The organism is Variovorax sp. 05L425 (assembly GCF_056397705.1).
This window is the reverse complement of record NZ_JBFTNY010000003.1, coordinates 113449-335342: the sequence shown is the minus strand read 5'-3', so window position 1 is coordinate 335342 and position 221894 is coordinate 113449. Positions and strand designations below refer to the sequence as shown.

Genomic DNA, 221894 nt, shown 5'->3' with positions numbered 1-221894 from the left:
GGCGGAGGCGGGCGGTGTGCGCTGGGCCGGCCGACGTCACCGGCCGCTTCGCGGCTGCCCTGCGCTGCTCACGGTACGCGGGGTCCGCGCGAAACTCGCTTCGCTCAAACACGCGCAGCCCTGATCCGCGTACCGCTGCGCTGCTCGGCGGTGCCTCAACGGCCGGCCCAGCGCACACCGCCCGCCTCCGCGGAAAGGGTGGGGGTGAACTGTCCGCCGCTACCGCTCTTGTTGTGGGCAGGCTGTCGACGTCGAGGAGGTGGGCTTGTCCGGCGGAACTTCCGGTTCGGGCCCGTTGCAGACGCTCGACCCGCTCAGGAAGCGGACGCTCAATCGCCTTCGCAGAATTGCAGCCGAAGCCATAGCCCTCCTTGACCCGAACGTATCGGGGTAGGCATGATTCAGTATCGACGCCTCCAATTCGGGGACGTTCTCGAGGCGCTAGGAGGTGGGTATGGTTGGGCGTCGTCGAATCATCTCTGGCTTCGCATGCGCCCTTGGGGCCGCGGCGCTGGCCCAGGTTCCGGGCCGGACCTATCACATCGCCTGGTTCGGATACACGGCAAAGAACACTGCGGACGAAGACCGGTACCTGGCGGCGTTCATCCATCGACTGGTTGAACTCGGCTTCGTGGAAGGCAGAAACCTGACCATCGATTGGCGCTACGCAGAAGGAAAGAACGAACGCTACGCTGAGTTCGCCGCGGAGATGCGGGACAAGGGTGCCGACCTGATCGTGACCGTCACTGCGACGGCGGCAGGTGCGGTGGTTGAGGCAAGCCACAACATCCCCGTAGTCACATGCGGAATATTCGAACCGCTACGTACGGGTCTGATCGCCAGCTTCGCACATCCGGGCGGGCAGGTCACTGGGGTGTCGAGCTTCACCGGCGACCTCGTGCCAAAGCGGATCGAGCTGTTCAAGGCTGCTGTCCCGACCGTCTCCAAGATTGCTTTTGCCCGCTGCTCGGAATGCGGGCGGCTGTCGGGCCTGAGCAGCGCAAGTATGGACGCGGCTGTCGAGAGCTACCGTGAAAGCGCGCGATCGATTGGAATCACCCTGATTCCCGTGGACATCAACGCGGTTGCTGATTTTTCGGCGGCGGCCGCCTTGATCGTGGACAAACAAGTTGACGGAGTACTCATAAACCCAACCTCGATCAACGCGAAGCTACTAGACGATTGGGTCGCATTTGAGGCAGCGCATCGAATACCGGTGATGACGGAATATCGCCTTGGATGTCTCCTGTCATACGGCCCCGACTACGCAGCGATGTTCCGCCGCGTGGCGGAGATTGCGGTGCAGATACTCAATGGCGCCAAGCCCGGTGACCTGCCGATGGAGCAGCCGACGAAGCTGGAGTTCGTTGTCAATCTGAAGGTTGCCAGAGCCATCGGCTTGACCATCCCGCAGGGTGCGCTCCTTCGGGCTGACGACGTCATATCGTGAATCCAATCCTTGCGGTGGCTTCTGTCGCGAGATTGACGAGCCGCGATCGGCTAATGAGTGCCCCGTGAACGTCGGGTATCTGGCAAATTCTGTAGCGCGGCTGACCGGCTGCTCATGGCCGAACTTTGCCACACGACAGACGATGGTCAGTCTTGCCCCAAACACCTGAGCAGCAGGCACAGCGGGTCAGCGGTTTGCGCCGGAGCGCTTCTTCGTGGCGACCTTCCCCACTGACGCCTTCTTCGCGGCCGGCTTCTTCTGAGGCACCTTCGTCGCCGCCATCTTCCCGGCAGCCGGCTTCTGTCGCGCGGCCGCGCCGCCCTTGCGCAGGACGGCCTCCCAGGCCAGGCGGGCCCAGCGCGCCGCTTCCTCGCGGTCTTCGTAGATTTCGGGCGGCGCTTCCACGTACGAGGTCGGCGTCAGCTTGCCCGAGCGCATGTACTCGAAGGGCGCGAGCCCCTTCGCCTCAAACTTCGCTCGGCTCTCCTCGTCGGTCTTGAGGTACAGGCGCTCGCCGCTCACCAGGCCGAACATGCGCCCCTCGTGGAAGATGCCGTGGCCTCCGAACATGCGGCGGGCTGACACACGGCCGAAGCGCTCGAACACTTCGGGGAGTTCCTCGGCCAGCTTCACCGCTTTGTGCCCCGTGTCATGAGGAAGTGCTGGCGGACCGATAACCAAGGGTTCATGGCGGTAGGAAAGAAGAGTGGTTCGGAGCGAAATTCTGACCGAGGTCGGAAGGTGCGGAGTTGGCCGCATCTTGCCCCATTCAATGGCGCACCCTACTTGCGCGCTCGCGCGCCCCCAACCGCATCTTCCTTTGGCCCCACCGCTTCGGCTATGCAAGTCACGGACGCCCTCGACGCATTGCAAGAGGCATATCGCGCCGCCTCATGCGTCCACTGCTTGCTCGTGCACATGAAGGACGTACGCGAAAGCCAGCGCTACTTCACCCGCTCCGAATTGACGGCGCTGCATGCGGTCGTCGATTCGGAAGTCGAACGCCGAAGGCAGATCGCCACGCGGCGATCCAATCCGCACCCGCGTCGTCGTGATCGGCGCGCAGGCTGTCGGCATTCGAGACGCACGCATCCGTCGCACACCCACGGAGCCCGGTATGCGGTGCGGGCTGTGCGACCCTTCTGCGCCGCCGAAGCGCGCAGCCTCAGGCGGATCAGGGCCGCGTGTGTTTGAGCGAAGCGAGTTTCACGCGGACCCCGCCTGAGGCGAGCACTGCAGGGAAGCCCGAAGGGCCGGCGCAGCGGGGTCGCACAGCCCGCACCGCATGCCGGGCGGACCCCAAAAAACGCGCGAAGACATTGCAAATCCAACATAGCTCCCTCCAAAACCGAGCGCCTCCGCCTTCCACACCCGCGCTACGATCCGCCCAATCAACGACCGCGCTGGTCACAAAAGGAGACATCCATGCCAAAAATCCTCGAAGCCCCACGCTGCATCTGGCCCGCTGGCGCCACCCTTGGCGAAGGCACCCTGTGGTCGCAGCGAGAGCAGGCGCTGTACTGGGTCGACATCCTCGAACGCCGCCTGTACCGCCTCGACCCCGTTACCGACGCCCGCGCAAGCTGGCAGTTCGACGAAGAAATCTCCGCCGTCTCCGAACGCGCTTCGGCGCCCGGCTTGATCGTCACCCTTCGCCGAGGCTTCGCCCTCTTCGACCCGGCTGCGCCCGATACGCAGCCCAAGTACCTTCACCAGCCGGAGCCCGAGCTCACCGCCAATCGCTTCAACGACGGTAAATGCGACCTGCAAGGCCGCTTCTGGGGCGGCACCATGGACGCCGCCTGCGAAGCGCCCACCGGTTCGCTCTATCGCTTCGACCCGGATGGAAGCTGCAGCCGCCATGACCAAGGCTTCGCCGTGACCAACGGCCCTACCTGGTCGCTGGACGGACAGACCATGTACTTCAACGACACCGTCACCGCCCGCATCCTTGCCTACGACTTCGACGCAGCGACCGGCACCGTCACCAACAAGCGCCAGTGGCATCGCTTCGCGCGCGGCGACGGCTACCCCGACGGCATGACCACGGACGCCGCCGGCCGACTCTGGATCGCCCACTGGGGCGGCGCCTGCGTCACCTGCCATGACCCGTCCAGCGCCGCCGAACTCTGCCGCATCCCGTTGCCGACCAGCCACATCACCGACTGCGCGTTCGGCGGACCGGACCTGAGCACCCTCTACATCACCAGCGCCACCAGCGGCCTCACGCCTGCCCAACGTGAAGCCGAACCGCAAGCCGGTGGGCTCTTCTTCGTTCGGCTTGACATCGCCGGCTTGCCTGCATCGCCATTTGGCGGTTGAAGAGAAAAAAACTTCAATTCTGAAAACAAACAGGTTAATTTTTCAAGCCCCTTACACCAAAGGGCAGGTTGCCATGCCCTTTGCCTGCGTGTTCAATGCACCTCGGTTCTCGCTGAATCAGCACCCCAAACCTTGAACAGCCACCGGCAGACGGTGGCCCCGGAGATGTGGAATGAGTGAACTGACCGACCTGAATCCCGTGGATGAAACACCGATCGTCCGCCTGATCGACGACGACGTGTCGTTCCGACGCGCCGTCCAGCGCCTGCTACGAGCAGCCGGGCATCGCGTCGCGGAATACAGCTCGGTCGGCGCCATGCTGCTCGAAGGCATCGGACCATCGCCTGGTTGCCTGGTGCTCGACATCCACATGCCCGGACCGAGCGGGCTCGACCTCCAGGAAATGATCGCCACGCAGCCGGAGCCGCTGCCCGTCATCTTCGTGACCGCCGAGGCCACCGTGCACGAGACCTTGCGCGCCATGAAGGCCGGCGCGGCCGACTTCCTCTTCAAGCCAGTGGACGGCGATGCCCTGTTGTCGGCCGTGAACAAGGCCGTGGCCGAAGACGCCACGCGGCGCCAGGCGCACAGGCGCCTGAACGATCTGCAGAACCGCTACTCGCGACTCAGCCCCCGCGAGCGGCAAGTGCTCGATATGGTCGTCAACGGTGCCCTGAACAAGCAGATCGGCGCCGAACTCGGCGCCGCGGAACGGACCGTCAAGGCCCATCGTGCGCACGTCATGGAAAAAATGGAAGTGACTTCGCTGGCCGATCTCGTGCGCGCCGTCGGCCAGTTGGGCGCACCCGGCAGGCAACTGGGCCGCGTCGGCGCCTGACGCATCGAACACGCCCAGCGTCATCTTCATGTTCATGCCGCCCAAGCCCGCCGCGGGCATCGCGGCATCCGCCCTCGTCATGCTGATGTTCACGATGGTCCGGTCCGTCCGGGCTTCGCGCTTCGGTCGGCGCAAGCCGCTGGGCAAGCCTGCCGCGAGGCAACGCACGGGTTCCGCCGGCGGCATCGATGCACCGAGGACAGCGATCACCAGCGAAATCAGCCAGCCGCTCAGCGCCATCCTGGCGAACGTCGACGCCGGCACCCTGCTGTGGAAGCAAAAACCGCTGCCCGCCGACGAACTCAGGAACATCCTTGCCGACATCCGCGACGACGTCCTGAAGATCAGGGAAGCCATCCGGAAGCCCGCGTCGGGGCAGGACGTGGCGGCAGCCAGTGAAGCGCCCCGCGCGACCCGATTGCCCCAAAGGGCAACGCGCGCTGCCCGTCGGTCCGATGGGCAATGACCCCGGGGCACTCCATCATCGCTTCGTGAACACTCCCACTCGCGCCGGCATGGTCTGGATCCCCGATGGCGCCTTCCTCATGGGATCGGACCGCCACTATCCGGAAGAAGCCCCGACGCACAAGGTTGCGGTCAAGGGCTTCTGGATGGATGCCCATACAGTCACCAACGCCGAGTTCAAGCGCTTCGTCGAGGCGACGGGCCACGTCACCCTCGCCGAGCGCCCGGCCAATCCGGACGACTATCCCGGCGCGGACCCGGCGATGCTCGTGCCCTCTTCCGTCGTGTTCCGCAAGACCGCCGGGCCGGTCGACCTGCGCAACCCGCACAACTGGTGGACCTATCAACCGGGCGCCAACTGGCGCCATCCGCGCGGCCCCGGGAGTTCCCTGCAGGGCCTGTGGGCGCACCCCGTGGTGCACGTCGCCTTCGAGGATGCCGAGGCCTATGCGAAATGGGTCGGCAAGGAACTCCCCACCGAAGCGGAATGGGAGTACGCGGCTCGCGGCGGCCTGGCGGGCAAGGAATACTGCTGGGGCGACGAGTTCAAGCCGGACGGGAAGTCCATGGCCAACACCTGGCAGGGCCAGTTTCCGTGGCAGAACCTGCTGGAAGACGGCTACGAATGGACCGCGCCGGTGGGCTCGTTCCCGCCCAATGGCTACGGCCTGTACGAGATGGCCGGCAACGTCTGGGAATGGACCATCGACTGGTACCAGGAACACGAGAAGATCACGCACGCCTGCTGCACGCTCGACAACCCGCGCGGCGGCAAGATGGACGAGAGCTACGACCCGCGCACGCCGCAGGTCCGCATTCCCCGGCGCGTGATGAAGGGGGGCTCGCACCTCTGCGCGCCGAACTACTGCCACCGATATCGCCCTGCCGCGCGCATGGGACAGCCGATCGACACCGCGACCAGCCACCTCGGTTTTCGCTGCATCGTTCGAGAAGAAAAAGCAGCGTGAAAGGAAGAACGATAGTGACGCGATTTCTCCGCCGGCCCCTGCTGGCGGCCATGATGCTGGCGCCCCTCGGCGCCGCGGCGACCGAAGGTGGCATCGGTCGCCCCATCACGGGCCAGCAGGTGACTTCCGACGCGGGGATCGTGCCGCCGACGCCGGGCTTCGCGCTGACGCTCGCCAGCATCTACTTCAGCGGCGACATCGACGGCTCGCGCCAGGTTTCGATCGGCCGCGTCATCAGCGCCGGGGTGGATGCCACGGCCGGCTACAACATCGCCAACCTGACCTACGTCTGGAACACAGGCCCGGGCCAATGGAACTTCGCATCCGCCATCGGCCTGCCGGTGCAATACACCAAGGTCGAGCTAGGCGTATCGAGCAACCTGCGGCCGGGGCTGAGCAACACAGACAGCGGCACGCAGTTCGCCGACATCCTGATCAACCCGATCGTCGCCGGCTACCACTTCAGCGAAACGGAGCACATGGCGCTCTCGCTGCCGATCTATGCACCCACCGGCGCCTACAACCCGGATCGCCTGGCCAACGCGGGCCAGAACACCTGGACCTTCTCGCCGACCATTGCCTACACGCAGCTTCTCAAGGGCGGCGGCGAGTTCACTGCCCTCGCAGCCATCGACATCTACACACGCAACACGGCCACCGACTACAAGAACGGCTCGGTCTTCCGCATCGACGCCATGTGGACGACCACCGTCGCGCCGCAATGGCACCTCGGCGTGGTCGGCGGCTGGATCGAGCAGTTCCAGGACGACACCGGACCGACCGCCGACAAGCTCAACGGCTTCAAGGGTCACTCGATCGGCCTGGGGCCGATCGTGACCTGGGGCGGAAAGATCGGCAACCAGCCCGCGGCGTTCTCCGCGCGCTGGGTCTACGACGTCGAGGCAAAGAACCGGCCCAAGGGCAACGGCGTTTCCGTCTCCCTCACGCTGCCCTTCATGTAAGTCTCAGCTCAGCGCGGCAACACGCGCGCGTTCTCGCCGCTGCCCTCGATGTAGACAGCCTGCCCCATGCGCAAGGCGGGATTGACGGGCTGGCTCACCGAGACCAGCACGCCGCTCTTCACCCGCACGACGATCTGCTGGCCCGGCGTCGGGCGGTCGTAGCGCTTCGCGATCTCGTTCCCGGCGATCGCGCCGCCGATCGCACCTGCGACCATTGCAACGTCGCGGCCCGTTCCTCCGCCGATCAGGCTGCCGAGGCCCACACCAGTGAGACCGCCGACGACCGCGCCCACGCCCGTGTGCTGCGAACTCTGAAGGTCCATCGGCGTGATCTGTTCGATCACGCCCTGGCGTATCTCCATCGATCCTGGAGCCTGGGAACCCGGCGCCGCGCAGGCCGCCAAGAAGAGGGCCAGCACGACTGCGCTGATGCGAGAGAAGAGTTTGATCATCAGATTTCTCCTTAGGTGGATAGAGGCTTCGCACGAATGCCGGCGACAAGGTAAGTCAGACCTAGCGCCAGCGTCAACATGGCGACGAGCGAGCGGCGACCGTCGTCCGTCGAGAAACCGAGCACCAGGGCGACTCCGAAGAGCAAGGTGCACGCGCTCGCGATGAGAGCCGGCAATGCGCCGGTACGGCGGCCGTCCACGGCTCGCCGCTTGCTCATCGAAACGTAGATCAGTCCGATCGCGCCCAGGACGATGCACGCGACGACGATCGCGCCCAGGTAGACGACGGCGCCCAGTACTCGCGACTGGATGTTCGGGGCGATGAAAGTCACCACGCCGGTGACGAGCCGCATGGCCCCGTCCGCGAATGCGAGCCCCGACAGCCACCGGCCCGCGGGATCCTTCGACAGCGCAAACCAGAGCGTCAGGCCCAGCACGCCATCGAGCAGCGCGAAGTAGCCGTTGTGACCGGTCTGCTGGTCCGCGGCCGGCATCACGAACATCAGATACGCCCCGAAGAGCACGCTGATGGCCCCCCGCAGCAACAAGACAGTTCGCAGGTTCATGAGATGGCTCCCGGAACGACGGCTTTCAGAGGGCGCTCGCCGGCTGGACAACGAGCGCTTCGCCCTGGAGCAGCGTCGCCTCCACCTGGTCGCCCACCTTCAGCGAAGCGAGAAGCTTCGGATCGTTGACGTCGAACTTCCGGGTTTCCCTCACGCCGCGCAGCGTGACCTTTCCCGTCTTCCGGTCGATCGCCGTCACGTTCGCAACCGCCTGGATCCGGTGCCTCACCACGACCCCGGGCCGGTCGCCGGGCTGCGCCACGTGCACCTCCACCCAATCGGTGCGTTCGCGGATACCACCCGCCACCTTCCGGAGACCGATCAAGAGCGCTTCACCCTGTTTCAGGGTCACGCGATCGCCGACCTTCAACTGGTCGAAGTTCTTCACCGCTTCGCTGGCATGGATCACGACGTCCGGGCCGTTGGGCCGCGACAGCGTGACGTCGCGCGTCGCCGGGTCGATGGCCTTGATGGTGGCTGTGCGCACGCGCACGCTCGCCGCCATCGCCTCGCCGGGCTCCCTGCCGATCACGGCCGCCCCTTCATCGGACGCCGGAACCGCGAGCTTGTCCTGCGACCACGCAGGAACGGCCAGGGTCGCCGACAACGCCAATGCAAGACCGAGAATGCGCTTGTTCATGCAGAAGACTCCTTGTGAAGCTGAATCGGGCTAGGGCCTGTTAACAGGCCCTAGTTGGGAGACCAAGGACTGACCAACTGCCACGGCACCGCCTTGTCGTTCTTGTTCTTGTTCCGGCAGAAGATGAAGTCCCCGGCGTTCTGCAGCGATCCCGCCTTGTTTTCGACGCGCGCCATCCTGCACCCCGGGCGCCCCTTGGGGTCCTTGGCGGGCGTGACGCTGCCGCTATTGGACGTGCCGGCGTGTTCCCATGTGACCGTGACGCCATCTTCGCCGCTCTCCAAGGCACGATTGACGGCCTGGGTCATCAGGTCGATGTCGGCTTGCTTGAACCTCGTGATCGGCGTGTCGCGCATCGCGTTGTAGCGCTGAAACGGCTGCGCTCCGGCGACAGCCGTCGCCAGCATGGCCGCGGCGAACGCCAGAAGCCTCATTGTGCGGATACCTTGCATGGTGGCCCTCCTTGTCCTTATTTGGGAAGAATGAAGTTCACCTGGAAGCGCACGAACCAGTCCGATGCGTTGTCAGGCCGGATGACGTTGTAGCCCGCGCCGACAACAAAATCCATCGGTACGAAGGACTCCGGCTTCACCAGCAGCGAATAAGAGACACCCAGGGGCACCGTCCAGCGCTGGCTCTGCCGCTTCTCGCCACCGCTGCCGGACCGAGGGACCATTTGTCCTGCCCCAGCCGGTCGTCGGTGGCGGAGGGCATCGATGTCCGCGATCGGATTGGCCAGCTTCTCCTGGAGATCCTCGTCGCCTTGCTGGGCCCAGGCACCGCATGCCGCCAAGCACCCGTGAGCCACGCAAACGTTCCGGAGGGCGCAAGGGACATTCGACACTGATGTTTCAAATTGGAACCTGACGGCGATGGGCCCATCTTGAGGGTGGCCACCGAAGCTGCAAATTGGCCTGATGGGCAATGCCGTCTGCCCCTTCGGGCAGGTCAAAGAAACATGCCGATCAGTTTCTGCACCAGCTTGTCGAACGGCACCAGTGCAAGTACGACGATGCTGAACGGCAAAGCCGTGGCGACGGCGAGCGCCAGCAGGCCCCGCAGGTCGAGCGGCATGATCCGCATCGTGTAGACGTTGTTGGCTGTCTGGTAGAAGTCGGTCGCCGCCGAGAAGTCGCCGGTCGAGAGCGGATCGGCGGTTTCTTCCGCGGGCGGGCCGTGCATCCACTTGTCCTCCAGCGCCACACCGATGCGCTGGGCGAGCGCGCCATAGATGACCACCCCGCCCTCCCAGGCGCGCATCAGCGGGGCGATGAATACCGTCAGCGGCGCGACGAAGATCACGAGGACAAAGACAACGGTCCCGAGCGCTGCCCCGGCGAGTGCTTCGGGCCTGCCGGGCGCGCCGGCCAGGACGTGCGCCAACTCCGTGGCCGCCGCGATCGCGCCGATGGCCATGCCGAGCACGAAGAAGGCGCGCAGCGAATAGCTGACGAACATCAGCCCGGCGGCGCCTTCCGGATGCGACGCCACCAGCCGCAGTTCCAGGCGGGACACCCTTCGGAGGTAGAGCGCCCAGAGATACACCCGCCAAACCCAGCCCAGCAGCAGTATCAGCACCAGCGGCAGGCTCACCAGCGCATGCCACCAGCTCGCCAGCGATCGACCCAGCGGCGCGCTCGCGCTGCCGTGATGCCAGTCGGGCAGGAAGGACGACGGCACATAGCGCACCACCAGAAGCGAGAGCGCATAGGCCAGCACGACGGCGAGCGCCTCGATCAGCCACCAGTCCCGCAGCCGGAGGATGGACCTCACGACGGCTTCGTAGGCCTGCGACTGTGAATCCGGAACGATGCCTCGCTGGCGAAAGATCTGCGCGATGGCCCCGAGACGGGGAATGCAGGCGGCTTCGGCGAGCAACAGCATCGGGGCGACGACCAGCGACCGCGCATGAACGGACGCGTCGCGCAGGAACGCGAGGAAGACGTCCTGCTGCCCATCCGCATAGGAAAGCAGCGCCAGCACCATCAGCGGCAGCCAGCCCACGCACACGACGACCAGCGATCGGAACACGACGCGCCGGTGATGCGGATCGAAGCGCCCCCAGAGACGCAACAGGCGCAGCGGCGGCCCGCCGTCGAACATCTCGGCTTCCACGTCGGCAGACAAGGGGACATCGCGGGTCGATTGCACGTCAGGCAAGCCTCCGGGAATCGCAGCGCAGTCGCGCCGGTACGAACAATAGGCCACCTTCCCCGCAACGCACATTGGTACTCGGGGCAACGCGCTCCGCCCGTTCGGGCAGTTGGGCAAGAGGCGATCGCATCGGCGCGTGACCAGTTCACAACAAATGCACGCGTGCCCCGCAATAGATCGCTTGGCAGATGGTGTCGCTGGTCGACGCGGCATTAGGATGAAGTGAGCATCAACACATCGCAGGCAAGCAGGGAGCCCCGCATGAAAACGAGTTTCAGCATCGAGGCCATCCTCACGGCGACGGCGGTCGCCATCTTCGTTCCGTTGACGACGAACGCCCAGCCCGTGTCGGCGCCCGTGCCCGCGGAACAACAGGAAGCGGACTATCGCGTGATCGCGGCGCGCTGCGGAACCCCGGCTTTCGAAAAAGCCTTCTACTACCAGTCGCGGGCCGCTGTCGCCGCCGGCCTGGTCAACAAGAACCGGCCGCCTGCGGATGTGGAGAAGACCGTCACCGCGCTGCGGCGCAGTCCCTTCGTGCTGATCGCGGCGAATGCCGATTGCCCCGTCCAGCTGAAGCAGCTTGCCAACCTTCAGAAAAGCCGGAGCGAGCTCATCAGGACATCGCGCGGACGCAAGTCGCCGGGCAAGTAGGCGCGCGGCCGCGCTCAGGCGAGATAGTCGAACTCCACGGTGCCGAGCGCGAGCGTCATGTCGGCGATGTAGTGCACGGCGGATTCGACCTTGAGCACCGGCAATTCGGCCACCGGCGCCAATGCGTGCGGATGCAACTCCAGCGATGCCGGGCCGCTCCAGGCACCGTGCAGCGTGACGTTGACCATGTGATAGCGCACCAGCTCGCAGATGCGGGCCGTGCCGTCGACGTGCGGAATGATCTTGAGCAGGAAGTTCGGCTGCGCGATGGCCGCAAGGATCGGTGCGGGTTCCAGCGTGCGGTGCTTGAAGCCCATCGTTGCCTTCGCCACGCGCACCTTGCCGTAGTCGAGCGTGCCGACCACGACATCCGTTTCATAGTCGAGCACGGGCGAGGCCAGCTTCTTGGGAAAGCCCCAGAGCTCGCGTCCTCCCGCGATGGGCGGGTGGTCGTTCAAGTACATCGCGTGCACATAGGCGCCCTGCTCGACCCCGCGGTCGGTTCGCAACTGCACCGGAATGACCTGCCCTGACTCGGTGTAGTCGCCGAAGCCGGTCGAATCGGGCATGCGGATGAACTCGTACTTGACCAGCGGCTCGACGACTTCGAGCGGCTCCGGCACGACCGCGCGCAGCGCGTCCGGGTCCGTGCGGTAGGTGACGACCATGAATTCGCGCCGCACGAAACGATAGGGCCCGGGCGGGAACGCCGGGTTCGTGAGGGGCATGGCGAAGGCCTTGCGTCTGACGTCTTGGATGTTCATTGGCGCTTTCGTTGATGGTCTGCCGACAGGGCGACCATCCCACAAGCGTCAGTGTTCGTCGAGCGGCAGGCGCCGGCCGGGCGGCTAGAGCCCGCCGAAGACGCTCGCGTCGGGGTCGGCGTGCTCGTGCCGCTTGGACGCGCTCCGCAGGCTCTGCACCCAGAGCCGGGCGTGGCGTTGCTCACGACTCTCGAAGCGCTCGGCAAAACGCCGGATGGCCGGCCGCTCGATGGCGGCGATGGTCATCCAGTCCGTACCACCGAACGAGGCGGCCTCGCCGCTGCGGTCGACCAGCGCCGGCCGCAGTGCCATGACCCATTCGGTGGGAACGCGCGGATCGCGATCCAGCGTCCGCAACGCGATCTTGGCGGCCATGGGGCTGAGCGATGGAATCTTTTGAAGATGGAATTCGAGGTCCAAGACAGCACCCTCCTTTCAGACACAGGACGATACATCTGTATCTGAAATTTACGCAAGGGTGTTACTGGGTGTTTTTTGCCGGAACAGCACCCGTCGCTACTGCGTACTCATTCGTTTGTATTCATTCCGCTTCATCGCCAGGTAATCGTCCCGCTCGACCTCGTGGAGTTGCCGCGCATAACGCTCCGTGCTGTCGAACCACAGCGCGAGCCGGTCCGGCAACTTCGCCTTCGTCGGATGCTCCATGAAGGCGTCGATCGCGAGGTAGTAGCGCATGGTGTTGCGCTCGACCACGCCGAGCACGCCGCCGACATAGTCGGGCTGCCCCGAGGCGCCCTTGCCGGTGGACGTGAAGCCGACCTTGTCGCTGCCGATCGTCTTGAGATAGCCCTGCATCGCGATCCGAGCCGCGGTTCCATAGGCGTACGAGTAGCCGAGGTGCATGAAGGTCTTGCCGTCCGGCGTTGGGGTCGCCTCCAGTTCGATGCGGTAGTCCCGCGTCGACAGCGGCCCCTTGTCCGCGCTCAACCCGACACTGAGATAGTCCGCCCCGACCGTCGCGGGCTGCCAGACGAAGTCGATGCGCTGGGCTTCCGACAAGGGCTGATCGAACTTGCGGCCCGCAAAAACGGCCAGCGTCTTCGCGTCACCCGTCGACTTCACGGTGCAGCCCTTGGTATTGAGGTGGAGCATCAGCACGTCGCACCAGACCGTGGGCTGGCTGAGCGCTTCGCTCACTTCGCTGAAGGGATGGTTCAAGACCGCGAAGATGTTGCCGCTCAACTGGCCCGATGCCTCGGCCGATTCGAGCACCAGCGGCCGTCCGAAGATGTTCTGCGCAAGCTGGGACTGCACGGCGCCGTATTTGGCCTGCAGGGCTTCGGCACTGCCGAGCTGCCTTTGCGCCAGCGCGACGGCCGGCAGGAAGAGAAGGAAGAGCCAGAGCGCCAGGCGGCGGAACGTCGAGTGCTTCATGATGAATGGCATTCTTTCCGCACGGCGGGAGCTCGGCTTGCAGGTGGACCTGCGCGGGGCAAAGGCACGCTGCGCGCCGTGCGCAACGCAGCATGCCCGCCCCGTGGCGTCAAACCGCCATGATCGACACGGCCTTGGTCACCAGATAGGCCTCCATGGCTTCGGGTCCGCCCTCGGAACCATAGCCCGAATCCTTCACGCCGCCAAAGGGCATTTCCGGCGTCGGCGTCGCGGGCTGGTTGATCCACAGCATGCCCACTTCCATGTGCTGCGACAACAGGTGCGCGTTCTTGATCGACTTGGTGAACGCGTAGCCGGCCAGACCGTATGGCAGGCGGTTCGCTTCGGTGATTGCCTCTTCGAGCGTGTCGAAGCCGCGGATCGCGGCGATCGGGCCGAAAGGCTCGTTGTTGAACACGTCGGACTTCAGCGACACATCGGTCAGTACGGTGGGTGCGAAGAAGTTGCCCTCCGTCCCGATGCGCTCGCCGCCGGTCGCGACCTTGGCGCCGGTGGCGCGGGCGTCGTCGATCACCTTGGCCATCGCCGTCAGGCGCCGGGCATTGGCCAGCGGGCCGAGCGTCGTGCCTTCCGTCAGGCCGTCGCCCAGCTTCAGGCCTTCGGCGTGCTTGACCATCGCGCGGGCGAACTCTTCGCGGATGCTGTTGTGAACCAGGAAGCGGGTCGGCGAGATGCAGACCTGCCCCGCGTTGCGGAACTTCGCGGCGCCTGCGGCCTTGACCGCCAGCGCGACGTCGGCGTCCTCGGCCACGATCACCGGGGCGTGGCCGCCCAGTTCCATGGTCGCGCGCTTCATGTGCGCGCCGGCCAGCGCGGCGAGTTGCTTGCCCACCGGGGTCGAACCCGTGAAGGTCACCTTGCGGATGATCGGATGGGGAATGAGGTAGCTCGAAATCTCGGCCGGATCACCGAACACCAAGCCGACCGTACCCTTGGGCACGCCGGCATCGACGAAAGCCTGGAGCAATGCGGCGGGCGATGCCGGGGTTTCTTCAGGCGCCTTGACCAGGAAGGAGCAGCCGCTCGCCAGCGCGGCGCCCAGCTTGCGCACGATCTGGTTGATCGGGAAATTCCACGGCGTGAACGCAGCCACCGGACCGAGCGGCTCCTTGATGACCAGTTGCTGCGCCGCCAGGTTGCGCGAAGGCACGATGCGGCCATAGACGCGCCGGCCTTCGTCCGCGAACCATTCGATGATGTCGGCGCCGGCGAGCACCTCGCCACGGGCCTCGACAAAGGGCTTGCCCTGCTCCTGCGTGAGCACGCGGGCGATGTCGGCGGCGCGTTCGCGCACCAGCGCGGCAGCCTTGCGCATCGTGGTCGCGCGCTCGTTGGCCGGGATCTTGCGCCAGGCCTCGAAGCCGCGCTGCGCCGCGTCGAGCGCGCGATCCAGGTCGGCCGTGCCCGCATGGGCAACCTTGCCGATGGTCTTGCCGGTTGCCGGATTGACGACGTTCAGGGTCTTGCCGCTGACGGCGTCGCACCACTCGTTGTCGATGAGCAGGCGCGTGTCGGGATAGCTGGATGTGGTCATGCTGGGTCCTTGAATCCATGAAAGAGGGGTGTGTCGATTCGAGCGGGACGAATGCGACGGAGGCCGGGATGCCGGATGCGGCATTGGGCGCAAGGCCGATCCTAGCGCTGTTTGAAGTCAGACCGGGCGGCATGGGCACTGGGGCGGCCCGCTCTCAGCCGCCCTCACCTTCTAAGGCTGCTTCTTGTCTTTCGCCTCGACCATCCCGACGGGCCGTGGCGTCATCGAATCCGCGATGTCCACCCAACCCCCGCCCATCGCCTGATAGACATTCACGACCTGCGTATAGCGGTCGGTGGTCAGCGACACCAGCGCGAGTTCGGCCGCGAAGAGTTCGGTGTCGGCGACGAGCACTTCGAGGTAGCCGATCAGTCCGCTTTCGAACTTGAGCCTGGACAGCCGCGCGAATTCGCGCAGTTGAATCACGCGCTCGGTCTGGAAGGCCACGCCTTCGATCGTCTTCTGCGTGCCGATGAGCGCGTCGTTGGTGTCGCGGAAGGCGTTGAGGATGGCTGATTGATAGATCAGTTCCGCCTGCGTCTTCTGTGCCTCGGCCGATTGGACCTGCCCTTCGATGGCGCCGAAGGTGAAGATCGGCCCGACCAATCCTGCTGCGGCCTGCCACGCGGTCGCCGGGCCCGTGAGGAAGCTGCCGGCGGCGGTGCTCGTCGATCCGTAGGCGCCGGTCAGCGAGATGGTCGGGTAATACAGCGCGCGCGCCGCGCCGATGCTGGCGTTCGCAGCCACGAGGTTCTGCTCGGCCGCCAGGATGTCCGGCCGGCGTTCGAGCAAGGTCGACGGCAGGTCCGCGGGGATGAGCGGCGCGGCGAGCTGGTCGATCGTCTTGCCGCGCGGAATCGGTCCCGGATCGCGCCCGAGCAGGATCGAGATCCGGCCTTCGACCGCGGCGATCTGCTGCTCGATGACCGGGATCGATGCGAGCGCCTGCTGGTACTGCGAGCGCACCTGCGCCACTTCCGTCTTCGACACGATGCCGGACTTGAACCGCAGATCGAAGATCCGCGCCGTTTCGCCGAAGTTGGCGGCTGTGGCCATCGCGATCTCGCGCTGGCGGTCCAGGCCGCGCATCGCGAAGTAGCTGGTCGCGACACCCGTCACCAGCGTGAGGACGACGCCGCGTTGCGCCTGCTCGCTGCCATAGACCTGCGCCTGCGCGGCTTCGCTCAGGCGCCGCACCCGGCCGAAGAGATCGACCTGCCAGGTGGCGCCGAGCGCGGCCTGGTAGAGCGCGAAGTACGGATCGGCCGGCTCAGGAAACGGCGGCTGGCCCACACGGCTGGCACGGGTCCTGCTCGCGCCGCCGCTGTAGGCGAGCTGTGGATAGGCCTGCGACTTGGTGGTTCCGAGCGTGCCGATGAACTGGTCGACACGCGCCGCCGCGACACGCACGTCGAGGTTCTGGCGCAGCGCGGTCTCGATCAACTCGTTGAGCACCGGATCGCCGAACTGCTCCCACCACTTCGTGTTGGCGACATCGGCGGCCTTCGGGTAGTCGATTCGCCATGCAGCGGGCACCTGCACGTCGGGGCGAACGTAGTTGGGGCCGACCGTGCAGCCGGCGATGGCAAAGCAGACGGCAGCCAGCGCTGCCAGCGTGAACGTCTTCATTTGGCTTTCCTCACTGGAATGTTCGACAGGGAGATCGATATCGTTTGAAGCATCAGGAGATCCGCCAGGGCATGCAAGTGTTTTTCAGGGTCAGGCTGCGACTGCGAGCAGCCAGACGAAGAGCAGCGTGATGACGAGCAAGGCGATGCAGGCGATCGGCCAGCGCCGCAGGAAGGTATCGCTGTGTTCGAACCCCGCGGCGGCTGCCAGGCTCGCCCCCTTCAGCCCGCCCAACGCGATGCCGATGTCGCCCGCCGGTACGCGCGGGAGAAGCTGTCTCGACCGATCCAGCACGAAGGCAAGCGCGGCGCCCACCAGGACCGGCCACAGCGCTGCCCACAAGGCGTCGGGCGCGAGGGCCTTCGGCAGTGCGTCGACAGGGAATTCGAGATACAGCATCCACGGCACCGCGAGCGATGCCAAGGCCATGACCAGCCACGCGCCGACCAGCACCCCGGGCGCGCGTGCGTCGGCATCGGGCGCCGCGTTGTCGCTCAGGCAACGAAGGAAGTGGATCATGAGCAGCGTGGACGCGACCGACGACACAACCGCGACGCTGCCGGCCAGCCCGTCGCCCAGCAGATCCTTGGCCGCGTACTTGGCGAGCGAACCGCCGGTCAGCGGCAGGCCACCCAACCCCAGCGCGATCACCGCGGCCGGTATCAGCATCGGCCACAGATGCCGCCGCCCCGTGAGACCGATCACGCCGACGGCGAGGAACAGCCCGCCCTTCACCAGCAGATGGTGCGCGGCATAGAAAACCGCGGCCATCGGTGTGCTGCCATCGCCGGCGGCCAGGCCCATGCCGATCACGGCCGCGACGAAGCCCATCTGACTCACGCTCGAATAGGCAAGGACGACTTTGGGCCGCGACTGCGTGATGCCGATGAGCACGCCGTACAGGGCGCCGAACAGGCCGACGGTGGCGAGCGGATAACCAAAGTCCGGCAGCGCCACGTCCAGCGGCAGGAAGCGCACCATCGCGATGACGCTGGCCTTGACCACGGCGCCGCTCATCACCGCGGCGGCCGGGATCGGTGCGGCGCCGTAGGCCAGCGGCATCCAGAAATGCAGCGGCACCAGGCCCGCCTTCATGCCGAGGCCGATGAGCAGCAAGGTCAGCGTGAGGTCACGCGTCGGCGACGTGGGCAGCGCAGCCACGGCATCGCGGATCAACAGGCTGCCGTCCGGCGTCGCGTTCGCCATCAGGATCAGGCCGGCGAGCAGGAAGGCTTCGGCGAGCAAGGCCAGTCCGAGGTAGAGCGCACCCGCACGCAATGCATCCGGCCCCTCGCCCTGGAGCACGAGCCCGCTGGCGCCCACGCTCAGCACGGCGAGCAGGAAATAAAAGCCGATGAGGTCCGCTGCGAGGAACACGCCGACGCAGCCGGTCAGCGTCATCAACCAGCACACGATGAGGCCGTCGGGCTCGGACTTGTCGCGCAGGAAGCGCGCGGCATACACGCCGGCGACCATCCACAGCAGCGTGGCAACACCCAGCAACATCGCGCCAGGCGCATCGACAGCGAAGCTGAGCGCGAAGCCTGCATTGCCCACCACGAGGCTCGTTCCGTCGTTGTCGAACAGGGCAGCCAGGAGCGCCGGGATGGGCGCGAACACGAACAAGCTCGGCATGCGGCGCCGCAGCGGCTTCCAGGCGCAGGCGATCAACAGCATGAGCGGAACACCGATCGCGAGCGGCACCATGACCTGCACGCCGAGCAGGATCGCGAGGAAGGTCGCGGAACCGATGATCATCGCGCCCCCGTCGGCAGCAGCGCCGGCCGGCCGATCTGCGCCACGTCGACCGGACACAGCGCAGCCGCACCCAGCAGGAACGAGCACAGCGCCAGCACCAGCACGGCCACTTGCTGGTAGCGCGGGACGGCCTTCTTCGGCGTCCAGCCGGGCTCCGCGGGCGCCATGGCGCGCACGACCACCATGAACACGTAGGCACTGGTGAGCAGCCCGCCGATGAGCATCACGAGCACCCACCACCATTGCGCCGTCGCAATCGCGGCGGAGAGCAGCAGCCACTTGGCGAGGAAGCCGCCCGACGGGGGCAGGCCGATCAGCGACGCGCCGCCGAGCGCGAACGCGAGCAGTGTCATCGGCAGTGCACGGCCAACGCCGCGCAGGTCCGCAACGCGGTCGTGCCCCAGCGTGGAATAGATCAATCCCGCCGCCATGAACATCGCGGCCTTCGCGGTCGCATGGGAGATGGCCTGGAGCATGCCGCCGGACACGGCCGATGCGCTGTCGATCTGCGCAGCCTCCAATCCGGCGACGAGCGGGAACATCAGGAACAGATAGCCGATCTGCGCGACCGTCGAATACGCGATCAACAGCTTCAGCCGCGCCTGCCGCAGTGCGACGACATTGCCGACCAGGATCGCCGCAGCGCCGAGCGCCGCGAGCAACTGCGTCGAGGGCAGCGTCAGGACATCCGCGAACACGTCGAGCCACAGGCGCACCACGAGAAACCATGCGCCCTTGATCACCAGTGCGGAAAGCACCGCGCTGGCCGCGGCCGGCGCACCGGCATGCGCGGGCGGCAACCACAGGTGCAGCGGAAAGAGCGCGGTTTTTGCGAGCAGCCCGACCGTCATCAGTGCGGCCGCCGACCAGGCGATGGGCTCGGGCCGGATCTGCGCCGCCAGCAGCGCCATGTCCATCGTGCCGTAGGCGCCGTAGAGCAGAAAGGCGCCCAGCAGGTAGAACATCGAACCGAGCAACGCGAACAGCAGATAGCGCAGCGCCGACTGCAAGGTTTCGCCGCGCCCGTCGAGACTGACCAGCGGAACGCCGGCGAAAGTCAGCAATTCGAGCGCGACGTAAAGCGTGAACACGTCGCCGCTCACGAACACGAGGTTGAGCGAGCCCCAGACCGCCAGCAGCAGCAACCAGAACATGAACGGCGCCCGTGCCTCCCGCACGCCGGCCGGCGTCCCGAAATCGCCGCGCGCATAGATGCCGATGACGCCGATCACCACCGCCACCGCGACCAGCATCACCACCGACAAGCCGTCCGCCCGCAGCGCCACGCCGAGCGGCGGCACCCAGCCGCCGAGGAGATACACCAGCGCGCCGCCCGATTCCACGAGCGCGTCGGCAATGGCGATGGCGATGCCGAGCCCGATGAGGAGCGTCACCATCGCCACCCGTTGCGCGTGGCGGCCGCCGAGCACGAGCCCGACCAGCACGCCCACGAAGGGTACGAGCACGGCCAGCACGAGCAGCAGGCCGCCCGGTGTGGTCAGGTCCATCGGGGCGGACACCGGCACCTAGTGCCCCCCAAGGGCATCTGTCGCCTCGGGCCTGGGAGGCTCGACGATCAGCGTTGCCGAGCCGGCCTCCTCGAACAACCGCAGCAGCAATGCGACGGCCAGCGCGGAAGCCGCGAAGGCGACGACGATGGCCGTGATCAGCAGGGCCTGCGGCACCGGATCGCCGCCCATCCCGGCACCCGCTCCCCGGCGCGCGATGACAGCGCACACCAGGAAGATGCCGTTGCCGATCAGGTTGAACGACAGGATCTTGCGCAGCGGTTGCGGGCTCACGATCAGGCCGTAAAGCCCGAGGCCGACGAGCACCGCCGCGCAGAGTCCGAAGAGCGTGGGCGCGTTCATTTCGGCTCCGCCCTTTGCGGTGCGCCCGCGAGCAGCAAGCCCAGCGTGAGCGCAAGGGAAGGCAGCAGCGCGAACTCGACCACGAGAATCCACGGCTTCGCGTAGCCCTCGGGATAGGCAAGGAACGCACCGGCCGCGCCAACGCCTGCCAGGCCGATGAGGATGAACACCACGGGCCCGATGGCGAGCCCGATGCGCAGCGACGTGCCGCTCACCGGCGGCGCATCGGCGAGGCCCGCCATCATCACCAGCAGCCACATCGCGGCCAGGATCGTCGCGCCCTGGAACTTGCCGCCCGGGTTGTCCGCGCCCACCCACAGGATGTAGACGGCGATGACGATGCCGATCGGTGGCAGCACGCGCGCGAAGTAGGCAAGGATGCCGTTGGGATCGGACACCGGCGCCGCCCCCGGCCGTCCGCCCCAGGCCCGGTCGGGCGCGAGCGACCACACGCCGATCAGCGCGAACAGCAGCACGACGGCCTCCAGCAAGGTGTCCATGGCGCGGAAGGAGAGCAGCACCGCGGTGATCGGGTTGCCGACGCCGGTCGATGCGATGTTGTCCGCCACCGCTTGCGCGAGCGTCGGCGCAGGGTCGGGCAGCAGCAGCACGCAGGCAGCGATCACGGCCGCCACCGCGACGGAAACGATCGCCGCCGCCACGCGCGTCAGCACCCCCGGCCGCCGGGCGACGGACTGTGCCTCGGTCGCACGCAACCGCGCCGCCGCGCCGACCAGCAGCGCACCGGTCAGACCCGCACCGATCGCAGCCTCGGTCATGGCCACGTCGATCGCCGACAGCCGCAGCCACACCGCGGTGAGCAAAAGTCCATAGGGAATGAATCCGGCGACCGCCGAGAACGTGTCGCGCACGAAGACAGTCCAGGTCGCGAGCCCGAGAAAGAGCAGCACCAGCGCGACATTCAACGTCAAGCTCATCGCGATACCTCCCGCGGCGTGGCCGACCCTGAAGCGCCGCTTCGCTCACCGCGTCGAATCGCACGTGCGATCAACTGCGACGAGACCGCAGACGCCAGCAAGACCAGGAACCAGATGAAGATCAGCTTGAGCCCCAGCAGCACGCTGCCGACTTGCGGGAGCAGGCCCAGCACCACGAGACCCAAGCCCAGGTTGTCGGCCTTGGTCAGCGCATGCAGCCGCGTGTACGAATCCGGGAAGCGCAACAGGCCGACCACGCCGGCAAGGAAGAAGAATGCACCCGCCGAGACGGCGACGATGGTGAAGATGTCGGCGACTGCGCTCATGGCTTGTCACCCTCATCGGCATCTTGGTCGACGAGCGAGGACCCGGCCTTCACGAACGCGATCGCGCTGAAGGCCGCAAGGATCGACAGCGTCAACACCACATTGATCACGGACTCCATGTCGTGCAGCGCACCCAGCAGCAGCATCGCCGCGATCCCGCCTGTCCCGAAAAGCTGCGCCGCCATCATGCGGTCGACGTTGCCCGGGCCGCGCAGGACGCAGACGAGCCCCGCGGCCACCATCAGGAAGACAAAGGAGGAAGCGCCGAGAAGGAAGTCATCCATGGCGCTCCCCTGTCACCAGCGCGCCCGTGAGCAGCTTTTCCTCTTGCGCCATCTGCTGCGCGAGCGGCTGGGTGATATCGAGGCAGTGGAAGACGATCGCGTGCTCCGATTCGCCGACCGGCACCGAACCCGGCATGAGGCTCATGATCGAGGCGAACTCGTTGCGCGCAAGCCCCGGCGGGAAGTTCACCGGGCAGTCCACGAAGCCCGGGTTCAGGGGCATGCGCGGATCGAGTGCGCGGCGCCCCACATCCACGCCCGCCAGCACCGACTGCCAGAGGAAGTGCGGGACGAACGCCAGCAGCGAGCGGAAGCGCACATGCCCCGCCTCGCGCGGCAGAAGGCGCACGCTGGTCCACGTGGCGGCGACGGTGGAAATCAGCCCGATGGCAAGATCGCCGGGCTTCGCGCTCGGCATCAGCACGACCCACATCGCGAAGAACATCACGCCGCGGGCCAAGGCGGTGCCGGCCGGCGTCGGCGCGCGGGCCTCGACGTGATCGGATGAATCGGTGGTCAAAGCGATCACCTCCGCCGATCAGGCCGTTTCGATGGCCGGTTCCGCCGGCTCGTCGGGCGGCGTCGGCTCTTCCTTGCCGAACACCGCCACGTACACCGTCGGCAGGAACACCAGCGTCAGCAGCGTGGCCACCAGCAGGCCACCCATGATCGCGAAGGCCATCGAGCCCCAGAACACGGTGGGCGCGATCGGTATCAACCCCAGCACGGTCGAGATCGACGTCAGCATCATCGGCCGCAATCGCGAGGTGCCCGAGGCCACGACGGCGTCGTAGACGCTCTGCCCCTCGGCGCGGTTGGTCTCGATCTGCACGATGAGAATCACCGCGTTCTTCGCGATCATGCCGATCAGCGCCAGGATGCCGAGGATCGCGACGAAGCCCAGCGGACGGTTGAACAGCAGCAGCGTGATGACCACGCCGATCAACCCCAACGGCATGATGCAGACCACCATTGCAAGGCGCCGGAAGCTCACCAGCAAGATCATCATGCTCACGAGCATGAGCACGATCATCAAGGGCACGACGGCGTAGACCGATGCGCTCGATGCGGCGCTTTCCTCGAACAGGCCGCCGGTCTCCACCTTGTACGACGTCGGCAGTTTGGCGTTGAACTCCTTGACCCGCGAGGCGATCGCCTCGACCACCGTGTCCGGCAGGACGCCGTGCACGACGTCGGCACGCACCGTCAGCGTCGGCACGCGATTGCGCCGCCAGATGAGCGGCAGTTCCTGCTCTTCGGTGAAGGTCGCGAACTGGCTCAATGGCACCATCCGGCCGGTGGGCGTCGGCACCTGCAGCGAGCTCAGCGTCTGGAAGGACACCCGCTGTTCGTCGGTCGCGCGGGCCACCACGTTGACGAGGTAGATGTCGTCGCGCACCTGCGTCACGGCCGATCCCGTGATGGCGGCATTCAGGATGGCCGACAGCGTCGCGGTGCTGACGCCCAGTTGCCGCGCCTCGTCCTGGTTGATGCGCACCTTGACCTGCCGGGCAGGCTCCATCCAGTCGAAATTGACGTGCCGCACACGCGCGTCGGAACCCAGGATGTCGGCCAGCTCGAGCGCATGCTTGCGCACCTCGTTCTGGTCGGGGCCGCTCACGCGGTATTGCAGGGGCCATCCCACGGGCGGGCCGAGCTCGAGCGGCGAAACGCGCGCGACAACATCCGGGAACTGCTCCGCAAGCGCCTTTTCGAGCTTGTTCTGCAGCCTGTCGCGCGCATCGAGGTCCTTGGCGACCACGACAAACTGCGCGAAGAAGGGATTGGCCAGCTGCACATTGAGCGTGAGGATGAAGCGGATCGCGCCACGCCCGACGTAGGTGCTGAAGTGGTCCACATCCGGGTCGTCCTTCAGCAGCGCCTCGAAGCGTTCGGCCTGCGCTTCGGTCGCATGGATCGACGCGTTCTGCCGCAGGGTCATGTCGATGGTCAGCTCAGGCCGATCGGAGGCCGGGAAGAACTGCTGCGGCACAAAGCGGAGCAGGAAGATCGTCGCGACAAAAGCCGCAATGGTGAACGCGATGGTGATCCACCTCGCGCGAATCGCGGCCTGCAGGAAGCGGCTGTAGAGCACCAGCACCTTGCCCGGCTTGGCCGGCGCGGCATCGGCCTTGGGCGCCTTCAGGATCGCCTTGCCCACCAGCGGAGAGAAGATCACCGCGCCGAACCACGACACGATGAGCGCGATGGCCACGACTGCGAAGATCGAGAAGGTGTATTCGCCCGCGGAACTCTGTGCAAAGCCGATCGGCACGAAGCTCGATATGGAAACCAGCGTGCCGATCAGCATCGGCGCGGCGAGCGTCCTGTACGCGAAGGTCGCGGCCTGGTCCTTGGTGTCGCCCGCGGCGAGCCGGTTGATCATCGCGTCGACGGTGGTCATGGCGTCGTCGACGAGCAGTGTCAGCGCGATGATCAACGCCCCCAGCGAGACCCGGTGCAGGTCGATGTGCAGGACATCCATGATCGCGAACACGATCGCCAGCGTCAGCGGGATCGACAACGCGACCACGGTGCCGGGCCGCACGCCGAGGCTGACGAAGCTGCACACCAGGATGATGATGATGGCCTGCCACAGCGACGCCATGAAGTCGTTGATCGCGACGTCGACCGTCACCGCCTGGTCCGCGACCAGCGTCGGCTGGATGCCGTGTGGCAAGTTCGCGGTGATGCCGTCCATCTCGTGCTTGAGGTTGCGGCCGAGCGCCAGGATGTCGCCGGCGTCGCGCATCGCGATGGCCAGGCCGATGGCAGGCTTGCCGTTGACGCGGAACATCGGCTGCGGCGGATCGACGAAGCCGCGCCGCACGGTGGCGATGTCGCCCAGCCGGATCATGCGGTTGCCGAGAACGAGGTTGACGGCCTCGATGTCGCGCTCGGAATCGAATGAGCCGCTCACGCGCATGAAGACGCGCTCCTGGTCGGTCTGGATGGTGCCGGCCGGCCGGATGACGTTCTGCGCCTGCAGCGCGCCGACGATCGTCGGATAGTCCAGCCGCAGGCCGGCAAGACGCTCGGTCGAGAACTCGATGTAGATCTGCTCGTCCTGCGCGCCGAGCACTTCGATCTTCGAGACGTCCGGCACCTGCAGCAGTCGCGAACGTGCCGACTCGACGTAGTCACGCAGTTCGCGGAAGGTGAAGCCGTCGGCGGTGAACGCGTAGATGATCCCGTAGGTGCTGCCGAAGTCGTCGTTGAAGAACGGCCCCACCACGCCCGACGGCAGCGTCTGCCGCATGTCGCCGATGTTCTTGCGCACCTGATACCAGATGTCGGGCACCGCGGCGGCCGGCGTCGACTGCAGCAAGTCGACGAAGATCGTCGTCTGGCCCGCGACCGTGTAGCTGCGGACGCGGTCGAGATGGTTGGTCTCCTGCAGCGTGCGTTCGAGGCGTTCGGTGACCTGCTTGAGGGTTTCATCGACCGTGGCGCCGGGCCACCCGGCGGCGACGACCATGGTGCGGAAGGTGAAGATCGGATCTTCAGCGCGCCCGAGGCGAAGGAATGCCAGCGTTCCAGCGGTCACCGCGATGATCATCAGGAACAGCACCAGCGAGCGCTTGGAGAGCGCCCATTCCGACAGGTTCGGGCCGATCACTGCGCAGCCTCGAGCATGCGGACCTGCTGGCCGGGGCGTAGCGCCTGCACGCCCGCGGTCACGACGATGTCGCCGGGCGACAGGCCGGACGTGACCTGGACGCGCGCCGCGTCAAAGGCACGGACCTCGATCGGGCGCGCCGATACGATTCCGGTCTTCGGGTCCACCACCCATACGGATGCGGCCTTGCCCGAGCGATTCAGGGCCGAGGCGGGGATATCGATCGCGGGCGCGGTTTCGAGCTTCATGCGCCCGGTGACCGTCGAACCCAGCCGCATCGCGGCGGGCGGGTTGACGAGCCGGACTCTCACACTGAATGTGCCCGTCACCGGATCGGCGCGCGGCGAGACTTCGCGCACCTGGCCTGCGGCCGTGATGCTCGGGTCGCTGGTGAGCGAGACCGTGATGGAAGGATTGGAAGGCGCGCTGTTCTTGACCGCTGCAGGCACGTCGAACACCGCGTCTCGTGCGCCCTCTCGCGCCACCTGGACGATCATGCGTCCGGCCTGCACCACTTCACCGGGCTCCGGACCGCGCGCCGTCACGACACCCGAGACACTGGCGTTCAGTCGCGTGTAGTTCACGCGGTTCTGCGCCAGCGTCACCTGCGATTGCGCCGTCTCGACCTGCGACTGCGTGACCTTGAACAGCGCATCGGCCTGGTCGAAAGAAGCGCGCGAGACCGCGTTCTCCTTCAGCAGATCGCGCAGCCGACCTTGATTGGTGCGCGCTTCGACGTTCTGTGCCTGCGCCGCCGCGAGCTGAGCGCGTGCAGACTGCAGAGCCGTCTCTTCATTGAGCGGGTCGAGGCGCGCCAGGAGCTGGCCCGGCTTCACGGTGTCGCCGACTTCGACGTTGCGCTCGATCAGTCTTCCATCGATACGAAACGACTGGTTGATTTCGGTCTGCGCCTGGACATTGCCGGTCAGGCTGACCGTGTCCCCGGCCACCCGTGTCTCGATCTTGATCACGCGCACCGGACGGATCTCCGCGACCGGCGCCTCCTCCCCGCGTTTGCAAGCTGACAGCAATACCAGCGCGGTGAGAGCGAGGAGCGTCGTCGTTCTGGGCAGGCGACCAAGGTCTTGAGAGGCAAGTTTCACAGGCACGAGTGACGTCCTATCGAAGAGGTTGACCACGGTCAGCAGCAGGCGGGACCTGCGACATGCGTGACTTAGCATCCGTGGCGCGCAAATCTTTGTCAAGTCGACGAAAGCGAGGCCTGACCTCTCACGCTGCCCGCATAGAGCGGAAATTCGTTCGATTGCACAACGAATTCAATGACGCCGGCATGACGCCGGCGACTTCAAGACACGCCTGCTAGAAGCTCTTGCGCACGTTGATCCAGTACTCGGTCGAGCTGTAGTTGAAGCCGATCGAGTTGCTCTGGTCGCGAATCCAGAGAACCTCCGGCCGGAGCGACCACGTCGGCGCGAAATCCCAGACCAGATAGGCACCGACTTCGTAGAGGTTGTCCCGGCGTCGCAGAAGGACGGTGTTGTCGAGCGTGTCCGGATGAAAGTGCTCGACGTTGTCCGCATTGAAGAGGTCACGTTCCCACCACAGGAACGTTCCCCAGGCCAGTTTGTTGCTGACGGTGAAGTCCAGCGCCACTGTGGCTCCGAAGACGTCGGAATCGCCGTCAGGCCGGCTCGTTGCATAGTTGTGGCCGGCATGTCCGGTGACGGACAGGCTTCCGTCTCCCTCCATGAACGAACGGACCCAGCCAGCGGAAACGAGCGCGGTGGTCCGGCTCAAGTCGCGCAACGTACCCTCGGGGTAGCGGCGCCGCCGGATGTCCGCTCCCACGCTGAACTGGTTGTCCGGGTCGTACCGCATGCGGTAGTCCGTGTAGATCGAAACATCGTTGCGGTAGTCGCCATTGCCGCGGTAGCTCGTCCGGCCCCTGAAGCCGGCCGCGAGGTTGTTCTCGCCGAAGGACTTGCTGCCGGCCAGGTTCCAGCGCAGGTCGGAGTCGTTCCTGCTGTTGGAGTTGTCGTAGTTCCGGTAGCGATAGTCCAGCGTGGCATCGATCGCATAGCCGTTCTCCAACGCGTAGTTCACACCGCCGCCCGCGCGTGCATTGAAGAAGGTGTCGCGCCGGTCGCCGCCGCCGAGCGCATTGGTGCCTACCGTGTTGTTCACGCGATATTGGCCGACGCCCGTCTCCGCATAGCCGAAGTGCGTCAGTGCCTTGTTCTCGTCGAGCGCCTGCCGCGCGGCCTGGTCGTAGATCTGGACTTGCGAGAGAACGTCTTGCGGCACGTTGTCGAAACGCAGCACCGTCTCGAACTCGATCTTCGCCTCCGCGTACCGCCCGAGCAGGGAGTAGGCACGGCCCAATCCGAGGTGCGCTGCCGGGAAGTCCGGTCGCGCCGCGAGGCTGCGTTCGAAGAGTGTCTTCGCCCTTTCCCCCTGCTGCATGCCGAGAGCAGCGCGGCCGAGCAGATAGTTGAAGTCGGCATCGCCTGCGCTGGCGCCCTCGAAAGGCGCGAGCAGATCGAAAGCCTCCTGGTACTTGCCGTCGCCAACCAGTTGCCGGGCACGCGCAACATCGGGATCAGCGGCGAACACGGCATTCGCGAACAGCACGGCCGTCGAGATGACGAGCGTCCTGAATGCGGGCCGCCACCGCGGATGAAGATTGCCACGGCCTTCAGCACGGATCTCGGTCATTTGGATGTCTCCTCGCATGCTCGAATCGCAGCCCGGCGCAGCGCCCTGGGCTCGAACCCTCTTCGCAAGGGCATTAAACACGCGGGCTGCCTCATGCGCAACGCGAACGATCGAGAGGCGCAAAGTCGTCGGATGGGCCATGATGCCGGGCCCCGACGGGTGGCGAATCTAGGGCTTGCCGTTGCGCGACAGCAGGACCGCAAGGGGCCGCGTGCCCGGAAACTCCGAGAAGATGATGGTCATCATCGCGGTGATCGGCACGGCGAGGAAGGCACCGGGAATGCCCCACAGCGCGACCCACACGGCAAGGCTCACCAGGATGGCGAAGGCGCTGAGGTTGAGCGAGCTTCCCATGACGATGGGATCCAGGAAGTTGCCGATGAGGAACTGGACGATGGTCAGCCAGAGCGCGATCGACACGACGTCGCCCGTGGCGCCGAACTGCGCCATCGCCATGGCGCTCGGCAGCAGGATGCTCAGCACCGAACCGACGTAAGGCACGAAGTTGAGCAGCGCGATCACGACCGCCCAGAACGGCGCGAACTCGAGTCCTTCGTATCGCATGATCACCCAGCTCAACGCGCCGAGCAGGACCCCGAGGAAGGTCTTGAGCGCGAGATAAGCGCCGACACGCGCATTGATGTCGGAGATGACTTGCTTGATGCGCAGCGCATGCTGCGGACTGCGCGCAATACCCGCAATCTTGGCGTCGAGATGGTTCCTCTCGACCAGCAGGAAGCAGGCGTAGAGCGCGACCACGCCCACGCTTGCGAACAGCGACGACACCGATGACAGCGCCGAGCCCACCACCCTTTGAAGGCTCACCTGCGCGAGAAAGTCCCGCCGCAGCGTGGTCCATGTCGGCTCCCCCTCGAAGCGCAGGAACACCGCCACTTTCTGAACCCCGGCGAGCAGCGACTCCTGGTAGCGCGGCGCCTGGGCGATCACGCTGTCCTTGTTGGCGAGGATCGTGTAGACCACCATGCACAGCCCGAGGGCGATGATCAGCACTGACAGGATCGAAATGACCGATTCCGGCAGTGCGGGCCCGAGCAGCGGAATCCTGCCGATGAGGCGCGAGAGGCCGAGGATCACGTACACGACGAAGACGCTGAACATGATCGGCACGAACACATCGCGCCCGACGTAGAACACCCAACCGATCATCAACGCAATGGCGGTGCCATACACGAACGTTTGAAACCGGTGGTTCATCTTGAATGCAGCTCCGTGAAATGGATCAGGAAACGACGGCGGGGCCGATCTTATTCGCGCACAGCCCGTCGAGACCGCGCCGATGCGAGGCCTTCGAGATGCGACAAGAGCAATTTCGCCGCCGGCGACAGTTGCTTCTCGTCGAGAAAGCAGATGGTGAAACTGCGCTGCGCCCATCGATCGGTCAAGGGCAGCACCTTCAGGCCGTAGGCGGCCGCTACCGGTTCCGCCACCTCGCGCGGCATGACGGCGATGCCCAATTCGGCGCGCACGCAGCGCAGGGACGCATCGAAGGTCGACACGACCGCCCGATAACTCAAGGGCCGGCCGATGATGGCCGCGGCGCGCGCCAGCATGGTGTGCACAGCCGTGTTGGCCGGAAGGCCGACATGGTCGAAGTCCACGGTGTCCTCGAACGCGCACCGCTTTCTCCGTGCAATCGGATGCGCGGGATGAGCGACGATCGCGAGATGATCGTTTCTGTACGGCCGCGTCTGCAGGCCTTCGAGGTCGGCAGCATCCCAGCACACGCCCAGGGGTGCGAGGCCTTCGCGTAGGCCACGCACGAGATCGCGGCTCAGGCATTCCTCGATGTCGACGCGAATGTCGCGGTGCGCGGAAAGCTGCAGGAAGGCCGCGATGTCATCGGGAAGAAACTCCGCGATAGACGACACGGTCGCCAGCACCCGGACCTGCCCCTTGATGCCTTTGCCGTAGGCGGCCATGTCGCGCGACACGCGGTCCTGCCCGGCGAGCATCGCGCGCGCATGTTCGAGCAGGATCTCGCCCGCGCCGGTCGGCACGACGCCCCGACGCTTGCGCTCGACCAAGACATTGCCGACGACGCTTTCGAGCTGCGCGATCCGCTTGCTGACGGCCGAGGCCACGATGTGGTGCTGCTCCGCCGCACGCGCAAAGTTCCGGGTTTCGCACACGGCCACGAAGAGCCGCAAGGTGGTCAGGTCTAGATCATGCATACGAGTCATGAGATTCCGATGCGGAACGTCCGGCGTTCCAGAATACCGCTTTCATCATCACTCTGGAATCCCTAAAGTCCTCCCATCGGCGCTGCCCGACCGCACGCGCCCCGAGATGGAGACACACATGACACCCCGACATCCGCGCCTGCCTGCGAGCGCCGTGATCCGCGAAGTGGGACTGCGCGACGGCTTGCAAAGCATCGCGACGATCCTGCCGACAGAGCACAAGCGCGAGTGGATTCGCGCTGCGCATGCGGCAGGCCAGCGCGAGATCGAAGTCGGCTCCTTCGTGCCCGCACGACTCTTGCCGCAGCTTGCCGATACCGCGGAGCTCGTCGCTTTCGCGAAGACACTGCCCGGTCTTTTCGTCTCGGTGCTGGTGCCGAATCTGCGCGGCGGCGAGAACGCCATCGCAGCGGAGGCCGATCTGATGATCGTCCCCATGTCGGCCAGCCATGCGCACAGCCTCGCCAATCTGCGCAAGACGCCGGATGACGTGGTCGCCGAAGTGGCGCGCATTCGTGCGGCTCGCGACTCGACGGGGTCAAGCACCTTGATCGAAGGCGGCGTGGGCACGGCCTTCGGCTGCACGATCCAGGGGCAAGTCGAGAAGAGCGAGGTGTTGCGCCTCTTGCAAGCGTTGCTTGACGCCGGCGCCGATCGTGTCAGCCTTGCCGACACCGTCGGTTACGCAGACCCCGCGATGGTCCGCGACCTGTTCGAGGAAGCCTTGAAGATCGCCGGCGAACGTTTCTGGTGCGGCCACTTCCACGATACGCGCGGCCTGGGGTTGGCCAACGTCTACGCGGCACTCGAAGTCGGCGTGAACCGCTTCGACGCCTGCCTCGCCGGCATTGGCGGTTGCCCCCACGCACCCGGCGCGAGCGGCAATGTATCCACGGAAGACCTGGCCTACATGCTCGGCAGCATGGGCATCGCAACGGGTGTCGACATTGCTCGATTGCTCGCGCTGCGCCGGCGGGTGGCCGGTTGGCTCGCCAGCGAGAAGCTGCATGGCGCGCTGTGGCAAGCCGGGTTGCCGAAGACATTCCGAAGCACTCAAGGCACATTCCAATGACCGACTTCACCTCGCTCCCTCTCGCCGGCATTCGTGTCGTCGAATTCACCCACATGGTCATGGGCCCGACCTGCGGAATGATCCTGGCCGACCTTGGCGCCGAGGTGATCAAGATCGAACCGCCCGGCGGCGACAAGACGCGCAAGCTGCCCGGCCTCGGCATCGGCTTCTTTCGATCGTTCAATCGCAACAAGAAGAGCGTGGTGCTTGACATCACGACCGAAGAAGGCCGCGCGACAGCGACCGAACTGGTCGGTGAATGCGACGTCGTGCTGGAGAACTTCAGGCCGGGTCTGATGGAGAAACTCGGCCTCGACTATCCATCCCTGTCGAAGAAGTTTCCGCGGCTGATCTACGTCACGCACAAGGGCTTCCTGCCGGGGCCCTACGAGCATCGTCTCGCGCTGGACGAGGTGGTGCAGATGATGGGCGGGCTGTCGTACATGACCGGGCCGGTCGGCCGGCCGCTGCGGGCAGGCACGTCCGTCAACGACATCATGGGCGGCATGTTCGGCGCGATCGGCGTGCTGGCCGCGTTGCGCGAGCGCGATGCGACCGGCAAGGGCCAGGAAGTGCAGAGCGCATTGTTCGAGAACTGCGTGTTCCTGAGCGCACAGCACATGCAGCAATACCTGATGACGGGCGAAGCCCCGCCACCCATGCCCTCGCGCGTTTCGGCCTGGAGCGTCTACGACGTCTTCACGTTGGCGGAAGGCGAGCAGCTCTTCATCGGCGCGGTCAGCGACAAGCAGTTCGTGACGCTGTGCAACGTGCTCGAACGGCCCGATCTTCTCGATCACCCGGAATTCGGAACCAACGCTTCGCGCGTCGCCGTTCGGCCGGAGCTCCTGCTGAAGCTCGGCGAGATTCTTGCCGGCCACCGGGTCGAGGATCTGGCCCCCAAGCTCGAAGCAGCCGGCATTCCCTACGCGCCGATCATGCGGCCTGAGCAACTGGTCGATGACCCGCACCTCAAGGCCAGCGGCGGACTCGCACCCATGACGACGGATGAGGGCGACGTGACGGACGTGGTTCTCCTGCCGCTGATGATGGGCGGACGCAGGCCCGGTGTCCGATCGGCACTACCGAAGGTCGGCGAGCACAACGAGGAAATTCTTTCCAGGCTTGCATCACGAAGCCAACCAGCCTGAATACGGCGATGGTCGAGATCGGCCGCACATACCTGCAAGGAGACAAGACGACATGAAAGACGACAAGAGTAGTTTCGGCGCTTCCAGCGCGGTCATTTCGCGCCGCACGCTGCTGGGCTTGGGCGCCTCGGCGCTGGCCGCCACCGCGCTTCCCGCGCTGGCGGAATCCGACAAGCCTGTGCGCATCATTCTTCCGATCAGCGCGGGGTCCGGCGTGGACGTGATCGCGCGTGCCGCGGCCCCCGCACTCGGCAAGTCCTTCGGCCAGCCGGTGGTGATCGAGAACCTGCCGGGCGCCGGCGGCATCACGGGCGCATCGGTCGTCGCGAAGGCGCTGCCCGACGGGTCGACCCTGGGCCTGTTCTCCAATAATCACGTGATCAACCCGGCGGTCTACAAGAAGATGCCCTTCGACGCGATCAACGATTTCACACCGATCAGCGTGATCGGCGCGACACCGCTCGTGCTGGTGGCCACCAAGACCCTGCCGGCGAAGAACGTGAAGGAACTCATCGCGCTGCTCAAGGCCAAGCCGGAGGAATACAACTTCGCATCGTCCGGCAACGGCACCGTGATCCATCTCGCAGGTGAACTCTTCCTCGATCAGGCGGGCGCGAAGGCGCGCCATATCCCGTACAAGGGCACCGGCCCGATGGTGACGGACCTGATCGCCGGCCAAGTGCAGTTCGGCGTGGTCGCGCTCCCGGCAGCGCAGCAGCACATCAAGAGCGGCGCCGTGCAGGCGATCGGGCTGTGCGGCGCCAAGCGCTCGCCCGCGGCGCCGGACATTCCGACCATCGCGGAGCAAGGCCTGCCCGACTACGATATCGAAGGATGGTTTGCCGTGGTGGGCCCGGCCAAGATGGCGCCCGCCGACGTGAAGCACATCCACGAAGCCTTCGTCAAAGCCTTCACGAGCCCCGAAGTGATGGACACGATGAACAAGCAAGGCAACGTGATCAAGCCCACATCGCCCGAAGACGCCGCCAGGCTCTTTCGCAGCGAAGCAAGCCGCTATGCGGTGCTCGCGAAGAAGGCGAACGTGACGCTGGATTGAGCCACGCGCCTAGACCCAGATCTGCAGTACGTAGTCGAACGGCGCCTGGCCGTTGAACAGGTCGACGCGTTGCAACGCGATGCGCAGCGCGCCGGCCGCATCTCGCACCAGCGTGTGCCGATAGGTACCGCCGAAATGGCGCATCGTGTCGCGCCGCAGCTCCATCATGTGAAAGCGCGAGCGCACCTGGATCGTCGTGCCGTCGACGGATTCGATCGCGACATTGCCGACGACGTGGTGGGTCTCCCACATCGGCGCCTGCGACCACGCATTGGGGTGCGAGACGCGGCCCTTGCGGATTTCCATCATCAGCTTGTCTTCGGCAAAGATCGACGGCGAGCCCTCCCATTCGGTCTGTTCCGGCGTCACCGGCATCCAGTAGACGCCGCGCTCGTCGAACAGGTCCATCCACGCTTGCCAGTGCTTGCCGTCGAGCAGTTCGGACTGGAGGTAGAGAAGTTGCTCGACCTCGCGCTGCAACTCGACGCTCGCGCCTGTGGCGATGATCAGGCCGGCGCGAGGCAGGGCCGCTGCGGTGTCCACGGGCGCGCGCGGCGAATGGTCCGGTGCGATCACCTGTGCGCCGGTGCGCGCCTCGCCCGGGGTCGCCTCGATCACGACCTCCTGCGCGAGAAGATGCTCGAAGTCGGGGCCGGCGTTCGGGATCGCCGCGGTCTTGCTTGATGGGTCCTGGGTACTCATCGCGTGCTCCTGACCTATGCAGCCTGCATGTAGGCCGACCAGGCGCGAAACTGGCTGCGCATGACAGCCTCGGAGGTGCCGTGATTGGAGTAGGTGACGCCACCCTCCTCCCGGTCATCGCCGAAGTAGCGATGGAAGCTGACCCAGTCGCCGCCGTTGGACTGCAGTCCCCATTGGCCTTTGGTCCAGTTCTCGAGATCGTCGGCATTGATCATCGTGGCCGGCGAGTTCACGAGGTTGTAGTACCAGAGGCTGCGACGGTAGATCGCCTCCGGCGCACCCTTCAGGCGGAAGTGCCAGATCTCCGACAGCGTCTTGTCCGCCGAGATCGGCCGCAGGCATCGCAACTGCTGCAGCGGCGATTGCACCGACAGGTACGGATAGACGAGCACATGATGGATGCTGCGCGAGAGGTACTCCTCAGTGCGCTGCTCGCCGTAGGCTTGCTTGAGCAGCGCCTCGTATTCGAGCGTATCGGGGTCCTGGGGGCGCAGGCCCATGTAGGCCTTCAGGATGCCGTGGCCATGCGGGAAGTTGATCGTCTGCACTGAATTCCACTGATCGAAGCTCGACGCGAAGGTCGACAGGTAGTGGTAGTACAGCGGCGGGGAAACTCCCTCGGCCTTCAGGCGCTTCTCGACCCTTCCCGCGGCGATGCCGGTCGACTGGTGCGTGACCGAGGGGTGCAGCGCATCGAGTTGGTTCTCCATGAAGAACTTCCAGTTCGAGTGCTGGATCACGCGATGGCAGATCGGGACAACCTCGACCTCGCCCACGGGCGAGCGGTCGCACATGTCGTCGAAGGCGATGCGCGCCTCACCGAGGAAGTCGAGCAAGGAGGGCCCGTCCGCGGCCAGGCTGGCAAAGACGAAGCCGCGGTAGCTGTCGACGCGGGGCGCGCGCTTCACGCTGCAATCAGGGTTTTCGCGTGTCATGCGCGTGCCCTCGTAGCCCTGCGCGAGCGGAATCGCGCGCACCTTGCCGTCGAGATGGAAGCTCCATGCATGGTAGGAGCAGACAATGCTGCTGCCGGTGTTGCCCTTGAGGTTGCCCACCAACTGCACGCCGCGGTGCGGGCATCGGTTGTAGAGCACCTGCACGGAGCCGTCGGTCTGGCGGACCATGATCATCGGCTGGCGGCCGATCGTGACGGCGTAGTAGTCGCCCGGATTCGGCACCTGCGACACATGGCCGCAGTAGACCCAGGTGCGTTCCCAGATCTTTTCCATTTCGGCATCGAAGATCTGCGGGTCGGTGTAGACGGTCTTGTGGACCCGGTCGGGTTCGACCAGCGAATTCAGCTTCATCATCGGCTTCCCTTCATTCATCGGGCGAATGGGCGTCGCCCTGCGCCTGGCGCGCAGTTTGCTCCCCGCTGCGGCCGGCGAGGTCTCAGATTTACCCGCACCACCCCTTCGGCGGGCTCTCGGGGTAACTCAGTGGCCGCTAACCTCGCGTGCTCGGCCATCATCGCTGTGAAGTGGCGCAGACCCGAAAAGGAGCCCCCATGGCATCGCTTGCACTGTTCGACACCGCGGTCGCCGCGCTGACATCGGCGCTGTCGACACCGACGGGCATCGTCGCGCTTTGCTCGGCGGCCATCGCCGGGGCCCTGGTGATCGTCAGCTCCTTCGTCAAGACGATGATCCCGTTGCGTTGCCTCGCGGTGGGCGGCAACCTGGGCTTCCTGATCTACGGCGCGCTGCATCCGTCGCTGATCATGGTGTTGCTGCATGGCACGCTGCTTCCGATCAACATCTATCGGACGGCCGAAATGATCCGGCTCACACGCCGCGTACGCGCGGCGTCGGCATCGAGCGACCTGTCGGGTGTCTGGCTAAGACCCTACATGCGACGACAGAGCCTGAAGGCGGGCGACGTGCTGTTTCACAAGGGCGACGAAGCAACGCACCTGTACTTTCTGGCGCAAGGCCGCATCGACTTTGTCGAGATCGGCGAGACGATGGAAGCCGGCCGCCTGTTCGGCGAGATCGCGTTCTTCGCGCCGAACAAGCGGCGCACCCTGACCGCGCGCTGCGCCACGAACTGCATCGTGCTGCGGATCGACGAGACGACATTCAGGCAGCTCTACTACCAGAATCCGGCCTTCGGCTTCGAGGTCGTGACGATGGTTGCCGGCCGCCTGTTGGCCGATCGGCAGCGGCTGGAGGAACGGCTGGCGGCCGCTCCTCCAGCCGCGTGACGGTTCAGGCGAGATCGAACCGGTCGAGGTTCATCACCTTCGTCCACACGGCCACGAAGTCATCGACGAACTTCTTCTTCGCTCCCGAGGTCCCGTAGACCTCCGCGATGGCGCGCAGTTGCGCATTCGAGCCGAAGACCAGATCGACGCGCTTGGCGGTCCACTTCAGATCGCCCGACTTGCGGTCGCGGCCTTCGAACTCCTCACTGGCATCCGATACAGCCTTCCACTCGGTACGCATGTCGAGCAGGTTGACGAAGAAGTCGTTGCTCAGCGTGCCGGGCTTCTGCGTGAAGACGCCGTGCTTGGCCTGGCCCGCATTGGCGCCCAGCACCCGCAAGCCGCCGAGGAGCACCGTCATCTCCGGCGCGGTGAGCGTCAGCAACTGCGCCTTGTCGACCAGCAGCGCTTCAGCGGGCACGGCGAAACGACCCTTCAGGTAGTTGCGGAACGCATCCGCCACGGGCTCAAGCTGCGCAAACGACTCCACCTCGGTCTGCTCTTGCGAAGCGTCCGTGCGCCCTGGCGAGAAGGGCACGGTGACGTCCTCGCCGGCATCCTTCGCGGCCTTTTCCACACCGGCATTTCCGGCCAGCACGATCAGGTCGGCGAGCGAGATCTTCTTGCCGCCGCTCTGGGCGCCATTGAACTTCTCGCGGATACCCTCCAGCACCTGCAGCACCTTTGCCAATTGCGCAGGTTCATTGGCGGCCCAGTCCTTCTGGGGCGTCAGGCGGATCCGCGCGCCGTTCGCGCCGCCGCGCTTGTCGGAGCCTCGGAACGTGGAGGCCGAGGCCCAGGCCGTCGATACCAGTTGCCCGACGGTCAGACCGGACGCCAGCACGTCCTTCTTGAGGGCCGCAACGTCCTTCGCTTCAACCAGCGGGTGGTCGACCTTGGGGACCGGATCCTGCCAGATCAATTCTTCCTTCGGAACTTCAGGACCCAGGTAGCGGGCCAGCGGACCCATGTCACGGTGGGTGAGCTTGAACCAGGCCCGCGCGAAAGCGTCGGCGAACTGGTCAGGGTGCTCCATGAAGCGACGCGAGATCTTCTCGTAGGCGGGGTCGAAACGCAGCGACAGGTCGGTGGTCAGCATGGTCGGCACCAGCTTCTTCGACGGGTCGTGCGCATGAGGAATGGTCGCGCCGGCGCCCTTGGCGACCCACTGCTGCGCGCCGGCGGGGCTCTTGCTCAGTTCCCACTCGTAGCCGAACAGGTTCCAGAAGAAGTTGGTGCCCCACTTGGTAGGCGTGGTGGTCCAGGTCACTTCCAGGCCGCTGGTGATCGTGTCGCCACCCTTGCCGGTGCCGAAGCTGTTCTTCCAGCCCAGGCCCTGTTCCTCCAGGCCGGCCGCCTCGGGCTCGTGCGCGACATTGGTTGCGGGAGCAGCGCCGTGCGTCTTGCCGAACGTATGGCCGCCGGCGATCAATGCCACGGTTTCCTCGTCGTTCATGGCCATGCGGCCGAAGGTGTCTCGGATGTCCTTCGCCGCGGCGAGCGGATCGGGATTGCCGTCGGGGCCTTCGGGGTTGACGTAGATCAGGCCCATCTGGACCGCGGCCAGCGGGTTCTCGAGATCGCGCGAGTGCGGCACCATGCTGTCGTCGTCTTTCACGAGCACGGCATGATCCTCTTCGACCCCGGGCGAGCCCTTCGAGTAACGGATGTCGCCGCCCAGCCATGTCGTCTCGCGGCCCCAATACACATCATGGTCCGGCTCCCAGACATCCGCGCGACCACCCCCGAAGCCGAAGGTCTTGAAGCCCATGGTCTCCAAAGCCACGTTGCCCGTGAGGATCATCAGGTCGGCCCACGAGATGTTCTGGCCGTACTTCTGCTTGATCGGCCAGAGGAGCCGGCGAGCCTTGTCCAGGCTGACGTTGTCCGGCCAACTGTTGAGCGGCGCGAAGCGCTGCTGCCCGCGGCCGGCGCCCCCGCGGCCGTCACCGATGCGATAGGTGCCGGCGGCGTGCCAAGCCATCCGAATGAACAGCGGACCGTAGTGCCCGAAATCGGCCGGCCACCAGTCCTGGGAGTCGGTCATCAGCGCGGCCAGGTCCTTCTTCACCGCCGCGTAATCCAGGCTCTTGAACGCCTTCGCGTAGTCGAAGTCATTGCCCAAGGGGTCGGACTTCGATGAATGCTGATGAAGCAGGTCCAGGCGCAGTTGGGTGGGCCACCAATCGCGGGTGGTCGTGCCTCCGCCGGCAACTGCGTGGAATGGGCACTTCGCCTCTGTCTTTTCGCTACTCATATAGGGCTCCTATGTTCGTATCGCGGGTGGGAAAGCGGAAAGGAGATTCTGTGGCAGAACCTGCGCCGGCGCGAGCCCAAAAGGCTATCGCCGCGATAGCTCGTCATCCTCCCTGGACGTCAGGAGACTTGGGCAGCGGAAGATTTGCGCGAGCTGACGAATGTGCTTCTAACGCAGGCGCTCACTGATGGCAACCGCATCAATGTTGGTTGGATCGGATGGGCTCAATCCGGGGCCAGATCGAGGATGTGGTTGGGCGCCGCCACCACGCACGCAGGCGTGACGACTGCGACCGTAACGGCAGAGCCGTCTGCGCGCTTCAATGTTCGCGTTCCGGTCTGCTGACCGACAACACCAATTTCGCCCCGCTCCGTCAACTCATCTTCGCGAAAAAGTCTGGCGTTCTTGTCGATCGCCACCACCGCCTGGTGGTCGCGCAGGCGAACGAGGAGAATCTCGCCCTGGATCTGCTGGACCATTGCATCGAAGTAGCCAACGCCCTGAGGCGCGCGATAGGCAATTCGACTGATTTCATTTGCCTGAAGCTGGTACCGGTCCAGCCCCCGACCGACCATCCACTGCGCACAATTCTTGGGGGTGATGGTTCCTGCCTTCAGTCCGGCAAGCAGTGCTTGACGACGGGTCTCGTAGTCGTCCGCCTCCTTGCGCGCCTGCGCGCCTTTCGCCCGTTCTGACTCCGCTCGCCGACGCTCCTGCGCCGAAGCTGCTTGTTCCTTGTTCCTCTCGTCCTCGTCAAGGGTGGCTGTGCACTTTGCTACCAGCTCGCTCCAGCCACTCCCTTGCACTTTTGCCGGTCGAAACGGGTTCGCGGCCAGTCCGCACCATGAGTCTGAGCCCATGGTGGTGCCGGAATTGCGTTTGCGCTCTCTTGCCTCCTTCACCACCGCTTCCAAGTTTGGCGCCGAATCCACGCCACCTGCTGCACCAGGGTCTGCTGCCCGTTGTGCTCCGCCGGCCCCAGGTTGCTGCAGTCCTTGGAGCGCCCCGAAGAACTGATTGAGCCCCTTCTGAACATTGTCTGACTGCGCTACGGCGGCTTGCACGCACAGCGCGATGGCAGCACCTATACACGCGCGGCGCCAAGTAACTCTGGGTCGTTGCACGGCTCTGTCCTCGTAGTTAGGCCTTGAGTTTACAACTGGTAACTCATTACCTCAGCCACGCGCTTTGCGGATAGGTGCATCATTCGGGCCGACCGGATGCCAAGCGGGAAGCGGACTGGATCTCGTTGTGGATCTTCAAGACGGCCTCGACATACGGAAGGCACTGGTCCGAGAAGAATTCCCGTGATCGATTGATGCGAAATGGATCCAGAAGGTGATGGAGCGCCTTCTCAAGTTCTGCATAGTTGGGTGTCTCAAGCTGGAGTACCACTCGAAATGGCATTGCCGCGCTTGTCGTGAACAACTGCTTGATGCGCTGCTCCACGGTCCCGGCTGTGATGCCGATCTTCAAGATCTCTGCACCTTCTCTCGTGTAGGTATGGGTCGCCAGAACGTAAAGCGTGCCGACTCCAAGCTCCAGCTTGGCGATGGTCTCCGCACTCATCTGCGGCACCTCGGGTTCCTCGCTCATTGGAGCAATTGCCTGTTGCGTTGACGGCAGCGCTTCGTCGGATACGTCTGTTAGAAACAGTCGCATCGGCCGGACTGTTTTGTCGGCCTCGACACCCTCGATCTTGGGGTAAGTGAAGTAGATGTCCGCCTTCAAGGCGTGATCCAAGCTTGTGACAGCCCCCCGTGCAGCGTATCGAAGGAGTTCTTGCCGCCGCAATGTGCTGTGTCCAACAACCAAAAACGCAGACTCAGGCACCACCAAGCGCCCCTGTTGGGCCGTCCCAACACCTCACCAATGGCGGATAGTCTCACCTCGTCTCATACCAAGTCACGCGCGTGACTTCCTCTGTACGCATCTCGGAAACCTCGTGAAACTCGTCGGATCGAATTCGATTTTCACTGATGGGGAATTAGATGGGTAAGGCAAAGGTGCTCGGGCCGTTCATCGACGTTTCAATCTCGACCAGCGTACCGAAGGAGCCGTTCAATTCCTTCTTGAATCCTTCGAAGATCTGGCGCTCCCTTCGAAGCGCACTGGTCAAATACATCAAGATATCTCCTCCTCCTATATCGTTGTATTTTTCCGGCGGCAGCGATCCCTTGACGACGGCGCTCACCAGCTTCACGCCGAGGCCGACTACGGGAAGCTGGTCGGCCACGATGACGCCGAACTCTCCGCCATACTCCAGAACCAAGTCAACAAGACGCTTACCGATCTGGTCGTTCAACGCCTCGCCGAGTTCGTCTTGCAGCTCATCGGCGACCGCATCCTGAACCGCCTGTACGAGCTCGTCGTTCAGCTCATCAACGACCGCATCCCGAATTCGCTTCAGGCTACTGTCGAGATTCTCTCGCCGGAACGCTTTCAGCGTCGCTGCCCGCAACACGATTACGCCCGTGGCCCCGTCGAGCATGTCGACCGTCTTTGCACCGGCCGCTTGGAGTGCGTCATCTGCTTTGCACTTCGCCTCCGCCGCGCGCTGCTGCCGCGCCAACAGGTCCGCTTGCTGCTGAACCACCCACTGCAGAGGATCGGCACCGACGCTCGGCCCGGCCCCGCCCGGTTCCAAAAATTGCGAAAGCACCAAGAGGTGAGCCGCACTTCCCACCTGATCGAATTTCGCAAACAGCGAGTTCAGCCGCTCCGCGAAACTCACACGGAGTTCGGAGAACGCGCCAATCTCGCTTGTCGCTTCGCGCGTCAGGTCCTGCAGAATCTCCGATTGCATCGCCTTGCGTTGCGCCAGCCGATCGAGAAAGCCTTTGATGATCGCTCGCTCCATTGGGGCGAATAGCTTTTCGTACCGCTCCTCAGCCGCGAGGTATCGCGCCTTTGCGGCATTCATGGCCTTGTCATCGAGCGGCATCGCATGATCTCCATCTGGAAAATCGGCAAGGAGCCGATCCTATTCGAGGAAGCACCCACGATGTCTGCGTTTTTGCACCTGCGCACCCAGGTACAGCATCCTCCGGACTGCGCCAGAAGAGGCCTCGTGAAGCCGACGATCATGTTATGTCGGACGGGTCCGCCGCCACGATTCGGTCATCGGCAAGGAAGTTCGGCGGGCAGGCCGTATCTCCCCATCCTTTTCCCCACCCGGGCGGTCACCTACTCTCGCATAGGCTTCCTGGACGACGGCGGTGAGTGCCTTCTCGGCGGTGCGCCGGGGCTCCGGGAACTCGGGGACTTTGGGCTACGGCTCTTCAAATGCCGCGTCAATTGGCGTGACTGGACGGTGTTAGCTCGACAGTGTAGGGTTCATCCTATCGAAATCGAGGAGCCCTTCGTGCCAACCACTCAGCAAATGAGCATCACTCCGCCGAACGACGTGGCGGACGTTGCGAGGGGCAAGATGCAACGCGTTCTTTGTTCAATCATCGGCACGTTTGCCATCTGGACACTGGCCGCCTGCCAGCATCCGACGCCAGGTCCGTCGATCGGCGTCGGCAATCCCTATCCAGTCAGCAGCTACGTTTGCGATGGGACACGCTTGGCTGTGCGCTTGATGGGAGACAGCGCCTCGGTCTCCGTTGACGGAGCGGCCGCCATCGATCTTCCCGCGCTCGGAAAGTCGGGGACCACGTTCTCCAACGGACGCCAAACGATGATCATCGAGCAGGGCCGCACGTCGTGGGCCATGGGGCGCGCGACGCCGGTTGCTTGCACCGGCGGCTAGCGGCGGATGGGTAAACGGATGGGGCGAAATATCGAACTGGCCGAGCGTCGATGAAAGACATCAACCGCTGGCGGAGAGTGTGACCACTGGGCGGATACCGGCAGAATGCCTCACACAGACTCACCGGCAACCAGCCCCCGATGGTAGTGAGCCGAGCGATCTCTTCAACTCATGTCAGATCGTCTCGCAGAAACGCATAGATTCGGATGGGTATCTGGATGGGGCGGGATCACGACGCATGTTGCCGTGCCCAACGCATCGTCAGACAGGCACATGTCCGCACCTGATCAAAACGTCACTCTTCTGCTTTTGGCGGATGCTCGGACCACGCCCTAGCCCACTGGGGGTTTGCCTTCCTCCAAGCCTCAAGATCTCTTCCCTTCAACCACCAATCGCCGTGCGTAGTGTCCAGCAGCGGCCATGATGCGCCGTCTGTGCGCGGTTGCTGGTCGACGAAGCTGGCACGTCTACGACGCGGAACCTCGGGCGTCCCGGAGACACGTCCTGACGGATTCTCCAGGATATCTGAGATCGGCTGCCGCTTTCCTCCTGATTTGGCCAATGCCTCCGCCATCTCAGGGAAAAGCACCGACAGGAATCGGTCATACACGGGGTCGCGAAGGTAGGTCGCTTCGCCTGCGCGGATGCTGCCGCGTACCTCGGTCGCCCACGCCTCGAACCAAGACTGCTGAGTGGGTTCAAGCGGCGGGCGGTAGACACGAACCGCGATGAAAAACAGCGTGTTCAACGAACGCTGGGCGCCGCGGCTCTGTCGGATGGCATTGAGCACTCCCATCACGTTCTGCACCCGGTACCCAACCGGTCGGGCGAGCCGGCAGGTCAGAATGCGCGAAAGAATCCCGTGAAAGCCGAGGAGGTTGTCGTCAGCCGCCTCCGGGTAGCCGTGCAGCGCGAGCTTGTCAGAGGCATCGGCGACAAGCTCCCGCGCTGCTTGCTCCGTGACGATTGCGGTCGCTGACTGCCGGCCCTCTGCGTCGGCCTCAGCGCCCGCGTCCAGCATTGAGACGACGGCCTCCAAGTACTCCCTCGCAATGTCAGCGATCGGAGTGGCCAGTACACGCCGCTGACGCTCAGCCAACCAGCGTGCTTGTTCATCAAGGGCCGACTTCTCTCGCGCTACGGCAGCCTGAAGCTCGTGGCGCTTCTCCTCCCGTTCCGGATGGAAGAGCCAGCGCTTCAAGGGCAGTTCCTCGACCACGAGCCGAGCCAGTTCGTCGCGGGTCACCCGGCCACCTGCCAAGCTCAGGTCGATTTCGAGGGTAGCTACACCGTGCTCGCAGATGCCTCGGAGACGTTCTTCGTCGATCTGGTTGGTCACGGTAACCTCGACGAGCAGCGGCCAAATGACCCGCCCGCCAATAGCCGGCCACGACTTGCAGGTAATGTCCGGAACGATGCGCCCGAAACGCTGCTCAAGCTCAACGTGATCCAACGCCAACTCTTCGGCTTCGCAAGACCACCGCTTCCGAAGTGCCCGGCCATCATGCGTCAGCGCTTCAACCACGACGTCAAGACCCGGGACGCATAGCCGACGTTGCTCAGCCAAGATTCGCTTCACCTCGTGGTGCAGCACTGTCTCGCGGCGCAGCGCCGGGTCCATCTCTTCCGGTAGGTCGAGTCCTTCCGGGATGTCATCGAAGTAGAAATGCGCTTTCTCCTTCGCTTCAGCCTCGGCACGGGCCTGCAGTTCTACGTCATTCCAATGGCCGCGCCAGCACAGGTCATCCGGCAACAGTCGCATCCGCCTCCGAATCTCGCCAGGCTCCATTGAGGCCAGTGATGGATCGTCCACTCCGAGGTAGATCGTCGGAACCGGAAGACCATCCGCCCCGAACGGGCCATCGATCTCTCCCGGCGTCCCGGTGAGCTCGACACGTAGCTGGCGTCCATCGTCGAACGTGACGACAGCAAAGGCGCGATCGCGGTAGTCCACCTGAAGAATGTGCAGCTTTTCGGCTGGCATCTCGACCCACGCTTCGTAAAGTTCGCCGGTCAGGCCGATCGCGGTCGCGGATCGGCGACGACGAGGCAATTCGAGCCAGCCGTCCTCCTGGAGTTGCCGTAGAACCGCAACGCGAGCGGCCAGCACCATGCACTCGCTGCGCTCGGCGCCCTCCGGATGACGGAAGTGCGGGCGCTTCCGGAACTCGGCCTTGGCCGCGTTCACCGCCGTGAGCGCCAGGCCGCAGCTCGGGCACACGCAGCCACACTTCGCGCCTGTGTGCTGGGCATCAAGTTCGAGGATGAATCGCGGCTCACCGGTTTCGGCGTCGTTCGCCCACGCCATTACCAGCTCGGCGAGCACCCTCTGGGCGCCGGCGTCCTTGACAACGAGTTTCCCGGGTCCGCTCATGGGCCGACCTCACGAGCGCAATGCGGCAGTGAGTTCCTCCCACCCATCGGGGTAGAAACTCCTGCAGATCAGGGCGGAAGCGGGAGTACGGCTCTTGAAGACGCGCGTGCCAACCAGCGGCGCTAAGGAGGGTACGGCCTTGAACCAAGGGGCCCATGCGCGCGCCATGATGAACAACGCGCCGCGATCAACCAGATGCTCGACGAAGCGCGCGATCGGCTCGCGGCTCGGGAAATTACTCAGCGCCGCATCCAACTTCCCATTGCCGGGCCACTTCTTGCTCGCCCAGGGGCACAGTTCCACCTTCAGCATCTTGCGGCTGATGTCGTGAAGCGTGACGCCTTCCTGCTGCAAGTGCAGGAAGACAGTATTGACGTAGTAGGCACGCGTCGCCGGGTGAACGTGCGAGCCGGCAACCGAGAGGGGCCAGTCGGGGTGCGGTTGGTAGTGCGTCTCGCGTGTGGCGTCGTCGCCGTAGCTCGGGTTGGCCTGCAGGTAGACCACCGGAGCCGATGGGTCGCCATCCATGCACAAGGCGCCGAGATCCGGGCGCAGTCGCCAGCCCTGGGCCTCCTTGATCTTCGCGGCCTTCTTGCCCGACTCGGGATTTGACATACGGCGAGCGACCTCAGCATCAACCTGTTGGTTGTAAGGCCCGATATATGGCAGATCCATGGCCTCCAGCGCATTCGGGGACAACGCTTTCATGTTTGGCATCTGTCAATGACCGCCCTTATGGGCGAAAAATCCTTCGATTAGCCCATCGTCCTCAACCCGAGTGACATTCAGCCAATAGAGCTGATCCATGATGTCTACGGACTCGACTTGGCTGTTCTCGTGGCCGCTGCGGCGCTTACCGTTGAGCGTGATTACCTCACCAGGAATCCCCTTTGCCATGCATTCACGGGCATGTTGGATGTAGAGCCGGCCCGGCACCTCATTGATCCAGGGATCGCCCCCTGCACAAAAGAAGTCGCTCCGTCGAAGGACCTTGTTGAAGCGAATTTCCGATTCTCCGGGGCCCCATACGTCGTTCCATACGGTAAAGATATAGCGGTCAGTGCCCTCAAATCGGTGGCTCCAGCGACTGCGGTAGTCAACGGTTACGCCCTTGGCTCGCCATGCTTCGAAGAATTTCATGATCCCAATTTCTGCCGCCGTCCCGGCGATTCACTGTTTCGCGCCCGGCACGCGGCATTTCTAGCAAGAAGATCATCGTGCCTGATCCGCATCGCCACCAGCATAGACGGAGATACCGTTGGTCTTCACCACAAGCGTTTTGCCGCGTCACCCCTATACGCATCAAGCACTTGCGTCGCTCAACACCCTCAAAATCGTCGAAATCGGGGTTGAGTGAGAAAGATGGGCTAATGCATCGGCGAACCACCGACCCGGGTGAATCGCTCGAGGCCATCCCACTTTGACCGCACAGGCTCGCGCAAGCGCGGATCGGACAGGCCGACCTCCTCGAGCGTGTAGGCCACGCGAGCATAGTTGCAGGCAGCGCAGGCGACGACCATGTTCGAGGGGTCGTTCGTTCCTCCATGGGCATGAGGAACGACATGGTCGTATTGCGCCCACAGCACTTGGAAAGCCGCGTGCTGCAGAGCGTTCTGTCGTCCCCATGGCAGTGCCGTCGGGTAGACCACGGCGATCTTCACTCGCACTTCCTTCCGAATGACCGGGATTCCGCAGAAACGACAGTGATAGCCGTCTCGATCATGCAGCGCCTGCTTCTCCGCCGCAGACGGCATCCGCTGAGCGATCTTCTCGATGGACGCCTTGCTCGGAAGCGGGAGCGCCACTGGCCTGACTCGAACGTATGGGCTATTCGCCCCCCACATGGATTCAATGAAATCACGAAGGATCGGCGTGTTCGTCGAGCGAATCAAGTGCTCGGCACTCGCACGATCGCCGCGTAGATGCGCGCTCACCGCCTCGTCGAGCGTTTGAGCGGCCTCAGCGATTTCTGGGATGGGGTCGCGGAGGCAAAAGCGTGTCGTGCTATCGATCATGGTCGGATGGTCTCTTGTTCGACGGAAAAGGTCGCCAGGGCCGCGTGCATCAAGCTTTGCGCGGCTTCAAGGCGGCGACGAAGATTACCCGAGCGAACTAGAAAACTGGACGGTTGTGACGAAAGTCCGGACTTGGCCCGACTGCTGCAATTGACCAATGTCACACACCCTCAGCAAGTATCACCCAGTCGCACTGCCGGCGGATGGGTACGAGATGGGTAGAAATATCCAACTGCCCGAGCGTCGATGAGAGACATCGCCAACTGGCGGAGAGTGTGAGATTCGAACTCACGGACGGTTGCCCGTCGGCAGTTTTCAAGACTGCTGGTTTAAACCACTCACCCAACTCTCCTGGGATGCCTTCGGATGGAAGAAGGCAGTCGGCGATTTTAGCGGTTGTGTTCCTGCGATCCGGCTGCCGGCGCCCAACCTCGCATGACCAGATCAAGAATACCTTCCGCCCAGGCGCGGCGCTCCTCGGGCCCGGCCAGGGGCTTCGAGATGAAAAAACGCACGCCGCCAAAGGCCAGGGTCGACAACTGCACCGCCGCCAGTTCGGGCGCCGGCACATGCAGCGTTCCGGCCCGGTGCGCTTCGGCGAGGTAATCGACCACGGGCGCGAGCACGTAGCTGTTTTCCGCATAAAGCGATTTCGCCAGCTCCGGAAAGCGCACTGCCTCGGCAATCACAAGGCGCAGCAGTGCCAGGGTCTTCGGCTCCGTGGCGCTCAGGTACATGCGCTCGATCAGGTCGAGCAGGACTTGTCTCTCATCGGCATCGCGCCGCACCAGCGTCGCCTGCATGGTTTCGCGCGCGCTGCTCACGGCGCGGTGCACCACCTCCCGGAACAAGGCTTCCTTGTTGTCGAACTGGCGGTAGATCGTGATCTTCGCGACGCCCGCCTCGCGGGCAATGGCCTCGATGCTGGTGGCCGCGTAGCCCTTTTCCAGGAAGGATTCGAGCGCGGCCGCAAGGAAGGACTCGCGCAGCGCGACCGCCTGCTCTGGGCTGGGTCGTCCACGCGACCGGCGTTTGACTTCTGGGGATTCGAGGTTGTCCATGGCAGTGTCCCTCCTCACGAGTCTGGCAGGAAGATCGCCTGAAGATCGCTCAGGAAGTCGAAGCCGCGCGTCGTCGGCCACACGCGCGCAAGGTCGCGTTCGATCAATCCCTTGCGTTCGGCTTCTTCCAGCCCGCGCTGGATGGCGGTGACGGCCAAGCCCGTCCGTTCCCCGAACTGCGCGAGCGTAAAGCCGTCTTTCAAACGCAAGGCATTGAGCATGAATTCAAAAGGCAAAGCACCAATGCCCACCTCCTCATTCTGCGCAACGGCATGGGCAGCGAGTGCGTTGTCCATATAGAGGCGAGGCTCCCGGAACCGCACTTGCCGCACGACACGATGCGCGAAACTGAGCTTGCTATGAGCACCGGCGCCGATACCCAGATAGTCGCCGAACTGCCAATAGTTCAGATTGTGCGCGCACTGGTGGCCCTTGCGCGCGTACGCCGAGATTTCATAGCGTTCGAGGCCGACCGCCGCCGTGCGCTCGCCGATGCGGTCCAGCATGGCGTAGGCCGCGTCGTCCTCCGGGATCACCGGGGGAAACTTGGCGAAATAGGTGTTCGGCTCGATGGTCAGGTGATAGACCGACAGGTGCGGTGGCGCGAGCGACAGCGCCTGGTCGAGGTCTGCATCGAGATCCTCCGGCGTCTGGCCCGGCAGCGCGTACATCAGGTCGAGGTTGAAGGTGTCAAAAGTCGCGGCGGCTTCTTCCACCGCGGCAATGGCCTGTGCGCGATCGTGCACGCGGCCGAGCGCCTTCAAATGCTCGTCGTTGAAGGACTGCACGCCGACCGATAGCCGCGTGACACCGGCAGCACGGTAGGCGCGGAAGCGATCGCGCTCGAACGTGCCTGGGTTGGCCTCCAGCGTGATCTCGCAATCCGGCGCCAGCTTGAGCCGGGCGCGCATATCCCCGATCAGCCGGTCGATGGATGCCGGGGAGAACAGGCTCGGCGTGCCGCCGCCGATGAAAATCGTGTGAACCATGCGTCCCCAGATCAGGGGCAACGCCGCCTCGAGGTCGGCGACCAGGGCGTCGAGGTAGCGTTGTTCGGGCAGTTCGCCAGCCCCATTTCGCCATTCGTGGGAATTGAAGTCGCAGTACGGGCACTTGCGCAGGCACCACGGAAGATGAACATACAGCGACAGTGGGGGCAAGGCCGACAGCTGCAGCGGACCCGGTCGCATCAGGTGCAGCACGTCGTTGGCGCCGGCCGCACCGCCGGGACTGTCGTCAGCGTCTTTCGCGATCGGGATGATGGCGTTCACGACCAGCGCTCGCGCATCAGGGCCAGCATCGCGCGCGCTGCCTGGCCGCGATGGCTGTTTGCGTTCTTCACTTCGGGCGGCAGCTGCGCAAAGGTCTTGCCGAACTGCGGCAGGAACATCACGGGGTCGAAGCCGAATCCGTTGTCGCCGATGGGCTCGCGGGCGATCACGCCGGCAACACGCCCCACGGCGATCAGCGGCTCCGGGTCGTCCGCGCTGCGCAGGGCGACCAGGGTGCTGACCAGCGCGGCGCGGCGATCGGCCTCGGAGGCCAGCTGTTCGAGCAGCGCACGCACGTTGTTCGCATCGCCCTTCTCGTAGCCGAACTGCGTTGCATAGAAAGCCGTGTCGACACCAGGAAGCCCGCCGAAAGCTTGCACGCACAAGCCCGCATCGTCGGCGATCGCGGGCAGCCCCGTCTGCGCGGACGCATGGCGCGCCTTGGCGAGCGCGTTCTCGACAAAGGTGCGAAACGGCTCCTCGGCCTCACCGACGCCAAGTTCCGACTGCCGCACCAGGGTGACGTCGAGTGGCGCGAAAAGAGCCTGCAGCTCCGCGAGCTTGCCGGCGTTGTTGGAGGCGAGAACAAGTTTCATCGTCGATGCGCAGGGTGGGTCAGCTCGACAGCGCCTTGGTTTGCAGCGCGGTCAGTTCGATGATGCCTTTTTCGGCCAGGGCCAAAAGGGCGTTCATTTCGTCGCGCGAAAACGCGGCGCCTTCGGCCGTGCCCTGGACTTCGACAAAGTGCCCCGCGCCGGTCATCACGACGTTCATGTCGGTGTCGCAGGCCGAATCCTCGATGTATTCGAGGTCGAGCAGCGGCGTGCCCTGCACGATGCCCACCGAGATGGCCGCGACGTGGCCGCGAATCGGCGAGGCCGGGATCTTGCCTTCGGCCAGCAGCTTGTTGACCGCGTCCTGCGCCGCGACGAAGGCACCGGTGATTGCCGCCGTCCGTGTGCCGCCGTCGGCCTGCAGCACGTCGCAGTCCAGATGGATGGTGCGTTCGCCGAGCGCAGTCAGGTCGAACACGGCGCGCATCGAGCGGCCGATGAGGCGCTGGATTTCCTGCGTCCGTCCGCTCTGCTTGCCGCGAGCGGCTTCACGGTCGCTGCGGGTATGGGTTGCACGCGGGAGCATGCCGTATTCGGCGGTGACCCAGCCCTCGCCGCTGCCGCGCTTGTGCGGGGGCACTTTTTCCTCGACCGAGGCCGTGCAAAGGACGCGCGTCTGGCCGAACTCGATCAGGACCGAACCTTCGGCATGGATGGTGAAGCCCCGGGTAATGCGCACAGGGCGCAACTGGTCGGCGGCACGGCCGCCGCTACGTACGAAAACAGTCATGGTGGAAGGAGGAAAAAAGAAAAAAAGACTCAGCCCTTGCGCGCGGCAGAGCGGCGTATGGCTTCGTTGATTTCAGCGATCGATCGCTCGATGGCGTCCTCGTCGAGGTCATCGAGCTCGCTGTCGGAGGGCATGCCGGCCTGGATGGTCGACGCGAACACGCCGTCGCTGATGCTGTCCGTGGAAACACCGCGCTTCTGCCCTGGCGCGTCGGGGGTTTCCCATTCGAGCGCAATCAGGGTCACGTTGTCGCTGTGGCTGCCGCCATTGCGCAGCGCCATCTCCGCAAGGTCGGGGGCGGCGTCGGACACCGGCTTGCCGGAGGACAGGATGTGAACGATCACGCCGTCGTCCAGGACTCCCCAGAGGCCGTCGGAACACAGCATGATGCGATCGCCGCGTTGCAGTTGTAGCGGCGCGGAAATGTCGAACAGGGGCGGAGTCGGTGAGCCGAGACAGGTGAGCAACAGATTGCGGTTGACTGGCTCCGGCCCGGCGTTGGCGCGCGGACGCTCGGCGTGCGAGTGATCGCGGGTGCGGATGAGCAGTTCGCCATCCCGGACGACGTACAGACGCGAATCGCCGCAATGAATCCAGGTGGCCGTCGTCCCCTGGATCACTGCCGCCACCACGGTGGTACGCGGCGTATCGAGCATTCCCTTGTTGCCCGCGTACCGCATGATCTGCTGGTGCGCCGCCATCACGGACGAGGTCAGGAAGGCCTTCACGTCCTTCACGATGGGCCGCGCTTCGCGCTGGTACAGCGCGGCGATCGTCTGCAAGGCCAACTGCGCCGCGATTTCGCCTTCGGGATGCCCGCCCATGCCGTCGGCCAGCACGAACAACCCCGATTCGCGGGTGTAGCAGTAGCCCATGCGGTCTTCGTTCTTGAGACGACCGCCCTTGCGGCTGACTTGAAAAACAGAAAATTTCATGCCGGGCGTGTCGTCGGCGCTGCCGCCTTGGGCAGCCCCTTCTTTTCAAATGAACGCATGTTGTCGATCGAAAGTCTTACTTTTTCGCCAACCGTGAGCTTGGTATAGCGGCGTTCGCCTTCGCGGCTCAGCTCCTTCTGCAAGGCGAACACCGACTGCGGACGCGAAAGCGGGTCGAGCGACATGCACCATTCGACCACTTCGATCAGGTTGTCGGAGTAGATGCCGCGCAGCCGGGACAGAGAGAGACCAAGGCGATCCTTCTCGATGCGCTGGGGGGCATCGTTCGGGGGATACCCCTGCATGCAGGCGTAGATGCACGCACCGATGGCGTAGATGTCGGTCCACGGCCCCATGGACGAGTCGCGACGGTACATCTCGGGCGCCGCGAAGCCGGGGGTGTACATCGGCCGGATGAAGTTGCCTTCCTTCGACAGCACTTCGCGCGCGGCCCCGAAATCGATCATGACCGCCCGATCGTCGTCCGTCACGAAGATGTTGGCGGGCTTGATATCCAGGTGCAGCATCTTGTGCTGATGAACGATGCGCAAGCCTCGCAGGATCTCGTCGAATAACGAACGAATCGTGGATTCGCGGAATACCTTCTGCTTCTTGAGGTCGCGCGCGGTGACGACGAAGTCCTGCAGGGTCGCCCCTTCCAGGTAATTCATGACCATATAGACCGTTTCGTTCTCGCGGAAGAAATTGAGAACGCTCACAACGGAGGCATGCGAGATCTGCGCGAGCGAACGCCCTTCCTCGAAGAAGCTCTTCAGCCCCAATCGGTAAAGGGAGAGCTTTTCGGGCGAGACCTGCGGCGACAATTCGCCGGTGCCCCGCGTCGCGAGGGACGAAGGAAGATATTCCTTGATGGCAACCTGCTGGCCGCTGTGGTCGACGGCCAGGTAAACAACACCAAAGCCACCGGCTGAAAGCCGGCGCACGACGCGATAGCCGCCAATGACCGTATCAGGCAGCAAGGGCGAAGGTTTGACCTTTGACATAATCCGGGAGTTTCGCCCGAAGGCGATGGTGCGGCAAGCGAACGCCGTGCCGACGTCACGGTGCAAACAACAGATTCACAGCGAGGCGCGATGCCAGTTTACAGCATGACCGGCTACGCCAGCGGGCAGAACAGCCCCGCAGGCAGCCACCCCGAAGCCGAGGCGCGCCCCCACGCCGGAGCTCGTCTTGGGGTCGAAATCCGTTCGGTCAACAGCCGATTTCTGGACCTGACTTTCAAGTTGCCCGAGGAACTGCGCCAGCACGAACCGGCGCTGCGCGAATTGATCACCGGGCAACTCAAGCGCGGCAAGGTCGAAGTGCGCGCCGCCATCGAATCCACGGCCGCCGCCGGCATCGGTGAGCCTTCGTCCAAGCTGCTTCAGCGTCTCAACGGCGTGCAGGACCAGATCAAGTCATGGCTGCCGAGCGCCCGGGATCTCAGCGTTGCCGACGTCCTGCGGCTCGCCGCCGGCGACACTGCGAGCAAGGGAGACTGGGGGCCTGAACTTGCCGAACTGAGCGAAAAGACGCTGAAGGCCCTGCTTTCTTCTCGGGAACGCGAAGGCGCGCGCCTCGCCCGCATGTTGCAGGACCATCTCGCGCAACTGCGCGCGCTCGCGACCCAGGCGCTGCCATTGGTGCCGATGCTTGTCGAGCAGCAACGTACGCGATTCCTTGAGCGCTGGCAGGAGGCCATGGGCTTGAGCGGCGGCGCCATACTCCCGGAAGCGGCCCAGGATCGCGCGCTGACCGAAGCCACCGCCTACGCAATCCGCATCGATGTGGCGGAAGAACTGACCCGGTTGAACTCCCATCTCGACGAGATCGAGCGCCTCGTGAAAAAGGGCGGCGAAATCGGCAAGCGACTCGATTTCCTGATCCAGGAGTTGCACCGTGAGGCCAATACGCTGGGTTCAAAATCCGCGACGCTCGAGCTCACGCGCATCGGCGTGGACATGAAGGTCCTGATCGAGCAAATGCGCGAACAGGTCCAGAACATCGAATAGAGAACCAGCGAATGGACTACCCCGGCAACATCTTCGTGGTCGCGGCGCCCAGCGGCGCCGGCAAATCGAGTCTGGTCAAAGCCTTGATGGAACTCGATTCGGCCGTTCAACCTTCGGTCTCGCACACGACGCGCCCTCCCCGCGGCCAGGAAAAGCACGGCCGGGAGTACTTCTTCGCCTCCCATTCGGAGTTTGACGCGATGGTGGCGGCCGAGGCCTTCGTCGAATGGGCGCATGTCCACGGTCAGCGCTACGGCACGTCCAAGAGGGCGATCGAGGAACGCATCGCACAGGGCGCGGACGTCATTCTCGAGATCGATTTCCAGGGTGCGCTGCAGATCCGGAAGACGTTTTCGAATGCGGTGATGATCTTCATTCTTCCCCCAAGTTGGGAGGAATTGCGTTCCCGCCTGGAGCGTCGCGGCGAGGACAGCGCTTCCGTCATCGAATTGCGACTGCGGAATGCCGCCGAAGAGATGGCACGGGCCAACGAGTTCGATTTCGTTATAATCAACGAGGTATTTGAGCGCGCACTTTTCGACCTGAAAGCGATTGTCCACGCTCAGCGGCTTCGCTACTCTGCACAGCGCCGCGCACGTGCGAGCACCTTTGCCGCGCTGAACATTCCCTGATCCGCCAACCGTCCGCCCACCGCCGAAAGATCCTCATGGCCCGCATCACTGTCGAAGATTGCCTGCAACACATCCCCAATCGATTCCAACTCGTGCTGGCCGCAACCTACCGCGCGCGCATGCTGAGCCAGGGACATGCCCCGAAAATCGAAAGCAAGAACAAGCCCGGTGTGACTGCACTGCGCGAGATCGCCGAAGGCAAGATCGGCTTGGAGATGCTCAAGAAGGTCCCTGGTTGAGTTGATGCAGACATGCAACAAGGAAGCACCGCATGCGGTGCTTTTTTTATGGCTGAATGCGTCTGTTCGGCTGCCACGCTAAAGTGGTAGCTATGAGTGCGGTCGTCAAGCCCCAGTCCGAGGCTCCTCGAAACCCCCAGCCGAGTCCGGCGGCGCTGAATGCGGCCGCCGCGAGTTTCGCCGCCCTGACCGATCGGCTCGACTATCTGGGTGCGGAAGACATCGACCAGGTTCGCCGCGCCTATCGCTTTGCCGACGAGGCGCACCTGGGACAGCTACGCAACAGTGGCGAACCCTACATCACCCACCCTATCGCCGTCGCCGCCCAGTGCGCAGAATGGAAGCTCGATGCGCAGGCACTGATGGCCGCTCTGCTGCACGATGCCATCGAAGACTGCGGCGTGACCAAATCCGAGCTGATCGAGCGGTTCGGCGCCCCGGTGGCAGAACTGGTCGACGGCCTCACGAAGCTGGACAAGCTTCGCTTCAACACCCGCGAAGAGAACCAGGCGGAGTCCTTCCGCAAGATGCTCCTCGCCATGGCGCGCGATGTGCGGGTCATCCTGGTCAAGCTGGCGGACCGGACGCATAACATGCGCACGCTGGACGATGCGCCGCGCGAAAAATGGGCGCGCATCTCCCGCGAAACGCTTGAAATCTACGCACCGATCGCGCACCGACTGGGCCTCAATCAAACGTACAGGGAACTGCAGGACCTGTCATTCCGACACCTGCGCCCATGGCGTTACGCCATCCTCGCGAAAGCAGTTGCCAAGGCACGAGGGCGCCGCCGGGACCTGATTCAGAAGGTCCAACAGGAAGTGGAAACGGCCTTTGCCAACGCCGGGATGAGTGTACGAATCGCCGGCCGCGAGAAAACGCTCTATTCGATCTACCGGAAGATGGACGAAAAGCACCTGAGCTTTGCCCAGGTCACCGACATCTACGGTTTCCGGTTGATCGTCCCCACCGTGATCTCCTGCTACACCGGACTCGGCATCCTCCACCAGATGTACAAGCCGCTGCCCGGTAAGTTCAAGGACCACATCGCGATTGCCAAGCTCAACGGCTATCAGTCCCTGCACACCACGCTGGTGGGCCCTGCCGGCGTCAACGTTGAATTCCAGCTTCGGACCGAGGCCATGCACGTGGTTGCCGAATCGGGTGTTGCGGCGCATTGGCTCTACAAGGCTGCGGAGCCGACTGCGGCAACCAGCGAGCGCCTGGGCGCCAAATGGCTCCAGTCGCTGCTCGACATCCAGGACGAAACGCGCGACGCGGCCGAATTCTGGGATCACGTCAAGGTCGACCTCTTTCCCGATGCGGTGTATGTGTTTACGCCGAAGAGTCAGATCATGGCGCTGCCGCGCGGAGCGACTGTGGTCGACTTCGCCTACGCGATTCACAGCAACATCGGCGACCATACCTCGGCGGCGCGCATCAACGGCGATCAGGTTCCGTTGCGCACCGAACTCAAGAACGGCGATGTCGTCGAGATCATCACGGCGCCGGTGTCGACCCCGAATCCCGCCTGGCTCGGATTCGTGCGGACCGGCCGGGCCCGCTCGAAGATCCGTCACTACCTCAAGACCCTCGCACATGCCGAGTCTGAAGGTCTGGGCGAAAAGCTGCTGGCGCAGGCCTTGCGCGCTGAAGGTCTGGGCAACTTGCCGGAAGACGACGCGGAGCATCAACAACTCTGGGAAAAACTCCTGCGCTTCACCGGCAATCGCACGCGCTCTGAACTGCTGACCGACATCGGATTGGGCAAGCGCATCGCCAGTATCGTGGCGAAACGGCTCATGGCGCTGATGGCCGAGCGCGGGGAAAAACCCGATGCGCTGATGCTCAGCCGCGAGCGCTTCGCGGCGCACGACGCCGTCTCGCAAGGCGCAGTGACGCTGGACGGCAGCGAGAATTCATCCGTGCGCTTTGCGCTGTGCTGCCGTCCTATCCCGGGCGACCCGATCGTCGGCTACCTCGGACATGGCGAAGGACTGGTCGTGCACACCGAGGAATGCGGCGTCGGCCAGCGACTTCGTTACAAGGACAGCGAAAGATTCTTCGCGGTCGAATGGGCCGATGACCCGGTTCGGACTTTCGAGACGGGGGTGGTCATCACCGTGCGAAACGACAAAGGCGTTCTGGCACGCGTCGCGGCGACGCTGGCGGACGCCGAGGCTGACATCACGCATGTGGAAATGGCTGACGAAACGCCGCAGGATTCGACGGATCTGCGGTTCGTGATCGCAGTGCGTGATCGCACGCATCTCGACGCCGTGTTGCGCGCGGTGCGGCGGACATCTTCCGTCCTCGCTGCCGCGCGGACCGTGCCGGTCCCCTGAATCCCCAGCCGTTCAACCGACCCCGGTTGAAGGCGCCGGGTAGCTGACCGACAGCACCTCGATCTCATGCACGCCGCCCGGCGTGGCGAGTTTGACCACATCGCCCTCCCGGGACTTGAGCAGCGCGCGCGCAATCGGCGAAATCCAACTGACCTGCGACTGCGCGCTGTCCGCTTCGTCGATTCCGAGAATGGTGACCGCACGCTCTTCGCCGTTTTCGTCGGCGTAATGCACTGTCGAGCCGAAAAACACCTGGTCGCTACCGTGATGCACAGAAGGATCGGTGACTTCGGCGACTTCGAGTCGCTTGGTGAGAAATCGAATCCTGCGGTCGATCTCCCGCAGACGCTTCTTGCCGTAGAGGTAGTCACCGTTCTCGGAGCGATCGCCGTTCTTTGCAGCCCAGTGCACGGCCTCGACCACCTTGGGGCGCTCCGTGTCCATCAGATCGAGCAATTCGGCACGCAAACGAGCATAACCAGCGGGCGTCATGTAGTTCTTGCCGCCAGCGGGCAGCGGAGGCAGCGCGCCGCCTTCGCTACCGTCATCGTCATCGGTTTCGACTTCCTTCGTGAATGCCTTGCTCATTGCTCCAGCCTTCGACCCGCAGCAGGATCGGGCGCCGGTTGTATCACACCACCGGGCCTTCGTCGGACGCTGGAATCGGCCCGTTTCCGGGCCCGCCCGGTTCAGCCCGATTGCTGATCAGGCATGGACACTTCTGAATCTGGCACGGCTTGCTGACTTTGCGGGGTGTCGGCCGATATGTCCAATCCTCGTCTGCCTTGCTCCCCACGAGCGATGCCCTTTACGAGATGCCGCGGCAAGTGGTGGGTTCGCTGCAGGCGGGACAGTGCCTCACTGCGTGCGGGCTCAGAGACCGGCAGGAACATTTGCAATGAACTCATCTTGGTCGTCCCCATGAGCGCCAGAGATGGAAGCGCTCGATTCGCATCAGCTCGAATCGAGGCCAAATGGATCCAAGCGGCGCTGGCGTCGCCGCCGGCAAATTATCGCTGCGGACGAATCCTCTGGTGCTTGCGGCCATGCGCGCGGTAGTGTCAACGCCACCTGCAGCGCGCCTTGTTTACATCAAGTGACCTAGTTTCAACCACAATTTACAGGAGACGCTCACAATTGGTGCTCTCCTCTGGACTCCAAGGTCCTTTAGCCCGCTTCGGCGGGCTTTTTCATGGCCTGTGTACATCGCGTTGGCGCAAAGGTCGCGCCAAAAGAAAAAGGGTTAGCTCGCGTTAACGAGCTAACCCTTTTATGAGAGTGGTGCGGCTGGCAGGAATTGAACCCACGACCCCTTGGTTCGTAGCCATCCGCATCGGACATCTTGGGTCGATTCATATCGAAGCATCAACGCCTAGAATTGCCAGTATTCATGCGGGTTTCACGGCACATGACCCCCTTTTACATTGCATATCGAATCATATTGATGCATCATCGAATGCGCCAATGTATGCGCCAATGTGAATCGATATGCAGACCCACCAACAACCCAACTTCCTGCGCCGCCTGATGGCGGAAACCGCCCTCGGTGCCGAGCAGCTTGCACCCAGTTCCTCCGTCACCCGCCGATACCTGCGCCTGGAAGGCGCGCCCGACCTGCGGGGCTTCCACCTCACCATCGGCGCAGCCAGCGCAGTCGGTGGCGCCTCCTATGCATGGGCGGTGGAATCCGTTTTGCCGGCCACCGGCAAGCGGCAGCGCCTGCGCGTGGCCGATGCCAAGCTCACGACGATGGAAACGGCCATCGGGTTGGCGCGCGAACTCAAGCGCGACATGAAGGGCGGCACTGACCCGAAGGCAGAACGTGAGGCCGAGAAGATCAAGGTGAAAGAGCGCGCCGCCGCCAAGGTGGCATTGCGGCGCACCCTGCGCGAACTGTTGGACGAGTACCTTGCGCGCCAGGTGAAGCAGAAACGCCCGAGCGCGGAGCTGCTACGCAGCTTCTTCAGCGAACCCACCGAGGCCACCCTGGAGGCCAAAGACTGCACCCGACTGGAACTCAAGCCCGTGTTGCGGCTGCTGGGCACGCCGGCCGCCAATGTCACGCCGGAGGCAGCGCAGAAACTGGTGCGCTCCTACGAGACGCGAGGCTTGCGCATGGCTCAGGCTGCGCTGGAACATCTCCGCGCTGCCTTCAATGTGGCCTTGGACGACGCGACCCAGGCCAAGGCGTTCGGCATCACCGCCAACCCGTTTGCGCGCGTGCGCGTGAGCGAAGCGCCCGATCAGGATGCAGACGAAGACGATGACAACGAGCGCGGCACCCGCGCCTTGTCAGAAAAGGAGGTCGCCGCTTTGTGGCACGACCTGCATGCACGAACAACCGTCACGGCTGGCAATGGCGCGCAGCTCACGGTGCAAGTTGATGCGCGCACCCGCGTTGCGCTGCTCCTGACGCTCGCGACTGGCCAGCGGGTTGAGCAGGTGCTGAAAACCCGTATCCAGGACTTGGACCTGAAGGGCGGTGTGTGGACGATCCCGACCGCCCACCGAAAGGTTCGTCGGACTCTCCGTGCATCGAAGCGCGCCGCTGCCAAACTGCCGCATCGGGTGCCACTGCACAACTTGGCCGTGTCGTTGTGGAATGAAGCCATCAGCCTGCGCACCAACACCGCGAACCCCTGGTTGTTCCCGAACACGAACAGGAAAGGCGAGGAACAGCTCACCTATCGCGACCATCGCACGCTGAGCAAGTTCGTCAGCCGCTGGTGCGAGCGCACCGAGTTCGATCACTTCACTCCCCGCGATTTGCGCCGCACTTGGACCACGCAGGCCGGCCGATGGCGCCTCGACTACGAGGTGCGTGAGCGGATCATGGACCACGCATTGCCGGGCATTGGCGCCAAGGTGTACGACGAGGCCGACTACTTTGAACCGATGGCGGATTTGATGGAGGCATTCGGCCATCGCTTGGCCGCGCTGATCGGCCAGGCAGCAAGCGATTCGGAAAATCGAAACGTTGTGCCGCTTGTGCGACACGCCGGAGCAGCGTAGAGTCGTCCCACCTCTATGGGGCCGCGCCGCTACTCCATCGCGCGATAACCCTCCAGACACCGAAGCCGTTGCGCCAGCGCGCAGCCGCCTGTAGTAGCCGCAGGCCCCGGTGCACTGTTGCCCGAGGACGCTGACAGCACAACTCCAGTCCGCTGGGGTTGCCGTCCGTCTTTACGCCAGATGCACCATGCAAACTGAAACTGTCTCGCAGCCAGCCGCCGCTGGCCTGCAACTCATCCCTCGCACGGCAGTTGCTGCCAAGTTGGGCGTGTCGGTCGCCCAATGCGTCCGGGTCATGCGCGCCAACCCGACCTTTCCAGACCCCGTCGAACTGGCACGCGGTTCGTATCGCTGGCTGGCCGATGAAGTCGATGCCTGGCTGGTGAATCTGCCGCGCAGAACTACCGCAGAGCGCGCTGCCGCTACGACCGCAGCCGCCACCGCCAAACAGGCGGCCGACCGCGCCGTGGTCGCTGCCGCCGCCAAGAAGCGAGGCGTGAAGCCTGCCTCCAGCTCCCGCAAGACCTCACCCTCGGCCTCGGCCGCCACCATCTAAAAAGCCCTCGACCCGGCTGAACCACCGGACCGAGGGCGTGCGGATTGCCGCGAGTCACTTTTGAAGAGTGCGCAAATTTTAAGCAGTCTCGCCATCTTGGTGGTGATGCCGGTCAAACCCATTGAAAGGTTTGATCATGAAATCCAATCGCGCCACCCGGCGCCAGCAACGTATTGCCGAGCGCCGCGAGAGCCGTCGCGCTGCCCGTGCCTCCAACGTCCCGGGCATCAGCGTCGAGACCGTTGAACTGCCCGATGATTGGCGCCTGGCAGTGCTCCGGCACAGCCACCGCGATCCGCGTGTGCTCGGCCGCGAAGACGCCGCAGTCGAGCACGTGCAGGCCCTCGCGCCGCCCTTCATGTGTGGGGCCTGTGGTTGCATGCCCGACCTCCTGGCAGTGGGCGTAGTCGATAGTCCCGCCCTGGATCAGATCGGCATCCGGTGCCCTGCGTGCCGCAGCTCGGCGCAGGGGCTCTATTCGGACTTGGCGGTGCTTGGCACGCGGGAAGCCATGAATGACCAGACGATGCGAATGCTCCTGCGGGGTTTCGAACAGCGCGTGGCGGCCGATGCGGAAACCATGGCCAAGGACGCCGCCTGGTTCGCGCGCAATCCCGGCCGGCGCGTGCGCGTGCGCCCGCCGACGAACGACATGGAGCGGGGCCTTGGCGCACCTCCCGCAATGGGCATGCAGCTCGTGTGCATCGTGCGGCGCGACGCCTTCGATTGGCGCACGCCTGACACCTTGTGGGTGCCAGGGGGTGGTATTCATCTGGACATTGGCGATACGCCCGCGCAATTGACCCCCTCCATGGTCGATGCGCTGCACGAAGCCGTGTTCGAGACGGCGCGCGACGGGCCGATCAGCCTGTTGGACTATGGCCCCGTCATCGCACGCGCCAAGGCAATTCACCGCGCGCACGAGCAGGCCGCGGAAGCTGCCCGGACCGCTGCGCAGCGCAGCGAGGGGGATGCATCATGAGCCGTCCGATCCCCTGGAAAACATTGATTCGCATCACGCTCGATGCGGCCCGGCAGGCGGGTGCGGACCGCGACGAGGTGCACATCGTCCTGGGCATGTCGGGCGCCGAGCTGACGGCCAAGGCCGACTCCGACGAAATGCCTCCGAGTGACGTGCTGGCGCGTTTCTCTGCCGCACTCAGGCGGTGGATTCCTGCACCGAGGGGGCCGACCAGCCCGGCCTCCCCCGCACCGGCACCGGCACCGACCGCCGCTACGCCGGCCGCGACCCCTGCGCCAACCACCGCTGCATGGGGAAGTCCCCCGAAGCCCCAGGCCCCGGCGATCCGCTTCGATGCCATCCCGCCCGAGCTGCAAGCCGGCCGGTTCCTTGTCATGTGGCGGTTCGTGCTCAAGAAGGACAAGCACGGCATGGTCAAGTGGACTAAGCCGCCATGCCAGACCAACGGCCAGTACGCCAGCACCACCAACCCGGCGACCTGGTGCACGATGGCCGAAGCAAAGGCCGCGCTGGCGGCACGCAACCCGGATGGCTCACCGATGTTCGACGGCATCGGGCGCGTGTTCAGCCCCGACGATCCGGTGCCGATGTTCGGCTTCGACCTGGATGACTGCATCGCCCCCGATGCCAACGGTGTCAGGAAGTTGAGCCCCGACGCACAGGAGGCCATCAAGGAGCTGGACTGTTACGCGGAACTTTCCCCCAGCGGTGACGGCGTGCACGTCATTGGCCTCGGGCACTTGCCGGGCGCACACTTCACCAACAACACGCTGGGGCGTGAAGCCTACGACAACTCGAAGGCCGGCCGGTATTTGACCTTGACCGGCCATGTGTTGCCGGGCTTTGAGACGCTGCGGACGCCCGACCCCGCCATTTTGGCGAAGTGGCACGGCCAATGGGACACGCACTCGCCGGGCAATACGTCCGTGCCGCCCTCGGGGAACGCTGCCCCCGTCGCTGCCCCGCCGCCTGCCGGTGCGACCACCGCTGCTGCCGCGCCCTCGACCTCGGCCAGCGGCGCCTACGTTGATGTGGACCTGGCGGCGCGCGGCGTCCGCGCGCACGTGCGCGCGCTGATCGAGACCCTCGATGGGCTGGTTTCGCACTACGGCGGGGATCGTTCCAAGGCAGTGCTGGGCGCGGCCATCGAGTTGGTGAAGGCCAAGCTCACCGACGACGAAATCGTGAGCGTCCTGACCGATCCGAAGCACAGCATCCATACCGTAGCGCAGAGTTCCGGCCGGCGCAGCACGCGCGACAGCGCGGCGCAGTGGATTCGTCAATACACCCTGCCGGACGCTCACCTGAAAGCCGCCGCGCAAGCCGCCATGCGCCAAGCCTCGGTGAATATCGGTGCCACGGGCGCCGCCAATCCGCAGGACCATCGAGCGCGTTCATTCACGCTGCCGGAAATGTTGGCCGATGCGGTCTATCTCGCCGGCACCGGCCAAGTGGCCCTGCGCGATGAGTTGCGCACCCACTACGAGAGTCTGGAGCTTTTCAACAAGGCGACAGCAGCGAGCAAGCACCAGATCACTCGCAAGAACGGGCCGGCCGAAGTGCCGGTGGCCAAGCTGTGGTTCGATTCAGCCGACAAGCTCCAGCGCCAAGTACTCACCTACGCGCCTGGTGAGGGCGAAATGACCTTCGATCCCAATGGTGTGCCTGCGTTCAATCTCTGGCTGCCTCGCCCGCACATCACGCCGATTGACTGGCGCCAGCGCGTGACGCCATTCCTGGAGCACGTCGAATTCCTCATCAGCGAGGCCGACATGCGGGAGCTGTTCCTCGATTGGCTTGCCCACATCGAGCAAGACCCCGGGACGTTGCCGCACGCGCACTTCGCACACATCGCGCGGGCTCACGGCCTGGGGCGAAACTGGATGGGCAGCGTGCTCGCCCGTGTCTTCGCCGGAGCCACCGCCCTGGGGTTCGATCTTGGGGGCTACTTGAAGTCAGGCTTCAATGGCGCGCTGGCCCGCAAGGAGCTGGTGATCGTGGACGAGCTCAACGAGAGCCGGCGCGCTGGCGTCCGCGCGGACCAGGAGGATGTGCTGCGCCGCACCCTGACCGAGAGCTTCACGACCGTCAACCCGAAGTACGGCAAGCAGCGCCTCGAAAAGAACGTCAAGCGGTGGCTGGTATGGAGCAACCGCCCCTATGCGCTCCCGCTGACGACCGGCGACCGGCGCTGGAATGTCATTCGTCACGATGGCGACCCGCGCGATGCGAGCTACTACACCCGGCTGTATGGCCTGCTGGACGACCCGCTTTTCATCGCCAGCGTGCGTGAATTCCTGCGCCAACGGGACATCAGCGCCTTCAATCCCGGTGCGCATGCGATGCTCAATCAGGCCAAGCTCGACATGATCGACGCGGGCCGCTCGGAACTGGAGCGCAATGCCGCGCTGCTGGTCGCTCGATGGCCGAGTGAAATGATCCGCTCGTCTGTGGCGGCGCGAATCGTGAACGCGGGCGCTTATTCGTCTGTCATGACGACGAGCCTCCCCGACAGCGCGCAGTTCGTCGCCGCCATGCGGGCGGTAGGCGCCATCCCGGGCATGCGGACCACCATCGGCCAGGACAAGGCCCGCACGTGGATTCTCGGCGGGCATGAGCGGTGGAAATCCGCCTCCGCCCATGAGCGTTGCGATGAAATCGAGCGAGGCGAACAAACCATGCCGCCCCGTTTCGCCACTGCCACCGGGGTGGTGCCGCTGGAGGTACTCGACAGCCTGCCGGATCGACAAAGCACGGCCCCCTGAGTGTGACTTTGCATCGCGGTGAACGCCGGTGAAACATGGACCAGCATGGACCCGACTTCAGAAAAGTATGGGCAAAGTCACTTGCACTTCTCCGACACTTTTCCTAGCTCGGGTCCATGCTGGTCCGGGCGGGTCCGGGTGACGCAAGGATGCGGCCTGCCCGAATTCACTTCATCGTCAGATGCGAATCCCATAACATGGAATACCGCCCAGCCCATCACCCGAACAGGCGCCGCCCCCGCTCCAGCTCGATCCGCTCACGCGCCCGCCGAATCCACGCATCCCCCTCGCCCCATACCAAATCGCGCTCCCGGGCATGCTCCAGCTCACGCAGCTCGGCCGCCTCCAGCCGCGCCGGCCCGATCAGAGGGCGCCACTCTTTACCCACCACGACAGCCGCTGCCGATGCCTTGACGGGCGCCGGCACGACACGCCGGCCGTGCCCCGCCACCGGCTCGGTGTAGGGCTTGTCGGCTTTCGCTCGGGAACGCACCCGCCAGGCCAGCCGGTGGCTCTGCTCAGTCATGTCGCAGAAGCTCTCGCATGGCGGCCCCAGCGCGGCCATCCGCTCGCGTGCCTGAGCCGCCAGGCGCGACCCTTCCCCGCCGCGCACGTCCACGCCTTGCAGCAGCAGGCCGCGCACCTTCCACCTGCACCAGTCGATCACGCTGTCGGGCAGCCGCTGGTCGAGGGCATCGCAGTCACCTCCGAGATCATGCGAGCGAAGCCACGCCGCGAAGGCCGCTTCGCCCGGCGCATCCATGCGGACGGTGTAGCCCCGAGCAAACGGGTCGAGCCTCCACACCTTGCGCATCATGCGCCCGTGCTCCCGGGACGGCGCACGCGCCTCGCCGACGGCCGTCGAGACCTTCCGCGGCTTCCTGTCCTTGGGCGGCCCATGCCACCGGCACAGTTGACCCAGTTCGGCCACCGGCCGGCCACAGCGCGCTCCGAATCGGTTGCACGCAGCGCAGCGCAGCACGGTGGCCCACCACAGGCGCAGGCTCTCGCTGGTACGCTGCCGGCGCGCCAACTCTCGCGCGTCGAGCGTGAAGCCCTGGCCGTGAGTGGTAGACAACATGCCGACATTGTCCGCATCTATCCTCGACGTGCCCATGACCATCCTCGTCTACGTGGTGCATAGAATGAGGAGGTGACACTCCTGCGCTCGATCCACCCCAATGACACGCCCGCGCTTCGAAAGCAGCGAGGTGCCTTTTTTACGCCGGACGAAATCACCAAGTTCACCGCCGAGTGGGCCATTCGCTCGGCGGACGATCTGGTAATGGAACCGTCCGCGGGCGACGCCGCCTTCCTGGTCTCCGCAGTGGGTCGTCTCCGGGAGCTGGAGCCGACCACGGATGCGTGCCCGACCGTAGACGGGGTCGAGATTCATGCGCACAGTGCTCGCGTTGCCAGCCAGCGCGTGCGGGAAGCCGGTGGCAAAGCTCGAATCCGGCACAGTGACTTCTTTCTGGTTGATCCCAAGCCGGTGTATGACGCCGTCATAGGCAATCCGCCGTACATCCGCTACCAGGACTTTTCAGGCGAGTCCCGAGTCCGGTCCCGCGCGGCTGCCCTGCGGGGCGGGGTCTCGCTGACGGGTCTTGCCTCCAGTTGGGCAGCTTTCACGATCCACTCTGCCCTATTCTTGAAGCGCGGTGGCCGCCTCGGACTTGTCCTTCCGGCCGAGTTGTTGTCGGTGAACTATGCCGCGCCGGTGCGCCGATTCTTGTTCGATCATTTCCGCGACGTACAGCTAGTGCTCTTCGACGAGCAGGTGTTTCCGGAGGCCGAGGCGGATGTCGTACTGCTCCTCGCCGACGGGTATCGGGAAGGCCCCACCACTCACGCGACCATCCGCCAAGCGAAGAACGCCGCTGATCTTGCGTCTCTCGGTGCGGGGCTTACCTGGACGCCGACCGATCCCGCGGCCAAGTGGACCACCAGCCTCGTTGATCCGAATGCCGTCGAGTCGCTGCGTGCTCTGATGAATGGGGGACGGTTCGCGAGTCTGGAAACGTGGGGTGATACCACCCTCGGCATCGTCACGGGGAACAACAAATACTTCACGCTCTCGCCGAAGCGCGCAAGGGAACTCGGCCTGCGTCGCAGCGAGCTGCTGCGCCTTTCGCCGCCTGGAAGCTCCCACCTGCGCGGCCTTTCGCTTTCCGACAGCATGCTCACCAAGCTCGGCCGACAGGGCAATGCAACATATCTCTTCTATCCAGCCGATCCCCCCTCGGCTGAGGCTTCGGCATATATCGAAGACGGCCACCGAACCGGCGTCGATACCGCCTACAAGTGTCGCGTCCGCAAGACGTGGTACCAAGTGCCGCTGGTCCCAGCCGCTGACCTGCTGTTGACCTGCATGAACGCAGATACGCCCAGACTCACGACAAATGAAGCTAGAGCCCGTCACCTCAACTCAGTGCATGGCATCTATCTGAAAGACGAGTGCCGTGAACTCGGCCGCGAGCTCTTGCCGCTGGCGAGCCTGAACTCGGTGACATTGCTGCACGCAGAAATGGTTGGTCGCGCCTACGGCGGAGGCATCCTGAAGATCGAGCCGAAGGAAGCCGACGTTTGGGCGATGCCATCCCCCGAGCTGGTCTTGGACCGCGCTGAGGAGCTTCGTGCAATCAGAAGCCAAGTCGCAGACCTTTTGGACGCCGGGAAGCTGCTTGATGCCGTCGAGGTAGTCGATCAGGCGATGCTCGTCGATTTCAGCGGGTTGACGGCGAAAGGCATCAAGGAGGTCAGGCGCGCGCGTGCAGAACTCGCCCAACGCCGCACAGTGAGGGCTGCCAGTGGCCGTTGAACCAAACGCGAAAGCGAAAGCCTGGGTAATTTTTGATCGCATCGTGGCTCGCGCCGCTCCCGGTGGCGCTCACAGCAATCCTTGGAGCGCGGGCCCGGACGGCCAACTGCGCTACGCCCCAGACTATGCGACCCTCGCCCAACTTCTCGGCGTTCCTCTTTTCCTAAAGGCTGGAACCCAAACCGGCGTGCCGGCTCTGGCGCTGGATGTCTGGCTGAGCTACGAACTGCGGCGCGCTGGATTTGACCGCGATGAGGTTTGGCCGCGCCCCGTCCATCCCCGCATCCTTCCGGCCCCCATCGCGAACTTGCTGAAGGCACTGCCGCGCAATATCGGCGACCCAGTGGCAAAACGTCTGACGCGGGATGCCGCGGTGGCCGGCGTCACTTCATCGAGCGCGAACATATTGGGTAAGAACTACCTCAAGCAAGTTGATGTGATCATCACGGACTGGGCCACCGGACCCGAGTTGTTGATTTCGACGAAGCGCATGGACTCCTCTTATGGAAAGAATGCGCCCAATCGTGTCGAGGAATCTTACGGTGACGCCAAGAATCTGCGGTTGAGGCATCCCCTCGCCGCTCTTGGCTTCGTGTTCGGACTTCGGTCCGACATCCTCCACAAGGAACCCGCTACCGCTGAATGGTTGTTTGACCTACTCGGCAAGCTCGGCCGCGAGGATGACGCCTACCACGCCACCTGCCTCGTCTTGATGGACTATGCAGACACCGCCATAGCTGAGAACGGCGAAGAGGCCCACGCAACTGTCTTGCCTGAACCCGGGCCCGAAGCAAAGGATGAGGAGGTCGCGCCGACGCCAGAACTTGACATTGACGACGTAGATCGTGACATCGCAAGCCTTCCGACCGTGAAGGTTCTTGAAGAAAAAACGCCTGTCGAACTGTCACCTGGCCGCTTCCTCGCGGCCATGGTTGCACGAGTGCTTGCTGCTACTCCTGTGAATATGCACAGAGAGGCGCGAAGACGGCGGGATGCTCGTAAAACGTAGATTTGCGAAGCCAGCGGGAGGCGGATCGGCGTGACCGAAGCTCCATCGTCGGCAGGCTACGGGCCCTAAATGGCGCAGGAAATCATCGGGCTACCGAGCACGATGCTAGGCTCCCTTTGGACTGGCCGCGACGGCATCTTCATCCCTTCCAGGTCGAACACCCCGCACAGCGCGCCCGCTCCCGCGTATGCACGCATCGGCAAAATCCATCATGCGTTTTTCATGGGTAAGTATTGCCTCAAGGTCATCCGTAACCCAGCCACCTAAACGATCGCTAAGCGCAGCATTTAGGCGTTCAAGACAGGCTCGTATTCCCAGCACCCAGGCGTTGTTTCCGATCGTCCGGGAGTAATTGAGTTCGGCGAGCTCGCGTTCTTGGTACGAAGGGAAGAACGTCTCGTACGCATCAATTGAGTATCGAAGGAACACGGAGAATCTGGCCAGGTTTGTGTTCAATACTTCGTAGTCCGACCGATCGCTGAGCAGGGTCGCGTATGCCGCAAGCTGATCAATATTGTGACCCCGCCTGCGCACTTCTCGATAGACCACTTCCGGATCATCTTCTAAGTGGCTCAGGAAACAATGCGCCTTGAGTGCGCACTCGCAACCGATCAGCAGGTCAACAAACGTTTTCGTGCGGCCCATCTTGTGCATCAGGGGGCCAGCCTCCCAGAGCTGGTCAAACCGAGTGCCGAAATCGAGCGCATCACGGAAGAAGTGATCGGCAAGGTCGTGCAGAACGGACAGGGGCTTCTGCGGAAAGTCGAAGACGTGATCAGTTTCCATGAGGCTACGCAAGTTGTCCCGTATGCCGCGCAGCCTTAGCTATGACTTCAAAGTAGCTTGTCATGTCAGCGTCATTCTCGATAGCGTATACCTCCGCTACCGTGGAAAGCAAATCAATGCTTCGCGCCGCGCGTTCATTTCCGCCGTCTGCAACCACCACATGGCATCGGGTTTTCTTGCCGAACGACTCCTTTGCGGTTCGCAGCACAAGGCACTTAGCCTGCGCTTCAAAAATCTTCTGACGCACACCTTCGTCGGCCACGCCAAAATCCAGCGTTTCGGTGAGATTCATCGCGCCATTTTTCAGCGCGAAGTCTGCTTTAAGGCCGTGTCGAACCGATACGGGAAAGTTCGGGATCACTTTGTGCGCGTTGATCTCGTCCGCCGACTTGCCCAAGATGCCCATTTTCGCGAACTGCGATTTGAGCCTCGAGCGCAGTCGAGAGCTTCGTGGCGCGGAGGCAATCGTGTTCGGTTGAAGTGCAGGGTGCGCTGGCAGTACAGATTCAGCCATGATCGAGCGCACATGCTGATCCAGTTGCGCGTCGTTCTCGAACGCAATCTCTCCCTCAAAGTCATGCAGGGCTAGGTTGCCTCCAAACTGACGCAAACGCGCGCGCGCATCTGGAAGATCAGAGCAGTCTTCCAAAATACTCGCGATATTGGCCCCAAGTCTTGCGAGTCGCTCCGGTGGAAAGGCGATGTCAACCGCGCGCAGCTTGTCCACCGTTGGAAGAATGAAGAACGACCAACGGGCATCGCGGATCAAGGCTAGACCTATGCACAGGATATCGACGCGCTCTACATCAGGTCGCATCGTGAGCAGGCTGTAACGGGCTACGTTCATGGCAAACATGATTGGGCCTTTGCTAGTCGCATTTTGCGGGCGCTTCCCACCCACCACTGGCGCAAGCGAATTCGCTCCTCGTGCGAGAGCCAATCCGATGGCATGGGTTCAAGAATATCGCGCATCCATTCGTCAGGCAGGGCTCCGATCGCAGTTAGTACGTCTAGGGGAGCGATGTAGTGCGCTGCGTACTCCTGTCGCCAAGCGGGCAGGCAGTTGATGGTTTGACACGAACTCGACAAAGGTAAGGATGGGAGCGGCCATCCATGGTGCATCCATGCGCGACTGAAGTCGATTACGCGCATGACGACATCGCCTGCGAGCTCTAGGTACAGATAGTTGCCGAGATGCCTGTCGTCGTTGTGAGTGAAAAGGTCAACCGCGTGCGTTGTGGCAAAAAGCTCTGGGTTGCTCACCTGTCGGAAGGCCATTGCAGGGTCCAACGCGCCACCGAGCCATTGCGACCCGAAGAAGTAGCTTCCTGGACGGGTGGCCAACTCAATCACAGCAACGGGCGGCACCGGAAGACCGCACGCTCGTGCGAGGTGACTGCAAATCCATTCACTTGCAGGAAGGTACCGGGCCCTTGATTGACCCTTGCACAGGTAACGCTCAGTACTGGCTTCGTCAATGGCAATGAAGTCAGCGTCTGCTGTGGCTGGCGGTGGCTTGGTCCGAGTGCATACGATGGGAACTAGCTGGCCTTGCAAGGTCATGGATCTGCTTTTTGTTTTCGAGATGCGTTCTCATGGCTGAGCGTCATGAAGGCATGCCGCGCGAATTCACGCATTCTCTTGTATTCGCTACTGTCTTTTCCGCAGGTCTTCCCGAGGATTCAGCGCGACGACTCCTGCACACGCGCCCGACCGTTCGCATAGTGCTCGCGATGCAGCCGACGACAGCGCCATGCAAAGGCTATTCCGGTGTGGGCTTGGTGCCCCACAGCCGGCGCGGCGGCAGCGGCTCCAGCGGGTTCTTCGGTGGTCGGAACGGCGCCAGCGGGAGGCTCGGTTTCGGCCGGGGTTTCTTGGGCTTGGTCATCGGCCGTCAGTCCATCGGCGGCGGTGTGTTCGCTTTCGCCTGGTTCAGCTTGGCCTTGTGCGCTTTCAGCGCCGCCATGATTTGCTCGTGATTCAGGCCGGCGTCCCGCAGCTTGTGCACCACCGTCACCAAATCATGTAGCACCTTCGGCACGGGTTCGCTGTCGGTTGAAGTAGGGGTCACAGAGGGGGCAGCCATCGGACGGTCGCGTCGATCAATCTTCGCCATTGGCCAAGAATGCGGAACGAGTTAGGGGCACTTGTAGGCATCCCCTTGAGCAAAGGGCAGGCTAATGCCATGTTCGACGACTAGGGCCGTGAGGGTATAGGCATTGCCGCCCCGTCGCGCGGTCTCGTTGCGAATCTTGGCGAGCATGTCGCGGTTGGCTTCGGTCAGACTTGAGTAGAAGAGGCCGCCCGAGACATCCATAGCGCCCAAGAACTTGCATGGACTGCCTGGTTCTGGGGGTTGTATCTGTCGGACCTGGGTGGCTTCAGTGGCCATCGGTGTCGCCGAGCAAGCGACGAGCAGTTCGAGCAGCACGAGCAGGGCAATGGTTTTCATGGCGATCAATCTTGCTGTGGGGGACTGGCTGGCAGGAACGGCACCAGTGGCAGCATTGGCGTCGGTCGTTGCCTTCATTGCCGGGTGCGCTTCGCCCGATTCATTTCCAAGGCCGTTTTCAATGCTGCCTTGATTTCCTCCGCGCTCAGCCCCCGGTCGTGCAGCGCCTTGGCCACCTTGGTCAGCGCCAGCATCCCCGAAAGTAGTGGCGGGTCGGCGCTCGATTCTTCATCGGGCCTCGTGCTGGCGGTGGGGGCGGGCGTGGTCATGGCGCCATGGTAGCCGCCGCCCCGGGTCCGGCCGCCGGAACGTGCGGCGCGTCCATCAGGTCATCCACCACGTAGCCACGCTGCGCCAGCACGGCCCGTAGTTTCATCAAAGCCTGCGCCTCGATCCGCTGCGCCCGGGCCTTCGAGCAGCCCAGCTCTGCGGCGACCTGAGACAGGGAGGCGACCGTCTTCATTCCGTGCGCCGGCTGGCGCCCTGCACGCATGGGCATCGCTACGGCCGCTCCAGCGTCTCGCGGCGGGCATGCAGGGCTTCGAGCGCGGCACGCAGCTCGTCGGGGCTGCGGGCCACCGGCCGGCGTGGCTCCCTTCTGATGGGTTTCGGGTGAAGCGCATCGAGGATCGTGCAGGCGGCACGAACGCGCCTGCGTGGGGACGTGCCCGGGTCGGTGGCCGTGGCCAGAAGCGCATCGAATTCGGTCATGGTTGCGCGGTTGTACGCCGACAAGCGGGCTGGCGGCATAAATCCGCTCAGGGCAAAAAAGTCCCAAGGGCGAAATCGTGTCAGCAGTCTCTCAAAGATTCTTGCCGCTCGGCCGATGACCCCGGGTGGGGTGAGTTGGCCTGCCCTCGTGGTCGCGGCCGACGCGCCAGGCGGGCGCAGGCAAGGCGGAAGCGATGTGGATGAGGGGTTGGTGGCCAGGCGGGCGCTGTGCGTCTCCTGCGGCCGGTAGAGCAAGCTCGTATTTCCGCGCGCCCGGCGCTTTGCGATGCGGCCTCGACGGCCGCGATCCAAGCGCCAATGCAAGGGCAATGCGCCAATGTATGCGCCAAGAAGAATCCGAAAAAGAAAAAGGGTTAGCACGCGCTAACGTGCTAACCCTTATCAATAGTGGTGCGGCTGGCAGGAATTGAACCCACGACCCCTTGGTTCGTAGCCAAGTACTCTATCCAACTGAGCTACAGCCGCACAGCTTGCGAGTATAGCATCCAAATCTGGTGCCCTGTCTCGAAGTGCTGAACCTTCGCGCAAAAGCGAAGAAGAACTGGTGGTAGGCCGTGCTGGGCTTGAACCAGCGACCAACGGATTATGAGTCCGCTGCTCTAACCAACTGAGCTAACGGCCCACGCGATGCGGATTCTAGTGGGCCGCAGAGCTCACTCCTTACTTCCGGTGACTCAATGCGTTCGTGAGGAGCTTCGAAGTGATGTCGACGATCTGGATCATGCGGTCATACGGCATTCTTGTTGGCCCGATGACACCGAGCGTTCCGACCACTTGCCCATCGACTTCGTAATTCGCGCTCACGATGGAGAGATCGTCGAAAGGAACGACCTGGCTCTCGCCACCGATGAAGATGCGCACGCCTTCGGCTTGGCTGGAAACATCCAGAAGGCGCATCAGTTGCGCTTTTTGCTCGAACAGTTCGAACGCGCGGCGCAAATGGCCCATATCGCTGGAGAAATCAGTCACCGCGAGAAGATTACGCTCCCCGGCGATCACGACCTCGTCTTGCGCCTCGGTCAGGACTTCGGAGCTCACCTTGACAGCCGCCTGCATCAGTTCGGCGATCTCTCCCCGCAGTTGTTCGACCTCCGACTGAAGGCGATCCCGCACTTGCTCGATCGACAGCCCGGCGTAGTGGGCATTGATGTAGTTGGACGCCTCGACCAATTGCGATTGCGAATAGTCCGCCTCCGGAAAGATCACCCTGTTCTGCACGTCGCCATCTGGCGAGACGATGATCACAAGCAATCGGCGATCGGAAAGTCGAAGGAATTCGATCTGTCGGAAGATCGAGGCGCGCCGCGGTGCCATCACGACTCCCACGAACTGCGACAGGTTGGACAGCAGATTCGCCGCATTGGCGATGACCTTCTGCGGTTGGTCAGGCGCAAGACTCGGCGCGGCAAGGTGCTCGCGCTGCGCAGTCAGCATGGTGTCGACGAAAAGACGGTACCCGCGTGCGGTCGGGATCCGACCTGCCGATGTATGAGGGCTGGCGATCAGACCGAGCCCCTCGAGGTCGGACATCACGTTGCGAATCGTCGCAGGCGAAAGATCCAGCCCCGACGCGCGAGACAGCGTGCGCGACCCCACAGGTTGCCCCTCGGCGATATAGCGCTCGACGAGTGTCTTCAGCAGCAACTTGGCGCGGTCGTCCAGCATCGGGCAATTTTAATGTTGTAATTTGTAGATGAGCTCCCGCTTTCGTCACGTCGCACTCATAGGCAAGTACCAGGCTTCCGGTGCGCGGGCGCAATGCGGCGCGCTCGATGAAGTCATGGAGGGCATCGGTGCCTTTCTCGAAGCACAAGGGTGCACGGTCTTCGTCGAGCAATCCCAGGCCGACGACATCGAGGTAAGTCGCTACAAGGCGCTCACGGTGGAAGAAATCGGCGAGGAGTGCGACCTCGGCCTGGTGGTCGGCGGCGACGGCACCATGCTCGGTATCGGACGGCAGCTCGCGCCCTACGGTGTCCCGCTGATCGGCATCAACCGGGGGCGGCTTGGCTTCATCACAGACATCGCCCTCGACAACTACCAAGCGACGCTGATCCCGATGCTGGCCGGCGAATACGAAGAAGACCACCGCAGCCTCATGCACGCGCAGGTGATGCGCGACGGTGTGTCGGTCTTTGACGCGCAAGCCATGAATGACGTCGTCGTGAATCGCGGCGCGACGTCGGGCATGGTGGAGTTGCGCGTGACGGTCGGCCGTCATTTCGTGGCGAATCAGCGCGCCGACGGGATGATCATCGCGTCACCCACGGGTTCGACGGCTTATGCGTTGTCGGCGGGCGGGCCCCTGCTGCATCCGGCGGTTCCCGGTTGGATCGTGGTGCCGATCGCACCACACACGCTCTCCAACCGGCCGATCCTGCTTCCCGATGCCGAGGAAGTCTCGATCGAACTCGTCGGCGGGCGCGACGCGAGCGCCAATTTCGACATGCAATCCCTCGCAACACTGGCCATCGGCGATCGGGTCGTCGTGCGCCGCTCGGACTACCGCGTCCGCTTCCTGCATCCCAGGGGCTGGAGCTATTTCGACACGCTGCGCAAAAAACTGCATTGGAACGAAGGAGGTTCCTGAAATGGCATTGCGCCGCATCGCATTGCGCGATTTCGTGATCGTGCGCGCCTTGGAGCTCGATCTCTCCAAGGGCTTCACCGTCCTTACCGGGGAGACAGGCGCGGGTAAGTCGATCCTGATCGATGCTCTACAGCTCGCTCTCGGCAATCGCGCCGACGCCGGTTCAGTGCGCGAAGGCGCCGAGCGGCTGGACGTCACTGCAGAGTTCGATGCCGACCCGGCCCTGGGCAACTGGCTGGACGAAGGAGGGTTCGAGGCCGGGGATTCCTTGATGCTTCGCCGGACGGTCGACCTTCAGGGACGCAGCCGTGGCTGGATCAACGGCAGCCCCGCCACCGCGACACAGTTGCGCGAACTCGGCGACCGCCTGCTCGACATCCACGGCCAACATGCATGGCAAAGCCTGACGCGCCCCGAGGCCGTTCGCGGTCTGCTCGACGCCTACGCGGGCGTCACGACCACCGCGCTCGACAGCGCATGGCACGCCTGGCGGCAAGCCATGTCCTCGCTCGAAACCGCGCGCTCGGCACAGGATTCCCTGCAACGCGAGCGGGAACGCCTCCAGTGGCAGGTCGCCGAGGTGATGAAACTGGCGCCCGGTGCCGACGAGTGGGAAGAGCTTTCAGCCAATCACGCACGCATTTCCAATGCGCATGCGCTCATCGATGCCGCCGAGGGCGCATGCGCTGCACTCGAAGACGACGATGGCGGCGCGCTGGCCGCGCTCAGCCGCGCCGTGACGATGCTGCAAAACTGTGAGCACATCGAACCCGAGTTCAAGGTACTCGGCGAGGTCCTGGCGTCGAGTGTGGCGCAAGCCGCAGACGCTGCCCATTCGCTGCACGGGTATCTCCGTCAGGCCGACACCGACCCAGAGAAGCTCGCCGAACTGGATGAGCGGATGGGTCTCTGGATGTCGCTCGCCCGACGCTACAGACGTCAGCCCGGGGAGCTTCCGGCTCTGCTTTCCGGGTGGCAAGACGAGTTGCAGGCCCTGGATGCCCAAAGCGACCTCGACGCGCTCGAACGAGCCGAGCAGGCATCGCAGCAGGCCTATATGAAGGAAGCAAAGACACTGGGCAAGGCGCGCAAGCAGGCTGCGCCCAGGCTCGCCCAAGCGGTGACGCAGGCCATGCAAGAGCTCGGCATGAAGGGCGGTCGCTTTGAAGTCGCGCTACAGCCGTTGCCGCAACCCGGCCGGTCCGGCCTCGAGGACATCGCATTCCTGGTGAGCGGGCATGCAGGCAGCACGCCACGCTCCATTGGCAAGGTGGCCTCCGGTGGCGAGTTGTCGCGCATCGCGCTGGCCATCGCCGTGACAACCAGTGAACTCGGTGCGGCACAGACCCTCATTTTCGACGAAGTCGACGCCGGCGTCGGCGGCGCGGTCGCGGAGACCGTCGGCCGCCTCATGAAGCAGCTCGGCCGCGACCGACAGGTCCTTGCGGTCACCCACCTGCCGCAAGTGGCCGCCTGTGCCGATCACCACCTCGTTGTTGCGAAGCGCCAGACCGGCGCCAAGAGCCAGGACGGTCTTCGCACCGAAAGCGGCGTCTCGGTGCTGGACAGCGAAGGCAGGGCACAGGAAATCGCGCGCATGCTCGGCGGCGAACGCGTATCGCAGACCTCACTGGCGCACGCGCGCGAGATGCTGGGCAGCAAGGCGCGGGAGACCTCAACGTGAGCCTGGAACTCGTCCTGATCACCGGGATGTCCGGCTCCGGCAAGTCGGTGGCGCTGCATGCGCTCGAGGATGCGGGCTACTACTGCGTCGACAACCTGCCGCCAGAACTGCTAGCGCCCTTCATCGCATTGCAGCAGCAACAACAGACGGCGCGGGTGGCAATCGCCATGGACGTCCGCAGCGGTGTTTCACTGCCACTGGTCCCTCAGCAACTCGAAGGCTTGCGGCGCGAAGGCGTATCGCTGCGCTCGCTGTTTCTCGACTCGACGACCGACGCGCTGGTGCGGCGCTATTCGGAAACCCGGCGCCGGCACCCGTTGTCCCGGCACGAAGGCCACACCGACGCACCCGAGCAGCAGCGCGTGCTGGTCCAGGCCATCGAACTCGAGCGGGAGTTGCTCGCTGATCTGCGCGACGGCGCCGACGTGATCGACACCAGCATCATCCGACCGGCGCAACTACAAAGCTACGTCAAGTCGCTGATCTCGGCGCCGCAGAGCACCCTCACCCTGGTGTTCGAGTCATTCGCGTTCAAGCGTGGCGTGCCGCTCGATGCCGACTACGTGTTCGACGTCCGCATGCTGCCCAACCCACACTACGTGGCTGCGCTGCGACCATTGACCGGTCGCGACGCGCCCGTCATCGAGTGGCTGCGGGAACACGACGATGTCGCGCGCATGTACGCCGATATCGAACAGTTCCTCGGAAGATGGCTGGACGCACTCGCGCAAGACCATCGCAGCTATGTCACCGTGGCCATCGGCTGCACCGGCGGTCAGCACCGCTCGGTTTTCCTCGTCGAGCAACTGGCGCGCGGGTTCGGCGCGAAATGGGCAGCCCTCAAAAGGCACCGCGAGCTGGACGGAGCCTGACCGCTCGTGCGGCCTCCTCAACCGCCGTTCGCCAGCAGCTTGCGCACCGGCGCCGGTATTCCGAGTTCTGGCCACTCCCGCTCGTCGAACCATCTCCCACCCTCGCCAAGTGACGACGAGGCACGGCAATCGACGGCGACCGGATGCAAATGAAGGTCCTTGTGCGTGAGCACGTGGACGAATCCCGCTTCGTCGCGTGCCTCCTTGCGGTCGGCAGCCGACAGTTCATCCAGCAACGCGTCGCGGCTCTCAAAGACCGGGAGACAGTAAAGACCCGCCCAAATGCCTCTCGCGGGGCGCTTTTCAAGCCACACGCGGCCCTGGGTATCACGTGCGCGCAGCATCCACAGCGATTCAGCGCTACGGCGGAGCTTGCGGGTCTTGACCGGGTACTTCTCGGGCGCGCCTTGACGTCGTGCGATGCACGCATCTCCTACCGGACAGATGATGCAGCTCGGCTTGCGCGGAAGGCAAACCGTGGCGCCCAGATCCATCAATCCTTGCGTGTAGCGAGCGATGGACCGTTGCTGCGTCGCGGGCGGCAACAGCTCAGTCGCTTCGTTCCACAAGGCGCGCTCCTGGGCCGAGGAAGACAGGTCGCCGTCGAAACCCAGCACCCGCGTGAGCACCCTCTTCACATTGCCGTCGAGGATGGCAACCCGCTCGCCGAAGCAAAAGGCCGAGATCGCCGCCGCGGTGGAGCGGCCGATGCCGGGCAGGCTCTGCAATTCAGCCGCAGTGCGCGGAAACGCTCCGCCGAACCGTGCGACGACTTCCTGGGCGCACCGATGCATGTTGCGCGCTCTGCTGTAGTAGCCGAGCCCGCTCCACAGCGCAAACACCTCGTCCTCGGTACCGGCGGCGAGCGCCTCCACGGTCGGGAAGCGTTCGAGGAATCGCGCAAAGTACCCCAGCACGGTCGAAACCTGTGTCTGCTGCAGCATCACTTCGGACAGCCAGACGCGATAGGGATCCTGCGTGTTCTGCCATGGCAGTTCACTGCGTCCATGGGTGCGCTGCCAGGCGACGACGCTTTCTGCAAAGGTCCGGGCGATCCGCTGCGCCGCCGACCGCGGGTCTTCAGGCTGCACTGAGTTCGCTGCGCACCGGCGCGGCGTTGGGCGCCTCATGGCTCACGAGCAGTGTCGTGAGTTCGCCCAACCGGCGATGCAGCTCGACGAGGTTGCTCTCTTGAGCCGCCAATTCGGCAAGACGCTCGTCGAGGCTGCCGGCAGCACCCTGGATGCGTTCGACCGCCTCGATCCGCTTGGTGAAGGTGCGACGCCGCTCCTTCAGTTGTGCATCGAGCTGTGCGCCGGCGCCCTTGCTCCAGCGCTCGACCTCTGTCATGGCGGCTTCGTTGACCACGCGCAGGCGGCTGGCCAGCGCGCGCACCAGCTTGTCGCAGAAGTCAGGCTGCGCCAGCTTGAGCAGATTGCCGACGCCGAGGTAATGGGTGTGACTGCGCTCGATCTGCGTCAGTTGCTGCTCGAATCCCGTGAGATCGGGCTCGGGCGGCGCCTGCAGCGTGAAGCCATGTTCGGCGTTGAGTTGCCGGAAGGTTGCGTGCAGCATCGCTTGGATCTCGGCGGTGGTCGCCTGGACTTCGCGCAGATTGTTGCGCAGCGCATCGAAGGTTTCGCCGTACACCTTGCCCACGTTGAACTTGATGCCGCGTCGCTTCAGCGCCGCGGACAGTCGGCCCATGTCCGCCTTCAGCGCGGTGCTCCCGAGGACGGCATAGACCTCTCGCAGCAGCTTTCCCTGAACCGACCTCAAGGCAAGGATGCGGGTATTGCTGCCCTCGAATTCGGTCTGTTCCTGCTCGATGCGAACTCGCATGTGCCGGATGACCGAGCCGTTCTTGCCGCGCAGGCCCTGCAGCTCGAGCGCCTGCTCGGACAGATCGCGCTGGCGTACGTGAAGGATGCGGGCCGCCTCCGTGCGTAGCGCGGCAATGCCCGCGTCGACAGCCAGCCGCAGCATCGTCTCGCGTTTGCCGAGCAGCCCTTCGCCCAGCACAGCTTCCAGCGCGGGAAGCCGACTCGCCTGAAGTAGCGGCACATCCCGGCGGATCTTGGCCTGCAATCCCTTTTGAGCCGAAACCGGAAGCACTTGCGACAAGGACACGCCAAGCAGTTCGGCCGCGCCCTTGCGCTGTCGCTGAATCTGCGCGTCGACCTGCGCGGGCGTGCTGAGGATGTCCCACATCGTGTCGATCTTGTTGAGCACGACGATGCGGGTGTCGCTCACATCGCCCTCGGTGACCAGATGTTCGCGCCAGATCGACATATCGGATCGCGTCACGCCGGTGTCGGCACCCAGGATGAACACGACGGCGTGGGCTTGCGGGATGAGGCTCACCGTCAATTCGGGTTCGGCGCCGATCGCGTTGAGTCCGGGTGTGTCCAGGATCACCAGGCCTTGCTCAAGCAAGGGATGCGGCATGTTCAACACCGCGTGACGCCAACGGGGAATCTCGACGCGGCCGTCTGAATCGGGGACGGGGTTGTCGTCGGGCGTGTCGTCGCTCCAGAAGCCGAGTGCCTGCGCCTCATCCACCGGCACCCAGCGCACGTCGGCGACCTTGCTCATCGACTGCGACAGTTGCTCGGCATTCTCGACGTCGATCGCGATTTCGGTCCAGCGGTCCGGTTCGTCACGCCAATGCGCGAGCGAATGGGCTTCGAGACGGGTTTCGATCGGCAACAGTCGCAGGCTGGCCGGATGCATGGGGTCATAGCCCAGCTCAGTCGGGCACATCGTGGTGCGCCCCGCGCTCGCGGGCATGATTCGACGACCGTAGCCCGCAAAGAAGATCGCATTGATCAACTCGGATTTGCCGCGCGAAAACTCCGCGACGAACGCGACCATGACCTTGCTGGTTCGCAGCTGTGCCTCGACATCTCGAAGCCGCTCCGCGACGCTCTGATTCAGCAGCTCGTTCTCGTTCAGCCAGCTCGCAAGCCACTTGAGGCGGTGCGCGAAATTGCGCCGCCAAGTGCCATGCTGGTCGAATTGCTGGTTAAAGGAGGCGGTCAAGGGGACAAATGTAAGGACAATTTACAAAATATAGCATCGGCACGGCTCCAGGAGATCATTCGCCCGAATGGTCTCAGGACTTTTGGCAGTTTGGGCAGAAATACGTCGATCGCTGCCCCTGCCGCACTTGCCGAATCGGTGTCGCACATACCCGACAAGGGTCCCCGGCACGGCCATAAACCGTGGCTTCCAACTGGAAGTAACCACTTTGCCCGTCAATATTTGAAAAGTCACGCAGCGTGCTCCCGCCCCGTTCGACAGCCCTGGCCAGGATCTCTCTGATTGCGGCATGCAGGCGTAAGGCCCGGGGCCGGCTGATCCGGGACGCAGAAAGCGTGGGGCGAATTCCCGCTAGAAACAGCGCCTCCGAGGCATAGATATTCCCCACGCCCACCACGACATCGCCGGCCAGCAGCACCTGCTTCACCGGCGCCCTCCGGCGGCGAATTCCCGCCAGGAATGCATCGAAGTCGAAGCTGTCCCCGAGCGGCTCCATACCCAAGCCGCCCAGCAGCTTTCCCGCGAGCGGCGAGGCCTCGTCCTCAACATAGACCACGGCGCCGAAGCGGCGCGGATCATTGAGGCGAAGGGTGCCCTTGCTTGTCACGAGGTCAAAGTGGTCATGCACGCCTGCGGGTGGCAGTGAGGCGTCGAAGCGAAGGCTGCCGGACATGCCGAGATGCATGAGAAGAAGGCCGGCATCAAGGTCGACGAGCAGATATTTCCCGCGTCTTCGCACTGCCCTCACCGTGCGCCCGACCAGCGAAGTCGGTTCAACGGCGAGCGCCCAGCGCAGAGGCTTGCCGACACGAATCGCCTCGATGCGGGCGCCGGCGATGCGATCGGCAAAACCGCGGCGAGTGACTTCAACTTCAGGTAGTTCGGGCATGGCGGGAAGCCTGACACGATTCGCTAGGGTATCGAAACCCCCGCACGACCATCGTTCAGGAGCCTGGATTATTATGGTCCGATGACCTTTTCGCCTCGTCGATCCCGCCTTGCGGCGGCTGCGCTCTCGGCTCTGATCGCGCTTGCCGCCCAGGCCCAGACAGAACCGCAGGCGCCTTCAATCCCCAGCGACCTCACACCCCTTGTCGAGCCTGCCGCAACCCCGCCGTCCGCCGCTGCCGCCGCCACGGATTCCGACAAGACGGTGGCGCAGCCTTCCGCCATGACGGCCGAGCTCTTCTACGAAGTGCTGGTGGGCGAGCTTGATGTGCGATCGGGCGACCCCGGCGGGGGCTACGCACAGATCCTCAACTCCGCGCGACAGTCGCGCGACGACAAACTGTTTCAGCGCGCCGTCGAGATCGCGGCGCAGGCGCGTTCATGGGATGCTGCGCTTGCGGCCACGCGGGCCTGGAAAGAATCCATACCCCAGTCGCGCGACGCGCGACGCTTGGAATTGCAGATCCTGATCGCGCTCAATCGCATCGGGGAAACGGTCGAACCTCTTCGGGCCGAAGTCGCCGCAACCCCTCAGATCGAGAAGCCTTTGTTGATGGCCGTCGTCGCTCGCAACTACGCCAGGGCCACCGACAAGAAGCTCGCCGCGTCGGTCGTCGAGCAGGCTCTTGCCGACGACCTCAAGAATCCCGCCACGGGAGGCGCGGCCTGGGCAGCCGTTGGACGCCTGCGCCTCTCAGCGGGAGACACCGCCGGAGCGCTCGACGCCGCCGTCAAGGGCCAGGAAATGGACCCTTCGTCGGAAGGGCCGGCGGTGCTTGCGCTGGATTTGATCGACCCCTCCCAGCCGCTTGCGGAGCCGATTGTCAAACGCTATCTCGCGAATCCAAAGGCCCAGCCGGAAATGCGCGTTGCCTATGCACGGGTGCTGGTCGAAGGCCGCCGCTACGACGACGCGACCGCCGAACTCGCCGCCCTCACAGTGGCGCGCCCCGAACTGCCTGAGCCCTGGCTGCTCCTCGGAAGTCTTCAGGCACAGGCGCGCCAGGATGCGGCGGCGGATGCTTCAATCAGACGCTATATCTCGCTGGCCACCACGCAGCCCGACGACGACGCCCGCGATCGGGGACTGACACAGGCCTATCTGCTGATGTCCCAACTGTCCGAACGTCGCAAGGACTTTGCCGGCGCCGACAGTTGGCTGGCACGCATCGACAACTCCGACGATCTCCTGGCTGCACAGGTGCGCCGCGCATCATTGCTGGCGCGGCAGGGGAAATTGGCGCAGGCTCGCGAACTGATCCGCAGCCTCCCAGAGCGCACCCCCGACGAGAAGAAGCAGAAGTTCCTGGCCGAAGTCCAACTGCTGCGCGATGCCAGACAGTACCAAGCGGCCTTCGACATGCTGGCCAAGGCGAGCGCGGCAGCGCCCACGGACACCGATCTCATCTACGACCAGGCAATGGTCGCCGAGAAGCTGAATCGACTCGACGAGATGGAGCGCCTCCTTCGTCATCTGATCGAAATCAAGCCCGATAACCAGAACGCCTACAACGCGCTCGGATACTCATTCGCCGATCGCAAGGTTCGCCTTGAAGAAGCGCGCACGCTGATCCAGAAGGCCGTCCAGCTTGCGCCTGATGACCCCTTCATCGCGGACAGCCTCGGGTGGGTTGAATTCCGGCTCGGCAATACAGGGGAAGCCGCGCGAATCCTCGAAGACGCCTACAAGCGCCGCCCCGACCCCGAGATCGGCGCGCATCTGGGCGAGGTCTTGTGGGCGACAGGCCAGCGCGATCGTGCGCTTTCCATCTGGAAGGAAGCATCACTGGCGGATGCGGACAACGAGACGCTGCAGGAAACGCTCAAACGCCTGCGCGTGAAACTTTGAATCGGCGTTCGCTGCTGTTGACCACCTGCGCCGGTGCGTTGCTCGTCGCGGGCTGCGCAAGCCCGGGTCGTCAGGGCGCGATCGGCGCGAGTACCGCCGAGGCCTGGAGCGGACGGTTGTCCCTGCGCGTTGACAGCCAACCCGTGCAGACCTTCTCTGCCCTGTTCGAACTTCGCGGGGTGCCTCAAGCAGGCGATCTGACGCTGACCAGCCCGATCGGCAACACCTTGGCGCAGCTTCATTGGGCACCGGGCGAGGCGTTGCTCAGAAACGGCGGCAAAACGCAGCGTTTCGACTCGGTAGACGCGCTGATCGAGGCCGCGACAGGCGCGGCCATCCCTGTCGGCGCCTTGTTCGCCTGGTTGGCGGGCCGCGACGAGCGCGTGCCCGGCTGGCGCCCGGATCTCTCGCAGGTCGGCACCGGGCGCTTGCAGGCAACCCGTGAGTCGCCACAGCCTCGAGCCGACCTGCGCATCGTCTTTGAGCGCGCATGAAGGCAATCTACGATCTGCCTGCACCAGCAAAGCTGAATCTCTTCCTGCACATTACGGGACGGCGCGCAGACGGGTACCACTTGTTGCAGTCGGTATTCATGCTGATCGACTGGTCCGACACGTTGCATGTCGAGTGTCGAAGTGACGGCGTCATCAGTCGAGAGGATCTGACCGTGGCCCTTCCAGCCGACGATCTGATCGTGCGCGCCGCAAAGGCATTGCAGGAATTCGCGCGAACAACGCAAGGCGCCCACATCGGCATTGCCAAGCATGTCCCGGCCCAAGCGGGGATGGGGGGCGGCTCGTCGGACGCGGCCACATGCCTCCTGGCATTGAATCGTCTGTGGGGCTTGAACCTGCCGCTGCCACAGCTGGAACAAATAGGCTTGGGACTCGGCGCCGACGTTCCGTTTTTCCTTCGCGGACGCAATGCGTGGGTCGAGGGAATCGGCGAGCAAATTACGCCGGTCATCTTGCCTTCAGGGCGGTTCGCGGTTGTCAAGCCAACCGAGGGGCTGGACACTCGTCAAATTTTTACAGCGCCGGATCTCCAACGCGCAACACCCGCTGCTATAATCTCGGGCTTTGCTGCATACAGCGAAGCGAAGGCAAACAGTTTTCGCTTTGACTTTGGTCATAACGACCTGCAGCCGGTCGCACAAAGGCTTTGCCCCGCGGTCACCGCAGCCATCGAATGGCTCGGCCGGCAGGGATTGCAAGCCCGCATGACCGGTTCAGGAAGTTCGGTGTTTGCAGCAATGCCGCATGAAGCCGAATTGGCAGTGCCCCCTCAGGGCTGGCAGGTTCGCAAATGCAGCAATTTGGTTGTTCATCCCCTCGTGGGCTGGGCGGCCTAAAAAATCAGGCCGCTTGCGGTCTGGTGCGACATATATCGGTTGATGACGTTGGTCATCGACCCGTGTAGGGGAGTCGCCAAGCTGGTTAAGGCACTGGATTTTGATTCCAGCATGCAAAGGTTCGAATCCTTTCTCCCCTGCCAAATCTTCATTCACGAGATTTTTGGCGGCTCCTTCAAGAGCCATTTCGCATTGCCGGATGCACTTTGCCGGGACGCTCATGCAGGCTCATAACCCTGATTTCATGGTTTTCACCGGCAACGCCAATCCTGGGCTTGCCGCCGAAATTTCGCATCACCTCGGCACCTCGCTGGGCGCGGCCCGGGTCGGTCGATTCTCAGACGGTGAAGTCACTGTCGAGATCAACCAGAACGTGCGGGCGCGCGATGTTTTCGTGGTTCAGTCGACCTGTGCGCCGACCAACGAAAACCTGATGGAACTTCTCATCATGGTTGATGCGCTCAAGCGCGCTTCGGCCGAGCGCATCAGTGCCGTGATCCCCTACTTCGGCTACGCACGCCAGGACCGTCGCCCACGTTCGAGCCGTGTGCCGATCTCGGCCAAAGTCGTTGCCAACCTGCTCGAAACGGTAGGCGTGGCCCGCGTGCTGACCATGGACCTGCACGCCGACCAGATCCAGGGTTTCTTCGACATTCCGGTCGACAACATTTATGCGTCACCGGTACTGCTGGGTGATCTGCGCCAAAAGAACTACGAAGACTTGATCGTGGTTTCGCCCGACGTCGGCGGCGTTGTTCGTGCCCGTGCGCTGGCCAAGCAATTGAATTGCGACCTCGCGATCATCGACAAGCGCCGTCCGCGCGCCAACGTGAGCGAAGTCATGCACGTCATCGGCGAGATCGACGGCCGCAACTGCGTGATCATGGACGACATGATCGATACCGCCGGCACGCTGGTCAAGGCAGCCGAAGTATTGAAAGAGCGGGGCGCGAAGAAGGTCTACGCCTACTGCACGCACCCCATCTTCTCGGGTCCCGCCATCGAGCGGATCGCCCAGGGGTCCGCGCTCGACGAAGTGGTCGTGACCAACACGATCCCTCTCTCCGACGGCGCGACGAATTGCGCAAAGATTCGCCAGCTCTCCGTGGCACCGCTGATTGCCGAAACGATTCAGCGCATCGCCAAGGGCGAGTCGGTCATGAGTTTGTTCTCGGATCAGGAAAACCTGTTCTGAACAAAAAGCCGGGCTTCCTTCAGGAGGCCCTTTTTGAAACCGGAGTCGCACTGGTCGCGGTCGACTTCCACAGGAGTCAGTTATGAAATTCGTCGCTTATGAGCGCGCAAAGCAGGGTACGGGTGCGAGCCGCCGTCTCCGCATCTCGGGCAAGACGCCCGGCATCGTCTACGGTGGTGAAGGCCAGCCCCAGCTGATCGAGCTCGATCACAACGCGCTGTGGCACGCCCTCAAGAAGGAAGCCTTCCACTCGTCGATCCTCGAAATGGAACTCGGCGGCAACTCCAGCAAGGTGCTGCTGCGCGACGTGCAATACCATCCGTTCCGTCCGCTCGTGCAACACGTCGACTTCCAACGCGTTGACGCACGCACCCGCATGACAGTCAAGGTGCCGCTGCACTTCAAGGGCGAAGAGGAGTCCGCGGCCGTCAAGCTCGACCACAACCTCGTGAACCACGTGATGAACGAACTCGAAGTCAGCTGCCTGCCGGCCGACCTGCCCGAGTTCATCGAAGTCGACCTCTCGGGTCTGACGAAGAACGCAACGATCCACGTCAACGACCTCAAGCTGCCGAAGGGCCTGAAGTTCGTGAGCCACGGCAAGGGCAATCCGGTGGTTGTGTCCGCCGTGTCACCGCTGGTCGCTGAAGAGCCTGCTGCCGGCGCAGAAGGCGCTGTCGCCGCAGAAGGTGCTCCGGCCGCAGCCAAGGCTGATGCCAAGGTGCCCGCGAAGAAGAAGTAATCTCCCCTTCGCTCTTGCCTCCCAAGATGGCCCGCCCTGTGCGGGCCATTTCTTTTTGAGGTCGGCCGACAAGACGCCGACAAGATAATCCACGCATGATCAAGTTGTTCGTTGGCCTCGGCAATCCGGGCCCTGAGTACGAAGCCACCCGCCACAACGCCGGATTCTGGTGGATCGATGCGCTTGCGCGCGATCTGAAACTCACGCTGTCGCCGGAACGGTCCTATCACGGCCTTGTTGCACGCACGCAGGTGGGCGGGCGGCCGATATGGCTACTCGAACCGCAGACGTTCATGAACGTCTCGGGCAAGTCGGTCGCGGCCCTGGCTCGCTTCTTCAAGATCGAACCCAACGAGATCCTGGTGGCACATGACGAACTCGACGTGGTGCCCGGACAGGCCAAGCTCAAACTGGGCGGCAGTCACGCCGGACACAACGGCCTGCGGGACATCCATGCACAACTCGGCACCGGCGACTACTGGCGCCTGCGCCTGGGCATCGGCCACCCGGGCGTGAAGTCCGAAGTGGTCAACTGGGTACTGAAAAAGCCGCTGAAAGAACAGCGCGAAGCCATCGAAGACGCCATCGTCCGCACGTTGCATGCCTTCCCGGCGCTCGTCGCGGGCGAGATGGACAAGGCGACACTGCTCATTCATACGAGCAAGCCGCCGCGCCCCAAACCACCGAGGCGCGAGCCCGGCGACGGGGGCGAACCCGCCGCGGGCTAGCGGAGAGAGAAAGCGAAAGGGAGCAAAAAGAATGAAACTGTCACACTCGAAAATCGCCGCACGCAGTGCCTTGCTTTTAGCCGGGGCCTGCTTCCAGTGGGCCGCGCTTGCCGCAGAGGGCAACGGCGGTGCCTGGCGTTGCGGCAACACCTACACCGACCAGCCTTGCACGGGCGGCAAGGCGCTCGACCTCGATGACGCGCGCGATGCCGACCAGAAGCGCGCAGCCGACGCATCGACTCGCGAAGCACAGGCCGCCGCAGATCGAATGAAGAGCGATCGTCTGCGCCTGGAAGCCAGGCAACCACGACCGATCCTCATCGACGCCAGGCCCAAGGAGTCCAAGAAGACGCCGACTGGTCCGGGCAAGGAAGCCGCGAAGAAGCCCAAAAAGGGAAAGAAGGACCCGGCCTACATGAGCTGGCAAGGCGCCGAAGCCCCGCCGAAGAAGTCGAAGAAGGCCAGCGCCAAGTAATCGGGCGAGCACCTAGGAAGCGGCCAGGGGCGGGCCGCTATGGGTCGCGCCGTCCTGGACGGCCGCCTTTGCGGCAGCGAGCCGCTGGAACTTCTGCCACAGGGTCTCACGCGACTCGACATGCTCGGGGTTGGTCGGAATACACGCGACCGGGCACACCTGAACGCACTGCGGCTCATCGAAGTGGCCCACGCATTCGGTGCACTTGTGCGGATCGATCTCGTAGATCTCCACGCCCATGTAAATTGCGTCGTTGGGGCACTCCGGCTCGCATACATCGCAGTTGATGCATTCGTCGGTGATCATCAAGGCCATGCGCCGATTATCGATCGGCCGGCACGGAACCGCCCTGCACGCGACCGATGTCCCCACCACGGGCACGCTCGTTGCGTGACTCGGGTTATGCTGCGGCCCGCCCTATGAGTCTGTTTCTTTTCAAGCGCTTCATCACGCTGATTGCCACGCTGATCGGCGCCTCGATCATTGTCTTTCTCGTGCTCGAGATCCTGCCGGGCAATGCGGCGCAGATGCTCATGGGTCCGGACGCGTCGCCCGACGCCGTGGCGGCGCTCGCCACCAAGCTCGGACTCGATCAGCCGGCATGGAGCCGCTACTGGCACTGGATCGGCGGTCTGCTGACCGGTCAACTCGGCGACAGCTATACCTACAGTTCGCCGGTGCTGGACCTCATCCTGGAGCGTCTGGCGCTGACAGTCCCGTTGGCCCTGCTCGCAATGGTCTTCACCACCGCTCTGGCACTGGTGGTCGGTGTGACGGCCGCGGCACGGCACAACAAGCTCGGCGATGTCGGGTTGATGGGGCTGACGCAGATCGGCGTCGCCATTCCCAATTTCTGGTTCGCGATCCTGTTGATCCTGGTCTTCTCGGTTCAGCTTCAGTGGTTCTCTGCGGGCGGCTTCGAGGGCTGGGGCGAAGGCGTTTTCGCAGGCCTGAAGGCGCTGCTGCTACCGGCGCTGTCGCTCGCCGTCGTGCAAGCCGCGATCCTCGCGCGCATCACGCGCTCGGCGGTGCTCGAGGTCATGCGTGAAGACTTCGTGCGCACCGCGCGCGCCAAGGGTGTGTCGCAGCGTGCCGTACTCTGGCGCCACGTGTTGCGAAACGCCCTGATCCCGGTCATCACGGTGATGGGCATGCAGTTCTCCGAATTGCTCGCCGGCACGATCGTGGTCGAGAACGTGTTCTATCTGCCAGGCCTCGGCCGGCTGATCTTCCAGGCGATCAGCAATCGCGACCTGATCGTGGTGCGCAACTGTGTGATGTTGCTGGCCGCGATGGTCGTCATCGTCAATTTCGTGGTCGATGTTCTGTATGCCGTCATCGATCCCCGCATCAAGGCGAGCGACATATGAGACCCCCCGGCTTTTCACTTCGCTTTGCTCCGCGTCACAGCACCCCCCAAGGGGGAGGCGCGGCTCGCCTTGGGGCGGCCCGGCGGCGGCCGCTATGAGCGCCATTCCCGCAACCACGCCGAGCGCGGCAGCGTTCAAGGTCCCCGGCTTCTGGCGCCGTGCACTGCACCACCCGAGCTTCGTCATCGGGGGTGTCCTCACGCTGCTCCTGCTGCTGGCCGCTGCCGTCTCGTTGGTCTGGACGCCCTGGTCGCCGTATGAGATGGACCTCGCCAGCAAGCTCCAGCGGCCCAGCGCTGCACACTGGCTGGGCACCGACACCTTTGGGCGCGACGTGGCGTCGCTGTTGCTGGTCGGTGCGCGCGCGTCGATTCTCGTCGGCGTGATCGCGGTCGGCATCGGCCTGACCGTCGGCACGGCGCTCGGCCTGCTTGCGGCGGCCCGTCGCGGCTGGGTCGAGGAAGCGATCATGCGTTTCKCCGACTTCACCATGGCTTTCCCCGCGATCCTTTCGGCCATCATGATGACGGCGGTGTTCGGGGCCGGCATCGTCAACGCAATCATCGCCATCGGCATCTACAACATACCGACCTTTGCGCGCATCACTCGCGCGTCGGCAAACGCGATCTGGTCGCGTGAATACGTGGCGGCGGCCCGCGCCTGCGGCAAGGGGCCGTTCGCAATCACCATGCAGCACGTGCTGCCCAACATCTCGGCGGTGCTGATCGTCCAGATCACGATCCGCTTCGCGATCGCGATCCTGGCCGAGGCGGCGCTCTCGTACCTCGGCCTCGGCACGCAGCCGCCACAGCCTTCGTGGGGTCGCATGCTGAGCGAGGCGCAAACGATGATGTTCCAGGCGCCGCTGCTCGCGGTGTTTCCCGGCCTGGCCATTGCGTTGGCCGTGCTCGGGCTGAACCTCCTCGGCGACGGGTTGCGCGACCTGCTCGATCCCCGCCTGGCCCGCGCGCGCTGAATCCGTATGCCTCTTCTCGAAGTCAACAATCTCCACGTCCAATTGCAGACACAGCGCGGTCCGGCCGAGGCGGTGCGTGGCATCGGCTTCACGCTGGAGCGCGGCGAAACGCTCGGCATCGTCGGCGAGTCAGGCTGCGGCAAATCCATCACCGTGCAATCGCTGATGGGACTGCTGCCGTCCACCGCGAAAGTCACGGGCAGCATCCGATTCGACGGCACCGAAGTCGTCGACTTGCCGGAGCGCGAGATGTGCAAGATCCGCGGCGACCGCATCGGCATGATCTTCCAGGAGCCGATGACCGCGCTGAACCCGGTCCACACCATCGCGCGCCAGGTGGGAGAGCCCTTGCGCTTGCACCGCGGGCTTTCCGCAGCCGATGCGCGCAAGGAAGCCTTCGCGCTGCTCGAACGTGTCGGCATCCCTGACGCCGCCTCGCGCCTCGATGCCTATCCACATCAGTTCTCCGGCGGACAGCGTCAGCGCATCGGCATCGCCATGGCGCTGGCCTGCGGGCCCGACCTGCTGATTGCCGACGAGCCGACGACGGCCCTCGATGTCACGATCCAGAAGCAGATCCTCGAACTGATCCGCGGCCTCGTGGCGGAGCGCGGCATGGCGCTCATCCTGATCTCGCACGATCTCGGCGTGATCGCGCAAAGCGTGTCGAAGATGCTGGTGATGTACGGCGGCAGTGTGGTCGAGAGCGGCCCCACCGCAGCCGTCTTCGCGGAGCGCGCGCATCCCTACACCCAGGGCCTGTTTGCAGCGCGACCGGCGCTCGACGCGGCACGCGGCGTCAAGCTCGCGACCATCAAGGGGAGCGTGCCTGAACTTGTCGACTTGCCGGCGGGCTGTCCCTTCGCCGGTCGCTGCGGCTACACAGTGGATGCCTGCCACACGACGCGCCCCGACGCGGCACGGCTTCCGAATGACCATCTGGTGCGATGCATCCGACTCGACGAAGTCGCCGCGAGCGAAGGGCTGGCCGCATGACAGCCCCCGTCGAATCCGGCGTACTGCTGGAAGTCACCGACCTCGTTCGGCACTACACGCTACCGCGCGAACGCCTGTTTGGGCCACCGCCGATGGTCAAGGCGCTCAACGGCGTGAGTTTCAGCATCCCTTCCGGCCGGAGCCTGGGCATCGTCGGTGAATCGGGATCGGGCAAATCGACCATCGCGCGGCTGGTGATGGCGCTCGATCGCCCGAATTCGGGGACCGTCAAGCTGCTCGGCCGCGATCTGCACGCATTGCCCCATGACGAACTGCGAAAGGCGCGGCGCAATGTGCAGATGGTGTTCCAGGACCCCTACGGCTCGCTCGACCCGCGCCAGACCGTGGCGCGCATCGTCGCGGAACCCCTGGAAGCACTTGGCGAAACCAGTCGCGCCGAGCAGCACGAGCGAGCGGGCGAATCGCTGGCAGCCGTCGGCCTGCGCGCCAACGACCTGCACAAGTACCCGCACGAATTCTCCGGCGGTCAGCGGCAGCGCATCGCCATCGCGCGGGCGCTGATCACGCGCCCCAAGCTCATCGTGGCAGACGAGCCCGTGAGCGCGCTCGACGTGTCGGTGCAGGCGCAGGTGCTCAACCTGATGCAGGACCTGCAGCAGCGGTACGGCATCAGCTACCTGCTCATCAGCCATGACCTCGCGGTGGTGAACCACTTGTGCGACGAAGTCTGCGTGCTTCATCGCGGCCTCGTCGTCGAGCGTGGTGCGCCGCAGCATCTCTTCGCCCATGCGGAGCATCCCTACACGCAGACTTTGCTGGCGGCAGTGCCACGCGCGGAGCCCGTCGCCGTGCCATAGGCAAAAGCCCGCGCGGGCCGCGGCTCGCGATGCTGTAACGTTCTATTTCCATCCCACAGCCTTTCCCTGGAGCCCTGACCATGTTGAATCGCCGAACCCTCCTGACCACCGCCGCACTCGCCACCGTGCCGCTCGCGCTGCCGCAGATGGCGCTGGCACAGGGTCGCAAGGACGCGATCGTGCTGGGCATGGCGCTCGAACCGCCAGGCCTGGACCCGACCGCCGGTGCTGCCTCGGCGATCGCAGAGATCGTCCAGTACAACATTCTCGAGACGCTCACCAAGATCAACTCCGACGGCAACGTCACGCCGCTCCTGGCAGAAAGCTGGGAGATCTCGCCGGACCTGCGCACCTACACCTTCAAACTACGCCGCGGCGTCAAGTTTCAGAACGGCGAGCCGTTCAATGCCCAGGCCGTCAAGTTCTCCTTCGACCGCGCCGGCAGCGAGAAGAGCACCAACAAGGACAAGCGGACCTTCGCCAATCTGAGCACCCAGGTGATCGACGACTACACGGTCGTGATCATCAACAAGGAGATCGACCCCGACCTGCCTTTCCTGCTCGGCCAGGCCACGGCTGTCATCGTCGAGCCCAAGAGCGCCGACACCAACGCCACCAAGCCCATCGGCACTGGCCCGTACAAGCTCGACAGCTGGAACAAGGGCAGTTCGATGACGCTGAGCAAGTGGGACGGCTTCCGCAACCCCGGCGCAGCGAAGATCAACAAGGTGACGTTCCGCTTCATCTCGGACCCCGCCGCGCAGGCTGCCGCGGTGCTGGCCGGCGATGTCGATGCGTTCCCGCGCATCGCGACGCGCGTGGTGCCGCAGTTCAAGGCCAACCCACAGTACCAGGTGATCCTGAGCGGCTCGCGCGCCAAGACCATCGTGTCGATCAACAACAAGAGGAAGCCGCTCGACGACGTCCGCGTGCGCCGTGCGATTTCGATGGCCATCGACCGCAAGGCCGTGATCGAAGGCGCGGTCGATGGCTTCGGCGTACCCATCGGCAGCCACTACGTGCCGGGCGCTGCGGGCTATGTCGACACCACGGGCGTCAACCCCTTCAACATCGAGAAGGCCAAGCAACTGCTGGCCGAAGCCGGCGTGAAGACGCCGCTCGAACTCACGATGACATTGCCGCCGCCGCCCTATGCCCGCCAGGGCGGTGAGGTGATTGCCGCGCAATTGGCCAAGATCGGCATCAACGTGAAGCTCCAGAACGTCGAATGGGCCCAATGGCTGAGCGGTACCTACGGCAACAAGGACTACGACCTCAGCATCGTTTCGCACGTCGAGCCCTTCGACCTCGGCAACTACGCCAAGGCGGACTACTACTGGGGCTACCAGTCGAAGGAATTCAACGCGCTGTACGACAAGATCAAGACCACGGGCAACACGGCCGAGCGCAACAAGCTGTTGGGCGACGCACAGCGCATGCTTGCCAATGACGCGGCCAACGCTTTCCTGTTCCAGCCGCAATGGCCAACCGTCGCCAAAAAGGGCGTCAAGGGCCTCTGGAAAGACATGCCGATCTTCGTCAACGATCTGTCGGCGCTGTCGTGGTCGTGAGCAATCGTCTGAACGACCTGAGCGCGCGGGAACTCGTCGCCGCCTATCGCGAGAAGCGCCTCTCGCCTGTCGAGGTCACACAGGCCGTGCTCGATCACGTCGCGCGCTGGGAGCCACATCTGCAAGCCACCTGGTTGCTTCGACCCGAGGCCGCGCTCGAACAGGCGCGCGCGTCCGAAGCACGCTGGCGACGCGGCGAGCCGTTGGGGCCGCTCGACGGTGTTCCGACGACGATCAAGGAAAACATCGCGACGCGTGGCGATCCGCTACCCGCAGGCACAGCCGCGGTCGAGCTGAAACCTGCGGCCGCGGACGCGCCACCTGCCGCCCGTTTGAAGGAAGCCGGCGCAGTGATCTTCAGCAAGACCACGATGCCCGACTACGGCATGTTGTCTTCGGGACTGTCGAGCTTCCACACGCTGGCGCGCAATCCCTGGGACCTGTCGAAGACGCCCGGTGGATCGAGCGCCGGCGCCGGCGCGGCAGCGGCTGCGGGCTACGGTCCGCTCCACATCGGCACCGACATCGGCGGCTCGCTGCGCCTGCCCGCCGGCTGGTGCGGCATCTTTACGCTCAAGCCCAGCCTGGGCCGCATTCCGATCGATCCGCCCTACATGGGTCGGGCCGCCGGACCGATGACCCGGACCGTGGCCGACGCCGCGCTGATGATGCAGACGCTCGCGCAGCCCGACGCACGCGACAGCATGAGCCTGCCCGCGCAAGAGATCGACTGGGCTTCCTTCGATACTGCCGCCGATCACCTGCGAGGCCTTCGGATCGGCCTCCTGCTGGACGCCGGCTGCGGACTCGCCGTGGAGCCTGAAATCCATCAGGCCGTCGAGCACGCCGCACGACTTTTCGAGCGTGCGGGCGCGATCGTCGAGCCGATGCAGCCCTTCATGTCACAGGCCATGCTCGACGGCATGGATCACCTGTGGCGCATGCGCTCACTGGTAGACATGAACGCATTGAAGCCCGAACAGCGCGCCAAGATCCTGCCGTACATCCGCGCCTGGGCCGAGAGCGCGGCGGGATTCAGCGGCGAGCACGTGTTCCGTGCCTTCAGCCAGTTTCATGCGACCCGCGTCGCGGCCGTGGCGGCCTGCGCGAAGTACGACTACGTGATCTCGCCCACAGCGCCGAACATGCCCGCTACCGCCGAGGCGCCCTCGCCCACCAACGACCCGCTTCGGCCGTTGGAGCATATCGGCTTCACGGTGCCGTACAACATGTCGGAGCAGCCGGCCGCGTCGATCAACTGTGGCTACGCCCCGAGCGGATTGCCGATCGGCCTGCAGATCGCCGGACACCGCTTCGACGACCTGGGCGTTCTCAAGGTGTCGCGCGCGTTCGAGCTGATCCGCGAATCGCAACGGCCCTGGCCGCAGTCGCCCCAGCTCTGACGCGGCGTCGGGCCGGCGCGCATCTCAGACGAGATGCGACGTCAGCAATTCGCGGGCGCGCGTCACGAACTCGGTCTCGCCGCGACGCGCGGGCAGCAGGTAGAACGCCACACGCGGCAGTGCCGGCAGTCCATGCGGCGGTGCGAGAGGTGCCACGCCCTCGCACAATGCCGATGCGTTGAGACATGCAACGCCCAGACCGGCCGCCAACGCCGACTGAAGGCCCGCGACGCCCGAGGCCACATGCGCCACGACGTAAGGCACGCGACGTTGGCGAAGCAGCTTGACGGTGTACTGGTGCAGCGAACAACTGTCGGGCAGCACCAGCAGCCGCAATGGCGCCGTGCGCACGATGCGGGCGCCGGCGGCCGCCATCCAGGTCAATGATTCGCGTCGCAGGACTGGCGTGCGCGGACGCGCTTCGTCCGGCGACGCTTGTCCCGCAATGCGCATGGACAGACCGACGTCGAAATCTCCGCGTGCGTAGCCGGCTTCGATGGCACCGCTCTTCAGGATGCTCACGTGCAGGCGCACCTGCGGATAACTCTCGCCGAGGCGGCTCAACAGCCGCGTCAAGTCACCAGGCCGGAAATAGTCGGTGACCGCGAGACGGAGCTCGCCTTGCAGCGATTCACCGTGCAGGTCGCGGAAGGCCTCGTCACTCATGGCAAGAATGCGCCGCGCATGCCCGACGAGGCGTACACCCGCGGTCGTCGGCGTCACGCCTGTCTTGCTGCGTGTCAGCAGGACGTGCCCGGCACGTTCTTCGAGCTTGCGGATCTGCTCGCTCACGGCGGACTGAGAAAGAAAGACCTGTGGCGCCGCAGCGGTCAGGCTGCCGGCGTCGACGACCGCGACCAGGGTCTTGAGTTGATCGATGTCGAAGGTCTGCACAGACTATCCATCCGTTTTTATGGTGGATCAGATCATATATTCCCGCTTTTCAGATGGCTTGGCGACTTTGACAATGACACCTTGTTCAACACAGCCAAGGACGCCCACCATGCCTCACATCGTCATTCATCTCTCAGGCGAGCCCGATCAACAACTGACGCGGCGCGTGGTCGACAAGGTCGCCGAACTCACACAGACGGTCCTCGACAAGAAGCTGCCGGTGATCGCCATCACCGTGCAATACATCGCCGCCGACGCCTGGTTCATCGGAGGTCAGTCGCTCGCGGAACTGGGCAAGTCGGCATTCCACCTCGACATCAGCATTACCGACGAAACCAACACCAAGGCGGAGAAGGCGCGCTATGTCCGCGAAATCCACGCCGCAATGGCAATGCTTCGAGGCAATCTTCACGAAGTCTCCTACGTGCACCTGATCGATGCCCGAGCAGCAGCCTACGGATACGGCGGAAAAACCCAGGAATACCGCCACCAGCAGGCCGGGGTTTGAACGCAGGCGCTCGGGGCGTGGCAACATGAGATTCTTCGATCACGCCTACAGGAATCGCCTTGAGTTCAGCGTCGCGCCTCTCCGACAGCCTCGGCAACCCGGTCAGCGTCGCCGATCCTGCCGCCTTGCGCGCGATCAACGACTTTGTCGAAGGATTCATCTCGTGCGAGGCACGGGCCGTCGACGTGCTCGCCGCCGCGGATGATCCCAGCGCCATCGTGCAGGCGTATTGCGCAGCCCTGCACCTGTTCGCCGAATCGGGCGATGCCGCGGCAAACGCACGTCCTTTTGTCGAACGCGCACAGGCCGCTGCGGCGCACGCCACGTCGCGCGAGCAACGCTTCATCGCCGCTGTCGCGGCATGGGCCGACGGTGACATCGCCCGGGCCATCGCATTGCATCAGGAGCAGGCCAGGGAGCATCCGCGCGACCTGGCATCCCTCAAGCTCGGGCAGTACCACTGCTTCAACACCGGCGACTGCCCCGGCATGCTGCGCCTTGCGCTGGCCGCGTTGCCTGAGGCTGCCGACGTGCCCTATCTGCACGGCATGGCGGCCTTCGGCTACGAACAATGCCACCTGATGCGCGAGGCCGAGTCCAGCGCTCGCCGTGCGATCGCCATGGAACGCAAGGAACCATGGGCTCACCACGCGCTGGGCCATGTGATGCTTACCGAAGGGCGCCTCGGCGAAGGCCTGGATTTCATGCAGAGCGTCAGCGACACATGGGTCGGACTCAATTCCTTCATGGTGACGCACAACTGGTGGCACGTGGCCCTGTTCCAGATCGACCTCGGGCGCGACGCGGAAGCGCTGAAGACCTACGACCGCCACGTGTGGGGTGTCGTCAAGGAGTACTCGCAGGACCAGATCGGCGCGGTTTCACTGCTCGCGCGATTCGAGTTGGCGGGCATCGATGTGGGTGATCGTTGGCAGGACGTCGCCGCTTATCTCGCCAAGCGGCTCGACGACCATGTGTTGCCATTCCTCGACCTGCAATATCTCTACGGCCTCGCACGCGCTGGCCGACCGGAGGCCGACACGCTGCTGAATCGCATCGAAGACTTCGCACCGCACGCGCCACCGTCGACACGCGATGCGTGGCAGCGCGTCTGCGTGCCGGCTGCGCGCGGATTGCTCGCACATGCACGCGGCGATGCCGCGGCTGCCATCGAAGGGCTGGGGCTCGCGTTACCGCGGCTCGTCGAGATCGGCGGCAGCCACGCACAACGCGATCTGTTCGAGCAGGTCTATCTCGATGCCCTGATCCGGAACGGAACCGAAACGACGCTGGCCGGTGCGCAGGGCATCCTCCAGCAACAACTCAATGGCCAGCCGGAGTCGGCGCGGCTTCGCCGGCAGGCCGCGGCGATCTACGCGCGGCTTGGCTTGCCAGTGTGAATCAGCCCTTCGCGACTTCGTGCGCCGCCATTTGCTCCAGCGCCTTCACCAGCGCAGAGTGATCGAGTTGATCCCAACCGTGGGCGGCGCATGACTGCATCAGTTGTGCAGCCGAGGCCGTCTGCGGCAGCGCCACGTCCATCTCTTTCGCACCGGCCAGCGCCAGATTCAAATCCTTCTGGTGCAGTGCGATGCGGAAGCCGGGGTTGAAGGTGCGCTTGATCATCCGCTCGCCGTGCACTTCAAGGATGCGGCTGGCCGCGAACCCGCCCATCAGCGCCTGACGGACCTTCGCCGGATCGGCGCCTGCCTTGCTGGCGAACAGCAGGGCCTCGCCGACGGCCGCGATGTTGAGCGCGACGATGATCTGGTTCGCCACCTTGGTGGTCTGGCCGTCGCCGTTGCCGCCGACCAGCGTGATGTTCTTGCCCATCGCTTCGAAGAGCGGCTTGGCGCGCTCGAATACGGCCTCTTCGCCGCCCACCATGATCGTCAGGCTCGCCGCCTTTGCACCGACTTCGCCGCCTGAGACAGGCGCGTCGAGATAGTCGCAGCCGAGCTCGTTGATCTTTCTCGCGAAGCGCTTGGTCTCCATCGGCGCGATCGAACTCATGTCGATCACGAGCTTGCCCTTGGTGAGGCCGGAGGCGACGCCGTCTTCGCCGAACAGAACCAGTTCGACGTCCGGCGTGTCCGGCAGCATCAGGATCACGACATCGGCCGCGCGAGCGACGTCGGCGTTGGTCGCGCAAGCGGTGGCCGTCTTCAGCGCTTCGGGCACCTGGCGACGCGTGCGCACGAACATTTCGTGGCCGGCCTGCAGCAGGTTCTGCGCCATCGGCGCGCCCATGATGCCGAGTCCGATGAATCCGATTTTCATGATCGAAGTCCTTTCAGTAGGAGGTTGAGACCGAGGTGCCGTTCGCGGGCTGCGTGGCGCGCATCTTCGCGAGCACCTGCTGCGAGCCGGCGGCCATGAGCCGTGCATCCGAACTCACGGTGACGAACTGGAAGCCCTTGGCAATGCGCGCCAGCGCGCCCTCGGGCGTACCGTTGTGAATGCCGGCCACGAGACCGTGCGCCTTGGCGCGTTCGAGGATGTGGTCGATGGCCTGCGCGACCGGCGGGTCCACGTCGTCGAAGACCGGCCTGCAGCCCAGCGCGAGCGAAAGGTCCGACGGGCCGATGTACACCGCGTCCAGCCCCTCGACCGACATGATCGCGTCGAGGTTCTCGAGCGCCTGCGCGGTCTCGATCATTGCGAAGGTGACGATGGTGTCGTTGGCATGTTGCGGGTAGTCCGCGCCGCCGTACAGCAATGCCCGCACCGGCCCGAAGCTGCGTGTGCCGCGCGGCGCGTAGTGCGTGTAGGCGACCAGCCGTGCGGCCTCCTCGGGCGTGTTGATCATCGGGCAGATGACACCGTAGGCACCGGCATCGAGCGCTTTCATCAACGCGCCGGGATCAAGCCACGGTACGCGAACCACCGGTACGGCGTCCGTGGTCGAGATGGCTTGCAGCATCGGAATCATCGACTGGTAGTCGACCACCCCATGCTGCAGGTCGATGGTCAGCGAATCCCAGCCCTGGTGGGCCATCGTTTCGGCCGAAAAGCCGTTGGGAATCGCGAGCCAGCCGTTGACTGCGGCGCCTCCCGATTTCCAGAGTGCCCGCAGGCGGTTTTCTCTCATTCGGACTCCTTGGTTCAGCGGTCGAAGGCAGGGCGCTTCGGGTCGAAGGTCCAGCCGGGGATCAGACTCTGCATCGCGATCGCATCATCGCGCGATCCGAGGCCGTGCTGCTTGTAAAGCTGGTGGGCCTTTTCGACCTCGGCCATGTCCAGTTCGATGCCCAGCCCGGGCTTCTTCGGCACTTGCACCAGGCCGCCCTCGATGCGCAACGGCTCCTTCGTCAGTCGCTGGCCATCCTGCCAGATCCAGTGCGTGTCGATCGCGGTCACGCGCCCGGGCGCGGCGGCGCCGACGTGGGTGAACATCGCGAGCGAGACATCGAAATGGTTATTCGAGTGGGAGCCCCAGGTCAGACCCCAATCGCGGCAGGTCTGCGCGACGCGCACCGAGCCGGCCATGGTCCAGAAATGCGGATCGGCCAGCGGAATGTCCACCGACTGGAGCGCGAGCGCGTGGCTCATCTGGCGCCAGTCGGTCGCGATCATGTTGGTCGCTGTCGGCAGGCCGGTCGCGCGGCGGAACTCGGCCATCACCTCGCGGCCCGAGAAGCCCTCCTCCGCGCCGCAAGGATCTTCCGCATAGGCGACGACGCCGCGCATGTCGCGCATCAGGCGGATGGCGTCCTTCAGCAGCCAGCCGCCGTTCGGATCGAGCGTGACGCGCGCCTGCGGAAAGCGCTCGTGCAGCGCGACGACGGCTTCGATCTCTTCTTCTCCGCGCAGCACGCCGCCCTTGAGCTTGAAGTCGTTGAAGCCGTAGCGCTCGCGGGCGGCCTCGGCCAACCGCACGACCGCTTCGGGTGTCATCGCCTTCTCGTGCCGGAGGCGGAACCAGTCGTTGTCGGCCTGCGGGTCCCGCGCGTACGGGAGATCGGACTTGTCGCGGTCGCCAACGAAGAAGAGGTAGCCCAGCATCTCGACGGCATCGCGCTGCTGGCCCTCGCCGAGCAGTGCGGCGACGGGCACGTCCAGGTACTGGCCCAGCAAGTCGAGCATCGCGGATTCAACGGCCGTCACCGCGTGGATGGTGGTGCGCAAGTCGAAGGTCTGCAAGCCGCGCCCGCCCGCATCACGGTCCGCGAACTTCTGCTGGACCTGCTGCATCACGCGCTGGCAGCCACCGATGGACTGTCCGACAACGAGATCGCGTGCGTCTTCGAGTGTCTGGCGGATTTTCTCGCCGCCGGGCACTTCACCTATGCCCGTGCGGCCCGCGCTGTCGGTGAGGATCAGCAGGTTGCGCGTAAAGAAAGGGCCGTGGGCGCCGCTCAGGTTCAAGAGCATGCTGTCGCGACCGGCAACGGGGATTACGCGCAAGGCGGTGATGATGGGTGTGGAATTGGACATCGGATGGTCTCGAATTGGAATTGCGCGTCAATCGGCGGTGATCTTGCCGGTCTCGATCACTTTCTTCCAGCGCGCGGATTCCTGCTGCTGAAAGGCCGCGAACTGTGCGGGCGTGTTGCCGACAACCTCCAGCCCAATCGCCGTGAACTGCGTCTTGACGACCGGATCGTTGAGCGCGGCGACCACGGCAGCGTTCGCCTTGTCGCGCAAGGCGGGCGGCAAGCCCTTCGGCGCGACGATGGCCTGCCACGAATAGACCTCGACGTTCTTCACGCCGGCCTCGGCGGTGGTGGGCACATCGGGAAGCACGGGCGAACGCTTTTCGCCGGTCACGGCGAGCGCCTTGAGCTTGCCGGCCTTGATGTTCTGGAACACCGCGTTGACGTTCTGGAACGACGCGTCCACCTGGCCGCCGAGCAGGTCGGTGATCGCCGGCGCGCCGCCCTTGTAAGGCACGTGGAGACCGCTCGTTCCGGTCTGCTGCCAGAAAAGTGCAGCCGTCAGGTGGTCGCTCGATCCGTTGCCTGAAGACGCAAAAGTCATCTTGCCGGGGTTCGCCTTCAGGTACGCGATCACGTCGGCGACCGTCTTGTGAGGCGAACTGGCGGGCACGACCAGCACGTTGGGCGCCTGCACCGCGACCGTGATCAAGTCGAAGTCCTTGAAGGCATCGTATTGCATGCCCTTGATGAGGTGCGGTGCAATCACCAGCGGACCGAGCGAGGTGACGAGGAAGGTGGAACCGTCCGGTGCCGATCGCTTGACCAGGGTCGCGCCGATGGTGCCGGTGGCGCCGGCCTTGTTATCGACCAGGAAGGTCTGGCCCAGCTTGTCGGCCAGTTTCGGCGAGATCGCGCGCGCGACCATGTCGGTGGAACCGCCTGGAGGGAAGGGCACGACGAGTGTCACCGGCTTTTGGGGCCAGTCCTGCGCGTGTGCACCAACAGCGGCGGCCAGGCCGATCGCGAGGGGGATCAGTAACTTCTTCATGATGCTTTGTCTCTTTCAAATGGTAGCGCTATCTTTTAGGATGATAGCGCTACCTCAGGCATTCGGAAAGCGGTCCAACTCAGGGTTTGTACGAGGTCAGGTGCTATCTCGGTCGACGATCGAGAAGCCGATGTCGATCACGCGCTCATCGACCTGGCGCCCTTCCGCCCGGTCGACGATGAACTGCGCGGCTTGGCGGCCAATGGCCGCGCCGTCGATTCGCACAGTCGTCAAGGCGGGTTGCAGGTCGGCCGCGAATTCGAGATCGCCGAAACCGACGACTGCCAGTTGAACCGGCACCGAAATGCCCTGTGCCTGCGCCTCGATCATCACGCCCAGCGCCAGAAGGTCGGAACTGCAGAACACCGCATCGATATCCGGGGATTCGCGGAGCAATTCCGACAGCGCTGCCCGCCCGCTCTTCAGCGTGGTCGGCGCAGGCACCCGAATGACGGGCACTTCGCGCAAGCCCAACGCGCGCGCCGCATTCCGGAACGCCTCGTGGCGCCGCTGAGAGCGCTCGTCATCGCCCGCCACCACGGCCAGGCGGCCACGGCCCTTGTTGCGAAGGAAGTCGACCACCGCGCGACCGACTTCGGCATGGGAAAAGCCGACGAGCATGTCCAGCGGCGTGGGCGTGAGATCCCAGGTCTCGACCACCGGAATGCCGGCGGCCAGCAGACGCTTGCGACCCTCGGGCGAGTGCATGATGCCGGTGAGCACGATGCCATCGGGCCGGCGGCCGATGATGGCTTCGAGCAGCGCGTCCTCGCGCGAGTCCACGTAGCCGCTCTGCCCCAGCATCAACTGGTAACCGCGCTCGGCGAGTGCTTCGGTCAGGGACTGAACCGTCTGCAGGAAGACGGGGCCCGACATGGTCGGAACGACAGCAGCGACGAGGCGGCTGCGCGTCGACGCGAGCCCCCCGGCGAGCACGTTGCGCACGTAACCAGTCCGGCGGACGGCGTCAGTGACCTTTTTCAGCGCCTCGGCCGACACCTGCGATGGCGAACTCAACGCGCGCGAAGCCGTGATGGGCGCCACGCCGGCAAGCTTCGCGACGTCGTGCAGCGTGACGGCGCCGCTGCCCCGGCGGGTGCGGCGAGCGGGAGTGCCGTCTTTGCTCATCGGCACATTCTAGGCGCAAAGATAGCGCTACCGGTGGCGATGCCCGACTTCCAAATCGTTGTGGCCGCTTCGATCCACCCCTTTGAGCAGCCACAGCGGCCGCTCGGCGAAGTTGACGGCAACCCCGGTCTTCCCGTCCGCTGGTCGCAGATTGCGCTCGAAAACCGAGGTCGACGGCATGTACCGCAGCGCCACCCCAGTACGCCGCTTTGCCGAGGTGTTGGCCGTTGCACCGTGGATCATGAAGACGTCGTGCAACGACATCTGCCCCGGCTGCAGTTCAAGGTCGACTGCATTCGCTTCGTCGAAACTACCGGCAGCCATGCGCTGGTTGAGGGTCAGGTCGGAACGGTCCTCGTGCAGATGCTCGTGCAGAACCTGGGCGCGGTGGGACTGCGGGATCACGCGCAGGCAGCCGTTCTCGGTCGTCGATTCCTCGAGAGCAACCCAGACGGTGCAGTTGGCGAGCGGGCGGATCGGCCAATAGTGACCGTCCTGGTGCCACGGCGTTTCATAGCCCTCGGCCGGCGGCTTGCAGAAAACATGGCAGCCCCAGAGGATCACGTCGTCACCGATCACCCCGGACACAAGCTCGACGATCTCCGGGTCCATGGCCAGATCGAGGAAATGACGGCTGCCACGCACGCCCTCGCCGTTGTCGCCCTCGATATGCGCGGAAACCAGCTTTTCAGGACGCACGCCCGGGTTGTCGCGGATCAACGCATCCAGCGCATCGCGCATCATCGCGACGCGCTCAGGTGAGAGGCGGAATTGCGGTATGACCCAGCCCTCGGACTGGTACTGCTCGATCTCTTGCGCGGACATTCGGGCCATGGATGCGTCTCCTGCAAGGCGCCCATTATGGGGAAATCAGGCGCCGAAGCCGGGCGGCGCCACAAAGCCGCCGAATTCGCGCTCCATGGCCTGGGCGAAAGCGATCGTCGTGCGGTCTTCGAGGCGCGGACCGATGATCTGCATGCCGATCGGCAGGCCTTCCTCACTGAGTCCGATCGGCATCGCGGTTGACGGCAGCCCGGTGAGCGTCGCGATGCTGGACCAGGCCGATTGGTCCTTGTAGGGAATCTCCCGATCGTCGACGCCAAGCCGCCGCGTCTCGATGTCGCCGTGATCGTGCAAGAAGGCGGGCGTCGGCATGACGGGGCACAGGATGACATCCCACTGCCGGAAGAAATCCCGCCACTGGTGTGCGATCCCCATGCGCGCACGATCCGCGTGGATCCAGTCGCGATGGCTGATGCCACCCGAGTCGCCCGGAATGTCGGCGCTGATCAACGCCCACATCAACTGCCCCCAGAGCGATGCGACGTGTTCAAGGTCCGGCAGCAAAGGGCTCGCCCGCTCGACCCGGCAGCCGATGCGCGCCAGGTTGTCGCCCATGCGCCGCAGTGCCGCGCACACGGCGTTCGATGTGGGCACCATCGGATGCTCGTCGAGCAGCAGGACGCGAAACCCCTCGAGTGCCGTCTGCCGCGCGGGCGGCAGCGCAAGGCGATAGGCGAGCGCATCGGCGTCGTCCGGCCCTGCAACGACGTCGAGCGCCAGCATCAGGTCGGCCGCGCTCCGCGCCATGGGGCCCACCACGGCGAGGTCGATGTTGCCGCCCACGGACAGCACGGGCGTACCCGGCGGGGCGCAGCCACGCATCGGAACGAGACCGTGCGACGGCTTGTGCGCGAAGACACCGCAGCAGTGCGCCGGTACACGCAGCGAGCCGCCGAGGTCCGAACCGAATTCCAGCGACACGTAGCCTGCGGCCAGCGCAGCCGCGCCTCCGCCGGACGAACCGCCGGGTGTTCGGTTCACATCCCAGGGGTTGTTCGTCGTGCCGAAAAGAGGATTCGAGCTCTGCCAGTCGGCGAGATGCATCGCGACGTTGGTCTTGCCGATCACCACTGCACCTGCGGCCTTCAGGCGACGGACCAGGACGGCGTCTTCGGCGACCGGTACCTTTTCCGTGCCGGGTATGCCCCAGGTCGTCGGCAATCCCGCCACATTGAACGCCTCCTTGACCGTGACGGGGACCCCCAGCAGCGGGAGGCGCTCGCCGCGTGCCAACGCCGCATCGGCCGCGACCGCCGCCGTCCGCGCTCGATCGAAGTCGCGCGCGATGACGGCGTTGATCCGAGTGTCGAAGGTCTCGATACGAGCGATCGACCCATTCAGCAGTTCGACCGAAGAGATGCGCCCCGCTCGCAGATCGGCGGCGAGGTCGCTGGCAGTTGCGTAGTCCATGGCAAGCAGTCGGTTGGTTGCACAGATGGCGATGATGAGGGCGCCATCGTGTGCGCTCTTGATCTTCGTTGCGGCGTGCTTGACGAATCTTGCGATTCCGGAGGCAGCTTTACTTCTTGAGGCTCTTCAGGTGACGCCGCTGGTCATAGGTGGGCTGCTCCGGCAGGTCTGCGAGATGGCGGGTGTCGGCCCAATCGACGATCTCGATGACTTCCGGTGCCGAGGCGTCGGCAATGCGAATCCGGTTGAAGCCCGCATTGGGAATCTCGCTTTGGCGCGGCCCGTTCAGGCCGAGCCCGCGGGCGGTGCGCCAGACCATGTCGAGCACGCCGCCGTGCGTCACGACCAGCACGCGCTGCCCCGCATGGACAGTGGCGATGTGTCCGAGCGCCTCGATGATCCGGGCGTGGAACTGTCGCGGCGATTCGCCTTCGGGCATCGCGTGGTCTTCGCGGAACTGCAGCCAGTCCTCCCATGCGCGCGGATGCAGATTCTGTATCTCGTCGGCGCGCATGCCTTCGACGATGCCGAAGTTCTGCTCGCGCAACGCAACGGTGGTGACGATTTCCAGCGCCAGTTGCTGCGCAGCGGGCGCGGCTGTCTGCTGTGCGCGCATCAGGTCGCTGCTGACGAGATGATCGACCTGTTCGTCCGCCATGCGAAGGCCGAGCCGGCGCGCCTGCTCATGGCCCATGTCGTTGAGAGGAACGTCGACGTGGCCCTGGAAACGGAGTTCGCGGTTCCAGTCGGTTTCACCGTGGCGGATCAGAATGAGTTCGGTAGTGGGCATAGGCTGACGCGTATTGTCCTCGCAGCGGGTGACGGCGAGGTGTCCGTGCGCGATGGCGGAGAATTCGCCCATGCCAAGTCTTGTCCTGTTGCCCGGCCTCGCCTGCGACGAGCGCCTCTGGGAAGCCCAGATCCCCGCCCTGCCCTCGTCGCTCGGCGTTCGCGTGAGCGACGTGCACATGCGTCATGACCGCATTGAGACCATGGCCACTGCCTTGTTGTCGGAGCAAACCGGTTCTCTGATCCTATGCGGCGCGTCGATGGGCGGAATGATCGCCATGGAGGCAGCACGCCAGGCGCCCGAGCGCATCGCAGGGCTGGCGCTGCTCGGCACCAATGCGCGACCGGAGACGCCCGACATGTACGAACTCCGCAAATCGGCGATCGAACTGTTCGAGCACGGCGAGGCGCGCGACGTGATCGAACTCAACGCCGGCTTCGCCTTCCACCCCGTCCAGGCCGGCGATGCGGCACTCGTCCGGCGCTACGTCGACCTGATCCTCGACGCCGGCACCACGCAGCTGATCCGCCAGAACCGTGCGCTGATGGAGCGTCCCGACCAGCGACCGCATCTGGCCCGGCTGCGATGCCCCACGCTGGTGATGTGCGGCGACGGCGACCGCCTCACGCCTCCCGAGTGTTCGCGCGAAATTGCCGCGCTGATGCCCCACGCCGAACTCGCATGGGTCCCGCAGTGCGGCCACATGCTCACGATGGAGAAGCCGGAGTTCGTCAACACCGCACTCCGCCGCTGGCTGGAAAACCTGAACACGAGCACCGCCAGCTGAGTCCGCGCCGCAGCGCGTTCAATCGGCTTGAGGCTCCGCCGAAACGGACTTCCGCGCCGGTGCGATCCAATCCATGGAAGCAAGGCCTTGCGCGAGGTGCGCGAGATAGCGCTGCTGTTCATGCAAGGCGGCAAGCGCCTCCGCGGCATCGACCTGCCGGAATCGAAGACGACCGTCGAGCGGCGCCTGCGCCAGCTTCCACAGATCCGCCTGAATGATCACGCCGATGCGCGGATAGCCGCCCGTCGTTTGCGCGTCGCCCATCAGCACGATGGGCTGCCCCGAAGGCGGCACCTGGATCGTTCCGGGAATCACGCCCGACGACAGGATGTCGAGTCCGCGCTTGCGCTTGAGCTCCGATCCTTCCAGCCGGTTGCCCATGCGGTTGCTCCGCGGCGTGATGCGCCAGGGCTCGCGCCACAGCAGTTCGCGTGAAGCCGCTGTGAACTGCTCGTACTCAGGACCGGGCATGGCGCGCAAGACAATCGCGCCGTCGTCCACATTGACGTGCCATTGGGGCATGCGCACGCCGAATGGCCGCCTCGACAGCTGACCGGCACTCAGGGCTGACAGGCCCGACATCAAGCTGTCGCCTGCTTTCAGGAGCCGACCTTCATGGCCGCCGAACCCGGCCTTCAGGTCTGTACTTCGCGAACCGAGGATCACCGGCACGTCGATACCACCTGCAACCGCCAGCCAGGTCCGTAGGCCCATTTTCCGGCTTGAGCGATTGGCGCGCCCAAACTTGAGTGTCTGGCCGGCGCGCACGGGCACGCTCCAACCGGGCCAGAGGGGCGCGCCGTCCAGACGCGCGTCGAAGTCATCGCCAGTGATCGCGATGCGCGTCGCCGCATCGAAACGCAACTCGCATCCTCCCATCGTGAGTTCGAGCCCGGCCGCGCCGTCGGGATTGCCCGCGAGACGATTCGCCAGCACGAGCGCCAACGGATCGAGCGCGCCACCCGGACAGACGCCCAACTGCCGATGGCCGTGCCGGCCCAGGTCCTGCACCGAAGCCATCATGCCGGGGCGCAATACGGTGACGCCGACAGCCATCATGCCTCCACGCTTTCCACGGCGAAGCGCACATGGTCACCAGGCCTTAACAGGGTGGGCTCGGCGGCACTCGGATCGAACAGCTTCAGCGAGGTTCTTCCGATCAACTGCCACCCTCCGGGCGACGCCATCGGATAGATCCCCGTCTGCTCGCCGCCGATACCGACTGCCCCTGCAGGCACTTCCAGCCGAGGCGCGGACCTGCGCGGCGTGGCAAGCTCGGGCGCGAGTCCGCCCATGAAGGCAAAGCCCGGCAGGAAGCCGAGCAGGTACACCACGTAATCTCCCTCGCTGTGCCGCCGGACGACTTCGGACGGCGTGAGACCGGTGTGCAGGGCCACCTCCGCCAAGTCGGGGCCGAACTCGCCGCCGTAGTTGACCGGAATCTCGATGCGACGCCCCTCGATCGACGACGCATTCAACTGCGGCCACGCGGAAAGCACCTGCATCTCGAGCTCGGCGCTGTCGATCTGATCGGGATCGAAGAGCAGGCTCAGGTTGTTCATCCCAGGGAGCACCTCGCGAACGCCGCGCCACTGCATGGCTTCGGCCGCGAGCGCCCAGATCCGCTGCTGCTGCGTCAAGGTCGCCGGCGCGGGCAACTCACACACCAGGGCCGCCTCGCCGAGGGAGTGCAGGCGAAGCGGCACCGACTCGGTCATTCGCGGCCGAGGCTGCGCACTTTAGCCATCAGGCTTTCCTGCACTTTGGGCGACACGAACTTGTCGACTTCGCCGCCCAACATCGCAATCTCTCGTACGAACGTGCTGGAGATGAACTGGTACTTGTCGCTGGGTGTGAGAAACACGGTTTCGACTTCGGGCATGAGCGAGCGATTCATGCCGGCGAGTTGGAACTCGTAGTCGAAGTCCGTCACGGCGCGCAGCCCACGCACCATGGCTTTGCCGCCGCGCGCGACGACGAAGTCGCGCAGGAGGCCCGAGAAGCTTTCGACAGTGACCTGGTCGCTGAATGGCTTCACGGCCTCGCGCGCCATGTCGATGCGCTCCTGCAGCGTGAAGAGTGCCTTCTTGTGATGACCTGCAGCGACGGCGACGATGACACGGGAGAACAACTGGGTCGCGCGCCGGACCACGTCTTCGTGGCCGAGCGTCATGGGGTCGAAAGTGCCGGGATATACCGCGATCACGTTGCTGGTCATGGTTGCTTCCTCCTGATGCAGCCGCTCGCGGCCTGGTTCGGCGGATTATGCAGCCGCGTCCGCCGTGCGTTGAAGAAGGTGCGCGTGTACTGCACCGGCCTTCAGATGGCGATAGATCGTCAATCCCAGCACAGCGAGTTCGTCAACGTCCCACCGTTGCGCAGCTTCGAGATAAATCACGCCGCCGGGTCGCAACGCGCGCTCGGCTGCGCGCAGCGCGGGCACGTACAGGGCTGTGTTTTCGAATGGCGGGTCGAGGAACACTGCGTGCAGACTCCCGGCGGGGGCACGCTCCAGGGCAGTGACGCCGTTACCCCGCTCGACGCGCACGGCATCGGCGGTGAGCTTGGTCTTCAGCGTCTGCAACTGCGCAACGAGTGCCGGATCCTGTTCGCACAGCAGCACCGCGTTCGCGCCGCGCGAAGCAGCTTCGAGGCCCAGCGCACCGGTCCCGGCGAAGGCATCGATGCATTTCCACCCTGGCAACTCGCCGCCGCCAGCGCCCGCGAGGCTCGCGAGCCAATTGAAGAGTGTCTCGCGGACTCGATCGGGCGTGGGACGCAAGCCGGGTTTGTCGGCGACGGCCAGGCGAGTGCGCTTCCATTCACCGCCGATGATCCGGACGAAATGCGGCGCCTTGGCCAGCTTGGCAGAAGCGGCTGTCTTGGCCGCGGCGGGGAGAGGGGTTCGGGAAGTTGGCTTCACACGCAAAGCTTAACGGCACCGCGCCGAACCCCGGCGTTTGTCAGGGCTGGGCGCCCACAATCACAGTCACCATGCGGTCCGGCTGGAGCTTGCGCGCGAACGCGGCCTTGATGTCGGCCACCGTGACGGCGTTCATCCGGGCCGTCCACGTGTCGAGGTAATCCAGCGGCAAGTCGTTCCACGCGATGTTCGCGACATTGCCGAGCAGCTTGCGATTGCTGTCGAGCAGCAGCGGAAAACCGCCGATAAGGTTGTCCTTCGCGGCTTTCAGCTCGGCTTCGGTCGGTCCGTCGGCAACGAATTTCGCCAGTACCTCGCGCGAGACCTTCACCGCCTCCTCGGCCTGGTCGGGCCGCGTCTGGAAACCGATGCGGAAGGCGCCCGCATGCAGCCCCGGAGAGAAGCCGCTGTAGATGCTGTAGGTCAGTCCGCGCTTTTCGCGCACCTGCTCGGTCAGGCGCGACACGAACCCGCCCCCGCCGAGGATGTAGTTGCCGAGGTTGAGCGCGAAGTGGTCCGGGTCGGCGCGCCGGTAGCCAGGCTGGCCGATGAGCACGTGCGCCTGCGCCGAGTCGAACGGCAACCGCTCTTGCTTGGCCGCGGTGAGCGGCATCACCTCGGGCACGGCAGGGAGTTCGGCGCATGAAGACGAGGCCGGCAAACGGGACAGCAACGTCGTCGCGATGCTTTCCGCTTGCGGACGTGTCACCGCGCCGACGATGCTGATCTTGGCGCGGCAAGGGACGATGAGTTGCTCGTATCGGCGGCGCATGGCGGCGACGTCGATCTGCGCCAGGGTCGCCTCGGTCACGTCGAGGCCATATGGATGCGCGCCGTAGACCGCCTGGGAAAAGGCTCGCTCCGTGATGGTCGCCGGCTTCGTGTTGGCTTCCTTGATGGCCGCGTTGAGCCTCTCCCGCTCGCGCTTCCAGACATCCTCCGGAAAGGCCGGCTCGCCGATCTGGCGCGCCGCGAGCCGAACCGCCTTGTCGAGCAGCGCAGGCTCGGACAATGTTCTCAGCGTGAAACTGGTGCGTTCGGAACCGGCGCTCACGTCGAAATTCGCGCCCAGATCGGCCCAGGCTTCGCCGAGGGCGTTCTGGTCCATCGCCGGATCGCTTCCGCTCGCGCGCATACCCTTTTCGACCATCATCGCGGTCACGCTGGCAAGACCGGCTTGCGCGGGCGGGTCGCGACGGGCGCCGGCGTCGAAGTCCGCCTGGACATCGACGATCGGCAACGCGCTGGTTGCGGCGAGATAGATCTTGGCGCCGTTCGGCAAGGTCCAGTGCTGGATCGGTATGGCGGCGAAGGCGTTCGCGCCAAGAAGTACGGCAGTGCCGGCGAGGACAGCGCGGAGGGCCATCTTTGGAATCTTGAACATGGGAATGCAGCCCTCTTTCAGCGCAGATCGCCCGTCGGCGCTGCAAAGCCGCGCGGGCGGCCGTTTTTCTCGGGCGGCAAGGGCCGCAGGACGGCGGTCGTCATCTGGTCATCGCCGAAATACTTCGCCGCCACTGCCTGCACCTGCGCGGCCGTGACGCCCTGCAGGCGTTCGATGATCCGGGCGCTTGCATCCAGCGGAAGGCCCTGCACCCAGTTGCTGCCGAGTTCACGCGCTTGCGCCATGACGGAGTCGAGCTTGTAGGTCTCGCTGGCCACCCACTGAGTCTTCACGCGGGCCAGTTCGGCCTCGCCAATGCCGTCGCGAGCAATCCGCGCGACTTCTGCGCGCAGCGCGGTCTCGACAGCCTGGGCGGTCTTGCCTGCCGCCGGGACACCTTCGAGCACGAACAACTGCGGACCGCGGCCGACGAAACCGGAATAGGCCCCCGCCTGGTCCGCCACGCGATCGGGACCTTGCGTCAACGCGCGGTCCAGCCGAGCACCCTGGTAGCCGTCGAGCACCGCCGACAGCACCACGAGCGCGTAAGGATCGATGTCGCCCGCGAACTTGTCGGCGGGGTCGATCTGCGGCACACGGAACGCGAGCGACACATAGGCCTGCTCGGCCGGTGCCTTGAATTCGATACGGCGAACGCCGCGCTGGGCGGGTTCGGTGCGAGGCTTGCGCACCGGCAGCGCGCGCGCCGGGATCGAGCCATAGTATTTCTCGGCCATGGCGCGCACCTGCGCCACGTCGACATCACCCACCACGACGATCACCGCGTTCTCGGGCGTGTACCACTGCTTGAAGAAGGCGCGAGCGTCCGCAGGCGTCATGGCATCGAGGTCGCTCATCCATCCGACCACCGGGCGGTGGTACGGCGACGCGGTGAAGACAGCGGCGTTTTGTTGTTCGCCGAGCAAGGCGCGCGGCTGGTCGTCGGTGCGCATGCGGCGCTCCTCCTTGACGACCTCGATCTCGCGCTTGAATTCGTCGTCCGGCCATTGCATGTTGGCAAATCGGTCAGACTCCAGCTTCATGACCTGTTCGAGCTTTTCAACCGGGATCTGCTGGTAGAAGCCGGTGTAGTCGCGGGTCGTGAAGGCGTTTTCGCGTCCGCCGAGTGCCGCGACCCGCCGGGAAAACTCACCCGGCTTCAGGTCCTTGGTGCCCTTGAACATCATGTGCTCCAGAACGTGAGCAACGCCTGAAGTGCCGTCGACCTCATCCATTGAGCCGACACGAACCCAGAGCATCTGGACGGCGGTAGGGGCGCGGCGATCAGGCTTGACGATCAATGTCATGCCGTTGGCGAGCGTGAACTTCTGTGGCTCGGCCGATGCGGCGGCCGAAGGCGATGAGTCTGAATGGGGTGGGGGGGAGGACTGCGCGGACGCGGGCAAGATCCAAGGCGCCATCAGCACCGAGGCCAGCACCGCACCAAACGCTGCGCGGCGTGGCGAGGGGTGTTTCATAGAATGGCTCGGATTGTAAAAACGACTCAATGTTCAGTTTCTTCAAGAAAAAACCGCCCGCCGAGGCGCCAGTCCCGGCGCCCGAGCCCGAAGTTTCGCCGGTTGAACCCTCGGCGGAGCCTGCGGCACCCGCAAAGTCGGTCTTTTCGCCATCCACCTGGTTCGGGGGCCGTATCGCCTCGCCCGCGCCGGTCGTTCCGCCCGAACCGGAGCCTGTACCTGCGAAGTTCGAGGAACCGCTGGAGAAGTCACCGACACCGGTGCCAGCACCAGTGTTGGTGCCCCTGCCCCCGCCGGCAGCCGAAGTCGTAGTTCCGGCCGCCGAGCCGCCAGCAGCCGAACGCAGCGGTTGGCTCAACAAGCTCAAGAGCGGCCTGCGCAAGACCGGCAACAGTATCGCCGCCACCTTCGTCAACGCCCAGATCGACGACGCGCTCTATGAGGAGTTGGAAGAAGCGCTGCTGATGGCCGATACCGGCGTCAAAGCCACTGAGCACTTACTGGACGATCTACGTCGCCGCGTAAAGAGCAACATGGCGACCGACGCCGGGCAGGTGAAGGTCCTGCTGGCGGATGCGATCGCCGATCTGCTGCGCCCGCTCGAAAAATCGCTGGTGATCGGCCAATACACGCCGACGGTGATCATGGTTGCCGGCGTGAACGGCGCGGGGAAAACCACGTCCATCGGCAAGCTGACCAAGCACCTGGCCAACGAGGGCGCGTCCGTGCTGCTGGCTGCGGCCGATACTTTTCGGGCGGCAGCGCGGGAGCAGTTGCTGGTCTGGGCGGACCGGAACACTGTCGAAATCGTCAGCCAGGAGGGCGGCGACCCCGCCGCGGTGAGCTTCGACGCGGTCAACGCGGGCAAGGCGCGCGGCAAGGACGTGGTCCTGGTCGACACAGCCGGCCGGCTGCCGACGCAGATTCACTTGATGGACGAGCTGAAGAAGATCAAGCGGGTCGTCGCTCGCGCCGATACGACCGCGCCGCACGAGGTGCTCCTCGTGATCGACGGCAATACCGGGCAGAACGCACTGGCCCAGGTCAGGGCATTCGATGAGGCGCTCGGCTTGACGGGTCTGGTCGTTACCAAACTCGATGGCACTGCAAAGGGCGGCGTCCTGTGCGCGATCGCTCGCGAACGGCCTATCCCGGTCTATTTCATCGGGGTCGGCGAAAAGCTGGAAGATCTGGAAACCTTCGACGCCCGGGAGTTCGCCCAGGCCCTGCTCGGATAGGCGCGGGTCGCGGCCGGCCCATTGGTGGCCGGAAGCTCAGTCTGGCATCATGCCCCGACAGAAGAACGAGGAGACACCATGAATACCGCGGCAACACCGCTGACGGGCGCCGATCGCAAGGTCGATCGCCTGCTCGCGTACTATGGCGAGAGCCATCGCAACCCGACAAACGAAGCCATTCACATGGTGGCCATTCCGGCGATCATGCTGAGCATCGTTGGCTTGCTCTTCGCGTTGCATCCCTGGGTGGCCTACGCCTTCGTGGCGGCCAGCCTCGTCTACTACGCCACCCTGCGTTCGCCGGCCTTTCTGGTCACCATGATCGGCGGGACGGCGATCCTCTTGGCAGCCATCCACGCCATGGGCGACCTTGTATTGCCCGTTTCCGCCGCTATCTTTGTTGTCGCATGGGCTTTCCAGTTCATCGGCCACAGGATCGAAGGCAAGAAACCCTCATTTTTCGAAGATATCCAATATCTCTGGGTCGGCCCGCTTTTCGTACTTTCGAGGCTATTTCTGCGCCTCGGTATCCGCTGGTAAGCCCGCCGCCGGAACAGCTTGGCCAGCTTTTCGACGGGTTCAAGCTATCAGCCTCATTGAAAGTAGGTGGGAACCCTGACCTTAGCACTCCCTCTAATCGAGTGCTAATATGGTCACCAACAAAGGAGTTTCCCGAATGACATCATTGTCTGGAGCCTCTGCCAACCAGCTCGCCGTCGCCAATCCCTGGTCGATGGTGCCGTCGCTGGGTAACCTGGACGCCTATATCTCGGCAGCCAACCGGCTGCCTTTGTTGACGCTCGAGGAAGAGCAGGGTTTTGCGCGCAAATTGCGCGACCATAACGACCTGGAAGCTGCCAGTGCGTTGATCCTGTCGCACCTGCGGCTCGTTATTTCGATTTCCCGCCAATACCTGGGCTATGGTCTGCCGCACGGCGACCTGATCCAGGAAGGCAATGTCGGCCTGATGAAGGCCGTGAAGCGCTTCGACCCCGACCAAGGCGTGCGGCTGGTCAGCTATGCCATGCACTGGATCAAGGCTGAGATCCACGAATACATCCTGAAGAACTGGCGCATGGTCAAGGTCGCGACGACCAAGGCCCAGCGCAAGCTTTTCTTCAATCTGCGCTCGATGAAGCAAGGTTTCAAGGCCGACGCGGCCGCCCTGGATGGCCATACGCACCGTGACACCCTGAGCGCGGACGAAGTCACGCAGATGGCGACCCGCCTCAACGTGAAACCTGAAGAAGTCCTGGAGATGGAAACGCGCCTCTCCGGCGGCGATGTGCTGTTGGACCCCAGTCCATCCGACGATGGTGATGAGGGCTTCGGCCCCATCGCTTACCTGGCCGACGCGAGCCAGGAGCCGACCGCGCAGATCGAATCGCGGCAGCGTGATCGGCTGTCGACGGACGGCATCTCAACCGCGCTGGCATCCCTGGATGACCGCAGCCGCCGCATCGTCGAAGAGCGCTGGCTCAAGGTGAACGACGACGGCTCGGGCGGCATGACGCTTCATGACCTGGCTGCGGTTTACGGCGTGAGCGCCGAACGCATTCGCCAGATCGAGGTCGCGGCCATGAAGAAGATGAAGAAGGCGCTCGCGGAATACGCGTAAGCCGTCTTTCGCTGCCATCGAACCCGGCCCGCTGGCCGGGTTTTTTCTTTCTAAGCTGACTCGGGCGCCTGCTTCGACAGCGTCCGCAGGGCGCGGCGCACGATGTAGTGCGTCTCCGGAACATCGCTTTCCGCACGCCAGCGCGCGCAAGTCTCCTCGGCCCAAGCGGGCTGCGTCCGGCTTGCATCATTGAGCCAGTTTGCGACCGAGTTCTGGACGTACCGACTGGGATCTGATCGCAGCGGCTCCAACAAGGCGATGCATCAGGGCGATGCGAAAGGCGCCTTTGCGCTGCCTGAGATGATCGACGCTGGCCACGGCGCCGAACTCAGGACTTGAGCAGTGCCTTGATGTCGGACACCATCGCTGGAACTCCCGCGCCATAGCGCGCATAAAGCCTCAGGCGACCTTGCGGGTCGTAGACGAAGCTGGCAGCCGAATGGTCCATTGAATAGCTGGTAGGCGTCTTGCCTTCGACCTTCTTGTAGTAGACCTTGTAGTCCTTTGCGAGGGGCGGGAGTTGCTCGGGCGTCGGAATCAGTGCAACGAACGAGGGATCGAATGCCCCCATGTAGGCCTTCATGACGTCCGGCGTGTCACGCTCCGGGTCCACCGTGACGAACAGCACCTGCAGCTTGTCGCCGTCGCTGCCCAGTTGCTGTTTGACCTGCGCCATTTCCGTCATGGTCGTCGGGCAGACATCCGGGCACTGCGCATAGCCGAAGAAGAGCACCACCACCTTGCCCTTGAAATCCGCCATCGTTCGCACGCGTCCATTGGCGTCGGTCAGCGAGAAGTCCTTGGCGAAGTCCGCGCCGGTGATATCGACCGCATTGAAGGTCGGCTTCGCTTCGGTGCAGGCCGTGAGGTTGATGCCCGCGATGGCGGCAACGCCAAAGGTGGCCGCCACCATGGCGATTCTGCCGAGAGCCTGACGCTTGCTGATGGATTGGGTCATCGGAGATAGTGGTCGACGAGCAGCGCAGCGAACAGCACGCTCAGGTGAATCAACGAAAAGCGAAAGGTCTTGCGCGCGAGCGCATCGGAGTAGTTTCGCCACAGTGCGAAGGCGTGCCCGGTGAAGCCGATGCTGACGCCGAAGGCAACCACCAGATAGAGCCAGCCGCTCATGCCATAAATGAAGGGCATCAAGCAGGCCGCGAAAAGAATGAAGGTGTAGAGCAACACCTGCAGGCGCGTGAATTCGTTCCCGTGCGTCACCGGCAACATCGGCAAGCCCGCCTTGCGATAGTCCTCGACCCGATAGAGCGCCAGGGCCCAGAAGTGCGGCGGCGTCCACAGGAAGATGATGAGGAAGAGGATGAGCGCTTCCGGGCTCACTTCGCCGGTCATCGCGGCCCATCCCAGCACGGGCGGCATCGCGCCTGAAGCGCCGCCGATCACGATATTCTGGGGCGTCAGCGGCTTGAGGATCACGGTGTAGACCACCGCATAGCCGACGAAGGTCGCAAAGGTAAGCCACATCGTCAACGGATTGACGGCAAACCATAGAAGCGCCGAGCCAGCGGCGCACAGTGCGGCCGAAAAGAGCAACGCCTGCCGGTCGCTCAGCTCGCCCCGCGCCGTCGGGCGCCACGCGGTTCGCTTCATCTTTGCGTCGATGCCCTTTTCGACCAGGCAGTTGAATGCCGCCGCAGCGCCCGCGACCAGCCAGATGCCGATGCACGCCAGCGCACCCTGCTGCAATTCAGCAAGGCCCGGGACGCCCGGCACCGCGAGCACCATGCCGATCAGCGCACAGAAGACAATCAGTTGGACGACACGGGGCTTGGTCAGCGCGTAGAACTGGCGCAGCACACTGACGGTCGTCGGACCGTGCAAGGAAGCCGGCGCGCTCATCGAGTAACCTCCGTGCTCCGCACTGCGGTGCGAGCTTGCTTGGGGCGGCCCGGCGCGGCGCATGCGACCTCCATTCGTTCGCCGCGCGCACCGGCGCCGGCGGGCGCCAGCACACGTTCGCGCCGGCTTTCGCACAAGGTCCAGGTCAGGACAACTGCAAGTGCTGCGGCGCCGCCTGTGTGCAGGACGGCCGCGACGAGTGGCCACCCGAGGAGCACGTTGCCCAAGCCAGTCGCAAGCTGGAGCAGCGCGAGCCCTGCCAACCAGCGGCCCTGCGGCTGCAGGGCCCTCACGCGATGCAGAGACCAGGCAAGCCCGGCAATGGCGATGAAGACGACGTAGGCCATCAACCGGTGCGCATAGTGAATCGCTGTCAGCGCCGCGAAGTCGATCGGAACGCCATCAGCGGTTTCGCCCAGATGGCGCCATAGCTGGAAGCCCTGCGCGAAATTCATGGGTGGCCACCAGCTGTTCTGGCATGTCGGGAACTGAGTGCAAGCCAGCACTGCATAGTTGGTGCTGACCCAACCGCCGAGCGCAATCTGCAGGACCAGCAGCGCTGTTGTCGCGATCAGCAGGTTGCGCAAGGACGAGGGCACCGGTGTGGGCAAACGCTGCGTTGCATCTTGCTGATAGCGCACGGCCTGAATGCATAGCAATGCCAGCAGGACGACCGCACCCAACAGATGAAGCGTGACGATCGCGGGAAACAGCTTCCACGTGACGGTCATGGCACCGAACGCGCCTTGCAGGCAAACCCACACCAGCGTGGCCGCGGGCCACCACGGGCTCAAAGGCCGAGCGCCGGCATGACCGGACAGGCGCTGGCGCCGCCGCGCGACCCAGGTCGCAATGGCCAGCGCAAGGATGAGGACTCCGACGCCAGTGGCGAGATAACGATGGACCATCTCGACCCATGCCTTGCTGTGCGTGACCGGCCCCGTCGGTTGCGCTGCCTGTGCCATCGCGATGTCGTGACGGGCACCGACGGGGCTGGCGTTTCCGTAGCAGCCCGGCCAGTCGGGACAGCCGAGGCCGGAATCGGTGAGACGCGTGAAGGCACCAAACAGGGTGAGGTCGAATGTCAGGAACAGCGTGAGCACGGTCAGCGCGTGCAGTCGCCGCGCCGGGCCCGCACCGGCGTTGCGCCGCCAAACCCAGATCAGCGGCCCGAGAGCGAGCAGCACACCGACCGCCATGAGCCAGGCGATGGGGGTGAGGTCGTAGAGCGAGGTCGTATCCATGGTTGACTCAGCGCCCCGGCTCGTCCCAGGAGGCGGAGGCGCGCAACAACCTGTCGAGATCGCGCTTGGCGCGGCTGGCACCAGCGGTATCCATGCGCGCGGGGAAACGCATCATCCAGTTGCCCATTGGGTCGACGACGTAGAGATGATCCGCCAGCGCGTGGCCAGCGCTGGGCGCGAGCCACTGCGCGAGTTGGTCTGGCGGCACGCGGACAACCGTCGCCCCACGCAAGGCCGCCTCGAGGCGCGCCGGGATCGGCGCCGCATCGCTGACGAACCAAACGCGGTCCACGCGTTCCTTTTCGCGGCCGAGACTTTCGCGAAGCTGGCGTTGCAGATAGAGCTGCTGCTCGCAGAGCGAGTCGCATGCCGCATCGGCAACAGCGACCAGCAGCCACTGGCCCTTGAGTGCCGGGAGCATGACCTTCGCGCCATCGGGCGACGTGCCCGCGATGTTCGGTACCGGACGCTGCGGCTCCGCCAACTCGCCATAGACGCTCCGGCCTTCCGGCCGAATGACGTAATAGGTGAAGTAAGAGGCAATCACCGGCGCCGCGCAGCACAGCAGGACGATGATCATCTTCCAGCGGCCGAGCGCCGTCCGGCGCCCTTCGGCTCCTGCAAGCGCCTGCCGCGGCGACGGCATGGAATGGACCGTCAGGCCGAGCGGCTCGTCAGCGGCGGCTTGCAAGACGTGCGCGGCGGTAGGGGGCGATGAGTTGGAACCAGACATAGAGAAATACGACGAGGGCCGACAACCCGAACCACTGGAACGCATAGCCGTAGTGTTTTTCAACACCGAGTGCGGGAGCCGGCCAGTCGCGCTGCAGACCCTCGGAAGTCTCACCGGTCTGCTGCAGCGAGACATCGGTCCGCAGGGGTAGACCGGTCTCGGCCCGATACGCTTCAAGGTCGAGATTCTGCCGGATGGGCGAAGACCCCGCGGCACCAGGCGTTGACGTCCCTTGTTCGGCCTTGCCCAAGTCCAGCAAACGCGCCGGCGGTGGGGCAATTCTTCCCGTCACTTCGACCAGCCCGGGCGGCGTCTCGACCGGCTCCAAGTGGGTCCTGTCGGTGAAATTGCGCTGGATCCAGCCACGCTGGATCATGACCGTCTGATTGGTGCCCTCGATCGCAAACGGCGTCAGCACGTAAAAGCCGGGCACACCATGCATCTGCCGATTGTCGAGATAGACGGTGTGCGGTGTCAGCCAAAGCCCCCGCAAGCGGACTGGGCGATGGAGCGTGGACGAAGCGCTTTCCAGTGCAAGAAAGGCTTGTTGATCAAGCGGCGGAAGGCTCTTTTGCGTATCGATTTCCGCCTGGATGGCCTCTTTTTGCGCAGCGCGCGAAAGCTGCCAACGGCCCAGCGAAACGGTGCCGGCAATGGTGATCACGGCGATGGCGGTGATCAGCCAGAAGCGGCCGCCACGCGTGCGAGGTCCGGCGGCCAAGATATCTGTGTTCAAACCATGAGGCGGCCTCTGCGGCCGATAATGTGGGTCATGAAATACTTTGTCGCCCTCGCCTTTGCGGGCATCTTGGCGAGCCTCGGATTTGCGCTGTTCTTCATGCTGAGGGACGGGCGCAATGGCCGCGCCAAAAGTGGTGGCATGGCGCGCGCGCTGACCGTTCGGATTGCGCTGTCGGTTGTTTTGTTCCTTTGCATCCTGGTGGCCTGGAAACTGGGCTACATCCAGCCAGGGGGCCTTCCGGTCGGCAAGTAGCTGCTGCTCGTTTTCGTAGAACCATGAAAAAAGCGCCTTGCGGCGCTTTTTTCTTGTGCCGTCGTTCGTATTCAAAGCCAGTAGACCGTGATGTACAGGCCGAGCCACACAACGTCGACGAAGTGCCAGTACCAGGCTGCGCCCTCGAAACCGAAGTGGCGCTCAGGTGTGAAGTGCCCCGCACGAATGCGGAGCGTGATGAACAGCAGCATCAGCATGCCGATGAACACGTGCAGCCCGTGGAAGCCGGTCAGCATGAAGAAGGTCGAGCCGTACGTGCCAGAGCTGAGCTTGAGGTTCAGCTCGGTGTACAGATGATGATATTCGTAGCCCTGAACGCACAGGAAGGTCAGTCCCAGCAACACGGTCAGCCACATGAACCGGACGGTTTGCGCGCGATGACCGGCACGCAGGGCGTGGTGGGCAATCGTGAGCGTTACACCGGAACTCAGCAGCAATGCCGTATTGATGGTAGGCAGCCAGAAAGGCCCAACCGTCTGGAACGGTTCGACAATGTCGGCCGGCGATCCGGTCACACCGGCGGCCACGGTCGGCCATACCGCCTTGAAGTCCGGCCACAGGATGGCGTTGTCGAGGCTACCAAGCGCAGGCAGCGCATGGGTGCGCGCCCACCACAGCGCGGTGAAGAAGGCGCCGAAGAACATCACCTCCGAGAAGATGAACCAACTCATGCTCCAGCGGAAGGAGAGGTCGACCTTGTAGCCATACTTGCCGCTCTCGCTCTCGCCAATCGCCGTCCGGAACCACACGAACAGTGTGCCGAGCCAAGTGATCATGCCCAACAAGAGCGACCATGCGCCCCATTGATGACCGTTGATCCACTGGGCTGCTCCCAGAATGACAAAGAGCAGGCCCGTCGCGGCCATGACCGGGTAGGCAGAGGGCCCGGGCACGAAGTAGTAGGGCGTGGTGCCTTGCGTGGTTGAACTCATATCAGGTCCTGGCTTTCTTCTCTCGGTTCAGATTCTGTGGGTGTTTTCTTCAGGATGCGGCGACCCAGCGCACGAACAGGATCAGGGCGCAGACAAAAAGGGCCACGGCAACGAGCGCAACCACAATGATGTGCAATGGGTTGAGCTTCGTAACGTCATCCTGAAACCCGCTGTTCTTGCGCACGCCGAAAAACGACCAGCCAACAGCCCTGATCGTTCGCCACAGCGATCCCTTGCGCGGTGCAGCGGGTGCGGTCATGAGCGTGGCTCCGTCGTCGGTCCGGCTGCGGCGTTGGCAGCGACAGGCGCTGCCGGCGTCTTGCCGCCGACCTCGAAGAAGGTGTACGACAGCGTGATCGTCTTGACGTCCTTGGAGATCTTGGGGTCGATCACAAACGCGACAGGCCACTCCTTCTTCTCGCCCGGATCCAGCGTGTACTGGTTGAAGCAGAAGCATTGCAGCTTGTTGAAGTACGGTGCCGCCTGCTGGGGCGCGTAGCTCGGGATGGCCTGCGCGGACATCCGGCGATTCTGTACGTTCTGGAACTCGTACATCACGGTGTGGAGCTCGCCGGGATGCACTTGCATCGAGTTCTGCGCGGGCTTGAAGTCCCACAGACCGCGAACGTTCGCATCGAACTCCACGGTGATCGTGCGACTCATGTCCACCTGCGTGTTGTCAGGCACACGGACGCTCTTGCCGCCCGACGCCCCGCCGGGGACTTCGAGCTCCGAGAGCGCCAGGATATTGATGCCGGTCATCTCGCAGATGGCCCGATAGACCGGTACCAGCGCATAGCCGAAGCCGAACATGCCGGCCGCCACGACGGCCAGCTTGCCGACCATTCGGACGTTTTCGCGACGGATGCGTTGACCGATGGCCATGGTCCCGCCTAGTGGCCGATCCAGGCCATGCGGATGATGAAACCGATGAAGAACAGCAGCGCGATGGAGGCCAGCGTGAGCCCCATGCGGCGGTTGCTCCTCTTTTGTTCAGGTGTCATGACGCGCGGCACTTCAGCCGATCACCTTGGTGGCAGTCGCGTCCAGCTTGGGCGGGTTTTCGAAGGTATGGAACGGTGCGGGCGAAGGCACTTCCCATTCCAGTCCTTCGGCAGCTTCCCATGGCTTCTGCGGCGCCTTCTCACCCTTGCCGAGCATGGTGGGCAGCACGATGAAGACGAAGAAATAGACCTGCGCGAATCCGAAGGCGAATGCGCCGACGCTGGCCACGGCGTTGAAGTCGGCGAACTGCATCGGATAGTCGGCGTAGCGACGCGGCATGCCGGCCAAACCCAGGAAGTGCATTGGGAAGAAGGCGACGTTGAAAGAGATCAGCGACCACCAGAAGTGAACCTTGCCGCGCGTTTCGTTGTACATCACGCCTGTCCATTTCGGCGACCAGTAGTAGTAGCCGGCGAACATCGCGTACAGCGAACCAGCCACCAGCACATAGTGGAAGTGGGCCACCACGTAATAGGTGTCCTGCAACTGCGTATCGATCGGCGCAACCGCGAGGATCAGGCCGGTGAAGCCGCCCATCGTGAACACGAAGATAAAGCCCACGGCGAACAACATCGGCGTCTCGAAGGTCATCGAGCCCTGCCACATCGTTGCGATCCAGTTGAAGATCTTCACGGCCGTCGGCACGGCGATCAGCATGGTCGCGTACATGAAGAACAGCTGGCCGGTGAGCGGCATGCCGGTCGTGAACATGTGGTGTGCCCACACGATGAACGACAGGATGGCGATCGACGACGTGGCATACACCATGGAGGCATAGCCGAAGAGCTTCTTGCGCGAGAAGGTCGGAACGATCTGGCTGACGATGCCGAAGGCCGGCAAGATCATGATGTAGACCTCGGGGTGGCCGAAGAACCAGAAGATGTGCTGGTACATCACCGGGTCGCCGCCACCGGCGGGGTTGAAAAAGCTGGTGCCGAAATGGCGGTCGGTCAGCGTCATGGTGATGGCGCCGGCGAGCACGGGCATCACGGCGATCAGCAGGTAGGCGGTAATGAGCCAGGTCCAGCAGAACATCGGCATCTTCATCAGCGTCATGCCGGGGGCACGCATGTTGAGGATGGTCACGATGATGTTGATCGAGCCCATGATCGACGAAGCGCCCATGATGTGCATCGCGAAGATGCCGGCGTCCATCGAAGGACCCATCTGCAGAGTGAGCGGCGCATAGAGCGTCCAGCCCGCTGCGGGTGCGCCGCCGGGCATGAAGAATGAGCCCACCAGCATCAGCGCCGCCGGGATCAGCAACCAGAAGCTGAAGTTGTTCATGCGCGCGAACGCCATGTCGGATGCGCCGATCTGCAGCGGGATCATCCAGTTCGCGAAGCCCACGAAAGCCGGCATGATCGCGCCGAACACCATGATCAGGCCGTGCATGGTCGTGAACTGATTGAACAGCTCGGGGTTGACCAGTTGCAGGCCAGGCTTGAACAGCTCGGCGCGAATCATCAGGGCCAGCACGCCGCCGACCATCAGCATCGTGAAGGAGAACAACAGGTACAGCGTGCCGATGTCCTTGTGGTTGGTCGCAAACACCCAGCGGCGCCAACCGCTCGGCGCGTGGTTGTGATCGTCGTGGGCATGGTCGCCGTGGCCGTGGGCGTGGGGGTCGAGGACTGCGCTCATCTTGGTATTCCTTGCTAACTCTTCGTCGTGGAGCCTGCGGCTTACTTGCCGCGCTCGGCCAGCACTTCAGCCGGCTGCACCAGTTGGCCCGTCTTGTTCGACCAGCTGTTCTTCGTGAAGGTCACCACGGCAGCGATGTCAGTGTCGCTGAGTTGTTTCCATGAGGGCATCGCGCCATTGTTCTGGCCGTTGAGCACCACGTGGAGTTGCAGCTTGTGGTCCGCATTGAGCACGGTTGCCGAGCCGTCGAGCGGCTTGACCGGCCCCGCACCCTTGCCATTGGCCTGGTGACAGGCCGCGCAGTTGGCCGCGTAGACCTTTTCGCCACGCGCCAGGATTTCAGGCAGCGTCCAGACCTTGCCCGGGTCGTCCTGCTTGGCGGCGGCTTCCTTGCGCTTGCCGTCCACCCAGGCGGTGTAGTCGGCAGCCGCCATCACCTTGACGTGGATGGGCATGAAAGCGTGTTCCTTGCCGCAGAGCTCCTGGCATTGGCCGTAATAGTCACCCACCTTTTCGGCGCGGAACCAGGTGTCGCGGACGAAGCCCGGGATTGCATCCTGCTTGACGCCGAACTGCGGCACCGCAAAGGCGTGGATCACGTCATTCGCGGTGGTGATGATGCGGATTTTGGTGTCGACCGGGACGACGAGGGGGTTGTCGACCTTGAGAAGGTAGTTGTCGGGGATGTCGCCGTGGGCGCCTGCATCGGACATGGCGCGGTGCGAGGCGTCGAGGGTGGAAATGAACGACAGGCCCTCGCCTTCGCCCTTGAGGTAGTCGTAACCCCACTTCCACTGGTAGCCGGTGACCTTGATGGTGAGGTCGGAGTTGGTGGTGTCCTTCTGGGCGACGAGCACGCGGGTCGCCGGCAGTGCCATCAGGATGACGATGACGAAGGGAACGATGGTCCAGATGACTTCGACCACCACGGACTCATGGAAGTTGGCCGCCTTGTGGCCGACCGACTTGCGGTGCTTCCAGATGGAATAGAACATGACAGCGAACACCGCCACGAAGATCACGGTGCACAAGATCATCATCACCGTGTGCAGGAAATGCTGTTCTTGCGAAATCTTGGTGACACCCACCGGGAGATTCAGCTGACGCACGGACGGTCCGCCGGGCAGGTCATTGACTGCATGCGCCGCGCCGCTGAAAGCCGCGCCGGCCGCCAGCAGCAAATTCGCCGGCCAGATCTTGTTGCGCCAAATGCTCTTCATCGTGTTCACTTTTTCATTTTCCAGTTAACCCCACCGGTCCCCACGGTGAAACACTGCACATGCCTTCCTCAGGCACTGCGCAATGCCATGCGAATTTCGCGCGCCAACGCCGCGCGCAACTCCGGGCGCACATACCGCCCCACCCTGACCGAACGACCCTGACCCGAGACCTCGATCAGCGACCGGTCGCTGTCCTGTGGCTCGACCCGCACCTGGTGCGGCAAGAATTCCGTACGCTCGTAGTGCCCACCGTTTTCGAGCTCGACCACCAACCGGCCGCCCTGCAGGGCGATCTTTTCGCCGTCGGTCGCATGCCGTGCATAGAGGACGAACGCGAAACCCACCGCGGCAAGTTCGAGCCAGGCAAACGGCAACACGAGCCGTGCGCCGTTCAGCCAGAAAACGGTTCCGATGCCAAGTGATACCACGCAGAGCGACGCGTAGAGCCAGCCAAGCTGGCTCGGCGTGACCGAGCAATTGCGCTTCAGGAACCAATGGATGCTTTGGCCTGAAACAGTGGCAAAACGAAACACGGAATTCGACACGGGCGAGTTCAGCAAATCGGTGCGTCGATCGCTGTCAAACCCATGTTCGACAGGCCTCGATCACGGGACAATACCCGGGAGTTCACGCAGCGCCGGATTGTAGCGGGTGAACCAGTGCGCTCTCATGCGCCTGGGCGACCGCGCTGAAGCATCGAGCGCATCTCGCGAAGGGAAACGGCGCTTTCCGCCGACAAGGCGACCCGCGGCGCCGGTTTGAACGCATGGCCGTAGATGATTTCGAAGGTCAGTGCGATGCGCCCTCCCCCATCTGCCGACGGCGCCAGCTCCGGTAGTGCGCGGCCGAATGCCTGGCGCCAGGCTTTGCCTCTTAACGCCGCAAATCGCCCTGGATGGAGGTTTCGGCCGAGGGTGCGCAGTTCGGCGAGGGCCGCGTCGGCATTGGGCCAGGTCAGCACGATTCGCTCCATGTCCATCACGGGCTCTGCAAAACCGGCGCCGACGAGCATGTCGCCCCAATCGTGCATGTCGGTGAACTCATGGCTCGCGGGCGGCCACCCCAGGCGCTGGTGAAGTGCACGCAGTTCGAACAACGTGTCGGGGCCGAAGCACGAGAACATCAGGAAGCCGTCGGTCGCGACCAGTCGATGCCACTGATTAATCAATGCGCCCGGATCGGCGGCCATGTGCAGGGCCATGTTGGCCCATAGCAAGTCCACGCCGTCTTCGGGAGGCGCGACGAAGGTCGGCTGCGCTACCTGCCAGCGACGTGCGGTCCACCAGGGCGCGGCGAGCGCCTTGCCGGTCGGTCCGATGAGCGATGGCTCGGTTTCGATGACATAAGGCGCGGCGTCCCGATAGCGGCGGGCGACCAACGCATGAGCCTCCAGCCCTCCCCGAAGTGGCGACCAGTCGGCCCATCGGCGCGGAGTTGCCTTGATCCACTGGAGCCGATCTTCCATCCGTCGACCGATTTCCTCATGCAGCCAAGGAGAACCGGCTGGCTCCGCGAGGCGGCTCCAGCGGGCGGCCGCCGTGGCATCGATGGTCGGCGGTCGCTGGGGAGAGTCGGGAAGCATGGGCCACTCAGTATATTGAGGGATGTTCAAAAGCTGGACCGAAAGGGCTTTCTCATCGATCGCGGCGCGCCTGCCGAGCCAGTGCCTCGTGTGTCGCACATGGCCCGCCCGCCCCGTGTGCGACGCGTGCGTGGCTCGCTTCGCTCCGCCCACGCAGCGCTGCGCAACTTGCGCCTTGTCGGTACCGCCAGGCGTCGACCGGTGTGGCGACTGCCTGCGCAATCCGCCTTCGCTCGATGCCTGCCTTGTGGCCTGTGCCTATGCGTGGCCCTGGCCGGCGTGCATTGCAGAATTCAAGTTTCGCGGCGAGGCCGGGTTGGCAGAACCGCTGGCAACATTGCTGCGAAGCGCGCCCTGGGTCGAGCCGGCGCTCGAAGGTGCCGATCTCGTACTGCCGATGCCCTTGGCGCCCGCCCGTCTGCGCGAGAGGGGCTTCAATCAGGCCCATGAACTCGCACGGCGATTGGCACCGCAGACCACCGACCCCAACCTTCTCCTTCGAACGCGCGAAACACCTGCCCAAAGCGGCCTGACCCGCGCGGAGCGACTGATCAACTTGCGCGGCGCATTCGCCCTGGAGCCGCTCAGACCGACGGCCGTTCGCAACCGGCGCGTCGTGCTGGTCGACGACGTGATGACCACCGGTGCCTCCCTCTTCGCCGCAGCCCAGGTCCTGCGCTCGGGCGGGGCATCGCACATCACCGCGGTCGTGTTCGCGCGCACGGAGGTGCCGGCCTGAAACGCCGCGGACAATCCCACCATGTTTCACATCGTCCTCGTCGAGCCCGAAATTCCGCCAAATACCGGCAACGTGATCCGGCTGGCGGCCAACACGGGCTGCACCCTGCATCTCGTCGAACCGCTCGGCTTCTCGATGGACGACAAGTTGCTGCGCCGCGCCGGCCTGGACTATCACGAATATGCCGAGGTCCGGAGACACCCGGGTTGGGAGGCACTGCTCGACGTCGAACGCCCCCCGTCAGACCGGATGTTCGCCCTCACGACGCGCGGAACGCGGCAGGTTCACGACATCGCCTTCCGCCCCGGCGACTGGCTCGTCTTCGGTTCGGAAACGCGTGGCCTGCCGCCAACCTTGCGCGAGCAGTTCCCCGAACTGCAACGCTTGCGACTCCCAATGCGCGAAGGCCAACGCAGCCTCAACCTCTCAAACGCAGTCGCAGTCACCGTCTTCGAAGCCTGGCGCCAAAACAACTTCAAATAGACAGAGGAGCGGCGCAGCCCGCTCCCCTTCGGCAACCACCGCGGAACCGGCTCCGCCGGGCCGCCGGTGGTGCCCCCGGCAGGGGGTGGGCGGCTACACGAAGTGAGCCAACCTGGGGGCGAGCTACTTATACCTGCGGACGACCGACTCAGCCACGCAGGCCGGCTTTGGAGAGCCTTCGAGTTCGATGGTGGTTTCCCACGTCATCTGCAAACCATCGTTGGCAATCGGCTCCGACGTCAGGAGCTTCATGCGACCACGTACGCGGCCGCCCACGGGCACTGGCGACATGAATCGAACCCGGTTTAGCCCGTAGTTGACCCCCATGCGCGACTCGATCACGCTGAAGGCGGTCTCGTAGATGCGCGGCAGCAGCGACAGGGTCAGGAAGCCGTGGGCGATGGGGCCGCCGAATGGTCCGGCCTTGGCCCGCTCGACATCCACGTGAATCCACTGGTGGTCCCCCGTGGCCTCGGCGAACAGGTTGACCTGCTCCTGGGTGATGGTGATCCAGTCGCTCACGGCGACTTCCTGGCCGACGCATGCGGCGAGATCTTCGAGGGTCTGGAAGGTCTTTTTCATGCGGTTCACTTTAGCGGTCCGATCCGGCTGTACCTGTCCACGCTGCGACATGCGCATTCAGGGAAAACCACGAGCGAGGGCTCAGGCGTCCAGCCAGCGGCAGATCGGCACCCATTGCTCCAGATCGCGCTGCACGCGACCCGGTGCGATGTCGAACAGCGTCAGCCCGCGGGCCGCGAGTTGCACGTAGTTCTGGGTATCCCGAAGCTCGCCGAGCACGGTCACATCGAGTCCGGCGACGAATTCGCGCAGCCGATCGGCCGCCAGAGTGCGCGCGTCCACTCGCATGCCGACCAGCGCCACATGCGTTTTTTCGACGCGGCGGTGCGACAGCAGACGGTCCAGGAAATCGCGGGTCGCGTAGATGTCGAAGATGCTGGGCTGCAGCGGCACCAGCACCTTGTCGGCCAGCGCCACGACGTCCTTGAAGCGCGAACCGTGCAGGCCGGCCGGCGTGTCGATGACGGCGTGCGTGGTGCCGCGCGGCGGGCGAACGACCTCGCCGTCCTCGGTCGCCTCCCAGGTCCTGATCTCGCGCGCCTGCGGCGGGCGCAGGCCGAGCCAGAGTTTCGAGGACTGCTGGCGATCGGTATCACCCAGCATCACCGGATGGCCAGCGCTGGCGAAATAGCCCGCAATGTTCGTTGCGAGCGTGGATTTACCCACCCCGCCCTTGGGATTGGCGACCAGGACCACCGGCATCTGAGGCTCCTCGAGGCTGAAGACAGGCGCCATGGTAGCCGCCCACGGAGTGCGATATGTTCGCGGCATGCCGACAACAACAAGCACGGAAAGCGCCCCCCGCATCTACCTGATTGCCGCGCACCCGCGCTGGCGCGATTCCCGCATCAACCTCCAGTTGCTGAAGGCGGCACGAGAGGTACCCGGCGTCGAGGTCAACGACCTCTACAACAGCTACCCCGACTATGCGATCGACGTGAAGACCGAGCAGGCTCGGCTGGCGCGCGCCGATGTGCTGGTATTGCTGCACCCCATCCAGTGGTATTCGATGCCGGCGCTGCAGAAGCTCTGGATTGATGACGTGTTCAGCTACGGCTGGGCCTACGGCAAGGGCGGCAGCAAGCTGGAAGGCAAGGACTTATGGTTGGTCGCGACCACCGGCGGCCCTGAAAAGAGCTATCACCCGCAAAGCTACAACCGCTATTTCTTCGACGCCTTCCTGCCGCCGTACGAGCAGACCGCAGCGCTATGCGGCATGCGCTTCCTGCCGCCGCTGCTGTTTCACGGCGCCCGCAGCGCCCATTCGTCCGAGGTGGCTGCGCACGTGGACGTCTTCAAGGATCGACTCCGCACCTATCCGAACTGGCCGGAGATGGACGACCTCGCCTCTTGCGAGAGTTGCGCGGTGCCCGAAATCGACAGGCCGGTCGGCCACGAAGAGGCCTGACGATGGAACACATGCCGGCCTGGCTCGTCAACTCCCTGATCTATCTCAGTGCCGCGGTGCTGGTGGTGCCGCTGTCGAAGGCCCTCGGACTGGGTTCGATCATTGGTTACCTTGCCGCAGGCATCGCCATTGGCCCGTGGGGGCTGGGGCTGGTGACCAACGTCGAGGACATCCTGCACTTCGCGGAATTCGGCGTGGTGCTGATGCTGTTCCTGGTCGGCCTCGAACTGGAGCCCAAGCGCCTGTGGAGCCTGCGCGGGCCGATCTTCGGCTGGGGCTCGGCACAGGTACTGGCCTGCGCGGCCGTGCTGTTCGTGGTCGGCGCCCTGGCCGGCGCCAACTGGCGCATTGCGCTGGTGGCAGCGCTCGGCCTCGCGCTTTCGTCGACGGCGATCGCGCTGCAGGTGCTCGGCGAGCGCAACCTGATGCTGACGCCGAGCGGGCAGGCCGGCTTCTCGATCCTGCTGTTCCAGGATGTGGCGGCCATCCCGATCCTGGCGCTGTTGCCGCTGCTGGCGGTCAGCCCTGACGCCGGATCCGGGGCCACCGGCTTCGACCGGGCGCTGGAGGGGCTGAAGATCATCGGCGTCATCGGCGGCATCGTGGTGGGTGGCCGCCTCGCCCTTCGGCCCGTGCTGCGGTGGATCGCGCGCAGCAAGACGCCCGAAATCTTCACCGCGGCCTCGCTGTTGCTGGTGGTCGCGATCGCGGCGCTGATGCAGTTCATCGGCCTGTCGATGGCGCTCGGTGCCTTCCTTGCGGGCGTGCTGCTCGCGGAAAGCGAATACCGGCGGGAACTCGAAACCGACATCGAACCCTTCAAAGGCCTCCTGCTCGGCCTCTTCTTCATCGCGGTCGGGATGAGCATCGACTTCGGCGTCTTGCTCACCCACCCCCTGTTGATGGCGGTGGTGGTGAGCGGCTTCATGCTGCTGAAGTTCGGCGTGATCTACGGGCTGGCGAAGCTGATGCACGTCCCGTATCAGCAACGGCCGGTGTTCTCGCTGCTGCTTGCGCAGGGCGGCGAGTTCGCCTTCGTGGTGTTTCAGGCGGCCGGCCCGGACGTGCTGCCGCGCAGCGTGGCGTCTTTCCTGATCGGCGCGGTGGCACTTTCGATGCTGATTTCCCCCTTGTTGCTGGTGGCGATCGATAAATGGGTGATGGCACGCTACAGCGGCCATGCGCCAACCACGCTGGAGGAAATCTCCGAGCAGCAGGACGCCAAGGTGGTCATCTGCGGCTTCGGCCGCTACGGGCAGATCATCGGGCGCTTGCTGAGCGCGCAGGGCATGAAGATCACCGTGCTCGACCACGACCCCGACACCATCGAGAGCCTGCGCGAATTCGGCTTCCGCGTCTTCTACGGCGATGCGACGCGACTCGATTTGCTGCGCACTGCTGGCGCGGGCACGGCCAAGGTGGTGGTGGTCGCGGTCGACGACATGGAGCAGTCCCTGAAGATCGCCGACCTCGTCCGGGAGAATTTCCCGAACGCGAGGATCGTCGCACGGGCGCGGAATGTGGCGCATGTGTACCAGTTGCTCGACCGGAAGGTCGAGCACATCGAACGGGAAGTCTTCGAGTCGTCGCTACGCAGCGCCCGTTCGGTGCTCGAAGGCCTGGGCTGGCCCGCGCACGAGGCACGCGAAACCGCGATGCGCTTCAGGCTTCGCAACATCCAACTCATGCACGAGGTCTACCCCCACTACAAGGACCGCGCCAAACTGATCGCGGCCCAGAAGGAAGGGCGCCAGCAGTTCCAGGAGCAGATCGCGCGCGAGCGCGAGGAGCGCCGCCAGCGCACCCATGTTGATTGGGATCAGGCCGAGCAGGAGCGGACTCCCTAGGCCGGCCTTACTTGGCCAGCTTCAGCAGGCGGACGGCGTTGTCCTTGAGGATGCCGGGCACCACCTCGGGCTTGAAGCCTGCATCCTCGAAATCCTTCAGCCAGCGATCCGGCGTGATCAGCGGATAGTCGCTCGCAAACAGCACGCGGTCCTTGAGCAGCGTGTTGGCGTATTGCACGAGCTGCTTCGGAAAGTACTTCGGGCTCCAGCCCGACAGGTCGATCCAGACGTTGGGCTTGTGCGTCGCGACGCTCAGCGCCTCGTCCTGCCACGGGAAGCTCGGGTGCGCCATCACGATCTGCATGTCGGGGAAGTCGATGGCGACGTCGTCCAGGTGCATCGGATTGCTGTATTCGAGCCTGAGGCCGCCGCCACACCGCATGCCGGACCCGATGCCGCTGTGACCAGTGTGGAAGACGGCCGGGAGCGCGTATTCGTTGATCACCTCGTAGATGGGCCAAGCCATCTTGTCGTAGGGGTGGAAACCCTGCACCGTCGGATGGAACTTGAAGCCCTTGACGCCGTGCTCCTCGATCAGCCGTCGCGCCTCGCGTGCGCCCATCTTGCCTTTGTGGGGGTCGATGCTGGCAAAGGCGATCATGATGTCGGAATTCTTCTGGGCCGCCTCTGCGATTTCCTCGTTCGGGATGCGGCGCCGGCCCATGTTCGACTCGGCATCGACCATGAACATCACGAGGCCGATCTTGCGCTCGCGGTAGTAATCGATGCTTTCCTGGATGGTCGGCCGGCGGCTCGACCTGAAATATTTGTCGGCGGCGCGATCGTATTCTTCGCCGTAGTTGTCGAAGGGATTCCAGCAACTCACTTCGGCATGCGTATGCGTGTCGATCGCGATCAGGTTCTGATAGTCCATGGCAGTGTCTCCAGGCGGTTTGCGGCTTAGGGTAAATCCTCATGCCGCACGGCATCATGCGGCTTGAATTGATTATTTTTCATAACCATAATCGATCGCACTCCGGAATGCAATCATGACCCACACCGACATCCAGCTCGAACTCCAGGACAACATTGCCATCGTGCGTCTCACCCGCGGCAGCAAGCGCAACGCGCTGTCCGACGCATTGATCCTCGCCCTGCGCAACACCTTCGAAAACCTGCCCGCCACCGTGCGCGCGGCCGTGATCGACGGCGAGGGGCCGCACTTCTGCGCCGGCCTCGACCTGTCGGAACTCCAGGAGCGCGATGCCGGCCAGGGGCTGCTCCACTCGCGCACCTGGCATGCGGCGCTCGATCTGGTGCAGTACGGCCCGGTCCCCGTGATCGCCGCACTCCACGGCGCGGTGGTCGGCGGCGGGCTGGAACTCGCCAGTGCCTGCCACATCCGGGTGGCCGATACGACGACCTTCTACGCGCTGCCCGAAGGCTCCCGCGGCATCTTCGTCGGCGGCGGCGGCTCGGTGCGCATTCCCAAGCTGATCGGCACTGCCCGCATGACCGACATGATGATGACTGGCCGCGTCTACAACGCCGAAGAAGGCGAGCGCGCCGGTTTCGCGCAGTACCTCGTTCCGGAAGGCACTGCCCTCGACAAGGCCGTCGAGTTGGCCAAGCGCGTGGCTTCGAATGCGCCGCTGACCAACTACGCGCTCATGCACGCCCTGCCGCGCATCGCGGAGCAACCGGCAGACCACGGCTTCTTCACCGAAGCGCTGATGGCAGGCATCGCGCAGAGCGCGCCCGAGGCCAAGGAGCGGGTACGCGCCTTCCTCGAAGGCAAAGCCGGCAAAGTGCAGAAAAACTGAGACACCCAAGGACACCATGCAAGCCCCCCGCTCAGCGGCGATCACGCCGCGCTACCGTCCCGTGACCTTCGGCGTGCGTCGTGTCAGCGTGCGCGAAGGCGCAGCGGGTGTGCGCTACCTCGAAGCGACCGAGCCGCTCAAGGAGTACGCAGAGCGCATCACCGACCGCCTGATGCACTGGGCGCGCGTGGCGCCCGACCGCAGCTTCATGGCGAGGCGCAAGCAATTACCCGATGGCAGCACCGGCGAATGGCAGCACCTCCGCTACGCGCAGGCGCTGCAGGACGCGCGGCGCATCGGGCAGGCCCTGCTGAACCGCGGCCTCAACGCCGAGCGGCCCGTCATGATCCTGAGCGAGAACAGCCTGGAGCACGCCCTGTTGTCGCTCGGATGCATCTACGCCGGCATCCCCTACTGCCCGGTGTCGCCCGCCTACTCCATCGTCAGCCAGGACTACGACAAGCTGCGCCACATCTTCGACACACTCACGCCAGGTCTCGTGTTCGCAAGCGATGCCGCGCGCTTCGGCCGCGCGATCGCGGCAGTCGCCCCTGCCGATGTCGAAATCGTGCTGCAGCACGGCCACGGCGGGACGGACGACGCGGGAGCGCTGTCGCCCGAACTCGCCGGTCGCGCGATCACCACCTTCGACAGCCTCCTCGCCACACCCTCCACCCATGCGGTCGATGCGGCCATGGAAGCCACGGGACCCGACACGATCACGAAGTTCCTGTTCACTTCGGGCTCGACCAAGATGCCCAAGGCGGTCATCAACACGCAGCGCATGTGGTGCGCCAACCAGGTCCAGATTGCGCAATCGATGCCCTCGCTGGCCGAAGAGCCGCCGGTGCTGATCGACTGGCTGCCGTGGAACCACACCTTTGGCAGCAACCACAACGTCGGCATCACGATCTACCACGGCGGCACGCTCTACATTGACGACGGCAAGCCCACGCCCGTGCTGATGGGCGAAACGCTGCGCAACCTGCGCGAGATCGCGCCCACCGTCTATTTCAACGTTCCGACCGGCTTCGAGGCCATCGCGCAAGCAATGAAGACCGATGCGCAGCTTCGCAAGACGCTGCTGTCGCGCGTGCGCATGTTCTTCTACTCGGGCGCGGCGCTCGCGCAACCCATCTGGGATTTGCTGCACGAGATCCAGGAAGCCGAGATCGGCGAACGCATCGTCATGGCGACAGGCCTCGGCATGACCGAATCGGGCCCGTCCGCGATGTTCATCAACAGCCCCGATGTGCGCGCAGGCGATGTCGGCGTGCCGACGCCGGGCATGACGCTCAAGCTGGTCGATGTGGACGGGAAGGTGGAAGTGCGCTACCGCGGCCCCAACGTCACACCAGGCTACTGGCGCGCACCCGAGGCCACGCGCGAAGCCTTCGATGAAGAGGGCTTCCTCTGCACGGGCGATGCCGTCCGGTGGATCGACGAGGCCGATGTCCACCGCGGCCTGCGCTTCGACGGCCGCATTGCCGAAGACTTCAAGCTCGCCACCGGCACTTTCGTGAGCGTCGGACCGCTGCGGGCCAGGATCAGCACGGCCGGCGCGCCCTACGTGCAGGACGTCGTGCTGACCGGCATCAACCTCAAGGAAGTCGGCGCGCTGATCTTCCCGACCCAGGCGGTGCGCCAACTCGCCGGCCTCGCTGCCGATGCTTCCATGAAGGACGTGGTCGAGAGCGCGGCCGTGCAGGCGCAGTTCCAGCAATTGCTCGATACGCTCGCGGCGTCCAGCACCGGCAGTGCCAGCCGCATCGCGCGCGCGCACATCGTCTCCGAGCCGCCATCGATCGACAAGGGCGAAGTGACCGACAAAGGCTCCATCAACCAGCGCGCCGTGCTGAAGCACCGCGCCGAGTTGGTGGAAGCCCTGCATGCCGACACCTTGCCCTTCACGCTGAAACCCCGCTAAATCGCACCAAGGAGACAACCTTCATGAACATCCAAGGACAAGCAGCACTCGTCACTGGTGGCGCTTCCGGCCTCGGTGAGGCAACCGCGCGCGAGCTCGCGCGACGGGGCGCCAAGGTGGCCGTGCTCGACGTCAATGCCGCACTGGCCGAGAAGGTGGCGGCCGAGATCGGCGGCATCGCCTGCGTCTGCGACATCACGCAGGCCGACAGCGTCACCGCCGCCCTCGACAAGGCCGAGGCTGCGCACGGCCCCGCCCGCATCCTCATGAATGTCGCCGGCATCGGCAGCGCCAAGCGCATCGTCGGCAAGGACGGCAACCCCGCCCCGCTCGAAGACTTCGTGCGCGTGGTCAATGTCAACCTGGTCGGCGCCTACAACATCAGCCGACTCTATGCGGCGCGCTGCGCGAAGCTCGATCCGCTCGAAGGCGGCGAGCGCGGCGTGATGATGTTCACCGCGTCGGTCGCGGCTTTCGACGGCCAGGTGGGGCAGCAAGCCTACAGCGCCTCGAAAGGGGGCCTCGTCGGCATGACGCTGCCGATGGCGCGCGATCTCGCGCAGCACAGCATCCGTGTCTGCACGATTGCTCCAGGCCTGTTCGCCACGCCGCTGCTCAAGGAACTGCCGGAGCCGATCCAGCAATCGCTGGCGGCGTCGATCCCGTTCCCGCCGCGCCTGGGCAAGCCTTCGGAATTCGCCGAACTGGCCTGTCATATCGTGACCAACGGCCACCTCAACGGTGAAGTGATCCGTCTCGACGGCGCACTGCGCATGGCACCGCGCTGAACCTGCAGCCCCGAGTTTTTTGTTCGCCACCCAAGGAGACAGTCCTCATGAATTTCAAGAAAGCAACCCTCGCCGCCGCACTGGTACTCGGCCTCTTCGGAGTCGCGCACGCTGACCTCACCGTCGGCGTGGTTCTGCCGCTCACCGGTCCGGCTTCCGGCCTTGGCATCCCGATGAAGAACCAGATCGCGCTGTGGCCGAAGACCATCGCGGGCGAAAACCTCAAGATCGTCATGCTCGACGATGCGACCGACCCGACCACCGGCGTCAAGGACACCCAGCGCCTGGTGACCGAAGACAAGGTCGACGTCATCCTCGGCTCGGCCGCCACGCCGGTGGCGATCCCGATGGCCGACGTGGCCGCGGAGTCGGGCACCGTCCAGCTCGCCGCATCGCCCGCAGGGCTGCCGCCCGGCAAGGACAAGTGGACCTTCCGTCTGCCCCAGTCGAACGACGTCATGGCCTATGCCGTCGTGCAGCACATGAAGGCACAGAAGATCAAGACGATCGGCTTCCTGGGCTATACCGACGCCTATGGCGAACTCTGGCTCAAGGCGCTCACGGCCGAGGCCGAGAAGAACGGCATGAAGATCGTCGCCGCCGAGCGCTTCGGCCGCGCAGACACCAGCGTCACCGCCCAGGTGCTCAAGCTCACGTCGGCCAACCCCGACGCCATCCTGATCGTCGCCTCAGGCAGCGGCGCGGGCATGCCTCAGAAGGCGGTGATGGAGCGCGGCTACAAGGGCAAGGTCTACCAGACGCACGCCGCCGCCACGCAGGATCTGATGCGCACTGCAGGCAAGGATGCTGAAGGCACCTACGTCGTCTCCGGCCCCGCCACCGTCGCCGAGCAGTTGCCTGACAACCATCCGTCGAAGAAGGCCGCGGTCGCGTTCGTCGACCAGTACGAGAAGGCCTACGGCCCCGGCTCGCGCAACCAGTTCGCCGGCCACGGCGCCGACGCGCTCACGGTGCTCGAGAAGGCCGTGCCGATCGCGCTCAAGAAGGGCAAGCCCGGCACGCCCGAATTCCGCGCAGCGCTGCGCGATGCCATGGAGACCATGGGCCGTACCACGCTCGCGCACGGCGTGCTCAACTGGACGCCGGACAACCACTGGGGTTACACCAACGAAACCGGCGTGATGCTCAAGGTCGTGAACGGCCAGTTCAAGGTCGACGCACAGCCCTGAGCACGGACGAACACGAGCGCAAAGCCCCCCATGGATTTCTCAATCGCCAGCATCCTGACGCTGGACGGACTCACGAACGGGGCGGTCTATGCGCTTCTTGGCATGGGCATCGTGCTCGTGTTCACCGTGACGCGCGTCATCTTCATCCCCCAGGGCGAGTTCGTCGCGTACGGCGCCCTCACCCTGGCCATCTTCCAGACAGGCAAGGTGCCCGGCACCGTGTGGCTGCTGTTGATCCTTGCCGGCGTCGCCGCGCTCATGGAGTTGGCGAGCACCTGGCGCCACCGCGGACGGCTCGCGCCGGCGCTGATTGCAGCTGCGCGCACGTTCGCGGTACCTGCCATCATCTGCGCCATTTCGGCTTGGGCCGCACCTCGCCAGCTTCCGCTGGCACTACAGGCGCTGCTGACGATCTGCATCGTCACGGCGTACGGTCCGCTGGTCTATCGCGTGGCTTACCAGTCACTTGCGGGCGCGAGCTCGCTGGTGCTGCTCATCGTCTCGGTCGGCGTGCATTTCGCGATGACCGGCCTGGGGCTCCTCTTCTTCGGCGCCGAAGGCTTTCGCAACCCACCGTTCTGGGACGAGCGCTTCGCCATCGGGCCGCTCAACGTCAATGGCCAGGCCGTGATCATCTTCATTGCCTCGGCTGCGCTGATCGTGATGCTGTGGCTGTACTTCGAGCGCACGCTGTACGGCAAGGCGCTGCGGGCCACCGCTGTGAACCGGCTTGGCGCGCGGCTGATGGGCATCTCGACGCAAACAGCGGGACAGCTCACTTTCGCCATGGCCGCATTGATCGGCGCGCTGTCCGGACTGCTGATCGGGCCGACGACGACGATCTTCTACGACTCCGGCTTCCTGATCGGGCTCAAGGGCTTCGTGGCCGGTGTGATCGGCGGGCTCGCGAGCTATCCGGGCGCGCTGATCGGAGCGCTGGGCGTGGGTGTCATCGAATCCTTCGGCTCCTTCTGGGCCAGCTCGTTCAAGGAAGTGATCGTGTTCACCATCATCCTGCCGGTGTTGCTCTGGCGTTCGCTGCGCAGTGGCCACTCGGATGAGGACCACTGACATGCAAGCCACGCTCAATCCACTGGCGACCGAAGCACCTCGCAAGAGCGGCCTGCGCACTTGGGGCCCGCTCGCACTCGTCGTGATCCTTGCGGCGCTTCCGCTGCTGCCGCTGCCGAATTTCTGGATCATCCAGCTCAACTACATCGGCATCTACACGCTGCCTGTGCTCGGCCTGGTGCTGCTCACCGGCGTCGGTGGCCTCACCTCCTTCGGGCAAGCCGCCTTCGTCGGCATCGGCGCCTACACCACGGCCTATCTGAGCGTGAACTACGGCCTCTCGCCGTGGCTCACGCTGTTCATCGGGCTCGCGCTGACGGGAGTGAGCGCCGCGATCATCGGCGGCATCACGCTGCGGATGTCGGGCCACTACCTCCCGCTGGCGACGATCGCGTGGGCGCTGTCGCTCTATTACCTGATGGGCAACCTCGATGCGCTCGGCAAGTACGACGGCATCCTGGGGGTCAAGGGCCTGAACTTGTTCGGCATCGAGGTCGGCCAGCAGCGTGTGTTCTATGCGGTGACCTGGACCTTCGCGCTGCTCGCCACGTTCGCGGTGATCCGGCTGCTCGATTCGCGCAGCGGTCGCGCCATTCGCGCCCTGGCGGGCGGCTCGCAAATGGCGGAAGCGATGGGCGTGAACACCCTGCGACACAAGGTCGGCATCTTCGTGCTGGCCGCCATGCTCGCGTCGATTTCCGGCTGGCTCTTCGCGCACTTCCAGCGCACGGTCAACCCGTCGCCCTTCGGCATCAAGATGGGCATCGAATACCTGTTCATGGTGGTGCTCGGCGGCGCGGCGCACGTCTGGGGCGCCATGACCGGCGCGGGCGTCGTCAAGCTGCTCGAAGACCAGTTGCAGGTGCTGCTGCCCAAGCTCATCGGCACCAGCGGCAGCTACGAGCTGATCGTGTTCGGCATCATGATCGTGCTGGTGCTCAAGTACCTGCCCAATGGGCTCTGGGACTTTGTCGACCGGCGCCTGCCGCGTCCACAGCGCGCAGTCGACTGGGGTGGTGCCGCGGATCTGCCGGCACGCGCAAAGCCCGCCGCCGGCGAAGTGGTGCTCGACGTTCAATCGATCCGCAAGACCTTCGGCGGCCTGGTGGCGGTGAACGACATCAGCTTCCAGACCCGCGCGGGCCAGATCGTCGGACTGATCGGGCCCAACGGCGCCGGCAAGTCAACCACCTTCAATCTGGTGACGGGTGTGTTGAGCCTGACGAGCGGCGCGGTGAAATTTCGCGGCGAGGCCATCGGCGGACTCCCCTCGCGCGCGATCGCCGAGCGCGGTGTCTCGCGCACCTTCCAGCACGTGAAGATGGTGCCCGACATGACCGTGCTCGAGAACGTCGCGCTCGGCGGGCATCTGCGCGGCTACAAGGGCGCGATCGCGGCGATGCTGCACACGGACCGTGGCGAAGAACGCCAGCTGTTCCGCGAAGCCGAACGGCAACTGCGGCGCGTCGGCATGGGCGATTACCTGCAGGAGCTCGCCGGAAACCTCGCGATGGGGCAGCAGCGTCTGCTTGAAATCGCGCGCGCTCTCTGTGCCGATCCTGCACTCGTGTTGCTCGACGAACCCGCCGCCGGCTTGCGCCACAAGGAGAAGCAGGCGCTGGCCGATGTGCTGCGCACCTTGCGTAGCGAAGGCATGAGCATCCTCTTGGTCGAGCACGACATGGACCTCGTGATGGACATCTGCGACCACATCGTCGTGATGGAGTTCGGCACCCACCTGATGGAAGGCACGCCAGCCGAAGTGCAGCAGAGCCCGAAAGTGCGCGCCGCCTATCTGGGAACCGAGCACTGACATGACGACACCTCTTTTGAGTATCAGGAACCTGCGCGCCGGCTATGGCCGCGCCGAGGTGCTGCACGGCATCGATCTCCAGGCGGGCCAAGGCAGTGTGGTGACCGTGATCGGCCCGAACGGCGCCGGCAAATCCACCTTGCTCAATGCGCTCATGGGCGTGCTGCCCTCCAAAGGAACGATCGAATTCCGAGGACAGGCCATCGATGGCCTGTCGCTCGAAGAACGCGTGATGCTCGGCGTCGCACTGGTGCCGGAGAAGCGCGAGCTCTTCGGCACGATGCCCGTGGAAGACAACCTCGTGCTCGGCGGCTTTCGTCAGGTGCGTCTGGGCAACCGTCAGTGGCGTGATCGCATCGACGAGGTCTACACCATCTTCCCGCGCCTCAAGGAGCGCCGCGCGCAACTCGCAGGCACGCTTTCGGGCGGCGAACGGCAGATGCTCGCCGTGGGCCGGGCGCTGATGTCGCGGCCTTCGCTGTTGATGCTCGACGAACCCAGCCTGGGGTTGGCGCCGCTCGTGGTGCAGGAGATCTTCCGCACCGTGACCGCGCTGCGCCAGACCGGCGTGACGATCCTGCTGGTCGAGCAGAACGCGCGCGCGGCGCTCGAAGTGGCGGATCACGGCTACGTGCTCGAGATGGGCAGCGTGAGTGTCGAGGGCGAGGCGCGCCAGCTCGCGGGCGATTCGCGGGTGATCGACACCTATCTTGGCGCCAAGCGCGCCTGACGAAAGCGGCGGATTGCCATGAACTATCAGCCACGCCCCGACGACGTGAGCTTCGTGTTGAACGCGGTGCTCGGCGCCGCCTCCCGGCTGCGCGCGCTGCCACCTTTCGCTGAAGTGGACGACGCGCTACACACGCAGGTGCTCGAAGAAGCCGGCAAGTTCGTCGCCGAAGTCATCGCGCCGCTCAACCGCGACGGCGACGAAATCGGCTGCAGGATGGTCGACGGCCAGGTCGTCACGCCGCCGGGGTTCCGCGACGCCTACCAAGCCCTCGTCGACGGCGGATGGCCGGCACTCTCGGCCGCCACGGAAGATGGCGGCCAAGGCTTGCCCGCCGTGCTCGAAGCCGTGCTCTTCGAGTGGCTGAGCGCGGCGAACCATGGCCTGACGATGGCCCCTGGACTGTTGCACGGCGCCTACGAATGCCTCAAGCACCACGGCAGCGACGAGTTGAAGCAGCGCTATCTCTCGAAGGTCGCCACGGGCGAGTGGCTGGCGACGATGTGCCTGACCGAGGCCCACGCAGGCAGCGATCTGGGGCAGGTGCGCACGCGCGCAATCGCGGCACCCGACGGCAGCTTCCATGTCTCGGGCGGCAAGATCTTCATTTCCGGTGGCGAGCACGATCTCACCAAGAACATCATTCACCTGGTGCTGTGCCGTCTGCCCGACGCGCCGGCCGGGCCCAAGGGCCTGTCGCTGGTGCTCGTGCCCAAGGTGCTGCCTGACGGATCGCGCAACGCCGTGCACTGCGAGCGCATCGAGGAAAAGATGGGCCTGCACGGCAGCTCGACCTGCGTCATGCGCTTCGACGGTGCAACCGGCTGGCTCATTGGAGAACCGAACCGCGGCCTCGCCGCGATGTTCGTGATGATGAACGCGGCGCGCCTGCACGTCGCGCTGCAAGGCATCGGGCTGCTCGACGCGGCCTGGCAGAAGGCGGACGCCTATGCGCACGAGCGTCGGCAGATGCGCGCCCCCGGCCCCGCGCCTGAAAGCCGCGGCAGCGAGTCGGCCGACCTCGTGGCGGAGCATCCGGCCATTCGCCGCATCCTCGACACCCAGCGCGGCTGGATCGACGGCGCCCGCGCGATCGCCTATCGCACCGCCGTGCTGCTCGATGTCGCGCGCCACGACGAAGACCCCAAGGCGCGCGAACGCGCACAGCGCTGGTGTGCGCTCATCACGCCCGTCCTGAAGGCCGCCTGCACGCAGCAGGCCTTCCAGGGTGCCAGCGAATGCCTGCAGGTGTTCGGCGGCCACGGATACGTGCGCGAATGGGGCATCGAGCAAATCGTGCGCGATTCGCGCGTGACCATGATCTACGAAGGCACCAACGAGATCCAGGCCATCGACCTGCTCGTGCGCAAGGTGCTCGCCGATGGCGGTGCCGGGATGTCCGGCCTGCTGGTCGAATTGCGTGACGAACTGGAAGCCTCCCGCGAGATCGATGCCGATGTGCAGCGACGACTGGCGCAACTGCGCTACCTCACCACCACCATCGCCATGGCGTCACAGGTCGATACGACCTTGCCTTACGAGGTGGCCGATGACTATCTGCGCGTTGTGATGCTTGCGCTTCTTGCATGGGCATGGGCTCGCATCGAACGTGCCTCGCCGGACGACGCCCGCTGGTCCAACCCGGGCGCCGCCTTCCGCCGCTGGGTGTTGCCGGAATTCGAGATGCGCCTGGGCATCGTCAAGCGCGCCTGCGAAGCGGTCACCACGCGGGTTGTCGCCTGAGAAACGCCCTTCGAAGCCAGAAGACAGTTACGCTTGCGCCATGGCAGTTTCCCGAAAGAAATCCACCTCCGACACCCATGTCCACGCTCAGCGGTCCGATCGACTGGATACCCGCATGCTAGAGACCCTCGTCGGCTATAACGCGCGCCGTGCGTGGCACGTCGTGAGCCAGGTATTTGCGGAGCGCATGGCAGCGTATGGACTGAAGCAGGTCGACTTCTCCGTCCTGTCACTCATCGCGCACAACCCCGGCGCCACCTCGCGCCAGCTTTGCTCCACGCTCGACATCCTGCCGCCCAATCTGGTGAGCTTGATCGCGACGATGGACAGCCGCGGCCTGATCGAGCGCCGGCCGCATCCGCATGATGGCCGAGCCATTGGCCTCTATCTCACGCCGGCCGGCGAGGAATTGATCCGCGAGGCAGAGCAGACCGTGATGCAACTCGAAGCGGATGCCAGCGCGCGCCTGACGTCTCGCGAGCGCGAAACGCTGATCCGGCTGCTCCAGAAGATGTACCACTAGGCCCCAGGCCTGCGCGAGACTAGAAGCGCTCCGTCAGCCGCAGCAGGTCGTAGGCGGCATCGGCGATCAATGAAGGATTCGGATAGTAGAGCTCGCCGTTGAACTCATGGTGGGAAAACGCAGAGCGCGCCTCGACGTAGCGCGTGCGCGCAGTATGGAAAGTCTGCCGCCGCCAGTCGGGTTGCAGCGATTCGAGACGCGCCCAATGCGCGGGCGTCAGCGTGGGGCTTTGCGGAACAGGCGCCGTGCGCTCCACTAACAGAAGCTCGCGCGCCTCACGCGTGAGCGGATCGAGTTCTTGAACCTTGTCGCGCCTGCGGGCGAGGACGTTGGACAGAAACGTCGCGCCAAAGAGGCTGAGCAGCGCGAGACCGATACCGAAATCGATGGTGATCATTCTTCAGCGTGAAATCCGTTCCGGAAGTTTTTCACCAGAATTTCCACCAAGGCGTCGAGCTACGCCGCGAAGCCGCGGGCGGCAGGGTCTGCAGGCCGGTGTCGCGAATACGGCGACGCTGCTCCGCCTCGAGCGCCTGGGCCATGCGATGGGCGAGTTGGTCGCCTTGCATTGCGCGAAGACGCCACTCCGACGCGAGGTTTTGAAGCTCTGCGTCCTGGAGGGCTGCGGGCGATGTCGACGGTACGGACATTCCGAAATTCTGCACACGCCCGAGCCAGGCGGCAATCGTAGAGGTTTGCCTTACATCAACCAGGGCGCCCGGCCACAGCGGAGCGGCGGCAGGCCGCACCGGTCCGCGTGCTTACTCCACGGAGGCCCCGGAAACCTTGACGATCTCGGCCCACTGGGCGCTTTCCTTGCGGATCAGCGCCGCGTACTCGGCGCTCCCGCCCAGGAGAGGCACCGCGCCTTCGACGCCGAGCCTCGACTGGAACTCTTCCGTCGCCGCGACCTTGAGCATCTGGCCCGATAGCTCCTTGACGAACGCTTCGGGCGTACCGCGCGGCGCGAGGATGCCGTAGGTCAAGGTGCTCTCGAACTTCGCGAGGCCCGGCACGCCGGATTCGGCCACAGTCGGCACATCCGGCAACGACGGCAGCCGCTTGCTTCCAGTGACAGCCACAGCCCGCAGGCGCCCGCTCTTGACCAGCGCCAATGCAGGCGGGATGACGCTGAACATCATCTGTACCTGCCCGCCCACCAGATCGGTCAACGCAGGCGCCGTGCCCTTGTAGGGGATGTGGTTGATCTTCACGCCACTCTTCTGCCCGAGCATCTCACCGGTGAGATGACCGCCGGTGCCGCTCCCGCTGGACGCGTAGTTGATCGATCCGGGCCCCGCCTTCGCGGCGGCCACGAGATCAGCCACCGTCTTCACCGGCGAGCTTGCCGGGACGACCAGCAGCAAGGCCGAAGACGCGAACATTGCCACCGGCGCGAGGTCCTTCTGAGTGTCGAACTTGAGATGGCTGTAGAGCGCGGGGTTGATAGACACCGTGCCCGAATGCCCCAGCAGCAAGGTCGTGCCGTCCGGCGCGCTTCTCACCACGTATTCGGTGCCGAGATTGCCGCCCGCACCGGGCTTGTTCTCGACCACGACGCCCTGATTGCGAAGCTCGCCGAGGCTCTTGGCCATCTGGCGCGCGAACACGTCATTGCCGCCACCGGGGGTGAACGGCACGACGATGCGGATCGGCTTGGTCCGGGATTGCTGTGCGCCGGCCGGGACCGGCAGCAAGGCATTGGCCGCCAGCGCGAAGGTGGCTAGACCGAATTGACGACGCGACGATAGCAATCTGAAAGTCATGAATTTTCCTTGGGCAAGGGGCCCGATGATGAACGAGTGGTGAAGAAGGAAGTGGCTCGCGCGGCCGGCATGCAGGCACAGCGAAGCCCGGGCACCCGCAATGCGGTCGGCCCAGGCCAACGGATGGGCTCAGATGATCAAACCCGCTCGAGGATGACCGCGATGCCCTGCCCCACGCCGATGCACATCGTGCACAGCGCATAGCGGCCGCCGCCCTTGTGCAGCTGGTTGATGGCGGTGGTGGCGAGCCGCGCACCACTCGCACCCAGCGGGTGGCCCAACGCGATCGCGCCGCCATTGATGTTCACGCGCGCGTCGTCGTCCTTCAGGCCCAGGAGACGCAGCACCGCGAGGCCCTGTGCAGCAAAGGCTTCATTGAGTTCGATCACGTCGATCTGGTCGAGCTTCAGGCCGGTCAGCTTGAGCACCTTCTCGGTCGCGGGCGCCGGACCGATGCCCATGATGCGAGGCGGCACACCGACGGTTGCCATGCCCACCACGCGGGCGCGCGGCGTGAGGCCGTACTTGGCCGCGCTCGCCTCGTCGGCGAGCAACAGCGCGGCGGCGCCGTCGTTCACGCCGCTGGCATTGCCGGCGGTCACGGTGCCGTCAGGACGCACCACGCCCTTGAGCTTGGCCAGCGCCTCCAGGCTGGTGTCGCGCGGATGCTCATCCTTCGCGACGATGATCGGATCCCCCTTCTTCTGCGCGACCGTGACGGGCACGATCTCGGCATCGAAGAAGCCCGACTTCTGCGCCGCAACGGCGCGCTGCTGCGAAGCGAGTGCCATGCGGTCCTGCGCCTCGCGCTCGATCTTGTAGTCGGTTGCGACGTTCTCGGCCGTCTCGGGCATCGAATCCACGCCGTATTGCGCCTTCATCAGCTTGTTGACGAAACGCCAGCCGATGGTGGTGTCATAGACCGCGTTCGCGCGGCTGAAGGCGCTCTCGGCCTTGGGCATCACGAAGGGCGCGCGGCTCATGCTTTCGACGCCGCCGGCGATCATCAGGCCGGCCTCGCCGGCCTTGATGGCACGCGCTGCGCTGCCGAGCGCATCCAGGCCCGAACCGCACAGGCGGTTGATCGTGCCGCCGCCGACTTCGAGCGGCAGGCCCGCGAGCAGCGCCGACATGCGCGCGACGTTGCGGTTGTCCTCGCCGGCCTGGTTGGCGCAGCCATAGAGCACGTCGGCGACGGCCTGCCAGTCGACGTTCTTGTTGCGCTCCATGAGCGCCCTGAGCGGCACCGCGCCGAGGTCATCGGCGCGCACGCTGGAGAGCGAACCGCCGTAGCGGCCGAAGGGGGTACGGACAGCGTCGCAGATGAAGGCTTCGTTGGTCATGGTGTGTGTCTCTTCGTCGATTTCAGTTGATCAGATGGCGATCGGCAGGCCGACCAATTTTTCGAGTTCGGCATGTTCGAGGCCGTCGACCTTGTCGATCAGCTTCAGCCCCGAAGGCGTGCATTCGAGGGTGGCGAGGTCGGAATACACCCGCTTCACGCAACCGATGCCGGTCAACGGATAGGTGCACTTGTCGACGATCTTGCTCTCGCCCTTCTTGGTGAGCAAATCCATCATCACCCAGGTTTGCTTGGCGCCGATGGCAAGGTCCATCGCGCCGCCGACAGCGGGAATCGCGCCTTGCTCGCCGGTGCTCCAGTTTGCGAGATCGCCGGTGGCGGAGACCTGGAACGCGCCCAGCACGCAGATGTCGAGATGGCCGCCGCGCATCATCGCGAAGCTGTCGGCATGGTGGAAGTACGCGCCACCCGCCAGCAGGGTGACCGGCTGCTTGCCGGCATTGATGAGGTCATAGTCCTCCTGGCCTTCGGCGGGCGCGGGGCCCATGCCGAGGATGCCGTTCTCGCTGTGCAGGATGACTTCGCGGCCGGCGGGCAGGTGATTGGCGACGAGCGTGGGCTGGCCGATGCCGAGATTGACGACGGCGCCGTCGAAGATGTCCTGCGCGACGCGCGCTGCGAGCTGGTCCTTGGTGCGGCGTTGGTAGTTGCTGCTCATGGTCATGCCTCCCGCCGAGCCGCCTCAAGGGAGGCATGCGCCCCCTCGGGGGGCAACGAATACACGAAGTGATGAGTGTGGGGGTACATGTTCATGCTGCCTTCTTGAAGCCGCCGGCCTGCGTGGCGACGCGGTCGATCTTGACGATCCTGTTGACGAAGATGCCGGGCGTGACGATGGTCTCGGGGTCCATCTCGCCGAGTTCGGCGATCTCGTGCACGGTGGCGATGGTGCGGTCCGCCGCCATGGCCATCACCGGGCCGAAGTTGCGCGCGGCCTTGCGGTACACGAGGTTGCCCCAACGGTCGCCCTTTTCGGCCTTGATCAGTGCGACGTCGCCGCGGATCGGGTATTCGAGCACGTACTGCTTGCCGTCGATTTCGCGCGTCTCGCGATCACCCGCCAATTCCGTACCGAAGCCGGTCGGGCAGAAGAACGCGCCGACACCGGCGCCTGCGGCGCGGATGCGCTCGGCCAGGTTGCCTTGGGGCACGAGTTCCAGTTCGAGCTTGCCCGAACGATAGAGCTCGTCGAACACGTAGCTGTCGGCCTGACGCGGAAAGCTGCAGATGATCTTGCGGACGCGACCCGCCTTGAGCAGCGCCGCGAGGCCCGCCTCGGCATTGCCAGCGTTGTTGTTGACAACTGTGAGGTCCTTGGCGCCCTGTTCGATCAGGCCGTCGATGAGTTCGTTGGGAATGCCGGCGGTGCCGAAGCCGCCGATCAGCACCGTGGCGCCGTCCTGGATGCCTGCCATGGCATCAGCGATCGAACGCGCGATCTTGTTGATCATGAATTCTGTCTCCGGGAAGGGAAGAAACCGAGTGGAAGGTCGAACGCGGTGGCTTGCAATATATTCGCCAATTTGTTCGATACGCGAACAGTTGTTCGTATAATGAATTCTAGAGAACATCGCACTCCATGGCAACCCACCGGAAACACCCCGTTGCACCCGCGCCCGGCGACAGCTACGTGCAGTCCTTCGCACGCGGGCTCCAGGTGATTCGCTCGTTCAGCGCCACCGCGGCGCGACAGACGCTCAGCGAGGTCGCGGCCTCGAGCGGCCTCACCCGAGCGGGCGCGCGCCGCATCCTGCTGACTTTGCAGACGCTTGGCTATGTCCACAGCGACGGCAAGCTCTTCAGCCTCACGCCGCGCATCCTCGACCTGGGATTCGCCTACCTCTCGTCGATGCCGATCTGGAACCGCGCCGAGCCGGTCATGGAAGCATTGGTGCAGCAGGTGCAGGAATCATGTTCGGCGGCCGTGCTCGACGCCACCGATATCGTCTATGTGCTGCGCGTCCCCACGCACAAGATCATGCGCATCAGCCTCGGCGTGGGCTCGCGCCTCCCGGCCTACTGCACCTCGATGGGCCGACTGTTGCTCGCCGATCTCGATGACGAGGACATCCGCGACCGGCTCGCCGCGTCGACGCGCGAAGCCTTCACCAAACATACGCTGACCGACATCGACGCCCTCTTCGCCAAGGTGGTGCAGGCGCGGCGGCAGAGATGGTGCCTGGTCAATCAGGAACTGGAGGAAGGATTGATCTCGATCGCCGCGCCGATCGTCGATCGTGCGGGCCGCGCCGTCGCAGCGCTCAACATCAGCGGCCAGGCCAACCGCACGAGTGCCAAGGTGATGCAGGAAACCATGCTGCCCGCGCTGCTGGCCTCGGCGGCGGAGATTTCCCGCCTTCTCTGAAGCCCCTGTCAGGCGTCTGACCGAATGCCCCGCATCAGAATGACGCCGCCGAGCTGCGAGGTGTCATTGCGCATGCGGTAGCCCAACGCTTGCGGCGTACCTGCCTGCGCCTGCCATCCCGCAGCGAGCAGGCGCGCCTGCACCTCTGCTGACCGAACGACTTCTCCCAGCGCAGCGTTGAGCTTCGCCACTGCGCTCTGCGGCAGGCTCGCCGGTGCGGCGAGCGCGGTCCAGATCTCCAGATCGGCGCCCCTGACATTGGCTTCACGCAAGGTGGGCAATTCGGCGAACAACGGGCTCCGATCGGGCGAAGTTACTCCCACAGCTTTCAGCTTGCCCGACATCACGTGCGGCTTGGCCAAGCCTGGCGGCAGCAGCGCGAGTTGGATCTGCCCGGCGAGCATGGCATTGATGACCTGCGGATTGCCGGTGAACGGCACGTGCTGTGCGGTGATGCTGGTGCGGCTCTTCAACAACTCCATCCCCAGATGCCCGACGGTCCCGACGCCCGGCGTCCCGTATTTGCCCGCGCTGCTCAGGTTGCGCGCCCAAAGGAGCAACTCCTCCGCATGGGTGCCCGTGGCGCTGCCCGACACGGCGAGCACCAATGGCGCAGTGCCGATCAAGCTCACGGGCGCGAAGTCCTTCTCCGGATCGAAAGGCGTTTTGGGATTGAGGAGCTTTGCAATCGTGAGGTTGCCATTGATCAACGCACCGATGGTGTGGTCGTCCCGCGCCTTCGCGACCTGGTCGGCCGCGAGATTGCCGCTTGAGCCTGGCCGGTTCTCCACGAGGACGGGCTGGCCCAGCAGCCTGGAAAGCGGCTCCGCCACAGCACGCGCTGCAAGGTCCGGCGATGCACCGGCGGGGAATCCGACCAGGATGCGGATGGGCTTGGAAGGCCAGACCGACGATCCCGTCGAAACAGGCGCGGTCCGCGTACGCGATGCCTCCTGGGCCCACGCGCCGGACGTGCAGAACGTGGCGGCGATAGTTTGCAGGAGGCGGCGTTTGGTGATCATGGAAGCAATGGACTGAAGCGGTCGAGTTACACAACGTTACGCGACGCCCGGTCACCGTGCAAGTCAGCCCAAAGGCTTCGTTCCGATCGACGTCGCCTGGAGAGCCTGGAGAATCAGGGCTTTTCATCTTTTGATTGAAGCAAGGCGCATCCATGCCCGACATCGCGGTCTTCGGCAGCCTCAACATGGACCTGGTCGTTCGCGTGCCGCGCGTACCGGACGCGGGCGAGACCCTGCACGCACACTCGTTCATGACCAATCCCGGCGGCAAGGGCGCCAACCAGGCCGTGGCCTGTGCGCGCCAGGGCGCCCAGGTCGCGATGGTCGGCCGAGTGGGTGACGATGACTTCGGCAGGGCATTGAAGGCCTCGCTATCGGGCGATGGCGTCGACGTCGCGCACGTCGCGACCGCCGCGACGTCGACCGGCGTGGCGCTCATCATGGTCGACGACAGCGCGCAGAACCGCATCGCGCTGATCGCCGGTGCCAACGCTTTCGTAGGCGCTGAAGACACGCAGCGCCTGAGGCTGGACTTCGCGACGGCAAAGCTGCTGTTGCTTCAACTCGAAGTGCCACTGGAGACAGTGTCCGATGCGGCAGCCCTCGCGCATGCGGCCGGCATTACCGTGGTGCTGAATCCTGCGCCCGCTCGCCACCTTCCTGATTCGCTGCTCCGACAGGTGAGCATGCTCGTGCTGAACGAGACGGAGGCGGGCATGTTGAGCGGCATGGCTGTGAACGATCCCGGAAGCGCCTCGCGTGCAGCCGAAGCGCTGCGCCAGCGAGGTCCGGCACATGTGATTCTTACGATGGGCGCCGATGGCGTCGTTGTCTGCGACGCTGGGGGCTGCCGCCACTTCGAGGCGCTCAAGGTGAACGCCGTCGACACCACTGCGGCTGGTGACACGTTCATTGGTGCGCTTTGCGCGGCACTCGCAAGAGGCGAATCCATCGACACCGGCATCGCATTGGGCATTCAGGCTGCAGCCGTGTGCGTGACGCGGCCAGGCGCACAGGCATCCATTCCGCATCGGCACGAACTCTCTTCGCTGCCGCCGGTGGCCGGCCCCAAGGATGTGACGCCCTCCTGATTCGCGCACGTCAACCTCAGGATTGGGCAGAAGGAATCTGGCGCACTCGGAATCGCAGGACTAGACTCCTCGACCGGCCCTGCCGTCCAGGCTGCTGGCTCTGGCGCGGCACGGCCCGGACTCGAACCGAGGAGGCGCCATGAACATGTCTCGGAAATCGACGCACACCGCGGTGGTGATCGGCGCAAGCATGGGCGGATTGACGGCAGCCCGCGCGCTGACCGACCGGTTCGAACGCGTCGTGGTTCTCGAGCGCGACGCCTTGCCGGCCGGACCGATTGAGCGACCCGGCACGCCACAGGGTCGCCATCTTCACGCTTTGCTGGCCGGTGGCCTGCACGCCGTCGAAGCGATGTTCCCGGGCTTCGAGCAGGAACTCGCCGCCGCGGGCGCGGTGCCCTATCGGGCGGGGCTGGACATCCGCATCGAGCGCCCGGGCTTCGATCCTTTCCCGCGCCGCGACCTCGGATTCGGCGCCTATTCGATGTCACGGTCTCTGCTGGAGTGCCTCGTGCGCCAGCGTGTCCGGCAGCACGACCGCATCGACCTGCGTGACCGTTGCCGCGTGCTCGAGATCGTCGCCTCAGCCGATGGCACAACGGCGACTGGCGTCGTCTACGAGCCGGCGAACGGCGCCGCGACAACCATCGACGCGGATCTCGTCGTCGACGCGTCGGGCCGCGGCAGCTTCACCCTCGCGCTGCTGGCGGCCACCGGGCGCAAGCTCCCCCCGGAAACCGCGATCGGCGTCGACGTGGGCTACGCCACCGCTATCTTCGCGATGCCCGATGACAAGGACCGCGACTGGAAAGGCGTCATGCATCTGCCGCAGGCCCCGCAAAAAAGCGGCTGCGCTCTCCTGTTTCCCATCGAGGGCCGCCGCTGGATCGTCAGTCTCGGCGGCCGTGGGAACGAGAAGCCACCGGGAAACCTCGCCGGGTTCCTGAGCTTCACGCAGGACTTCCGCACTCCGACCGTGGGCGATGCGATTCGTGATGCACAGCCTGAAGGCGAAGTGACGCGGTTCGCGTTTCCTTCAAGCGTATGGCGGCACTACGCGCAGCTCGACGACTTCCCGCGCGGACTTCTGCCGTTTGCCGATGCCATCTACCGCTTCAACCCGCTCTATGGACAGGGGATGACGATCGCGGCGCGAGAAGCCTCCGCATTGCGCGAGCTTCTCGCCCGATCAAAGGACGATGGCGGCGACGGTCTCGAAAATCTCGCAAGCTCGTTCTTCACGGCAGCCGACGCGCTCATCGAGACGCCATGGGCCATGTCGGCGATGCCGGACCTCGTCTTTCCCGACACAGTCGGCGAACGGCCCAAGGACCTCGAAGCCACGCTCAAATTCAGTGCCGCATTGAGCCGGCTCGCGGCCCATGACGCCGAGGTCCACAAGCTCATGGTGGAGGTCCAGCACCTCCTCAAGCCGCGCAGCGATCTGCGCAATCCCGCGCTCGTGGCGCGCGTGATGGCTGCCGCAGCAACCAGCTAGCTCCACATTTCCTGCGGGGGACCGCGGCGAGCAGTCGTCCCCTCCATCGGCTTGTGTCGCGGCCGCGGCGACCATGCCTCCACCACAACGAGGACGTCACCATGGCCACTTTCATTTCGCTCGTCAACTTCACCGACCAGGGCATCCGCAACGTGAAAGAGTCGCCGGCCCGCGCCGAGGCTTTCAAGGGACTGGCCTCCAAGGTCGGCCTGAGCGTCAAGAGCATGTACTGGACCTCAGGCACCTTCGACCTGGTGATCGTGACCGAAGGCAGCGACGAAGCGGCAATGGCCGCGCTGCTCAGCGTCGGTACGCTCGGCAATGTGCGGTCGCAAACACTGCATGCCTATTCCGCGGACGAGTTCAAGAAATTCCTCGCCTTGATGCCCTGATATTCAGGCCGGCTTCACCGCCGTGTACTCGGAGAAGATGCCGAGTTCGGCGTGGCGCTTCACATCCTCGAATCCGGCGGCGCGCAGTGCAGCCAGCACGGATTCCGGCACGATGCAGGCTTCGATCGTGTCCCAGTAGTAGCGCCAGAGTTCCGCCGTGTCGTGTTTGTGCGCCACGACCTTGGCGATCACCGGCACGACGCTGCGCATGTAGGCCTTGAGAACGGCAGTCCCGACTCGTCCGGCGGGCTTGGTGATTTCGAGCACCACCAGCCGGCCGCCCGGCCGCAGTACGCGAAAGAACTCCGAGAACGCCGCGTTCACGTCGGCGATGTGGCGCAGCGCGTAACCCATGCTGATGAAGTCGCTGCTCGCATCGGAGCGCGGCAACGCTTCGGCCCGTCCGCGCACAAGCTCGACGCCAGGCAACTTCACTTCGCCCATCATCCCGGGGCTCGGGTCCACGCCTACCAACCGGCCTTGCGGGCCGATCAGCGCGAGTGCCTCGCGGGCGACCAGCCCCGTGCCGATGCCGACATCGAGCACCTCCGCACCCGTCGAAAGACCGGCCCGCTGGAGCGCCGAGCGCCGATACCAAGGCCCCGAGCCGAGCGCCAGCACGCGCTCGATCCGGTCGTAGTCGGGCGCCGTGTCGTCGAAGATCCGGCGAAGGAACTGCTGATGCTCGACCTCGTCACCGTAGTACTCGGGCAAGGGCACGTGCGGTGCGAGCACCTCGCCTGGCAAGCCGACCGCCCTCTCTTGTCCGTCATGAAGAGTCTGGTGCTGAGCGGGTTGCACGTTCGCAGTTTCCATGGCTTCGGGTCCTCCTTTGAATCCCTGGCGGCCATTGTGAGGCAGGTGAGGCAGGACCCGGAATGACCACCGTCACGACTTGCCCGTCACCGGCCCCATCACCAGATCCGGCAGTGCGGTCGCGATGCCGGGAACGATGCAGATCAGCACGACCGCCACGAACATCAGCAGCACGAAGGGCAGCACGCCCCAGATGATCTCCGAGAGCGCAATGTCCGGCGCGATGTTCTTGATCACGAAGATGTTGAGCCCCACCGGGGGATGAATCAGCCCCGCCTCCATCACGATGGTCATCAGGATGCCGAACCAGATGAGGTCGAAGCCGGCCGCCTTCAAAGGCGGCAGGAAGATCGGCGCCGTCATCAGGATGATGCTCACGGGCGGCAGGAAGAAGCCCAGCACGATCACCAACACCAGGATGGCGGCCAGCAACAACCACTTCGACAACTGCAGTTCGACGATCCAGCTCGCCATCGACTGGCTGATGTGCAGGTAGCTCATCACGTAGGAGAAGAGCAGCGACATGCCGATGATGAACATCAGCATGGTCGACTCCTTGATGGTCGCCGCGAGGATCGGCGCGAGATCCCGGATGCGCCATACGCCGTAGATCACCGCAATGAGCACCAGCGCCAGCATGCCCCCCAGCCCGGCCGTCTCCGAAGGCGTGGCGAAGCCGCCGTAGAGGGCCACCATCACGCCGATGAGCAGCACCACGAAAGGCACGACCCGCGGCAGCATCTCGAACTTCTGGCGCAGGCTGAAGTACTCGTCGTCGAGCAGCGCCGATGCACTGCCGTCGCGCTCGAATGCGCGCTTCGCGCGGCGGAATTCCTTGCGGTAGTTCAACATCGCGTAGCCGGCGAAGAGAACCACCAGCAGCACGCCCGGCCCGATGCCCGCCAGGAACAGGCGCCCCAGCGACTGCTCGGCCGCAACCGCGTAGAGGATCATCGTGATCGACGGCGGTAGCAGGATCCCCAGCGTGCCGCCTGCCGCGATGATGCCCGCCGCAAAGCCCGGCGAGTAGCCGCGCTTGCGCATCTCGGGAATCCCGGCACTGCCGATCGCCGAGCAGGTCGCCGGACTCGATCCGGCCATGGCGGCGAACAGCGCGCAGGCGAACACGTTGGCAATGCCCAGGCCGCCCGGCACCTTGTGCATCCAGACGTGCATGGCCGCGTAGAGATCCTGCCCGGCCCGTGATCGTCCGATGGCCGCCCCCTTGAGAATGAAGAGCGGGATGGACAGCAGTGTGATGCTCGACATTTCCTCGTAGACGTTCTGCGTCACCGTGTCGAGCGACGCGCCGGGCATGAAGAAGGCCATGAACAGCACGGCAACCGCGCCCAATGCGAACGCGATCGGCGTGCCCGAGAACATCAGCAACAGCGTCGCCACGCCGAACAGAAGCCCCAGTGCCAGCATCGACATCAGTGCGGCTCCGCCCGATTCGCAAGCCGATTGATGCTCGCGCACACCTGCACCAGCAGTTGCAGCGTGAGCAGGCTCATGCCGAGCGACATCAGTCCGTAGGGAATCCACAGCGGCGGCGCCCACGACGACGACGACGTCATGCCGTCGACCCAGGCCTCATGCAGCAACGTCCACGATTTCCAGGCGAAGAAGCCGCAAAAGGCGAAGCTGACCAGATCGATCACCACCATGCGCACGCGGTTCGCGGCGGCCGACAACTGCGAACCAATGGCTTCGATGCCGATGTGCCCGCGAATCGATTGCACGAACGCGCCGCACGTGAAGGTCATGCCGACCAGGCAGAACACTGCCGCTTCGTCCTGCCAGTCGGTCGACGCCTTCATGAAGTAGCGCGACACCACGCTGTAGGTCAGCACCACCGATGCGGTCAGCAGCGCGACCATGCCGATTGCCATCGCGACGCGATTGACCGCCTGCAACGCGCGCGCCAGCGGCAGCAGCACGCGCGGCGTCGCCGGATCGAGAGGAATGCCAAGCCCGGGCGACGCGGGCTGGAGCGCGCCGCTCACAGAAGCTTCTGCGCGGCCGTCAGCAACGCCTTGCAAGACTCGTTGCGTTCGCCGAAGTCCTTCCATGCGGTGTCGCGTGCGATGACCTGCCACTTCTTCATCGTGGCATCGTCGATGTCGAAGACCTTGGCGCCGGCCTTGGCATAGACCTCGGCAGCGATCTTGTCGTCGGCGCGCGCGGATTCGGTGGCGAACTTCTCCTGTTCGGCGCCCGCGGCCATGATGATGTCCTGCTGCGCCTTCGGCAGCTTGGCGAACACTTCCTTGGACATCATGAGCGGCTCGAACATGAACCAGTACGCCCGGTTGCGCCCGCTCGTCATGTTCTTGGCGATCTCCTCGAGCTTGAAAGAGATGAAGCTGGTCGACGAGGTCATGGCCGCGTCCATGGCGCCTGTCTGCATGGCGGCGTAGATCTCGTTGGATGGCAGCGTGATGACCGAGGCGCCCGCCGCCTTGAGCATCATGTCCATCTCGCGGCTGCCGCCACGCACCTTCTGGCCCTTGGCGTCCTCGGGCGCGACCAGCGGGCGGGCGCGGCTCACGACGCCGCCGGCTTGCCAGATCCAGCTCAGCACGATGACGCCCTTGTCGTCGAGCATCTTCGACAGCAGCTTTCCGACTTCGCCGGTCTTCCAGGCAGCGCCGACTTCGTAGCTCGGCACCAGCGCTGGCATCAGGCCGATGTTGGTCTCGGGAACCTCGCCGCCGGCATACGACAACGGAACCAGGGAGATGTCCAGCGCCCCCTTGCGCAGCGCCGAGAACTGCGAATTGGTCTTCATCAGCGAAGAGCCTGGATAGACCTCCGCCTTGAGCGCGCCGTTGCTGCGCTTCTCGATGTCGGCAGCGAACCTGCGGCACAGCCGATCGCGAAAGTCACCTTCGGTCAGCGTGCCGCCGGGGAACTGGTGCGAGATCTTGAGGGCGCCCGACTGTGCACCAGCACGGCCCGAGATCGCCAGTAGGGACGCCGCTGCCGCAGTGGACAGGACGTCGCGTCGATTGAAATTCATAAGGGTGTCTCCAGGCTGCCTTCCTTGTGCGGCGCCAGACACACACCTTATTGGCGATGCCGCAGCGACGCCCTTGGTGTTATCCATGACACCGCCGCGTGGGCGACAGCCGGGAGCCCCTCAATGCCCCGACGTCGGCTCCAGCACGAAGTCGAAATTCAGCGTATGGAAGGGTGTTTCCTGCGCGCTGCCGTCCGGCGCGGTGCCGGCGGGATGCGACACGAAATCGCCGATGAGCGAATTGCGCACGCCGAAGACCGCGTCACTGTCGAGGTAGGTGTCGCCATCCCTGAACACGTGCGTGATGAGCGTTTCGTAGCCCGGCGCCTTGATCATGAAGTGGACATGGGCGGGGCGCCACGGATGCCGCTTGGTGGCACGCAGCATGTCGCCCACCGGACCGTCGGTCGGGATCGGGTACGCCACGGGCATCACCCCGCGGAACCACAGCCGGCCCTTGTCGTCGGTCCGGAACACGGCCCGGCCCTGCGGGCGGTCCAGGCCGGCTCGCTGCACGTCGTAGAAGCCTTCGGCATCGGCCTCCCACACGTCCACCTCGGCATGGGGGACGGGCTCGCCGTCGCGCCCGCGCACCGTGGCGTTCACGAACAACGGCTCGCCCTTGGCGCCGCCGGAGATATCGCCACCCAATTCGAGACGCGGGGCGCCCTGCACGTGGAACGGGCCGAACACCGTCGCCTCCGTGGCCTGCGCACTCTTCGCATGATTGAGCGCCACCGTGAGCATCGAAAGCCCGAGCGTATCCGACAGCAGGATGAATTCCTGCCGCTTGTCGCTGCACTTCTGCCCCGTCGCGGTCAGGAACTCGATGCCGGCCGCCCACTCGGCCTCGGTCAGCCGCACCTCGCGCGCGAAGTCGTGCATGTGTCGCACCAGCGCCGACATGATCTCCTTCAGCCGCGGGTCCGGGGTGTCCTCGATGCGCGCGAGCACCGCGGCGGTGATGGTGTTTTCATTGATGTTTCGCATGGGGATGGAACTCCAGGTCAGAGGGACGGGCCGGGGAAGCGACGCGCTTCGGCGCCGCGGCATCGCGCGTCACGAGACGCCGCTGCGTCGGGAACAGCGACCAGCCCCAGCGCTGCTGCGCGAAGCCCCACAGCCCCTGTTTGAAGAAGATGGTGACAACGATCGCCAGAAGGCCGAGGCCGAGCAGGTACCACGTCCCGTAGTCGCTCAGGAACTTGTTGAGCGCCCAGAAGATGACGGCACCCACCAGCGGCCCTTCGATGCGGCCGATGCCGCCGATCACGACCATGAAAATCGCGAACGCGGTCCAGTTCACGCTGAATGCGGCGTCCGGGCTGATCCGAAGGTTGCCGACGAAATAGAGCGCACCCGCCAGCCCGGCGCCGAAGGCCGCGACCACATACACCGCGAGCTTCATGCGCGCCACCGGAATGCCCTGCGATTCCGCCGCGACTTCGTTGTCGCGGATCGCCAGCAACGCCAGGCCGCGCTTGCTGCGCAGGAACAGGTAGACCAGTGCGATCGCCGCGACCACGCAGGCCAGTGCCATCCAGTACGTCACGCTCTCGCGCGTCGCCTTCTCGATGCCGCGCAAGGCTGTCAACGTGGTGCCCGACCCGCCGCCCACCGCCGATACATTCGCGAAGCTGAGCCGGAAGACTTCGGCGATGACCCAGGTGCCGATGGCGAAGTAGCCGCCTGAAAGCCGGAACGCGACGAAGGACACCGGCACCGCGATCAGCCCCGCAGCGATCGCGCCCAACGGGATCGCGATGAATGGATTGAGCCCGACGAAATTGCCGAGCATCAGCATCACGTAGCCGCCGAAGCCGAAGAAGGCCTGCTGCCCGATGCTCACCATGCCGCCGTAGCCTGCGAGCAGGTTCCACATCATCGCGAAGATGAAGTAGCAGGCGATCTCGACGAACTCGCGCATCCAGCTCGACTCGCCCCACAGCGGCAGGCTCGCCGCCAGCACCACCAGCGCGACCGCTATCCAAAGCGCAGAGCGACTCACCGCCGTACTGCGCACCACATCGAAATTCATGTTGGTCATGACCGGTTCCATGGTGTCCGGCCTCAGCCGCGGGTTTTCGGAAAGAGCCCTTGGGGCCGCAGCACCAGCACCAGCAGGAATACCAGGTGACCGATCCAAATGCCCCAGCCCGGATCGAGCCTGAAGCCGATCTGCTGCGTGATGCCGAGAATCATCGCGCCCGCGAGCGTGCCCCAGAAGGAACCCATGCCGCCGATGATCACGGCCTCGAAGGCGAAGAGCAGCAGCAGCGGTCCGTCGGATGGCGACACCGTCGTGCGCATGCCCTGCAGCGCACCCGCAACGGCGATCAGCACGAAGGCGATGGCAGTGGCCAACGCGTAGACCTTCTTCGCGTTCAACCCCATCAACTCGGCGATCTCGCGGTCGTCCGACACAGCTCGGAAAGAACGACCCAGCGACGTGTTCGCGAAGACCCACTGCAGCGATGCCGTGGCAGCCAGCGCCACTGCGAGCACGATCAGCGGCAGCACCCCAATCGACAGGGATTCCCCCAGCCGCAACCCCTGGGTGTTGAGCCCACCGGTCTCGATCGAGCGCGGATCGGCCGAGAACAGCTCCAGCAGCAGGTTCTGGATCACGATCGACAATCCGAAGGTCACGACCAGCGAGGGCAACGGGTCCTTGCCCAGCGTGCCGTTGAGCACGTAGCGCTGCAGCGCGTAGCCGAAACCGAAGGCAATCGGCAGCACGGCGAGCGAAATCAGCAACGGCGCATCGCCGAACAGCGAGGTGCCTGCGATCACGGCAAACGCGCCAAGGATGATGAAGTCCCCTTGCGCGGTGTTGGTGAGCCGCATGACGCCGAACATCAGCGACTGCCCGAGCGCGAACAGGGTATAGAGGCCGCCGAGCAGCACGCCCTGGACGATGGTTTCAAGCACGGAATGTCTCCTCGCTCACATGCCGAAGTAGGCTTGCGAAATCTGCTCGCGCGTGAGCGCGTCCGAGCGGCCCTGGAGCGACACGCGACCCTCCTGCAGGCAATGGATGCGCTGCGATACGCGCTGCGCCATCGTCACGTCCTGCTCGACGATGACCACCGTCATGCCCTCGCGGGTAATGGTCGGCATCGCCGCGTAGATCTCGCGGATCACGATCGGCGCGAGGCCGAGGGACAACTCATCGCACAACAACACTTCGGGGTTGCTCATCAGCGCGCGGCCCAGCGCCACCATCTGCTGCTGGCCGCCCGACAGCGCCGTGCCCGGGTTGTGCCGCTTCTCAGCCAGGATCGGAAACAGCGCGTAGAGACGTTGCAGGTTCCAAGGCCCCTTGCGGCCGGTGAGACCGCCGATCTGCAGGTTCTCCTCGACACTCAGGCTGGGAAAGAGGCGCCTGCCTTCCGGCACCATCGCCAGCCCGCGCTTCACGATCTCGCCTGGCGGCAAGCCGCCGATCGCCTCGCCCTTGAAATGCACCGCATCCCGCGGCGCGCGCACCAGACCCGTCAGGCACTTGAGCAACGTCGACTTGCCCGCGCCGTTCGACCCGATGATCGCGACCAGTTCGCCCTGAGAGAGGGTGAAGTCGACGCCGAAGAGCGCCTGGGCATCGCCGTAGAAGGCCTTGAGCCCGTGGGCTGCCAGCAGTGCGGTCATACCTTCATGCCTCCATCCCCATGTACACGCGCCGGACTTCCGGATCGTTCATCACCGCGCGCGGCTCGCCCTCCGCCAGCTTCTGCCCGAAGTTGATGACGAAGAGGCGATCGGCCAATGACAGCAGCGCATGCACCACGTGCTCGATCCAGATCATCGTGACGCCGCGGGCCTTGATCTCCTGGAGTTCCTCGACCAATTGCTTTGCCTCCGGCTCGGTCAGGCCGCCCGCGATCTCGTCGAGCAGCAGCAGCTTCGGCCGTGTTGCCAACGCACGCGCGAGTTCGAGGCGCTTGCGATCGAGCAGCGTGAGCCCGCCGGCGGGCTTGTTCGCGTGCGGCATGAGACCGGTCTGCGCCAACACCTCGTGCGCCGTCTGCCAGGCCTCCTGCTCGCGCTCCTGCGCGCCGAAGCACGCGGCCGTCACCAGGTTCTCGAACACGCTCATATTGCCGAAGGGCTGCGGCACCTGGTAGCTGCGGCCGATGCCCGCGTGGCAACGCTGGTGCGGCTTGAGCGTGGTCACGTCCTGGCCTTCGTACTCGACACGCCCCGCGTCCACGCGAACGTCACCCGAGATCAGGTTGAACAGCGTCGTCTTGCCGGCGCCGTTCGGCCCGAGGATGCCCAGCGTCTCGCCCTCGGTCACGGCGAGCGTGATGTCGTCCGTGACCTTGAGCGCGCCGTAGGACTTGCTGACGGCATGGAGCGCGAGAAGACTCATGACACACCCCCAGGCTTCGCGCACTCCGTGTCGCTTCGCCAACCCCCTTGCAGGGGGCAACACCAGCGGCCCGGCAAAGCCGGTTCCGCGGTGTTTCCAACATGATGAGCAAGATGCACCGACATCTCAGTGCTCACGTCGGCATTGGCCTGAGCTTGCCGCCGACGGGGATGTTCGGGGCGGCTTCGTTGCTCACGATGGTGAGTTCGTACTTGTACTTTGTGCCCTTGCCCCATTGGCCGAGCACCAGCGGCGTCTTGCTGACATTCTTGAATGGCCCCTGCCCGCCCCACTTCACCGGGCCGACCACAGTCGCGAGCGAGGTCGCGGCGACGGCATCGCGAACGTCCGATGCCTTCTCCGACTTGGCGCGCGACAAGGCGTCGGCGGCAACCTCGAACAGGGCATGCGCAAAGCCGATCGGCTGCGTCCACTGCTTCTTCGTACCGGCCTCATACGCCTCGGCCAGCGCCTTGGCGCTCTGCTTGGTCAGACTCGACGTGAAGGGATGAGAAGGGCTCCACCACACCTCGGTAGAGAGCCCATCGCCCAGATCCCCCAGCGCGTCGATCGCCCCCGGGAAAAGCAAGGCCTTGCCCAAGGTGATGATCTTCGGGCGGAACCCCTGTTGCCTCGCCTGCGTGAGGAAAGTCTTCGCATCGGGCGGAATCACCACGCCGGTGACGATCTCGACGCCGCCGCTCTTGAAGGCCGCGATCTGCGCGCTGAAATCCTGCGTGCCGTTCTGGAAGCGGCCCGGATCGATGAGGGTGAAGCCCATCTGCGACAGCGGCTTCGGAAAGCCGAGTTCCTTGTCGCCCCATGCATTGCCGTCGCCGTCGTTCGGGAACAAGCCACCCACCTTCTTGTTGGTCTGCAGCGACTTCCAGCCGTTGGTGAAATTGGCGATGACGTCTTCCAGGCCCCAGAAGAGGTGATAGGTCCAGTTGAAACCCTTGGCCGGATCACCCTTGCGGCCGAAGAACCAGGGCTGCCACGGCACGACGCTCGAGATGCAAGGCAGTTCGTTGAGCTCGCAGGCATCGCTCACAGGGTTCGCGGTCTCCGGCGTGCCTGCGGTGAGCACCAGCGCAACCTTGTCCTTGAGGATCAGGTCATTGGCGACCTCGCCCGCGCGATTCGGGTTGGACTGGCTGTCCTTCAGCACGATCTGCACCCCGTACTTCTTTCCGCCGATGCTGATGCCGTCCTTGAAGGCCGTCTTCATCTGGTCGATGACCCACTTGTCCGCTTCGCCGAACGGCGCGAGCGGTCCCGTCTGCGGCGACACGTAGCCGATCTTGATCGTGTCGGCCGCGAAGACCAGTGGTGTGGCGCCACTCGCCGCCAAAGCGGCTGCGGCCTGGGTGAACTGTCTGCGATTCAATGTCATGGTTGTCTCCTTCTTTGGTTCTCGTTCTCTTCCTGCACAAATCGCTTGGGTCGTCAGCGCGGCGGGTCGCCGTCAAAGGCGCGCTGAAGCAGCGCGCGAATCTCGTCGCGCTGCGCCGGGCCGAAGGGCCTCGGGTTCCAGTAGGGGTTGCTCACCGCAAGATCGGCGGCGCGGTCCAGGTCCTCGGCACGCATGCCGATGTCCTTGAGGGCGATCGGCGCGCCGTTGTCGCGAGCGAGCGCTTGCAGGCCCAGTGGTGCGGACGTTGAACCAAGTGCCTGCGCGATGCGTTCCATCGCGCGCGGCGCGGCCTGGGCATTGAACGCGATCGCATGCGGCAGCACGACGGTGTGCACTTCGGCATGCGGCAGGTTGAAGCTCCCGCCAAGCGTATGGCAGAGCTTGTGGTGCAGTGCCATGCCCACGTTGCCCAGCACGGTGCCACAGAGCCATGCACCGTAGAGCGCATCGGCGCGTGCTTCGATGTCGTCGGCCGCTTGGCGGATCGCGGGCAGGGCGCGCGCGATCGCGGCGATGCCTTCCTGCGCCATCAGGTCCATCACCGGGTTGCTGTCCTGCGCATAGAGGCCCTCGGCCGCATGCGCGATGGCGTTGATGCCGCTGGTCACGCTCAGACCCACGGGCAGGGTTCGCGAGAGTTCCGGGTCGTAGATCACCGTGCGCGGGAGCACGCGCGGATCCTTGCCGGTCTTCTTGAGCCCGGCCTCGGTCAGGCCGTAGATCGGCGTCATCTCGCTGCCGGCATAGGTGGTCGGAATCGCGAGGATCGGCAAGCCCGAATCGAGCGCGATGGCCTTTCCGAGTCCGGTGGTCGAGCCGCCGCCAATGGCCACGGCGCAATCGGCATCGAGCTTGCGCGCGACTTCACGTGCCTCGCGTGCGGTCTCGATCGGAACGTGCATCACCGCACGGTCGAAGATGCCGGCGGCGTGCGAGCCGAGCATCTCGGCCACGCGCTCCGCCTGCCCGCGCTGCTCGGGCGTCGACAACACGAGCGCGCGGCGCGCGCCCAGCGCGTTGATCTCGCGCGCGAGATGCTGCAGGGAGCCCGCGCCGAACACGACGCGCTGCGGATGGCTGGTGTAGATGAAGTCGCGCATGATGGTCAACGTGCGAAGTGAGGAGGTATCTGGGCGTCGATATTGACCCAAACGCTCTTCACCTGCGTGTATTCGCGCATCGCGTCGAAACCCATCTCGCGCCCGTAGCCGCTCTGGCCGACACCGCCGAACGGCGAACCAGGGTTCACGCGCTTGTAGCTGTTGATCCAGACCATCCCCGCGTGCATGTCGCGCGCCACGCGATGGGCGCGCTGCAGGTTGCCGGTCCACAAGCCGCTGCCGAGGCCGTAGTCGGTGCCGTTGGCAATCTCCATCGCCTCTTCGTCGGACTTGAAGGTGAGCACGGTGACGAAAGGACCGAAGACCTCTTCCTGTGCAACGCGATCGCGGTAGGACTTCGCGCGCACCACCGTCGGCTCGACGAAGCAGCCGCGCGCCAGGTCACCGCCCGGCGACCTGCCGCCGGTGAGCACTTCACCGCCCTCGCCTTTCGCGACCTCGACGTAGCTCAACACGCGTTCCTTGTGCTGCGCACTCGTGAGCGGCCCCATCTCGGTCTCTTCGTCCAGCGGGTTGCCGAGGCGGATCGACTGCGCGAGCGGGATGAACTTGTCGAGGAAGGCGTTGGCGATCTCCTCGTGCAGCATCAGCCGCGAACCGGCGATGCAGGCCTGCCCCTGGTTGTGGAAGATGGCCCATGCACTGCCGTTGACCGCAGCGGGCAGGAAGGCGTCCTCGAACACGATGTTCGGCCCCTTGCCGCCCAGTTCGAGCTGGACCTTCTTCAGATTGCCGGCACTTGCCGCCACGACACGCCGGCCCGTCGCAGTGCTTCCGGTGAAGGCGATCTTCGCGATCTCCGGGTGTTCGGCGATGTACTGGCCGACCACGTGGCCCAGTCCGGGCACCATGTTGACCACGCCATCGGGCATGCCCGCTTCGGCCATCAGTTCGACGATCTTGAGCGAACTGAGTGGCGTGATCTCCGCCGGCTTCATCACGATGCAGTTGCCCGCCGCGAGCGCGGGCGCCATCTTCCAGCTCGTGAACATGAGCGGGAAGTTCCACGGCACGACCTGGCCGACGATGCCGACCGGCTCGCGCAACGTGTAGTTGAGAAAGCCCGACTCGACCGGAATGGTCTCGCCCTGGAACTTGTCGGCCATGCCGCCGAAGTAGCGGAAGCACGCTGCCGTGCGCGGCACGTCGAGGCTGCGCGAATCGCGCACCGGGTGGCCCGTGTCCAGCGATTCGAGGCGCGCCAGTTCCTCGGTGTTGGCCTCGATCAGATCGGCGAGCTTGAGCAGGATGCGGCCACGGTCCGCCGCCGCCATGCGGCTCCATGCCGGAAAGGCCCGCTTCGCTGCGGCCACGGCCTTGTCGACGTCGGCCTTGCCGGCCAGCGCCACGTCGGCGATGGTCGAGTTGTCGTAGGGGTTCAGCGTGGCCAGCGTCTCGCCCGATTCGGCGTCGACGAATCGCCCGTCGATGAAGAGTTGGCGCCGGATGGGTGTCTTCAGGCCGGCGGCCCGTTGGATGTCTGCGAGGGTCATATAAGGATCTCTAGGCTGTCACTGCAAATTTCCGGGAACACCGCGGAACCGGCTTTGCCGGGCCGCTGGTGTTGCCCCCTGCAAGGGGGTGGGCGGCTACACGAAGTGAGCCAACCTGGGGGTGTGTCATTTCAACCAGGGGTAGCGGGCGGTGTCCTTGCCGGCGTAGTCTGGGTCGAGATAGATGAAGCAGCGCTGGATCAGCCAGTCCCGGACCTCGAAGACATCGCACCAGCGACCCGCGCCCCATTCGGGCACGCCGGCCCGCCAGGGCCCGTCCGCATGCTCGCCGAAGCTGGTGCCTTCGCAGGCGAACAGGTCGGTACCCGTAAAGATCCAGTTGAATCCCGCGTAGTCGTGGCGGATGGACTTGCCGCGGCTGCCGACCTCGCCGAACAGTTGGCCGATCTGCGCCTTGCCGTTGGCCAGGCCCCATTTCGGGAAGTAGACCTGCGCGTCCTCCGCGAACACGTCGAGGATCGAGCCCCCGGTGGACGTGACGCCACCGTTGTCATAGGCCTTGAGGTACTCGAGGGCCACCGACTTGCGTTGCTCGTCGGTCATGGATTGACGTGTGAGTGCCATGGTGAGTCTCCTTCTTCGCTGTCCAAGCGGATGATTGATCGGCGCGACCCCGCACCGGCAAGGCGCCGGTCGCGAGCCGCTTTCAGGTCTCCTCGCACGCATGACACCGCCACGTCCCAAGACCAGGAATACCGCGGAACCGGCTCCGCCGGGCCGCCGGTATTGCCCCCGGCAGGGGGTGGGCGGCTACACGCAGTGAGCCAACCTGGGGGCGAGTGTCAGAACTCCACCGGGATCTCCGGGCTCTCGCCCTTCTGGATCTCGTAGACGAGGCTGGGCGAACCGTTCTCCCAGACCAGCAGCATCGAGCGCTTGGGACTGAAGCCCTGGTGGCGGCAATAGGCGGGCATGGCGGCCATGTCGCCGGCCTTCATGATCACGCGCGCCATCGGCTTGCCGGTGTTCTTGTCGCCGCAGTCCCAGTGGATCTCGTCGGTCATCTGGAAGAACCACTCGACGCGGTCGTTGCCGTGGATGATCGGCAGGATGTGCTCCTCCGTGGTCGGGCACATGTAGCTGTGCTTGACGACCGAGGTGAAGCTCGGATTCCACGTCACTTGCGAGCGGCTCAGGAAGCCGAACAGATTGAACGCGTGCACTTCGTTCTCGAAGCCCGGCTCGGGATGCAGTTCGGGCTGGCCCTGCGGAACATCCGCGAAGGCACGGTTGATCGGCGTGCCGCGCTCGTCGCTACGCAGATCGAGGTCGCCCTTGAGGCCGACGCAGCGCTTGGCCAGCTCGCGCGCCCGGGTGATCTTGGCGGTGTTGTTGCCATTCTTGCGGCCGTAGGGCGAGCCGGTTTCCTGCGGCGCCGAGAACGGATCGAAGCTCTCGTTGGTCCAGTCGTCGAGCATGGCTTCGAAGGTGGCGCGAATCTGCGCGGTCGGAAAGTTCTCCAGCAGGTCGATGCCGGCTTCCTTCATCGTGCCGTTGAAGCTGCCCGCGTAGAGGTCGACCGACTGGTAGTGATTGACCGTGCCCACCACGTCGTCGAAGTTGACCCATCCGTAGAAGAAGCCCCAGGCCACGTCGCGCATTAGCGCGCGCAGGTAGTTGCCGATGTCCATCGTGTGGCTCATCGGCCGACCGTCACGGGTCTTCCAGGTGATGTGGGCGAAATACTCGTCACGGCGGAAGCCGAAGCTGCCGAGCGAGAAGTCCTTGTAGCCGAGCGTGGCGTCGGGTTGCGACGCGATGACCTTGGCGAGTTCGGCGGGTGCGTTCATGGCTTGGTTCCTCGATGTGTCTGTGGGACTCAGTGGGTCTGGCAGATGTCTGCCCACTTTTCGACGGAAAGGTCGCCCTTGCAGGTCTGAAGGACGATCACGCCGGGTTCGCCGGCGGCGCGGAACTGGTAGGCGGTGTTCTTCGGCAGCAGCCCTTGATGGCCGCGCGAGAGCTTCATCCAGCCCATCTTCTGGCCCTTGGGCTCGCCCTTGACGAGCACAGCGCCGTTCTTGTTCTCGTCCGCAACGGTCTGGCTTGCCTCGAGCTTGACCAGGTGCACCTCGACATCGCCGTCCATCACCAGCGCGAACTCGTCGTGCGCGCTGGTGTACCAGGGCGAGGTGCCTTCGGCGCGAAGCGTCTCCAGCACGTAGATCTGGTTCTGGCCGAACACGACCTTCTCGTACGGCTTGCTCTTGCTCGCGATGTCGAAGCAGTTCGACATCGCGTAGTGGCGGACGTCATCGGCGATCGGCTCGACGTGGCCCTTCTCGAAATGCTTCAGCGACCCGAAGCGGGTCTGGTAGGCAGCGGTCATAGGTTTGTCTCCTCGGGTGGCAACAGTGCAGCGTTTCGGCTGCGGTGAATGCACTGTAGGAAACAGGGACCGCCTGCGGTAGGCATCAAAACCGGGCCGCATTGTTCGCGGAATCCGGTCAATCGGCAGGGTTTACCCGTGCCGCCCGAGCCGCGCCGCGCACGCCCCGGTCACGCGTCGGCGATCAAGGTCTCCGGCAGAAGCCCCCGATCGATCAGGGCCGCGTCCCACGGCGGCACGCGCGTGAATGCCGCGGTGATGTGCTCGATGAACAACCTGAGCTTGAACGCATTGCGCGAAGTCCCGGCGTAGACCGCGCTCAGCGAGAACGACGACAACTGGTGCTCCGCCAGCACGACCTGCAAGTCGCCGCGCAGGATCTCATCGCCCGCGACCAGCGTCGGCAGGCAGACGATGCCGGCGTGCTCCATGGCGTATTCGCGCAGCAGGTGCACGCTGTTCGTGAGCAATGCGGCGCTCATGTAAAGCGTGATCTGTTCGCCCTGGTGGTGGAACGTCCAGCGGTCGCGCGTCGGGTAGCCTGAATACAGCCCCAGCGTGTGCTTGTGCAAGTCGCGCGGACTCTCCGGCGTACCGCGCGCGCGGAGGTATTCGGGCGTGGCGCAGAAAACGCGCCGTACCGGGAAGAGCGGCCGCGACACCAATTCGGTCGATGCCGCCGGAAAGATCTGCAGTGCGCAATCGACGCCGGCCTTGACCGGATCGACGACCGCGTCGCTCACGATCAGTTCGAGATGGATGTCCGGAAAGCTCACCTGGAACGCACGCAGCAAGGTCGCGAAATGGCCCAGCACGAAGCCGGTCAGCGCATGAATGCGCAGCGTTCCCGTGGGGCCGGCCCGCGCGTCGCGCATCTGGTCCATGATGTCGTTGGCCCGCCCCACGAGCTCGGTGCAGTCGCGCAGGAAGGCCTGTCCCACATCACTGAGCCGAACCACGCGCGTGCTGCGATGAAAGAGCGGCGCGCCGACGTGGTCCTCCAGCTGCTTGACGCGGCTGGTGACCACCGACTTGGCCACGCGCATTTGCCGCGCCGCCTCAGCGAAGCTTTGGGTCTGCGCGACGCGAACGAATGTCTCGATGTTTTCCAGACGGTCCATGGCTTGGCAATGTAGCGGTGACTGGGCCCGATGCGCTGAGATATTGCCCCCACGCTCCGTCACTACGTGTACTCGCTGCCCCCCAAGGGGGCCGCAGGCCGCCTTGGGGCGGCCCGGCGCCGGCCTGAGGGTCGGTGCTAATCTCTGCGCATGTTCAATCCCTCCCAAGAGGAAGTGCGTCGTTTCTTCTGCGACGTCTTCGCCAAGAGCCGCCGCGGCGAGCCGATGGAAGCGCTCGAAATCATCGCCAGCCGCTGGATCGACGAACATCCCGAATACCACGCGGACCTCGCCGATGCCGACGCCGCCGTGGCGCGCGTGTACGACGGCAAGGACGGGCGCGAAAATCCCTTCCTGCACCTCTCCATGCATCTGTCGATCAGCGAGCAGTGCTCGATCGATCAGCCGCGCGGCATACGGCAGGCCGTCGAACTGCTGGCCGTGCGCCGCGATTCGTTGCTCGATGCGCACCATGAGGCCATGGAGTGCCTCGGCCAGATGATGTGGGAAAGCCAGCGCGCCGGTCGGCCGCCCGACGGCGACGCCTACGTGGCCTGCGTTCAGCGGCGCGCCACGCGCGACTGAGTCGCGCCCGCCTCCCGCAGCAAGGCGATCAGCGCCTGTCTCGCAGGCGAGGGTTCGGCATCGCTTCGCAACAGGAGGCCCACCGGCTCTTCGGTGCCGACGGTGTCGATCGCCAGCCGTGTCAGTTGTCCCGACGCAAGATCGTCGGAAGCCGCGCCGATGGGCGTGAACCACACGGCATCCGACCGGACCAGCAACGCCCGCGCCACCGAAAGGTCCAGCGTCTGCGTCACATGCGACGGCAGGCGCAGCCCGAGCCCCGAGAGGAAACTTTCCGTGTGATGACGCGGAATCGTGCCTTCGCCGTAGACGACCAGCGGATAGGCCAGCACATCCTGTACGGATGGGGCCCCGCCGGCCAGCGGATGGCCGGACCGCGCCACCACCGCCAGTGGCTCGGTGTAGAGCAACTCGAAGGTCAGGCCTGCCATCAACTGAGGATCGCTCATGCGGCCCGCGACAAGGTCCAGGTCGCCTGCGCGCAGGGCATCGAGCAACGACGCGTTGGCGCCGGTCTGCACTTGCACTTGCAGCGTGGGCAACCGCTCGCGCAAGGCAGCCAGCGCAGGAGGCAGCAGGGAAGGGCCGACACTGGGCAGCGCACCGATGCGAAGCCGCTGTGGACGCTCCCCCGATGCCGGCATCACGGCCTGGGCGCTCGCATCGAGCGCCTCCAGCACCCGCAGCGCATGTGCCAGCAGGCGCTCGCCGGCGGCGGTGAGTCCCTGGATACCCCGCCGGCCCGCGGTGCCGCGTTCAACCAGGCGGGCACCGGCCAGTTCCTCGAGTTCGGCCAAGGTCTTCGAAACCGCGGGCTGGCTCAGCGCCAGGCGTTCCGCAGCGCGCGCAAGATGGCGCTCCTGGGCAACGGCCACCAGGCAACGGAGATGCCGCAACTGCACCCCACGGACGAAGTCTTCGGAAGAACTCGGCATTGAATAACTGTTGGTTATGAAAAATCGCCAATCCGTCAATTTACATCAGCATTTCGCATGAATAGAGTTCGGGCATCCCCACGAACCTGGAGACAAATCGAATGTCCTCTTCCAAATCCGCCGGCGCCGGCTTGCCGCACCTCGCACCACGCGACTGGCCCAGCCAACCCTCCTACGTCTATCCCGGCTACAAGTCGACGGTGAAGCGCGGCCCCACCCAGCCGCTGATTCCGCTCAAGGCATCGCTGGGTGAACTGCGCCAGCCGGTGTATGGCCACAGCAGCATCGGCGAACTCGACCACGACCTGACGCGCAATGCGCGCAAGAACGGCGAGCCGCTCGGCGAACGGATGATCCTCACCGGCCAGGTGCTCGACGACCGCCGCCGCCCCGTGCGCAACACGCTGGTCGAAATCTGGCAGGCCAACGCCTCCGGCCGCTACGTCCACAAGGTCGACCAGCACGACGCGCCGCTCGACCCGAACTTCCTGGGCGCAGGCCGCTGCCTCACCGACAGCGAAGGCCGCTACCGCTTCCTGACCATCAAGCCCGGCGCCTACCCGTGGGGCAATCACCCCAACGCATGGCGGCCGCAGCACATCCATGTGTCGCTGTTCGGCGAGCACTTCGGCAGCCGCCTCGTGACGCAGATGTATTTCCCGGGCGACCCGCTCCTGCAATACGACCCGATGATCACCGGCACGCCCGAGAAGGTTCGCAACCGGCTGATCTCGGATTTCAGCCTCGACGTCACGGAAGACGGCTATGCGCTCGGCTACGTGTTCGACATCGTGCTGCGCGGCGCCGACGAGACGCCTTTCGAAACCCGCTGAGGAGACCCGAACCATGATGAGCGCACTCGAAACCAACTTCGGCCAGACCCCTTCGCAGACGGTCGGCCCCTACTTCGCCTACGGCCTGGCCGCGACCCAGTACGGCTATGACTTCGACCAACCCTTCGACGCGGTCGTCGCACTCGACGGCGCTCGCGGCGCGCGCATCCGCCTCGAAGGCCAGGTGATCGACGGCGACGGCAAGCCGATCAACGACGCGCTGGTCGAGATCAGCCAGCCCGACGGCACTGGCGAATACCCGCAGTCGATCGACCACGCACGCGAGATCGGCTTCCGCGCCTTTGGCCGCGCCGGCACGGGCACCGACGCGCAGAACCGGTACGTGTTCCACACCGTCAAGCCCGGTCCTGAGACCTCCGGCGAAGCCCCGCACATCAACGTGATCGTGATGATGCGCGGCATGCTGCTGCACGCCTTCACGCGCGTCTACTTCAGCGACGAGTCCGCCGCCAACGCGAAGGACGCGGTGCTCAACAGCGTGCCGGCCGAGCGCCGCAACACGCTGATCGCCAAGCGCAGCGAATCGGGCGGCGCGGTGACCTACCGTTTCGACATCCACATGCAAGGTCCTGCGGAAACGGTCTTCTTCGACGTCTGATCGAGCGAAGCAACGCCAGAAACGACAAAGCCCGCTCGAGAGCGGGCTTTGTCGTTGATGAGGCTCTGACTACTCTTCGTGGTGGAAGCGCGACTCAGGCACTGTCTTCAGATCGCCGGGCAGCGAACTGATGTAGGTGGCGAGTTCCTTGAGCTCTTCGTTGGTGTACTTCTTGGCCTGGCCACCCATCACGGCGTGCGAGCGGCCGACGTTCGGGCGGTTCTGCACCTTGTACGACTTGAGCGCTACGTAGAGGTAGTCGGCATGCTGGCCGGCGAGCTTGGCGACCGTGCCGTCGTTGGGGGTGTTGAAGTTGGCGCCGTGGCACTTGGTGCAAGCGTTGTCCTTGTCGCGCGCGATGAGGGCCTGTACGTGCTCGCTGGGTGCCTTGGCGGTGGCGGGCGGGGGTGCGTCGCCTTCCTTGAGGCCGAGTTGGCTGTAGTAGGCAGCGAGATCTGCCATGTCCTGCTCGTTCAGGGTGTCGGCGATGGCACGCATGGTCGGGTGCTTGCGCTCGCCGCCCTTGTATTGCGTGAGCGCAGAGACGATGTAGGTGGCGCTCTGTCCCGCGATCATCGGGACCTTGTGAATCTCGGGAAAGCTCGCCTGGTACCCGATGATGCCGTGGCAGCCCATGCACATCGCGGTCTTCTTGGCGCCGTTTTCGGCATTGCCCGTGATCTTCTGGGCTTGAGCCGAGACCGTCACGCAAGCGACAGCGAAGGCAAACATCGTGGTCAACAACTTGTTCATTTTGCGCGCACAATCTCGTGGAGATACAAGGTTCTAATCAACATTTGATTATATGGGGGCTCTTTGCGAGGCCCCATGAGCGAGGCAGTCGGAATGCGCCGCAGCACAGATCAATGTTGTGTTCTTTCAACCACCCTGCCCAATGCCATCCATGAAATTCAAGGGTTCAGACAACTACGTCGCCACACAAGATCTGATGCTCGCGGTCAATGCCGCCATCACGCTCAAACGACCACTGCTCGTCAAGGGCGAGCCGGGCACCGGCAAGACAATGCTCGCGGAAGAAGTGGCGCAGGCACTCAACCTGCCGCTGCTCCAGTGGCACATCAAGTCGACCACCAAGGCCCAGCAGGGCCTGTACGAATACGACGCGGTGAGCCGGCTGCGCGACTCGCAATTGGCGGACGTCGACGGTGGCGAGCGCGTCAAGGACATCCACAACTACATCGTCAAGGGCGTGCTGTGGCAGGCCTTCACGGCCGATGAGCCGGTCGCCTTGCTCATCGACGAAATCGACAAGGCCGACATCGAATTCCCGAACGATCTGCTGCGCGAACTCGATCGCATGGAGTTCTATTGCTACGAAACGCGCGAACTCGTCCGCGCGAAGCACCGGCCGGTGGTGTTCATCACCTCCAACAATGAAAAGGAATTGCCCGACGCGTTCCTGCGCCGCTGTTTCTTCCACTACATCAAGTTCCCCGATTCCGAAACGATGAAGAGCATCATCGCGGTGCACTTCCCCGGCCTCAAGCAGGAATTGCTCACCGCCGCGATGAAGACCTTCTACGACGTGCGCAACCTGCCCGGCCTGAAGAAGAAGCCCTCGACCTCCGAACTGCTCGACTGGTTGAAGCTGCTGGTTGCCGAGGACATTCCGCTCGAAGCGCTCCAGAGCAAGGACGACAAGGTCGCGGTACCGCCGCTGGTCGGCGCGCTACTCAAGAACGAACAAGACGTGACCTTGTTCGAAAAGCTCGTCTTCATGCAACGAAACAACCGCTGAGTCGCCCCGAAGGACCTGACCATGGCTTTCGTTGAACCTGTCACGCTCAAGGCGCGCGGCATCGCCCTGGTGCCTTTGTCGCTCGACCACGAAGAAGGCCTGCGCGCCGCGGCCGCCGACGGCGAGTTGTGGAACATCCGCGTGACTTCGGTACCCGAGCCGAAGGACACGCGCGCCTACATCGAGAGTGCGCTGCAGATGCGCGAGGCCGGCAACCGTTTCGCTTTCGCCGTGACTGACGAAGCCAGCGGCACGGTGCTCGGCAGCACGAGCTTCCACGACATCCTGCCGCCGGTGAAGCGCGTCGAGATCGGCTACACGTGGTATGCCAAGCGCTGCCAGCGCACGCACGTCAACACCACCTGCAAGCTGCTGATGCTCACGCACGCGTTCGACGCGCTGGGTTGCCACGTGGTGGGCTGGCGCACCGACAATTTCAACCACGCGTCACAGCGTGCCATCGAGCGCCTTGGCGCAAAGAAGGACGGCGTGATTCGCGGTCATGCGCTGCGGCGCGACGGCACGATCCGCGACACCGTCATGTACAGCCTTCGCTCGGGAGAATGGCCCGAAGTGCGCGCTCAGTTGCTCTACCTGTTGGACAAGCCCCGCTCAGGCCAGCCGGCCCAGGAGTGATTCGCCATGCTGATCGACTTCTTCTACACCCTGCGTTCGGCGAAGCTGCCGGTATCGGTCAAGGAATACCTGACCCTGCTTGAAGCGCTGCAGGCCGATGTCGTTGGCCCCAATTCCGACGGCGCTTTCAGCCTCGACGATTTCTATTACCTCTCGCGCACTTCGCTCGTGAAGGATGAGAAGCACTACGACAAGTTCGACCGTGCCTTCGCCGCCTACTTCAAGGGCGTGGAGATGCTCGCCGACTTCACCAAGGAAGTGCCGCTCGACTGGCTGCGCAAGACGCTGGAGCGCGAGTTCACCGCCGAAGAAAAGGCCAAGATCGAGAAGATGGGCTGGGACGAGCTCATGGAAACGCTCAAGAAGCGCTTCGAGGAGCAGAAGGAGCGCCACGAAGGCGGCAACAAGTGGATCGGCACCGGCGGCACCTCGCCCTTCGGCCATGGCGGCTACAACCCGCAGGGCGTGCGCATCGGCGGCGCCGGCAAGAACAAGAGCGCGGTCAAGGTCTGGGACCAGCGCGCCTACAAGGACTACGACGACAGCCAGGAACTCGGCACGCGCAACATCAAGGTCGCGTTGCGCCGGCTGCGCAAGTTCGCGCGCGAAGGCCACGAGGACGAACTGGATCTCGACGAGACCATCAGCAAGACCGCCGCCAATGCGGGCTACCTCGACATCAAGATGCGGCCCGAGCGCCACAACAACGTGAAGGTGCTCCTGCTCATGGACGTGGGCGGCACCATGGACGAGCACATCCAGCGCGTCGAGGAGCTGTTCTCGGCCGTCAAGACGGAGTTCAAGCACCTGGAGTTCTATTACTTCCACAACTGCGTCTACGACTTCATGTGGAAGAACAACCGCCGTCGCTACTCCGAGAAGTTCGCGACCTGGGACATCATTCGCAAGTACAACAAGGACTACAAGCTCATCTTCGTGGGCGACGCGACGATGAGCCCTTACGAAATCCTCCAGCCGGGCGGCAGCGTCGAATACAACAACGAAGAGGCGGGCGCGGAGTGGATCCAGCGCCTGACCCACGCATTTCCGAAATTCGCCTGGATCAATCCCGAGCCCCAGGGCGTCTGGCAATACCGGCAGAGCATCGCGGTGATGCAGCAACTTGTGTCCCACCGCATGTATCCGCTCACGCTGCGGGGCCTCGAGGATGCGATGCGCCTGCTCTCCAAGTAACAACCCTGTGACAGGCAAGGGGTCGGCGCCTCCTTCTTATTGGGGTTGCGCGCTTACATTTCGATAAATTGGTAAAAAATCTGTCACGCAATGCCCTCCTTGCACTAAAGTGACGACTCAAGGATTCAATAGCCATAAGTCCCAGAATCCGAGGAGGTGCTGCCATGTCTGCCCTGCCATCGTTCAAGATCGATGCCCCGCTCCATGAGCAGCCGTGGTCATCGGGGTCCCTCGATGCCCTGTTCCAACCCTCGGCGGACTATGTCTGCATCAGGGGCGTGCAACTGCCGCTTGCCAAATTGGTCGACCGGTCGTTCTTCGCGCCCGAGCGATGCGCGCAACTCCGAGAGCAACTGGCAAACGCCAAACCCTTCCCGTACCTCGTCCTCGAAGGCCTCTTTCATCCGGCGCTGCTGGAACTCGTGGCCGCGGAGTTCGACGAGCTTCCCAAGTCCGGCTGGACGGACGTCAAGACCAAGTACGAATCCACGCGGCGATCGATCCCGGGCGTCTCGCTGCAGGCGGCTTCGCAACTCTACTTCGACATCGTCAGCTCAGGCTGGTTTACGGAGTGGCTGACGTCGATCACCGGGGTTCCGTATCTCCTCACGGATCCGAAGCTGCTCGGCGGCGGCCTTCACGAAAGCAGGAATGGCGCGACCTTCGCCGTGCATCGCGATTTCAATCGTCATCGCGAAATCGGCCTGCGTAACGCAATGGTCTTCATCACCTATCTCAACAAGGGATGGGATCCCGAATGGGGCTCGGCGCTGGAGCTCTGGGACAAGAAGGCCGATCGTTGCGTGACTTCGATCCAGCCCGAGTTCGGACGGACGATCCTGTTGCCGCACGGTCCCGTGAGCTACCACGGTCACACCAAGCCGCTTCAGACACCCGACGGACGCCCCCGGCGTTCGGTCGCCGCGTACTTCTATACAAGTCCCGTGGCGGGCAAGCGTCTCGGCGACGAATCCGCATCGAGATTCATGCGTACGGAGCGCATCGACCAAGCCAAGGCCATCGCGCGGATGATCGTCCCGCCGTTTGTCTGGATGCTGGGACGGAAGCTCATCGGCCGCTGACGGGGGGCATGGCCGCCCGGCGGCCGAAGTCCATGCTGTCAGAATGGCCGCATGCGTTGGGCGGTTCCATCTCTCACGCCGGCTTGGATGCCGGCGTTGTTGTTTGCAAGCATCCTTCTTCTCCAGGGATGCAGCCTGCTGCCACAAAAGCAGGACGAAGAGACGGATACATCGGCAACGCCCGTCGCGGGAGCCTCGAGCGAGTCGGGCAGCGGGTCGTTCTCGGTCGATGTGCAGGCGCCGGATTCGGTCCGCGACTTCCTCGTGCGCAATCTGGAGATCCAGCGCTACAAGAAACTCGATGACCTCGGCGCTGTCGAGCTCTCGCGGCTGATGGTGGCCGCAGAGGGCAACGCCCGCGAGCTGCTCAATACGCTCGGCTACTTCACGCCCACCCTCACGCTCGAAATGCGGGAAACGCCCGGCGCCAAGACACCGCGCGAAGTCAAGATCACCGTCGAGCCGGGCGAACTCACCCGGGTGCACGAAGTCCAGATCGATTTCAGTGGCCCGATTGCCGAAGACCCACAGTCCGACGCGCGCCGCAACGCGATCCGCTCCGGCTGGGCGCTGCGCGAAGGCCAGACCTTCAACCAGCAAGCCTGGGACAACGCCAAGGCCGCCGCGCTTCGCAGCCTGACGGCACGACGCTACCCCACAGGCAGTATCGTTTCGAGCCGCGCCGAAATCGACGCCGATCACGGCGAGGCCAAGCTCAGTGCGACCTACGAATCCGGTCCGGCGTATCGCTTCGGCCCGCTGGTGGTGCAGGGCAATCAGCGCTATGACGCCGACAGCATCCGCAGGATCGCGCGCGTTCCCTTTGGGTCGGACTACGACCAGCAGCAATTGCTCGATGCGCAGCAGCGTCTGGCGAGCAGCGGATTTTTCGAATCCGTCTTCCTCACGCTCGATACGCGGGACACCGACCCGTTGCTCGCGCCCGTCATCGCCCAACTGCGCGAGGCGCCGTTCCAGAGGGTGGTGGTCGGCATCGGCTTCACAACCGACAGCGGCCCGCGTCTTTCGCTCGACCACATCCACAACAGCATGCCGCTGCTCGGCTGGCGTGCGGTTTCCAAGCTCTCGCTCGACAAGGACAAGCAGGCGCTCAGCACCGAATGGAGCGCGATCCCGGGCGACAACGGGTGGCGCTCGTTCACTTCGGCCGAGCTGAAAAGCGAAGTCTCGGGCAGCTACACGGTCGACAGCGGCCGGCTGCGCGGCGGGAAAAACCAGAACAGCGACCACATCGACCGCAGCTACTTCCTGCAATACGACTACGCGGTGAACCACGGCTTCCTCCCGCCGCCCGCAGCCTCGGCACTGAGCTTGAACTGGGGTTGGACCGGTCGTTACTTCGACAACGCAGCCGCGCCGACCCGTGGCTACGGGATTTCGCTGGAGCTCGGCGCGGGGTACACGCTGAGCGGGGAACGCGATCCTTTCACGCGCACCTACGCGCGCTGGACCGGCTTCGTGCCCGCCGGCAGCGTGCACAACGGCGACCGCACGCAGACGCGGGAGGCCCGCATCCAGTTGCGCGCTGAAGCCGGGGCCGTGGTCGCAAAGGACAGTGCGCAGATCCCGTCGACGCTCGGATTCCTGACGGGGGGCGACACCACGGTGCGCGGCTACGGATTCCGGTCCATCGGCGCGGTCAAGCCCGACGGCCAGGTCATCGCCGGACGTTATCTGGGTGTCGGCAGCATCGAGTACCTGCGTCCTTTCGTCTACGACGGGAAATTCACGGATTGGGAAAGCGCGGCCTTCGTCGACGTCGGCGCAGTGGCGGACAAGCCCGACCAGATGGAGGCCAAGGTGGGTGTCGGCGTCGGCGCACGATGGCGAAGCCCCATCGGACCGGTTCAGATCGATGTGGCCTACGGCGTGCAAGTGAAGGAGTTCAGGCTCCATCTGCGCCTGGGCTTCACCTTTTGAGATGCTCGAGGCCATGTCGACCGAAACGCCCGAATCGTCCCGAACGCCGGAGTTGCCGCCGGGACCGTCGCCTCGCTCGCGCGGCGGGCGCGTGCTGCGTTTCATCAGCTGGTCGGTGACGGTCCTGGTCACGCTGGTGCTGGCGCTGGCGGCCGGCGCATGGTGGTGGCTCGGCTCGGACGAATCGCTGGCATTCGCGCTGGCACGAACCGCCCGCTACCTGCCCGCCGGCCAGACGCTCGAGAGCCGCGACGTGTCGGGCTCGCTGCGCGCCGGCGGGCGCATCGGATGGCTGCGCTGGCAGAGCGAGACCCTTGCGGTGGAAGTGAACGACGCGCGTATCTCATGGCGACTCGCTCCGCTGCTGAGGCGCAGGGTTCAACTCGGCGAAGTGCATGCCGGCCAGGTGCTGATCGAAAAGCGCGGCCCGCCCCAGGATCAGCCCGTCGAGCCGCTCCAGCAGATCGTGCTGCCGGTGGAGATCGAGCTGCCGTTCTCCATCGACGACCTGCGCTGGGCCGGCCCGCCGGCGCTCCAGGCCACGAAGCTCGAGGGCAGCTATCGCTACAGCAACGAGCATCACGTGCTTGAAATCAACGGCGTGGATGTGGCGGACGGTCATTACGGCGCGCACGTCGACCTCCAAGGCCCGGCGCCCATGGCCATCGACGCCAAGGTGAACGGCCGGGTGCGTGCGCTGCTGGGCGAGGATCGCGCCATCAACATCCTCGCCGAAGCGTCCGCCAACGGAACGCTGTCCGGATCGGACGCCCGTCTCGCCGTGAATGCGCAGCTCCAGCCCGTCGAGGAAAACGCGGAAGCCCCGATGCGCGCTCAGGTGCAGGCAAACATCGCGCCGTGGCAGCCGCAACCCGTCATCGACGCCCATGCAGAGTTTCAGAACCTCGACGTCGCCAGCCTCTGGCCCCAAGCGCCCTCGACACTTCTGACCGGCGAGATCGAGGCGGGCCCCGACGCCACCGCTGGCGACAAGAACTGGAAGGCCAAGGCCGATATCCGCAATGCGATCGCCGGGCCTTGGGACACGGGCAAGTTGCCGGTCGAGCAGGCAGAGGCGCAAGTCGAATTCGATGGCAGGACCTGGACACTGCCCGAGGCCACGGTGCACCTGGGCAGCGGACGCATTCAGGTCGAAGGCAACTGGAGCCCGGCACCGGACCCTTGGCAGGCACAAGCCACCGTGAGCGGTGTCCAGCTCGGCGAATTGCACACCGAGCTTGCCGGCGCGCCGCTGAGCGGCACCGTCAAGGCCGATCAGCAAGGCGATGCGATCCGGTTCGACGCTGCGCTTCGCGCCACAGGCGGCGCGGGCCTGCACGGCTTGCGCCTCGAGCGCGCGAACGCGCAAGGCCAGTGGCAGCACAAGGTGCTCGACCTCAAGTCCCTGCGCATCGAAGCCCAGCACGCCAGCATCGATGGTCGCCTGCAACTGCAGGTAGAGCAGCAGGCCGGCAGCGGCGATCTGAATCTCGTTGTTCCCGGAGGTACTGCGCGGCTTCAAGGGCGCATCGCCCCCACGACCGGCGACGGCCAGGTCCGCGCGCAGATCGATGACGCCGCCGCACTGCAGCGTTGGATCGAAGGCCTACCCGAATTGGAAGGGGTGTTTGCCGGCGCGGCCGTCCAAGGCAACGCACGCCTAGACGCCAGCTGGAAAGGCGGATGGCAGGCGGTGCAGCGCCGCCTGCAGAACGCGAACGCGCCGGCACCGCGGGGCAGCGTGGAGCCTACGCTCCAGGCCACGCTGACCGTTCCCAAACTCGCCCTTCGACTTCCGCCACCCGAGACTGGGGAAGCGACTTCGGTCGCGCTCAGCGGCGTGCGCGCCGAGCTGTCCGGCAGCCTCGCGCAGGCCACGCTCACCCTCAACGGCGAGGCGACGACCGGCACCCGGAAATTCACCCTCGACACGCGCGCCAGCGGCGGCATCGAACGCGCCAACCAGTGGCACGCCGCCATTGCCACTCTGCGCGCGCAGTTCAAGGACAGCACGCGCCCCGGCCCCTGGACACTGGAATTGCGCCGACCCATCAGCGCGACCGTGCGCACCGTCAACGGCGATTCGTCGCGCCTGGACATCGAGGGCACGGGCGCCGGTGCGGAACTGCACGGCCCCCTCCCCGGCACGGTGACGATCGACTGGCAACCGACCCGCTTCAGCAGCAGCGGGTCGGGTGAGGCCCGCGCCATCCGTCTTCAATCCAAGGGCCAACTGAAAGGCCTGCCCATGGCATGGCTGGAGGCGGCCGGTGAAGCGGGTGCGCTCGCCCGAATCGGCTTCAGCGGCGACCTGCTCTTCAATGGCGAATGGGACATCGATGCCGGAGACGCACTGCGCGCACATGTCCGCGTCGCGCGTGAGAGCGGCGACATTCGCGTCCAGGCGGGCGAAGCCGCACTGGTCACCCGCATCACCAGCCACGGCACCGGCACGGCCAGCGAAACCACCATGGACGCAGCCGGCCCCGGCGTCAGCACTCCGGCGGGTCTGCGCCAAGCCGAACTCAAGCTCGATGCGGAAGGCGACACGGTGCGCGGCAGCCTGGCGTGGGAAAGCCAGCGGGCGGGCGAGATCCACGTCGAGGCCAGCACACGGCTCCAGAAACGCCAAGCCGGCTGGCAGTGGGCGCCGGACGCGCCACTGGCGGGTCGCGTTACGGCGCGAATGCCCAACCTTGGCGTCTGGTCGATGCTGGCGCCACCGGGATGGCGAATCGCCGGCACGCTGCAAGCCGACGCAACCCTCTCCGGCAATCGAGCCGAACCTCTATGGAACGGCACGCTCGGCGCCGACGAGCTTGCCTTGCGCGCGTTGGTCGACGGGCTCGATTTGCGCGAGGGACGCCTGCGGGCCACGCTCGCCGGCAACCACGTCGACATCACGGAGTTCACCCTCAAGGGCGGCCTCGGCAGCCAGACGCGCATTCCCGGCCAGGGCGGCAACATCAGCACCGCGGCGAGTGAAGCATCGAGGGACGGGGGCACGCTGTCGGCGAAGGGCGAACTGGCGTGGGGCGCTGCGCCCGCCGCCGGATCGGGTTCCGGAATCCGCATGGCCGTGCAGGCCCAATTGCGCTCGCTGCGCATGCTGGTGCGGTCCGATAGGCAGATAACCCTCTCGGGTGATCTGCAGGCCAAGCTCGACGGCGGGCAGTTCACCGTGCGCGGCGACCTCAAGACAGACCGCGCCGTCATCATCCTGCCTGACCAGACCGCGCCCGGCCTCGGCGGCGACGTGGTGATCCGGTCGGCAGCCCGGGACCGCGAAGCGCAGGAAGAAGCGAAAAGATTGGCCGAGTCCAACGAAGGACAGGGCGCCACGCCACGGACGGCCAAGCCGCCGGACATCACGGTGAGCTTCGACCTCGGCAATGATTTCGCGGTGCAGGGACACGGCATCACGACGCGGCTTGCGGGCAAGCTCGACATTCACAGTACTGCCTTGGACGCCCTGCCGCGCGTCACGGGCGAGGTCAGGACCGTCAGCGGCCAATACCGCGCCTACGGACAGCAGCTCACCATCGAAACCGGGATCGCGCGCTTCAACGGGCCGGTCGACAATCCGCAACTCGACATCCTGGCGATCCGGCCCAACATTCAGCAGCGCGCCGGCGTTGCCATCACCGGTACCGCGCAATCACCGCGTGTGCGGCTGTATTCGGATCCGCAGTTGTCGGACCAGGAGACGCTTTCGTGGCTCATGCTGGGGCGCGCGTCGGCCACCAGCGGCGGCGAATCCGTCATCCTGCAGCAGGCTGCACTGGCGATCCTCGGAGGTCTCGGCAGTGGCGGGACCGGCGGCGGACTCGCCAGCCGCTTCGGCCTCGATGAAATCGGCTTCAAGGGCCCGGGCAGCGGTGGCGACGTGCGCGATTCGGCCGTCACCGTCGGCAAGCGCTTCGCGCGGGATTTCTACATTACCTACGAACGCAGCCTGGCCGGCACCCTGGGCACACTCTTCATCTTCTATGACCTCACCGAGCGCCTCACGCTTCGCGGACAAGCGGGACAACCCAGCGGCCTTGACCTCATCTACACGGTGCGGTTCGACTGAACTGGTAAAGTTGCGGCCGCTCTCGTCCTCGTAGTTCAATGGATAGAACGGGGTCCTCCTAAGACTCAGATACAGGTTCGATTCCTGTCGAGGGCACCAAAGGCGCTCAAAAGCTGGGGTGCTTGTTTTTTAGGCACCGCAGCCTGAGGCCCATCAGGAGCGGTTCGCCGACGTTTCACACGTCGTTGTCCACAGCCCTGTCCACGGGGCCAGTGGAGAACAGCAACTTACCAGGCTGCGAGTACGCGGAGCACCACCGCAGCGATCACGCTCGCAACGGCGACCAGCGCAATGCGTCCCCACGGTACGCCATGCTCTTGGGGTTTTCGGGGCTCGTGCGTCAGATCTGCGCGATTCAGGCCCGCGAAGCCGCTGAAATTCTGGATGTCGGTTGATCGTTTCGCCATGAAGGCATTGTGTTTGGCGGTCTCACCGCGCCCCAAGGAACAATCACACACTTTAGTTTTCAGTTTAAGCGCGACCGATGCCAGCCAGACCGACCCCCAGAAGTCTCCCACTTTGGCAGCGATGCTCGCCTTGCCTGCTCGAGAGCAGGCCCACTCCCTCCGGCCCCCGGGCCATTGAGCCCGCCGCGTGCGGGCTCTTTTTTGGGCCGCCATACCCATTTCTGCGACAGGCAGACTAACGCAGGCGCCATACTGGGTCGTCCCAAGATCGGAGGTCACCGATGGCCCAGCACGCAATATCCGCTGTCCACTACAAAGATGGGACGATCGATCTTGTCGCCATCCACCCGGTCGTGGAAAAAGAGTTTGGCTCGACTGAATTGACCCTCGGCGCCGTGCAGCGCACTAGCGTCGAAGATTGCATCAAGCTCATTGCTGCCGGCGAGGAGGTTTGCCTCGTGCGGCGCACCGAAGACCACAAGTGGGAAATCACTTGCAATGTCGAACTGGGGCCGAGCGGAAAAGAAATTACCGGCGTCGACCTTGTCGACCGGCCCAACGATGCGCTGCAGGACCTTCCAAGATGGGAATAGCCAGGAGGCCGATCAGTCCCGTTCGCGCCAACCGTGCCGCTCCTCGCGGCGCTCATGCCTCCACTCGTGACGCTCCCTGTCGCGGTGATCCCAATCGCGCCGATCCCAGCGGCGACCACCATCCCAGTCGGTGCGATAGACCGGTCGCCCTCCTCCGTAGTAAACCGGAGCCGGGCCATAGGCGACCGGCGGCGCAGGCCGGTAGTACACGGGGGCCGGCTCGCCAGCCCCAATGACCACCCCAGGCGCAGAAATACCAACTGACCAGCTTGTGCCCGCACTTGCCGACTCAGCGCCGGCAAGTGCCGCCACGGCGACGGTTGCGACAGCTGCCAGCTTGACGAACGTTGAGCGACTTGCGTTCATTTGAGATCTCCTGTGCGAGGCAACAGCGCCCCGTTGCCATCCAACGCCATTGCAGTGAGCAACGTGCACCAAGTGAAAGCAAAGATGGCGTAAACACGAGCAACCTCAAGTTGCGACAGGAATCCCAAGCCGGCGAGTTCGTCCTCGCCGCGACGCACTACTCAATTCGTCTTCGCAGGCGCCGGCGCAGGCATCTCGTTGCGGCGAAGCTTGCCGCCCCCCTGGACGCTGCCGGTGACCGTCGTATTGCCCGTGCCCCGCACGCGCTTCTCGCAGGCCGCACGCGCTTCGACGGGTTGGCGCTGGCAGCGCGCGAGCGCGTTCTGCTCATAGCCGCCAGGGCTGTTCAATCGGCCTTGTCTCATGGCTTCCTGTGCCGCGGCCGCCTCTCGATAGCACGCGGTGCGGTCCACGCGCGGATCTTCACAAGTCACGGTCGCAGGCGCAGTTGCTGCGCTCGCCGCGCCCATCAGCGCACCGCTGGCGAGCAGTACACCCATCGTTGAACGAAGAACACTCTTCATACGACTCTCCTTGCTTCACGGTTTGAGAAAACTCCACTGTGCCGCCCCTGGCTCGGACTGCAAGTCGATCAATGAAGTGGCGCGCATTCAATCGCCGGGTTAAAACCCGAGCTTTTCGGGTCCGCCACCTAGACCCGGTCGAAAGCACGCCGCGAGCGCAGGTCCGGCGTCGCCGTTGAAGAATGATCGCAACGCGGGTTGAAAGACCGTGATCCGGCGCAAAGTTAAAATCCACCGCCCATGCCACGCTGGCTCATTGCCTCTTTTTTTGCGTTTCTGCTTTCTTGCTACGGCTTCGCGACCTTCGCGCAAGTCGCAGCGAGCGAGCCGCATGACGGCATCAGCAAGCTCACGACATCGGCGCAAGACGCATCCTCCCCTGCCGATCCGCTGACCGCTGACGTGGATGACGAAGCGGCAGGCCTTGACGAAGCAAACCTCGACTTCACCGAATGCCTGACCGGCGAGCACCCGCTCCTGGTTGCGGCAGTCGCCTCTGCATGGCCGCCACGATCGGCCTCGACCAGCTCGCCTTCTCCCTGGCTCGAGCGGCCCAAGCGGCCGCCTCGCGGCATCGCCCTCCCCGTCTAAGCCTCGCCGCCTCGAGAGGCTTCCGGCTCCTGCCCTCTCTCGATGCGAGCGCCTGCATCGCGACGCTGCGCGCGATGCGCTGATCCGGCGGCGCCAGCCGCCCCCACACAGGAAGAATCAACCATGCGTCTCACCACCAAGGGCCGATTTGCAGTCACCGCCATGATCGACGTGGCATTGCAAGGCACCGCGGGTCCGGTCAACCTGGGCTCCATCAGTCGCCGCCAGCGGATTTCGCTGTCGCACCTCGAACAACTCTTTGCCAAGTTGCGCCGCCACCAACTGGTCGAATCGACCCGCGGCCCGGGCGGAGGATATTCACTCTGCAGAAAGCCGGCAGACGTCACCGTTGCGAACATCATCATGGCCATCGACGGCATTGCGGACGACAAGGCGCGGCCACTGGCCGTCGACGCGCCTGGCGCGGTGGATCGCCACGCGACGGACGAGCTCTGGGCCTCCGTGCGCCATCGCGCCGTGGAGTTTCTCGACTCGATCACGCTGCAGAGCCTGGTCGATGAACAGATCGCGCGAGGCGTGGAAGTCGAGCGGCCCGGCCGACGCGCGACCGTGCCGACCGCGCGCGTGAAACCCGCGCCGATCAATGCACCGAATTCGGTGTTCGCGCTGGGAAGCATGCTGGCGAAGCGCTCCTGACAAGTTGCCGGGAAGTTGTCGGCAGACTGGACTTGAGCGCGTCTCAGGATTCCAATTGCTCGAGCAAGGTGTTCGCGAAACCGAACACCCTATGCTCGCATTCAGCATGACTGCCTCACATCCCTCCACACGCGACCTCGCCGTTCTCATCGGCCGTTTCCAGCCGTTTCATGACGGCCATCTTTCCCTGCTGAAGCAGGCGCTCGACGTTGCGACCCGCGTGGTCGTGGTGATCGGCTCGGCCTTCCAGGCCCGCTCGCCCAAACACCCGTTCAGTTGGGAGGAGCGCGCGGAAATGGTGCGCCGGGCCCTGCCTGCATCGGAACGCAAGCGCGTCATGTTCGTGCCAGTCCGGGACTATTTCAACGAGACGCGGTGGTTGGCGGCGGTCCGGCATGGCGTTGCGCACGCGTTGACCGAGCACGGCTTGGACAAACCGTCTTCAACCGTGCTGGTTGGGCAGTTGAGGGACGCAACGCGCGAATACCTCCGCGAATTCCCCGAATGGTCCCTGAAGCTCGGGGAAAGCATCCCCGTTCGCCGCGCGAGCGCCATGCGCGATGCGCTGTTCGCCGCGCCCTCGAAGGCCGTGCTCGAACTTGCGGGAGAAATTCCTGCAGGTACCGTGGATTTCCTGCGGGAGTGGAGCGCACAAGGCCCCTTCGAGGCGCTGCGGCAGGAAGCGGCATTGCTCCGCGAGTACGAGGCGGCGTGGGCAAAGGCGCCCTACCCGCCGGTGCTGGTGACGGTCGATTGCGTCGTGAAGTGCCAGGACAAGGTCTTGCTCATCCAACGCGGACAGGCCCCCGGCAAGGGTTTGCTCGCGGTGCCCGGTGGCTTTCTGGAACAACGCGAAACCACGCTGCAGGCTGCCCTGCGCGAGCTGGAAGAGGAAACGCACCTCGCGCTGCCGCCAGCAACGTTGCGCGCCTGCCTGAGAGCCAACGACGTATTCGACCAGCCTGATCGGAGCCAGCGCGGCCGCACCATCACGCACGGCCATTTCTTTGACTTGGGGGAGCGCGATCTTCCTGCCTTGCAGGCGGATGACGATGCAGCGGCCGCCGAATGGACACCGATTGCGCAGTTGCGCGAACGAGAAGATCGATTCCTGGACGACCATTTCCAGATGCTCGATCACTACCTGGGTCTGTTGCCGCGCTGAGACTTGTTGTAGGCAGTGGACGACGTTGTCCCATTGCCTTTTCCGGCATCGAGATCCGCAATGACCGCCTAATGTGAGTACGTAGGCATTATCGGGAGACCCTTCATGAAGAGCATCATCCTTTGGCTTTGCGGTGTGCCGCTCGTGGTCATCATCGGGCTGAAGGTGTTCGGACTGCTCTAGCTTCCGGCGACGATTTCCTCCTCCCGGCGCTCATGGCGCCGTTGCACAGCGCCCTTCAGGGCGCTGTTTTTTACTTCAACTCGCGGCGCAGCGTCTGGACATCGCCATGCAGGCTCTTCGCCCACTCGCGCCTTTCACGCCCCTGCGAGGACTGGGATTCGCCGAAACGCACGATCGCGAGCAACGGCGGTGCCTTCAAGGTGTTCCAGACGGAAGTGAGCAGGTTGTCGTCGTCGATATACCGGGGCGCATAGCTCGTCTCCCCCGACGCCGCATCGGCAAAACGCAGGGCCGCCGGCTGCACGGGCGCCCCGGCCGAGATGGCCGCCTGAAGAAGATTCGCGTGAAAAGGCAGCAACCCATGGCCGTCGCTGGTCGTTCCTTCGGGAAAAACCGCGATCACGTCGCCATTGCGCAAGGCCTCCGACATGTGATGTACCACGCGCATGGCGTCGCGCCTTCGCTCGCGCTCGATATAGAGCGATCCTGCGCCGGTCGACAGCGTGCCGATGACGGGCCAGTGGCGCACGACCGACTTGGAAACGAAGCGCACGTGCCGCGCCGCGTGGATCGTGAGGATGTCGAGCCATGAGAGGTGATTGCAGACCAGCAACACCGGCCCGTGTGCGGGCGGCGTGCCCTGCACCGTCAGGCTGATGCCCATCAGGTTCAGCATGCGCTCCGCCCATTGCTGAACGCACACTTCGCGCTCAGCGACCGAGAGGTGCGGAAATTTGGTGCGGATGGTCCACCAGCCCCCGAACACATGCGCGATCGCGCGCAGCAGCCTGAAGCTTGCGGACAAAGCCTGCATCGTGCGCTGCGCTTGCTCAGCCGTTCACGACGCGGCCGCCCACCAGCGTGTAGCGGGCACGTCCATGCATCGCGTAGCCGCCGAAGGGCGTGTGCTTGCCCTGGCTCCTGAGTGCGTCGGGGGTGACTTGCCATTCGTGCGCGGGGTCGACCACGCAGACATCCGCGGCACCGCCCTGGACCAGTCGACCCACGCCTTCGGCGCCAATCAGGCGTGCCGGCGCAGCGCTGACGACCTCGATGGCACGCGCCAAGCCGGCGCCGCTCTGCTCGCCCCATTGCAGCGCGAGCGGCAGCAGCAATTCCAGACCCGTTGCGCCGGGCTCGCTTTCGGCAAAGGGAAGCGTCTTGGCGTCGGCTTCCACCGGCGTGTGGTCGGAGACCAGCGCATCGATGGTTCCGTCGGCCAGCCCGGCCGACAGCGCGTCGCGGTCGCGCTGCTGACGCAACGGCGGATTGAGGCGTGCGCGGCTGTCAAAGTAGCCGATGTCGGTATCGACGAGATGCAGCGAATTGATGCTCACATCGCAGGTCAACGGCAAGCCTTCCGCCTTGGCCGCGCGCACTTGCTCCACACCGCCCGCGCTCGACAGACGACAGAGGTGCACGCGCGCCCCAGTGTTGCGCATGAGTTCGACGATGGTGAAGATGGCGATCGTCTCGGCAGCCGCCGGCACGCCCGCCAATCCGAGACGTGTGGCCAGCGGCCCGCTGGCAGCGACACCCTTGCCCAGGTCGCGCTCCTGCGGGCGCAGCCAGACCGTGTAACCGAAGGTGCTGGCGTACTGAAGCGCGCGCTGCAACACCTGCGTGTTGCTGAACGGAACTTCGGCCTGACCGAAGCCGATGCAACCGGCCTCGGTCAGTTCGGCCATTTCGGTGAGCACCTCGCCCGCCAGCCCGCGCGTGAGAGCGCCCTGCGGAAACAGGCGAGCGCGCTGCAGCTTCTCGGCGCGGAACTTGAGCATCTCGACCAGGCCTGGCTCGTCGAGCACCGGATCGGTGTCGGGCGGACAGACCAGGCTCGTGACGCCGCCGGCCACGGCCGCACCCATTTCGCTTTCGAGCATGCCCTCGTGCTCGTAGCCGGGCTCCCGCAATCGCGCCGCGAGGTCGACCAACCCGGGTACGACGAAGCACCCTTGGGCATCAAGCGTGCGGTCCGCGCGGAACTCGCTGGAGACATTGCCGATGGCGAGGATCTTTCCATCGGCGACCGCGACATCGGCGGTGCGATCGAATTTCGAGGCAGGATCGACGACGCGACCGTTGGTGATCAGAAGGTTGCTCATGCTTCGTTCCCTGCGACGATGCTCATCACGGCCATCCGGACCGCGATGCCGAAAGTGACCTGCGGCAGGATCACGCTCTGCCGGCCGTCGACCACCGCCGAGTCGATTTCAACGCCACGGTTGATCGGCCCCGGATGCATCACGATCGCATCGGGCTTGGCCAGTTGCAGTTTCTCGGGCGTGAGGCCGTAGGTCTTGAAGAACTCTTGCGACGAGGGCAGCAGCGCACCGCTCATGCGCTCGTTCTGCAGCCGCAGCATGATGACGACGTCGCAGTCCTTGATGCCTTCTTCCAGCGTGTGGCACACGCGCACGCCCATCTGGGCGAGGTCGCCGGGCACCAGCGTCTTGGGGCCGACCACACGCACTTCGGCGCAGCCCAGCGTGGTGAGCGCATGGATATCGGAGCGCGCCACGCGCGAATGCAGCACGTCGCCGACGATCGCGACGGTGAGGTTCGCGAAGTCCTTCTTGTAGTGACGGATCGTGTACATGTCGAGCAGACCCTGCGTCGGGTGCGCATGGCGCCCGTCGCCGGCATTCACCACGTGCACGTGCGGTGCGACGTGCTGCGCGATCAGGTAGGGCGCACCCGACTCGCTGTGGCGCACGACGAACAGGTCGGCCGCCATCGCGCTCAGGTTGGCGATGGTGTCGAGCAGCGATTCGCCCTTGGTCGCCGATGAGCGCGCGATGTCCAGGTTGATGACGTCGGCCGAGAGGCGCTTGGCCGCGATCTCGAAGGTGGTTCGCGTGCGCGTCGAGTTCTCGAAGAAGAGGTTGAACACGCTCTTGCCGCGCAACAGCGGCACCTTCTTGACCTCGCGGTCGCTCACGCTGGTGAAGTTCGCGGCGGTGTCGAGGATGTGGGTGACGATGTCCTTCGGCAGGCCTTCGATCGAGAGCAGATGGATCAGTTCGCCGTTCTTGTTGAGTTGGGGATTTCGTTTGTAAAGCATCAAGCGTTTTCCTCCACCTTGAAACTGAATGCGCCGGCCTCGCTGCGGGCCAGCGCAAGCAACTGGGTCGCCGGCAGTTCGAGGTGTTGGGCCGCGAAATCGGTCGCCACCGGCAACTCCCGCCCGCTGCGATCGATCAGCACCGCCAACCGCACGCGCGCCGGCCGGCCGAAGTCGAACAGTTCGTTGAGCACGGCCCGGATCGTCCGCCCCGTGTAGAGCACGTCGTCGAGCAGCAGGACATCGGCGCCGTTGACGTCGAAGGGCAGCGACGTCTGGGCGCTCGCCGACAACCCGCGGCGAGCGAAATCGTCGCGATGCATGGCCGACGAAATCACACCAGGTGCGCCGGACAGGCCCAGGTCTTTCTGCAAGCGCTCGACCAGCCAGGCGCCGCCCGAGGTGATGCCGACCAGGCGCGTATCTTCGCGCATCAGGGATTTCACGCCACGCAGCAACTCGACGTAGAGCGCCTCGGCGTCAGGAATGGAGTTCACGGAAGGCTCCTCAGGAACTGTTCAAGAATGATGCAGGCCGACGCTGCGTCGGCATCGCGCGCGCCCGAGGCGAGCGCCTCGGTCGTGCTGTAGCGTTCGTCGACCTCGTACACCGGCAGCTTGAAGCGGCCATGCAGCTGACGGGCGAAGCGCTGCGCCGCCCGGGTGTTTTCGTGCGGCGCGCCATCGGGATGGTACGGAACGCCGACCACCAATGCGTCGGGTTGCCATTCGCCAATGCGTGCCTGCACCTGCGCGAAGCGTGCGCCGCCTTCGGCCCTGATGGTCGGCTGCGGCGTCGCCGTCTTCAGCAAACGATTGCCGCTGGCAACGCCAGTGCGCTTCTGGCCGTAGTCGAAAGCCAGGAAGATTTGGAAATGGGAAGGGACCGGAGGGGCAGCGTCAGGCATCGCCGAAACGCTCATGCATGCCCCGCGTCAGGCGACAGGGTCCACGCCTGTAGGCCCAGCAGCGACAGGGCCTTGTCGTAGCGCTGCTCGACCGGCGTGTCGAAGATCACCGCCGGGTCGGCCCCGACCGTCAGCCAGCTGTTCTCGGCCAGTTCCGATTCGAGCTGGCCCTCGCCCCAGGCGGCGTAACCCAGCGAAACCAGCACCTTGCGCGGGCCGGCACCGGTGGCAAGCGCCTCCAGGACGTCCTTGGATGTCGTCATCTCCAGGCCGCCGGGAATGGTCATGGTCGATGCGTAGACGGACTCGTTCGGCTTGTCCGCATCGGCAAAAACGGGTTCGTGGAGAACGAAGCCGCGCTCGGTCTGCACCGGGCCACCCTGGAAGACCGGCGCATTGCCGAGTTCAGGGCTGGAGAGATGCAGTTCGATCTTTTCGAACAGCACGCCGAGATTGATGTCGCTGGGCTTGTTGATCACCAGACCGAGCGCGCCGCGCTCGCTGTGCTCGCAGAGATAGACCACGCTGCGGCTGAAGGCCTTGTCTTCCAGACCCGGCATCGCAATCAGGAAATGATGCGTAAGGTTCATCGGGGCAGAATCGGAGGCCATGCCGCCGATTTTACTGGCCGTCGACAAGATCTATCCGAAGGGGTTGATGTGGTTTCGCCGCGACCTGCGCGTGGATGACAACGCCGCGCTCTATCAGGCGCTGCGAGCCTGCCGGCAGGTCATTTGCGTGTTCGTCTTCGACCGCGCCATCCTCGACCCGCTGCCGCGCGTGGACCGACGCGTCGAATTCATTCGCGAATCGCTGGTTGAACTCGACGCCGAACTTCGCGCCCTCGGCGGATCGCTGATCGTTCGCCATGCGAAAGCCGAGGACGAGATCGCGAATTTGGCGCGCGCGCTCGAAGTGCAGGCCGTGTTTGCGAACCGCGACGACGAGCCCGGCGCGTTGGCACGCGACGCCAAGGTGCTCGGCTCGCTGGCAAACGCGGGAATCGCCTTCCATGCCTACAAGGACCACGCCGTCTTCGACCGCGACGAGGTGTTGACGCAGGCCGGACAGCCGTTCACGGTCTTCACGCCCTACAAGCGCGCATGGCTTGGCAAGCTCGACGCTTTCTACCTGAAACCCTACCCTGTTCGCAGCTATGCGGAATCACTGGCCCCAGCGCCCGAGAAGTTTCGCGCGCCCGTGCCGACGCTCGCGGATCTTGGCTTCGAGAAAAGCAACCTCGGCGACCTCGACATTCCCACCGGCAGCCAGGGCGGCGCCGCGCTGTTCGACGATTTCTTCCAGCGCATCGATCGCTATCACACGGCGCGCGACTTCCCTGCCGTGCGCGGACCGAGTTACCTCGGCGTGCACTTGCGCTTCGGCACGGTGTCGATCCGCCAGCTTGCCGGCGTTGCGCACCAGCTTTCGCTGCAGGGCGACGAAGGTGCCGCGACCTGGCTCAGCGAGCTGATCTGGCGCGATTTCTATTTCCAGATCCTGGTGCACTACCCGCATGTGACGAACGGCGACGAATCACGCAGCTTCAGGGCCGAATACGACAAGATCCAGTGGAACCACGGCAAAAACGCCGATGCGCTCTTCGACGCCTGGTGCAAGGGGCAAACCGGCTACCCGCTGATCGACGCCGCAATGGCGCAGATCAACCAGACCGGCTACATGCACAACCGACTGCGCATGGTCGTCGCGAGCTTTTTGTGCAAGGACCTGGGGATCGACTGGCGACGCGGCGAGCGCTACTTCGCGCTGCATCTCAACGACTTCGAACTCTCGTCGAACAACGGCGGCTGGCAATGGGCGAGTTCCAGCGGCTGCGATGCGCAACCCTATTTCAGAATCTTCAACCCTGTCACGCAGAGCGAGCGCTTCGATCCCGAGGGAAAGTTCATCCGCCGATACCTGCCGCAGCTCGCGAAGCTTCCCAATGCCGCGATCCACGCGCCCTGGGCGGCAAAGCCGTTGGAGCTGGAGGCGGCGGCGGTCAAGCTCGGCGTCAACTACCCGAAACCGATCGTCGATCACGCCGAGGCACGCGAGCGGACGCTGCAGCGTTACGCGGTCGTTCAGGCCGCGAGCGCGACGGGCAAATCAACGCCTGTGTAGCTGCGCACCAGGCGCAACAGCTCTTCTTCCGAATACGGCTTGCCGAGGTAGTGGTTGACGCCCAGCGCGCGTGCGTGATCGTGGTGCTTTTCGGCGATGCGCGAGGTGATCATGATGATCGGCAGATCGGCCAGCGACTCATCCGCGCGGATGTTGCGCGCCAGGTCGAAGCCGTCCATGCGCGGCATCTCGATATCCGACAACACGACGGCCGGCCGTTCCTGTTGCAGCCGCTCGAGCGCCTGCAGGCCATCGGCCGCGAGCGCCACGCGATAGCCTTCGCGCTGCAGCAGACGCTGCGTGACGCGCCGCACGGTGATGGAGTCGTCCACCACCAGCACCAAGGGGACCTGCGACGCGGCCTTCGGTGCGGTCGTGGCGGGTCCAGCGCCGTGCGCATCCTTCGACGCCGTGTGACGGCCGGCGCTGGCTTGTAACGCGCGCGCTCTTTCGCCGTGCACCGCGGCCAGCGCAACCGGGTTGTAGATCAACGCAACGGCGCCGGAAGCCAGCACCGAAATGGCAGCCATACCCGGCAGCCGGGAGAGTTGAGGCCCGAGATTCTTGACGACGACTTCCTGGTTGCCCAGCACTTCGTCCACGTGGAGCGCAACACGCTGCGCCGCGCTTCGCGCGATGACCATGGTGTTGGCCTTGGCCGGCGCGCGTTCACTGCCGGCCGAAGACTGCAACAATGCCCCGGCCCAATAGAAGGGCACCTGCTCGCCACCGAAGGCGTAGCGCTGGTCCAGGTACGCCTTTTCGAGATCGGCAGCGGTCGCACGCAATACCAATTCGACCAAGTTGGAAGGCACGCCGATCGTGACGGACCCCGCGCGCATCATGACCACGTGCGTCACCGCGGTCGTCAGCGGCAGCACCAGCTTGAACGTGGTGCCCTCGCCCGCCTTGCTATGGGTTTCGATCCGGCCGCCGAGTGCCGCGACCTGCGCACGCACGACGTCCATGCCGATACCGCGTCCCGCCAGCTCCGACACCTGCGCCGCCGTGGAGAAGCCAGGCTGGAAGATCAACTCGGCAGCCTCGTCGGGGCTGAGCTGCTGGCCCTCGGCGACGAGACCCAACGCGCGGGCCCGAGCTGCGATGCCCTCATAGTTGAGTCCGGCGCCGTCGTCCTGGAAGCTTACCGAGACGTCGTTGCCTTCATGGTGCAGTTCGATGTTGATCAGGCCGCTCGCATCCTTGCCAGCCTTTTCGCGAAGCGCTGCATCCTCGATGCCATGCGCCACGCAATTGCGCAGGAGGTGCTCGAACGCGGGCGTCATGCGGTCGAGAACGCCGCGATCCATTTCGATCGAGCCGCCGGTGATGTCCAGGCGGACCTGCTTGCCGGTGTCCTTCGAAGCTTGGCGCACCACGCGGTACAGACGCTCCGAAATACCCTCGAACTCCACCATGCGCGTGCGCAGCAAGCCGCGCTGGAGTTCACGCGTCTGGCGCGCCTGTGCGCTCAGGTCATCCTCGGTCGCTTGCACCGTCTTCTGGAGCGTGCGCTGCACCGTCGCCACGTCGTTGACCGACTCGGCCATCATGCGGGTCAGTTCCTGCACGCGCGTGAATCGGTCGAACTCGAGCGGATCGAAGCCCTGCTGGGAGTCCTTGGCTTGGGCCAGGCGCGACTGCATCTGGCTTTCCGCCTGAACCTCGATGTCGCGCAACTGCTGGCGCAGGCGGTCGAGGTTGCCGGTCAGGTCGCTCAGCGAACTGCGCAATTGACCCAGTTCGGCTTCGAGCCGCGATCGCGTGATGATGACTTCGCCGGCCTGGGCAACCAGGCGGTCAAGCAGATGGGTGCGGATGCGCACCGCCTGGCTCGACACCGCGCGCGATGGCACAAGGGCGGACGGGGCGGGTATTGCAACAGCAGGGCGCTCCGCCGGCACGGCCACCGCAGGAACGTCCGCCGCCGTCTCGGTGACATTCGGCTCGGCTTCGGCGGCCGGCTCGACGACCTTCTCTTCTGGCGTCGCTACAACGGCACGCTTGATCAGTTCCGCCTGGATCGCGTCGTCCGCCTCGCGCAAGGCATCGAAAGTTGCCTGCAAGGCGTCGAAGCGGGTCAACAGTTCTTCGATCGCCCGGTGGTCGGCTCCCTCCGAGCCGATCACCTCGATGTCGGACTCCATCCGGTGAGCACGCTCACCCAGTCGCATTGCACCGGCCAGACGCGCGCTCCCCTTGAGCGTATGCAGCGTGCGCAGCGCCGAGGACCGCGATGCGGTGTCGTCCGGATGCTGAGACCATTCGCGCAGCGCGCCGCCCAGTTGAGGCAGCAATTCGGCGGCCTCTTCCTCGAAGATCGGGAACAGGTCCACGTCAACCGCGTCAGCGACATCGAGTCCATCGTCGGATTCATCGAGCGCCACGTCTGCTGCCGCCTCGCGCACGATATGCAGCGGCACAACCTTGGCTTCGACCGGCTCGGCGGCCAACTGCGAGGCGGCGACATCGCGCAACGCCTGCAGCGTCTCTTCGGTCGGGTCCTTGAGAAAGCCTGCCGCGAACTGATGAAGCAGGCGCCGAAGTTCCTCGGCAGCAGCCACCAGGGTCGTACCCTGCGCCGGCGTTCCCCGGCCTTGCATCTGCAGATGCTGCAGTGCCGCCTCGAACGAGCGCGCCATGCCCGACAAGCTGTGGAATCCGACCGTGGCAGAACTTCCCGCCAGCGAATGCGCAAGGCCGATCGTCGAGTCGGAGACACGTTGATGGGATTCAAGCGCCCATTCGCCGACTTCGGTTGCCAGTTGGCGCGACCACTCGTCGGCTTCGTTCAGATAGACGTTGTAGAGCTGGATGCCGATACGCAACGGCCCGATCACCTTCACCTGCTCCTCGGCGCTCGGTGCGGCGGGGGCCTCGGGGGCGACTTCGGCCGGTGCCGCAGCAACCACGGGGGTATCTTCGACATCCTCGACGGCGGCCATCGGGGCTTCGGCGGGCGATTCCGCATCCAAGTCCGCCATTTCGACGATCGCAGGCGCGGATTCGACGGTCGGCTCTGCCACCGGTTCAGGCTCGGCCTCGGCCTCCGGCTCCAGCGTCAGTTCGAAAGCGAGTTCAGGTGCTGATTCGGGAACGGCGGTTTCCACCTCGGGTTCAAACGCCGGCTCTTGCACCGCCGCTGGCTCACGCAACCATTCCGGTTCAAATTCGGGCTCCGGTTGGGGCTCTGGAATCGGCCCTTGCACCACCGCAGGACGCGAAGGCTCCAGCGAGGTGTGCACGGTCTCAAGGAAATCGGCGTCTTCGGTATCTCCCAGAGACGCCACTTCTTCCGGTGGCGGCTCGGGCTTCGCGTCGAAGTCGAGAAAGTCGGTGGAAGCGAAGCCGTTGTCGGATTGCGGCTCTTCAACCGGCAGGTCGAATTCATGACGACGCGACGGTTCAGTGATCTCGGCACGCGGCTCGACGGACAACGGTTCGCCAATTTCCTCGGGGGCAAGGGCTTCGGGTGTGCCGAAATCCAGGCTGAGGTCCGGGAGATCCGGCATCTCGGGCAGCGGCAGCAGTTCGGCAGGCGCCGCTGGAGCGACCAGAGATTCCGCGGCGATGTGACGCGCGGCTGCGACCAGCGCGTCAGCGTCAGCGACACGAGCCGGCGGGGCGATCGGCTCGCCGGTACGCAGTGATTCCGCCACGGCGATGAAGGGCGCCGAGCGCCAGTCGTGAGCTTCGCCCGCGGCGATGGCCTCGACCCATTTCGCGAAATCGCGCAGCGACGTGCGAGTGCCTTCAAGCAATTCAGGCGTTGCGGGACGCTCGTCGGCCAGCCAGGTATTCAGCACCTGCTCCAGCGACCACGCGGCTTCGCCGAAGTCCATGAGCCCGACCATGCGCGAGCTGCCCTTGAGGGTATGGAACGCGCGTCGCAGGACGGTCAGTTCGCCTTCGTCGTCAGGACGAGCGCCGAGCGCTGACACCGCAGCCAGCCCGTTGTGAAGCACCTCGCGCGCTTCGTCGAGGAAGATGTTCTGGAGGTCGTCTTCCTCGAGCTCCGTCACCTCGGTATCGGGCAGGCCCTCGAGCGGCGCGGGACCGGTGATTTTCGCGGTCCAGCTGGTAGTCGCCTGGCTGAACTCCTCGATCGGCGACGGCGGCGGCTTGCGCGTACCCGGTGAAGCGAGCGCGGCCAGCTTGGCTGCGATCTGCGCATCGACTTCTTCGACACTCAGAACCGGCTCGGTCGGAGCAACAGTGCCGGATGCCGACGCGAACGACACCGGTGCCGCTGCCGCGGGCGATGCCTCGCTGCCCTGCCGCCCCATGAGCGGCTTGAGTTCGCCGATTTCCGTGTCGAACACGAACAGCCGCTTGGCCAGCGCGGGCTGGTAGCTGAGCATGTCGATCAGGAAGCCCAGCGCGCCCAGGTTGTTGCCGAGCGAATCGAAGGCACGGATCTCGTCGACCGGCGACTCTTCGATCAGGAGCTGGTCGACGTTCTCACGCATGCGCTGCACCGTCTGGGCAGCTTGGTCGAGGCCGAGAACGGAGAACACACCGCGCATCTGCAGGAGTTGCGTCGGAACGGTGCGAAGCAGGCCCTTTTCGGTGGGCCGGCGGAAAAACTGGTCGAGCGATTTTTCGAGTTCGCTCAGGTGGCTGCGCAATTCGCTGACGACCGTGCCCATGGTCTGGCGGTCGCTCACGCGGCGGTACAGCTCCTCCATCCATGGCTCGAGCGGCTCCGAACGGCCGCCATCACGCGCGCGTTCGATCCGCCCGGCGAGCTGCACGGTACGGGCCGTCAACTGCCGATCCTGCGGGTCGAGATCCTCGAACGCCGCCTCAAGGTACAGGACAGACGTCGCGACTTCCATCGCCAGTTCGGTCCCAGGTGCCTGGCTGCTGCGCAACGATGCCTCGACGGCGTTGTTCAACGCCTGCACCATCGGCATGCTTGGCGGATGCAGCTTCTGCAGCGATTCGCCGAGCTGCGCGAAGGTATCGGCCACCTGTCGTGTGCGAGTCACGTCGCCGCCCGACAACGCCGACCACATTTCCTTTGCGGCTTCGATGCGCTTGCGTGCCTGCGCGAGCATCAGTGGGTCGAAGCGGCCGAATTGCTCGATCGTGTAGTCGACCGTCTGTTCGTTGGTGACACCCCAGGCAGCGCGAACGGCACGCAGCGTCGCGGCTTCATCCTTCGGCCCGGGGACGGCCTGCGCGCAGAAGAACAACAGGTCCTGGCCCAGGCGGTCCGACACGGTGTTGTCACCGCGGGCCAGCGTGGCGTATTGCAGCAGCACGCGCGACGCTGCGCGCTTCACGTGGCTGTCGGCCGGAACGAGCGCCAGTGCCAGCGCCTCGAAGAAGCCGGCCGCAAGCGTCCAGAAGCTGGCGACCCTCGGCACCGAAGCGCCTCGCCCGAGTCCCAGGCACAGCGCCTGGAGACGGCGTGCCGCGTGATCGTCACCGCTCTTGACCACCTGCAACACTTCGCGGTCGAGTTTCGACCGCACAGCGGGGTCATACACCAGCGCGGTCTGGGTCGGCGCCGGCTTGATCTCGACCCAGCGCCAGGTCATGCTCCAGAGGTCGGCCGGATGGACGCGCTCGTTGCCAACCAGTTCAAGAACCTCGCGGTACTGCGGGAAAAGCGCGACCGACGAGACAACCTTGCCCGCGATCACAGCGTTCAGGAAGTCCGCGACGGCAAAGCCTGCCCGATCAATCTTGACCACGGCTGCATCGTTGCAGCGCAGCGGCTCGGTCACGAAGCTCTGGACTGCGAACTCCATCGCTCCCAGCACGAGCGCAGGCGCGGTGTGACCCACCATCTGCAACGCACCGACGGCCTGATGCAACTGCTGTCGTGCCAGCCGCACCGGCATCGTGTCGATTTCGCTTCCAGGCGCAGCGGCCGCGGCGTCTCGGGCGAAACGCCGCAGGGACTTGCCCACACCATCGAGCGATTTCTGGATTTCTCCGAGAACCCAGGCCAACGGCCCAAGATCTTCCGTCGCCGGTGCGTTACCGGCGGTATGGGCGGTTGCAGGGCTTTGAATCGACACGTTGGGGGCTCGGCGTTCAGGAAATCTTGAAACGAGACACGGACTGACGCAATTCCTCAGCCATGTGCGAAAGCTCGCGGACCTGCTGCGCAGTGGTGCGGGTGCCCTCGCCGGTCTGTTCGGTCACGGCAAAGATGTGCTGGATGTTGGCCGCGACGACGTTGGCGGAATCCGCTTCGCGCGAGGCGGATTGCGAAATCTGCTCGATCAGCTCCGCGAGTCGGCGTGACACGCGGTCGATCTCGGACAGCGCAGTACCCGCGTTGTCGGACAGCTTGGCCCCCTCGACCACACCCTGCGTTGAGCGCTCCATGGCGCCGACGGCATCCTGCGTGTCCGTCTGAATTGCCTTCACCAGCGCCGAGATCTGGCGTGTGGCGTCCGCGGAGCGTTCAGCCAGTCGCTGCACTTCTTCGGCAACCACCGAGAAGCCGCGGCCGGCCTCGCCGGCGGATGCGGCCTGGATGGCTGCGTTGAGCGCCAGTACGTTCGTCTGCTCGGTAATGTCCGAGATCAGCTCGGTGATTTCGCCGATCTCCTGCGACGATTCGCCGAGGCGCTTGATCCGCTTCGAGGTTTCCTGGATCTGGTCGCGGATCGAGTTCATGCCGCCGATTGCGTTCTGCACGGCCTGCAGACCCGACGAAGCGGCTTGCAGCGATTGGCGTGCCACCGTGGCGGATTCCTGTGCTTGCGAAGACACCCCGTTGATTCGCTCGGCCATGGTGAGCACCGATTGGCCGGTTTCGCGAATCTCGCGCAGCTGTTCGGTCGAGGCGGCAAGCAGTTCAGTCGAAGTGCTTTCAACCTGGGAGGTCGTCTGCGCCACGCGCGTCGCCGTGTTCTGCACGTTGCCCACAAGCAAGCGAAGCTCTTCCACCGTGTAGTTCACCGAGTCGGCGATGGCGCCGGTGATGTCCTCGGTCACCGTGGCTTCCTGCGTCAGATCGCCCTCGGCGACGGTCTGCAGTTCGTTCATCAGGCGCAAGATGGCCGCCTGGTTGGCTGCATTGACACGGGTAGCGTCTTCGCTGGCACGCTCGGCTTCAAGACGGTCGCGCTCGGCGGCAGCGGCACGCTCGCGGCCTTCACGAACCTGCACGAAACCGATCGCGCCGGCGAGTGCCAGAGCAGCCAGCGACAGCACGAACAGCATGACGACGGTGCCCGCGCCCAGGCCGGTGCGCGCAGAGAGCTTGTCCTGCAGATCGCCGAGCGAGGTACGCAGGGGTTCGCTGTCGGCCAGGATGGCGGCCTGCGCTTCGCGAGCGGCAACCAGGCCTTGCAGGTTGCCCAGAATGGCGCTGGCTTGCGTGCGCGTCTGTTCGTAGGTCTTCAGGATGCCTTCGAGTTGCTGGCGTGTCTGCTGGTCGCGCGTACCGGGCAGTCGTTGCTGCGAGCTTCCGTCGAGCAAGCCGCGGGTGATTTCCTGGAAGGAGTTCAGGTCCTTGCCGAGCAGGAACACAGCGTCGGGACTCACGCCTTCGACCGTCAGGAACTCGTTGGCCGACTTGCCGATACGCTGCGTCAGCATCACGAGTTGGCCCGCGGCGGAAATTTCCGGCAAGGTCGCGTTCTGCTGCATCTTGAGCGATGCCACGGTCTCGGCCATTTCGAGCAGGTCCGAAGACTGGCGATTGATGTCGCGCAACGCATTTCCGACCTGCGTCAGGATCTGCTGCTGTGCCAGCACGGCCTTGGCGCTTTTGTCGGCGCGTTCGACCAGCGGGGTGATCTTGCCGAGTTCGACGTCGTACTGAGATCCCGCGCGCTCGAGCTTGAGCGAGTCGTCGCCGTTCGCAAGGCCCTGCACACGGCGTGTCAGGTCATCCGAGCTGTCCTTCACTTCCGCGAACGCAGCCACGTTGCCGACCAGCGCCTGGGAGACCGACTTGGCCAGTCGCTGCGACTGCATGAGCGATTGACCCGTGGCAGCCACTTGTTGCGCGAGTCGCTCGGCCCGCAGGATGGCGGAGCCGGCGACAAGCAGAAGCAACAACACCACGCCGGCCAACGCCAGCGCGAGAATCCGCTGCTGCCGCGCGGGATTCGAGCGCTGGGAACGCTTGGAGCGCACTGTTCGCGTGGTGCTTCCTGCGGCGGCCTCCGGCGGCGTTTCGACCGGGGGCGCTTGCTCCTCTGCGGGTGTCGCAGTGGTGTCGACATCGGTCGAGAGCGCCGGTGATTCAGGCACCGCATCTCTGTGTATCAGCATCGTTTTCTCGTCCGGCGTTTGCACGGTTTCGATGCTATCAAGCGCCAAAGTGGCGCCGCTGTCAGCGCTCACGCGGACACTGCCGCCGGTCACGGGCAGGAATTTCTTGAACTTGTCGGCGATCGAGCTCACGGTCGTTCCTTCAGGTTGTGTTCGGTACAGGGCGCAGCGCTCAGGCGCCGATGCTCAAAAATTGGGGTTGCTGGGAAAGCGCTTGCAGGTTGATTTCCTGCCAGCGCGCTCCAGCCGCGTCGGTATAAGAATGACCCAGCCAGGCCGGCGCATCCGCCTGCGGCACTTGCGATGCGACAAAGGCATCGACACCACGCAAGCCGACGAGCCGATCGATCAGCAATGCACAGTTGACTTCAAGCAGTTCATTGAGCGCGACGAGCCGGGATTGGGCGCGCGAGCTTTCATTCGTCGCCGGCGCAGCCATTGCGCCGGACACGAAGGCAGACAGCTGGACGACCCCGAACAAGCCGCCGCGAAGGTTGGCCACGCCGAGGAACCAGGGCTCGGTATAGGGCACAGGTTCGGGAGAGGTCCACGGAAAAATCTCGCCCGCATGCCCAAGCGGGAACAGGTAATTTGCATCGCCCGCTTCCACCGCGAGCCACGATGCGGAAACACCCGACGTGCGCGCCGCCTGGAGGCGGCTGGCGAGCCGGGACTGAAATGCGCGAAGAGCGTCGCGGTTGGCCATGGATGGTCGGAGAGGCTTGCGAAATTCAGGCCAGGGCGCTGATCTTTGCCATCAACTCGGCCACATTCACCGGTTTGACGATGTAGTCGCGGGCGCCTTGGCGCATGCCCCAGAGGCGATCGGTTTCCTGGTTCTTGCTGGTGCACATGATGATCGGTACCGATGCGTACTGCGGATGGCGAGCAATCGCGCGCGTGAGCTGGAAGCCGTTCTGGCCCGGCATCACGACGTCCATCAGAATGAGATCGGGCTGCTCCTCCTCGAGGCGACGCATGGCATCGTCCGCATTTTCGGCCGTCTTCACCGAGAAGCCATTTTTCTGAAGAAGGTCCGAAAGAAATACCAACTCGGTCTTCGAATCATCGACGACGAGCACTTTGCGAATGGCCATTTACTGCGCTTCCTGAACGATGCCGAACTGCTGCACGGCGTGGAGCAGCTGGTCTTTGGTGAAGGGTTTGGTGAGGTAGTCCTGCGAGCCGACCATGCGACCGCGCGCCTTGTCGAACACGCCGTCCTTCGACGACAGCATGACAACAGGGACATTGGAAAAGTGCGAGTTGCGCTTGATGATGGCGCAAGTCTGATACCCGTCGAGGCGGGGCATCAGGATGTCGCAAAAGATCAGGTGGGGCTTGTGGTCATTGACCTTGGAAAGGGCATCGAAGCCATCCTCCGCGAGGAGGACTTCATGGCCGCCCTGTTTGAGGAAGATTTCGGCGCTTCGCCGAATGGTGTTGCTGTCGTCAATGACAAGCACCTTGTAACCAGATCCATTCGCGCTCATTTCGCCGCTCCTCTGTGACACCTTGAAGACCGCTGCGCTCCCTCAGGAACACAGGAAGCGCGGCCCTATGCCATGCTTCTAGATCTCAACCATTTCGAAGTCTTCCTTGCGGGCCCCACATTCGGGGCAGGTCCAGTTCATCGGAACATCTGCCCACGCCGTACCGGGCGCAATACCATCTTCTGGTACTCCAACCGATTCGTCGTAGATCCACCCACAAATCAGGCACATCCAGGTTTTCGTATTCATCGCAGCTTAAAGTCCCTGTTCGTCAAATGCAACGATCGTATCCAAACGTATCGAGAAACTCGTGACAAGCGTCTCAGATATGCCACCATCTGGTGAGCCCTGATTGGGTATGAAAACTTCCCTATTACCAACAGAGCACGATCACAAAGTGAGCGATCTTACCGACCCCTCGAACGACGAAGACGCGGAGGAGAGCGATTTGAATCCGCCTTGCGTGCTGGTTTTCAACGCCAGCGATCCCAGCGGCGCCGGTGGCCTCGGTGCGGACGCGGTTGCGATGGCCTCGGTCGGCGCTCACATGCTGCCGGTGGTGACCGGAGCCTACGCGCGCGATACGGCCGAAATTTTCGATCACTTCGCCTTCGACGAAGAAGCCGTCGCCGAACAGGCGCGATCGATTCTGGAAGACGTGGAAGTGCAGTTGATCAAGGTCGGCTTCGTCGGCTCTCCCGAGAACCTGAGCACTGTGGCCGAGACCGCGACCGACTATCCCGAGGTTCCCGTCGTCGCCTACATGCCCAACCTGTCGTGGTGGGAAGACAACCAGATCGAGGCCTATCTCGATGCATTCCGCGAGCTCGTCTTGCCGCAGACCACGGTGCTTGTCGGCAACCACAGTACGCTCTGGCGCTGGCTGCTGCCCGACTGGAGCGGCGAGCGGCCGCCGACGGCGCGCGATGTTGCGAAGGCGGCAGGCGAATTCGGCGTTCCATATACCCTGGTCACGGGGCTGGTCCTGCCGGATCAGTTCATCGACAACGTGCTGGCATCGCCGCAATCGATACTCGCGAGCGAGAAATACGAGCGACTCGATGCCGTGTTCGCCGGGGCGGGCGATACGCTTTCGGCCGCGCTGGCGGCGCTCCTCGCCAGCGGCACGGATCTCGTCGCGGCTGCGAGCGAGGCACTGAGCTACATGGACCGCTGTCTGGATGCGGGCTTCCGTCCCGGCATGGGTCATGTTCTCCCCGACCGCCTCTTCTGGGCCCAACCCGAAGACGAAGACGACAACGGCGAAGCCGCCTCCCCCTCCGACTTCGCCTTGCCGCCGCACGACACGAGACATTGAGCTCGCCCCCAGGCTGCGCGTACTGCGTGTCGCTTCGCCAACCCCCTGCCGGGGGCAACACCAGCGGCCCGGCGAAGCCGGTTCCGCGGTGTTTCGCGAATTTCCCTGGCTCCACCCGATTCGGTGAGCGGGGGCGGGGGCGGCATGAAAGATACTCGCGTGATGCCACACACTGACCAGAACGAAATTCTTTTCGAGCGCGCTCGCGCTGTCATTCCCGGGGGCGTCAATTCGCCCGTACGCGCGTTCAGGGCCGTCGGCGGCACGCCGCGTTTCGTGAAGCGCGCGCAGGGTGCTTATTTCTGGGATGCGGCCGACAAGCGCTACATCGACTACATCGGCTCCTGGGGCCCGATGATTCTGGGTCACGGGCATCCCGCAGTGGTCGAAGCGGTACAGCGGGCTGTCACGGAAGGCTTCTCGTTCGGCGCGCCAACCGAGCGCGAGATCGAACTCGCCGAAGCCATCCTCGCGCTGGTGCCGTCCATGGAAATGGTGCGGCTTGTCAGTTCGGGCACCGAAGCGGCCATGAGCGCCCTGCGTCTCGCGCGCGGCGCCACCGGCCGCAAATTCATCATCAAGTTCGAGGGCTGCTACCACGGCCATGCGGACGCGCTGTTGGTCAAGGCGGGCTCGGGCCTCGCAACCTTCGGCAATCCGACTTCGGCCGGCGTGCCACCCGAAGTCGTGCAACACACGCTGGTCCTCGAATACAACAATGTCGCGCAGCTCGAGGAGGCCTTCGCGCTGCATGGCAAAGAGATCGCCTGCCTGATGATCGAAGCCATCGCCGGCAACATGAACTTCGTTCGCGCGAGCGCCGCTTTCGCCCGACGGTGCCGCGAGCTTTGCACACAACATGGCGCGCTGCTGGTCTTCGACGAGGTCATGACCGGCTTCCGCGTCGGCCCTCGTGGCGCGCAAGGCGTGCTGGGCATCACGCCAGACCTCACGGTGCTCGGCAAGGTGATCGGCGGCGGCATGCCGCTCGCTGCCTTCGGAGGACCGCGCGCAATCATGGAGCAGCTCGCGCCGCTCGGACCGGTCTACCAGGCCGGCACGCTGTCGGGCAACCCCGTGGCCACCGCCTGCGGCCTGGCTACCTTGAAAGAAGTGGCCAAGCCCGGTTTCTTCAACGCGCTGTCGCAAAAGACACACGCACTGGTTGGAGGTCTGAAGGCCGCGGCAGCCGCCGAAGGTGTGCCTTTCAGCGCCGACAGCGAAGGCGGGATGTTCGGCTTCTTCCTGCTCGATGCGCTGCCGCAGAACTACACGGCCGTCATGAAGAGCGATGGCGCCAGGTTCAACAGCCTGTTCCATGGACTGCTCGATCGCGGTGTGTACATCGCACCGGCGTTGTACGAGGCAGGTTTCGTGAGCGCCGCGCACAGCGACGACGACATCGCGGCGACGATCGAGTCCGCACGTCAGATCTTCGCGACGCTCTAGGCCGTCGTGAAGTACCTTTCGCTGATTGCGGGCGCGAGCCTGCTCATGCCCGGGCTGGCCTGCGCCGAACTCGACCTCGGCCAAGTCTGGATCAATCCCGGCTTCTATACGCTGCACTTCGATCGCAACAAGGGGCTCGAGGACGCCAACCCGGGCATCGGGATCGAGTGGCCGATCAATGAAACGTATTCATTGACCGCGGGGCTCTTCCGCAACAGCGACCGCGAGCGTTCGCACTACGCGGGGCTGTATGTGATTCCCTTCGAATTCCACGGCGTGAAGTTCGGCGCCGTGGTGGGCGGCTTCGACGGCTATCCCAAGACCAACAACGGCGGCTGGTTCGCGGCGGTGATTCCCACCGCCGCGATCGAGGGGCGAAACTGGGGGCTGAACGTGGCGATCATCCCGAGCATCAAGGACCGACTCTACGGCGGGATCAGCTTTCAGCTCAAGTACCGCTTTGGCGCGGATTAGGCTAGTGCCTGAAGTGACGCACGCCTGAGAGCACCATCACGACGCCGCGCTCGTCCGCAGCGTCGATCACTTCCTGGTCGCGCATCGAGCCGCCGGGCTGAATCACCGACGTGGCACCTGCATCCACGACCACGTCGAGTCCGTCGCGGAACGGGAAGAACGCATCGCTGGCGACTGCCGTGCCGGACAGCGAGAGACCGGCATGCTGCGCCTTGATGCTCGCGATGCGCGCGGAATCAAGCCGGCTCATCTGCCCCGCCCCGACGCCCATCGTCATGCCTTCGGCACAGAACACGATCGCATTGCTCTTGACGAACTTTGCGACCTTCCATGCGAACAGGAGGTCCTGCATCTGCTGCGGCGTGGGCTGCTTCTTGCTCACGATCTTGAGTTCGTCGACCGACAGTTCGCGGTTGTCAGCCGTCTGCATCAACAGGCCAGAACCGATGCGCTTGACGTCGACAGCGTTGTGGCCGTTGTCCCAGTCGGTCTTGCCACCGGGCGGCAACGCGATCTGCAGGATGCGCACATTGACTTTGCTCTTGAAGACTTCCAGCGCTTCGGGTGCATAGCCGGGCGCCATGAGCACTTCAACGAACTGCTTGCTGACAGCCTCCGCGGCGGCGCGATCCAGGGGGCGATTGAAGGCGATGATGCCGCCGAAAGCCGAGGTCGGATCGGTCTTGAAGGCCTTGCTGTAAGCCTCCAGCGCATCCTTTCCCGTCGCGACACCGCAAGGATTGGCATGCTTGACGATCACGCACGCAGGGGTGTCGAAGCTCTTCACGCACTCCCAGGCAGCATCGGCATCGGCGATGTTGTTGTAGCTGAGTTCCTTGCCTTGCAACTGAGTGGCCGTGACCAGCGAGCCGGGTGCCGGATACAGGTCGCGGTAGAACGCAGCCTGCTGGTGAGGATTCTCGCCATAGCGCAGGTCCTGCAGCTTGACGAAGCGGCCGTTGCTTTGGGCCGGAAACAAGGCGTGCGTGCCGTCTTCCTGGATCCGCGAGAGGTAGTCGCTGATGGCGCCGTCGTACTGGCTGATGCGATTGAAGGCCGCGACGGAAAACGCGAACTTGGTCTTGTCACTGAGCTTGCCGTCGGCTTTGAGCTCAGCCAGCGCCTGCGGATACTGCGCCGCATCGGTCAGAACGCCCACGTCTTTCCAGTTCTTGGCGGCGCTGCGCACCATCGCCGGGCCACCGATGTCGATGTTCTCGATCGCATCTTCCAGCGTGCAGCCGGGCTTCGCCACCGTGGCTTCGAACGGATAGAGATTGACCACCAGCAGGTCGATGGTGTCGATCCCGTGCTCCTTCAACGCCGCCATGTGCGCCGGCACGTCGCGGCGCGCCAGGAGGCCACCGTGCACCTTGGGGTGCAGGGTCTTGACGCGTCCGTCGAGCATCTCGGGGAAGCCGGTCAGCTCGGCGACCTCGGTCACCGGAAGACCGGCGTCGGCCAGCAGCTTGGCGGTGCCGCCAGTCGACAGCAGCTTGATGCCGAGCGCATGCAGCGCCTGGGCGAATTCGAGGATGCCGGTCTTGTCGGAAACGGAAATCAGTGCATTCATCAGGAGTTACTTCAGCAGTTTGTGTTCGACCAGCTTCTTGCGCAGCGTGTTGCGGTTCAGGCCGAGCCATTGCGCGGCCTTGGATTGGTTGCCCTCGGCGCGTGTCATCACGACATCGAGCAATGGCTTTTCGACGACGCGAACCAGCATGTCGTACATGCCATCGGGTTCGGTCCCTCTCAGATCGCGGAAATAGCTGTCCAGACTGCTTCTTACGCAGTCTTCAATATGTTTCTTGCTCATGGCCTTCTCTTCTTCTCCTCTTGTTCTATCTTTGCTTCACGCCAGCGCGTCGGCCGCCTGCTCGTCCGATGGTTCGAGCGCGTCACGCGCGGCAGCCGGGATGCGGTCCATCCGGGTCGCCAGCGTGTCGAAGAATCCGGCCACCGCGCGCAGCTGCGCGTCGCAATCTTCGATGGCGTTCATCTCTCCGCGGAATTCCTCGCCGCCCGGAAGTGCGCGCACATACCAGCCGATGTGCTTGCGCGCCGTGCGAACGCCGCTGTAGTCGCCGTATAAGGCGTAGTGCTGTTGAAGATGGTCGAGCATCAGACGCCTGACTTCCGCCACCAGCGGCGGCGCCAGGTGCGTGCCTGTTTCCAGGAAGTGCGCGATCTCGCGAAAGATCCACGGCCGGCCTTGTGCGGCACGGCCGACCATCACCGCATCGGCGCCGGTGGCTGCAAGCACGTCGCGCGCCTTCTCGGGCGACGTGATGTCGCCATTGGCAACGACCGGAATACGCACAGTGGCCTTGACCGCCGCGATCGTGTCGTACTCCGCATATCCCTTGTAGCCCTGCTCGCGCGTGCGCCCGTGCACGGTGAGCATCTGGACACCGGCCTGCTCGAATCGCCGCGCCAACGCCACCGCGTTGCGATGGTCTTCGCTCCAACCGGTGCGCATCTTGAGCGTGACGGGAACGCTGTGCGGCGCGGCAGCCTTCACGACCGCTTCGGCGATTTCGAGTGCCAACGGCTCGTCACGCATCAATGCCGATCCGGCCCACTTGTTGCAGACCTTCTTGGCGGGGCAACCCATGTTGATGTCGATGATCTGGGCACCGCGATCGATGTTGTATTGCGCGGCCTCGAACATCATGTCGGCGTCGGTGCCGGCGATCTGCACCGAGATGGGGCCGGGCTCGCCGTCGTGATTGGCGCGGCGCGAGGTCTTGAGGGTGCCCCAGAGTTCCTTGCGCGAGGTGACCATCTCGCTCACCGCATAACCAGCGCCGAGTTCGCGGCACAGCATGCGGAACGGCCGGTCCGTGACACCCGCCATGGGCGCGACGAACAGGCGGTTTTCCAGCGCGATGTTGCCGATGTGCAAGGTCATTGGGAGAAAGGTGGCGCGCGCCGGGCTGCTGAAAAATGAGGCACGATTGTAGCGGCGCGGCCGTGTGTCGGCTGAAACGATTTGCACTCGGACTGCATGCAGATGGCATGTCTGCAACACCTGGCATCCATACTTGCACCTACACGCCCAAGTGCCTGCAGCTTTCTATACTGCGGCCCACATGCAAGCCTGGCTCGACTCGCTCCTGGCGCTCCTGGCGCTTCCTCACTATGGGCTGAGCACGCTATTCATTGCCGCTTTCGTCTCAGCGACGCTGCTGCCCATCGGCTCGGAGCCAGTGCTGTTCGGGCTGCTCAAACTCAATCCGGAGCTGTTCTGGTCAGCCATCTTCGTCGCGACAATCGGCAACACCTTGGGTGGCGCCGTCGACTGGTGGATGGGCTACGGCGCGCACAAGGTCGCCGACAAGTATTCACATTCGAAGCACCATGTCCGCGTGCTCGGCTGGCTGGAGCGCCTCGGGCCCAAGGCGTGCCTGCTGGCCTGGCTCCCGATCGTCGGCGATCCGCTTTGCGCGGTTGCAGGCTGGCTGCAGCTTCCGTTCTGGCCATGCCTGGCCTACATGGCGATCGGCAAGTTCGCGCGCTACATCACGATGACCGTGGCGCTGCTCTACATCTGGCCGAGCTGACAGGCGCGATCCGGACCGCAATCAGCTCGACCGCAATCAGCTCAACAGGCCGTACGGACCGCCGCGCTCCAGCGCGCGCTGATAGGCCGGCCGCGCATGGATGCGCGCGAGATACGACATCAGCTTCGGCCGCGAGGCATCGAGTCCGCCGCGCGCAACAGCGGCCTCCACCGGAAAGCTCATTTGAATATCGGCACCGGTGAACGCATTGCCCGCAAACCATTCGCTCTTGCCGAGCTCGCCTTCCATGAAGTCCAGATGGCTCTTGATGTTCGGCATGATGAAGCCGGCCTTGGCCTTCTGTGCGATGGCCTTTGCGATCGGCTTTGCGAAAAAGGGCATTCTGGATTTCTCGATCGTGTCGAACATCAGCTTGAGCAGAAGCGGCGGCATGGCCGAGCCTTCTGCATAGTGAAGCCAATAGCGATAGCGCAAGGCTTCAGGCGTACCGGCCGCCGGAGCGAGATTGCCGTTGCCATAGCGCTCGATCAAGGTCTCAACGATCGCGCCCGATTCGGCGAGCGTCAATCCGTCATCCGTGGTCACCACCGGCGACTTCCCCAAAGGGTGCACCGCACGCAGCGAAGGCGGTGCGAGCATCGTGTTCGGATCGCGCTGGTAATGCACGATCTCGTAAGGAAGCGCCAGCTCTTCGAGCAACCAGAGTACGCGCTGCGAACGAGAGTTGTTGAGGTGGTGGACGGTGATCATGAAAGGCTTGATGCTGCCCCGAGGCCTAGGAACTGAACAGGAAGTTCATCACGTCGCCATCCTTGACGACGTATTCCTTGCCTTCTGCCCGCATCTTGCCGGCATCCTTCGCGCCCTGCTCGCCCTTGTAGGCGATGAAGTCGTTGAACGAGATCGTCTGCGCGCGGATGTAGCCTTTCTCGAAATCCGTATGGATCACGCCGGCCGCCTGCGGGCCGGTGTCGCCGATGTGGATGGTCCAGGCACGCACTTCCTTCACGCCGGCGGTGAAGTAGGTCTGCAACCCCAGCAAGGTGTAGGCGGCGCGGATGAGGCGGTTCAGGCCCGGCTCCTCCTGGCCGATCTCGGCGAGGAACATCTTGCGATCTTCGTCGTCCATGTCCGCCAGTTCGGCTTCGATCTTGGCGCAGATGGCGACGACGGGCGCGTTCTGCGCTGCGGCATATTCGCGCAGGCGATCGAGGAACGGATTGTTCTCGAATCCATCTTCGGCGACGTTGCCGACAAACATCGCGGGCTTGGCGGTGATCAGCGAGAACTGCTTGATCAGCGGCTTGTCTTCCTTGCTGAAGTCGACGGCACGAACCGGCTTGTTCTCGTTCAATGCGGCCTGGCATTTCTCGAGCAGCGCGACGAGCTTGATCGCTTCCTTGTCGCCCGAGCGCGCCGTCTTGGTATGGCGCTGCAAGGCCTTCTCGACCGTCGAGAGATCAGCAAGGCACAGTTCGGTCTGGATGACCTCGATGTCGGAGATCGGATCGACCTTGCCGGCCACATGAATCACGTTGTCGTCTTCGAAGCAGCGCACCACGTTCACGATCGCGTCAGTTTCGCGGATGTGGGCGAGGAACTGGTTGCCGAGGCCTTCGCCCTGGCTTGCGCCGGCCACGAGGCCTGCAATGTCGACGAACTCGACGATGGCCGGCACGATGCGCTCGGGCTTCACGATCTCGGCCAGCTGACCAAGCCGCGTGTCCGGGACCTCGACCACGCCGACGTTCGGCTCTATCGTGCAGAAGGGATAGTTTTCAGCCGCGATGCCTGCCTTGGTCAACGCGTTGAAGAGGGTGGACTTGCCGACATTGGGCAAGCCGACGATGCCGCACTGGAGACTCATGGCGGGGGCTTTCAGAAATCTTGGGGGAATCGGGCATTTTAGGCGCCCGGCCTTTTTGGGCGACCGAAGCCGCGCCCTTACTCGAAACGGAGGTTGGCGCCAACCGGCTGCCCGACCCGCAATGCATGCTCGACGCCCTGCAGCACGATCGCGTTCATGCCAAAGGTGATCGCGCCGTCGACGCGCGGGTCGGCACGGTAGGTGCGCAACGTGTCGCCGACTTCGGGGCTGCGCAGGCCGGTCGCCGGGTCGATATCGGGAATCGGGCAGCGCGCACAAGGCTTGACGGGCCGCAGGTTGACTTCGCCTTCGGCCGTAGCGATATGAATCGCGTCGACGCGGTCTTCGTCATGCGCCTCGATGCCGGCGAGCACCACGTTGGGTCGGAAGCGTTCGATGCCAACCGGAGCGTGACCGGCGGCCGCCAGCCTTGCGTTGAGCTCGGCGAGCGATCCTTCGCTGGTCACGAGCAGCGGAAACCCATCGGCGAACTGGTTGAGGGCCTCGATGCCGTCCGTCCACTTCAAGCTCGACAGACGCCGTTGCTCCGGATCGAAACGCGCCATGCGCAGCTTTCGCGGCTTGCCCGGCTCCGAGAGAAAGTCGCTGAACCATTGCGCCGCCAGATCGCCCATGTCGTAGGCCGCGACCTCGTCTTTCCACACGCGCACGCGGGTCGGCGCTTCGACCCGGTCGAACGCGATGTGCAAGGCCAGCATGCCCGGCGCCCGCAGCACCATTTCGGAATGCCTGAGTTGCGGCCTGATCAGCGCCATGCGTGGCAGCTCGCGCTGTGTCACGAATTCACCCGCCTCGTCGACCACCATCCAGGCACGGTCGAATTCAAGCCCGGTCTCGATCACGAGCGTTTCCGTCAGTTCGACGCCTGCGCAGGATTTGACCGGATAGACGAACAGGCGCGCAATTCTGGCCTGGAGATCGAAGTCGGAGATATTCACGGGGGGTTCCTTGTTCTGGAGCCGCGATTCTCCCGCACGCCAACCCCGGCAAAGGCTCCTCCTACAATGCCGCGATGGCTCTCCCCCCCGAAGTTTGCATTCGCGGCGCCGGCATCGTCGGACGCACACTGGCGCTGCTGCTGGCCCGCGAACGCGTGCGCGTGGCGCTGGTCGCGCCCGGTGCGGCGCCTGCCACGGAGGATGTCCGCGCCTATGCGCTCAACGCCGCTTCGAAGACTCTCCTCGAATCGCTGCGCGCTTGGCCCGACGCGGCGCATTCCATGCCCGTGCGCGAGATGCTCGTCTACGGCGACGAAGGCGGCCGGGTTCAATTCAGCGCTGCCCGCCAGAAGGTCGAGGCGCTGGCATGGATCGTCGACGTTCCAGCGCTCGAGCAACAGTTGAGCGACGCCGTACGCTTTCAGCCCCGTATCGAAGTTGTGACAGCACCCGTGTCCGCCGCTCTCACCGTCGTCTGCGAAGGCCGCCAGAGCGCCACCCGGGAAGCGCTCGGCGTGAGCTACGAGGTCACACGCTATCCCCAACATGCGATCGCGGCCCGGCTCGAAGCCGAAAGGCCGCATGACGGCACTGCTCGCCAGTGGTTCAACGACAAGGGCGAGGTCCTGGCGCTGCTGCCGCTCGCCGACGTGAACCGACCCGCAGACGCACACGCCCTCGACCGCTCGCTTGCCCTGGTGTGGTCTGTCGACCAACTGCGGGCACCCGGTCTTCTCGCACAGGGCTTGGAGGAATTCAGCGCAGCCCTGCGCGAAGCCACCCACGATTCGCTCGGCGCCCTGACCCTCAAGAGTGAGCGCGCCGCCTGGCCCTTGCAACGCGCCATTGCCGACCGCTGGACCGGGCGCCTCGGCGACGGTTCAGCCTGGGCCCTCGCCGGCGATGCCGCGCACACGGTGCATCCGCTCGCCGGCCAGGGCCTGAATCTCGGCCTCGCCGATGTCGCCGCGCTCGCGGAAGTGATCAAGACACGCGACTATTGGCGCAGCGTCGGCGACGCACGGCTGCTGCGTCGCTACGAACGCGCCCGCCGCACCGATGTGCTGTCGATGAGCCTTGCCACCGACGGCCTGCAGCAACTCTTCGCCCACAGCGCCGATCCTTTGCCGGCGCTGCGTAACTGGGGCATGCGTGGTTTCGACCGCACACGGCTCGTCAAGAACTGGATCGCACGACAGGCCATGGGCCTGCAATGAAAGACGGGAACACCCTCATGAAAAAACTCGCCCGCCCCCTCCTCCACCCCCTTTTTGCCGCATTGGCCGTCCTCGCATTCGGTCAAGCCTTGACGGCCTCCGCCGGCGAAGCCGAAATCCGCAAGAACCTCGCTGAGCGCATTCCGCAGTTCGCCAAGATCGACGAGATCACCAAGGCGCCAGTGCCCGGCTTGTATGAGGTGCGTATCAACGGCTTCGAGATCTTCTACACCGACGAACAGGGCAACTACCTGCTACAGGGCAACCTGATCGACGTGAAGCAGCGCAGGAACCTCACCGAAGAGCGGATCGAGAAGCTCAGCGAGGTCGCTTTCGACAAGCTGCCCATGAAGGACGCGATCAAGATCGTGCGCGGCAACGGCAAGCGCAGGCTGGCCATTTTTGCGGACCCGAATTGCGGCTATTGCAAGCAGTTCGAGCGCGACATGACGAAGGTCGACAACGTCACCATCCAGCTCTTCCTCTACCCAGTGCTGGGTCCCGACTCGGTCGTCAAGGCGCGCAACATCTGGTGTTCCAAGGACAAGGCCAAGACCTGGAACGACTGGATGCAGCGCGGCGTCGTGCCCGACGCCGGCGAATGCGACACCGCCGCGCTCACGCGCAATCGAGAATTCGGCCAGAAATACAACATCACCGGTACACCCACGCTGATCTTCAGTGACGGCACGCGTGCACCGGGTGCCATTCCGGCGGCGCAGGTCGAAAAGCAACTCGCCGCGCTCAATTGATGGCGGCGCCGGCCATCCAGTACCGCGTCGAGTGCGCGGATCGCAATGCGCACCTGTTCAGCGTCACGTTGACCATCGACAACCCCGTCGCGCTGCAGCGCGTGGAGTTGCCGGTCTGGATTCCGGGCAGCTACCTGGTGCGCGAGTTTTCCAAGAACCTCCAGAACCTGCGCGCAACGCAGGGGCGGCGCAAGCTGAGCACGCACCAGATCGACAAGTGCAGCTGGCAGATCGAATGCGTCCCGGAGAAGCCGCTGGAACTGCGCTATGAAGTCTGTGCCTACGACAACTCCGTGCGCACGGCGTGGCTCGATGCCGATCGCGGTTTCTTCAATGGCACCAGCCTCTGCCTGAGGATCGAAGGCCAGACCGACGTGCCGCACGCGATCGAAGTGGTCGCGCCATCGACGCCGAAGGAGGGCTCTCGCTGGTCATGCGCCACGGCGCTGAAGCCTCAGCAGATCGATCGCCACGGCTTCGGCAGATACATTGCCTCCGGCTACGACGAACTGGCCGACAGCCCGGTCGAAATGGGCGCGTTCTGGAGTGCGGAATTCGAGGCCTGCGGCGTGCCGCACCGATTCGTGGTCGCGGGTGCGCCGGCTTCCTTCGACGGCGAACGATTGCTGGCCGACACCCGCGCGATCTGCGAAACGCAGATGCGCTTCTGGCATGGCGACAAAGTCGGCAAGCGAAACGGACCGAAGCCGCCGCATGACCGCTATGTGTTCATGCTCAACGCGGTGGACGACGGCTACGGCGGCCTGGAACACCGTCACTCGACGGCACTCATCTGCACACGCCGCGACCTGCCGCAGATTGACGCTCGCAAGCAACCCGAGGGCTACACCACGCTTCTCGGCCTGATCAGCCATGAGTACTTCCACACCTGGAACGTGAAACGCATGCGGCCGGCCGAGTTCTCGCGCTACGACTACGCGCGCGAGAACTACACCCGTCTGCTGTGGCTGTTCGAAGGTTTCACCAGCTACTACGACGACCTCCTGCTGCGTCGCGCCGACCGCATCGACGACGCCGCTTACCTCAAGCTGCTCAACAAGACGATCAACCAGGTTCTGCAGACGCCCGGCCGCCACGTGCAATCGGTGGCGGACGCGAGCTTTGACGCCTGGGTCAAGTACTACCGTCAGGACGAGCAGACGCCCAACACCACGGTGAGCTACTACACCAAGGGTGCGCTGGTGGCGCTGTGCTTCGACCTCACACTGCGCGCCGAAGGCAACGGCACGCTCGACCAGGCCATGCGCTTGCTGTGGAAGAACAGCGAGGGCGGCCCCATCGACGAAGCGGACTTCGCCGCCTCGCTCGAAGCGGTCGGCGGGCGTTCGTTTTCGAAGGAGATCGCAAGCTGGGTTCATTCGACGGACGAACTACCCTTGTCCGATCTTCTGCGCGCCCACGGCGTGGCCACACTGGACGATCCGGCGCAGCGCGCACAGGAGCTCGGCATGAGGGTGGCCGAGTCGAACGGCAGTGTGCAAGTCAAGGCCGTGCTGCGCGGCGGCGCTGCCGAGCAGGCGGGCTTCTCGGCCAACGACGAGTGGATCGGGATCGAACTTCCTGCTGCCAAGGGCCGGCCGGTCCAGGGATGGCGGCTCACGCGCCTCGACGACCTTGCGCTCTACCTGGGTCCGGCCAAGAAGCTCACGGCGCTCGTCGCACGTGATCGCCGCTTGCTGCGCCTGCCGCTCACGCTGCCAACCGGCGTGACGACCTGGCGCCTTTTCGCGCAGGATTCCGTCAAGCTTTCCCACTGGCTGAGTCGGGCGTAGCCTGTCCCGCTCGGCCGGTCGACAAACCGTTCATCCAAGGAGATACGCATGAGCTACGAGAACATCGAAGTGCGCGTCGAAGCCGGCAAGGTCGGCATCGTCACGCTCAATCGCCCCAAGGCACTGAACGCACTCAACGATGCGCTGATGACCGACCTGGGCCAGGCGCTCCTGGCTTTCGACGCCGATCCCGCCATCGGCTGCATCATCGTCACCGGCAGCGAGCGCGCGTTCGCAGCCGGTGCCGATATCTCGGCGATGGCCAAATACACCTTCCTCGACGCCTACAAGGGTGACTTCATCACGCGCAACTGGGAAACCATCCGCCAGGTCCGCAAGCCGGTGATCGCCGCGGTCGCAGGCTTCGCACTCGGCGGCGGTTGCGAACTCGCGATGATGTGCGACTTCATCATCGCGGCCGACAACGCGAAGTTCGGCCAACCCGAAATCAAGATCGGCGTGATCCCCGGCGCCGGCGGGACGCAGCGCCTGCCGCGCGCCGTAGGCAAGTCCAAGGCAATGGACATGGCCCTCACGGCTCGCATGATGGACGCCGCGGAAGCCGAGCGCGCCGGGCTGGTCAGCCGCGTGGTTCCCGTCGACAAGCTCGCCGAAGAAGCCCTGGGCGCGGCCCTGGTGATCGCTGGCTACTCGCAGATCGCCCTGATGGCAGCCAAGGAGTCGGTCAATCGCGCTTTCGAGAGCGGCCTGTCGGATGGCGTGATGTTCGAACGGCGGCTGTTCCACTCGCTCTTCGCGACGGCCGACCAGAAGGAAGGCATGGACGCCTTCCTGAACAAACGCGCTCCTGACTTCAAGAATCAGTAATGCACGGCTAGGGTGCCCTTGGCGACTCGGGTTGCGTAGCCGCCTCGGGTTGCTGCACGGCATTGCTCAGCGCTTCGCGCAACGCGGAGAGCGCCGGGGCTGAAGGCACGCCCGTCGCCGACGGCGTCTTTCCCTCGCGCCAGCGCACCTGCGATGCCGCGACTTCGAAGACTGCGAGAACTTCGCCATTGCGCTCCAAGGTCACGCGCCACTCGGGCGCTGCCTTCAGCACCTGAGGTTCGACGGCCGACAAGGCGGCCGATCCGAGCAGCGCATTCAGATCGCGCGCCTCGTCGCGCGGAAAGCTCCGGGATTCTCCGCCGCGGCGGCTGATCGTGATCCGGCTCCACTGGGACAGCGCGGCAAAGGTTGGGGGGTCGGTCGCTTCGGTGCGTACCGACGGCGATGGAGGGGCCGCCTTCACCGGAGTGGGCGGCTTGGCCTCGTTGGCCGATGGTGACGTTGACGTCGCAGAAGGACCCTCTTCCTTTCCGGATCGCGCCGATGGCGAATCCGGCACCACGAGCCGCGCCACGGCGTTGCTCTGGGTCGGGGTCGGGGCCGGTGCAGGTGGCGGGAGCGCATCCCCGGCGCGCGCGGCTTCGGGCTTCGGCGGCGCTTGCGGCGCGGCAGCCTCCTGCACCTTCGGCGTCTTCACTGTCGGGGGGGGTGGGGCCTCCGGCGGAGGTGCCGGTTCAACGGCGGGTTCTGCCGAGGACTCGGGCATTTCAGCAACGGCCGGGGGCGCCGAAGATGCCACCGAATCAACCGATCGGTCTGCGCTCGTTCCTTCGGAGGGCGACGGCGCGACGATTTCCTTGGCCCGCGGTGCTGGCGCGGTCATCCGTGCTTCGCTGTCAGAACGCGGAACCGGCGCAGGTTCGCGCCGCCAAAACACGGCGACCACGACCGCCACCAGCACGGCCAGGAACATCGTCTTCCAGGGCATGCGTGAACGACCGCCCCTGCGCGCGAAGAGGCCCTGCCACCCCGAGTGCGCCGCAAGCTCCAGTTCCGCTTCGGCCTCATCCGGATCCAGGGCGCCGATTGCGTCATGGGCGCGCTTCAGGATGGCCTTGCGCAAGCGCCAGTCGGGCGCGGCGTTATGGTCCGGCGCGTGCTCCAGCGCTCGCCATAAGTGGGCGTCGGACAAATCGACCTGTTCGGCGTTGGACGCTTTCATGCGGCGCGCTCCAGGACCGAGAGATAACGTTCCATGCAACCGCGAAGCTTCTTCAGGCCAAAGCGCAGCCGGTTGCGGACAGTCTCCGGCCCGACGTCGAGCGTGGTCTCCAGCACTTCCAACGTGAAGCCTTCCTCGTGGTGCAGCAGGAAGGCCGCGCGTTGGTCGTCCGGCAGTTCATTCAGGCAAGCCAGCAGCCGGCGACCCGCCGCGCGCCAGAAAGCAAGTTCTTCCGCTGAAGGGTATGGGGCGTCGTCCGCCGCGCTGCTGCCCTGAAGCAGCCCGCGGCTGAAAAGCCGTGCGGCGTCGAGCCCGTCGCCGTCTTCGTCGTGCGCATAGAACGCGACCTCGTGGCCGCTCATGCGGAGCCGGTCTGTCGCGAGGTTGTGCGCCACCGTGAAAGCCCAGGTGCGCCAGGCCACGCCTTCCGGCGAAAAGTCCTCGCGTTCCGAGATGATGCGAGTCCAGGTCTCCTGGAACACTTCGTCGGCTTCTGCCGCGAGACGGATCCCCAACAGACGTCGAATGAAGCGGAACAACGCGCTTTCGTGGCGTGCGTAGAGCATGTCGAAGGCTGACGTGTCGCCGCCAACGTAGGCGAGCATGAGCTGATCGTCCGGCAGGTCTTCAAGGGGAAGGGAAATCGTGTCGGGCGCAAGCATCCGCAGATTTTTACCTCGTTGTGCGGACGAGGCGACACTCGCGGCATGGAAACTTTTGACGGCTGGCTAAAGTGCGCCCGCAAACAGCTATAATTTTTGGCTCGGCTCTTTAGCTCAGTCGGTTAGAGCGATGGAATCATAATCCACAGGTCCGCGGTTCGAGTCCGTGAAGAGCCACCAGTCAATCCGAGATCAAGCCGGTAAGCGTCTACTCACAGCGCTTACCGGCTTTTTTCATGCCTCGCCCCGCGGCGATTCGTCAGCTTCCACTCAGGCAGGCGTCGCACTTGATGTAACAATAAGGTGTTACATATTGGAGCGCCGGGGGACGCATGCCGAAATTAATTTTGATGAAGGGTTCAGCCGCGACCAAGCAGGTCGCGCTGCATCCCAGCGAAACCACCATTGGCCGAGGGTCGACCAATGATGTGGTGCTCGATTCGATGCAGGTCAGCCGGCGACATGCCGTCGTGACGATCGATGGCCCGTTCGTCACGATCAGCGATCTGGGCAGCCGCAATGGCTTGTTCGTCAACGGGGCCCGCGTGAGCTCACAGGTTCTGGTCGGAGGCGATGAGATCTCGATAGGTAGCTTCAGGCTGCGATTCCTGGCCAGCGAGCACCATTTCTCGACGGACGCCTTGCGCCTCATGACGACGCCGGAACTGCTGGCGGAATTCGAACGGGCGCGCGAGACGTCTCCCGCACGCGTTTGATTCAACCCTTCCAAGCACCGAAATACATCCTCCAACAAGTCGGGGGGAACCGTCAGGCCGCCGCCTACACAAAAAAAGTCGGCAGGCTCTCGATGGAGGCCAAGTCGATCCCCGAGTCTTTCACTTGAAAAAACTCAACCGTCAAAGGCCAAAGATGCGACTTGATACGGACCTCCCGCTCGGCAAGGTTGCCGAGGTGACTTTCTGGTTCTGGGTTGTGAAGATCGCAGCCACGACGCTCGGCGAAACCGCCGGCGACGCGGTGACGATGTCCATGAACCTGGGCTACCTCGTGGGAACAGTCATCTTCGCCACGATCTTCGTCGGCGCGGTGTGGGCTCAGATCGCCGCAAAGAAATTTCACCCTTTTCTGTTCTGGTTCGTGATCATCGCCACGACCACTGCGGGAACAACGCTTGCCGACTTTCTGGACCGATCGCTTGGGATCGGATACCTGGGCGGTGCATCGATCCTGCTCTTCCTTCTACTCGCCACGCTGTTTCTCTGGCATCGGGCACTCGGCTCGGTGTCCGTGACGGCGATCACTTCTCGCAAGGCCGAGATGTTCTATTGGGCGACGATCATGTTCTCCCAGACACTCGGCACCGCACTCGGGGACTGGATGGCAGATCCGGAAACGGGCCTGGGTCTCGGGTATGAGGGTGGCGCAATCGTCTTTGCCGTGGCGCTCGCGCTGGTTGGCGCGGCCTACTTGTGGACCACGGTGTCGCGGACCGCACTCTTTTGGGTCGCGTTCATTCTGACGCGGCCATTCGGGGCCACGCTGGGGGATTTGCTGGACAAGCCGCACGCGAACGGTGGGCTGGAGATGAGCCGATATACGGCGACGGCAGTGCTGGCTGGGTTCATTCTTGCCTGCGTCGTGCTGCTTCCTCAGCGTGCTGAACGCATCGTGAAGTGACGCTTGCAGGAGCAAGGCCCGGAAGGAAGACAGGGACAGTCGCCGGCATCGAGGAACCGCCCGGTTGAGGGCGGGTGCCGAAGAGGCATCCTCTACCAGCGCCGGCAGACTGTCTGCAATGAAGGACGGGCCGCCACGCTGAAAGTTCCACAGCTGCAAAGATTTAGCGCGCAGCGATCTCCAAGTCACGCGGTCTGCGCCGTCGGCATCTCGGCCCGCGCCAGGATGCCTTGCAGGATCACCGGAAGCTCGAACACCGCCCTGTTCCGCACCTTGCGCGTGGCGGCCCGGTAGCGGTCCAGTTGACCGATCAATTCTTCGACCGCGTCATCGACCTGGGCAAAGCTGCGGCACACAAGGCCCACGCCATGCTCCTTGACCCACTGGGCGTTGTAGCGCTCCTGCGGCAGCGTCCAGCGATTTCGGACCACGATGACCGGCAAGTGCATCTGCACCGCCTCGCTCAGGCTGCCAGGCCCCGGCTTGCCGATGAAGAAGTCGGCCAATGCCATGTAGTGAGCGACGTCGGGCGTGAATTCCAACACCGATCGCGGCGCTCGCGAAGGCAATGCGCGAAGCGCTTGCGCAAGCTTGGCGTTGTGCCCGCAGGCGAGGATAAGCTGGGTGTCGGGCAGGCGCTTGGCGATCCCGAGCATCGCCTTCGAACCCTGCCCGCCGAACAGCACGACGCCGGTCGGCCGATCCGGGTCAAGCCCCAGCCGAATGCGCTCGGCACGGCGATCGATCGGACGTGCGTCGTAGAAGGATGAGCGGATCATCATCCCCGAACTGGCATGAATGCGCTCTTCCGCACAGCCCGCTGCGCGAGCCTGTTCCACGGCTTTGGGCGAGCCGCACACCAGGTGCTGTTCAAGACCCTCTTCGATCCAGAAAGCGGGCGGGTAGTCAGCGAGGTCGGTCAACACGGTCACGTAAGGCACGCCCGGCAGCGTGGACGCCAGCGCCTCGCATGTCGCGCGGTTGAAATTCGGAATCAGTGACACGACCATGTCGGGTTCGGTCGCCTGCCAATGCTGTTGCATCTGCCGCACCAGTGCGGCGTGCCCCCATCGAATCATCCCCTGAAGGAGTTTGAGTTCCTGCGCGAGCCCCAGCGTCCAGCCGCGCGCGAGGCGCTTGTTGTAGACATCTTCGGGATCCATCCCGGTGAGCTTCCGAAAGCTGTCCTTCGGGTCCAGGACTTCGCGCAGGTTGACCAGCCGCACCTTCCACGGCAGCCCGGCCCGATGGATCGCTGCTTCGAGCGCCAGGGCGGAAGCGCGATGCCCACCACCGGCATTGAAGTAGACAAGATCGACGGTACGGACGGGAATGCGTGACGCCGGCAAGCGCGCGGCCGTCATGCGTGCGCCGGCTCGCGCCGCGAAGTTGCGCGCCCGGTTCGGGTCGTGACCGGCATGTGGTTCGCCCAATGCAGGATTTCGAGCGCGCCGTCGGCATGCTCGGCCAACGCAGTCAGGCTCTCGACCCAGTCGCCGTCATTGGCGTAGAGGATGCCGTCGATGTCCCTCAATTCGGCATGATGGATGTGCCCGCAGACGACGCCCTGGACGCCGCGCCTGCGGGCTTCGCGGGCCACTGCGCTCTCAAAATCCCCGACATAGCTGACTGCGCGCTTGACCTTCAGCTTCAGGTACTTCGACAGGGACCAATAGGGCAGCCCCATGCGCGCGCGCAGCGAGTTGAGATGCCGGTTCAGCCTGAGCGTGAATTCGTAGAGCGAATCGCCGACATGGGCCAGCCACTTCGCGCACTGGATCACGCCGTCGAACAGGTCGCCATGCATGACCCAGAGCTTGCGGCCGTCCGCAGTCTCGTGAATCCACTCGTCGGCCACATCGATACCGCCGAAGTTGTGATGCAGGTATTTGCGCGCGAATTCATCGTGATTCCCCGGGATGAAGATCACCCGCGTTCCCTTGCGCGCCTTGCGCAACAACTTCTGGATCACGTCGTTGTGGGCTTGCGGCCAGTACCAGTGCCTGCGCAGCTGCCAGCCGTCGATGATGTCGCCGACCAGGAACAGGGTCTCGCATTCCGTGTGCTTCAGGAAATCGAGCAGCGCCCGCGCCTGGCAGCCGGGCGTGCCCAGGTGCAGGTCCGAAATCCAAAGCGTC

221 protein-coding genes and 6 tRNA genes (1 of these 227 running past the window's edge) are annotated in these 221894 nt (G+C 64.6%); 89 read left to right on the top strand and 138 right to left on the bottom strand.

Going from position 1 to position 221894, the window contains the following annotated elements; genetic code table 11:
* Positions 1 to 454: 454 nt before the first annotated feature.
* Positions 455 to 1450: an ABC transporter substrate-binding protein gene (locus AC1DN9_RS05800; protein ID WP_478098122.1), complete on the top strand. Its 996-nt coding sequence runs from the start codon at positions 455 to 457 to the stop codon at positions 1448 to 1450.
* A gap of 186 nt (positions 1451 to 1636) precedes the next feature.
* Here the strand turns inward: AC1DN9_RS05800 and AC1DN9_RS05795 are convergent, their stop codons facing one another.
* Positions 1637 to 2056 carry a TfoX/Sxy family protein gene (locus tag AC1DN9_RS05795; RefSeq protein ID WP_478098120.1) on the bottom strand — a complete coding sequence of 140 codons (420 nt, stop codon included), beginning with the start codon at positions 2054 to 2056 and terminating at the stop codon, positions 1637 to 1639.
* Positions 2057 to 2875: 819 nt separating this feature from the next.
* Between AC1DN9_RS05795 and AC1DN9_RS05790 the strand changes: the two genes are divergently transcribed.
* From AC1DN9_RS05790 to AC1DN9_RS05770, 5 genes are all read left to right on the top strand, one after another.
* Positions 2876 to 3772 carry an SMP-30/gluconolactonase/LRE family protein gene (locus tag AC1DN9_RS05790; protein WP_478098117.1) on the top strand — a complete coding sequence of 299 codons (897 nt, stop codon included), beginning with the start codon at positions 2876 to 2878 and terminating at the stop codon, positions 3770 to 3772.
* A 172-nt stretch (positions 3773 to 3944) separates the two neighbouring features.
* Positions 3945 to 4610, top strand: coding sequence for a response regulator transcription factor (locus AC1DN9_RS05785; RefSeq protein WP_478098115.1), 666 nt, complete (start codon positions 3945 to 3947; stop codon positions 4608 to 4610).
* Positions 4611 to 4644: 34 nt separating this feature from the next.
* Entirely contained in the window at positions 4645 to 5076 is a 432-nt protein-coding gene (locus AC1DN9_RS05780) for a hypothetical protein (protein WP_478098113.1), read from the top strand.
* A 25-nt stretch (positions 5077 to 5101) separates the two neighbouring features.
* Complete coding sequence (locus tag AC1DN9_RS05775; RefSeq protein WP_478098111.1) at positions 5102 to 6043, top strand: formylglycine-generating enzyme family protein; 942 nt, start codon at positions 5102 to 5104, stop codon at positions 6041 to 6043.
* A 14-nt stretch (positions 6044 to 6057) separates the two neighbouring features.
* Positions 6058 to 7005 carry a SphA family protein gene (locus tag AC1DN9_RS05770; protein WP_478098108.1) on the top strand — a complete coding sequence of 316 codons (948 nt, stop codon included), beginning with the start codon at positions 6058 to 6060 and terminating at the stop codon, positions 7003 to 7005.
* Between the two features lie 8 nt (positions 7006 to 7013).
* Here AC1DN9_RS05770 and AC1DN9_RS05765 read toward each other — a convergent pair whose 3' ends face one another.
* From AC1DN9_RS05765 to AC1DN9_RS05740, 6 genes are all read right to left on the bottom strand, one after another.
* A complete protein-coding gene (locus tag AC1DN9_RS05765; protein ID WP_478098106.1) occupies positions 7014 to 7457 on the bottom strand; it encodes a glycine zipper 2TM domain-containing protein in 444 nt (147 codons plus the stop codon).
* Positions 7458 to 7468: 11 nt separating this feature from the next.
* Positions 7469 to 8023 (bottom strand): hypothetical protein, encoded by a 555-nt coding sequence (locus AC1DN9_RS05760; RefSeq protein WP_478098104.1) that lies wholly within the window; start codon positions 8021 to 8023, stop codon positions 7469 to 7471.
* A 25-nt stretch (positions 8024 to 8048) separates the two neighbouring features.
* Positions 8049 to 8663: a hypothetical protein gene (locus AC1DN9_RS05755; protein ID WP_478098102.1), complete on the bottom strand. Its 615-nt coding sequence runs from the start codon at positions 8661 to 8663 to the stop codon at positions 8049 to 8051.
* Between the two features lie 50 nt (positions 8664 to 8713).
* Positions 8714 to 9115 (bottom strand): hypothetical protein, encoded by a 402-nt coding sequence (locus AC1DN9_RS05750; protein WP_478098100.1) that lies wholly within the window; start codon positions 9113 to 9115, stop codon positions 8714 to 8716.
* A gap of 17 nt (positions 9116 to 9132) precedes the next feature.
* Complete coding sequence (locus tag AC1DN9_RS05745) at positions 9133 to 9339, bottom strand: hypothetical protein (protein ID WP_478098098.1); 207 nt, start codon at positions 9337 to 9339, stop codon at positions 9133 to 9135.
* A 272-nt stretch (positions 9340 to 9611) separates the two neighbouring features.
* A complete protein-coding gene (locus AC1DN9_RS05740) occupies positions 9612 to 10814 on the bottom strand; it encodes a hypothetical protein (protein WP_478098096.1) in 1203 nt (400 codons plus the stop codon).
* Positions 10815 to 11078: 264 nt separating this feature from the next.
* Between AC1DN9_RS05740 and AC1DN9_RS05735 the strand changes: the two genes are divergently transcribed.
* Positions 11079 to 11471 (top strand): hypothetical protein, encoded by a 393-nt coding sequence (locus tag AC1DN9_RS05735; RefSeq protein ID WP_478098094.1) that lies wholly within the window; start codon positions 11079 to 11081, stop codon positions 11469 to 11471.
* Between the two features lie 14 nt (positions 11472 to 11485).
* Here AC1DN9_RS05735 and AC1DN9_RS05730 read toward each other — a convergent pair whose 3' ends face one another.
* The 17 genes from AC1DN9_RS05730 to AC1DN9_RS05650 all read right to left on the bottom strand — a co-directional run bounded on the left by AC1DN9_RS05730 (position 11486) and on the right by AC1DN9_RS05650 (position 30478).
* The gene (locus tag AC1DN9_RS05730; protein ID WP_478098092.1) at positions 11486 to 12235 is read right to left on the bottom strand and encodes an acetoacetate decarboxylase; all 750 of its coding nucleotides are present in this window, start codon (positions 12233 to 12235) and stop codon (positions 11486 to 11488) included.
* A gap of 84 nt (positions 12236 to 12319) precedes the next feature.
* Positions 12320 to 12655 carry a hypothetical protein gene (locus tag AC1DN9_RS05725; RefSeq protein WP_478098090.1) on the bottom strand — a complete coding sequence of 112 codons (336 nt, stop codon included), beginning with the start codon at positions 12653 to 12655 and terminating at the stop codon, positions 12320 to 12322.
* Positions 12656 to 12751: 96 nt separating this feature from the next.
* Positions 12752 to 13630, bottom strand: coding sequence for a hypothetical protein (locus AC1DN9_RS05720; RefSeq protein ID WP_478098088.1), 879 nt, complete (start codon positions 13628 to 13630; stop codon positions 12752 to 12754).
* A gap of 109 nt (positions 13631 to 13739) precedes the next feature.
* Positions 13740 to 15185: an NAD-dependent succinate-semialdehyde dehydrogenase gene (locus AC1DN9_RS05715; RefSeq protein ID WP_478098086.1), complete on the bottom strand. Its 1446-nt coding sequence runs from the start codon at positions 15183 to 15185 to the stop codon at positions 13740 to 13742.
* Positions 15186 to 15356: 171 nt separating this feature from the next.
* Positions 15357 to 16814: an efflux transporter outer membrane subunit gene (locus AC1DN9_RS05710; RefSeq protein ID WP_478098084.1), complete on the bottom strand. Its 1458-nt coding sequence runs from the start codon at positions 16812 to 16814 to the stop codon at positions 15357 to 15359.
* A gap of 90 nt (positions 16815 to 16904) precedes the next feature.
* The gene (locus AC1DN9_RS05705) at positions 16905 to 18572 is read right to left on the bottom strand and encodes a proton-conducting transporter transmembrane domain-containing protein (RefSeq protein WP_478098082.1); all 1668 of its coding nucleotides are present in this window, start codon (positions 18570 to 18572) and stop codon (positions 16905 to 16907) included.
* A complete protein-coding gene (locus AC1DN9_RS05700; RefSeq protein ID WP_478098080.1) occupies positions 18569 to 20080 on the bottom strand; it encodes a complex I subunit 5 family protein in 1512 nt (503 codons plus the stop codon). Before AC1DN9_RS05700 ends, AC1DN9_RS05705 begins: the two co-directional genes overlap by 4 nt.
* Positions 20081 to 20098: 18 nt before the next feature.
* Positions 20099 to 20443 carry an NADH-quinone oxidoreductase subunit K gene (locus AC1DN9_RS05695; protein ID WP_478098078.1) on the bottom strand — a complete coding sequence of 115 codons (345 nt, stop codon included), beginning with the start codon at positions 20441 to 20443 and terminating at the stop codon, positions 20099 to 20101.
* Positions 20440 to 21381 carry a hydrogenase subunit MbhD domain-containing protein gene (locus tag AC1DN9_RS05690; RefSeq protein ID WP_478098076.1) on the bottom strand — a complete coding sequence of 314 codons (942 nt, stop codon included), beginning with the start codon at positions 21379 to 21381 and terminating at the stop codon, positions 20440 to 20442. Before AC1DN9_RS05690 ends, AC1DN9_RS05695 begins: the two co-directional genes overlap by 4 nt.
* Positions 21378 to 21707, bottom strand: a complete 330-nt coding sequence (locus tag AC1DN9_RS05685) for a cation:proton antiporter (protein ID WP_478098074.1) — start codon at positions 21705 to 21707, stop codon at positions 21378 to 21380. Before AC1DN9_RS05685 ends, AC1DN9_RS05690 begins: the two co-directional genes overlap by 4 nt.
* The gene (locus tag AC1DN9_RS05680; protein WP_478098072.1) at positions 21704 to 21991 is read right to left on the bottom strand and encodes an MrpF/PhaF family protein; all 288 of its coding nucleotides are present in this window, start codon (positions 21989 to 21991) and stop codon (positions 21704 to 21706) included. The genes AC1DN9_RS05685 and AC1DN9_RS05680 overlap by 4 nt, the downstream gene beginning before the upstream one ends.
* Positions 21984 to 22511: a Na+/H+ antiporter subunit E gene (locus tag AC1DN9_RS05675; protein ID WP_478098070.1), complete on the bottom strand. Its 528-nt coding sequence runs from the start codon at positions 22509 to 22511 to the stop codon at positions 21984 to 21986. The genes AC1DN9_RS05680 and AC1DN9_RS05675 overlap by 8 nt, the downstream gene beginning before the upstream one ends.
* Positions 22512 to 22529: 18 nt before the next feature.
* Positions 22530 to 25610, bottom strand: coding sequence for an efflux RND transporter permease subunit (locus AC1DN9_RS05670; protein ID WP_478098068.1), 3081 nt, complete (start codon positions 25608 to 25610; stop codon positions 22530 to 22532).
* A complete protein-coding gene (locus AC1DN9_RS05665) occupies positions 25607 to 26719 on the bottom strand; it encodes an efflux RND transporter periplasmic adaptor subunit (RefSeq protein ID WP_478098066.1) in 1113 nt (370 codons plus the stop codon). The genes AC1DN9_RS05670 and AC1DN9_RS05665 overlap by 4 nt, the downstream gene beginning before the upstream one ends.
* 211 nt (positions 26720 to 26930) lie before the next feature.
* Positions 26931 to 28286, bottom strand: coding sequence for a tetratricopeptide repeat protein (locus tag AC1DN9_RS05660; RefSeq protein ID WP_478098064.1), 1356 nt, complete (start codon positions 28284 to 28286; stop codon positions 26931 to 26933).
* 168 nt (positions 28287 to 28454) lie between these two features.
* Positions 28455 to 29501: an AI-2E family transporter gene (locus AC1DN9_RS05655; RefSeq protein ID WP_478098062.1), complete on the bottom strand. Its 1047-nt coding sequence runs from the start codon at positions 29499 to 29501 to the stop codon at positions 28455 to 28457.
* 50 nt (positions 29502 to 29551) lie between these two features.
* Positions 29552 to 30478 (bottom strand): LysR family transcriptional regulator, encoded by a 927-nt coding sequence (locus tag AC1DN9_RS05650; protein ID WP_478098060.1) that lies wholly within the window; start codon positions 30476 to 30478, stop codon positions 29552 to 29554.
* 127 nt (positions 30479 to 30605) lie between these two features.
* Here AC1DN9_RS05650 and AC1DN9_RS05645 point away from each other — a divergent pair, with 127 nt between their 5' ends.
* Genes AC1DN9_RS05645 through AC1DN9_RS05635 form a run of 3 tightly spaced genes read left to right on the top strand, consistent with a single transcriptional unit; the run spans position 30606 to position 33767 of the window.
* The gene (locus AC1DN9_RS05645) at positions 30606 to 31559 is read left to right on the top strand and encodes a hydroxymethylglutaryl-CoA lyase (RefSeq protein ID WP_478098058.1); all 954 of its coding nucleotides are present in this window, start codon (positions 30606 to 30608) and stop codon (positions 31557 to 31559) included.
* On the top strand, positions 31556 to 32710 hold the full coding sequence (locus tag AC1DN9_RS05640; RefSeq protein WP_478098056.1) for a CaiB/BaiF CoA transferase family protein: 1155 nt from the start codon (positions 31556 to 31558) through the stop codon (positions 32708 to 32710). Before AC1DN9_RS05645 ends, AC1DN9_RS05640 begins: the two co-directional genes overlap by 4 nt.
* A 52-nt stretch (positions 32711 to 32762) precedes the next feature.
* Positions 32763 to 33767, top strand: coding sequence for a Bug family tripartite tricarboxylate transporter substrate binding protein (locus AC1DN9_RS05635; RefSeq protein ID WP_478098054.1), 1005 nt, complete (start codon positions 32763 to 32765; stop codon positions 33765 to 33767).
* A gap of 9 nt (positions 33768 to 33776) precedes the next feature.
* On the opposite strand, the gene AC1DN9_RS05630 is transcribed toward AC1DN9_RS05635, so the two are convergent.
* Both AC1DN9_RS05630 and AC1DN9_RS05625 read right to left on the bottom strand, forming a co-directional pair.
* Positions 33777 to 34469: an aromatic-ring-hydroxylating dioxygenase subunit beta gene (locus tag AC1DN9_RS05630; RefSeq protein ID WP_478098052.1), complete on the bottom strand. Its 693-nt coding sequence runs from the start codon at positions 34467 to 34469 to the stop codon at positions 33777 to 33779.
* Between the two features lie 14 nt (positions 34470 to 34483).
* Entirely contained in the window at positions 34484 to 35797 is a 1314-nt protein-coding gene (locus tag AC1DN9_RS05625) for an aromatic ring-hydroxylating oxygenase subunit alpha (protein ID WP_478098050.1), read from the bottom strand.
* A 179-nt stretch (positions 35798 to 35976) separates the two neighbouring features.
* Between AC1DN9_RS05625 and AC1DN9_RS05620 the strand changes: the two genes are divergently transcribed.
* Entirely contained in the window at positions 35977 to 36672 is a 696-nt protein-coding gene (locus AC1DN9_RS05620) for a Crp/Fnr family transcriptional regulator (RefSeq protein ID WP_478098048.1), read from the top strand.
* Between the two features lie 4 nt (positions 36673 to 36676).
* On the opposite strand, the gene katG is transcribed toward AC1DN9_RS05620, so the two are convergent.
* The 4 genes from katG to AC1DN9_RS05600 form a co-directional block, all read right to left on the bottom strand.
* Positions 36677 to 38929, bottom strand: coding sequence for a catalase/peroxidase HPI (katG, locus tag AC1DN9_RS05615; protein WP_478098046.1), 2253 nt, complete (start codon positions 38927 to 38929; stop codon positions 36677 to 36679).
* A gap of 224 nt (positions 38930 to 39153) precedes the next feature.
* Positions 39154 to 39993 (bottom strand): hypothetical protein, encoded by an 840-nt coding sequence (locus AC1DN9_RS05610; RefSeq protein WP_478098045.1) that lies wholly within the window; start codon positions 39991 to 39993, stop codon positions 39154 to 39156.
* Between the two features lie 139 nt (positions 39994 to 40132).
* Positions 40133 to 40660 carry a GIY-YIG nuclease family protein gene (locus AC1DN9_RS05605; protein ID WP_478098043.1) on the bottom strand — a complete coding sequence of 176 codons (528 nt, stop codon included), beginning with the start codon at positions 40658 to 40660 and terminating at the stop codon, positions 40133 to 40135.
* A gap of 256 nt (positions 40661 to 40916) precedes the next feature.
* Positions 40917 to 41873, bottom strand: coding sequence for a hypothetical protein (locus AC1DN9_RS05600; RefSeq protein ID WP_478098041.1), 957 nt, complete (start codon positions 41871 to 41873; stop codon positions 40917 to 40919).
* A 438-nt stretch (positions 41874 to 42311) separates the two neighbouring features.
* Here AC1DN9_RS05600 and AC1DN9_RS05595 point away from each other — a divergent pair, with 438 nt between their 5' ends.
* A complete protein-coding gene (locus AC1DN9_RS05595; protein ID WP_478098040.1) occupies positions 42312 to 42683 on the top strand; it encodes a hypothetical protein in 372 nt (123 codons plus the stop codon).
* A gap of 295 nt (positions 42684 to 42978) precedes the next feature.
* Here AC1DN9_RS05595 and AC1DN9_RS05590 read toward each other — a convergent pair whose 3' ends face one another.
* The 11 genes from AC1DN9_RS05590 to AC1DN9_RS05540 form a co-directional block, all read right to left on the bottom strand.
* Complete coding sequence (locus AC1DN9_RS05590) at positions 42979 to 45057, bottom strand: hypothetical protein (protein ID WP_478098038.1); 2079 nt, start codon at positions 45055 to 45057, stop codon at positions 42979 to 42981.
* Between the two features lie 9 nt (positions 45058 to 45066).
* Positions 45067 to 45765 carry a hypothetical protein gene (locus AC1DN9_RS05585; protein ID WP_478098036.1) on the bottom strand — a complete coding sequence of 233 codons (699 nt, stop codon included), beginning with the start codon at positions 45763 to 45765 and terminating at the stop codon, positions 45067 to 45069.
* Positions 45766 to 45777: 12 nt separating this feature from the next.
* Positions 45778 to 46197 carry a hypothetical protein gene (locus AC1DN9_RS05580; protein ID WP_478098035.1) on the bottom strand — a complete coding sequence of 140 codons (420 nt, stop codon included), beginning with the start codon at positions 46195 to 46197 and terminating at the stop codon, positions 45778 to 45780.
* Between the two features lie 227 nt (positions 46198 to 46424).
* Positions 46425 to 47072, bottom strand: coding sequence for an HNH endonuclease (locus tag AC1DN9_RS05575; RefSeq protein WP_478098033.1), 648 nt, complete (start codon positions 47070 to 47072; stop codon positions 46425 to 46427).
* Positions 47073 to 47336: 264 nt separating this feature from the next.
* Positions 47337 to 47424: transfer RNA gene (locus tag AC1DN9_RS05570), tRNA-Ser, on the bottom strand.
* 37 nt (positions 47425 to 47461) lie between these two features.
* A complete protein-coding gene (locus AC1DN9_RS05565) occupies positions 47462 to 48214 on the bottom strand; it encodes a TetR/AcrR family transcriptional regulator (protein ID WP_478098031.1) in 753 nt (250 codons plus the stop codon).
* The gene (gene hemW, locus AC1DN9_RS05560) at positions 48148 to 49323 is read right to left on the bottom strand and encodes a radical SAM family heme chaperone HemW (protein WP_478098150.1); all 1176 of its coding nucleotides are present in this window, start codon (positions 49321 to 49323) and stop codon (positions 48148 to 48150) included. The genes AC1DN9_RS05565 and hemW overlap by 67 nt, the downstream gene beginning before the upstream one ends.
* 77 nt (positions 49324 to 49400) lie before the next feature.
* Positions 49401 to 50000 carry a non-canonical purine NTP pyrophosphatase gene (locus AC1DN9_RS05555; protein ID WP_478098029.1) on the bottom strand — a complete coding sequence of 200 codons (600 nt, stop codon included), beginning with the start codon at positions 49998 to 50000 and terminating at the stop codon, positions 49401 to 49403.
* Positions 50001 to 50019: 19 nt separating this feature from the next.
* Positions 50020 to 50748 carry a ribonuclease PH gene (gene rph, locus AC1DN9_RS05550; RefSeq protein ID WP_478098028.1) on the bottom strand — a complete coding sequence of 243 codons (729 nt, stop codon included), beginning with the start codon at positions 50746 to 50748 and terminating at the stop codon, positions 50020 to 50022.
* 29 nt (positions 50749 to 50777) lie between these two features.
* A complete protein-coding gene (locus AC1DN9_RS05545; protein WP_478098027.1) occupies positions 50778 to 51683 on the bottom strand; it encodes a PP2C family protein-serine/threonine phosphatase in 906 nt (301 codons plus the stop codon).
* Positions 51680 to 52687, bottom strand: a complete 1008-nt coding sequence (locus AC1DN9_RS05540; protein ID WP_478098025.1) for a serine/threonine protein kinase — start codon at positions 52685 to 52687, stop codon at positions 51680 to 51682. The genes AC1DN9_RS05545 and AC1DN9_RS05540 overlap by 4 nt, the downstream gene beginning before the upstream one ends.
* Before the next feature lie 90 nt (positions 52688 to 52777).
* On the opposite strand from AC1DN9_RS05540, the gene AC1DN9_RS05535 reads away from it, so the two are divergent.
* The 4 genes from AC1DN9_RS05535 to AC1DN9_RS05520 all read left to right on the top strand — a co-directional run bounded on the left by AC1DN9_RS05535 (position 52778) and on the right by AC1DN9_RS05520 (position 56911).
* Complete coding sequence (locus AC1DN9_RS05535) at positions 52778 to 53695, top strand: YicC/YloC family endoribonuclease (RefSeq protein WP_478098024.1); 918 nt, start codon at positions 52778 to 52780, stop codon at positions 53693 to 53695.
* A gap of 11 nt (positions 53696 to 53706) precedes the next feature.
* A complete protein-coding gene (gmk, locus tag AC1DN9_RS05530; RefSeq protein WP_478098023.1) occupies positions 53707 to 54327 on the top strand; it encodes a guanylate kinase in 621 nt (206 codons plus the stop codon).
* Between the two features lie 35 nt (positions 54328 to 54362).
* Positions 54363 to 54566 carry a DNA-directed RNA polymerase subunit omega gene (rpoZ, locus tag AC1DN9_RS05525; protein WP_028249368.1) on the top strand — a complete coding sequence of 68 codons (204 nt, stop codon included), beginning with the start codon at positions 54363 to 54365 and terminating at the stop codon, positions 54564 to 54566.
* Between the two features lie 92 nt (positions 54567 to 54658).
* Positions 54659 to 56911, top strand: a complete 2253-nt coding sequence (locus AC1DN9_RS05520; RefSeq protein ID WP_478098021.1) for a RelA/SpoT family protein — start codon at positions 54659 to 54661, stop codon at positions 56909 to 56911.
* Between the two features lie 12 nt (positions 56912 to 56923).
* On the opposite strand, the gene greB is transcribed toward AC1DN9_RS05520, so the two are convergent.
* Positions 56924 to 57499 carry a transcription elongation factor GreB gene (gene greB / locus AC1DN9_RS05515; RefSeq protein ID WP_478098020.1) on the bottom strand — a complete coding sequence of 192 codons (576 nt, stop codon included), beginning with the start codon at positions 57497 to 57499 and terminating at the stop codon, positions 56924 to 56926.
* 900 nt (positions 57500 to 58399) lie between these two features.
* On the opposite strand from greB, the gene AC1DN9_RS05510 reads away from it, so the two are divergent.
* From AC1DN9_RS05510 to AC1DN9_RS05495, 4 genes are all read left to right on the top strand, one after another.
* Positions 58400 to 59923, top strand: a complete 1524-nt coding sequence (locus AC1DN9_RS05510) for a tyrosine-type recombinase/integrase (protein ID WP_478098018.1) — start codon at positions 58400 to 58402, stop codon at positions 59921 to 59923.
* Between the two features lie 187 nt (positions 59924 to 60110).
* A complete protein-coding gene (locus AC1DN9_RS05505; protein ID WP_478098016.1) occupies positions 60111 to 60479 on the top strand; it encodes a helix-turn-helix transcriptional regulator in 369 nt (122 codons plus the stop codon).
* Between the two features lie 136 nt (positions 60480 to 60615).
* Complete coding sequence (locus AC1DN9_RS05500; protein ID WP_478098014.1) at positions 60616 to 61461, top strand: hypothetical protein; 846 nt, start codon at positions 60616 to 60618, stop codon at positions 61459 to 61461.
* On the top strand, positions 61458 to 64226 hold the full coding sequence (locus AC1DN9_RS05495) for a primase-helicase family protein (RefSeq protein ID WP_478098012.1): 2769 nt from the start codon (positions 61458 to 61460) through the stop codon (positions 64224 to 64226). The genes AC1DN9_RS05500 and AC1DN9_RS05495 overlap by 4 nt, the downstream gene beginning before the upstream one ends.
* Before the next feature lie 217 nt (positions 64227 to 64443).
* On the opposite strand, the gene AC1DN9_RS05490 is transcribed toward AC1DN9_RS05495, so the two are convergent.
* Positions 64444 to 65307 (bottom strand): hypothetical protein, encoded by an 864-nt coding sequence (locus tag AC1DN9_RS05490; RefSeq protein WP_478098010.1) that lies wholly within the window; start codon positions 65305 to 65307, stop codon positions 64444 to 64446.
* Between the two features lie 72 nt (positions 65308 to 65379).
* On the opposite strand from AC1DN9_RS05490, the gene AC1DN9_RS05485 reads away from it, so the two are divergent.
* Together AC1DN9_RS05485 and AC1DN9_RS05480 are read left to right on the top strand one after the other, a co-directional pair.
* On the top strand, positions 65380 to 67047 hold the full coding sequence (locus tag AC1DN9_RS05485; protein ID WP_478098009.1) for an N-6 DNA methylase: 1668 nt from the start codon (positions 65380 to 65382) through the stop codon (positions 67045 to 67047).
* Positions 67037 to 68056: a hypothetical protein gene (locus AC1DN9_RS05480; protein WP_478098007.1), complete on the top strand. Its 1020-nt coding sequence runs from the start codon at positions 67037 to 67039 to the stop codon at positions 68054 to 68056. The genes AC1DN9_RS05485 and AC1DN9_RS05480 overlap by 11 nt, the downstream gene beginning before the upstream one ends.
* A 105-nt stretch (positions 68057 to 68161) precedes the next feature.
* On the opposite strand, the gene AC1DN9_RS05475 is transcribed toward AC1DN9_RS05480, so the two are convergent.
* The 11 genes from AC1DN9_RS05475 to hrcA form a co-directional block, all read right to left on the bottom strand.
* Positions 68162 to 68842, bottom strand: a complete 681-nt coding sequence (locus tag AC1DN9_RS05475; RefSeq protein WP_478098005.1) for a hypothetical protein — start codon at positions 68840 to 68842, stop codon at positions 68162 to 68164.
* Positions 68843 to 68846: 4 nt separating this feature from the next.
* On the bottom strand, positions 68847 to 69698 hold the full coding sequence (locus tag AC1DN9_RS05470; RefSeq protein WP_478098004.1) for a hypothetical protein: 852 nt from the start codon (positions 69696 to 69698) through the stop codon (positions 68847 to 68849).
* Positions 69686 to 70405: a HipA family kinase gene (locus tag AC1DN9_RS05465; protein WP_478098003.1), complete on the bottom strand. Its 720-nt coding sequence runs from the start codon at positions 70403 to 70405 to the stop codon at positions 69686 to 69688. Before AC1DN9_RS05465 ends, AC1DN9_RS05470 begins: the two co-directional genes overlap by 13 nt.
* Positions 70406 to 70736: 331 nt before the next feature.
* Positions 70737 to 70958: a hypothetical protein gene (locus AC1DN9_RS05460; protein WP_478098001.1), complete on the bottom strand. Its 222-nt coding sequence runs from the start codon at positions 70956 to 70958 to the stop codon at positions 70737 to 70739.
* A gap of 21 nt (positions 70959 to 70979) precedes the next feature.
* Positions 70980 to 71372 carry a DUF4156 domain-containing protein gene (locus AC1DN9_RS05455; RefSeq protein WP_478098000.1) on the bottom strand — a complete coding sequence of 131 codons (393 nt, stop codon included), beginning with the start codon at positions 71370 to 71372 and terminating at the stop codon, positions 70980 to 70982.
* On the bottom strand, positions 71369 to 71563 hold the full coding sequence (locus AC1DN9_RS05450; RefSeq protein WP_478097998.1) for a hypothetical protein: 195 nt from the start codon (positions 71561 to 71563) through the stop codon (positions 71369 to 71371). Before AC1DN9_RS05450 ends, AC1DN9_RS05455 begins: the two co-directional genes overlap by 4 nt.
* Positions 71560 to 71757: a sigma factor-like helix-turn-helix DNA-binding protein gene (locus AC1DN9_RS05445; RefSeq protein ID WP_478097996.1), complete on the bottom strand. Its 198-nt coding sequence runs from the start codon at positions 71755 to 71757 to the stop codon at positions 71560 to 71562. The genes AC1DN9_RS05450 and AC1DN9_RS05445 overlap by 4 nt, the downstream gene beginning before the upstream one ends.
* A 38-nt stretch (positions 71758 to 71795) precedes the next feature.
* Positions 71796 to 72044 carry a hypothetical protein gene (locus AC1DN9_RS05440; protein WP_478097994.1) on the bottom strand — a complete coding sequence of 83 codons (249 nt, stop codon included), beginning with the start codon at positions 72042 to 72044 and terminating at the stop codon, positions 71796 to 71798.
* Positions 72045 to 72414: 370 nt separating this feature from the next.
* Positions 72415 to 72491: transfer RNA gene (locus AC1DN9_RS05435), tRNA-Arg, on the bottom strand.
* Positions 72492 to 72571: 80 nt separating this feature from the next.
* Positions 72572 to 72648: transfer RNA gene (locus AC1DN9_RS05430), tRNA-Ile, on the bottom strand.
* Between the two features lie 38 nt (positions 72649 to 72686).
* A complete protein-coding gene (gene hrcA, locus AC1DN9_RS05425) occupies positions 72687 to 73691 on the bottom strand; it encodes a heat-inducible transcriptional repressor HrcA (RefSeq protein ID WP_478097992.1) in 1005 nt (334 codons plus the stop codon).
* Positions 73692 to 73719: 28 nt separating this feature from the next.
* Between hrcA and AC1DN9_RS05420 the strand changes: the two genes are divergently transcribed.
* From AC1DN9_RS05420 to rapZ, 3 genes are read left to right on the top strand one after another with little or no spacing between them, the layout of a single operon-like run.
* Complete coding sequence (locus tag AC1DN9_RS05420; protein ID WP_478097990.1) at positions 73720 to 74616, top strand: NAD kinase; 897 nt, start codon at positions 73720 to 73722, stop codon at positions 74614 to 74616.
* A gap of 1 nt (position 74617) precedes the next feature.
* The gene (gene recN / locus AC1DN9_RS05415; protein ID WP_478097988.1) at positions 74618 to 76300 is read left to right on the top strand and encodes a DNA repair protein RecN; all 1683 of its coding nucleotides are present in this window, start codon (positions 74618 to 74620) and stop codon (positions 76298 to 76300) included.
* A complete protein-coding gene (gene rapZ, locus AC1DN9_RS05410; RefSeq protein ID WP_478097986.1) occupies positions 76297 to 77172 on the top strand; it encodes an RNase adapter RapZ in 876 nt (291 codons plus the stop codon). Before recN ends, rapZ begins: the two co-directional genes overlap by 4 nt.
* A 17-nt stretch (positions 77173 to 77189) precedes the next feature.
* Here the strand turns inward: rapZ and mutY are convergent, their stop codons facing one another.
* The 3 genes from mutY to mutM form a co-directional block, all read right to left on the bottom strand.
* Entirely contained in the window at positions 77190 to 78302 is a 1113-nt protein-coding gene (gene mutY, locus AC1DN9_RS05405) for an A/G-specific adenine glycosylase (protein ID WP_478097984.1), read from the bottom strand.
* Positions 78253 to 80214, bottom strand: a complete 1962-nt coding sequence (locus tag AC1DN9_RS05400; protein ID WP_478097982.1) for a dynamin family protein — start codon at positions 80212 to 80214, stop codon at positions 78253 to 78255. The genes mutY and AC1DN9_RS05400 overlap by 50 nt, the downstream gene beginning before the upstream one ends.
* A gap of 73 nt (positions 80215 to 80287) precedes the next feature.
* Positions 80288 to 81103, bottom strand: coding sequence for a bifunctional DNA-formamidopyrimidine glycosylase/DNA-(apurinic or apyrimidinic site) lyase (mutM, locus tag AC1DN9_RS05395; RefSeq protein WP_478097980.1), 816 nt, complete (start codon positions 81101 to 81103; stop codon positions 80288 to 80290).
* Positions 81104 to 81184: 81 nt separating this feature from the next.
* On the opposite strand from mutM, the gene AC1DN9_RS05390 reads away from it, so the two are divergent.
* The 8 genes from AC1DN9_RS05390 (at position 81185) to AC1DN9_RS05355 (ending at position 87502) form a co-directional block, all read left to right on the top strand.
* Positions 81185 to 83011 carry a tetratricopeptide repeat protein gene (locus AC1DN9_RS05390; RefSeq protein ID WP_478097978.1) on the top strand — a complete coding sequence of 609 codons (1827 nt, stop codon included), beginning with the start codon at positions 81185 to 81187 and terminating at the stop codon, positions 83009 to 83011.
* A gap of 17 nt (positions 83012 to 83028) precedes the next feature.
* On the top strand, positions 83029 to 83505 hold the full coding sequence (locus tag AC1DN9_RS05385; protein ID WP_478097976.1) for a lipoprotein insertase outer membrane protein LolB: 477 nt from the start codon (positions 83029 to 83031) through the stop codon (positions 83503 to 83505).
* Positions 83502 to 84362 carry a 4-(cytidine 5'-diphospho)-2-C-methyl-D-erythritol kinase gene (gene ispE / locus AC1DN9_RS05380; protein WP_478097974.1) on the top strand — a complete coding sequence of 287 codons (861 nt, stop codon included), beginning with the start codon at positions 83502 to 83504 and terminating at the stop codon, positions 84360 to 84362. The genes AC1DN9_RS05385 and ispE overlap by 4 nt, the downstream gene beginning before the upstream one ends.
* Positions 84363 to 84428: 66 nt before the next feature.
* Positions 84429 to 84505 (top strand) — tRNA-Gln (locus AC1DN9_RS05375).
* Positions 84506 to 84582: 77 nt separating this feature from the next.
* Positions 84583 to 85557: a ribose-phosphate pyrophosphokinase gene (locus tag AC1DN9_RS05370; protein WP_478097972.1), complete on the top strand. Its 975-nt coding sequence runs from the start codon at positions 84583 to 84585 to the stop codon at positions 85555 to 85557.
* Between the two features lie 82 nt (positions 85558 to 85639).
* The gene (locus AC1DN9_RS05365; RefSeq protein ID WP_478097970.1) at positions 85640 to 86299 is read left to right on the top strand and encodes a 50S ribosomal protein L25/general stress protein Ctc; all 660 of its coding nucleotides are present in this window, start codon (positions 85640 to 85642) and stop codon (positions 86297 to 86299) included.
* Positions 86300 to 86394: 95 nt separating this feature from the next.
* Entirely contained in the window at positions 86395 to 87027 is a 633-nt protein-coding gene (pth, locus tag AC1DN9_RS05360) for an aminoacyl-tRNA hydrolase (protein ID WP_478097968.1), read from the top strand.
* Between the two features lie 31 nt (positions 87028 to 87058).
* Positions 87059 to 87502 carry a hypothetical protein gene (locus AC1DN9_RS05355; protein WP_478097966.1) on the top strand — a complete coding sequence of 148 codons (444 nt, stop codon included), beginning with the start codon at positions 87059 to 87061 and terminating at the stop codon, positions 87500 to 87502.
* A gap of 12 nt (positions 87503 to 87514) precedes the next feature.
* On the opposite strand, the gene AC1DN9_RS05350 is transcribed toward AC1DN9_RS05355, so the two are convergent.
* Positions 87515 to 87817 (bottom strand): YfhL family 4Fe-4S dicluster ferredoxin, encoded by a 303-nt coding sequence (locus AC1DN9_RS05350; RefSeq protein WP_478097964.1) that lies wholly within the window; start codon positions 87815 to 87817, stop codon positions 87515 to 87517.
* 104 nt (positions 87818 to 87921) lie between these two features.
* Between AC1DN9_RS05350 and AC1DN9_RS05345 the strand changes: the two genes are divergently transcribed.
* From AC1DN9_RS05345 to AC1DN9_RS05320, 6 genes are all read left to right on the top strand, one after another.
* Positions 87922 to 88872 carry an ABC transporter permease gene (locus AC1DN9_RS05345; RefSeq protein WP_478097962.1) on the top strand — a complete coding sequence of 317 codons (951 nt, stop codon included), beginning with the start codon at positions 87922 to 87924 and terminating at the stop codon, positions 88870 to 88872.
* Between the two features lie 94 nt (positions 88873 to 88966).
* Entirely contained in the window at positions 88967 to 89848 is an 882-nt protein-coding gene (locus AC1DN9_RS05340; RefSeq protein ID WP_478097960.1) for an ABC transporter permease, read from the top strand.
* A gap of 6 nt (positions 89849 to 89854) precedes the next feature.
* Complete coding sequence (locus tag AC1DN9_RS05335) at positions 89855 to 90844, top strand: ABC transporter ATP-binding protein (RefSeq protein ID WP_478097958.1); 990 nt, start codon at positions 89855 to 89857, stop codon at positions 90842 to 90844.
* Positions 90841 to 91662, top strand: a complete 822-nt coding sequence (locus AC1DN9_RS05330) for an ATP-binding cassette domain-containing protein (RefSeq protein ID WP_478097956.1) — start codon at positions 90841 to 90843, stop codon at positions 91660 to 91662. Before AC1DN9_RS05335 ends, AC1DN9_RS05330 begins: the two co-directional genes overlap by 4 nt.
* Positions 91663 to 91742: 80 nt before the next feature.
* Positions 91743 to 93233 (top strand): ABC transporter substrate-binding protein, encoded by a 1491-nt coding sequence (locus AC1DN9_RS05325; RefSeq protein ID WP_478097954.1) that lies wholly within the window; start codon positions 91743 to 91745, stop codon positions 93231 to 93233.
* Positions 93230 to 94636 (top strand): amidase, encoded by a 1407-nt coding sequence (locus AC1DN9_RS05320; RefSeq protein WP_478097952.1) that lies wholly within the window; start codon positions 93230 to 93232, stop codon positions 94634 to 94636. The genes AC1DN9_RS05325 and AC1DN9_RS05320 overlap by 4 nt, the downstream gene beginning before the upstream one ends.
* 24 nt (positions 94637 to 94660) lie before the next feature.
* Here the strand turns inward: AC1DN9_RS05320 and AC1DN9_RS05315 are convergent, their stop codons facing one another.
* Complete coding sequence (locus AC1DN9_RS05315) at positions 94661 to 95530, bottom strand: LysR family transcriptional regulator (RefSeq protein WP_478097950.1); 870 nt, start codon at positions 95528 to 95530, stop codon at positions 94661 to 94663.
* Positions 95531 to 95639: 109 nt separating this feature from the next.
* On the opposite strand from AC1DN9_RS05315, the gene AC1DN9_RS05310 reads away from it, so the two are divergent.
* Together AC1DN9_RS05310 and AC1DN9_RS05305 are read left to right on the top strand one after the other, a co-directional pair.
* A complete protein-coding gene (locus AC1DN9_RS05310) occupies positions 95640 to 96038 on the top strand; it encodes a tautomerase family protein (protein ID WP_478097948.1) in 399 nt (132 codons plus the stop codon).
* 53 nt (positions 96039 to 96091) lie between these two features.
* A complete protein-coding gene (locus tag AC1DN9_RS05305; protein ID WP_478098149.1) occupies positions 96092 to 97438 on the top strand; it encodes a tetratricopeptide repeat protein in 1347 nt (448 codons plus the stop codon).
* 1 nt (position 97439) lies between these two features.
* Here AC1DN9_RS05305 and glxR read toward each other — a convergent pair whose 3' ends face one another.
* From glxR to AC1DN9_RS05265, 8 genes are all read right to left on the bottom strand, one after another.
* Positions 97440 to 98318, bottom strand: coding sequence for a 2-hydroxy-3-oxopropionate reductase (gene glxR / locus AC1DN9_RS05300; RefSeq protein WP_478097947.1), 879 nt, complete (start codon positions 98316 to 98318; stop codon positions 97440 to 97442).
* Between the two features lie 13 nt (positions 98319 to 98331).
* Entirely contained in the window at positions 98332 to 99129 is a 798-nt protein-coding gene (locus AC1DN9_RS05295) for an HpcH/HpaI aldolase family protein (protein ID WP_478097945.1), read from the bottom strand.
* A gap of 14 nt (positions 99130 to 99143) precedes the next feature.
* Complete coding sequence (gudD, locus tag AC1DN9_RS05290; protein WP_478097943.1) at positions 99144 to 100475, bottom strand: glucarate dehydratase; 1332 nt, start codon at positions 100473 to 100475, stop codon at positions 99144 to 99146.
* Between the two features lie 27 nt (positions 100476 to 100502).
* Positions 100503 to 101465, bottom strand: coding sequence for a Bug family tripartite tricarboxylate transporter substrate binding protein (locus AC1DN9_RS05285; RefSeq protein WP_478097941.1), 963 nt, complete (start codon positions 101463 to 101465; stop codon positions 100503 to 100505).
* 96 nt (positions 101466 to 101561) lie between these two features.
* Positions 101562 to 102593 (bottom strand): LacI family DNA-binding transcriptional regulator, encoded by a 1032-nt coding sequence (locus tag AC1DN9_RS05280; protein WP_478097939.1) that lies wholly within the window; start codon positions 102591 to 102593, stop codon positions 101562 to 101564.
* A gap of 27 nt (positions 102594 to 102620) precedes the next feature.
* On the bottom strand, positions 102621 to 103427 hold the full coding sequence (locus tag AC1DN9_RS05275) for a phytanoyl-CoA dioxygenase family protein (protein WP_478097938.1): 807 nt from the start codon (positions 103425 to 103427) through the stop codon (positions 102621 to 102623).
* A 36-nt stretch (positions 103428 to 103463) separates the two neighbouring features.
* Positions 103464 to 104846: an amidase family protein gene (locus AC1DN9_RS05270; RefSeq protein WP_478097936.1), complete on the bottom strand. Its 1383-nt coding sequence runs from the start codon at positions 104844 to 104846 to the stop codon at positions 103464 to 103466.
* Between the two features lie 109 nt (positions 104847 to 104955).
* On the bottom strand, positions 104956 to 105636 hold the full coding sequence (locus AC1DN9_RS05265) for a histidine phosphatase family protein (RefSeq protein WP_478098147.1): 681 nt from the start codon (positions 105634 to 105636) through the stop codon (positions 104956 to 104958).
* Positions 105637 to 105706: 70 nt separating this feature from the next.
* Here AC1DN9_RS05265 and AC1DN9_RS05260 point away from each other — a divergent pair, with 70 nt between their 5' ends.
* A complete protein-coding gene (locus tag AC1DN9_RS05260) occupies positions 105707 to 106423 on the top strand; it encodes an alpha/beta fold hydrolase (RefSeq protein WP_478097935.1) in 717 nt (238 codons plus the stop codon).
* 18 nt (positions 106424 to 106441) lie between these two features.
* Here the strand turns inward: AC1DN9_RS05260 and AC1DN9_RS05255 are convergent, their stop codons facing one another.
* The 6 genes from AC1DN9_RS05255 to AC1DN9_RS05230 form a co-directional block, all read right to left on the bottom strand.
* Positions 106442 to 107479, bottom strand: a complete 1038-nt coding sequence (locus tag AC1DN9_RS05255; RefSeq protein WP_478097934.1) for a 5-oxoprolinase subunit C family protein — start codon at positions 107477 to 107479, stop codon at positions 106442 to 106444.
* Positions 107479 to 108141 (bottom strand): 5-oxoprolinase subunit PxpB, encoded by a 663-nt coding sequence (pxpB, locus tag AC1DN9_RS05250; RefSeq protein ID WP_478097932.1) that lies wholly within the window; start codon positions 108139 to 108141, stop codon positions 107479 to 107481. Before pxpB ends, AC1DN9_RS05255 begins: the two co-directional genes overlap by 1 nt.
* Positions 108138 to 108641 (bottom strand): pantetheine-phosphate adenylyltransferase, encoded by a 504-nt coding sequence (gene coaD, locus AC1DN9_RS05245; protein ID WP_478097931.1) that lies wholly within the window; start codon positions 108639 to 108641, stop codon positions 108138 to 108140. Before coaD ends, pxpB begins: the two co-directional genes overlap by 4 nt.
* 45 nt (positions 108642 to 108686) lie before the next feature.
* Complete coding sequence (locus AC1DN9_RS05240; protein WP_478098145.1) at positions 108687 to 109286, bottom strand: RsmD family RNA methyltransferase; 600 nt, start codon at positions 109284 to 109286, stop codon at positions 108687 to 108689.
* A 100-nt stretch (positions 109287 to 109386) separates the two neighbouring features.
* Positions 109387 to 110712, bottom strand: coding sequence for a M16 family metallopeptidase (locus AC1DN9_RS05235; RefSeq protein WP_478097930.1), 1326 nt, complete (start codon positions 110710 to 110712; stop codon positions 109387 to 109389).
* Positions 110713 to 110747: 35 nt separating this feature from the next.
* Positions 110748 to 112208 carry a M16 family metallopeptidase gene (locus tag AC1DN9_RS05230; protein ID WP_478097928.1) on the bottom strand — a complete coding sequence of 487 codons (1461 nt, stop codon included), beginning with the start codon at positions 112206 to 112208 and terminating at the stop codon, positions 110748 to 110750.
* 29 nt (positions 112209 to 112237) lie between these two features.
* Between AC1DN9_RS05230 and ftsY the strand changes: the two genes are divergently transcribed.
* From ftsY to rpoH, 3 genes are all read left to right on the top strand, one after another.
* Positions 112238 to 113446 (top strand): signal recognition particle-docking protein FtsY, encoded by a 1209-nt coding sequence (gene ftsY / locus AC1DN9_RS05225; protein WP_478097926.1) that lies wholly within the window; start codon positions 112238 to 112240, stop codon positions 113444 to 113446.
* Positions 113447 to 113524: 78 nt separating this feature from the next.
* On the top strand, positions 113525 to 113986 hold the full coding sequence (locus AC1DN9_RS05220) for an Mpo1 family 2-hydroxy fatty acid dioxygenase (protein ID WP_478097924.1): 462 nt from the start codon (positions 113525 to 113527) through the stop codon (positions 113984 to 113986).
* A gap of 136 nt (positions 113987 to 114122) precedes the next feature.
* The gene (gene rpoH, locus AC1DN9_RS05215) at positions 114123 to 115064 is read left to right on the top strand and encodes an RNA polymerase sigma factor RpoH (protein WP_478097922.1); all 942 of its coding nucleotides are present in this window, start codon (positions 114123 to 114125) and stop codon (positions 115062 to 115064) included.
* Positions 115065 to 115392: 328 nt separating this feature from the next.
* Here the strand turns inward: rpoH and AC1DN9_RS05210 are convergent, their stop codons facing one another.
* From AC1DN9_RS05210 to AC1DN9_RS05190, 5 genes are read right to left on the bottom strand one after another with little or no spacing between them, the layout of a single operon-like run.
* Positions 115393 to 116022: an SCO family protein gene (locus AC1DN9_RS05210; protein WP_478097921.1), complete on the bottom strand. Its 630-nt coding sequence runs from the start codon at positions 116020 to 116022 to the stop codon at positions 115393 to 115395.
* Positions 116019 to 116924 (bottom strand): heme o synthase, encoded by a 906-nt coding sequence (gene cyoE / locus AC1DN9_RS05205; protein ID WP_478097920.1) that lies wholly within the window; start codon positions 116922 to 116924, stop codon positions 116019 to 116021. The genes AC1DN9_RS05210 and cyoE overlap by 4 nt, the downstream gene beginning before the upstream one ends.
* Entirely contained in the window at positions 116921 to 118168 is a 1248-nt protein-coding gene (locus AC1DN9_RS05200; protein WP_478097918.1) for a COX15/CtaA family protein, read from the bottom strand. The genes cyoE and AC1DN9_RS05200 overlap by 4 nt, the downstream gene beginning before the upstream one ends.
* A 7-nt stretch (positions 118169 to 118175) precedes the next feature.
* Positions 118176 to 118901, bottom strand: a complete 726-nt coding sequence (locus AC1DN9_RS05195) for an SCO family protein (protein ID WP_478097917.1) — start codon at positions 118899 to 118901, stop codon at positions 118176 to 118178.
* Entirely contained in the window at positions 118843 to 119622 is a 780-nt protein-coding gene (locus tag AC1DN9_RS05190; RefSeq protein ID WP_478097916.1) for an SURF1 family protein, read from the bottom strand. Before AC1DN9_RS05190 ends, AC1DN9_RS05195 begins: the two co-directional genes overlap by 59 nt.
* 51 nt (positions 119623 to 119673) lie before the next feature.
* On the opposite strand from AC1DN9_RS05190, the gene AC1DN9_RS05185 reads away from it, so the two are divergent.
* Positions 119674 to 119895, top strand: a complete 222-nt coding sequence (locus AC1DN9_RS05185; RefSeq protein ID WP_478097914.1) for a twin transmembrane helix small protein — start codon at positions 119674 to 119676, stop codon at positions 119893 to 119895.
* A gap of 71 nt (positions 119896 to 119966) precedes the next feature.
* Here the strand turns inward: AC1DN9_RS05185 and AC1DN9_RS05180 are convergent, their stop codons facing one another.
* The 8 genes from AC1DN9_RS05180 to AC1DN9_RS05145 form a co-directional block, all read right to left on the bottom strand.
* Positions 119967 to 120848: a cytochrome c oxidase subunit 3 gene (locus AC1DN9_RS05180; RefSeq protein ID WP_478097913.1), complete on the bottom strand. Its 882-nt coding sequence runs from the start codon at positions 120846 to 120848 to the stop codon at positions 119967 to 119969.
* Between the two features lie 49 nt (positions 120849 to 120897).
* Entirely contained in the window at positions 120898 to 121107 is a 210-nt protein-coding gene (locus tag AC1DN9_RS05175; RefSeq protein WP_478097911.1) for a DUF2970 domain-containing protein, read from the bottom strand.
* Positions 121104 to 121733 (bottom strand): cytochrome c oxidase assembly protein, encoded by a 630-nt coding sequence (locus AC1DN9_RS05170; protein WP_478097909.1) that lies wholly within the window; start codon positions 121731 to 121733, stop codon positions 121104 to 121106. The genes AC1DN9_RS05175 and AC1DN9_RS05170 overlap by 4 nt, the downstream gene beginning before the upstream one ends.
* An 8-nt stretch (positions 121734 to 121741) precedes the next feature.
* Positions 121742 to 121852, bottom strand: coding sequence for a cytochrome oxidase small assembly protein (locus tag AC1DN9_RS05165; protein WP_478097907.1), 111 nt, complete (start codon positions 121850 to 121852; stop codon positions 121742 to 121744).
* Between the two features lie 13 nt (positions 121853 to 121865).
* On the bottom strand, positions 121866 to 123497 hold the full coding sequence (gene ctaD, locus AC1DN9_RS05160) for a cytochrome c oxidase subunit I (protein WP_478097905.1): 1632 nt from the start codon (positions 123495 to 123497) through the stop codon (positions 121866 to 121868).
* A gap of 41 nt (positions 123498 to 123538) precedes the next feature.
* On the bottom strand, positions 123539 to 124717 hold the full coding sequence (coxB, locus tag AC1DN9_RS05155) for a cytochrome c oxidase subunit II (protein WP_478097903.1): 1179 nt from the start codon (positions 124715 to 124717) through the stop codon (positions 123539 to 123541).
* Between the two features lie 68 nt (positions 124718 to 124785).
* Entirely contained in the window at positions 124786 to 125262 is a 477-nt protein-coding gene (locus tag AC1DN9_RS05150; RefSeq protein ID WP_286567805.1) for a DUF2244 domain-containing protein, read from the bottom strand.
* A 122-nt stretch (positions 125263 to 125384) separates the two neighbouring features.
* The gene (locus AC1DN9_RS05145; protein WP_478097901.1) at positions 125385 to 126299 is read right to left on the bottom strand and encodes a methyltransferase domain-containing protein; all 915 of its coding nucleotides are present in this window, start codon (positions 126297 to 126299) and stop codon (positions 125385 to 125387) included.
* Positions 126300 to 126321: 22 nt separating this feature from the next.
* Here AC1DN9_RS05145 and AC1DN9_RS05140 point away from each other — a divergent pair, with 22 nt between their 5' ends.
* Both AC1DN9_RS05140 and trmL read left to right on the top strand, forming a co-directional pair.
* Complete coding sequence (locus AC1DN9_RS05140) at positions 126322 to 127038, top strand: ComF family protein (protein ID WP_478097899.1); 717 nt, start codon at positions 126322 to 126324, stop codon at positions 127036 to 127038.
* Between the two features lie 21 nt (positions 127039 to 127059).
* Positions 127060 to 127521, top strand: a complete 462-nt coding sequence (trmL, locus tag AC1DN9_RS05135; protein ID WP_478097897.1) for a tRNA (uridine(34)/cytosine(34)/5-carboxymethylaminomethyluridine(34)-2'-O)-methyltransferase TrmL — start codon at positions 127060 to 127062, stop codon at positions 127519 to 127521.
* 123 nt (positions 127522 to 127644) lie between these two features.
* On the opposite strand, the gene AC1DN9_RS05130 is transcribed toward trmL, so the two are convergent.
* Together AC1DN9_RS05130 and AC1DN9_RS05125 are read right to left on the bottom strand one after the other, a co-directional pair.
* Entirely contained in the window at positions 127645 to 128103 is a 459-nt protein-coding gene (locus tag AC1DN9_RS05130) for a MaoC family dehydratase (protein ID WP_478097895.1), read from the bottom strand.
* An 81-nt stretch (positions 128104 to 128184) separates the two neighbouring features.
* Positions 128185 to 128805, bottom strand: a complete 621-nt coding sequence (locus tag AC1DN9_RS05125; RefSeq protein WP_478098143.1) for a ParA family protein — start codon at positions 128803 to 128805, stop codon at positions 128185 to 128187.
* A 67-nt stretch (positions 128806 to 128872) separates the two neighbouring features.
* Here AC1DN9_RS05125 and kefF point away from each other — a divergent pair, with 67 nt between their 5' ends.
* Positions 128873 to 129511, top strand: coding sequence for a glutathione-regulated potassium-efflux system oxidoreductase KefF (kefF, locus tag AC1DN9_RS05120; RefSeq protein WP_478097893.1), 639 nt, complete (start codon positions 128873 to 128875; stop codon positions 129509 to 129511).
* 2 nt (positions 129512 to 129513) lie between these two features.
* Complete coding sequence (gene kefC, locus AC1DN9_RS05115) at positions 129514 to 131358, top strand: glutathione-regulated potassium-efflux system protein KefC (RefSeq protein WP_478097891.1); 1845 nt, start codon at positions 129514 to 129516, stop codon at positions 131356 to 131358.
* A gap of 7 nt (positions 131359 to 131365) precedes the next feature.
* On the opposite strand, the gene AC1DN9_RS05110 is transcribed toward kefC, so the two are convergent.
* Positions 131366 to 132232, bottom strand: coding sequence for an amidohydrolase family protein (locus tag AC1DN9_RS05110; protein ID WP_478097890.1), 867 nt, complete (start codon positions 132230 to 132232; stop codon positions 131366 to 131368).
* 115 nt (positions 132233 to 132347) lie between these two features.
* Here AC1DN9_RS05110 and AC1DN9_RS05105 point away from each other — a divergent pair, with 115 nt between their 5' ends.
* The 9 genes from AC1DN9_RS05105 (at position 132348) to AC1DN9_RS05065 (ending at position 142906) form a co-directional block, all read left to right on the top strand.
* The gene (locus AC1DN9_RS05105; RefSeq protein ID WP_478097888.1) at positions 132348 to 133121 is read left to right on the top strand and encodes a crotonase/enoyl-CoA hydratase family protein; all 774 of its coding nucleotides are present in this window, start codon (positions 132348 to 132350) and stop codon (positions 133119 to 133121) included.
* Positions 133122 to 133137: 16 nt separating this feature from the next.
* Positions 133138 to 135048 (top strand): feruloyl-CoA synthase, encoded by a 1911-nt coding sequence (locus AC1DN9_RS05100; protein WP_478097886.1) that lies wholly within the window; start codon positions 133138 to 133140, stop codon positions 135046 to 135048.
* 23 nt (positions 135049 to 135071) lie between these two features.
* The gene (locus AC1DN9_RS05095) at positions 135072 to 135836 is read left to right on the top strand and encodes an SDR family NAD(P)-dependent oxidoreductase (RefSeq protein ID WP_478097884.1); all 765 of its coding nucleotides are present in this window, start codon (positions 135072 to 135074) and stop codon (positions 135834 to 135836) included.
* A 47-nt stretch (positions 135837 to 135883) separates the two neighbouring features.
* Positions 135884 to 137026 carry an ABC transporter substrate-binding protein gene (locus AC1DN9_RS05090; RefSeq protein ID WP_478097883.1) on the top strand — a complete coding sequence of 381 codons (1143 nt, stop codon included), beginning with the start codon at positions 135884 to 135886 and terminating at the stop codon, positions 137024 to 137026.
* A gap of 30 nt (positions 137027 to 137056) precedes the next feature.
* Positions 137057 to 138097 (top strand): branched-chain amino acid ABC transporter permease, encoded by a 1041-nt coding sequence (locus AC1DN9_RS05085; RefSeq protein ID WP_478097881.1) that lies wholly within the window; start codon positions 137057 to 137059, stop codon positions 138095 to 138097.
* Between the two features lies 1 nt (position 138098).
* Positions 138099 to 139910, top strand: coding sequence for a branched-chain amino acid ABC transporter ATP-binding protein/permease (locus AC1DN9_RS05080; protein WP_478097879.1), 1812 nt, complete (start codon positions 138099 to 138101; stop codon positions 139908 to 139910).
* Position 139911: 1 nt separating this feature from the next.
* Complete coding sequence (locus tag AC1DN9_RS05075) at positions 139912 to 140640, top strand: ABC transporter ATP-binding protein (RefSeq protein WP_478097877.1); 729 nt, start codon at positions 139912 to 139914, stop codon at positions 140638 to 140640.
* Positions 140641 to 140658: 18 nt separating this feature from the next.
* Positions 140659 to 142383, top strand: a complete 1725-nt coding sequence (locus tag AC1DN9_RS05070) for an acyl-CoA dehydrogenase family protein (protein WP_478097875.1) — start codon at positions 140659 to 140661, stop codon at positions 142381 to 142383.
* Positions 142384 to 142498: 115 nt separating this feature from the next.
* The gene (locus tag AC1DN9_RS05065; protein WP_478097873.1) at positions 142499 to 142906 is read left to right on the top strand and encodes a MarR family winged helix-turn-helix transcriptional regulator; all 408 of its coding nucleotides are present in this window, start codon (positions 142499 to 142501) and stop codon (positions 142904 to 142906) included.
* A 19-nt stretch (positions 142907 to 142925) separates the two neighbouring features.
* Here the strand turns inward: AC1DN9_RS05065 and AC1DN9_RS05060 are convergent, their stop codons facing one another.
* The 6 genes from AC1DN9_RS05060 to AC1DN9_RS05035 form a co-directional block, all read right to left on the bottom strand.
* A complete protein-coding gene (locus tag AC1DN9_RS05060) occupies positions 142926 to 143303 on the bottom strand; it encodes a hypothetical protein (RefSeq protein WP_478097871.1) in 378 nt (125 codons plus the stop codon).
* A gap of 31 nt (positions 143304 to 143334) precedes the next feature.
* Positions 143335 to 143556: a hypothetical protein gene (locus AC1DN9_RS05055; protein ID WP_478097869.1), complete on the bottom strand. Its 222-nt coding sequence runs from the start codon at positions 143554 to 143556 to the stop codon at positions 143335 to 143337.
* A gap of 111 nt (positions 143557 to 143667) precedes the next feature.
* Complete coding sequence (locus AC1DN9_RS05050; protein ID WP_478097867.1) at positions 143668 to 144672, bottom strand: Bug family tripartite tricarboxylate transporter substrate binding protein; 1005 nt, start codon at positions 144670 to 144672, stop codon at positions 143668 to 143670.
* Positions 144673 to 144809: 137 nt separating this feature from the next.
* The gene (pcaF, locus tag AC1DN9_RS05045; RefSeq protein WP_478097865.1) at positions 144810 to 146015 is read right to left on the bottom strand and encodes a 3-oxoadipyl-CoA thiolase; all 1206 of its coding nucleotides are present in this window, start codon (positions 146013 to 146015) and stop codon (positions 144810 to 144812) included.
* Positions 146016 to 146045: 30 nt separating this feature from the next.
* Complete coding sequence (locus AC1DN9_RS05040; protein ID WP_478097864.1) at positions 146046 to 146699, bottom strand: 3-oxoacid CoA-transferase subunit B; 654 nt, start codon at positions 146697 to 146699, stop codon at positions 146046 to 146048.
* Positions 146700 to 146784: 85 nt separating this feature from the next.
* Entirely contained in the window at positions 146785 to 147486 is a 702-nt protein-coding gene (locus AC1DN9_RS05035) for a 3-oxoacid CoA-transferase subunit A (RefSeq protein ID WP_478097862.1), read from the bottom strand.
* Between the two features lie 128 nt (positions 147487 to 147614).
* Between AC1DN9_RS05035 and AC1DN9_RS05030 the strand changes: the two genes are divergently transcribed.
* Positions 147615 to 148400, top strand: coding sequence for an IclR family transcriptional regulator domain-containing protein (locus AC1DN9_RS05030; RefSeq protein WP_478097860.1), 786 nt, complete (start codon positions 147615 to 147617; stop codon positions 148398 to 148400).
* An 8-nt stretch (positions 148401 to 148408) separates the two neighbouring features.
* Here the strand turns inward: AC1DN9_RS05030 and AC1DN9_RS05025 are convergent, their stop codons facing one another.
* Positions 148409 to 149422, bottom strand: a complete 1014-nt coding sequence (locus tag AC1DN9_RS05025) for a Bug family tripartite tricarboxylate transporter substrate binding protein (protein ID WP_478097859.1) — start codon at positions 149420 to 149422, stop codon at positions 148409 to 148411.
* 152 nt (positions 149423 to 149574) lie between these two features.
* On the opposite strand from AC1DN9_RS05025, the gene rbsK reads away from it, so the two are divergent.
* The 3 genes from rbsK to AC1DN9_RS05010 all read left to right on the top strand — a co-directional run bounded on the left by rbsK (position 149575) and on the right by AC1DN9_RS05010 (position 152403).
* Positions 149575 to 150513: a ribokinase gene (gene rbsK, locus AC1DN9_RS05020; protein WP_478097857.1), complete on the top strand. Its 939-nt coding sequence runs from the start codon at positions 149575 to 149577 to the stop codon at positions 150511 to 150513.
* Positions 150514 to 150652: 139 nt separating this feature from the next.
* Positions 150653 to 152011 (top strand): FAD-dependent oxidoreductase, encoded by a 1359-nt coding sequence (locus AC1DN9_RS05015; protein WP_478097855.1) that lies wholly within the window; start codon positions 150653 to 150655, stop codon positions 152009 to 152011.
* Positions 152012 to 152112: 101 nt separating this feature from the next.
* Positions 152113 to 152403: a GYD domain-containing protein gene (locus AC1DN9_RS05010; RefSeq protein ID WP_478097853.1), complete on the top strand. Its 291-nt coding sequence runs from the start codon at positions 152113 to 152115 to the stop codon at positions 152401 to 152403.
* A 3-nt stretch (positions 152404 to 152406) separates the two neighbouring features.
* On the opposite strand, the gene AC1DN9_RS05005 is transcribed toward AC1DN9_RS05010, so the two are convergent.
* The 16 genes from AC1DN9_RS05005 to AC1DN9_RS04930 form a co-directional block, all read right to left on the bottom strand.
* Positions 152407 to 153219 (bottom strand): class I SAM-dependent methyltransferase, encoded by an 813-nt coding sequence (locus AC1DN9_RS05005; protein ID WP_478097851.1) that lies wholly within the window; start codon positions 153217 to 153219, stop codon positions 152407 to 152409.
* 72 nt (positions 153220 to 153291) lie between these two features.
* A complete protein-coding gene (locus AC1DN9_RS05000; protein WP_478097850.1) occupies positions 153292 to 154653 on the bottom strand; it encodes a TRAP transporter large permease in 1362 nt (453 codons plus the stop codon).
* Positions 154653 to 155225 carry a TRAP transporter small permease gene (locus AC1DN9_RS04995; protein ID WP_478097848.1) on the bottom strand — a complete coding sequence of 191 codons (573 nt, stop codon included), beginning with the start codon at positions 155223 to 155225 and terminating at the stop codon, positions 154653 to 154655. Before AC1DN9_RS04995 ends, AC1DN9_RS05000 begins: the two co-directional genes overlap by 1 nt.
* Positions 155222 to 156241, bottom strand: coding sequence for a TRAP transporter substrate-binding protein DctP (gene dctP, locus AC1DN9_RS04990; RefSeq protein ID WP_478097846.1), 1020 nt, complete (start codon positions 156239 to 156241; stop codon positions 155222 to 155224). Before dctP ends, AC1DN9_RS04995 begins: the two co-directional genes overlap by 4 nt.
* A gap of 120 nt (positions 156242 to 156361) precedes the next feature.
* Positions 156362 to 157231 (bottom strand): intradiol ring-cleavage dioxygenase, encoded by an 870-nt coding sequence (locus AC1DN9_RS04985; protein WP_478097844.1) that lies wholly within the window; start codon positions 157229 to 157231, stop codon positions 156362 to 156364.
* On the bottom strand, positions 157215 to 158288 hold the full coding sequence (locus AC1DN9_RS04980) for a branched-chain amino acid ABC transporter permease (RefSeq protein ID WP_478097842.1): 1074 nt from the start codon (positions 158286 to 158288) through the stop codon (positions 157215 to 157217). Before AC1DN9_RS04980 ends, AC1DN9_RS04985 begins: the two co-directional genes overlap by 17 nt.
* Before the next feature lie 23 nt (positions 158289 to 158311).
* Positions 158312 to 159172, bottom strand: coding sequence for a branched-chain amino acid ABC transporter permease (locus AC1DN9_RS04975; RefSeq protein WP_478097840.1), 861 nt, complete (start codon positions 159170 to 159172; stop codon positions 158312 to 158314).
* A gap of 15 nt (positions 159173 to 159187) precedes the next feature.
* Entirely contained in the window at positions 159188 to 159889 is a 702-nt protein-coding gene (locus AC1DN9_RS04970) for an ABC transporter ATP-binding protein (protein WP_478097838.1), read from the bottom strand.
* A gap of 4 nt (positions 159890 to 159893) precedes the next feature.
* Positions 159894 to 160613, bottom strand: a complete 720-nt coding sequence (locus tag AC1DN9_RS04965) for an ABC transporter ATP-binding protein (RefSeq protein WP_478097836.1) — start codon at positions 160611 to 160613, stop codon at positions 159894 to 159896.
* Between the two features lie 133 nt (positions 160614 to 160746).
* On the bottom strand, positions 160747 to 162006 hold the full coding sequence (locus AC1DN9_RS04960) for an ABC transporter substrate-binding protein (protein WP_478097835.1): 1260 nt from the start codon (positions 162004 to 162006) through the stop codon (positions 160747 to 160749).
* Between the two features lie 53 nt (positions 162007 to 162059).
* A complete protein-coding gene (locus AC1DN9_RS04955; protein ID WP_478098141.1) occupies positions 162060 to 163127 on the bottom strand; it encodes a maleylacetate reductase in 1068 nt (355 codons plus the stop codon).
* A 5-nt stretch (positions 163128 to 163132) separates the two neighbouring features.
* Positions 163133 to 164596 (bottom strand): aldehyde dehydrogenase family protein, encoded by a 1464-nt coding sequence (locus AC1DN9_RS04950; protein WP_478098139.1) that lies wholly within the window; start codon positions 164594 to 164596, stop codon positions 163133 to 163135.
* Positions 164597 to 164767: 171 nt separating this feature from the next.
* A complete protein-coding gene (locus tag AC1DN9_RS04945) occupies positions 164768 to 165226 on the bottom strand; it encodes a nuclear transport factor 2 family protein (protein ID WP_478097833.1) in 459 nt (152 codons plus the stop codon).
* A gap of 218 nt (positions 165227 to 165444) precedes the next feature.
* Positions 165445 to 166452 (bottom strand): hydroxyquinol 1,2-dioxygenase, encoded by a 1008-nt coding sequence (locus AC1DN9_RS04940; RefSeq protein WP_478097831.1) that lies wholly within the window; start codon positions 166450 to 166452, stop codon positions 165445 to 165447.
* A gap of 29 nt (positions 166453 to 166481) precedes the next feature.
* Positions 166482 to 166991 (bottom strand): cupin domain-containing protein, encoded by a 510-nt coding sequence (locus AC1DN9_RS04935; protein WP_478097829.1) that lies wholly within the window; start codon positions 166989 to 166991, stop codon positions 166482 to 166484.
* Between the two features lie 170 nt (positions 166992 to 167161).
* Positions 167162 to 168112 (bottom strand): LysR family transcriptional regulator, encoded by a 951-nt coding sequence (locus AC1DN9_RS04930; protein WP_478097828.1) that lies wholly within the window; start codon positions 168110 to 168112, stop codon positions 167162 to 167164.
* Between the two features lie 150 nt (positions 168113 to 168262).
* Between AC1DN9_RS04930 and AC1DN9_RS04925 the strand changes: the two genes are divergently transcribed.
* Complete coding sequence (locus AC1DN9_RS04925; protein ID WP_478097826.1) at positions 168263 to 168697, top strand: DUF1841 family protein; 435 nt, start codon at positions 168263 to 168265, stop codon at positions 168695 to 168697.
* Here AC1DN9_RS04925 and AC1DN9_RS04920 read toward each other — a convergent pair.
* Positions 168673 to 169632 carry a LysR substrate-binding domain-containing protein gene (locus AC1DN9_RS04920; protein ID WP_478097825.1) on the bottom strand — a complete coding sequence of 320 codons (960 nt, stop codon included), beginning with the start codon at positions 169630 to 169632 and terminating at the stop codon, positions 168673 to 168675. The two genes, AC1DN9_RS04925 and AC1DN9_RS04920, sit on opposite strands and share 25 nt — an antisense overlap.
* Positions 169633 to 169733: 101 nt before the next feature.
* Between AC1DN9_RS04920 and pcaH the strand changes: the two genes are divergently transcribed.
* Both pcaH and pcaG read left to right on the top strand, forming a co-directional pair.
* Positions 169734 to 170465 (top strand): protocatechuate 3,4-dioxygenase subunit beta, encoded by a 732-nt coding sequence (gene pcaH / locus AC1DN9_RS04915; RefSeq protein ID WP_478097823.1) that lies wholly within the window; start codon positions 169734 to 169736, stop codon positions 170463 to 170465.
* Positions 170466 to 170478: 13 nt separating this feature from the next.
* Positions 170479 to 171084 carry a protocatechuate 3,4-dioxygenase subunit alpha gene (pcaG, locus tag AC1DN9_RS04910; RefSeq protein ID WP_478097821.1) on the top strand — a complete coding sequence of 202 codons (606 nt, stop codon included), beginning with the start codon at positions 170479 to 170481 and terminating at the stop codon, positions 171082 to 171084.
* A 69-nt stretch (positions 171085 to 171153) separates the two neighbouring features.
* Here the strand turns inward: pcaG and AC1DN9_RS04905 are convergent, their stop codons facing one another.
* Complete coding sequence (locus tag AC1DN9_RS04905) at positions 171154 to 171837, bottom strand: c-type cytochrome (RefSeq protein WP_478097819.1); 684 nt, start codon at positions 171835 to 171837, stop codon at positions 171154 to 171156.
* A 151-nt stretch (positions 171838 to 171988) separates the two neighbouring features.
* Here AC1DN9_RS04905 and AC1DN9_RS04900 point away from each other — a divergent pair, with 151 nt between their 5' ends.
* From AC1DN9_RS04900 to AC1DN9_RS04870, 7 genes are all read left to right on the top strand, one after another.
* Complete coding sequence (locus AC1DN9_RS04900) at positions 171989 to 172843, top strand: AAA family ATPase (RefSeq protein WP_478097817.1); 855 nt, start codon at positions 171989 to 171991, stop codon at positions 172841 to 172843.
* Positions 172844 to 172864: 21 nt separating this feature from the next.
* Entirely contained in the window at positions 172865 to 173479 is a 615-nt protein-coding gene (locus tag AC1DN9_RS04895; protein WP_478097815.1) for a GNAT family N-acetyltransferase, read from the top strand.
* Positions 173480 to 173485: 6 nt separating this feature from the next.
* Positions 173486 to 174673 carry a vWA domain-containing protein gene (locus AC1DN9_RS04890; RefSeq protein WP_478097813.1) on the top strand — a complete coding sequence of 396 codons (1188 nt, stop codon included), beginning with the start codon at positions 173486 to 173488 and terminating at the stop codon, positions 174671 to 174673.
* A gap of 164 nt (positions 174674 to 174837) precedes the next feature.
* Positions 174838 to 175755 carry a 2OG-Fe(II) oxygenase gene (locus AC1DN9_RS04885; protein WP_478097812.1) on the top strand — a complete coding sequence of 306 codons (918 nt, stop codon included), beginning with the start codon at positions 174838 to 174840 and terminating at the stop codon, positions 175753 to 175755.
* Positions 175756 to 175806: 51 nt separating this feature from the next.
* Complete coding sequence (locus tag AC1DN9_RS04880) at positions 175807 to 177696, top strand: autotransporter assembly complex protein TamA (protein WP_478097810.1); 1890 nt, start codon at positions 175807 to 175809, stop codon at positions 177694 to 177696.
* A gap of 13 nt (positions 177697 to 177709) precedes the next feature.
* Complete coding sequence (locus tag AC1DN9_RS04875; RefSeq protein ID WP_478097808.1) at positions 177710 to 181771, top strand: translocation/assembly module TamB domain-containing protein; 4062 nt, start codon at positions 177710 to 177712, stop codon at positions 181769 to 181771.
* Between the two features lie 24 nt (positions 181772 to 181795).
* Positions 181796 to 181870 (top strand) — tRNA-Arg (locus AC1DN9_RS04870).
* Between the two features lie 128 nt (positions 181871 to 181998).
* Here the strand turns inward: AC1DN9_RS04870 and AC1DN9_RS04865 are convergent.
* A complete protein-coding gene (locus AC1DN9_RS04865) occupies positions 181999 to 182178 on the bottom strand; it encodes a hypothetical protein (protein WP_478097806.1) in 180 nt (59 codons plus the stop codon).
* A gap of 281 nt (positions 182179 to 182459) precedes the next feature.
* Between AC1DN9_RS04865 and AC1DN9_RS04860 the strand changes: the two genes are divergently transcribed.
* Positions 182460 to 182771 carry a hypothetical protein gene (locus AC1DN9_RS04860; protein WP_478097804.1) on the top strand — a complete coding sequence of 104 codons (312 nt, stop codon included), beginning with the start codon at positions 182460 to 182462 and terminating at the stop codon, positions 182769 to 182771.
* A 527-nt stretch (positions 182772 to 183298) separates the two neighbouring features.
* On the opposite strand, the gene AC1DN9_RS04855 is transcribed toward AC1DN9_RS04860, so the two are convergent.
* Positions 183299 to 183661, bottom strand: coding sequence for a hypothetical protein (locus tag AC1DN9_RS04855; protein ID WP_478097802.1), 363 nt, complete (start codon positions 183659 to 183661; stop codon positions 183299 to 183301).
* A 240-nt stretch (positions 183662 to 183901) separates the two neighbouring features.
* Here AC1DN9_RS04855 and AC1DN9_RS04850 point away from each other — a divergent pair, with 240 nt between their 5' ends.
* The 3 genes from AC1DN9_RS04850 to AC1DN9_RS04840 all read left to right on the top strand — a co-directional run bounded on the left by AC1DN9_RS04850 (position 183902) and on the right by AC1DN9_RS04840 (position 186074).
* Positions 183902 to 184252, top strand: a complete 351-nt coding sequence (locus AC1DN9_RS04850) for a hypothetical protein (protein ID WP_478097800.1) — start codon at positions 183902 to 183904, stop codon at positions 184250 to 184252.
* Between the two features lie 123 nt (positions 184253 to 184375).
* Positions 184376 to 184909 carry an Rrf2 family transcriptional regulator gene (locus AC1DN9_RS04845; RefSeq protein ID WP_478097799.1) on the top strand — a complete coding sequence of 178 codons (534 nt, stop codon included), beginning with the start codon at positions 184376 to 184378 and terminating at the stop codon, positions 184907 to 184909.
* A 106-nt stretch (positions 184910 to 185015) separates the two neighbouring features.
* Positions 185016 to 186074, top strand: a complete 1059-nt coding sequence (locus AC1DN9_RS04840; protein ID WP_478097797.1) for an NUDIX domain-containing protein — start codon at positions 185016 to 185018, stop codon at positions 186072 to 186074.
* A gap of 253 nt (positions 186075 to 186327) precedes the next feature.
* Here AC1DN9_RS04840 and AC1DN9_RS04835 read toward each other — a convergent pair whose 3' ends face one another.
* From AC1DN9_RS04835 to AC1DN9_RS04810, 6 genes are read right to left on the bottom strand one after another with little or no spacing between them, the layout of a single operon-like run.
* The gene (locus AC1DN9_RS04835; protein WP_478097795.1) at positions 186328 to 187071 is read right to left on the bottom strand and encodes a lysophospholipid acyltransferase family protein; all 744 of its coding nucleotides are present in this window, start codon (positions 187069 to 187071) and stop codon (positions 186328 to 186330) included.
* Between the two features lie 16 nt (positions 187072 to 187087).
* Positions 187088 to 188362: a dihydroorotase gene (locus tag AC1DN9_RS04830; RefSeq protein ID WP_478097793.1), complete on the bottom strand. Its 1275-nt coding sequence runs from the start codon at positions 188360 to 188362 to the stop codon at positions 187088 to 187090.
* The gene (locus tag AC1DN9_RS04825) at positions 188359 to 189321 is read right to left on the bottom strand and encodes an aspartate carbamoyltransferase catalytic subunit (protein WP_478097791.1); all 963 of its coding nucleotides are present in this window, start codon (positions 189319 to 189321) and stop codon (positions 188359 to 188361) included. Before AC1DN9_RS04825 ends, AC1DN9_RS04830 begins: the two co-directional genes overlap by 4 nt.
* Complete coding sequence (pyrR, locus tag AC1DN9_RS04820; protein WP_478097790.1) at positions 189321 to 189818, bottom strand: bifunctional pyr operon transcriptional regulator/uracil phosphoribosyltransferase PyrR; 498 nt, start codon at positions 189816 to 189818, stop codon at positions 189321 to 189323. The genes AC1DN9_RS04825 and pyrR overlap by 1 nt, the downstream gene beginning before the upstream one ends.
* Positions 189815 to 190228 (bottom strand): Holliday junction resolvase RuvX, encoded by a 414-nt coding sequence (gene ruvX, locus AC1DN9_RS04815; protein ID WP_478097788.1) that lies wholly within the window; start codon positions 190226 to 190228, stop codon positions 189815 to 189817. The genes pyrR and ruvX overlap by 4 nt, the downstream gene beginning before the upstream one ends.
* An 11-nt stretch (positions 190229 to 190239) precedes the next feature.
* Positions 190240 to 190839 carry a YqgE/AlgH family protein gene (locus AC1DN9_RS04810; protein ID WP_478097787.1) on the bottom strand — a complete coding sequence of 200 codons (600 nt, stop codon included), beginning with the start codon at positions 190837 to 190839 and terminating at the stop codon, positions 190240 to 190242.
* On the opposite strand from AC1DN9_RS04810, the gene AC1DN9_RS04805 reads away from it, so the two are divergent.
* Positions 190838 to 192352 carry a cryptochrome/photolyase family protein gene (locus tag AC1DN9_RS04805; protein ID WP_478097786.1) on the top strand — a complete coding sequence of 505 codons (1515 nt, stop codon included), beginning with the start codon at positions 190838 to 190840 and terminating at the stop codon, positions 192350 to 192352. The two genes, AC1DN9_RS04810 and AC1DN9_RS04805, sit on opposite strands and share 2 nt — an antisense overlap.
* Here AC1DN9_RS04805 and AC1DN9_RS04800 read toward each other — a convergent pair.
* The 6 genes from AC1DN9_RS04800 to AC1DN9_RS04775 form a co-directional block, all read right to left on the bottom strand.
* Positions 192313 to 198384: a hybrid sensor histidine kinase/response regulator gene (locus AC1DN9_RS04800; protein ID WP_478097785.1), complete on the bottom strand. Its 6072-nt coding sequence runs from the start codon at positions 198382 to 198384 to the stop codon at positions 192313 to 192315. The genes AC1DN9_RS04805 and AC1DN9_RS04800 overlap by 40 nt on opposite strands.
* Before the next feature lie 16 nt (positions 198385 to 198400).
* Positions 198401 to 200731, bottom strand: a complete 2331-nt coding sequence (locus AC1DN9_RS04795; RefSeq protein ID WP_478097784.1) for a methyl-accepting chemotaxis protein — start codon at positions 200729 to 200731, stop codon at positions 198401 to 198403.
* Positions 200732 to 200771: 40 nt separating this feature from the next.
* Positions 200772 to 201305, bottom strand: a complete 534-nt coding sequence (locus AC1DN9_RS04790; RefSeq protein WP_478097783.1) for a chemotaxis protein CheW — start codon at positions 201303 to 201305, stop codon at positions 200772 to 200774.
* A gap of 25 nt (positions 201306 to 201330) precedes the next feature.
* Entirely contained in the window at positions 201331 to 201696 is a 366-nt protein-coding gene (locus AC1DN9_RS04785) for a response regulator transcription factor (RefSeq protein WP_478097782.1), read from the bottom strand.
* Positions 201697 to 202092, bottom strand: a complete 396-nt coding sequence (locus AC1DN9_RS04780; protein WP_286567888.1) for a response regulator — start codon at positions 202090 to 202092, stop codon at positions 201697 to 201699.
* A gap of 78 nt (positions 202093 to 202170) precedes the next feature.
* Positions 202171 to 202341 (bottom strand): rubredoxin, encoded by a 171-nt coding sequence (locus AC1DN9_RS04775; RefSeq protein ID WP_088955233.1) that lies wholly within the window; start codon positions 202339 to 202341, stop codon positions 202171 to 202173.
* Between the two features lie 109 nt (positions 202342 to 202450).
* Here AC1DN9_RS04775 and thiD point away from each other — a divergent pair, with 109 nt between their 5' ends.
* The 3 genes from thiD to AC1DN9_RS04760 all read left to right on the top strand — a co-directional run bounded on the left by thiD (position 202451) and on the right by AC1DN9_RS04760 (position 205333).
* Positions 202451 to 203410: a bifunctional hydroxymethylpyrimidine kinase/phosphomethylpyrimidine kinase gene (gene thiD / locus AC1DN9_RS04770; protein ID WP_478097781.1), complete on the top strand. Its 960-nt coding sequence runs from the start codon at positions 202451 to 202453 to the stop codon at positions 203408 to 203410.
* A gap of 162 nt (positions 203411 to 203572) precedes the next feature.
* A complete protein-coding gene (gene hemL / locus AC1DN9_RS04765) occupies positions 203573 to 204859 on the top strand; it encodes a glutamate-1-semialdehyde 2,1-aminomutase (protein WP_478097780.1) in 1287 nt (428 codons plus the stop codon).
* Between the two features lie 6 nt (positions 204860 to 204865).
* Positions 204866 to 205333 (top strand): hypothetical protein, encoded by a 468-nt coding sequence (locus AC1DN9_RS04760; protein WP_478097779.1) that lies wholly within the window; start codon positions 204866 to 204868, stop codon positions 205331 to 205333.
* 1 nt (position 205334) lies between these two features.
* Here the strand turns inward: AC1DN9_RS04760 and purH are convergent, their stop codons facing one another.
* From purH to dusB, 3 genes are read right to left on the bottom strand one after another with little or no spacing between them, the layout of a single operon-like run.
* On the bottom strand, positions 205335 to 206906 hold the full coding sequence (gene purH / locus AC1DN9_RS04755) for a bifunctional phosphoribosylaminoimidazolecarboxamide formyltransferase/IMP cyclohydrolase (protein WP_478097778.1): 1572 nt from the start codon (positions 206904 to 206906) through the stop codon (positions 205335 to 205337).
* Positions 206907 to 206912: 6 nt separating this feature from the next.
* Positions 206913 to 207149 carry a Fis family transcriptional regulator gene (locus AC1DN9_RS04750; protein WP_068683508.1) on the bottom strand — a complete coding sequence of 79 codons (237 nt, stop codon included), beginning with the start codon at positions 207147 to 207149 and terminating at the stop codon, positions 206913 to 206915.
* A gap of 36 nt (positions 207150 to 207185) precedes the next feature.
* Complete coding sequence (gene dusB, locus AC1DN9_RS04745) at positions 207186 to 208244, bottom strand: tRNA dihydrouridine synthase DusB (protein ID WP_478097777.1); 1059 nt, start codon at positions 208242 to 208244, stop codon at positions 207186 to 207188.
* Positions 208245 to 208425: 181 nt separating this feature from the next.
* Between dusB and AC1DN9_RS04740 the strand changes: the two genes are divergently transcribed.
* Positions 208426 to 208896: a YqaA family protein gene (locus tag AC1DN9_RS04740; RefSeq protein ID WP_478097775.1), complete on the top strand. Its 471-nt coding sequence runs from the start codon at positions 208426 to 208428 to the stop codon at positions 208894 to 208896.
* A gap of 36 nt (positions 208897 to 208932) precedes the next feature.
* Here AC1DN9_RS04740 and AC1DN9_RS04735 read toward each other — a convergent pair whose 3' ends face one another.
* The 3 genes from AC1DN9_RS04735 to AC1DN9_RS04725 all read right to left on the bottom strand — a co-directional run bounded on the left by AC1DN9_RS04735 (position 208933) and on the right by AC1DN9_RS04725 (position 211683).
* Positions 208933 to 209607: a glutathione S-transferase family protein gene (locus AC1DN9_RS04735; RefSeq protein ID WP_478097773.1), complete on the bottom strand. Its 675-nt coding sequence runs from the start codon at positions 209605 to 209607 to the stop codon at positions 208933 to 208935.
* A gap of 25 nt (positions 209608 to 209632) precedes the next feature.
* On the bottom strand, positions 209633 to 210724 hold the full coding sequence (gene ychF / locus AC1DN9_RS04730; protein WP_478097771.1) for a redox-regulated ATPase YchF: 1092 nt from the start codon (positions 210722 to 210724) through the stop codon (positions 209633 to 209635).
* 77 nt (positions 210725 to 210801) lie between these two features.
* A complete protein-coding gene (locus tag AC1DN9_RS04725) occupies positions 210802 to 211683 on the bottom strand; it encodes an MOSC domain-containing protein (protein WP_478097769.1) in 882 nt (293 codons plus the stop codon).
* Between the two features lie 74 nt (positions 211684 to 211757).
* Between AC1DN9_RS04725 and AC1DN9_RS04720 the strand changes: the two genes are divergently transcribed.
* From AC1DN9_RS04720 to AC1DN9_RS04705, 4 genes are read left to right on the top strand one after another with little or no spacing between them, the layout of a single operon-like run.
* On the top strand, positions 211758 to 212900 hold the full coding sequence (locus AC1DN9_RS04720; RefSeq protein ID WP_478097767.1) for an FAD-dependent monooxygenase: 1143 nt from the start codon (positions 211758 to 211760) through the stop codon (positions 212898 to 212900).
* 17 nt (positions 212901 to 212917) lie between these two features.
* Entirely contained in the window at positions 212918 to 213652 is a 735-nt protein-coding gene (locus AC1DN9_RS04715) for a DsbC family protein (RefSeq protein WP_478097765.1), read from the top strand.
* Positions 213652 to 215445: a M61 family metallopeptidase gene (locus AC1DN9_RS04710; protein ID WP_478097763.1), complete on the top strand. Its 1794-nt coding sequence runs from the start codon at positions 213652 to 213654 to the stop codon at positions 215443 to 215445. The genes AC1DN9_RS04715 and AC1DN9_RS04710 overlap by 1 nt, the downstream gene beginning before the upstream one ends.
* Before the next feature lie 48 nt (positions 215446 to 215493).
* Positions 215494 to 216273, top strand: a complete 780-nt coding sequence (locus tag AC1DN9_RS04705; RefSeq protein ID WP_478097761.1) for an enoyl-CoA hydratase — start codon at positions 215494 to 215496, stop codon at positions 216271 to 216273.
* Positions 216274 to 216280: 7 nt separating this feature from the next.
* Here AC1DN9_RS04705 and AC1DN9_RS04700 read toward each other — a convergent pair whose 3' ends face one another.
* Both AC1DN9_RS04700 and AC1DN9_RS04695 read right to left on the bottom strand, forming a co-directional pair.
* Entirely contained in the window at positions 216281 to 217456 is a 1176-nt protein-coding gene (locus AC1DN9_RS04700; protein ID WP_478097759.1) for a hypothetical protein, read from the bottom strand.
* Entirely contained in the window at positions 217453 to 218118 is a 666-nt protein-coding gene (locus tag AC1DN9_RS04695; protein WP_478097757.1) for a sigma-70 family RNA polymerase sigma factor, read from the bottom strand. Before AC1DN9_RS04695 ends, AC1DN9_RS04700 begins: the two co-directional genes overlap by 4 nt.
* A gap of 103 nt (positions 218119 to 218221) precedes the next feature.
* Here AC1DN9_RS04695 and AC1DN9_RS04690 point away from each other — a divergent pair.
* The 3 genes from AC1DN9_RS04690 to AC1DN9_RS04680 all read left to right on the top strand — a co-directional run bounded on the left by AC1DN9_RS04690 (position 218222) and on the right by AC1DN9_RS04680 (position 219756).
* Positions 218222 to 218298, top strand: a tRNA-Met gene (locus tag AC1DN9_RS04690).
* 170 nt (positions 218299 to 218468) lie between these two features.
* A complete protein-coding gene (locus AC1DN9_RS04685; RefSeq protein ID WP_478097755.1) occupies positions 218469 to 218834 on the top strand; it encodes an FHA domain-containing protein in 366 nt (121 codons plus the stop codon).
* Between the two features lie 154 nt (positions 218835 to 218988).
* Positions 218989 to 219756 (top strand): COG4705 family protein, encoded by a 768-nt coding sequence (locus tag AC1DN9_RS04680; protein ID WP_478097753.1) that lies wholly within the window; start codon positions 218989 to 218991, stop codon positions 219754 to 219756.
* A gap of 185 nt (positions 219757 to 219941) precedes the next feature.
* On the opposite strand, the gene AC1DN9_RS04675 is transcribed toward AC1DN9_RS04680, so the two are convergent.
* Complete coding sequence (locus tag AC1DN9_RS04675; RefSeq protein ID WP_478097751.1) at positions 219942 to 221120, bottom strand: glycosyltransferase; 1179 nt, start codon at positions 221118 to 221120, stop codon at positions 219942 to 219944.
* Positions 221117 to 221894, bottom strand: partial view of a UDP-2,3-diacylglucosamine diphosphatase gene (locus tag AC1DN9_RS04670; protein WP_478097749.1) — the 3' portion only. It continues 101 nt past the right edge of the window; 778 of the gene's 879 nt are visible here — the last part of the coding sequence; the start codon falls outside the window, past its right edge; it ends in the stop codon at positions 221117 to 221119. The genes AC1DN9_RS04675 and AC1DN9_RS04670 overlap by 4 nt, the downstream gene beginning before the upstream one ends.

Bases quoted from the DNA above. Each gene is read 5' to 3' on its own strand.
- AC1DN9_RS04810 (WP_478097787.1), bottom strand. From the start codon at position 190,839: ATGGCCTCCGATTCTGCCCCGATGAACCTTACGCATCATTTCCTGATT.
- AC1DN9_RS05055 (WP_478097869.1), bottom strand. From the start codon at position 143,556: ATGTCCGTACCGTCGACATCGCCCGCAGCCCTCCAGGACGCAGAGCTT.
- AC1DN9_RS05265 (WP_478098147.1), bottom strand. From the start codon at position 105,636: ATGCCCACTACCGAACTCATTCTGATCCGCCACGGTGAAACCGACTGG.
- AC1DN9_RS04890 (WP_478097813.1), top strand. From the start codon at position 173,486: ATGCTGATCGACTTCTTCTACACCCTGCGTTCGGCGAAGCTGCCGGTA.
- AC1DN9_RS05260 (WP_478097935.1), top strand. From the start codon at position 105,707: ATGCCAAGTCTTGTCCTGTTGCCCGGCCTCGCCTGCGACGAGCGCCTC.
- mutM (WP_478097980.1), bottom strand. From the start codon at position 81,103: ATGCCCGAACTACCTGAAGTTGAAGTCACTCGCCGCGGTTTTGCCGAT.
- AC1DN9_RS05060 (WP_478097871.1), bottom strand. From the start codon at position 143,303: ATGATCACCATCGATTTCGGTATCGGTCTCGCGCTGCTCAGCCTCTTT.
- AC1DN9_RS04785 (WP_478097782.1), bottom strand. From the start codon at position 201,696: ATGGCCATTCGCAAAGTGCTCGTCGTCGATGATTCGAAGACCGAGTTG.
- AC1DN9_RS04920 (WP_478097825.1), bottom strand. From the start codon at position 169,632: ATGCCGAGTTCTTCCGAAGACTTCGTCCGTGGGGTGCAGTTGCGGCAT.
- AC1DN9_RS05355 (WP_478097966.1), top strand. From the start codon at position 87,059: ATGAAACTGTCACACTCGAAAATCGCCGCACGCAGTGCCTTGCTTTTA.
- AC1DN9_RS04830 (WP_478097793.1), bottom strand. From the start codon at position 188,362: ATGAGCAACCTTCTGATCACCAACGGTCGCGTCGTCGATCCTGCCTCG.
- AC1DN9_RS05800 (WP_478098122.1), top strand. From the start codon at position 455: ATGGTTGGGCGTCGTCGAATCATCTCTGGCTTCGCATGCGCCCTTGGG.
- AC1DN9_RS05720 (WP_478098088.1), bottom strand. From the start codon at position 13,630: ATGAAGCACTCGACGTTCCGCCGCCTGGCGCTCTGGCTCTTCCTTCTC.
- AC1DN9_RS05345 (WP_478097962.1), top strand. From the start codon at position 87,922: ATGAGTCTGTTTCTTTTCAAGCGCTTCATCACGCTGATTGCCACGCTG.
- AC1DN9_RS05185 (WP_478097914.1), top strand. From the start codon at position 119,674: ATGAAATACTTTGTCGCCCTCGCCTTTGCGGGCATCTTGGCGAGCCTC.
- AC1DN9_RS05780 (WP_478098113.1), top strand. From the start codon at position 4,645: ATGCCGCCCAAGCCCGCCGCGGGCATCGCGGCATCCGCCCTCGTCATG.
- AC1DN9_RS05540 (WP_478098025.1), bottom strand. From the start codon at position 52,687: ATGTCAAAGGTCAAACCTTCGCCCTTGCTGCCTGATACGGTCATTGGC.
- AC1DN9_RS04940 (WP_478097831.1), bottom strand. From the start codon at position 166,452: ATGAACGCACCCGCCGAACTCGCCAAGGTCATCGCGTCGCAACCCGAC.
- AC1DN9_RS05255 (WP_478097934.1), bottom strand. From the start codon at position 107,479: ATGGCTGTCGGCGTCACCGTATTGCGCCCCGGCATGATGGCTTCGGTG.
- glxR (WP_478097947.1), bottom strand. From the start codon at position 98,318: ATGAAAATCGGATTCATCGGACTCGGCATCATGGGCGCGCCGATGGCG.
- AC1DN9_RS05445 (WP_478097996.1), bottom strand. From the start codon at position 71,757: ATGAAGACGGTCGCCTCCCTGTCTCAGGTCGCCGCAGAGCTGGGCTGC.
- AC1DN9_RS05100 (WP_478097886.1), top strand. From the start codon at position 133,138: ATGCAAGCCCCCCGCTCAGCGGCGATCACGCCGCGCTACCGTCCCGTG.
- AC1DN9_RS05275 (WP_478097938.1), bottom strand. From the start codon at position 103,427: ATGGCCCGAATGTCCGCGCAAGAGATCGAGCAGTACCAGTCCGAGGGC.
- gudD (WP_478097943.1), bottom strand. From the start codon at position 100,475: ATGTCCAATTCCACACCCATCATCACCGCCTTGCGCGTAATCCCCGTT.
- AC1DN9_RS05365 (WP_478097970.1), top strand. From the start codon at position 85,640: ATGAAATTCGTCGCTTATGAGCGCGCAAAGCAGGGTACGGGTGCGAGC.
- AC1DN9_RS05230 (WP_478097928.1), bottom strand. From the start codon at position 112,208: ATGAAACACCCCTCGCCACGCCGCGCAGCGTTTGGTGCGGTGCTGGCC.
- AC1DN9_RS05645 (WP_478098058.1), top strand. From the start codon at position 30,606: ATGACACCCCGACATCCGCGCCTGCCTGCGAGCGCCGTGATCCGCGAA.
- AC1DN9_RS05295 (WP_478097945.1), bottom strand. From the start codon at position 99,129: ATGAGAGAAAACCGCCTGCGGGCACTCTGGAAATCGGGAGGCGCCGCA.
- hemW (WP_478098150.1), bottom strand. From the start codon at position 49,323: ATGCGACCGGGTCCGCTGCAGCTGTCGGCCTTGCCCCCACTGTCGCTG.
- AC1DN9_RS04935 (WP_478097829.1), bottom strand. From the start codon at position 166,991: ATGACCGCTGCCTACCAGACCCGCTTCGGGTCGCTGAAGCATTTCGAG.
- AC1DN9_RS04780 (WP_286567888.1), bottom strand. From the start codon at position 202,092: ATGAGCGCGAATGGATCTGGTTACAAGGTGCTTGTCATTGACGACAGC.
- AC1DN9_RS04930 (WP_478097828.1), bottom strand. From the start codon at position 168,112: ATGGACCGTCTGGAAAACATCGAGACATTCGTTCGCGTCGCGCAGACC.
- AC1DN9_RS05285 (WP_478097941.1), bottom strand. From the start codon at position 101,465: ATGAAGAAGTTACTGATCCCCCTCGCGATCGGCCTGGCCGCCGCTGTT.
- AC1DN9_RS05010 (WP_478097853.1), top strand. From the start codon at position 152,113: ATGGCCACTTTCATTTCGCTCGTCAACTTCACCGACCAGGGCATCCGC.
- kefC (WP_478097891.1), top strand. From the start codon at position 129,514: ATGGAACACATGCCGGCCTGGCTCGTCAACTCCCTGATCTATCTCAGT.
- AC1DN9_RS04845 (WP_478097799.1), top strand. From the start codon at position 184,376: ATGCGTCTCACCACCAAGGGCCGATTTGCAGTCACCGCCATGATCGAC.
- AC1DN9_RS05695 (WP_478098078.1), bottom strand. From the start codon at position 20,443: ATGAACGCGCCCACGCTCTTCGGACTCTGCGCGGCGGTGCTCGTCGGC.
- AC1DN9_RS05180 (WP_478097913.1), bottom strand. From the start codon at position 120,848: ATGAGTTCAACCACGCAAGGCACCACGCCCTACTACTTCGTGCCCGGG.
- AC1DN9_RS05680 (WP_478098072.1), bottom strand. From the start codon at position 21,991: ATGGATGACTTCCTTCTCGGCGCTTCCTCCTTTGTCTTCCTGATGGTG.
- AC1DN9_RS05080 (WP_478097879.1), top strand. From the start codon at position 138,099: ATGCAAGCCACGCTCAATCCACTGGCGACCGAAGCACCTCGCAAGAGC.
- pcaF (WP_478097865.1), bottom strand. From the start codon at position 146,015: ATGACCAACGAAGCCTTCATCTGCGACGCTGTCCGTACCCCCTTCGGC.
- AC1DN9_RS05005 (WP_478097851.1), bottom strand. From the start codon at position 153,219: ATGGAAACTGCGAACGTGCAACCCGCTCAGCACCAGACTCTTCATGAC.
- ychF (WP_478097771.1), bottom strand. From the start codon at position 210,724: ATGAGTCTCCAGTGCGGCATCGTCGGCTTGCCCAATGTCGGCAAGTCC.
- AC1DN9_RS05465 (WP_478098003.1), bottom strand. From the start codon at position 70,405: ATGACCTTGCAAGGCCAGCTAGTTCCCATCGTATGCACTCGGACCAAG.
- AC1DN9_RS05000 (WP_478097850.1), bottom strand. From the start codon at position 154,653: ATGTCGATGCTGGCACTGGGGCTTCTGTTCGGCGTGGCGACGCTGTTG.
- AC1DN9_RS05235 (WP_478097930.1), bottom strand. From the start codon at position 110,712: ATGGCCCTCCGCGCTGTCCTCGCCGGCACTGCCGTACTTCTTGGCGCG.
- pth (WP_478097968.1), top strand. From the start codon at position 86,395: ATGATCAAGTTGTTCGTTGGCCTCGGCAATCCGGGCCCTGAGTACGAA.
- AC1DN9_RS05620 (WP_478098048.1), top strand. From the start codon at position 35,977: ATGGCATCGCTTGCACTGTTCGACACCGCGGTCGCCGCGCTGACATCG.
- AC1DN9_RS05440 (WP_478097994.1), bottom strand. From the start codon at position 72,044: ATGCCGCCAGCCCGCTTGTCGGCGTACAACCGCGCAACCATGACCGAA.
- AC1DN9_RS04985 (WP_478097844.1), bottom strand. From the start codon at position 157,231: ATGCGAAACATCAATGAAAACACCATCACCGCCGCGGTGCTCGCGCGC.
- AC1DN9_RS05750 (WP_478098100.1), bottom strand. From the start codon at position 9,115: ATGCAAGGTATCCGCACAATGAGGCTTCTGGCGTTCGCCGCGGCCATG.
- pxpB (WP_478097932.1), bottom strand. From the start codon at position 108,141: ATGACCGAGTCGGTGCCGCTTCGCCTGCACTCCCTCGGCGAGGCGGCC.
- AC1DN9_RS05310 (WP_478097948.1), top strand. From the start codon at position 95,640: ATGCCTCACATCGTCATTCATCTCTCAGGCGAGCCCGATCAACAACTG.
- AC1DN9_RS05555 (WP_478098029.1), bottom strand. From the start codon at position 50,000: ATGAAACTTGTTCTCGCCTCCAACAACGCCGGCAAGCTCGCGGAGCTG.
- AC1DN9_RS05640 (WP_478098056.1), top strand. From the start codon at position 31,556: ATGACCGACTTCACCTCGCTCCCTCTCGCCGGCATTCGTGTCGTCGAA.
- AC1DN9_RS05510 (WP_478098018.1), top strand. From the start codon at position 58,400: ATGCAGACCCACCAACAACCCAACTTCCTGCGCCGCCTGATGGCGGAA.
- AC1DN9_RS04895 (WP_478097815.1), top strand. From the start codon at position 172,865: ATGGCTTTCGTTGAACCTGTCACGCTCAAGGCGCGCGGCATCGCCCTG.
- AC1DN9_RS05145 (WP_478097901.1), bottom strand. From the start codon at position 126,299: ATGCTTCCCGACTCTCCCCAGCGACCGCCGACCATCGATGCCACGGCG.
- AC1DN9_RS05420 (WP_478097990.1), top strand. From the start codon at position 73,720: ATGAGCTCCCGCTTTCGTCACGTCGCACTCATAGGCAAGTACCAGGCT.
- AC1DN9_RS04675 (WP_478097751.1), bottom strand. From the start codon at position 221,120: ATGACGGCCGCGCGCTTGCCGGCGTCACGCATTCCCGTCCGTACCGTC.
- greB (WP_478098020.1), bottom strand. From the start codon at position 57,499: ATGAGCAAGGCATTCACGAAGGAAGTCGAAACCGATGACGATGACGGT.
- AC1DN9_RS05580 (WP_478098035.1), bottom strand. From the start codon at position 46,197: ATGAAATTCTTCGAAGCATGGCGAGCCAAGGGCGTAACCGTTGACTAC.
- AC1DN9_RS05625 (WP_478098050.1), bottom strand. From the start codon at position 35,797: ATGAATGAAGGGAAGCCGATGATGAAGCTGAATTCGCTGGTCGAACCC.
- rpoZ (WP_028249368.1), top strand. From the start codon at position 54,363: ATGGCCCGCATCACTGTCGAAGATTGCCTGCAACACATCCCCAATCGA.
- AC1DN9_RS05350 (WP_478097964.1), bottom strand. From the start codon at position 87,817: ATGGCCTTGATGATCACCGACGAATGCATCAACTGCGATGTATGCGAG.
- AC1DN9_RS05280 (WP_478097939.1), bottom strand. From the start codon at position 102,593: ATGAGCAAAGACGGCACTCCCGCTCGCCGCACCCGCCGGGGCAGCGGC.
- ispE (WP_478097974.1), top strand. From the start codon at position 83,502: ATGAAGGCAATCTACGATCTGCCTGCACCAGCAAAGCTGAATCTCTTC.
- AC1DN9_RS05105 (WP_478097888.1), top strand. From the start codon at position 132,348: ATGACCCACACCGACATCCAGCTCGAACTCCAGGACAACATTGCCATC.
- AC1DN9_RS05030 (WP_478097860.1), top strand. From the start codon at position 147,615: ATGGCAACCCACCGGAAACACCCCGTTGCACCCGCGCCCGGCGACAGC.
- AC1DN9_RS04955 (WP_478098141.1), bottom strand. From the start codon at position 163,127: ATGCGCGACTTCATCTACACCAGCCATCCGCAGCGCGTCGTGTTCGGC.
- AC1DN9_RS04865 (WP_478097806.1), bottom strand. From the start codon at position 182,178: ATGGCGAAACGATCAACCGACATCCAGAATTTCAGCGGCTTCGCGGGC.
- AC1DN9_RS05220 (WP_478097924.1), top strand. From the start codon at position 113,525: ATGAATACCGCGGCAACACCGCTGACGGGCGCCGATCGCAAGGTCGAT.
- AC1DN9_RS05790 (WP_478098117.1), top strand. From the start codon at position 2,876: ATGCCAAAAATCCTCGAAGCCCCACGCTGCATCTGGCCCGCTGGCGCC.
- hemL (WP_478097780.1), top strand. From the start codon at position 203,573: ATGCCACACACTGACCAGAACGAAATTCTTTTCGAGCGCGCTCGCGCT.
- AC1DN9_RS05730 (WP_478098092.1), bottom strand. From the start codon at position 12,235: ATGAACATCCAAGACGTCAGACGCAAGGCCTTCGCCATGCCCCTCACG.
- AC1DN9_RS05040 (WP_478097864.1), bottom strand. From the start codon at position 146,699: ATGACCATGAGCAGCAACTACCAACGCCGCACCAAGGACCAGCTCGCA.
- AC1DN9_RS05760 (WP_478098104.1), bottom strand. From the start codon at position 8,023: ATGAACCTGCGAACTGTCTTGTTGCTGCGGGGGGCCATCAGCGTGCTC.
- rpoH (WP_478097922.1), top strand. From the start codon at position 114,123: ATGACATCATTGTCTGGAGCCTCTGCCAACCAGCTCGCCGTCGCCAAT.
- AC1DN9_RS05090 (WP_478097883.1), top strand. From the start codon at position 135,884: ATGAATTTCAAGAAAGCAACCCTCGCCGCCGCACTGGTACTCGGCCTC.
- gmk (WP_478098023.1), top strand. From the start codon at position 53,707: ATGGACTACCCCGGCAACATCTTCGTGGTCGCGGCGCCCAGCGGCGCC.
- AC1DN9_RS05390 (WP_478097978.1), top strand. From the start codon at position 81,185: ATGACCTTTTCGCCTCGTCGATCCCGCCTTGCGGCGGCTGCGCTCTCG.
- AC1DN9_RS05745 (WP_478098098.1), bottom strand. From the start codon at position 9,339: ATGGTCCCTCGGTCCGGCAGCGGTGGCGAGAAGCGGCAGAGCCAGCGC.
- AC1DN9_RS05075 (WP_478097877.1), top strand. From the start codon at position 139,912: ATGACGACACCTCTTTTGAGTATCAGGAACCTGCGCGCCGGCTATGGC.
- AC1DN9_RS04750 (WP_068683508.1), bottom strand. From the start codon at position 207,149: ATGAGCAAGAAACATATTGAAGACTGCGTAAGAAGCAGTCTGGACAGC.
- AC1DN9_RS04775 (WP_088955233.1), bottom strand. From the start codon at position 202,341: ATGAATACGAAAACCTGGATGTGCCTGATTTGTGGGTGGATCTACGAC.
- AC1DN9_RS05490 (WP_478098010.1), bottom strand. From the start codon at position 65,307: ATGTTGTCTACCACTCACGGCCAGGGCTTCACGCTCGACGCGCGAGAG.
- AC1DN9_RS04880 (WP_478097810.1), top strand. From the start codon at position 175,807: ATGCGTTGGGCGGTTCCATCTCTCACGCCGGCTTGGATGCCGGCGTTG.
- AC1DN9_RS04840 (WP_478097797.1), top strand. From the start codon at position 185,016: ATGACTGCCTCACATCCCTCCACACGCGACCTCGCCGTTCTCATCGGC.
- thiD (WP_478097781.1), top strand. From the start codon at position 202,451: ATGAAAACTTCCCTATTACCAACAGAGCACGATCACAAAGTGAGCGAT.
- AC1DN9_RS05085 (WP_478097881.1), top strand. From the start codon at position 137,057: ATGGATTTCTCAATCGCCAGCATCCTGACGCTGGACGGACTCACGAAC.
- AC1DN9_RS05765 (WP_478098106.1), bottom strand. From the start codon at position 7,457: ATGATCAAACTCTTCTCTCGCATCAGCGCAGTCGTGCTGGCCCTCTTC.
- AC1DN9_RS05710 (WP_478098084.1), bottom strand. From the start codon at position 16,814: ATGAAGACGTTCACGCTGGCAGCGCTGGCTGCCGTCTGCTTTGCCATC.
- ruvX (WP_478097788.1), bottom strand. From the start codon at position 190,228: ATGCCTGACGCTGCCCCTCCGGTCCCTTCCCATTTCCAAATCTTCCTG.
- AC1DN9_RS05065 (WP_478097873.1), top strand. From the start codon at position 142,499: ATGCTAGAGACCCTCGTCGGCTATAACGCGCGCCGTGCGTGGCACGTC.
- AC1DN9_RS04680 (WP_478097753.1), top strand. From the start codon at position 218,989: ATGCGACTTGATACGGACCTCCCGCTCGGCAAGGTTGCCGAGGTGACT.
- AC1DN9_RS04835 (WP_478097795.1), bottom strand. From the start codon at position 187,071: ATGCAGGCTTTGTCCGCAAGCTTCAGGCTGCTGCGCGCGATCGCGCAT.
- AC1DN9_RS05095 (WP_478097884.1), top strand. From the start codon at position 135,072: ATGAACATCCAAGGACAAGCAGCACTCGTCACTGGTGGCGCTTCCGGC.
- AC1DN9_RS05600 (WP_478098041.1), bottom strand. From the start codon at position 41,873: ATGCCGCTCGATGACAAGGCCATGAATGCCGCAAAGGCGCGATACCTC.
- AC1DN9_RS05200 (WP_478097918.1), bottom strand. From the start codon at position 118,168: ATGGATACGACCTCGCTCTACGACCTCACCCCCATCGCCTGGCTCATG.
- AC1DN9_RS04705 (WP_478097761.1), top strand. From the start codon at position 215,494: ATGAGCTACGAGAACATCGAAGTGCGCGTCGAAGCCGGCAAGGTCGGC.
- mutY (WP_478097984.1), bottom strand. From the start codon at position 78,302: ATGAGGCGCCCAACGCCGCGCCGGTGCGCAGCGAACTCAGTGCAGCCT.
- AC1DN9_RS04925 (WP_478097826.1), top strand. From the start codon at position 168,263: ATGTTCAATCCCTCCCAAGAGGAAGTGCGTCGTTTCTTCTGCGACGTC.
- AC1DN9_RS05520 (WP_478098021.1), top strand. From the start codon at position 54,659: ATGAGTGCGGTCGTCAAGCCCCAGTCCGAGGCTCCTCGAAACCCCCAG.
- AC1DN9_RS05545 (WP_478098027.1), bottom strand. From the start codon at position 51,683: ATGAAATTTTCTGTTTTTCAAGTCAGCCGCAAGGGCGGTCGTCTCAAG.
- AC1DN9_RS05475 (WP_478098005.1), bottom strand. From the start codon at position 68,842: ATGGAAACTGATCACGTCTTCGACTTTCCGCAGAAGCCCCTGTCCGTT.
- AC1DN9_RS05735 (WP_478098094.1), top strand. From the start codon at position 11,079: ATGAAAACGAGTTTCAGCATCGAGGCCATCCTCACGGCGACGGCGGTC.
- AC1DN9_RS04965 (WP_478097836.1), bottom strand. From the start codon at position 160,613: ATGAGTCTTCTCGCGCTCCATGCCGTCAGCAAGTCCTACGGCGCGCTC.
- AC1DN9_RS05140 (WP_478097899.1), top strand. From the start codon at position 126,322: ATGTTCAAAAGCTGGACCGAAAGGGCTTTCTCATCGATCGCGGCGCGC.
- AC1DN9_RS05270 (WP_478097936.1), bottom strand. From the start codon at position 104,846: ATGGACTACGCAACTGCCAGCGACCTCGCCGCCGATCTGCGAGCGGGG.
- AC1DN9_RS05685 (WP_478098074.1), bottom strand. From the start codon at position 21,707: ATGAGCGCAGTCGCCGACATCTTCACCATCGTCGCCGTCTCGGCGGGT.
- AC1DN9_RS05635 (WP_478098054.1), top strand. From the start codon at position 32,763: ATGAAAGACGACAAGAGTAGTTTCGGCGCTTCCAGCGCGGTCATTTCG.
- AC1DN9_RS05130 (WP_478097895.1), bottom strand. From the start codon at position 128,103: ATGAAAAAGACCTTCCAGACCCTCGAAGATCTCGCCGCATGCGTCGGC.
- AC1DN9_RS05025 (WP_478097859.1), bottom strand. From the start codon at position 149,422: ATGATCACCAAACGCCGCCTCCTGCAAACTATCGCCGCCACGTTCTGC.
- cyoE (WP_478097920.1), bottom strand. From the start codon at position 116,924: ATGAGCGCGCCGGCTTCCTTGCACGGTCCGACGACCGTCAGTGTGCTG.
- AC1DN9_RS04970 (WP_478097838.1), bottom strand. From the start codon at position 159,889: ATGACCGCACTGCTGGCAGCCCACGGGCTCAAGGCCTTCTACGGCGAT.
- AC1DN9_RS05175 (WP_478097911.1), bottom strand. From the start codon at position 121,107: ATGACCGCACCCGCTGCACCGCGCAAGGGATCGCTGTGGCGAACGATC.
- AC1DN9_RS05195 (WP_478097917.1), bottom strand. From the start codon at position 118,901: ATGTCTGGTTCCAACTCATCGCCCCCTACCGCCGCGCACGTCTTGCAA.
- AC1DN9_RS05575 (WP_478098033.1), bottom strand. From the start codon at position 47,072: ATGATCGATAGCACGACACGCTTTTGCCTCCGCGACCCCATCCCAGAA.
- trmL (WP_478097897.1), top strand. From the start codon at position 127,060: ATGTTTCACATCGTCCTCGTCGAGCCCGAAATTCCGCCAAATACCGGC.
- recN (WP_478097988.1), top strand. From the start codon at position 74,618: ATGGCATTGCGCCGCATCGCATTGCGCGATTTCGTGATCGTGCGCGCC.
- AC1DN9_RS05470 (WP_478098004.1), bottom strand. From the start codon at position 69,698: ATGTTTGCCATGAACGTAGCCCGTTACAGCCTGCTCACGATGCGACCT.
- rph (WP_478098028.1), bottom strand. From the start codon at position 50,748: ATGACTGTTTTCGTACGTAGCGGCGGCCGTGCCGCCGACCAGTTGCGC.
- AC1DN9_RS05335 (WP_478097958.1), top strand. From the start codon at position 89,855: ATGCCTCTTCTCGAAGTCAACAATCTCCACGTCCAATTGCAGACACAG.
- AC1DN9_RS04700 (WP_478097759.1), bottom strand. From the start codon at position 217,456: ATGAAAGCGTCCAACGCCGAACAGGTCGATTTGTCCGACGCCCACTTA.
- AC1DN9_RS05595 (WP_478098040.1), top strand. From the start codon at position 42,312: ATGAGCATCACTCCGCCGAACGACGTGGCGGACGTTGCGAGGGGCAAG.
- AC1DN9_RS05165 (WP_478097907.1), bottom strand. From the start codon at position 121,852: ATGACACCTGAACAAAAGAGGAGCAACCGCCGCATGGGGCTCACGCTG.
- purH (WP_478097778.1), bottom strand. From the start codon at position 206,906: ATGAATGCACTGATTTCCGTTTCCGACAAGACCGGCATCCTCGAATTC.
- AC1DN9_RS04945 (WP_478097833.1), bottom strand. From the start codon at position 165,226: ATGGCACTCACACGTCAATCCATGACCGACGAGCAACGCAAGTCGGTG.
- katG (WP_478098046.1), bottom strand. From the start codon at position 38,929: ATGAGTAGCGAAAAGACAGAGGCGAAGTGCCCATTCCACGCAGTTGCC.
- hrcA (WP_478097992.1), bottom strand. From the start codon at position 73,691: ATGCTGGACGACCGCGCCAAGTTGCTGCTGAAGACACTCGTCGAGCGC.
- AC1DN9_RS05535 (WP_478098024.1), top strand. From the start codon at position 52,778: ATGCCAGTTTACAGCATGACCGGCTACGCCAGCGGGCAGAACAGCCCC.
- AC1DN9_RS05690 (WP_478098076.1), bottom strand. From the start codon at position 21,381: ATGAGCTTGACGTTGAATGTCGCGCTGGTGCTGCTCTTTCTCGGGCTC.
- coxB (WP_478097903.1), bottom strand. From the start codon at position 124,717: ATGAAGAGCATTTGGCGCAACAAGATCTGGCCGGCGAATTTGCTGCTG.
- AC1DN9_RS05325 (WP_478097954.1), top strand. From the start codon at position 91,743: ATGTTGAATCGCCGAACCCTCCTGACCACCGCCGCACTCGCCACCGTG.
- AC1DN9_RS04850 (WP_478097800.1), top strand. From the start codon at position 183,902: ATGCCACGCTGGCTCATTGCCTCTTTTTTTGCGTTTCTGCTTTCTTGC.
- coaD (WP_478097931.1), bottom strand. From the start codon at position 108,641: ATGACCAGCAACGTGATCGCGGTATATCCCGGCACTTTCGACCCCATG.
- ftsY (WP_478097926.1), top strand. From the start codon at position 112,238: ATGTTCAGTTTCTTCAAGAAAAAACCGCCCGCCGAGGCGCCAGTCCCG.
- AC1DN9_RS05660 (WP_478098064.1), bottom strand. From the start codon at position 28,286: ATGACCGAGATCCGTGCTGAAGGCCGTGGCAATCTTCATCCGCGGTGG.
- pcaG (WP_478097821.1), top strand. From the start codon at position 170,479: ATGATGAGCGCACTCGAAACCAACTTCGGCCAGACCCCTTCGCAGACG.
- AC1DN9_RS05785 (WP_478098115.1), top strand. From the start codon at position 3,945: ATGAGTGAACTGACCGACCTGAATCCCGTGGATGAAACACCGATCGTC.
- AC1DN9_RS04710 (WP_478097763.1), top strand. From the start codon at position 213,652: ATGGCGGCGCCGGCCATCCAGTACCGCGTCGAGTGCGCGGATCGCAAT.
- AC1DN9_RS05450 (WP_478097998.1), bottom strand. From the start codon at position 71,563: ATGACCACGCCCGCCCCCACCGCCAGCACGAGGCCCGATGAAGAATCG.
- AC1DN9_RS04735 (WP_478097773.1), bottom strand. From the start codon at position 209,607: ATGATCACCGTCCACCACCTCAACAACTCTCGTTCGCAGCGCGTACTC.
- AC1DN9_RS05015 (WP_478097855.1), top strand. From the start codon at position 150,653: ATGAACATGTCTCGGAAATCGACGCACACCGCGGTGGTGATCGGCGCA.
- rbsK (WP_478097857.1), top strand. From the start codon at position 149,575: ATGCCCGACATCGCGGTCTTCGGCAGCCTCAACATGGACCTGGTCGTT.
- AC1DN9_RS04695 (WP_478097757.1), bottom strand. From the start codon at position 218,118: ATGCTTGCGCCCGACACGATTTCCCTTCCCCTTGAAGACCTGCCGGAC.
- AC1DN9_RS05035 (WP_478097862.1), bottom strand. From the start codon at position 147,486: ATGATCAACAAGATCGCGCGTTCGATCGCTGATGCCATGGCAGGCATC.
- AC1DN9_RS04825 (WP_478097791.1), bottom strand. From the start codon at position 189,321: ATGCTTTACAAACGAAATCCCCAACTCAACAAGAACGGCGAACTGATC.
- AC1DN9_RS05715 (WP_478098086.1), bottom strand. From the start codon at position 15,185: ATGACCACATCCAGCTATCCCGACACGCGCCTGCTCATCGACAACGAG.
- AC1DN9_RS05170 (WP_478097909.1), bottom strand. From the start codon at position 121,733: ATGGCCATCGGTCAACGCATCCGTCGCGAAAACGTCCGAATGGTCGGC.
- dctP (WP_478097846.1), bottom strand. From the start codon at position 156,241: ATGAATTTCAATCGACGCGACGTCCTGTCCACTGCGGCAGCGGCGTCC.
- AC1DN9_RS04790 (WP_478097783.1), bottom strand. From the start codon at position 201,305: ATGGCCAACCGCGACGCTCTTCGCGCATTTCAGTCCCGGCTCGCCAGC.
- AC1DN9_RS05370 (WP_478097972.1), top strand. From the start codon at position 84,583: ATGCAGGCTCATAACCCTGATTTCATGGTTTTCACCGGCAACGCCAAT.
- AC1DN9_RS05070 (WP_478097875.1), top strand. From the start codon at position 140,659: ATGAACTATCAGCCACGCCCCGACGACGTGAGCTTCGTGTTGAACGCG.
- pcaH (WP_478097823.1), top strand. From the start codon at position 169,734: ATGTCCTCTTCCAAATCCGCCGGCGCCGGCTTGCCGCACCTCGCACCA.
- kefF (WP_478097893.1), top strand. From the start codon at position 128,873: ATGCCGACAACAACAAGCACGGAAAGCGCCCCCCGCATCTACCTGATT.
- AC1DN9_RS05460 (WP_478098001.1), bottom strand. From the start codon at position 70,958: ATGGCGAAGATTGATCGACGCGACCGTCCGATGGCTGCCCCCTCTGTG.
- AC1DN9_RS05655 (WP_478098062.1), bottom strand. From the start codon at position 29,501: ATGAACCACCGGTTTCAAACGTTCGTGTATGGCACCGCCATTGCGTTG.
- AC1DN9_RS04885 (WP_478097812.1), top strand. From the start codon at position 174,838: ATGTCTGCCCTGCCATCGTTCAAGATCGATGCCCCGCTCCATGAGCAG.
- AC1DN9_RS04805 (WP_478097786.1), top strand. From the start codon at position 190,838: ATGCCGCCGATTTTACTGGCCGTCGACAAGATCTATCCGAAGGGGTTG.
- AC1DN9_RS04860 (WP_478097804.1), top strand. From the start codon at position 182,460: ATGGCCCAGCACGCAATATCCGCTGTCCACTACAAAGATGGGACGATC.
- AC1DN9_RS04720 (WP_478097767.1), top strand. From the start codon at position 211,758: ATGGCTCTCCCCCCCGAAGTTTGCATTCGCGGCGCCGGCATCGTCGGA.
- AC1DN9_RS04960 (WP_478097835.1), bottom strand. From the start codon at position 162,006: ATGACATTGAATCGCAGACAGTTCACCCAGGCCGCAGCCGCTTTGGCG.
- AC1DN9_RS05330 (WP_478097956.1), top strand. From the start codon at position 90,841: ATGACAGCCCCCGTCGAATCCGGCGTACTGCTGGAAGTCACCGACCTC.
- AC1DN9_RS05590 (WP_478098038.1), bottom strand. From the start codon at position 45,057: ATGAGCGGACCCGGGAAACTCGTTGTCAAGGACGCCGGCGCCCAGAGG.
- AC1DN9_RS05050 (WP_478097867.1), bottom strand. From the start codon at position 144,672: ATGACTTTCAGATTGCTATCGTCGCGTCGTCAATTCGGTCTAGCCACC.
- AC1DN9_RS05705 (WP_478098082.1), bottom strand. From the start codon at position 18,572: ATGATCATCGGTTCCGCGACCTTCCTCGCGATCCTGCTCGGCGTGCAG.
- AC1DN9_RS05585 (WP_478098036.1), bottom strand. From the start codon at position 45,765: ATGAAAGCGTTGTCCCCGAATGCGCTGGAGGCCATGGATCTGCCATAT.
- AC1DN9_RS05125 (WP_478098143.1), bottom strand. From the start codon at position 128,805: ATGCCGGTGGTCCTGGTCGCCAATCCCAAGGGCGGGGTGGGTAAATCC.
- AC1DN9_RS05110 (WP_478097890.1), bottom strand. From the start codon at position 132,232: ATGGACTATCAGAACCTGATCGCGATCGACACGCATACGCATGCCGAA.
- AC1DN9_RS05650 (WP_478098060.1), bottom strand. From the start codon at position 30,478: ATGCATGATCTAGACCTGACCACCTTGCGGCTCTTCGTGGCCGTGTGC.
- AC1DN9_RS05630 (WP_478098052.1), bottom strand. From the start codon at position 34,469: ATGAGTACCCAGGACCCATCAAGCAAGACCGCGGCGATCCCGAACGCC.
- dusB (WP_478097777.1), bottom strand. From the start codon at position 208,244: ATGACCTTGCACATCGGCAACATCGCGCTGGAAAACCGCCTGTTCGTC.
- AC1DN9_RS05210 (WP_478097921.1), bottom strand. From the start codon at position 116,022: ATGACCCAATCCATCAGCAAGCGTCAGGCTCTCGGCAGAATCGCCATG.
- AC1DN9_RS04900 (WP_478097817.1), top strand. From the start codon at position 171,989: ATGAAATTCAAGGGTTCAGACAACTACGTCGCCACACAAGATCTGATG.
- AC1DN9_RS05495 (WP_478098012.1), top strand. From the start codon at position 61,458: ATGAGCCGTCCGATCCCCTGGAAAACATTGATTCGCATCACGCTCGAT.
- AC1DN9_RS04740 (WP_478097775.1), top strand. From the start codon at position 208,426: ATGCAAGCCTGGCTCGACTCGCTCCTGGCGCTCCTGGCGCTTCCTCAC.
- AC1DN9_RS05455 (WP_478098000.1), bottom strand. From the start codon at position 71,372: ATGAAGGCAACGACCGACGCCAATGCTGCCACTGGTGCCGTTCCTGCC.
- AC1DN9_RS04980 (WP_478097842.1), bottom strand. From the start codon at position 158,288: ATGACCAACATGAATTTCGATGTGGTGCGCAGTACGGCGGTGAGTCGC.
- AC1DN9_RS04905 (WP_478097819.1), bottom strand. From the start codon at position 171,837: ATGAACAAGTTGTTGACCACGATGTTTGCCTTCGCTGTCGCTTGCGTG.
- AC1DN9_RS05505 (WP_478098016.1), top strand. From the start codon at position 60,111: ATGCAAACTGAAACTGTCTCGCAGCCAGCCGCCGCTGGCCTGCAACTC.
- AC1DN9_RS04715 (WP_478097765.1), top strand. From the start codon at position 212,918: ATGAAAAAACTCGCCCGCCCCCTCCTCCACCCCCTTTTTGCCGCATTG.
- AC1DN9_RS05755 (WP_478098102.1), bottom strand. From the start codon at position 8,663: ATGAACAAGCGCATTCTCGGTCTTGCATTGGCGTTGTCGGCGACCCTG.
- ctaD (WP_478097905.1), bottom strand. From the start codon at position 123,497: ATGAGCGCAGTCCTCGACCCCCACGCCCACGGCCACGGCGACCATGCC.
- AC1DN9_RS04875 (WP_478097808.1), top strand. From the start codon at position 177,710: ATGTCGACCGAAACGCCCGAATCGTCCCGAACGCCGGAGTTGCCGCCG.
- AC1DN9_RS05500 (WP_478098014.1), top strand. From the start codon at position 60,616: ATGAAATCCAATCGCGCCACCCGGCGCCAGCAACGTATTGCCGAGCGC.
- AC1DN9_RS04855 (WP_478097802.1), bottom strand. From the start codon at position 183,661: ATGAAGAGTGTTCTTCGTTCAACGATGGGTGTACTGCTCGCCAGCGGT.
- AC1DN9_RS05700 (WP_478098080.1), bottom strand. From the start codon at position 20,080: ATGGACCTGACCACACCGGGCGGCCTGCTGCTCGTGCTGGCCGTGCTC.
- AC1DN9_RS04685 (WP_478097755.1), top strand. From the start codon at position 218,469: ATGAAGGGTTCAGCCGCGACCAAGCAGGTCGCGCTGCATCCCAGCGAA.